212 protein-coding genes, 2 tRNA genes and 1 pseudogene (2 of these 215 running past the window's edge) are annotated in these 230,686 nt (G+C 69.4%); 111 read left to right on the top strand and 104 right to left on the bottom strand.

Features of this window, described 5'->3' with window-relative positions:
- The 5 genes from ACIQU3_RS19785 to ACIQU3_RS19765 all read right to left on the bottom strand — a co-directional run.
- Positions 1-1,502: the 5' portion of a methylmalonyl-CoA mutase gene (locus tag ACIQU3_RS19785; protein ID WP_403926709.1), read on the bottom strand. Its footprint begins 199 nt before the window's first position; 1,502 of the gene's 1,701 nt are visible here — the first part of the coding sequence; the start codon lies at positions 1,500-1,502; its stop codon lies off the left edge, out of view.
- A 115-nt stretch (positions 1,503-1,617) separates the two neighbouring features.
- Entirely contained in the window at positions 1,618-1,956 is a 339-nt protein-coding gene (locus ACIQU3_RS19780) for a DUF3817 domain-containing protein (protein ID WP_403744152.1), read from the bottom strand.
- 43 nt (positions 1,957-1,999) lie between these two features.
- Positions 2,000-2,509: a MarR family winged helix-turn-helix transcriptional regulator gene (locus ACIQU3_RS19775; RefSeq protein ID WP_403744155.1), complete on the bottom strand. Its 510-nt coding sequence runs from the start codon at positions 2,507-2,509 to the stop codon at positions 2,000-2,002.
- A gap of 249 nt (positions 2,510-2,758) precedes the next feature.
- Entirely contained in the window at positions 2,759-3,052 is a 294-nt protein-coding gene (locus ACIQU3_RS19770) for an MTH1187 family thiamine-binding protein (protein ID WP_030854324.1), read from the bottom strand.
- Positions 3,049-3,393, bottom strand: a complete 345-nt coding sequence (locus ACIQU3_RS19765; protein WP_234848108.1) for a DUF3817 domain-containing protein — start codon at positions 3,391-3,393, stop codon at positions 3,049-3,051. The genes ACIQU3_RS19770 and ACIQU3_RS19765 overlap by 4 nt, the downstream gene beginning before the upstream one ends.
- A gap of 168 nt (positions 3,394-3,561) precedes the next feature.
- Here ACIQU3_RS19765 and ACIQU3_RS19760 point away from each other — a divergent pair, with 168 nt between their 5' ends.
- The 4 genes from ACIQU3_RS19760 (at position 3,562) to ACIQU3_RS19745 (ending at position 6,236) form a co-directional block, all read left to right on the top strand.
- Positions 3,562-4,194, top strand: a complete 633-nt coding sequence (locus ACIQU3_RS19760; protein WP_403744183.1) for an AIM24 family protein — start codon at positions 3,562-3,564, stop codon at positions 4,192-4,194.
- 1 nt (position 4,195) lies between these two features.
- Positions 4,196-4,846 carry an AIM24 family protein gene (locus tag ACIQU3_RS19755; RefSeq protein WP_403744160.1) on the top strand — a complete coding sequence of 217 codons (651 nt, stop codon included), beginning with the start codon at positions 4,196-4,198 and terminating at the stop codon, positions 4,844-4,846.
- Positions 4,843-5,643, top strand: coding sequence for an AIM24 family protein (locus ACIQU3_RS19750; RefSeq protein WP_403744162.1), 801 nt, complete (start codon positions 4,843-4,845; stop codon positions 5,641-5,643). Before ACIQU3_RS19755 ends, ACIQU3_RS19750 begins: the two co-directional genes overlap by 4 nt.
- Positions 5,644-5,759: 116 nt before the next feature.
- Positions 5,760-6,236, top strand: coding sequence for a MarR family winged helix-turn-helix transcriptional regulator (locus ACIQU3_RS19745; protein WP_403744164.1), 477 nt, complete (start codon positions 5,760-5,762; stop codon positions 6,234-6,236).
- 99 nt (positions 6,237-6,335) lie between these two features.
- Here ACIQU3_RS19745 and ACIQU3_RS19740 read toward each other — a convergent pair whose 3' ends face one another.
- Both ACIQU3_RS19740 and ACIQU3_RS19735 read right to left on the bottom strand, forming a co-directional pair.
- Positions 6,336-7,745: a sensor histidine kinase gene (locus ACIQU3_RS19740; RefSeq protein ID WP_403926705.1), complete on the bottom strand. Its 1,410-nt coding sequence runs from the start codon at positions 7,743-7,745 to the stop codon at positions 6,336-6,338.
- A complete protein-coding gene (locus tag ACIQU3_RS19735; protein ID WP_403926702.1) occupies positions 7,742-8,410 on the bottom strand; it encodes a response regulator transcription factor in 669 nt (222 codons plus the stop codon). Before ACIQU3_RS19735 ends, ACIQU3_RS19740 begins: the two co-directional genes overlap by 4 nt.
- Before the next feature lie 116 nt (positions 8,411-8,526).
- On the opposite strand from ACIQU3_RS19735, the gene ACIQU3_RS19730 reads away from it, so the two are divergent.
- Positions 8,527-9,138 (top strand): PepSY domain-containing protein, encoded by a 612-nt coding sequence (locus tag ACIQU3_RS19730; protein ID WP_403926699.1) that lies wholly within the window; start codon positions 8,527-8,529, stop codon positions 9,136-9,138.
- A gap of 485 nt (positions 9,139-9,623) precedes the next feature.
- On the opposite strand, the gene meaB is transcribed toward ACIQU3_RS19730, so the two are convergent.
- Both meaB and ACIQU3_RS19720 read right to left on the bottom strand, forming a co-directional pair.
- Positions 9,624-10,580, bottom strand: a complete 957-nt coding sequence (gene meaB / locus ACIQU3_RS19725; protein WP_385661473.1) for a methylmalonyl Co-A mutase-associated GTPase MeaB — start codon at positions 10,578-10,580, stop codon at positions 9,624-9,626.
- Positions 10,581-10,633: 53 nt separating this feature from the next.
- Positions 10,634-11,842 (bottom strand): acetyl-CoA C-acetyltransferase, encoded by a 1,209-nt coding sequence (locus ACIQU3_RS19720; RefSeq protein ID WP_403926697.1) that lies wholly within the window; start codon positions 11,840-11,842, stop codon positions 10,634-10,636.
- A 148-nt stretch (positions 11,843-11,990) separates the two neighbouring features.
- On the opposite strand from ACIQU3_RS19720, the gene mce reads away from it, so the two are divergent.
- The 7 genes from mce to ACIQU3_RS19685 all read left to right on the top strand — a co-directional run bounded on the left by mce (position 11,991) and on the right by ACIQU3_RS19685 (position 21,976).
- Positions 11,991-12,431 (top strand): methylmalonyl-CoA epimerase, encoded by a 441-nt coding sequence (gene mce, locus ACIQU3_RS19715; RefSeq protein WP_031107947.1) that lies wholly within the window; start codon positions 11,991-11,993, stop codon positions 12,429-12,431.
- Between the two features lie 233 nt (positions 12,432-12,664).
- Complete coding sequence (gene scy, locus ACIQU3_RS19710) at positions 12,665-16,612, top strand: polarized growth protein Scy (RefSeq protein WP_403744175.1); 3,948 nt, start codon at positions 12,665-12,667, stop codon at positions 16,610-16,612.
- Positions 16,613-16,807: 195 nt separating this feature from the next.
- Positions 16,808-17,743 (top strand): cellulose-binding protein, encoded by a 936-nt coding sequence (locus ACIQU3_RS19705; RefSeq protein WP_403744177.1) that lies wholly within the window; start codon positions 16,808-16,810, stop codon positions 17,741-17,743.
- Between the two features lie 86 nt (positions 17,744-17,829).
- On the top strand, positions 17,830-18,798 hold the full coding sequence (locus tag ACIQU3_RS19700) for an ABC transporter ATP-binding protein (protein ID WP_403926694.1): 969 nt from the start codon (positions 17,830-17,832) through the stop codon (positions 18,796-18,798).
- A 3-nt stretch (positions 18,799-18,801) separates the two neighbouring features.
- Positions 18,802-19,572, top strand: a complete 771-nt coding sequence (locus ACIQU3_RS19695) for an ABC transporter permease (RefSeq protein WP_403744181.1) — start codon at positions 18,802-18,804, stop codon at positions 19,570-19,572.
- A 185-nt stretch (positions 19,573-19,757) separates the two neighbouring features.
- Complete coding sequence (locus ACIQU3_RS19690) at positions 19,758-21,107, top strand: ATP-binding cassette domain-containing protein (protein ID WP_403926691.1); 1,350 nt, start codon at positions 19,758-19,760, stop codon at positions 21,105-21,107.
- On the top strand, positions 21,104-21,976 hold the full coding sequence (locus ACIQU3_RS19685; RefSeq protein WP_403741001.1) for an ABC transporter permease: 873 nt from the start codon (positions 21,104-21,106) through the stop codon (positions 21,974-21,976). The genes ACIQU3_RS19690 and ACIQU3_RS19685 overlap by 4 nt, the downstream gene beginning before the upstream one ends.
- A 6-nt stretch (positions 21,977-21,982) precedes the next feature.
- Here ACIQU3_RS19685 and ACIQU3_RS19680 read toward each other — a convergent pair whose 3' ends face one another.
- Positions 21,983-22,315: an ATP/GTP-binding protein gene (locus tag ACIQU3_RS19680; RefSeq protein ID WP_403740996.1), complete on the bottom strand. Its 333-nt coding sequence runs from the start codon at positions 22,313-22,315 to the stop codon at positions 21,983-21,985.
- Between the two features lie 266 nt (positions 22,316-22,581).
- Here ACIQU3_RS19680 and ACIQU3_RS19675 point away from each other — a divergent pair, with 266 nt between their 5' ends.
- The gene (locus tag ACIQU3_RS19675; protein ID WP_403740993.1) at positions 22,582-23,610 is read left to right on the top strand and encodes an LLM class flavin-dependent oxidoreductase; all 1,029 of its coding nucleotides are present in this window, start codon (positions 22,582-22,584) and stop codon (positions 23,608-23,610) included.
- An 84-nt stretch (positions 23,611-23,694) separates the two neighbouring features.
- Here ACIQU3_RS19675 and ACIQU3_RS19670 read toward each other — a convergent pair whose 3' ends face one another.
- Positions 23,695-24,087, bottom strand: coding sequence for an SCO5389 family protein (locus ACIQU3_RS19670; protein ID WP_234848125.1), 393 nt, complete (start codon positions 24,085-24,087; stop codon positions 23,695-23,697).
- 256 nt (positions 24,088-24,343) lie between these two features.
- Between ACIQU3_RS19670 and nucS the strand changes: the two genes are divergently transcribed.
- A complete protein-coding gene (gene nucS / locus ACIQU3_RS19665) occupies positions 24,344-25,015 on the top strand; it encodes an endonuclease NucS (RefSeq protein ID WP_033312972.1) in 672 nt (223 codons plus the stop codon).
- Between the two features lie 66 nt (positions 25,016-25,081).
- Here the strand turns inward: nucS and ACIQU3_RS19660 are convergent, their stop codons facing one another.
- From ACIQU3_RS19660 to ACIQU3_RS19645, 4 genes are all read right to left on the bottom strand, one after another.
- The gene (locus tag ACIQU3_RS19660; protein ID WP_403926688.1) at positions 25,082-27,583 is read right to left on the bottom strand and encodes an ATP-binding protein; all 2,502 of its coding nucleotides are present in this window, start codon (positions 27,581-27,583) and stop codon (positions 25,082-25,084) included.
- 266 nt (positions 27,584-27,849) lie between these two features.
- Positions 27,850-28,173, bottom strand: a complete 324-nt coding sequence (locus tag ACIQU3_RS19655; protein WP_234848482.1) for an STAS domain-containing protein — start codon at positions 28,171-28,173, stop codon at positions 27,850-27,852.
- A gap of 150 nt (positions 28,174-28,323) precedes the next feature.
- A complete protein-coding gene (locus tag ACIQU3_RS19650; RefSeq protein WP_403740980.1) occupies positions 28,324-29,172 on the bottom strand; it encodes a 3-hydroxyacyl-CoA dehydrogenase family protein in 849 nt (282 codons plus the stop codon).
- A 126-nt stretch (positions 29,173-29,298) separates the two neighbouring features.
- Positions 29,299-29,940 (bottom strand): TetR/AcrR family transcriptional regulator, encoded by a 642-nt coding sequence (locus ACIQU3_RS19645; protein ID WP_403740978.1) that lies wholly within the window; start codon positions 29,938-29,940, stop codon positions 29,299-29,301.
- Positions 29,941-30,019: 79 nt separating this feature from the next.
- Between ACIQU3_RS19645 and ACIQU3_RS19640 the strand changes: the two genes are divergently transcribed.
- From ACIQU3_RS19640 to ACIQU3_RS19630, 3 genes are read left to right on the top strand one after another with little or no spacing between them, the layout of a single operon-like run.
- The gene (locus ACIQU3_RS19640) at positions 30,020-30,802 is read left to right on the top strand and encodes an ABC transporter ATP-binding protein (protein WP_403740975.1); all 783 of its coding nucleotides are present in this window, start codon (positions 30,020-30,022) and stop codon (positions 30,800-30,802) included.
- Positions 30,803-30,812: 10 nt separating this feature from the next.
- Entirely contained in the window at positions 30,813-31,553 is a 741-nt protein-coding gene (locus tag ACIQU3_RS19635; protein ID WP_403740972.1) for an ABC transporter permease, read from the top strand.
- Positions 31,554-31,572: 19 nt separating this feature from the next.
- Entirely contained in the window at positions 31,573-32,145 is a 573-nt protein-coding gene (locus ACIQU3_RS19630) for a cob(I)yrinic acid a,c-diamide adenosyltransferase (RefSeq protein ID WP_403740966.1), read from the top strand.
- Between the two features lie 68 nt (positions 32,146-32,213).
- On the opposite strand, the gene ACIQU3_RS19625 is transcribed toward ACIQU3_RS19630, so the two are convergent.
- Entirely contained in the window at positions 32,214-32,792 is a 579-nt protein-coding gene (locus ACIQU3_RS19625) for a hypothetical protein (RefSeq protein ID WP_403740963.1), read from the bottom strand.
- A gap of 152 nt (positions 32,793-32,944) precedes the next feature.
- Between ACIQU3_RS19625 and ACIQU3_RS19620 the strand changes: the two genes are divergently transcribed.
- The 3 genes from ACIQU3_RS19620 (at position 32,945) to ACIQU3_RS19610 (ending at position 36,722) form a co-directional block, all read left to right on the top strand.
- Complete coding sequence (locus ACIQU3_RS19620; protein ID WP_403740960.1) at positions 32,945-34,138, top strand: sensor histidine kinase; 1,194 nt, start codon at positions 32,945-32,947, stop codon at positions 34,136-34,138.
- Positions 34,135-34,776, top strand: a complete 642-nt coding sequence (locus tag ACIQU3_RS19615) for a response regulator (RefSeq protein WP_403926685.1) — start codon at positions 34,135-34,137, stop codon at positions 34,774-34,776. The genes ACIQU3_RS19620 and ACIQU3_RS19615 overlap by 4 nt, the downstream gene beginning before the upstream one ends.
- Before the next feature lie 122 nt (positions 34,777-34,898).
- Positions 34,899-36,722 carry a glycosyl hydrolase family 18 protein gene (locus ACIQU3_RS19610; protein ID WP_403926682.1) on the top strand — a complete coding sequence of 608 codons (1,824 nt, stop codon included), beginning with the start codon at positions 34,899-34,901 and terminating at the stop codon, positions 36,720-36,722.
- Positions 36,723-36,824: 102 nt separating this feature from the next.
- Here the strand turns inward: ACIQU3_RS19610 and ACIQU3_RS19605 are convergent, their stop codons facing one another.
- The 26 genes from ACIQU3_RS19605 to ACIQU3_RS19480 all read right to left on the bottom strand — a co-directional run bounded on the left by ACIQU3_RS19605 (position 36,825) and on the right by ACIQU3_RS19480 (position 65,246).
- Entirely contained in the window at positions 36,825-37,271 is a 447-nt protein-coding gene (locus tag ACIQU3_RS19605) for a DUF2550 domain-containing protein (protein WP_030854234.1), read from the bottom strand.
- A 130-nt stretch (positions 37,272-37,401) separates the two neighbouring features.
- A complete protein-coding gene (locus ACIQU3_RS19600) occupies positions 37,402-37,779 on the bottom strand; it encodes a F0F1 ATP synthase subunit epsilon (protein WP_053670581.1) in 378 nt (125 codons plus the stop codon).
- A 117-nt stretch (positions 37,780-37,896) separates the two neighbouring features.
- Entirely contained in the window at positions 37,897-39,333 is a 1,437-nt protein-coding gene (gene atpD / locus ACIQU3_RS19595) for a F0F1 ATP synthase subunit beta (RefSeq protein WP_403740948.1), read from the bottom strand.
- Positions 39,334-40,251: a F0F1 ATP synthase subunit gamma gene (locus ACIQU3_RS19590; RefSeq protein WP_221756780.1), complete on the bottom strand. Its 918-nt coding sequence runs from the start codon at positions 40,249-40,251 to the stop codon at positions 39,334-39,336. It abuts the gene before it with no gap.
- A 20-nt stretch (positions 40,252-40,271) separates the two neighbouring features.
- Positions 40,272-41,861, bottom strand: coding sequence for a F0F1 ATP synthase subunit alpha (gene atpA, locus ACIQU3_RS19585; protein ID WP_381431429.1), 1,590 nt, complete (start codon positions 41,859-41,861; stop codon positions 40,272-40,274).
- Positions 41,862-41,983: 122 nt separating this feature from the next.
- Positions 41,984-42,799: a F0F1 ATP synthase subunit delta gene (locus tag ACIQU3_RS19580; RefSeq protein ID WP_403740942.1), complete on the bottom strand. Its 816-nt coding sequence runs from the start codon at positions 42,797-42,799 to the stop codon at positions 41,984-41,986.
- Entirely contained in the window at positions 42,796-43,344 is a 549-nt protein-coding gene (locus ACIQU3_RS19575; RefSeq protein ID WP_261680572.1) for a F0F1 ATP synthase subunit B, read from the bottom strand. The genes ACIQU3_RS19580 and ACIQU3_RS19575 overlap by 4 nt, the downstream gene beginning before the upstream one ends.
- 38 nt (positions 43,345-43,382) lie before the next feature.
- A complete protein-coding gene (locus tag ACIQU3_RS19570) occupies positions 43,383-43,622 on the bottom strand; it encodes an ATP synthase subunit C (protein ID WP_053670587.1) in 240 nt (79 codons plus the stop codon).
- Between the two features lie 66 nt (positions 43,623-43,688).
- Complete coding sequence (gene atpB, locus ACIQU3_RS19565) at positions 43,689-44,459, bottom strand: F0F1 ATP synthase subunit A (RefSeq protein WP_403741032.1); 771 nt, start codon at positions 44,457-44,459, stop codon at positions 43,689-43,691.
- 273 nt (positions 44,460-44,732) lie between these two features.
- Positions 44,733-45,170: a hypothetical protein gene (locus ACIQU3_RS19560; RefSeq protein ID WP_234848497.1), complete on the bottom strand. Its 438-nt coding sequence runs from the start codon at positions 45,168-45,170 to the stop codon at positions 44,733-44,735.
- Positions 45,171-45,468: 298 nt separating this feature from the next.
- Positions 45,469-46,815, bottom strand: a complete 1,347-nt coding sequence (locus ACIQU3_RS19555) for an MraY family glycosyltransferase (RefSeq protein ID WP_403740938.1) — start codon at positions 46,813-46,815, stop codon at positions 45,469-45,471.
- A 129-nt stretch (positions 46,816-46,944) separates the two neighbouring features.
- Positions 46,945-48,183 (bottom strand): serine hydroxymethyltransferase, encoded by a 1,239-nt coding sequence (glyA, locus tag ACIQU3_RS19550; protein WP_403740935.1) that lies wholly within the window; start codon positions 48,181-48,183, stop codon positions 46,945-46,947.
- Between the two features lie 68 nt (positions 48,184-48,251).
- Entirely contained in the window at positions 48,252-48,932 is a 681-nt protein-coding gene (locus tag ACIQU3_RS19545; RefSeq protein ID WP_403740933.1) for a protein-tyrosine-phosphatase, read from the bottom strand.
- Complete coding sequence (locus ACIQU3_RS19540; RefSeq protein WP_403740930.1) at positions 48,929-49,576, bottom strand: L-threonylcarbamoyladenylate synthase; 648 nt, start codon at positions 49,574-49,576, stop codon at positions 48,929-48,931. The genes ACIQU3_RS19545 and ACIQU3_RS19540 overlap by 4 nt, the downstream gene beginning before the upstream one ends.
- 88 nt (positions 49,577-49,664) lie before the next feature.
- Entirely contained in the window at positions 49,665-50,510 is an 846-nt protein-coding gene (prmC, locus tag ACIQU3_RS19535; protein ID WP_234848501.1) for a peptide chain release factor N(5)-glutamine methyltransferase, read from the bottom strand.
- Positions 50,511-50,563: 53 nt separating this feature from the next.
- Positions 50,564-51,640, bottom strand: a complete 1,077-nt coding sequence (prfA, locus tag ACIQU3_RS19530; protein ID WP_403740927.1) for a peptide chain release factor 1 — start codon at positions 51,638-51,640, stop codon at positions 50,564-50,566.
- Positions 51,641-51,746: 106 nt separating this feature from the next.
- Positions 51,747-51,968 (bottom strand): 50S ribosomal protein L31, encoded by a 222-nt coding sequence (gene rpmE / locus ACIQU3_RS19525; protein WP_003992975.1) that lies wholly within the window; start codon positions 51,966-51,968, stop codon positions 51,747-51,749.
- A 207-nt stretch (positions 51,969-52,175) separates the two neighbouring features.
- A complete protein-coding gene (locus ACIQU3_RS19520) occupies positions 52,176-53,312 on the bottom strand; it encodes an LCP family protein (protein WP_403740922.1) in 1,137 nt (378 codons plus the stop codon).
- Positions 53,313-53,518: 206 nt separating this feature from the next.
- Positions 53,519-55,309, bottom strand: a complete 1,791-nt coding sequence (locus tag ACIQU3_RS19515) for a trypsin-like serine protease (RefSeq protein ID WP_403741029.1) — start codon at positions 55,307-55,309, stop codon at positions 53,519-53,521.
- A gap of 139 nt (positions 55,310-55,448) precedes the next feature.
- On the bottom strand, positions 55,449-57,506 hold the full coding sequence (gene rho, locus ACIQU3_RS19510; protein WP_403740920.1) for a transcription termination factor Rho: 2,058 nt from the start codon (positions 57,504-57,506) through the stop codon (positions 55,449-55,451).
- Positions 57,507-57,908: 402 nt separating this feature from the next.
- Positions 57,909-58,838 carry a homoserine kinase gene (gene thrB, locus ACIQU3_RS19505; RefSeq protein WP_403740913.1) on the bottom strand — a complete coding sequence of 310 codons (930 nt, stop codon included), beginning with the start codon at positions 58,836-58,838 and terminating at the stop codon, positions 57,909-57,911.
- A gap of 360 nt (positions 58,839-59,198) precedes the next feature.
- Positions 59,199-60,257 (bottom strand): threonine synthase, encoded by a 1,059-nt coding sequence (gene thrC / locus ACIQU3_RS19500; protein WP_403740910.1) that lies wholly within the window; start codon positions 60,255-60,257, stop codon positions 59,199-59,201.
- A 6-nt stretch (positions 60,258-60,263) separates the two neighbouring features.
- Positions 60,264-61,556, bottom strand: a complete 1,293-nt coding sequence (locus ACIQU3_RS19495; RefSeq protein ID WP_366713810.1) for a homoserine dehydrogenase — start codon at positions 61,554-61,556, stop codon at positions 60,264-60,266.
- Positions 61,557-61,722: 166 nt separating this feature from the next.
- Complete coding sequence (lysA, locus tag ACIQU3_RS19490) at positions 61,723-63,114, bottom strand: diaminopimelate decarboxylase (RefSeq protein ID WP_403926679.1); 1,392 nt, start codon at positions 63,112-63,114, stop codon at positions 61,723-61,725.
- A gap of 16 nt (positions 63,115-63,130) precedes the next feature.
- A complete protein-coding gene (nrtL, locus tag ACIQU3_RS19485) occupies positions 63,131-64,177 on the bottom strand; it encodes an ArgS-related anticodon-binding protein NrtL (protein ID WP_403926675.1) in 1,047 nt (348 codons plus the stop codon).
- Positions 64,178-64,703: 526 nt separating this feature from the next.
- Positions 64,704-65,246, bottom strand: a complete 543-nt coding sequence (locus ACIQU3_RS19480; protein WP_403740897.1) for a response regulator — start codon at positions 65,244-65,246, stop codon at positions 64,704-64,706.
- Between the two features lie 115 nt (positions 65,247-65,361).
- On the opposite strand from ACIQU3_RS19480, the gene ACIQU3_RS19475 reads away from it, so the two are divergent.
- Positions 65,362-65,433 (top strand) — tRNA-Arg (locus ACIQU3_RS19475).
- 211 nt (positions 65,434-65,644) lie between these two features.
- Here the strand turns inward: ACIQU3_RS19475 and ACIQU3_RS19470 are convergent.
- Both ACIQU3_RS19470 and ACIQU3_RS19465 read right to left on the bottom strand, forming a co-directional pair.
- Positions 65,645-67,021 carry a tyrosine-type recombinase/integrase gene (locus ACIQU3_RS19470; RefSeq protein ID WP_403926673.1) on the bottom strand — a complete coding sequence of 459 codons (1,377 nt, stop codon included), beginning with the start codon at positions 67,019-67,021 and terminating at the stop codon, positions 65,645-65,647.
- Positions 67,018-67,191 carry a helix-turn-helix transcriptional regulator gene (locus ACIQU3_RS19465; protein ID WP_403926669.1) on the bottom strand — a complete coding sequence of 58 codons (174 nt, stop codon included), beginning with the start codon at positions 67,189-67,191 and terminating at the stop codon, positions 67,018-67,020. Before ACIQU3_RS19465 ends, ACIQU3_RS19470 begins: the two co-directional genes overlap by 4 nt.
- A gap of 1,355 nt (positions 67,192-68,546) precedes the next feature.
- On the opposite strand from ACIQU3_RS19465, the gene ACIQU3_RS19460 reads away from it, so the two are divergent.
- The gene (locus ACIQU3_RS19460) at positions 68,547-71,117 is read left to right on the top strand and encodes a GIY-YIG nuclease family protein (protein ID WP_403926666.1); all 2,571 of its coding nucleotides are present in this window, start codon (positions 68,547-68,549) and stop codon (positions 71,115-71,117) included.
- A gap of 500 nt (positions 71,118-71,617) precedes the next feature.
- Here the strand turns inward: ACIQU3_RS19460 and ACIQU3_RS19455 are convergent, their stop codons facing one another.
- From ACIQU3_RS19455 to ACIQU3_RS19410, 10 genes are all read right to left on the bottom strand, one after another.
- Positions 71,618-73,765 carry a DEAD/DEAH box helicase gene (locus tag ACIQU3_RS19455; RefSeq protein ID WP_403926663.1) on the bottom strand — a complete coding sequence of 716 codons (2,148 nt, stop codon included), beginning with the start codon at positions 73,763-73,765 and terminating at the stop codon, positions 71,618-71,620.
- Positions 73,766-73,857: 92 nt separating this feature from the next.
- Positions 73,858-75,210, bottom strand: coding sequence for a BREX system ATP-binding protein BrxD (brxD, locus tag ACIQU3_RS19450; RefSeq protein ID WP_403926660.1), 1,353 nt, complete (start codon positions 75,208-75,210; stop codon positions 73,858-73,860).
- Positions 75,211-75,283: 73 nt separating this feature from the next.
- Entirely contained in the window at positions 75,284-78,154 is a 2,871-nt protein-coding gene (gene pglZ / locus ACIQU3_RS19445; RefSeq protein WP_403926656.1) for a BREX-2 system phosphatase PglZ, read from the bottom strand.
- Positions 78,154-82,053: a phage resistance protein gene (locus ACIQU3_RS19440; RefSeq protein WP_403926653.1), complete on the bottom strand. Its 3,900-nt coding sequence runs from the start codon at positions 82,051-82,053 to the stop codon at positions 78,154-78,156. The genes pglZ and ACIQU3_RS19440 overlap by 1 nt, the downstream gene beginning before the upstream one ends.
- 26 nt (positions 82,054-82,079) lie before the next feature.
- A complete protein-coding gene (pglX, locus tag ACIQU3_RS19435) occupies positions 82,080-85,805 on the bottom strand; it encodes a BREX-2 system adenine-specific DNA-methyltransferase PglX (protein WP_403926650.1) in 3,726 nt (1,241 codons plus the stop codon).
- 50 nt (positions 85,806-85,855) lie between these two features.
- Entirely contained in the window at positions 85,856-90,589 is a 4,734-nt protein-coding gene (pglW, locus tag ACIQU3_RS19430; protein WP_403926647.1) for a BREX system serine/threonine kinase PglW, read from the bottom strand.
- 251 nt (positions 90,590-90,840) lie between these two features.
- Positions 90,841-91,962 carry a hypothetical protein gene (locus ACIQU3_RS19425; RefSeq protein ID WP_403926645.1) on the bottom strand — a complete coding sequence of 374 codons (1,122 nt, stop codon included), beginning with the start codon at positions 91,960-91,962 and terminating at the stop codon, positions 90,841-90,843.
- A gap of 75 nt (positions 91,963-92,037) precedes the next feature.
- The gene (locus ACIQU3_RS19420; RefSeq protein WP_403926642.1) at positions 92,038-92,493 is read right to left on the bottom strand and encodes a helix-turn-helix domain-containing protein; all 456 of its coding nucleotides are present in this window, start codon (positions 92,491-92,493) and stop codon (positions 92,038-92,040) included.
- Positions 92,494-92,757: 264 nt separating this feature from the next.
- Entirely contained in the window at positions 92,758-93,312 is a 555-nt protein-coding gene (locus tag ACIQU3_RS19415; protein WP_403926639.1) for a flavoprotein, read from the bottom strand.
- A gap of 5 nt (positions 93,313-93,317) precedes the next feature.
- A complete protein-coding gene (locus ACIQU3_RS19410; RefSeq protein ID WP_403926636.1) occupies positions 93,318-94,550 on the bottom strand; it encodes a helix-turn-helix domain-containing protein in 1,233 nt (410 codons plus the stop codon).
- Between the two features lie 460 nt (positions 94,551-95,010).
- On the opposite strand from ACIQU3_RS19410, the gene gltX reads away from it, so the two are divergent.
- On the top strand, positions 95,011-96,378 hold the full coding sequence (gltX, locus tag ACIQU3_RS19405; protein WP_403926634.1) for a glutamate--tRNA ligase: 1,368 nt from the start codon (positions 95,011-95,013) through the stop codon (positions 96,376-96,378).
- Positions 96,379-96,737: 359 nt separating this feature from the next.
- On the top strand, positions 96,738-97,244 hold the full coding sequence (locus ACIQU3_RS19400) for an ATP-binding protein (protein WP_403926631.1): 507 nt from the start codon (positions 96,738-96,740) through the stop codon (positions 97,242-97,244).
- 398 nt (positions 97,245-97,642) lie between these two features.
- Here ACIQU3_RS19400 and ACIQU3_RS19395 read toward each other — a convergent pair whose 3' ends face one another.
- The 6 genes from ACIQU3_RS19395 to ACIQU3_RS19370 form a co-directional block, all read right to left on the bottom strand.
- Positions 97,643-98,476 (bottom strand): aminoglycoside phosphotransferase, encoded by an 834-nt coding sequence (locus ACIQU3_RS19395; protein WP_403926628.1) that lies wholly within the window; start codon positions 98,474-98,476, stop codon positions 97,643-97,645.
- Entirely contained in the window at positions 98,476-99,309 is an 834-nt protein-coding gene (locus ACIQU3_RS19390) for an aldo/keto reductase (RefSeq protein ID WP_403926625.1), read from the bottom strand. The genes ACIQU3_RS19395 and ACIQU3_RS19390 overlap by 1 nt, the downstream gene beginning before the upstream one ends.
- The gene (locus ACIQU3_RS19385; RefSeq protein ID WP_403926622.1) at positions 99,243-100,433 is read right to left on the bottom strand and encodes a JmjC domain-containing protein; all 1,191 of its coding nucleotides are present in this window, start codon (positions 100,431-100,433) and stop codon (positions 99,243-99,245) included. Before ACIQU3_RS19385 ends, ACIQU3_RS19390 begins: the two co-directional genes overlap by 67 nt.
- A gap of 8 nt (positions 100,434-100,441) precedes the next feature.
- A complete protein-coding gene (locus tag ACIQU3_RS19380; RefSeq protein WP_168104004.1) occupies positions 100,442-100,630 on the bottom strand; it encodes a hypothetical protein in 189 nt (62 codons plus the stop codon).
- A gap of 513 nt (positions 100,631-101,143) precedes the next feature.
- The gene (locus ACIQU3_RS19375) at positions 101,144-101,662 is read right to left on the bottom strand and encodes a helix-turn-helix domain-containing protein (RefSeq protein ID WP_168104044.1); all 519 of its coding nucleotides are present in this window, start codon (positions 101,660-101,662) and stop codon (positions 101,144-101,146) included.
- A 556-nt stretch (positions 101,663-102,218) separates the two neighbouring features.
- The gene (locus ACIQU3_RS19370; protein WP_206320795.1) at positions 102,219-103,421 is read right to left on the bottom strand and encodes a helix-turn-helix transcriptional regulator; all 1,203 of its coding nucleotides are present in this window, start codon (positions 103,419-103,421) and stop codon (positions 102,219-102,221) included.
- Positions 103,422-103,623: 202 nt separating this feature from the next.
- Here ACIQU3_RS19370 and ACIQU3_RS19365 point away from each other — a divergent pair, with 202 nt between their 5' ends.
- The 10 genes from ACIQU3_RS19365 (at position 103,624) to ACIQU3_RS19320 (ending at position 114,071) form a co-directional block, all read left to right on the top strand.
- Positions 103,624-104,289, top strand: coding sequence for a YdcF family protein (locus ACIQU3_RS19365; RefSeq protein WP_403926617.1), 666 nt, complete (start codon positions 103,624-103,626; stop codon positions 104,287-104,289).
- Positions 104,290-105,275: 986 nt separating this feature from the next.
- On the top strand, positions 105,276-106,277 hold the full coding sequence (locus tag ACIQU3_RS19360) for a UDP-glucuronic acid decarboxylase family protein (RefSeq protein WP_403926614.1): 1,002 nt from the start codon (positions 105,276-105,278) through the stop codon (positions 106,275-106,277).
- Positions 106,274-106,972 (top strand): phytanoyl-CoA dioxygenase family protein, encoded by a 699-nt coding sequence (locus ACIQU3_RS19355; protein WP_403926611.1) that lies wholly within the window; start codon positions 106,274-106,276, stop codon positions 106,970-106,972. The genes ACIQU3_RS19360 and ACIQU3_RS19355 overlap by 4 nt, the downstream gene beginning before the upstream one ends.
- Positions 106,969-108,012 (top strand): glycosyltransferase family 2 protein, encoded by a 1,044-nt coding sequence (locus tag ACIQU3_RS19350; RefSeq protein WP_403926608.1) that lies wholly within the window; start codon positions 106,969-106,971, stop codon positions 108,010-108,012. The genes ACIQU3_RS19355 and ACIQU3_RS19350 overlap by 4 nt, the downstream gene beginning before the upstream one ends.
- Positions 108,009-109,064, top strand: coding sequence for a glycosyltransferase (locus tag ACIQU3_RS19345; protein ID WP_403926605.1), 1,056 nt, complete (start codon positions 108,009-108,011; stop codon positions 109,062-109,064). The genes ACIQU3_RS19350 and ACIQU3_RS19345 overlap by 4 nt, the downstream gene beginning before the upstream one ends.
- Before the next feature lie 17 nt (positions 109,065-109,081).
- Positions 109,082-110,293, top strand: a complete 1,212-nt coding sequence (locus ACIQU3_RS19340) for a polysaccharide pyruvyl transferase family protein (protein ID WP_403926603.1) — start codon at positions 109,082-109,084, stop codon at positions 110,291-110,293.
- A 109-nt stretch (positions 110,294-110,402) separates the two neighbouring features.
- Positions 110,403-111,425: an NAD-dependent epimerase/dehydratase family protein gene (locus ACIQU3_RS19335; protein ID WP_403926600.1), complete on the top strand. Its 1,023-nt coding sequence runs from the start codon at positions 110,403-110,405 to the stop codon at positions 111,423-111,425.
- A complete protein-coding gene (locus tag ACIQU3_RS19330) occupies positions 111,422-112,177 on the top strand; it encodes an HAD family hydrolase (protein WP_403926597.1) in 756 nt (251 codons plus the stop codon). The genes ACIQU3_RS19335 and ACIQU3_RS19330 overlap by 4 nt, the downstream gene beginning before the upstream one ends.
- Positions 112,174-113,073, top strand: a complete 900-nt coding sequence (locus ACIQU3_RS19325) for a glycosyltransferase family 2 protein (protein WP_403926593.1) — start codon at positions 112,174-112,176, stop codon at positions 113,071-113,073. Before ACIQU3_RS19330 ends, ACIQU3_RS19325 begins: the two co-directional genes overlap by 4 nt.
- The gene (locus tag ACIQU3_RS19320) at positions 113,070-114,071 is read left to right on the top strand and encodes a glycosyltransferase (RefSeq protein WP_393720543.1); all 1,002 of its coding nucleotides are present in this window, start codon (positions 113,070-113,072) and stop codon (positions 114,069-114,071) included. Before ACIQU3_RS19325 ends, ACIQU3_RS19320 begins: the two co-directional genes overlap by 4 nt.
- A gap of 10 nt (positions 114,072-114,081) precedes the next feature.
- Here the strand turns inward: ACIQU3_RS19320 and ACIQU3_RS19315 are convergent, their stop codons facing one another.
- From ACIQU3_RS19315 to ACIQU3_RS19295, 5 genes are all read right to left on the bottom strand, one after another.
- On the bottom strand, positions 114,082-114,906 hold the full coding sequence (locus tag ACIQU3_RS19315; protein WP_398733388.1) for an RNA methyltransferase: 825 nt from the start codon (positions 114,904-114,906) through the stop codon (positions 114,082-114,084).
- 276 nt (positions 114,907-115,182) lie between these two features.
- Positions 115,183-116,058 (bottom strand): phosphotransferase family protein, encoded by an 876-nt coding sequence (locus tag ACIQU3_RS19310; protein ID WP_403926589.1) that lies wholly within the window; start codon positions 116,056-116,058, stop codon positions 115,183-115,185.
- Entirely contained in the window at positions 116,055-117,293 is a 1,239-nt protein-coding gene (locus tag ACIQU3_RS19305) for an XRE family transcriptional regulator (protein WP_403926586.1), read from the bottom strand. The genes ACIQU3_RS19310 and ACIQU3_RS19305 overlap by 4 nt, the downstream gene beginning before the upstream one ends.
- Positions 117,294-117,640: 347 nt before the next feature.
- Positions 117,641-118,369, bottom strand: coding sequence for an HAD family hydrolase (locus ACIQU3_RS19300; RefSeq protein WP_403926583.1), 729 nt, complete (start codon positions 118,367-118,369; stop codon positions 117,641-117,643).
- Positions 118,366-119,883, bottom strand: a complete 1,518-nt coding sequence (locus tag ACIQU3_RS19295) for a helix-turn-helix domain-containing protein (RefSeq protein ID WP_403926580.1) — start codon at positions 119,881-119,883, stop codon at positions 118,366-118,368. Before ACIQU3_RS19295 ends, ACIQU3_RS19300 begins: the two co-directional genes overlap by 4 nt.
- Positions 119,884-120,211: 328 nt before the next feature.
- Here ACIQU3_RS19295 and ACIQU3_RS19290 point away from each other — a divergent pair, with 328 nt between their 5' ends.
- The 10 genes from ACIQU3_RS19290 (at position 120,212) to fxlM (ending at position 130,682) form a co-directional block, all read left to right on the top strand.
- Positions 120,212-120,406: a hypothetical protein gene (locus ACIQU3_RS19290; RefSeq protein WP_168104060.1), complete on the top strand. Its 195-nt coding sequence runs from the start codon at positions 120,212-120,214 to the stop codon at positions 120,404-120,406.
- Between the two features lie 208 nt (positions 120,407-120,614).
- On the top strand, positions 120,615-121,619 hold the full coding sequence (locus ACIQU3_RS19285) for a hypothetical protein (protein ID WP_403926764.1): 1,005 nt from the start codon (positions 120,615-120,617) through the stop codon (positions 121,617-121,619).
- 58 nt (positions 121,620-121,677) lie between these two features.
- The gene (locus ACIQU3_RS19280; RefSeq protein ID WP_403926576.1) at positions 121,678-123,210 is read left to right on the top strand and encodes an amino acid permease; all 1,533 of its coding nucleotides are present in this window, start codon (positions 121,678-121,680) and stop codon (positions 123,208-123,210) included.
- Complete coding sequence (locus ACIQU3_RS19275) at positions 123,210-124,640, top strand: glutamine synthetase family protein (protein ID WP_403926573.1); 1,431 nt, start codon at positions 123,210-123,212, stop codon at positions 124,638-124,640. Before ACIQU3_RS19280 ends, ACIQU3_RS19275 begins: the two co-directional genes overlap by 1 nt.
- Positions 124,641-124,679: 39 nt before the next feature.
- On the top strand, positions 124,680-125,180 hold the full coding sequence (locus tag ACIQU3_RS19270) for a LuxR C-terminal-related transcriptional regulator (RefSeq protein ID WP_403926570.1): 501 nt from the start codon (positions 124,680-124,682) through the stop codon (positions 125,178-125,180).
- A gap of 169 nt (positions 125,181-125,349) precedes the next feature.
- Positions 125,350-126,201: an aminoglycoside phosphotransferase family protein gene (locus ACIQU3_RS19265; protein ID WP_403926567.1), complete on the top strand. Its 852-nt coding sequence runs from the start codon at positions 125,350-125,352 to the stop codon at positions 126,199-126,201.
- Positions 126,198-126,998, top strand: a complete 801-nt coding sequence (locus tag ACIQU3_RS19260) for a class I SAM-dependent methyltransferase (RefSeq protein ID WP_403926564.1) — start codon at positions 126,198-126,200, stop codon at positions 126,996-126,998. The genes ACIQU3_RS19265 and ACIQU3_RS19260 overlap by 4 nt, the downstream gene beginning before the upstream one ends.
- Before the next feature lie 5 nt (positions 126,999-127,003).
- Positions 127,004-128,050 carry a phosphotransferase enzyme family protein gene (locus ACIQU3_RS19255; RefSeq protein ID WP_403926561.1) on the top strand — a complete coding sequence of 349 codons (1,047 nt, stop codon included), beginning with the start codon at positions 127,004-127,006 and terminating at the stop codon, positions 128,048-128,050.
- A 74-nt stretch (positions 128,051-128,124) separates the two neighbouring features.
- Positions 128,125-128,271: a hypothetical protein gene (locus ACIQU3_RS19250; RefSeq protein WP_403926559.1), complete on the top strand. Its 147-nt coding sequence runs from the start codon at positions 128,125-128,127 to the stop codon at positions 128,269-128,271.
- Between the two features lie 35 nt (positions 128,272-128,306).
- On the top strand, positions 128,307-130,682 hold the full coding sequence (gene fxlM / locus ACIQU3_RS19245; RefSeq protein ID WP_403926556.1) for a methyltransferase, FxLD system: 2,376 nt from the start codon (positions 128,307-128,309) through the stop codon (positions 130,680-130,682).
- Positions 130,683-130,910: 228 nt separating this feature from the next.
- On the opposite strand, the gene ACIQU3_RS19240 is transcribed toward fxlM, so the two are convergent.
- The 17 genes and pseudogenes from ACIQU3_RS19240 to ACIQU3_RS19160 all read right to left on the bottom strand — a co-directional run bounded on the left by ACIQU3_RS19240 (position 130,911) and on the right by ACIQU3_RS19160 (position 141,986).
- Positions 130,911-131,474, bottom strand: a complete 564-nt coding sequence (locus ACIQU3_RS19240; RefSeq protein WP_168104067.1) for a phosphatase PAP2 family protein — start codon at positions 131,472-131,474, stop codon at positions 130,911-130,913.
- An 11-nt stretch (positions 131,475-131,485) separates the two neighbouring features.
- Complete coding sequence (locus ACIQU3_RS19235; protein ID WP_403926552.1) at positions 131,486-132,679, bottom strand: MAB_1171c family putative transporter; 1,194 nt, start codon at positions 132,677-132,679, stop codon at positions 131,486-131,488.
- A 12-nt stretch (positions 132,680-132,691) separates the two neighbouring features.
- Positions 132,692-133,162 carry a hypothetical protein gene (locus ACIQU3_RS19230; RefSeq protein ID WP_206320799.1) on the bottom strand — a complete coding sequence of 157 codons (471 nt, stop codon included), beginning with the start codon at positions 133,160-133,162 and terminating at the stop codon, positions 132,692-132,694.
- Positions 133,162-133,467, bottom strand: a pseudogene (locus tag ACIQU3_RS19225) (carboxylase); the annotation flags it as partial. The pseudogene ACIQU3_RS19225 and the gene ACIQU3_RS19230, both read right to left, overlap by 1 nt.
- Before the next feature lie 103 nt (positions 133,468-133,570).
- On the bottom strand, positions 133,571-133,894 hold the full coding sequence (locus ACIQU3_RS19220; protein WP_403926549.1) for a hypothetical protein: 324 nt from the start codon (positions 133,892-133,894) through the stop codon (positions 133,571-133,573).
- A gap of 32 nt (positions 133,895-133,926) precedes the next feature.
- A complete protein-coding gene (locus ACIQU3_RS19215; protein ID WP_403926761.1) occupies positions 133,927-135,057 on the bottom strand; it encodes an MFS transporter in 1,131 nt (376 codons plus the stop codon).
- An 80-nt stretch (positions 135,058-135,137) separates the two neighbouring features.
- Positions 135,138-135,623, bottom strand: coding sequence for a regulator (locus ACIQU3_RS19210; RefSeq protein ID WP_403926546.1), 486 nt, complete (start codon positions 135,621-135,623; stop codon positions 135,138-135,140).
- Positions 135,620-136,480, bottom strand: coding sequence for a winged helix-turn-helix transcriptional regulator (locus ACIQU3_RS19205; protein ID WP_403926543.1), 861 nt, complete (start codon positions 136,478-136,480; stop codon positions 135,620-135,622). The genes ACIQU3_RS19210 and ACIQU3_RS19205 overlap by 4 nt, the downstream gene beginning before the upstream one ends.
- A gap of 43 nt (positions 136,481-136,523) precedes the next feature.
- Complete coding sequence (locus tag ACIQU3_RS19200) at positions 136,524-136,943, bottom strand: hypothetical protein (protein WP_403926540.1); 420 nt, start codon at positions 136,941-136,943, stop codon at positions 136,524-136,526.
- Between the two features lie 13 nt (positions 136,944-136,956).
- Entirely contained in the window at positions 136,957-137,409 is a 453-nt protein-coding gene (locus ACIQU3_RS19195; protein WP_403926538.1) for a hypothetical protein, read from the bottom strand.
- The gene (locus tag ACIQU3_RS19190; protein ID WP_403926535.1) at positions 137,406-137,867 is read right to left on the bottom strand and encodes a hypothetical protein; all 462 of its coding nucleotides are present in this window, start codon (positions 137,865-137,867) and stop codon (positions 137,406-137,408) included. Before ACIQU3_RS19190 ends, ACIQU3_RS19195 begins: the two co-directional genes overlap by 4 nt.
- Positions 137,868-137,976: 109 nt before the next feature.
- Complete coding sequence (locus ACIQU3_RS19185) at positions 137,977-138,336, bottom strand: SH3 domain-containing protein (RefSeq protein WP_403926532.1); 360 nt, start codon at positions 138,334-138,336, stop codon at positions 137,977-137,979.
- 150 nt (positions 138,337-138,486) lie between these two features.
- Positions 138,487-139,209, bottom strand: a complete 723-nt coding sequence (locus ACIQU3_RS19180; RefSeq protein WP_403926529.1) for a hypothetical protein — start codon at positions 139,207-139,209, stop codon at positions 138,487-138,489.
- Between the two features lie 25 nt (positions 139,210-139,234).
- The gene (locus tag ACIQU3_RS19175; protein WP_403926526.1) at positions 139,235-139,933 is read right to left on the bottom strand and encodes a hypothetical protein; all 699 of its coding nucleotides are present in this window, start codon (positions 139,931-139,933) and stop codon (positions 139,235-139,237) included.
- Positions 139,934-139,951: 18 nt separating this feature from the next.
- Positions 139,952-140,431, bottom strand: coding sequence for a hypothetical protein (locus tag ACIQU3_RS19170; protein WP_403926523.1), 480 nt, complete (start codon positions 140,429-140,431; stop codon positions 139,952-139,954).
- Positions 140,428-140,991 (bottom strand): DUF4913 domain-containing protein, encoded by a 564-nt coding sequence (locus tag ACIQU3_RS19165; protein WP_403926759.1) that lies wholly within the window; start codon positions 140,989-140,991, stop codon positions 140,428-140,430. Before ACIQU3_RS19165 ends, ACIQU3_RS19170 begins: the two co-directional genes overlap by 4 nt.
- Positions 140,992-141,230: 239 nt before the next feature.
- Positions 141,231-141,986, bottom strand: coding sequence for a DNA-methyltransferase (locus ACIQU3_RS19160; protein ID WP_403926520.1), 756 nt, complete (start codon positions 141,984-141,986; stop codon positions 141,231-141,233).
- A gap of 518 nt (positions 141,987-142,504) precedes the next feature.
- Here ACIQU3_RS19160 and ACIQU3_RS19155 point away from each other — a divergent pair.
- From ACIQU3_RS19155 to ACIQU3_RS18935, 45 genes are all read left to right on the top strand, one after another.
- On the top strand, positions 142,505-143,626 hold the full coding sequence (locus ACIQU3_RS19155) for a C40 family peptidase (RefSeq protein ID WP_403926518.1): 1,122 nt from the start codon (positions 142,505-142,507) through the stop codon (positions 143,624-143,626).
- A gap of 94 nt (positions 143,627-143,720) precedes the next feature.
- Complete coding sequence (locus ACIQU3_RS19150; RefSeq protein ID WP_403926516.1) at positions 143,721-144,032, top strand: DUF6112 family protein; 312 nt, start codon at positions 143,721-143,723, stop codon at positions 144,030-144,032.
- Positions 144,032-144,721: a hypothetical protein gene (locus ACIQU3_RS19145; RefSeq protein WP_403926513.1), complete on the top strand. Its 690-nt coding sequence runs from the start codon at positions 144,032-144,034 to the stop codon at positions 144,719-144,721. The genes ACIQU3_RS19150 and ACIQU3_RS19145 overlap by 1 nt, the downstream gene beginning before the upstream one ends.
- 14 nt (positions 144,722-144,735) lie before the next feature.
- Positions 144,736-146,109: an ATP-binding protein gene (locus ACIQU3_RS19140; RefSeq protein ID WP_403926510.1), complete on the top strand. Its 1,374-nt coding sequence runs from the start codon at positions 144,736-144,738 to the stop codon at positions 146,107-146,109.
- Between the two features lie 83 nt (positions 146,110-146,192).
- On the top strand, positions 146,193-147,665 hold the full coding sequence (locus tag ACIQU3_RS19135; protein WP_403926507.1) for an SCO6880 family protein: 1,473 nt from the start codon (positions 146,193-146,195) through the stop codon (positions 147,663-147,665).
- Between the two features lie 230 nt (positions 147,666-147,895).
- Entirely contained in the window at positions 147,896-148,294 is a 399-nt protein-coding gene (locus ACIQU3_RS19130) for a hypothetical protein (protein WP_403926504.1), read from the top strand.
- Positions 148,291-148,758, top strand: coding sequence for a DUF6238 family protein (locus ACIQU3_RS19125; RefSeq protein ID WP_403926502.1), 468 nt, complete (start codon positions 148,291-148,293; stop codon positions 148,756-148,758). The genes ACIQU3_RS19130 and ACIQU3_RS19125 overlap by 4 nt, the downstream gene beginning before the upstream one ends.
- Before the next feature lie 23 nt (positions 148,759-148,781).
- Positions 148,782-149,321 (top strand): hypothetical protein, encoded by a 540-nt coding sequence (locus tag ACIQU3_RS19120; RefSeq protein ID WP_403926499.1) that lies wholly within the window; start codon positions 148,782-148,784, stop codon positions 149,319-149,321.
- Positions 149,322-149,367: 46 nt separating this feature from the next.
- A complete protein-coding gene (locus ACIQU3_RS19115) occupies positions 149,368-150,882 on the top strand; it encodes a VirB4 family type IV secretion system protein (RefSeq protein WP_403926496.1) in 1,515 nt (504 codons plus the stop codon).
- 167 nt (positions 150,883-151,049) lie between these two features.
- Positions 151,050-151,766, top strand: coding sequence for a hypothetical protein (locus tag ACIQU3_RS19110; protein ID WP_403926493.1), 717 nt, complete (start codon positions 151,050-151,052; stop codon positions 151,764-151,766).
- Between the two features lie 740 nt (positions 151,767-152,506).
- Entirely contained in the window at positions 152,507-152,890 is a 384-nt protein-coding gene (locus ACIQU3_RS19105; RefSeq protein ID WP_403926490.1) for a hypothetical protein, read from the top strand.
- A complete protein-coding gene (locus ACIQU3_RS19100) occupies positions 152,887-153,366 on the top strand; it encodes a hypothetical protein (protein ID WP_403926487.1) in 480 nt (159 codons plus the stop codon). Before ACIQU3_RS19105 ends, ACIQU3_RS19100 begins: the two co-directional genes overlap by 4 nt.
- A 16-nt stretch (positions 153,367-153,382) precedes the next feature.
- Positions 153,383-154,171, top strand: coding sequence for a hypothetical protein (locus ACIQU3_RS19095; protein WP_403926484.1), 789 nt, complete (start codon positions 153,383-153,385; stop codon positions 154,169-154,171).
- A gap of 21 nt (positions 154,172-154,192) precedes the next feature.
- Positions 154,193-154,729, top strand: coding sequence for a hypothetical protein (locus tag ACIQU3_RS19090; RefSeq protein ID WP_403926481.1), 537 nt, complete (start codon positions 154,193-154,195; stop codon positions 154,727-154,729).
- Positions 154,730-155,031: 302 nt separating this feature from the next.
- Positions 155,032-155,817 carry a hypothetical protein gene (locus tag ACIQU3_RS19085; RefSeq protein WP_403926478.1) on the top strand — a complete coding sequence of 262 codons (786 nt, stop codon included), beginning with the start codon at positions 155,032-155,034 and terminating at the stop codon, positions 155,815-155,817.
- A gap of 2 nt (positions 155,818-155,819) precedes the next feature.
- A complete protein-coding gene (locus ACIQU3_RS19080) occupies positions 155,820-156,560 on the top strand; it encodes a hypothetical protein (protein WP_403926756.1) in 741 nt (246 codons plus the stop codon).
- On the top strand, positions 156,557-157,096 hold the full coding sequence (locus ACIQU3_RS19075) for a hypothetical protein (RefSeq protein ID WP_403926476.1): 540 nt from the start codon (positions 156,557-156,559) through the stop codon (positions 157,094-157,096). The genes ACIQU3_RS19080 and ACIQU3_RS19075 overlap by 4 nt, the downstream gene beginning before the upstream one ends.
- 305 nt (positions 157,097-157,401) lie before the next feature.
- Entirely contained in the window at positions 157,402-158,724 is a 1,323-nt protein-coding gene (locus tag ACIQU3_RS19070) for a hypothetical protein (RefSeq protein ID WP_403926473.1), read from the top strand.
- Positions 158,725-159,014: 290 nt separating this feature from the next.
- A complete protein-coding gene (locus ACIQU3_RS19065) occupies positions 159,015-159,173 on the top strand; it encodes a hypothetical protein (protein WP_403926470.1) in 159 nt (52 codons plus the stop codon).
- Between the two features lie 51 nt (positions 159,174-159,224).
- On the top strand, positions 159,225-159,965 hold the full coding sequence (locus ACIQU3_RS19060) for a glycosyltransferase family 2 protein (protein WP_403926753.1): 741 nt from the start codon (positions 159,225-159,227) through the stop codon (positions 159,963-159,965).
- 147 nt (positions 159,966-160,112) lie between these two features.
- Entirely contained in the window at positions 160,113-160,499 is a 387-nt protein-coding gene (locus ACIQU3_RS19055) for a hypothetical protein (protein ID WP_403926750.1), read from the top strand.
- On the top strand, positions 160,496-160,831 hold the full coding sequence (locus ACIQU3_RS19050) for a hypothetical protein (protein ID WP_403926467.1): 336 nt from the start codon (positions 160,496-160,498) through the stop codon (positions 160,829-160,831). Before ACIQU3_RS19055 ends, ACIQU3_RS19050 begins: the two co-directional genes overlap by 4 nt.
- 39 nt (positions 160,832-160,870) lie before the next feature.
- Positions 160,871-162,016, top strand: a complete 1,146-nt coding sequence (locus ACIQU3_RS19045) for a hypothetical protein (RefSeq protein WP_403926748.1) — start codon at positions 160,871-160,873, stop codon at positions 162,014-162,016.
- Between the two features lie 141 nt (positions 162,017-162,157).
- Positions 162,158-162,655: a hypothetical protein gene (locus ACIQU3_RS19040; RefSeq protein ID WP_403926464.1), complete on the top strand. Its 498-nt coding sequence runs from the start codon at positions 162,158-162,160 to the stop codon at positions 162,653-162,655.
- Positions 162,656-162,756: 101 nt separating this feature from the next.
- Positions 162,757-163,194, top strand: a complete 438-nt coding sequence (locus tag ACIQU3_RS19035) for a hypothetical protein (protein WP_403926461.1) — start codon at positions 162,757-162,759, stop codon at positions 163,192-163,194.
- Positions 163,191-164,057, top strand: a complete 867-nt coding sequence (locus ACIQU3_RS19030; RefSeq protein WP_403926458.1) for a relaxase/mobilization nuclease — start codon at positions 163,191-163,193, stop codon at positions 164,055-164,057. The genes ACIQU3_RS19035 and ACIQU3_RS19030 overlap by 4 nt, the downstream gene beginning before the upstream one ends.
- 709 nt (positions 164,058-164,766) lie before the next feature.
- Entirely contained in the window at positions 164,767-165,540 is a 774-nt protein-coding gene (locus tag ACIQU3_RS19025) for a hypothetical protein (RefSeq protein ID WP_403926745.1), read from the top strand.
- Entirely contained in the window at positions 165,537-166,187 is a 651-nt protein-coding gene (locus ACIQU3_RS19020) for a hypothetical protein (RefSeq protein WP_403926455.1), read from the top strand. The genes ACIQU3_RS19025 and ACIQU3_RS19020 overlap by 4 nt, the downstream gene beginning before the upstream one ends.
- A 25-nt stretch (positions 166,188-166,212) precedes the next feature.
- Positions 166,213-166,605 carry a hypothetical protein gene (locus ACIQU3_RS19015; protein ID WP_403926452.1) on the top strand — a complete coding sequence of 131 codons (393 nt, stop codon included), beginning with the start codon at positions 166,213-166,215 and terminating at the stop codon, positions 166,603-166,605.
- A gap of 273 nt (positions 166,606-166,878) precedes the next feature.
- Positions 166,879-167,262 carry a hypothetical protein gene (locus tag ACIQU3_RS19010; protein WP_403926449.1) on the top strand — a complete coding sequence of 128 codons (384 nt, stop codon included), beginning with the start codon at positions 166,879-166,881 and terminating at the stop codon, positions 167,260-167,262.
- Complete coding sequence (locus tag ACIQU3_RS19005; protein ID WP_403926446.1) at positions 167,259-168,059, top strand: DUF317 domain-containing protein; 801 nt, start codon at positions 167,259-167,261, stop codon at positions 168,057-168,059. Before ACIQU3_RS19010 ends, ACIQU3_RS19005 begins: the two co-directional genes overlap by 4 nt.
- Before the next feature lie 29 nt (positions 168,060-168,088).
- A complete protein-coding gene (locus tag ACIQU3_RS19000) occupies positions 168,089-168,439 on the top strand; it encodes a hypothetical protein (protein WP_403926444.1) in 351 nt (116 codons plus the stop codon).
- Positions 168,430-169,248: a DUF317 domain-containing protein gene (locus ACIQU3_RS18995; protein ID WP_403926441.1), complete on the top strand. Its 819-nt coding sequence runs from the start codon at positions 168,430-168,432 to the stop codon at positions 169,246-169,248. The genes ACIQU3_RS19000 and ACIQU3_RS18995 overlap by 10 nt, the downstream gene beginning before the upstream one ends.
- Before the next feature lie 77 nt (positions 169,249-169,325).
- Entirely contained in the window at positions 169,326-169,874 is a 549-nt protein-coding gene (locus tag ACIQU3_RS18990) for a hypothetical protein (RefSeq protein WP_403926438.1), read from the top strand.
- Positions 169,871-170,641 carry a DUF317 domain-containing protein gene (locus tag ACIQU3_RS18985; RefSeq protein WP_403926435.1) on the top strand — a complete coding sequence of 257 codons (771 nt, stop codon included), beginning with the start codon at positions 169,871-169,873 and terminating at the stop codon, positions 170,639-170,641. Before ACIQU3_RS18990 ends, ACIQU3_RS18985 begins: the two co-directional genes overlap by 4 nt.
- A 35-nt stretch (positions 170,642-170,676) precedes the next feature.
- Positions 170,677-172,470, top strand: a complete 1,794-nt coding sequence (locus tag ACIQU3_RS18980) for a type IV secretory system conjugative DNA transfer family protein (RefSeq protein WP_403926432.1) — start codon at positions 170,677-170,679, stop codon at positions 172,468-172,470.
- Between the two features lie 57 nt (positions 172,471-172,527).
- Complete coding sequence (locus ACIQU3_RS18975; protein WP_403926429.1) at positions 172,528-173,127, top strand: hypothetical protein; 600 nt, start codon at positions 172,528-172,530, stop codon at positions 173,125-173,127.
- Between the two features lie 46 nt (positions 173,128-173,173).
- Complete coding sequence (locus ACIQU3_RS18970; RefSeq protein WP_403926426.1) at positions 173,174-174,217, top strand: hypothetical protein; 1,044 nt, start codon at positions 173,174-173,176, stop codon at positions 174,215-174,217.
- A 179-nt stretch (positions 174,218-174,396) separates the two neighbouring features.
- The gene (locus ACIQU3_RS18965) at positions 174,397-175,335 is read left to right on the top strand and encodes an alpha/beta fold hydrolase (protein WP_403926742.1); all 939 of its coding nucleotides are present in this window, start codon (positions 174,397-174,399) and stop codon (positions 175,333-175,335) included.
- 23 nt (positions 175,336-175,358) lie between these two features.
- Positions 175,359-176,231 carry a hypothetical protein gene (locus ACIQU3_RS18960; RefSeq protein WP_403926423.1) on the top strand — a complete coding sequence of 291 codons (873 nt, stop codon included), beginning with the start codon at positions 175,359-175,361 and terminating at the stop codon, positions 176,229-176,231.
- Positions 176,228-177,502 carry a DNA cytosine methyltransferase gene (locus ACIQU3_RS18955; RefSeq protein WP_403926421.1) on the top strand — a complete coding sequence of 425 codons (1,275 nt, stop codon included), beginning with the start codon at positions 176,228-176,230 and terminating at the stop codon, positions 177,500-177,502. Before ACIQU3_RS18960 ends, ACIQU3_RS18955 begins: the two co-directional genes overlap by 4 nt.
- Positions 177,502-178,638: a DnaB-like helicase N-terminal domain-containing protein gene (locus ACIQU3_RS18950; protein ID WP_403926418.1), complete on the top strand. Its 1,137-nt coding sequence runs from the start codon at positions 177,502-177,504 to the stop codon at positions 178,636-178,638. Before ACIQU3_RS18955 ends, ACIQU3_RS18950 begins: the two co-directional genes overlap by 1 nt.
- A 60-nt stretch (positions 178,639-178,698) precedes the next feature.
- A complete protein-coding gene (locus tag ACIQU3_RS18945) occupies positions 178,699-180,090 on the top strand; it encodes a DUF317 domain-containing protein (RefSeq protein WP_403926415.1) in 1,392 nt (463 codons plus the stop codon).
- A 226-nt stretch (positions 180,091-180,316) separates the two neighbouring features.
- Entirely contained in the window at positions 180,317-182,554 is a 2,238-nt protein-coding gene (locus ACIQU3_RS18940) for a hypothetical protein (protein ID WP_403926412.1), read from the top strand.
- A 212-nt stretch (positions 182,555-182,766) separates the two neighbouring features.
- Positions 182,767-183,936, top strand: coding sequence for a pentapeptide repeat-containing protein (locus tag ACIQU3_RS18935; RefSeq protein ID WP_403926409.1), 1,170 nt, complete (start codon positions 182,767-182,769; stop codon positions 183,934-183,936).
- Between the two features lie 81 nt (positions 183,937-184,017).
- Here the strand turns inward: ACIQU3_RS18935 and ACIQU3_RS18930 are convergent, their stop codons facing one another.
- The 6 genes from ACIQU3_RS18930 to ACIQU3_RS18905 all read right to left on the bottom strand — a co-directional run bounded on the left by ACIQU3_RS18930 (position 184,018) and on the right by ACIQU3_RS18905 (position 191,264).
- Positions 184,018-184,650, bottom strand: coding sequence for a hypothetical protein (locus ACIQU3_RS18930; protein WP_403926406.1), 633 nt, complete (start codon positions 184,648-184,650; stop codon positions 184,018-184,020).
- Between the two features lie 152 nt (positions 184,651-184,802).
- Complete coding sequence (locus tag ACIQU3_RS18925; RefSeq protein WP_403926404.1) at positions 184,803-184,928, bottom strand: hypothetical protein; 126 nt, start codon at positions 184,926-184,928, stop codon at positions 184,803-184,805.
- 55 nt (positions 184,929-184,983) lie between these two features.
- A complete protein-coding gene (locus tag ACIQU3_RS18920; protein ID WP_403926401.1) occupies positions 184,984-185,820 on the bottom strand; it encodes a hypothetical protein in 837 nt (278 codons plus the stop codon).
- A gap of 766 nt (positions 185,821-186,586) precedes the next feature.
- Positions 186,587-187,474 (bottom strand): DUF5655 domain-containing protein, encoded by an 888-nt coding sequence (locus tag ACIQU3_RS18915; RefSeq protein WP_403926398.1) that lies wholly within the window; start codon positions 187,472-187,474, stop codon positions 186,587-186,589.
- 214 nt (positions 187,475-187,688) lie between these two features.
- Positions 187,689-190,223 (bottom strand): competence protein CoiA family protein, encoded by a 2,535-nt coding sequence (locus tag ACIQU3_RS18910; RefSeq protein WP_403926396.1) that lies wholly within the window; start codon positions 190,221-190,223, stop codon positions 187,689-187,691.
- Positions 190,224-190,475: 252 nt separating this feature from the next.
- Positions 190,476-191,264 carry a hypothetical protein gene (locus tag ACIQU3_RS18905; protein WP_403926394.1) on the bottom strand — a complete coding sequence of 263 codons (789 nt, stop codon included), beginning with the start codon at positions 191,262-191,264 and terminating at the stop codon, positions 190,476-190,478.
- A gap of 238 nt (positions 191,265-191,502) precedes the next feature.
- On the opposite strand from ACIQU3_RS18905, the gene ACIQU3_RS18900 reads away from it, so the two are divergent.
- Entirely contained in the window at positions 191,503-192,051 is a 549-nt protein-coding gene (locus ACIQU3_RS18900) for a GIY-YIG nuclease family protein (protein WP_403926391.1), read from the top strand.
- Positions 192,052-192,328: 277 nt separating this feature from the next.
- Here the strand turns inward: ACIQU3_RS18900 and ACIQU3_RS18895 are convergent, their stop codons facing one another.
- Together ACIQU3_RS18895 and ACIQU3_RS18890 are read right to left on the bottom strand one after the other, a co-directional pair.
- Positions 192,329-193,774, bottom strand: coding sequence for a hypothetical protein (locus tag ACIQU3_RS18895; RefSeq protein ID WP_403926389.1), 1,446 nt, complete (start codon positions 193,772-193,774; stop codon positions 192,329-192,331).
- Positions 193,771-195,099: a hypothetical protein gene (locus tag ACIQU3_RS18890; protein ID WP_403926387.1), complete on the bottom strand. Its 1,329-nt coding sequence runs from the start codon at positions 195,097-195,099 to the stop codon at positions 193,771-193,773. The genes ACIQU3_RS18895 and ACIQU3_RS18890 overlap by 4 nt, the downstream gene beginning before the upstream one ends.
- Before the next feature lie 255 nt (positions 195,100-195,354).
- Here ACIQU3_RS18890 and ACIQU3_RS18885 point away from each other — a divergent pair, with 255 nt between their 5' ends.
- The 3 genes from ACIQU3_RS18885 (at position 195,355) to ACIQU3_RS18875 (ending at position 198,590) form a co-directional block, all read left to right on the top strand.
- The gene (locus tag ACIQU3_RS18885) at positions 195,355-196,755 is read left to right on the top strand and encodes a hypothetical protein (protein ID WP_403926384.1); all 1,401 of its coding nucleotides are present in this window, start codon (positions 195,355-195,357) and stop codon (positions 196,753-196,755) included.
- 862 nt (positions 196,756-197,617) lie between these two features.
- Positions 197,618-197,681, top strand: a tRNA-Arg gene (locus tag ACIQU3_RS18880).
- A 243-nt stretch (positions 197,682-197,924) separates the two neighbouring features.
- Positions 197,925-198,590 carry a hypothetical protein gene (locus ACIQU3_RS18875; RefSeq protein WP_403926382.1) on the top strand — a complete coding sequence of 222 codons (666 nt, stop codon included), beginning with the start codon at positions 197,925-197,927 and terminating at the stop codon, positions 198,588-198,590.
- Between the two features lie 234 nt (positions 198,591-198,824).
- Here the strand turns inward: ACIQU3_RS18875 and ACIQU3_RS18870 are convergent, their stop codons facing one another.
- Positions 198,825-199,310 (bottom strand): hypothetical protein, encoded by a 486-nt coding sequence (locus tag ACIQU3_RS18870; protein ID WP_403926379.1) that lies wholly within the window; start codon positions 199,308-199,310, stop codon positions 198,825-198,827.
- A 6-nt stretch (positions 199,311-199,316) separates the two neighbouring features.
- Entirely contained in the window at positions 199,317-199,772 is a 456-nt protein-coding gene (locus ACIQU3_RS18865) for an SHOCT domain-containing protein (protein ID WP_403740845.1), read from the bottom strand.
- A 214-nt stretch (positions 199,773-199,986) separates the two neighbouring features.
- On the opposite strand from ACIQU3_RS18865, the gene ACIQU3_RS18860 reads away from it, so the two are divergent.
- Positions 199,987-200,457, top strand: a complete 471-nt coding sequence (locus ACIQU3_RS18860; protein WP_403740842.1) for an Asp23/Gls24 family envelope stress response protein — start codon at positions 199,987-199,989, stop codon at positions 200,455-200,457.
- A gap of 97 nt (positions 200,458-200,554) precedes the next feature.
- Here ACIQU3_RS18860 and ACIQU3_RS18855 read toward each other — a convergent pair whose 3' ends face one another.
- Complete coding sequence (locus ACIQU3_RS18855; RefSeq protein ID WP_403740839.1) at positions 200,555-201,394, bottom strand: MBL fold metallo-hydrolase; 840 nt, start codon at positions 201,392-201,394, stop codon at positions 200,555-200,557.
- 80 nt (positions 201,395-201,474) lie between these two features.
- Positions 201,475-202,509: a Ku protein gene (locus ACIQU3_RS18850; protein ID WP_403926739.1), complete on the bottom strand. Its 1,035-nt coding sequence runs from the start codon at positions 202,507-202,509 to the stop codon at positions 201,475-201,477.
- A gap of 54 nt (positions 202,510-202,563) precedes the next feature.
- Here ACIQU3_RS18850 and ligD point away from each other — a divergent pair, with 54 nt between their 5' ends.
- Positions 202,564-203,445, top strand: a complete 882-nt coding sequence (ligD, locus tag ACIQU3_RS18845; protein WP_403926377.1) for a non-homologous end-joining DNA ligase — start codon at positions 202,564-202,566, stop codon at positions 203,443-203,445.
- A gap of 148 nt (positions 203,446-203,593) precedes the next feature.
- Here the strand turns inward: ligD and ACIQU3_RS18840 are convergent, their stop codons facing one another.
- Positions 203,594-204,397, bottom strand: coding sequence for a nuclease-related domain-containing protein (locus ACIQU3_RS18840; protein ID WP_403740831.1), 804 nt, complete (start codon positions 204,395-204,397; stop codon positions 203,594-203,596).
- A gap of 122 nt (positions 204,398-204,519) precedes the next feature.
- Between ACIQU3_RS18840 and ACIQU3_RS18835 the strand changes: the two genes are divergently transcribed.
- The 7 genes from ACIQU3_RS18835 to ACIQU3_RS18805 all read left to right on the top strand — a co-directional run bounded on the left by ACIQU3_RS18835 (position 204,520) and on the right by ACIQU3_RS18805 (position 211,338).
- Positions 204,520-205,023 (top strand): dual specificity protein phosphatase family protein, encoded by a 504-nt coding sequence (locus ACIQU3_RS18835; RefSeq protein ID WP_403740828.1) that lies wholly within the window; start codon positions 204,520-204,522, stop codon positions 205,021-205,023.
- Between the two features lie 208 nt (positions 205,024-205,231).
- Positions 205,232-206,017, top strand: coding sequence for a hypothetical protein (locus ACIQU3_RS18830; protein ID WP_403926375.1), 786 nt, complete (start codon positions 205,232-205,234; stop codon positions 206,015-206,017).
- Entirely contained in the window at positions 206,014-207,261 is a 1,248-nt protein-coding gene (locus ACIQU3_RS18825) for an ATP-binding protein (RefSeq protein ID WP_403740818.1), read from the top strand. Before ACIQU3_RS18830 ends, ACIQU3_RS18825 begins: the two co-directional genes overlap by 4 nt.
- Before the next feature lie 113 nt (positions 207,262-207,374).
- Positions 207,375-207,890 carry an SH3 domain-containing protein gene (locus ACIQU3_RS18820; RefSeq protein WP_403926372.1) on the top strand — a complete coding sequence of 172 codons (516 nt, stop codon included), beginning with the start codon at positions 207,375-207,377 and terminating at the stop codon, positions 207,888-207,890.
- A 52-nt stretch (positions 207,891-207,942) separates the two neighbouring features.
- Positions 207,943-209,307, top strand: coding sequence for an FtsW/RodA/SpoVE family cell cycle protein (locus ACIQU3_RS18815; RefSeq protein WP_403740812.1), 1,365 nt, complete (start codon positions 207,943-207,945; stop codon positions 209,305-209,307).
- Positions 209,304-210,764, top strand: coding sequence for a penicillin-binding transpeptidase domain-containing protein (locus ACIQU3_RS18810; protein WP_403926369.1), 1,461 nt, complete (start codon positions 209,304-209,306; stop codon positions 210,762-210,764). The genes ACIQU3_RS18815 and ACIQU3_RS18810 overlap by 4 nt, the downstream gene beginning before the upstream one ends.
- 64 nt (positions 210,765-210,828) lie before the next feature.
- The gene (locus ACIQU3_RS18805) at positions 210,829-211,338 is read left to right on the top strand and encodes a DUF3291 domain-containing protein (RefSeq protein WP_403740806.1); all 510 of its coding nucleotides are present in this window, start codon (positions 210,829-210,831) and stop codon (positions 211,336-211,338) included.
- A 7-nt stretch (positions 211,339-211,345) separates the two neighbouring features.
- Here the strand turns inward: ACIQU3_RS18805 and ACIQU3_RS18800 are convergent, their stop codons facing one another.
- The gene (locus ACIQU3_RS18800; protein ID WP_403740803.1) at positions 211,346-212,458 is read right to left on the bottom strand and encodes a ferritin-like domain-containing protein; all 1,113 of its coding nucleotides are present in this window, start codon (positions 212,456-212,458) and stop codon (positions 211,346-211,348) included.
- A gap of 122 nt (positions 212,459-212,580) precedes the next feature.
- Between ACIQU3_RS18800 and ACIQU3_RS18795 the strand changes: the two genes are divergently transcribed.
- From ACIQU3_RS18795 to ACIQU3_RS18780, 4 genes are all read left to right on the top strand, one after another.
- Positions 212,581-213,519: a diiron oxygenase gene (locus tag ACIQU3_RS18795; RefSeq protein WP_234848815.1), complete on the top strand. Its 939-nt coding sequence runs from the start codon at positions 212,581-212,583 to the stop codon at positions 213,517-213,519.
- 239 nt (positions 213,520-213,758) lie between these two features.
- Positions 213,759-214,418: a TetR/AcrR family transcriptional regulator gene (locus tag ACIQU3_RS18790; RefSeq protein WP_403926366.1), complete on the top strand. Its 660-nt coding sequence runs from the start codon at positions 213,759-213,761 to the stop codon at positions 214,416-214,418.
- Between the two features lie 4 nt (positions 214,419-214,422).
- Entirely contained in the window at positions 214,423-214,722 is a 300-nt protein-coding gene (locus ACIQU3_RS18785; RefSeq protein WP_403926362.1) for a hypothetical protein, read from the top strand.
- Between the two features lie 106 nt (positions 214,723-214,828).
- Positions 214,829-216,088 carry an NlpC/P60 family protein gene (locus tag ACIQU3_RS18780; protein WP_403926359.1) on the top strand — a complete coding sequence of 420 codons (1,260 nt, stop codon included), beginning with the start codon at positions 214,829-214,831 and terminating at the stop codon, positions 216,086-216,088.
- Here the strand turns inward: ACIQU3_RS18780 and ACIQU3_RS18775 are convergent.
- From ACIQU3_RS18775 to ACIQU3_RS18755, 5 genes are read right to left on the bottom strand one after another with little or no spacing between them, the layout of a single operon-like run.
- A complete protein-coding gene (locus tag ACIQU3_RS18775; RefSeq protein WP_403926357.1) occupies positions 216,052-217,314 on the bottom strand; it encodes a styrene monooxygenase/indole monooxygenase family protein in 1,263 nt (420 codons plus the stop codon). The two genes, ACIQU3_RS18780 and ACIQU3_RS18775, sit on opposite strands and share 37 nt — an antisense overlap.
- A gap of 12 nt (positions 217,315-217,326) precedes the next feature.
- Positions 217,327-217,974, bottom strand: a complete 648-nt coding sequence (locus tag ACIQU3_RS18770; RefSeq protein WP_403740786.1) for a GTP-binding protein — start codon at positions 217,972-217,974, stop codon at positions 217,327-217,329.
- Positions 217,955-218,377 carry a DUF742 domain-containing protein gene (locus tag ACIQU3_RS18765; RefSeq protein ID WP_190902551.1) on the bottom strand — a complete coding sequence of 141 codons (423 nt, stop codon included), beginning with the start codon at positions 218,375-218,377 and terminating at the stop codon, positions 217,955-217,957. Before ACIQU3_RS18765 ends, ACIQU3_RS18770 begins: the two co-directional genes overlap by 20 nt.
- A complete protein-coding gene (locus tag ACIQU3_RS18760; protein ID WP_403740779.1) occupies positions 218,374-218,898 on the bottom strand; it encodes a roadblock/LC7 domain-containing protein in 525 nt (174 codons plus the stop codon). The genes ACIQU3_RS18765 and ACIQU3_RS18760 overlap by 4 nt, the downstream gene beginning before the upstream one ends.
- Positions 218,895-221,837 (bottom strand): nitrate- and nitrite sensing domain-containing protein, encoded by a 2,943-nt coding sequence (locus tag ACIQU3_RS18755; RefSeq protein WP_403926354.1) that lies wholly within the window; start codon positions 221,835-221,837, stop codon positions 218,895-218,897. The genes ACIQU3_RS18760 and ACIQU3_RS18755 overlap by 4 nt, the downstream gene beginning before the upstream one ends.
- Before the next feature lie 367 nt (positions 221,838-222,204).
- Here ACIQU3_RS18755 and ACIQU3_RS18750 point away from each other — a divergent pair, with 367 nt between their 5' ends.
- Positions 222,205-222,990 carry a protein phosphatase 2C domain-containing protein gene (locus tag ACIQU3_RS18750; RefSeq protein WP_403926352.1) on the top strand — a complete coding sequence of 262 codons (786 nt, stop codon included), beginning with the start codon at positions 222,205-222,207 and terminating at the stop codon, positions 222,988-222,990.
- Between the two features lie 82 nt (positions 222,991-223,072).
- Here ACIQU3_RS18750 and ACIQU3_RS18745 read toward each other — a convergent pair whose 3' ends face one another.
- Complete coding sequence (locus ACIQU3_RS18745; protein WP_403740767.1) at positions 223,073-223,594, bottom strand: MarR family winged helix-turn-helix transcriptional regulator; 522 nt, start codon at positions 223,592-223,594, stop codon at positions 223,073-223,075.
- Positions 223,595-223,785: 191 nt separating this feature from the next.
- Positions 223,786-226,200 carry an endopeptidase La gene (lon, locus tag ACIQU3_RS18740; RefSeq protein ID WP_403926350.1) on the bottom strand — a complete coding sequence of 805 codons (2,415 nt, stop codon included), beginning with the start codon at positions 226,198-226,200 and terminating at the stop codon, positions 223,786-223,788.
- Positions 226,201-226,375: 175 nt separating this feature from the next.
- Between lon and ACIQU3_RS18735 the strand changes: the two genes are divergently transcribed.
- Positions 226,376-227,035 carry a GNAT family N-acetyltransferase gene (locus ACIQU3_RS18735; protein WP_403926347.1) on the top strand — a complete coding sequence of 220 codons (660 nt, stop codon included), beginning with the start codon at positions 226,376-226,378 and terminating at the stop codon, positions 227,033-227,035.
- 80 nt (positions 227,036-227,115) lie between these two features.
- Here the strand turns inward: ACIQU3_RS18735 and ACIQU3_RS18730 are convergent, their stop codons facing one another.
- Positions 227,116-227,919 carry a rhomboid-like protein gene (locus ACIQU3_RS18730; RefSeq protein WP_403926345.1) on the bottom strand — a complete coding sequence of 268 codons (804 nt, stop codon included), beginning with the start codon at positions 227,917-227,919 and terminating at the stop codon, positions 227,116-227,118.
- 175 nt (positions 227,920-228,094) lie between these two features.
- Here ACIQU3_RS18730 and ACIQU3_RS18725 point away from each other — a divergent pair, with 175 nt between their 5' ends.
- From ACIQU3_RS18725 to ACIQU3_RS18715, 3 genes are all read left to right on the top strand, one after another.
- Positions 228,095-228,772 carry a spermidine synthase gene (locus ACIQU3_RS18725; protein WP_403926342.1) on the top strand — a complete coding sequence of 226 codons (678 nt, stop codon included), beginning with the start codon at positions 228,095-228,097 and terminating at the stop codon, positions 228,770-228,772.
- Positions 228,773-228,907: 135 nt separating this feature from the next.
- Positions 228,908-229,648 (top strand): response regulator transcription factor, encoded by a 741-nt coding sequence (locus tag ACIQU3_RS18720; protein WP_030851757.1) that lies wholly within the window; start codon positions 228,908-228,910, stop codon positions 229,646-229,648.
- On the top strand, positions 229,645-230,686 hold the 5' portion of the coding sequence (locus tag ACIQU3_RS18715; protein WP_403740749.1) for an ATP-binding protein. The gene runs 71 nt beyond the window's last position; the window shows 1,042 of its 1,113 coding nt (coding positions 1-1,042); its start codon is at positions 229,645-229,647; its stop codon lies off the right edge, out of view. Before ACIQU3_RS18720 ends, ACIQU3_RS18715 begins: the two co-directional genes overlap by 4 nt.

Raw genomic sequence — 230,686 nt, 5'->3', positions numbered from 1 at the left:
CGGACCTGCTCGCGCTCGACCTCGTGGCTGACCCGCAGGATCTCCAGGTCCCCGGTGACCGACCCGTCGTGGCAGTTCACACCGACGACCCGCTTGTCGCCCTTCTCCAGCGCCTGCTGGTAGCGGAACGCCGACTCGGCGATCTCCCCGGTGAACCAGCCGTCCTCGATGCCGCGCAGGATCCCGGAGGTGATCGGGCCGATGGGGTGCTTCCCGTCGGGGTGCGCCCGCAGACCGCGCTCCTTGATCTGCTCGAAGATCTTCTCCGCGTCCGCCTCGATGCGGTCGGTGAGCTGCTCGATGTACCAGGAGCCGCCCAGCGGGTCGGCCACGTTGGCGACGCCGGTCTCCTCCATCAGCACCTGCTGCGTGCGCAGCGCGATCTCCGCGGCCTGCTCGCTCGGCAGGGCGAGGGTCTCGTCGAGCGCGTTGGTGTGCAGCGAGTTCGTCCCGCCGAGCACGGCCGCCAGCGCCTCCACGGCCGTCCGTACGACGTTGTTGTACGGCTGCTGCGCGGTGAGGGAGACGCCCGCGGTCTGTGTGTGGAAGCGGAGCCACTGGGCCTTCTCCGACTTCGCCCCGTAGACGTCGCGCATCCAGCGGGCCCAGATCCGGCGGGCCGCGCGGAACTTGGCGATCTCCTCGAAGAAGTCGACGTGCGCGTCGAAGAAGAAGGACAGACCGGGGGCGAAGACGTCCACGTCCAGCCCGCGCGACAGGCCCAGCTCCACGTACCCGAAGCCGTCCGCCAGCGTGTACGCCAGCTCCTGCGCGGCCGTCGCCCCGGCCTCGCGGATGTGGTAGCCGGAGACGGACAGCGGCTTGTAGGCGGGGATGCCGGCCGCGCAGTGCTCCATGAGGTCACCGATGAGCCGCAGGTGCGGCTCGGGCTGGAAGAGCCACTCCTTCTGGGCGATGTACTCCTTGAAGATGTCCGTCTGGAGCGTGCCGTTGAGGACGGACGGGTCGACGCCCTGCCGTTCGGCGGCGACCAGGTACATGCAGAAGACGGGTACGGCCGGGCCGCTGATGGTCATCGACGTCGTGACGTCACCGAGCGGGATGCCCTTGAACAGGACCTCCATGTCGGCCGCCGAGTCGATGGCGACACCGCAGTGCCCGACCTCGCCGAGCGAACGCGGGTCGTCGGAGTCGCGCCCCATGAGGGTCGGCATGTCGAAGGCGACCGAGAGCCCGCCTCCGCCGTTGCGGAGGATCATCTTGTAGCGCTCGTTGGTCTGCTCGGCGTTGCCGAACCCGGCGAACTGCCGGATGGTCCACGTCCGCCCCCGGTAGCCGGTCGCGTACAGGCCCCGGGTGAAGGGGTACTCCCCCGGCCAGCCGATCCGGTCGAACCCCTCGTAGGTGTCACCGGGCCGCGGCCCGTACACCGGCTCCACGGGGTCGCCGGAGAGCGTGGTGAAGTCGGCCTCGCGCTTGCGTGCGGCGTCGTACCGGGCCTGCCAGCGGCGGCGGCCCTCCTCGATGGCGTCAGCGTCCATACCCTCGAATTTACTTGGACGTCCTAGTAAATGTCGATGGCCGGCGGGAGTGACCTGGCGAACGGGTGAAGGCGGCCGCCGCGCACCGGGGCGCGCGGTGGCCGCGAGAGGCCTGCTAGGCCTTGACGGGCGCGGGCGCGTCCTGCGCGAGCCGGCCCTCCAGCTCGTGGCTGATCCTGCGCTCCACGAAGAACGCGGCCGTGGGGATCGTGCCGGCCAGCAGCACCCACAGCTGCTTCTTGACCGGCCACTTCGCCTTGGAGCCGAGGTCGAAGGCGAAAATCAGGTACACGACGTACAACCAGCCGTGCGCGATGCTGACCACCTGGGTGAAGTCAGCCGCGCCGCCCAGATCCAGGACGTACTTGCCGATCATGCCGAGGGTCAGCGCGACGAGCAGCACACCGGTGACGTAGGCCATGACCCGGTAGCGGGTCAGCACGCTCTTCTTCATGCCGTCGAGCGTAACGACCCGTTCCGGGAGATCTTGCCCCGGGTCACTCCTCTTCGAAGTCGCCCGCCGAGACGCGCAGCGGCCGCAGCATGGCGAAGATCTCCGCGCACTCCTCCGCGTCGTAGACCCCGAGTCCGAAGTCCATCGCCATCAGGTCGCGGGTGGCCGACTCGACGACCTCGCGGCCCTTGTCGGTGATGCTGGCGAGGGTGCCGCGGCCGTCGTTCGGGTTGGGCCGCTTGCCGACCAGGCCCGCCTTCACCAGCCGGTCCACGGTGTTGGTCACGGACGTGGGGTGCACCATGAGCCGCTCACCGATCTTGGACATGGGCAGCTCGCCGGACTTGGAGAAGGTGAGCAGCACCAGCGCCTCGTAGCGCGCGAACGTCAGCCCGTACGGCCTGACCACCGCGTCGACCTCGGCGAGGAGGATCTGGTGGGCGCGCATGATCGAGGTGATCGCGGCCATGGACGGCACGTTCCCCCAGCGCTGCTTCCAGCGTTCGTCGGCGCGCGCGATCGGATCGAAGGAGAGACTGAGCGGCTTCGGCACGAACCCGACCTTACCGGCCGGTCACATGCTGGTCAGCCCCGTCTCGCCCTTCGGGCGCGCGGGGCCCGGGCAGGCGAGGCCTCCGTGGGGCGGGGGCGGTGACGGAGACGTCGGGGTGCGGGCGGGAGCGGGAGTGGGGGCCTCTTGGCTCGCCCATCAGGACTGGGGCGATCGTGCGACCGGTGGCCGCCTCGACGACGAGAACCCCGGCCCGCAGGGGCCGGGGTTCTCGGGACGGGCCGGGCGGGCCTACTCGGCGAGGTGCCTTTCCACGGTTTCCACCTTGGACGTGAGGCCGTCCGTCACGCCGGGGCGGATGTCCGCCTTCAGGACGAGGGAGACCCGGGGCGCCCGGCGCTCGACCGCGGCGACCGCCCGCCGGACGACGTCCATGACCTCGTCCCACTCCCCTTCGACGGACGTGAACATCGCGTCGGTTCGGTTCGGCAGCCCCGACTCGCGCACCACCCGCACGGCGTCGGCGACGTACTCCCCCACGTCCTCGCCGACCCCGAGCGGCGTCACGGAAAAGGCGACGATCACGCGCCCACCACGCCTTCCTTGCGGGCGCGGGACGCGATGACCGCGTCCTCGGTCTCACGCCGCAGCCGGCGCTCGGCGAAGAAGCCGCCGGCGGGCAGCACCGAGAGGACGAAGTAGAGGGCGGCGGTCTTCAGGGACCACTTCGCGCGGTTCCAGGCGTCCGCCCAGAAGATGACGTAGAGGACGAACAGTGCTCCGTGCACCGCCCCCATCACCGGTACGGCGTTGAAGTCCGTGGTCCGCTTCAGCACCGAGCAGACCAGCAGGAGCAGGAACGAGATCGCCTCGGGTGCCGAGACCAGGCGGAGGCGGCGGATGGCGGTGGCGGTCTTGAGGTCCACGGGTCACCTTCGGTGGGAGAGAAACAGTTTGTGAACACGCGCACAAGCGTCCCGCCCATTGTGGCAAACCGCCCGGGACCCCGGCCCTCAGGGGTGCACTCAGGGACGTTCTCCTCCCACGGGCCCTGTCCCGGGAGCCCGGCCTGCGGCTACCTTCCAGTCGTGGCGATGTTCCGACTTCAGAGCAGCAAGGTGCTCGCCGTCGACATGACCGGGGATGCCGTGAAGGCGAAGAACGGCTCGATGGTCGCGTACGACGGGGAGATGGCCTTCAAGAAGCTCAGCGGCGGCGGCGAGGGGATCCGGGGGATGGTGACCCGGCGGCTGACCGGTGAGCAGATGACGTTGATGGAGGTGAAGGGGCGGGGGACCTGCTGGTTCGCGGACCGGGCCTCCGAGATCAACCTGGTCAGTGTCCGGGGCGACAAGCTCTACGTCGAGTCGAGCAACCTGCTCGCGACCGACGGCGGCCTGCGCACGGGCACGGAGTTCACCGGTCTGCGCGGCGCCTCGCAGGGCAACGGGCTGTTCACGACGACCGTCGAGGGCCACGGCCAGGCGGCGATCATGTCGGACGGCCCGGCGGTGGTGCTGCGGGTGAGCGCGCAGTACCCGCTGACCGTCGACCCGGGGGCGTACGTGGCGCACCAGGGGAGCCTGCGGCAGTCCTTCCAGTCCGGCGTGACGTTCCGCACGCTGCTCGGGGAGGGCGGCGGCGAGGCGTTCCAGATGCGGTTCGAGGGTGACGGGCTGGTGTACGTGCAGCCGAGCGAGCGGAACACGATCGCGGGGGACGTGTGACATGGCCTTCCGGGAGATCAACGGAAAGATGGTCGAGGCGACGGTCGCCCCGGGGCAGCGGCTGTTCAGTCAGCGCGGCGCGATGCTCGCGTACAAGGGCGAGGTGTCCTTCACGCCCAACATGGCGGGCGGCCAGGGCGGGATCATGTCGATGATCGGCCGCCGGGTGGCGAACGAGGACACCCCCCTGATGTCCGTCGAGGGCAGCGGCACGGTGCTGTTCGGGCACGGCGGGCACCACGTCCAGGTGATCCGCCTCAGCGGCGACACGCTCTGCGTCGAGGCGGACCGGCTCCTGGCCTTCGAGGGCACGCTCCAGCAGGGCACGATGTTCCTGGGCTCGCAGGGCGGCGTCATGGGCATGGTGCGTGGGCAGGTCAGCGGCCAGGGGCTGTTCACGACGACGCTGAAGGGGCACGGGGCCGTCGCGGTCATGGCGCACGGCGGTGTCATCGAGATCCCGATCACCCCGCAGCGCCCGGTCCATGTGGACCCGCAGGCCTACGTCGCCCACCACGGCGACGTCCGCAACAAGCTGTCGACGGCGCTGGGCTGGCGGGACATGGTGGGCCGCGGCTCGGGCGAGGCGTTCCAGCTGGAGCTCAGCGGCAGCGGCGCGGTGTACGTCCAGGCGTCGGAGGAGAAGCTGTGAGCACGTACGGAACGCCGGGCGCCGGCCCCGCCGTCTTCGACCCGGCGACGCTGCCGCCGGACGACAACGTCAATCCCTACACCTTCTGCGTGGAGCTCAAGGGGAGCCAGTGGTTCCTGCAGAAGGGGAAGATGATCGCCTACTACGGGTCGATCGACTTCAACGGCGTCGGACACGGCCGGCTGGACGGTCTCGTCCGCACCTCCTTCCATTCGCCACTGCACGCGAGCGACTGGGTGGTGGCGGAGGGCTCGGGCAAGATGCTCCTCGCCGACCGGGCCTTCGACGTCAATTCGTACGACCTCGAGGACGGCAACCTGACCATTCGCTCGGGCAACCTCCTCGCTTTTCAGCCAACTCTGGCACTGAAGCAATCAATCGTGCCGGGTTTTCTGACCCTCATCGGAACCGGAAAGTTCGTGGCCGCGTCAAACGGACCGGTGGTGTTCATGGAACCCCCGATCCGGGTCGACCCCCAGGCTCTGGTCGGATGGGCCGACTGCCCCTCCCCGTGCCACCACTACGACCACGGTTACATGACCGGCGTCATGGGCGGTCTACGTGCACTGACGGGCCTCGGAGGCGCCTCCGGCGAGGAGCACCAGTTCGAGTTCGTCGGCGCCGGGACGGTGCTGCTGCAGTCGTCCGAGACACTGATGGCCGAGCAGGCCACGGGGGCGGTTCCGCATCAGGCCGGCGTGCCCGGCGGCGGGGCTCACGGCCCCCAGACGGGGCAGTCCGGCGTACCGCGCCTTCCCGGACAGCTGGGCGACCTCCAGCGTCGCTTCGGGCTGTGAGCGGTAGTCTGCGGAGTGTGACATCGAACGTCTGCGCACGGCTGTTCGCCAGGTGTGGGCGGTCACACGCCACCCCTCACTAGTTCGCCTTTCAACATTTTAGGTAGACTTCATTCATGGAGACCGAGACGGCCACCCGCTGGCTGACCGATGCGGAGCAGTGCGCTTGGCGCACCCACCTGGAGGTCAACAGGCTGTTGACGTACCAGCTCGAGAAGGATCTGCAGCCGTTCGGCCTGACAATGAACGACTACGAGATCCTGGTGAATCTCTCCGAGTCCGACGACCAGAGAATGCGGATGAGCGACCTCGCCTCCGCCACGCTCCAGTCCAAGAGCCGCCTCTCGCACCAGATCACGCGCATGGAGAACGCGAACCTGGTCCGGCGGGAGAACTGCGAGTCGGACCGCCGGGGGCTCTACGCGGTCCTCACCGACCACGGCATGTCGACGATGCAGAAAGTCGCGCCCCACCACGTGGCCTCCGTACGCAGGCACTTCATCGACCTGCTGTCCCCCGAGGCCCTGGCCGAGCTGGACAAGGGCCTCAAGCCCGTCGCGGAGCACCTGCGCGGCCAGCGCGGGCGCCCGTAGCCGCGCTTCCCGCCGGGGCCTGTCGTCTGGATCATGCCGGCGTCACGGGGCGCCGAGAGGCGCAGTCACTCCCGGCCGACCTGATCCGAACGACATGCCCTAGGCGAGCGGCAGGCGGAGTTCGAACAGGGCTCCGCCTGCGGGCCCCCGCCCCGCCGTGAGGGTGCCGCCGTGCCGGACGGCGACGTCCCGGGCGATGGCGAGCCCCAGCCCGGCACCGCCGTCGTCGCGACTGCGTGCGGCGTCCAGCCGGACGAACCGTTCGAAGATCCGCTCCCGGTCGCCCTCGGGCACCCCGTCACCGTCGTCCGCCACCCCCACCACGGCCCGGTCGCCCTCGCGCCGCACCGTCACGGTGACCGCGGACCGGGCGTGCCGCTGGGCGTTGTCCAGCAGATTGGCGAGCACCCGCCCCAGCTGCCCCCGCGATCCGGCCACCTCCACCGGTTCCGCGTCCACGGTGACACCCGTCCGCCCGTCGGCCTCCTCGCGGGCGAGTGCGGCGAGGTCGACCTTCGCGTCGTTGGGCCGCTCCCCCGCGTCCAGCCGGGCGAGCAGCAGCAGGTCGGCGGCGAGCCGCTGGAGCCGTACGGTGTCCTCCACGGCCCCGTCGAGGTCCAGCAGCTCGGGATGGGCCGCGGCCACCTCCAGCTGCGTCCGCAGCGAGGCGATGGGGCTCCGCAGCTCGTGGGACGCGTCGGCGACGAAACGCCGCTGCCGCTCCACGGAGGTCTCCAGGGCCGCGAGGGTCTCGTTGGTGGTGCTGGCGAGCCGGGCGATCTCGTCGTGCGTGTCCGGCTCCGGAACGCGCCGGGCGAGATCCTCGGAGTGGGTGATCGCGGCCATCTCGCGCCGGATGCCCTCCACGGGCCGCAGGGCCCTGCGGGTGACCAGCCAGGTGACGGCCGCGACGACGGCGAGCAGCAGCGGGAAACCGATCAGCATCACCGTCAGCGCGGTCCGCACGGCCCCGTGCTCGGCGGCCAGCGGGGAACCGGCGTAGACCTTGAGGTGGCCCCGGTCGTGGGTCTCCACCTCGACGGCGGCGAAGCGGTAGTCCTCCGCGTCGCCGTCGATCGTCGCGGACCCGTTGCTGAAGACGCTCTCCCCGGAGATCTCACCGGGTTCCAGTGCCTCGCCCGCGTCATCGGAGTCGTCGTCGTCATCACCGGCGGGACTCGCCGCCGGCTGCGGCTTCACCTGCCCGGTGTCGGTCCCGCTGATCCGCTCCAGATCGTCACTGGCCGCGACCAGTCGCTTGTCCTCGTCGACGACCTGCACCGGCCCGTCGTCGCCGTCCAGCCCCGAGAGCTCGTCGTACGGCGTGCCGGCGGCGAGTTCGGCGGCGACCGCCCGCGCGGAGCGCTCCGCCTGCGTACCGGCCTCGCCGATCAGGTTGGACCGCAGCGACAGCAGCACGGCGGCGCCCGCGGCGACGAGCGCCACCGCGACGACGAGCGTGGCTCCCAGCGTGGCCCGCGCCCGGACGGACCCGAACAGCCGCCTCACGGCGACGTCTCCAGCCGGTAGCCGGCCCCGCGCACGGTCCGGATCAGCCCCGCCCGCAGCTTGCGCCGCAGGGTGCTGACGTACACCTCGACGATGTTGGGATCACCCTCGTACGCGAAGTCCCAGACGTGCTCCAGGATCTCGGACTTGGGCACCACCTCGCCGGCCCGCAGCACGAGCTGCTCCAGCACGGAGAACTCCTTGGCGGTGAGGGTGACCTCGTCCGCACCGAGGAACACCCGGCGCGCCGCGGTGTCCACCTTCAGGTCGCCGTGCACGTGCACGGGCGACGCCCCGGCCCCCTGCCCGCGCCTTCGCAGCAGCGCCTTGACCCGGGCGACGAGCACGACGTACGAGAACGGCTTGGTCAGGTAGTCGTCCGCACCGGTGTCGAGCCCCTCGGCCTCGTCGTACTCGCCGTCCTTGGCCGTCAGCATCAGGATCGGCACCCCGTGGCCCGCGGCCCGCAGGGCGGCGCAGACCCGGTAGCCGTTGAGGCCGGGCAGCATGATGTCGAGGATGACCAGGTCGTACGTGCCCTCCGAGGCCTGGTACAGCCCCTCGCGGCCGTCGTGGACGACGTCCACGGCGTACCCCTCGGCCGTCAGGCCCCTGGCGAGCGACAGGGCCAGCCGCTTCTCGTCCTCCACGATCAACAGGCGCATGCGTAAAGAGTGGCAAAGCCAACCTGAAGATCCCTTCAGGGGCCTTCAGCTTCCTCTCAGCCTCCGTCCGCCAGAGTCGAAGACGTCGAAAACAAAATGACTCGGGAGGAATCCGCATGAAGCGCAACATCGTGATCGCCGCCGTGACCGCCGCCGCTCTGATCGGAGGCGGTACGGCCACCGCACTGGCGACCACGGGAGACGACGGGGGCTCGGCGCGGCAGGCGGCGGACACCCGGCTCGCGAACGACGACGCACAGGACGACCGGGACGACGACGCCGAGCGGGCCTCGTCCGCGGACGTCACGGCGTCCGAGGCCATCGCCTCCGCGCTGAAGCACACGTCCGGCACGGTCGTCTCCGCCGAGCTGGACGACGAGGACGACGGCGGCAAGGTCGTCTGGACGGTCGACGTCCTGGCCGGCGACGACACCTGGCACAGCGTGGACGTCGACCCGGCCAGTGGCAGGGTCCTCGGCTCGCACACCGACGACGAGGACGACACGGCGCAGGTGCGGGCGGCTCTGAAGGGCTCGTCGGTGACGGCCGAGGAGGCCGCGAAGGCTGCCGCCGGCAAGGGCGTCGTGACGTCCGTCGACCTCGACGAGGACGGCGAGGACAGGGCCTGGGAGACCGAGACCCGTAAGTCCGGCGGCGCCGAGCAGGACTGGAAGATCGACCTCGAGTCGGGCAAGGTCACGGCGGACCGCTCCGACGACCAGGACTGATCACCGGCTCCCCCTCTTCACGGCCCCGGCGTCCACAGGGACACCGGGGCCGGGTGGGTCCGCAGCCCGGCGTAGCGGGGTGCCGCTGCGCCCACCCGTGCCGCCCCCAGCGGCACGCATGCCCGCGGCGGCGCGTGCCCGCGGCTGGGCGCGCCACAACGCTCCCGCACCCGCCGTCGTACGCAAGGGACCGTGTCGGGGGGTGTCCGCCCGCAGCGGTTGGCGCGTCAACGGGCAGTCAGTCGGTATGCGGGCCCATCGCGCCGTTCCGAGGACGGACACCCCCCGGCGCGGCCCCGACCCACCACCGGCGCGAAGCCGAAGGCGCGCACCCCCACCCGGCGCGAACCCGAAGACACACACCCCACCCGACGCGAAGCCGAAAGCGCACACCCCCACACCCGGCCCGAACCCGAAAGCGCGCACCCCCACCCGGCGCGAACCCGAAGACGCGCACCCTCACCCGGCGCGAAGCCGAAGCGTCCTCAGCCCTCCGTCAGCCCCGCGACCAGTTCGTCCGCCGCCCGGTACGGATCCAGCTCGCCCGACACGATCCGCTCCGCCAGCGCCCCGAGCCGTCGGTCCCCGTGCAGGTCTCCGATCCGCTCCCGCAGTGCCGTCACCGCGATCGTCTCCACCTCACGCGAGGCCCGGGCCGCCCGGCGCTCCGCGAGGACGCCCCGCTCCTCCATCCAGGCCCGGTGCTTCTCCAGCGCCTCGACGACCTCGTCGACGCCCTCCCCCCGCGCGGCGACCGTCTTCACGATCGGCGGACGCCAGTCGCCCGGCCCCCGGGACTCCCCGAGCCCCAGCATGTGGTTCAGCTCGCGGGCGGTGGCGTCGGCCCCGTCCCGGTCCGCCTTGTTCACGACGTACACGTCACCGATCTCCAGGATCCCGGCCTTGGCCGCCTGGATCCCGTCGCCCATCCCCGGAGCGAGCAGCACGACGGACGTGTCCGCCTGCGAGGCGATCTCCACCTCCGACTGCCCCACACCCACCGTCTCGACCAGGATCACGTCACAGCCGGCGGCGTCGAGCACCCGGATGGCCTGCGGGGCGGCCCACGCCAGCCCGCCCAGATGCCCGCGCGTCGCCATCGACCGGATGTACACGCCCGGGTCGGACGCGTGCTCCGACATCCGCACCCGGTCCCCGAGCAGCGCCCCGCCCGAGAACGGGGACGACGGGTCGACGGCGAGCACGCCGACCCGCCTGCCCTGCTTGCGGTACGCGGTGACCAGTGCCGAGGTCGACGTGGACTTGCCGACCCCGGGCGACCCGGTCAGCCCCACGACGTACGCCCCGCCCGTCAGGGGCGCGAGCGCCGCCATGACCTCCCTCAGCTGCGGGGACGCCCCCTCCACCAGGGAGATCAGCCGGGCCACGGCCCGCGGCCGGCCTTCCCTGGCCTGGGCCACCAGGGTGGAGACGTCCTGCATCACAGCTCCGTTCAGAGAAAGGGACCTGGCCGAGGGACCGGCCGAAAGTGCTCTCAGGCCTTCGGTACCCGCACGATCAGCGCGTCACCCTGCCCGCCGCCACCGCACAGCGCGGCCGCGCCCACACCACCGCCGCGCCGCTTCAGCTCCAGCGCCAGATGCAGCACCAGACGCGCGCCGGACATCCCGATCGGGTGACCCAGGGCAATCGCACCACCGTTGACATTCACCTTTTCGGTGGAAACTCCGAGGTCCTTCATGGACTGCACGGCCACGGCCGCGAACGCCTCGTTGATCTCGATGAGGTCGAGGTCCGAGACCTCCAGGCCTTCCTTCTTCAGGGCGTGCAGGATCGCGTTGGACGGCTGCGACTGCAGCGAGTTGTCCGGCCCGGCCACGTTCCCGTGCGCCCCGATCTCGGCGATCCACTCCAGGCCGAGCTCCTGGGCCTTGGCCTTGCTCATCACGACGACGGCGGCGGCACCGTCGGAGATCTGCGAGGCGGAACCGGCCGTGATCGTGCCGTCCTTGGCGAACGCCGGACGCAGCTTCCCGAGCGACTCGGCGGTCGTGTCACCGCGGATGCCCTCGTCCTTGCTGAACAGCACCGGGTCGCCCTTGCGCTGCGGGATCTCGACGGGCGTGATCTCGGCGTCGAACAGGCCGTTCTTCTGCGCCGCGGCGGCCCGCTGGTGCGACAGCGCGGCGATCTCGTCCTGCTCCGGCCGGGCGATGCCGAGGCGGGTGTTGTGCTTCTCCGTCGACTCGCCCATGGCGACACCGTCGAAGGAGTCGGTCAGACCGTCGTGGGCCATGGCGTCGAGCATCTCGACCGCGCCGTACTTGTAGCCCTCGCGGGACTTCGGCAGCAGGTGCGGGGCGTTGGTCATGGACTCCTGGCCACCGGCGACGACCACGTCGAACTCACCCGCGCGGATGAGCTGGTCGGCGAGCGCGATGGCGTCGAGGCCCGACAGACACACCTTGTTGATGGTCAGCGCCGGCACGTTCATCGGGATGCCGGCCTTGACGGCGGCCTGGCGGGCCGGGATCTGCCCCGCACCGGCCTGGAGCACCTGCCCCATGATCACGTACTGCACCTGGTCGCCGCCGATCCCCGCACGGTCGAGGGCGGCCTTGATCGCGAAGCCGCCGAGGTCGGCTCCGGAGAAGGACTTCAGCGATCCGAGCAACCGACCCATGGGCGTACGCGCGCCCGCGACGATCACCGTGCTGTTCGCTTCGGAAGTTCCAGAAGACATGAGCTGCGATCCCCTTACCGGCTGCACAGCCGAGGAGTGAACGAGGGTTTACTTCGAATGTACTGAGTGGCACTCCGTGCCGTCATCGGGCTGTCGGTGTGATCGCGCGCACGTTGCGTAACCACCTCGGGGGCGCTGCACTGAATCCATGCTGACGCGAATCGACCACATCGGAATCGCCTGTTTCGACCTCGACAAGACCGTCGAGTTCTACCGTGCCACCTACGGCTTCGAGGTGTTCCACTCCGAGGTCAACGAGGAGCAGGGCGTGCGGGAGGCCATGCTCAAGATCAACGAGACGTCCGACGGCGGCGCCTCCTACCTGCAGCTCCTGGAGCCGACCCGCGAGGACTCCACCGTCGCGAAGTGGCTCGCCAAGAACGGGGAGGGCGTCCACCACATCGCTTTCGGTACGGCAGATGTCGACGGGGACGCCGAGGAGATCAAGGGCAAGGGCGTACGCGTGCTGTACGAAGAGCCGCGAGTCGGTTCCATGGGGTCACGGATCACCTTCCTGCACCCCAAGGACTGTCATGGCGTACTGACAGAACTGGTCACTTCGGCGCCCGTTGAGTCACCTGAGCACTGACCCTCGTACATAAGGGCCGGTAGGGTTGGGGGCGGTCGCCGCTCAGTCCAGGGTGACCGCGGTCCCGCCGTGCGACGGCAGGACCACCGGGGTCCGGGTTTCGGGGGACGAGCGTCGGGGCAGCAGCCTCTGCTCCGCCGATGATCTGACACCATTCCCCGGGGGCCCCGTTCGGCGGATGGACGGAGCTCGTTCGGTAAGAGTTTCGACCAGGGGACGGATGGGACCGCGCAGTGCGGGGCTACGAGAGCCAGGAGCGAGAGCCGGCGGCTGACGTCGACCACCTCTCTCGGTTCGAAGCCGAGATGAAGCGGCTGAAGACCGAGCGGGAAAAGGCGATCCAGCACGCCGAGGACCTCGGCTACCAGGTCGAGGTGCTGCGCGCCAAGCTGCACGAGGCGCGGCGGACCATCATGACCCGGCCCTCCTTCGAGGGGGGCGACATCGGCTGGCAGGCCGAGCAGTTGCTCCGCAACGCGCAGGTGCAGGCCGACCAGATCCGGGCGGACGCCGACCGTGAGCTGAGCGAGGCCCGGGCCCAGACCCAGCGGATCCTCCAGGAACACGCAGAGCAGGCGGCCCGGCTCCAGGCCGAGCTGCACCAGGAGGCGGTGACCCGCCGCCAGCAGCTGGACCAGGAGCTGGCCGAGCGCCGTCAGACCGTCGAGTCGCACGTCAACGAGAACGTGGCGTGGGCCGAACAGCTGCGGGCCCGCACCGAGCAGCAGGCCCGCCGGCTGCTGGACGAGTCCCGCGCCGAGGCCGAGCAGGCCCTGGCCACCGCCCGCGCGGAGGCCGAGCGGCTGGCCACCGAGGCCCGGCAGCGGCTGACGAGCGCGGCCGAGGAGGCCCGGGCCGAGGCCGAGCAGATCCTGCGCCGCGCCCGCACGGACGCCGAGCGCCTGCTCAACGCCGCCTCCACACAGGCCCAGGAGGCCACCGACCACGCCGAGCAGCTGCGCACCTCCAGCGCCACGGAGTCGGAGTCCGCCCGCCGCGAGGCCCAGGAGCTGAGCAAGGCCGCCGAGCAGCGGATGGCGGAGGCCGAGGAGGCGCTGCGCAGGGCGCAGACCGAGTCGGAGAAGCTGCTCACGGAAGCCAAGGAGGCCGCCGCCAAGGCCCTGGCGAGCGCCGAGTCGGCGAACGAGACCCGGACGCGCACCGCCAAGGAGCAGGTCGCCCGGCTGGTCGAGGAGGCCACGAAGGAGGCCGAGAACACCAAGTCCGAGGCCGAGCAGATCGTCGCCGACGCCAAGGCCGAGGCCGAGCAGATCGTCGCGCAGGCCTCCGAGAAGGCCCGCACGCTCACCGCCGAGGAGACCGCGACCCAGCTGTCCAAGGCGGCCCGTACGGCCGAGGAGGTCCTCAACAAGGCGTCGGAGGACGCCAAGAAGACCACCAAGGCCGCGGCTGAGGAGGCCGAGCGGATCCGCTCGGAGGCCGAGGCCGAGGCGGACCGGCTGAGGGCCGAGGCGCACGACATCGCCGAGCAGCTCAAGGGCGCGGCGAAGGACGACACCAAGGAGTACCGCGCCAAGACGGTCGAGCTGCAGGAGGAGGCCCGCCGACTGCGCGGCGAGGCCGAGCAGCTGCGGGCGGACGCGGTCGACGAGGGCGAGAAGATCCGCGCCGAGGCCCGCAAGGAGGCCGTGGCGCAGATCGAGGAGGCGGCGAAGTCCGCCGAGGAGCTGCTCGCCAAGGCCAAGGCGGACGCGGACGAGCTGCGTACGACGGCCCAGGCGGACAGCGAGAAGGTCCGCACCGAGGCCATCGAGCGGGCGACGACCCTGCGCCGTCAGGCCGAGGAGACCCTCCAGCGCACCCGGCAGGAGGCCGAGCGGCACCGCGAGGAGGTCGTCGAGCAGGCCGAGGCGCTCAAGGAGCAGGCCGAGCGGGCGGCCCGGGAGCTGCACGAGGAGACCGAGCGGGCCATAGACGCCCGTCGCGCCGAGGCCGCCGAGGAGCTGACGCGGCTCCAGACGGAGGCGGAGGAGCGGCTGACGGCCGCCGAGCAGGCGCTGTCGGACGCCCGTGAGGAGGCCGCGCGGATCCGCCGCGAGACCGCCGAGGAGAACGAGCGGCTGCGCGCCGAGGCCGCCGAGCGGATCCGTACGCTCCAGCAGCAGGCCGAGGCGGAGGCCGAGCGGCTGCGTGACGAGGCCGCGTCGGACGCGTCCGCGGCGCGCGCCGAGGGCGAGGCCGTGGCCGTACGGCTGCGCTCGGAGGCGGCGAGTGAGGCCGAGCGGCTGAAGTCGGAGGCGCAGGACAGCGCCGACCGGGTGCGTGCGGAGGCGCAGGCCGCCGCCGAGCGGCTCGCCACGGAGGCGTCCGAGACACTGGCCGCCGCCCAGGAGGAGGCCAACCGGCGCCGCCGCGAGGCCGAGGAACTCCTCGGCAGCGCCCGCCAGGAGGCCGACCAGGAGCGCGAGCGGGCCCGCGAGCAGAGCGAGGAGCTGCTGGCCTCGGCGCGCAAGCGCGTGGAGGATGCGCAGACCGAGGCCGTCCGGCTGGTCGAGGAGGCCGACCGGCGGGCCACGGAGATGGTGTCCGCGGCCGAGCAGCACGCCCAGCAGGTCCGCGACTCCGTCGCCGGGCTGCACGAGCAGGCCCAGGAGGAGATCACCGGGCTGCGCTCCGCCGCCGAGCACGCGGCTGACCGTACGCGCCGGGAGGCCCAGGAAGAGGCGGACCGGGTCCGCTCCGACGCCTACGCCGAGCGGGAGCGGGCGAGCGAGGACGCGGGCCGGCTGCGGCGCGAGGCACACGAGGAGACCGAGGCCGCCAAGGCCCTCGCCGAGCGGACGATGTCCGAGGCGGTCTCGGAGGCGGAGCGGATCCGCGCGGACGTCGCCGAGCACGCCCAGCGGGTGCGCACGGAGGCGTCGGACGCGATCGCCGAGGCGGAGCAGAGCGCCTCGCGCACCCGGGCGGACGCGCGCGAGGACGCCAACCGCATCCGGTCGGACGCGGCGACGCAGGCGGACGCGCTCATCGCCGAGGCGCGCAGCGAGGCGGAGCGGCTCACCACCGAGACGGTCCAGGAGACCGACCGGCTGCGGATGGAGACGGTCACCGAGGCCGAGCGGGTCCGCACGGAGGCCTTGTCCGAGGCCGAACGGGTCCGGTCCGAAGCGGCCGCGGAAGCCGAGCGGGTACGGTCCGAGTCGGCCGCCAAGGCCGACCAGCTGGTCACGGAGGCCACCGGCGAGGCCGAGCGGCTGCGGGCCGAGGCCGCCGAGACGGTCGGCTCGGCGCAGCAGCACGCCGAGCGGATCCGCCGCGAGGCCGAGCGCGTCAAGACCGACGCCGAGGCGGAGGCGGAGCGGCTCGTCGGCAGCGCGCGCGAGGAGGCCGACCGCACCCTGGACGAGGCCCGCAAGGACGCCAACAAGCGGCGCTCCGAGGCGGCCGAGCAGGTCGACAAGCTCATCACGGAGACCACGGCCGAGGCGGACAAGCTGCTGAGCGAGGCCCAGCAGCAGGCGCACAAGACCACGGCGGAGGCCGAGTCGCAGGCCGACACGATGGTGGGCGCGGCCCGTACCGAGGCCGACCGGCTGGTGTCCGAGGCGACGGTCGAGGGCAACTCCATGGTGGAGAAGGCCCGTACGGACGCGGACGAGCTGCTGGTCGGCGCGCGCCGGGACGCCACGCAGATCAGGGAGCGTGCCGAGGAGCTGCGCGACCGCATCACCTCCGAGATCGAGGAGCTGCACGAGCGGGCCCGCCGTGAGTCGGCCGAGACGATGAAGTCGGCGGGCGACCGCTGCGACGCGCTCGTCAAGGCGGCCGAGGAGCAGCTCGCGAAGGCGCAGGCCAAGGCGAAGGAGATCGTCTCGGAGGCCAACTCCGAGGCGGGCAAGGTCCGTATCGCCGCGGTGAAGAAGGCGGAGGGGCTGCTCAAGGAGGCCGAGCAGAAGAAGACCACGCTGGTCCGGGAGGCCGAGGAGCTCAAGGCCGAGGCGATCCGCGAGGCCAAGCGCACGGTCGAGGAGGGCAAGCGCGAGCTGGAGGTCCTGGTCCGCCGCCGCGAGGACATCAACGCGGAGATCTCCCGTGTCCAGGACGTCCTGGAGGCGTTGGAATCCTTCGAGGCACCCGCCGGCTCCAAGGACAACGGAGTCAAGGCGGGCGCGACGGTCGGCGCACCCCGATCGGGTGGCAAGTCCTCGGACGGCTAGCGGTCCGGCGAGGCGGGCGAGTCCGATTCCAGGGCCATCCGGGGGCTTTGACCAGGTTTTGGCAAGCGATCCGCCGCTTAGCCACTCAAAAGGGGTCTCATTTTCCAGATCAAACGCGCATCCGCTCGATGACACACCGTTTCGGCCCCTAGGATTCCACCTATCACCTCACCGGTCTCATTCGACAGGAACCCCATGAGCGACACTTCCCCCTACGGCTTCGAGCTTGTGCGGCGTGGGTACGACCGCGCTCAGGTGGACGAACGTATCTCCAAGCTCGTCTCCGACCGTGACAGCGCTCTAGCCCGCATCACCGCTCTGGAAAAGCGCATCGAAGAGCTCCACCTCGAGACGCAGAACGCCCAGGCCCAGGTCACCGACGCCGAGCCGTCGTACGCGGGTCTCGGCGCGCGCGTGGAGAAGATCCTCCGCCTCGCCGAGGAAGAGGCGAAGGACCTGCGCGAGGAGGCCCGGCGCGCGGCCGAGCAGCACCGCGAGCTCGCCGAGTCGGCCGCCCAGCAGGTGCGCAACGACGCCGAGTCGTACGCGGCGGAGCGCAAGGCGAAGGCCGAGGACGAGGGTCTGCGGATCGTCGAGAAGGCCAAGAGTGACGCTTCCCAGCTGCGTGCCGACGCGCAGAAGGACGCGCAGTCCAAGCGTGAGGAGGCGGACGCCCTCTTCGAGGAGACCCGCGCCAAGGCCGCGCAGGCCGCCGCCGATTTCGAGACGAACCTCGCCAAGCGACGGGAGCAGTCCGAGCGCGACCTGGCCTCCCGTCAGGCCAAGGCCGAGAAGCGCCTCGCGGAAATCGAGCACCGTGCCGAGCAGCTGCGCCTGGAGGCCGAGAAGCTGCGCACGGACGCCGAGCGCCGCGCCCGCCAGACGGTGGAGACGGCCCAGCGCCAGGCCGAGGACATCGTGGCCGACGCCAACGCCAAGGCCGACCGCATCCGTTCGGAATCCGAGCGGGAGCTCGCGGCCCTCACCAACCGCCGCGACAGCATCAACGCCCAGCTGACCAACGTCCGCGAGATGCTCGCGACGCTCACGGGCGCCGCGGTGGCCGCCGCCGGTACGCCGGCCGAGGACGAGCCGGTCTCCCGTGGGGTCCCGGCACAGCAGTCCCGGTAACACGCGGGCATACGGAGGCTGAATCTCCGCAAAGCCCTCTGCCGCCCGGGTGGCAGAGGGCTTTGTCCCGTTCTAGCGTGGCGGGCATGATTGAGCTGGAGGGGCTGACCAAGCGGTACGGCGAGAAGGTGGCGGTCAACAACCTGTCGTTCACCGTGAGACCGGGCATCGTCACCGGTTTCCTGGGGCCGAACGGCGCGGGCAAGTCGACGACCATGCGGATGATCCTGGGTCTCGACCACCCGACCGCGGGCGACGTCCGTATCGACGGCAAGCGCTACGAACAGCTCAAGGACCCGCTGACGTACATCGGCGCCCTGCTGGAGGCCAAGGCCTGGCACGGCGGGCGCACCGCCTACAACCATCTGCTGTGCCTCGCCCAGAGCAACGGCATCCCGCGCAGCCGGGTGCGTGACGTGCTGGAGACGGTCGGTCTCACCGCGGTCGCGAAGAAGAAGACCAAGGGCTTCTCGATGGGCATGGGGCAGCGGCTCGGCATCGCGGCCGCGCTGCTCGGCGACCCGCGGATCCTAATGTTCGACGAGCCGGTCAACGGCCTCGACCCCGAGGGCATCCACTGGATCCGCACCTTGATGAAGTCGCTCGCGACGCAGGGCCGGACCGTGTTCGTGTCCTCTCATCTGATGAGCGAGATGGCGCTGACGGCCGAGCATCTCGTCGTCATCGGGCAGGGCCGGCTCCTCGCGGACACCTCCATGGCCGACTTCATCGCGCGCAACTCGCGGTCGTACGTCCGGGTCCGCAGTCCGCAGCGGGAGCGGCTGCTCGATGTGCTGCACCAGGCGGGGATCGTGGCCGTGGAGCGCGGCGACGGGGTGCTGGAGGTGGACGGCGGCAAGGCGGAGCAGATCGGTGAGCTGGCGGCGCAGCACCGTCTCACGCTGCACGAGCTGAGTCCGCAACAGGCTTCGCTGGAGGAGGCGTTCATGCAGCTGACGGCGGAGTCGGTGGAGTACCACGCACACAGCGGGACGAGCGCGACGAGCCCCGAGCCACCGCGGCAGCAGTGGGGCGACGGCTGGAAGAGGGGCTGAGGCATGGCGGTGACGCAGGTCGTCCGGTCGGAGTGGACCAAGATCCGGTCGGTGGCATCCACGGTGTGGACACTTTCGCTGGTGGTGGTCGTGACGGTCGCCCTCGGCATGCTGATCTCGGCGCTGTCCAAGAACGAGTTCGACTCGATGAACGCTCAGGACCGGGCGGAGTTCGACCCGACGTTCATCAGTTTCGCGGGGATGAGTCTCGGTCAGCTCGCGATGATCGTGTTCGGGGTGCTCGTCGTGTCGAACGAGTACAGCACCGGCATGATCCGCACCTCGCTGGCCGCGGTGCCGCAGCGGGGGTCCTTCCTGTTCAGCAAGATCGCCGTCGCCAGTGGGCTCGCGCTGCTGGTCGGTCTCGTCACCAGCTTCGCCGCCTTCTTCCTGGGGCAGGCGATGCTGGGCCCGCACCGGGCGGAGATCGGCGATTCGGGGGTGCTGCGGGCGGTGCTCGGCGGGGGCCTCTACATGGCGCTGATCGCGATGTTCTCCATGGGCGTCGCCGCGATGCTGCGCTCGCCGATGCTGTCGCTGGGCATCCTGATGCCGTTCTTCTTCCTGATCTCGAACATCCTGGGCAACGTCGACGCGACGAAGAAGGTCGGCCGGTTCCTCCCCGACCAGGCCGGCAGCAAGATCATGCAGGTGGTCACGCCGATCGGCGACGACACCCCGTACGGACCGTGGGGCGGCCTCGGGATCATGGGGCTGTGGGTGCTCGCGGCGCTCGCCGGCGGCTATGTGCTGCTGAAGAAGCGCGACGCCTAGGTCGTGTCCGCACAGTCCCGTAGTCCGCCCGGCGGCAGGCGGGACTGTATGGCGACCTCGGTGTCGCGCAGGCATGGCGTGACCTTTTACCTCCTCTTGGCCGGAACCGTCAGCGCCTCGATATCCTCCTAACCCTTACGGGGGCGTGTGCCCCGCTGTCCTGAACCTTGCGATGGGTGCGGAGCATGATCGAAGCAGTCGGCCTGACGAAGCGCTACGGCGACAAGACCGCTGTGTACAACCTTTCCTTCCAGGTGCGGCCCGGGGCCGTCACCGGCTTCCTCGGGCCCAACGGATCGGGCAAGTCGACGACGATGCGCATGATCCTCGGCCTGGACAACCCGACGGCCGGGCAGGTGACGATCGGCGGCTATCCGTACCGCAGGCTGCCCAACGCCGCCCGTCAGGTCGGCGCCCTGCTGGACGCCAAGGCGGTGCACGGCGGCCGCTCCGCCCGCAACCACCTGCTGTCCCTGGCCCAGCTCTCGGGCATCCCGGCCCGGCGGGTGGACGAGGTGCTCGGCGTGGTCGGTCTGCAGGACGTGGCCAAGAAGCGGTCCAAGGGCTTCTCGCTCGGCATGGGACAGCGGCTCGGCATCGCGGCGGCGCTGCTCGGCGACCCGCAGGTGCTGCTGTTCGACGAGCCGGTCAACGGCCTCGACCCCGAGGGCATCCTCTGGGTGCGCAACCTGATGAAGGCGCTGGCGGCGGAGGGCCGTACGGTCTTCGTCTCCTCCCACCTGATGAGCGAGATGGCGCTGACGGCCGATCACCTCATCGTCATCGGGCGCGGCCAGCTGCTGGCCGACATGAGCGTCACCGACTTCATCTCGGCGAACTCCGCGGACTTCGCACGGGTGCGCACGCCCGACACCGAGCCGCAGCAGCGCGAGAAGCTGTCGGCCGCGCTGACCGAGTCGGGCGGGCACGTGCTGCCCGAGCAGGACGGCGCGCTGCGCGTGACGGGGCTGGCCCTGCCGCGCATCAGCGACATCGCGCACGATCACGGAGTACGGCTGTGGGAGCTGTCGCCGCACCAGGCCTCCCTGGAGGAGGCGTACATGCGCATGACCCAGGGCGCAGTCGACTACCGCTCGACCATCGACCAGAAGGAAGGGCTCCAGCAGCCGCTGCCGCCCGGCGCGCAGCCGCCGATGCCGGTGCCCGGGCAGGGCCAGCCGGGCTGGTACGCCCCGCCGCCGCCCCAGCAGGGCGGGCAGCCGTTCGCGCCCCAGGGCGCACCGGGTCAGGCGCCGGCGGGCCCGTACGGTTCCGCCCAGGGCGCTTCCGGGCCGGGCACGGCCAACCCGTACGCACAGCCCGCACCCCAGACGCCCCCGGTGCCCCAGGACGCTCCGCAGGGCGCCGCCGGGCCCGGGCCGGGTCAGGCCCCCGCGGCCGCCCCGCCCGCGCCGCAGAGCGCTCCGCAGCCCGCGGCCCAGCCGGCCGCCGCGCCCGCGCAGCCCGCCGCCGCGCCGTCCGCGCCCACCGCCGCCCCGACTCCCGACCTGACCAAGCCCGAGGACGCCCGATGAGCAGCCCCCAGTCCCAGATGCCGCAGGCCGCGCCCGCCTGGCAGGCGGCACCCGGAACCTCGTTCCCGCCCGGCTACACCTCGCCGATCCCGGTCGTGCGCACGCACCTCGGGCACGCCGTCGCGTCCGAGTGGACGAAGATCAGGTCGGTGCGCTCCACCCTGTGGACGCTCGGGGTGTTCGTCCTGCTCGTCATCGGCATCGGCACGCTGACCGGCGTGGTGGTGGCCGAGTCCGACCCGTCGCTGGACGGCGAGAGCCCCCTCGGCCTGGGCTTCTTCGGGTTGCTGCTGGGCAGCATGTGCATCATCACGCTGGGCGTGCTGACCACCGCCTCGGAGTACGGCACCGGCATGATCCGCACCACGATGGTCGCGTGCCCGAGCCGGGGCCGGGTGCTGGCGGCGAAGGCCGTGGTGTTCTTCCTGACCGCGTTCGTCGTGACGCTGGTGTCCGCGTCGCTCGTGGCCTTCATGCATGTGGCGATGCTGGAGGGCGACGGCGCCAAGTCCCCCTCCGGCGGCGAGTGGCTCAAGGGCACGGTCGGCATCTCGCTCTACATCGCGCTGCTGGGCCTGCTCTCGCTCCTGGTCGGCTCGATCATCCGGCACTCGGCGGGCGCCATCACCATCATGATCGGTGCCGTCCTGGCCCCGCTGGTGATCGCCCTGTTCATGTTCTCGGAGTCCCTCCAGGACGTGCGCGACGCCCTGTTCGAGTACTCGATCCCGAACCAGCTCAGCGTCTTCTACGCCAACTCCCTCAGCCAGTCCGGCCCGTCCGGCTGGGACCCGCTGTGGATCATCCTCGGCGTCACGGCCGTCGCGTTCGCCGGCGCCTTCCTGCTGCAGGAGAAGCGGGACGTCTGAGACCGTTCAGAATTTCGGCGCGTTACGGGACCGCCGCACCCCCGGGGTGCGGCGGTCCCGCGCGTTCCAGCAGGCCTTGTGCCAGTGCCGCCGGTCGTCGACGCCCGTGTGCTCGGACCAGGCCACCACGTGCGGCACCCCGTCGGGGATCAGCTGGTCGCAGCCCGGGCAGCGGTAGGACTTGCCCTGTGCGCTCGCGCCGGCCACGTGCCGCACGCTCCAGTTCTCGCCCTGCCAGTTCTCCGAGGACTGCCAGCCGCCGTAGCGGCCGGGGCGGTCGTCCTCGGCGCTCCGGCCGGATTCAGCGGCGCCCTTGGGTCGGTTGCGACGCGGGGACACGGGACACCTCTCGGGGCTATACAGGAAGCACGGGCCGCGTCCAGCCTACGCGGCGCGCACAGGGGTACGCGTACGGCGCGGATCGCCCGCGGTGCCTCGCGGCCCGGCGGACATGGCCCCTTGTTCCTCTGCCCCCGACCGCCGACGGAACGACCCATTCTGCAGACAATCCGCAAAATACTCCGCCCGGCCGTGTCCTCGGCACGTGTCAGACGGTTATGCGCTGTGGGGGAGCTCCGTGTCGGAGCCAAGGAAGCAGGAAAGCAATGCGCGTTGGAAGTTTCGTGTTGGCGGCCCAGTTCCCCGGCCAGGGCCAGGGGGAGGCGCTGCACCGCGCGGTCCGCTCGGCCGAGGTGGCCGAGGAGGCCGGGCTCGACACGGTCTGGCTGGCCGAGCACCACTTCGTGCCGTACGGCACGTGTCCGTCGGCGATCACCCTGGCCGCCATGCTGCTGGGCCGCACCCGGCGCATCCGGGTCGGTACGGCGGTCAGTGTGCTGCCCACCGTCCACCCGGTGGCTCTCGGCGAACAGGCGGCGCTGCTGCACCACACGAGCGACGGCCGTTTCACTCTCGGTGTCGGGCGCGGCGGCCCCTGGGTCGACCTGGAGGTGTTCGGCGCGGGTCTGGAGGCGTACGAGCAGGGGTTCCCGGAATCCCTCGAACTGCTGGTGCGCTGGCTGCGCGAGTCGTCCGTGTCGGCCGACGGGGAGCGCTTCCGCTTCCGTGAAGTCCCGGTGGTGCCGCGGCCGTCGGAGGCCCTGGCGGAGGGCCCGGGCCCCGAGGTCGTCGTCGCCTGCACCTCACCGGCGAGCGTGCGGCTGGCAGCCGAGCGGGGTCTGTCGATGCTGCTCGGGATGCACGTGGGAGACGAGGAGAAGGCCGAGATGGTCGCCTTGTGGCGGCAGCACGCCCGGGCCTGCGGGCGCTCGCCGGAGGAGATCCTGAGCGCGTCCCATGTGTCGGCCGGTGTCTGCCAGATCGCGGACCGGCGGGTCGACGCGGCCGAGACGTTGATGAAGGCGATGCCCGGCTGGCTGAAGCAGGGCCTGGAGGCGCATGTCACGGTCGACGGGCGCTCGCGCCGGATGCGCGACCCGCTGGCCTACACCGAACTGCTCTGCGGGCTGCACCCGGTGGGCACCCCGCGGCTGTGCGCGGACCGGCTGGCGGCGACCAGCGAGCGGACCGGCATCTCCCGCTTCGCGCTGCTCGTCGAGGGTTCCGGGGATCTGGCGGCGACCGAGGAGAACGTGCGGCGACTGGGGGCCGAGGTGCTCCCCCAACTCGTCTGAGTGGGCCATGAATTCCTGTGGGCTTGCCGCTCCGGTACAGAACTGCACCTCCCGCGTACGGAGCGGCAAGCAAGTGGCGCCGCGTCAGCAGTCCCGGAACTCGGGTGACTGGTTCAGCACCTGACTGCGGATCGAGGTGAAGCGGTCCAGCTTCTCGTCGACCGAGGAGTCGAGCGGGAACACGGCCACCCGGTGGCAGTTCTGGAAGGCCAGCCGCACACCGAAGTGCCGTTGCAGCGCGCCGCGTATCGCGTCACTCGCAAGTGCACGCAGCAGCTGACCGCGTGCCTGCTCGTCCGGCGGGGGCGTCTGGTTGTCGGCGAACGCACCGCCGTCCACCTTCAGCTGGGCCACCAGTGAGCTGATCATCTCCCATGCGTAGGGCAGGGAGGTCCGGACGCAGTCGACGAATTCCGCTTCGTCGACCTCGCCTCGCTCGGCCTGTTCGAGTAGGGCCGGTGAGACGTCGAGCGACATGAGTTCTCCTCTCGCACCCCCGCCCGGCGGGCAGGGGTTGCCGGACAGATGAGGGAGTTCGCGACACCGGACACGCTGCGTACACGCACCGCGACCTCCCGTTCATACGGTAAGCAACGTACGGTGACGGCACCAGGAAAATGCGCAGATGAGACACTCCCACTGAGCACACCGTGCACACAATCGGCCATTACCGAACGCGTGTTTTCCAGGGCGAATCGCGTGGACAGGCGCCCGTCGAGTAGCGTTGCCGACCATGCGTCTCGTCATTGCCCGCTGCTCCGTGGACTACGCCGGGCGGCTCACCGCCCACCTCCCCTCGGCCCCGCGCCTGATCCTGGTGAAGGCGGACGGCAGCGTCTCGATCCACGCCGACGACCGGGCCTACAAGCCCCTGAACTGGATGTCGCCGCCGTGCACCCTGAAGGAGGGCACCGGCGAGGAGGAGGGCGTCTGGACCGTCGTCAACAAGGCGGGTGAGAAGCTCATCATCACGATGGAGGAAGTCCTCCACGACTCCTCGCACGAACTGGGCGTCGATCCCGGCCTGATCAAGGACGGCGTGGAAGCGCACCTCCAGGAGCTGCTGGCCGACCGCATCGAGACACTCGGCGAGGGCTACACCCTGATCCGCCGCGAGTACCCGACGGCCATCGGACCGGTCGACATCCTGTGCCGGGACGCCGACGGCAAGACCGTCGCGGTGGAGATCAAGCGGCGCGGTGAGATCGACGGCGTGGAACAGCTCACCCGCTACCTGGAGCTGCTGAACCGGGACCCCCATCTGGCTCCGGTGCGCGGTGTCTTCGCGGCTCAGGAGATCAAGCCGCAGGCGCGCGTCCTCGCGACCGACCGCGGGATCGGCTGCCAGGTGCTCGACTACGACGCGCTGCGCGGCATCGAGGACGACAAGCTGCGGCTGTTCTGACAGCCCGTACGACGGCGAAAGGGCCGGGTCCGTGCGACGGACCCGGCCCTGCCGTGTGTACGGGCCTCAGATCACCGTCTCCGGGCCGCTGGGCGTGCCCGTGGTGCTCTGCGGCGCGCTCGCCGAGTTGCTCGTGGGAGCGCTCGGCGCCGGGCCACTGGCCGAGTCGGAGGTGGACGGGCTGGTCGTCGGCGGCTGCGAGGTGGGCGGCTCGGACGTGGGCGGCTGCGAGGTCGGCGGCTGGGACGTCGGCGGCTTCGACGTCGGAGGCTTCGACGTCGCGGGCGGCTTGGACGTCGTCGGCGGCTTGGACGTGGACGGCGGCTTCGAGGACGACGGCGGCTTCGACGGGGACGCGGAGCCGCTCGGGCCCGGTGAACCGCTCGGGGAGGCCGTCGGTGTCGGGTCGTCCGACGTGCCGAGGGTTCCGTCCGGGCCCGGGTCCGTCGGCCGGGCGGGCGCCTCGCCGGTGTCGCCGTCGTCGTTCCCCGCCCGGTCGGCGCCGAGGCTGTCGTCGCTGACGCCCTGGCTCGCGGAGGGGTTGACGCCGACCTGCCCGGAGGGCGGGTTCTTGTCGTTGTCGGAGGTGGCGCCGAGCGTCACCACCGTGCCCAGGACGGCAACGAGCAGGGCACCGGCCCCGGCGGCCACGAGGTTGCGCCGGGCCAGGCCCTTGAGTCCGCCGCGTGCCGCCCGGGAGGTCCCGGGCGTGGTGCTGTGGGTGACCAGGGCCGGGGAGGGCGGCTGCTGGAGCGTGGGGAAGGGCGCGGGAACACCGCCGGGCGGGGACGCCGACTCCTCGTCACGGGTGTCGGGCACCTCCTCCCCCGCGGTCGGTCCGAGCCCGAGCGGTGTGCCCGAGCGGTCGGCGACCAGGGCGAGGGCACGGCGGCCGGCGACGGTGCCCCGCTTGTCGGCGAGGGCGCCGCGCAGGCCGATGGAGGCCTCCAGTTCGGCGCGGGCCCGGTCGAGCCGGCCCCGGCACAGGGCGAGGACGCCGAGCTCGTGGTGGAAGTAGGCCTCTTCGGCGACTTCCCCGGCGAGCCGGGCGGCCTCGGCGCCCGAGCGCAGGGCGCGTTCCCAAGCGCTCCAGTGCAGTCCGGCGGCGAAGGCGGGGGCGGCGGTGCGGGCCAGGTGCACGGCCGCGCTCTCCTCGCCCTCGGCGGGCGGGCGGGTGGCCGGTCCGAGGACGGCCAGGGCGGCGAGGACCGCGTCGGCCTCGGCGCACACGCGCTCGGGGGTGACCGAGGGGTGTCCGGCCCACCAGGAGTAGTGCTGGGCGGCGCTGCGGGCCCGGGCCTCGGCCTCGTCGGCGTACCCGGCGGCCTCCAGCTGGGCCGGTACGCCGGCCGCGAGGCGGTAGCGGGAGCCGACCGGGGAGACCAGGCCGCAGGCGGCGAGTTCGCCGAGCGCGGCGTCCGCGTGGGTGTCGCCGACCAGGGCGGGCAGATGCGCCTGGTGCGGGATCTCGCCGCCGAGGGCGAGCGCGAACCGCAGGGTGGCGCGGGCGGAGGCGCTCAGCCGGGAGGCGAGCAGCGGCGCGGGGGCGGCGGCCTCGCCGAGCGCGGGCAGCGGCACGTCGTCGCCGAGGTCGTAGGCCTCGGCGGTGTCGGCCGGGGGCGCGTCCTCGAAGACGCCGAACTCGTCGACGGCGCCGGCGCCGGCGCGCAGCCGGTCGCGCTGCCGCAGCAGGGCCCCGGCCTGGACGAAGCGCAGCGGCAGTCCTTCGGACTCGAACCAGAGGTCTCCGGCCCAGGTGGACTCCTCCTCGGTGAGGGCCCGGCCGACGGCGTGTTCCAGCAGGTCGAGCCCGGCGGCGCGCTCCAGTCCGCCGAGGAGGACCTCCTCGACGCCGGCGTCGGCGGAGGGGGCGGGCACGTCGGGGGTGGCGCCGAGCAGGAAGGCGCACTCGGGGGTGGCCTCCAGCAGCTCGTCGAGCGCGGTGCCGCCGAACTCCAGGTCGTCGAGGACGACGACGGCGCCGATCTCACCGACGTGGGTGAGCAGTTCCTCCCGGTCCGGGCGGTGCAGGGGGGCGCTGTAGACCGCGTGGAACAGGTCGTGCAGCAGGTCCTCGGTGGTGCGTCCGAAGCCGCTCAGGCGGACGACGCCGTCGGGGGCGAGGTCGGAGCAGTCCTCGGCGACGAGGTCGAGGAGACGGGTGCGGCCGGAGCCCGGCGCACCGGTGAGGCGGGTGGAGCGGCCGCGGGCGAGCAGGCGCACCAGGCGCTCGCGCTCCTCCTGGCGGGCCAGCAGCGGCAGGGCGGGTTGCGGGGGGCCGGGCGGAACGGGCGGGCGGGCCGTGCGTTCGGCCTCGGCGCGTTCGGCCGCGGTGAGCTTCACGGGCCGGGCGGGGCGTTCCGCGGGCGGGCAGGCCTCTATCTCGCTGCCGTCGACGGGGTTGACCGTCAGCAGGAAGTCACCGGAGACGAGCCGCACCGTGCGGGCGAGCGCCGGCGCGTGCTGCGCGAAGTCGGGTGTGAGGGATTCCCTGGGAGGGCGCTGGCGCGGCGCGGGGCCGTCACCTTCGTGGCCGTACTCCTCGGGTCCCTGGTTGTCAGGATCCATAGGTCAAGCCCCCCAAAAGCGTGTGTGTGCGTGGACAAGCCCCTCCCGGCCTTGCTGCACACCGCGCTGTCGCTTCTGGTCCGGTCCCGCTCGAAGGGTTCAAGTCAGCGGGCAGCCGAACCCTAAACCTTCGCACAGTATCTACGACAGTCCGGGGTACCGCGCCGTCCGTAACGTCACGGTCTCGTGAGGATTGTGCGCGTCGCACGATTCGGCGACGTGCGTCCGGGTCTCCCCGGCCGCCCGGCTCACACCCGTACGAGCGGTCACACGCGGGGTAGGGTCTCCACCCCGATGCCCCCCTCGATCGCCAGGATCCGGTGCAGACGGGTGGCCACGAGCAGGCGCTGCATCTGAGGCGGCACACCGCGCAGCACCAGGCGCCGGCCGCAGCGGCCGGCCCGCCGGTGGGCCCCCATGATCACGCCCAGTCCGGTGGCGTCCCAGGAGTCCAGTTCGGACAGGTCCAGCACCAGGTCCCCGACGCCGTCGTCGACGGCCGAGTGCAGGACCGTACGGGCGTCCGCCGCGCTTTGGACGTCGAGGCGGCCCCCGACGACCAGCTCGGCGTGGTCGCCCCTGATGTGCATATGCGCTCCCCGTGCGTGCGAATGGTGCTCCGCGTTCTGGATGTGGGTGATGCAACCTCTGACTGCGTGGAGGAGTCAGAGGTTGCTTCTTGTGAGCGAACCGATACCGAATTCACCCTGGCGTGTGATGGGCCCGAGCCATGTGCGGTTTCAGTGCTTGTAGAAGCCCTGCCCGCTCTTGCGTCCGATGTCACCGGCGTCAACCATCCGGCGCATCGACTCGGGAGCCGCGAACTTCTCGTCCTGGGACTCGGTGTAGATGTTGTTCGTGGCGTGCAGCAGGATGTCGACGCCGGTCAGGTCCGCCGTCGCCAGCGGGCCCATCGCGTGGCCGAAGCCCAGCTTGCAGGCCAGGTCGATGTCCTCGGCGCTCGCAACCCCCGACTCCTGCAGCTTCGCGGCCTCCACGACCAGGGCGCAGATGAGACGGGTCGTCACGAAGCCGGCGACGTCGCGGTTGACGACGATGCAGGTCTTGCCGACGGACTCGGCGAACTCCCGGGCCGTGGCGAGGGTTTCGTCGCTGGTCTTGTAGCCGCGGACCAGTTCGCACAGCTGCATCATCGGCACCGGCGAGAAGAAGTGCGTGCCGACGACCCGCTCGGGGCGCTCCGTCGCCGCCGCGATCTTGGTGATCGGGATGGCGGAGGTGTTGGAGGCGAGGATCGCCTCGTCCTTCACGATCTTGTCGAGCGCGCGGAAGATCTCGTGCTTGATCTCCAGCTTCTCGAACACGGCCTCGACGACGACGTCCGCGTCGGCCACGGCGTCCAGGTCGGTGGTCGCGGTGATGCGGGCGAGGGCGGCGTCGGCGTCGTGCGCCTCCAGCCTGCCCTTGGCGACGAACTTGTCGTACGACGCCTTGATGCCGTCGGTGCCGCGCTTGAGCGCCTCGTCGGTGACGTCACGCAGGACGACCTCCCAGCCCGCCTGTGCGGAAACCTGGGCGATGCCGGATCCCATGAGGCCGGCTCCGATGACGGCGAGCTTCCCTGCCACTGTGCGACTCCCCTGACGCGCTGCTTATGTCTGCTTCCCGGCCGGACACTAGCGCTCGTGAGGGGCTGTGTGACCAGTAAGTAATGCGCGTCACGTCTCACATGACGGACATCACACCAGGAGGGGTCACGCTGCGCCTCGTACGGCGTAGTTGAGCACCTTCTCGCTCAACAGCCCCTCCATGTCGTCCAGCAGGACGAGGGTCTCCCGGGACACCTCGCGGCGGTCGCGCCCGTCGACCATCGCACGGCCGATGGTGCCCATCACGGTCTGGTGGAGCCAGTTGAGCTGACCGGCGATCAGGGTGGGCATCGGGTCGTCGCCGGGGGCGCCGGTCTCCTCGCGCAGGGCCGCCTCCAGGTTCTCCTGGACCTCCTGCTGGATCGCCCACAGCCGGGAGCGCAGGGGCGGCGCGTCGTGGATGACCCTCAGGAACCGGTCGTAGCCCTCGATGAGGCCGATCCGGGGGGACACCGCCTCCACCTCGTCGCGCAGTTCGCGCAGGACGGCGTGGGCGGCGGACTCGCCGAGGTCACGGCCGCGCACCCAGCGCGCGAGGCGGTCGACGACGCCCTTGCTGCGGTCGAGGAAGAGGTCCTCCTTGGCCGGGAAGTAGTTGTAGACGGTGTTCACCGAGACGTCGGCCGCTTCCGCCACGTCGGCGATCGTCACCGTCACGAACCCGTGCTCCAGGAACAGCCCGGTGGCGATGTCCGAGATGCGCTGCCTGGTCTCGCGCTTCTTCCGTTCCCTGAGCCCCTCAGCCATGTCCGAATCCTAGCTTCCCTGGGGGCTCTGAAAACTTGGAGTCATTGCAAACTTTAAGAGACTCTGTTTTTCTGGGGCCATGGCAATCATCAGTACGGCCGGGCTGGCCCGTACCTTCCAGACCAAGAACGGGCCGGTGGAGGCCGTGCGCTCCATCGACCTGACCGTCCGCGAGGGCGAGATCCTCGGCTTCCTCGGCCCGAACGGCGCCGGCAAGACGACGACCCTGCGGATGCTGACGACCCTGCTGGCACCGACCGGCGGTGCCGCGACCGTCGCGGGATGCGACCTGGCGACCGACGCGGCCGGGGTGCGGCGGGCCTGCGGCTATGTGGCGCAGTCCGGCGGGGTCGATCCGCAGATCAGCGTGCGGGAGGAACTGGTCACCCAGGGGCGGCTGTACCGGCTCACCAGGGCGCAGGCCGTCGCGCGCGCCGCGGAACTGGCCGGCGATCTGGACCTCACCGGCCTCCTCGACCGCAAGTGCGGTGCCCTGTCCGGCGGGCAGCGGCGGCGCCTGGACATCGCGATGGCGCTCACCCACCGCCCGAAGGTGCTGTTCCTGGACGAGCCGACGACCGGTCTCGACCCCGGCAGCCGCGCCGACCTGTGGGACCTGGTGCGCCGGCTGCGCGACGAGCACGGCACGACGGTGTTCCTGACCACCCACTACCTCGACGAGGCCGACGCCCTCTCCGACCGGCTGGTCGTCGTCGACCACGGCGTGGTCGTCGCCGAGGGCACCCCGAGCGCGCTGAAACTGCGCCACGGCGGCTCGCTCGACGCCTCGCTGCAGGACACGTTCCTGGCCATCACCGGCCGCAACGCCGCGCCCGCCGATGCCGCCCCCGTTGCCGTATAGGAGTCCCGGAATGCTGCACGACACCGCCCTCGTCTACGGGCGCTACCTCCGCCAGTCCCTGCGCTCGCGCTTCGCGCTGCTCTTCGGCGTGCTCATGCCGCTGCTGTACCTGCTGTTCTTCGGCCCCCTGCTCACGGATCTGCCGCTCGGTGTGGCAGGCAGCTCCTGGCAGGTGCTCGTGCCCGGGCTGTTGCTCCAACTCGGTCTGTTCGGCGCGTCGTTCGCGGGCTTCTCGATCATCATCGAGAAGGGCCACGGCGTGGTCGAGCGGATGCGCGTCACCCCCGTCAGCCGACTGGCCCTGCTGCTCGGCCGGGTGCTGCGGGATGCCACGGTGTTCGTCTTCCAGGCCGTGCTGCTGGTACTCGCGGCGGTGGTGATGGGCCTGCGGGCACCGCTGGCCGGCGTACTGATCGGCTTCGCCTTCGTCGCCCTGCTCACCGTCTCGCTGGCCGCCCTGTCGTACGCGCTGGCGATGCGGATGGACACCCCGCAGAGCTTCGGCCCGGCCATCAACGCGCTGACCATGCCGTCCATGCTGCTGTCCGGTCTGATGCTGCCGATGACACTGGGCCCGGCCTGGCTGGATGTCCTCTCGCACCTCATGCCGTTCCGCTACCTGGTCGACGCGGTGCGGGACGCGTACGTCGGCGGCTACACGACGCCGCACATGCTCTACGGCGCATCGGTGGCCGCCGGCCTCACCGCGCTGTCCGTGACAGTGGGCACACGCGTGTTCCGAACCGCCTGAGCATAACTACGCTGGCCACATGGTCAATCTGACGCGCATCTACACCAGGACCGGCGACCAGGGCACGACCGCCCTCGGCGACATGAGCCGGGTCGCCAAGACCGATCTGCGGATCTCCGCGTACGCCGACGCCAACGAGGCGAACGCGGTGATCGGCACGGCCATCGCGCTGGGCGGCCTGGACGCGGAGATCGTCACGGTCCTCACCCGCGTGCAGAACGACCTGTTCGACGTGGGCGCGGACCTGTCGACGCCGGTGGTGGAGAACCCGGAGTTCCCGCCCCTGCGGGTCGAGCAGTTCTACATCGACAAGCTGGAGGCGGACTGCGACCGCTTCAACGAACGGCTGGAGAAGCTCCGCTCCTTCATCCTCCCCGGCGGCACCCCCGGCGCGGCCCTGCTGCACCAGGCCTGCACGGTCGTACGCCGGGCGGAGCGCTCGACGTGGGCGGCACTGGAGGTGCACGGCGAGGTGATGAATCCCCTCACGGCGACCTACCTCAACCGCCTGTCCGACCTCCTGTTCATCCTCGCGAGGACGGCGAACAAGGAGGTCGGGGACGTGCTGTGGGTACCGGGCGGGGAGCGCTGAAGCGCCCCTGACAGGGGCGCGGGGAACTGCGCGACAAGCCACGATGTTCGGCAAGCCGAGATTCCGCCTCAGCGACGCACTCTCTGTTCCTCGAGCTCCGGCTCCGGCTCCCCCGCGGGAGCCCTCCGCGGCCAGATCGCGTAGCTCAGCGCGATCAGGCCGTGGATCCCGGCCGTGCGCCAGGCCACGTAGCGCCAGCTCTCCAGCGACGTGACACGGCTCGGGTCGTCGACGTACCAGATGGCCAGCTGGAGCAAAACGGTTGCGACGACGGTGGCGGTCAGCGTGCCCAGCCAGACCGCGCCCTCGTGGCGCGCCCGGGCCATGCCGTAGCGCGGGGGCTTCGGCGGGGGCGGTGCGCCGCCGAGCCGGTGGGCCGCGTGGCCGTCGAGCCACTTCACGGTGCGGTGGCCGTGCCCGACGGTGTAGCCGATGTAGAGCGCGGCCAGCCCGTGCGTCCAGTTCGGGTCGGCGCCGTTCTTCAGGTCCAGCGCGGTGGCGATCAGCAGGACGACCTCCAGCAGCGGCTCGCACAGCAGCAGCGCCAGACCGGTGCGCGGCATCTTCAGCAGGTAGCGGGTGGCCAGACCGGCAGCCAGCAGCACCCAGAAGCCGATCTCGCAGGCGGCGATCAAGGCGACGATCACGGTTCGCTCCTCTCGGTCACCCTTCCAGGCTCCCGGTCGGCGCGGCCCGGATCGTCGTCACCGCTGACGAAACCGCGGTACATCGAAAGATGCAGTCGGGGACCCTACGCGGGGATCACGCGATGCCGGCGGCGGCCGTGTTGGATGGTGGCATGGCCGTACGACTCCCCCGCCCACGCCGCTTCGACGTGTACGTCGCCCTGGGCAGTCTGCTGGGCGGGCTGCTGCTGTGGGCGCTGGGGCTGGCCACCCGCCCCGCCACCGAGGTGTACGTGCTGCTGCCGGGCCGCTGGGCGGTGCTGCTGCCACTGCTGGTCATGGCCGGCTGCGAGCTGCTGCGGCGCACCGCCCCGCGCACCGCCCTGCTGATCGGCACCGCCACGATCGTCCTGGACCTCCTCACCCAGGGGAACCTGTTCACGATCCTGATGTACACGGACCTGATGTACGCGGCCGTCCTGTACGGCCCGCCCGCGTCGGCGCACCGCATCTCGCGGATCACCGGGCTGCTCACCGTGGCCGGAGCCGTCGTTCCGTTCGCGGTCTGGCGCGAGCCCGAGGCGCTGCTGATCGGCGTGGTCACCGGCCTGGTCGCCTTCGGGCCCGCCTCCACCGGGCTGATCGTGCGCAACCACCGCGAGGCCGCCGACGCGGCCCGGCTGCGCGCCGAACAGACCGCGCTGCTGGCCGAGATGGACCGCACCCAGGCCGTCACCGCCGAACGGGCCCGGATGGCCCGGGAGCTGCACGACATGGTCGCCAACCACCTGTCCGCGATCGCCATCCACTCCACCGCGGCCCTGTCCCTCGACGATCCGAAGACCTCTCGGGACGCGCTCGTGGTCATCCGCGAGAACAGCGTGGAGGGGCTCGCCGAGATGCGGCGGCTGATCGGCATCCTGCGCGACAGCAGCGGCGACGTGGAACCGTCCGCCGCCCCCACGCTCGACAGCCTCGCCTCGCTCGTGGACGGTGCCCGCACCAACGGCCTCGACGTCACCCTCGACGCCGAACGCAGCGAGGTTCCCGCCCCCGTCGAGCTCGCCGCCTACCGCATCGTGCAGGAGTCGCTGACCAACGCCCTCAAGCACGCCGCCCCGGGCCGGGTCACCGTCTCCCTCGCTCGGCGGAACGGCTCCCTCGTCGTCAGCGTGACCAGCCCGTACGGTGACCGGGACGCCCCGCGCGCCCCCGGCTCCGGCGCGGGTCTGGTCGGCATGAGGGAACGCGCGGCCCTGCTGGACGGCACGTTCGAAGCCGCACCCGAGGACGCGCCGGAGGGCAAGATCTGGGCCGTGCGCGCCACCCTCCCCGTCGACGACACCCTCGAAGGAGACACCGCATGATCCGCGTCCTGGTCGCCGAGGACCAGTCCGCCGTCCGCGCCGGCCTGGTCCTCATCCTGCGCAGCGCGCCCGACATCGAGGTGGTCGGTGAGGCCGCGGACGGTGAGCAGGCGGTGGCGCTGGCCCGGGAGCTGCGACCGGACCTGGTGCTGATGGACGTTCAGATGCCTCGCCTGGACGGGGTGTCGGCGACCCGGCAGGTGGTCGCGGAGCGGCTCGCGGACGTACTCGTGCTGACCACCTTCGATCTCGACGAGTACGTCTTCGGGGCGCTGCGGGCGGGCGCGTCCGGTTTCCTGCTGAAGAACACCGAGGCGAAGCAGCTGCTGGAGGCCGTGCGGACGGTCGCGCGCGGTGAGGGGCTGATCGCCCCGGCGGTGACGCGGCGGCTGATCGCGGAGTTCGCCGCGAAGCCCGCCCGCGAGCCTACGGCCGATCCCGCGGTGCTCGACCAGCTGACGCGGCGGGAGCGCGAAGTGCTGACCTGTCTCGGCGACGGCCTGTCCAACGCGGGTATCGCCGAACGCCTCGACATGGCCGAGGCGACCGTGAAGACCCACGTCAGCAGGCTGCTCGGGAAGCTGGGGCTGCGCAGCCGGGTGCAAGCCGCGGTGCTGGCGCAGGAGTTGGGGGTCTGAGAAGTCCGGTGCGTGGTGGTCCAGACCTATTGACCGGTGGTCCAGACCTTTCTATTCTCACCGCACCATGAGTGGCGTGAGGCTCAGTCACGCCCCCCACAACTCCATCGAGGAGGCGCAGCATGCGCTTCAGACACAGAGCCGCGGCAGGGTTCGCGACCCTGTTGCTCCCCTTCGCCGGCCTCGTCGGCCTGGCGAGCCCGGCCCAGGCAGCCACGTCCGCCACCGCCACCTACGCCAAGACGCAGGACTGGGGCTCCGGCTTCGAAGGCAAGTGGACGGTGAAGAACACCGGCACCACCGCCATCAGCTCCTGGACCGTCGAATGGGACTTCCCCTCCGGCACCTCCGTCACCTCCTCCTGGGACGCCGACGTCACGTCCTCCGGCACCCACTGGACCGCGAAGAACAAGTCCTGGAACGGCAGCCTCGCCCCGGGCGCCTCCGTCTCCTTCGGCTTCAACGGCTCCGGCACCGGCTCCCCCGCCAACTGCAAGCTCAACGGCGGCAGCTGCGACGGCGGCACCACCGAACCGGGTGACAGCGCGCCGAGCGCCCCCGGCACCCCCACCGCCTCCGCCGTCACCGACACCTCGGTGAAGCTGTCCTGGTCCGCCGCGACCGACGACAAGGGCGTCAAGAACTACGACGTCCTGCGCGACGGCACGAAGGTCGCCACCGTGACGACGACCTCGTACACGGACACCGGCCTGACCAAGGGCACGGACTACTCCTACTCGGTCCAGGCCCGTGACACCGCCGACCAGACCGGCCCGGTCAGCGGCGCCGTCCGGGTCCGCACCACCGGCGGCACCACCGAGCCGCCCACCGGCGACAAGGTCAAGCTCGGCTACTTCACCGAGTGGGGCGTCTACGGCCGCAACTACCACGTCAAGAACCTCGTGACCTCGGGCACCGCGTCGAAGATCACCCACGTCAACTACGCCTTCGGCAACGTCAAGAACGGCCAGTGCACCGTCGACGACACCTACGCCGCCTACGACAAGGCCTACACCGCCGACCAGTCCGTCAGCGGCACCGCCGACACCTGGGACCAGCCGCTGCGCGGCAACTTCAACCAGCTGCGCCAGCTGAAGGCCAAGTACCCGCACATCAAGGTGCTGTACTCCTTCGGCGGCTGGACCTACTCCGGCGGCTTCGGCCAGGCAGCGGCCAACGCCGCCGCCTTCGCGAAGTCCTGCAAGGCCGTCGTCGAGGACCCGCGCTGGGCCGACGTCTTCGACGGCATCGACATCGACTGGGAGTACCCGAACGCCTGCGGCCTGAGCTGCGACACCTCCGGCCCCGCCGCCTTCAGGAACCTGATGTCGGCACTGCGCACCGAGTTCGGCCCGAACTACCTGGTCACCGCGGCCATCACCGCCGACGGCTCCTCCGGCGGCAAGATCGACGCGGCCGACTACGGCGGCGCCGCCCAGCACCTCGACTGGTACAACGTGATGACCTACGACTACTTCGGCGCCTTCGACAAGGACGGCCCGACCGCCCCGCACTCCCCGCTCACGTCCTATCCGGGGATCCCGCAGGAGGGCTTCAACTCGGCCGACGCGATCGCCAAGCTCAAGGCGAAGGGCGTCCCCGCGAAGAAGCTGCTGCTCGGTATCGGCTTCTACGGCCGCGGCTGGACCGGTGTCACCCAGTCCGCCCCGGGCGGAGCGGCGACCGGCGCGGCCCCGGGCACGTACGAGGCGGGCATCGAGGACTACAAGGTCCTGAAGAACTCCTGCCCGGTGACCGGCACCGTCGCCGGCACGGCGTACGCGCACTGCGGCAGCAACTGGTGGTCCTACGACACCCCGTCGACCATCGCCGGAAAGATGAGCTGGGCCAAGAACCAGGGCCTGGGCGGCGCGTTCTTCTGGGAGTTCAGCGGTGACACCACGAACGGAGAGCTGGCGACGGCCATCGACAGCGGCCTGAAGTAGGAGGCCGCGTCACAGAGAAGTTCGAAGGACCATAGACCCTGGGCGACATTGACGCTCCCCCGGACTTCGTCCGGGGGGCCCCCACCCAGCGAGTGAACGCGGCTACGCCACGTTCACTCGCTGTCCGGGCGGGGCTGCCTCCAGCCACGCGAGGAAACCGGTCAGTGCGTCTTCGCTCATCGCGAGCTCGAGACGCGTGCCCCGGTGCAGACAGGCCAGGATCACATGGTCGGAGAGCAGCGCCAGCTCCTCCTCGCCCTCCGGGACCCGGCGCCCGGCCACCTCGATGGCGGAACGCTCCAGAGTGCGGCGCGGACGAGGCGAGTACGAGAAGACGCGGTACCACTCGACCCGGTCGCCGTTGTACCGGGCCACCCCGTACGCCCAGCCCTTGCCGTTGGTGTCACCCTCGGCCGGGGCGTCCCAGCGCAAGCTGGCGTCGAAGGTGCCGCCCGACCGCTGGATCAGCCGGCGGCGCAGACCGAAGACGAACAGGCCCACCACCACGAGGGCCACCACGATTCCGCACACAGTCAGAGCGAGGACCATCGGCACCGACCTCCTCGTCTCCTAGGTAACGGAACGTAAAAATCACCCACATCCGCCTCAGCCGCGGCTGGGTCCGGATGTCTCCGGTACCCAGCCGCGGCTGAGTGACGTCATCACACGGCGGACGGGGTCAGCGCGCCGCCGTCGCAGCCCGCAGCCGGACGTCCGCGCGGCGCTGGGCCTCCGCGTCGTCCTCCGCCTTCGCGCGCTCGAGCTCCTGCTCCGCGCGCTGGACATCGATCTCGTCCGACAGCTCGGCGACCTCCGCCAGGAGGGAGAGCTTGTCGTCCGCGAACGAGATGAATCCGCCGTGCACGGCGGCGACGACCGTCCCGCCGTCGCTCGTGCGGATGGTCACCGGGCCCGACTCCAGCACACCGAGCAGCGGCTGGTGACCGGGCATGACGCCGATGTCGCCGGACGTGGTGCGCGCGACGACCAGGGTGGCCTGGCCTGACCAGACCTCACGGTCGGCCGCGACCAGCGCGACGTGCAGCTCAGCAGCCAAGGGTGGCTCCTCGGGTCACCACCCGGCGGGAGTGCCGGGTGTTGGTTACAAGTCTAATAGGCGTGAATGAGGGGGCGGGACGAACCCCGCCCCCTCATGACTCGAGCACTGCCCGGGTCAGGAGACGCCGAGCTCCTTCGCGTTGTTCTTCAGGTCCTCGAGACCACCGCACATGAAGAACGCCTGCTCCGGGAAGTGGTCGTACTCGCCGTCGCAGATCGCGTTGAACGCCGCGATCGACTCGTCCAGCGGCACGTCCGAACCGTCCACGCCGGTGAACTGCTTGGCGGCGTGGGTGTTCTGGGACAGGAAGCGCTCCACGCGACGGGCACGGTGGACGACGAGCTTGTCCTCCTCGCCGAGCTCGTCGATACCGAGGATCGCGATGATGTCCTGCAGGTCCTTGTACTTCTGCAGGATGTTCTTCACGCGCATCGCGGCGTTGTAGTGCTCCGCCGAGATGTACCGCGGGTCGAGGATGCGGGACGTCGAGTCCAGCGGGTCCACGGCCGGGTAGATGCCCTTCTCGGAGATCGGACGGGACAGAACCGTCGTCGCGTCGAGGTGGGCGAAGGTGGTGGCCGGGGCCGGGTCGGTCAGGTCGTCCGCGGGGACGTAGATCGCCTGCATCGAGGTGATCGAGTGACCACGGGTCGAGGTGATGCGCTCCTGGAGGGTGCCCATCTCGTCGGCCAGGTTCGGCTGGTAGCCCACCGCGGAGGGCATACGGCCGAGCAGGGTCGACACCTCGGAACCGGCCTGGGTGAAGCGGAAGATGTTGTCGATGAAGAACAGCACGTCCTGCTTCTGGACGTCACGGAAGTACTCCGCCATCGTCAGGCCGGCCAGGGCCACGCGCAGACGGGTGCCCGGGGGCTCGTCCATCTGGCCGAAGACCAGGGCGGTCTTGTCCAGAACGCCGGACTCTTCCATCTCCGCGATGAGGTCGTTGCCCTCACGGGTGCGCTCGCCGACGCCCGCGAAGACGGAGACGCCCTCGTGGAGGTTGGCGACACGCATGATCATTTCCTGGATCAGCACGGTCTTGCCGACACCGGCACCACCGAACAGACCGATCTTGCCGCCCTTGACGTACGGGGTGAGCAGGTCGACGACCTTCAGACCCGTCTCGAACATCTCGGTCTTCGACTCGAGCTGGTCGAACGCGGGGGCCTTGCGGTGGATGGACCAGCGCTCGCCCTCGTGGGTCTCGTCGCTGTTCAGCACCTCACCGAGGGTGTTGAACACCTTGCCCTTGGTGAAGTCGCCGACGGGGACGGTGATGCCCGCGCCGGTGTCGGTCACCGGGGCCTGGCGGACCAGACCGTCGGTGGGCTGCATGGAGATCGCGCGGACCAGGCCGTCACCCAGGTGCTGGGCGACCTCCAGGGTCAGCGTCTTCTTCTCGCCCGCGAGCGCCGGGTCGGCGACCTCGACGTGAAGGGCGTTGTAGATGTCCGGCATCGCGTCGACGGGGAACTCCACGTCGACGACCGGGCCGATGACCCGCGCGACGCGGCCCGTCGCCGTGGCCGTCTCAACAGTGGTGGTCATTTATCGGTCACTCCCCGCGGTCGCGTCGGCCAGGGCACTCGCGCCACCGACGATCTCGCTGATTTCCTGGGTGATTTCGGCCTGGCGGGCCTGGTTGGCAAGCCGGGTGAGCGTCTCGATGAGCTCTCCGGCGTTGTCGGTGGCCGACTTCATCGCGCGCCGCGTGGCGGCGTGCTTGGAGGCAGCCGACTGGAGCAGCGCGTTGTAGATGCGGCTCTCGACGTAGCGCGGCAGCAGGGCGTCGAGGACGTCCTCCGCCGAGGGCTCGAAGTCGAACAGCGGGAGGATCTCGCCCTTGGGCTTGGCCTCCGCCGCCACCTCGTCGAGGCTGAGCGGCAGCAGCCGGGCCTCGATCGCCGTCTGCGTCATCATCGACACGAACTCGGTGTAGACGATGTGGAGCTCGTCCACGCCGCCCTCGGCCGTCTCCGTCTCGATCGCCTCGATCAGCGGGGCCGCGACCTTCTTGGCGTCCGCGTACGACGGCTCATCGGTGAAGCCCGTGAACGTCTCCGCGATCTTGCGCTCGCGGAAGTTGTAGTGGGCGACACCACGGCGGCCGACGATGTAGTTGACGACCTCCTTGCCCTCGGCCTCGAGCGCGGCCGTGAGCTTCTCCGCGGCCTTGATGGCGTTGGAGTTGAAGGCACCGGCCAGACCGCGGTCGCTCGTGAGGAGCAGGACCGCGGCACGGGTCGGGTTCTCCGGCTCCGTCGTCAGCGGATGCTTGGTGTTGGATCCGCCGGCGACCGCCGTGACCGCGCGGGTGAGCTCGGTCGCATACGGGGTGGAGGCCGCCACCTTGCGCTGCGCCTTGACGACGCGCGAGGCGGCGATCATCTCCATCGCCTTCGTGATCTTCTTGGTCGCGGAGACGGATCGGATGCGACGCTTGTAGACCCGGAGCTGGGCTCCCATGAGTCAGGTCCCTTCCGTCGTCACTTACCGGCAGCCGGGGTGTCCTCGCCGAGCAGCTTGCCGTCGGCGGTCTCGAACTGCTTCTTGAACTCCACGATGGCGTCGGCGACGGCCTGAAGGGTGTCGTCGGACATCTTGCCGCCCTCGCGGATGGAGGTCATCAGGCCCTGCTCCTTGCGGTGCAGGTACTCCAGCAGCTCCTTCTCGAAGCGGCGGATGTCGACGACGGGGACGTCGTCCATCTTGCCGGTGGTGCCGGCCCAGACGGAGACGACCTGGTCCTCGGTGGCCATCGGCTGGTACTGAGCCTGCTTCAGCAGCTCGACCATGCGCTGACCGCGCTCCAGCTGCGCCTTCGACGCGGCGTCCAGGTCGGAACCGAAGGCGGCGAACGCCTCCAGCTCACGGAACTGGGCGAGGTCCACGCGCAGACGGCCGGAGACCTGCTTCATCGCCTTGTGCTGCGCGGAACCACCGACTCGGGAGACGGAGATACCGACGTTCAGCGCGGGGCGCTGACCGGCGTTGAACAGGTCCGACTCCAGGAAGCACTGGCCGTCGGTGATGGAGATGACGTTGGTCGGGATGAACGCCGAGACGTCGTTGGCCTTCGTCTCGACGATCGGCAGACCGGTCATCGAGCCGGCACCCATCTCGTCGGAGAGCTTGGCGCAGCGCTCCAGCAGACGGGAGTGCAGGTAGAAGACGTCACCCGGGTAGGCCTCACGGCCCGGCGGGCGGCGCAGCAGCAGCGACACGGCGCGGTAGGCGTCGGCCTGCTTCGACAGGTCGTCGAAGATGATCAGGACGTGCTTGCCCTGGTACATCCAGTGCTGACCGATGGCCGAACCGGTGTACGGCGCCAGGTACTTGAAGCCGGCCGGGTCGGACGCCGGGGCGGCGACGATGGTCGTGTACTCCAGCGCGCCGGCCTCCTCCAGAGCGCCGCGCACGCCGGCGATGGTGGAGCCCTTCTGGCCGATGGCGACGTAGATGCAGCGGACCTGCTTGTTCGGGTCGCCGGAGCGCCAGTTGTCGCGCTGGTTGATGATGGTGTCGACGGCCAGGGCGGTCTTGCCGGTCTGGCGGTCACCGATGATCAGCTGACGCTGGCCACGGCCGATCGGGGTCATCGCGTCGACGGCCTTGTAGCCCGTCTCCATCGGCTCGTGCACCGACTTGCGGACCATGACGCCCGGAGCCTGCAGCTCCAGGGCGCGGCGGTCCTCGGTCTCGATCTCGCCGAGGCCGTCGATCGGGTTGCCGAGGGGGTCCACCACGCGGCCGAGGTAGCCCTCGCCCACCGCGACGGAGAGAACCTCACCGGTGCGCTGCACCGGCTGCCCCTCCTCGACGCCGCTGAACTCGCCGAGGACGATGGCACCGATCTCGCGCTCCTCGAGGTTGAGGGCGAGGCCGAGGGTGCCGTCCTCGAACTTCAGCAGCTCGTTGGCCATGGTCGAGGGCAGGCCCTCCACCTTCGCGATGCCGTCGCCGGCAAAGGTGACCGTACCGACCTCCTCGCGCGAGGCCGCGTCCGGCTTGTACGCCTGGACGAAGTTCTCCAGCGCGTCCCGGATCTCCTCCGGCCGGATCGTGAGCTCCGCCATCTGGGTTCCCTGCTCTCCTTGTTGGGCCCGAAGTTTCTTGGGGTCTGGGGTTGACCCCCAGGATTCTTCTGCACGGCCCAACCAGGGCCGTCGTAAGTACGTTGTGCGTATTGAGTTGCTGCTCAGCCGGCGAGCCGGCGGCTGGCGTCCTCGATGCGGTCCGCGAGGGAGCCGTTGATGACCTCGTCGCCGACCTGCACCCGGATACCGCCGAGGACCTCGGGGTCCACGTCCAGGTTGAGGTGCATCGCGCGGCCGTAGAGCTTCGCGAGGGCGGCGCCCAGGCGCTGCTTCTGCGGGTCGCTCAGCGGCACCGCCGAGGTGACGATGGCCACCATGCGGTCCCGGCGCTCGGCGGCGAGCTTGGACAGGGACTCGAGTCCCGACTCCAGGCTACGTCCCCGCGGCGCGGTCACAAGGCGCGTGACCAGACGCTCGGTGGCCGACTGGGCCCGGCCGCCGAGGAGGCTGCGCAGCAGCTCGCCCTTGGCCGAGGCGGTGGCCTTGCGGTCGGTCAGCGCGGCACGCAGCTCGGTGCTGCCGGAGACGATCCGGCCGAACCGGAACAGCTCGTCCTCGACGTCGTCGAGCTTGCCCGCCTGCTGGGCGGCCGTGAGGTCGGCGGTGTTGGCCAGCTCCTCCAGCGCGTCCACCAGGTCGCGCGACTGCGACCAGCGGGAGCGCACCATGCCGGCGACCAGGTCGGCGGCGGGGCCGCTGACCTGGGTGCCGAGCAGACGCTGGGCCAGCTCGGCCTTCGCCTCTGCGGCCTGCGCCGGGTCGGTGAGGACCCGACGCAGCGACACCTCGCGGTCGAGCAGCGCGGTGACGGCGGCCAGCTCGTCGGCGAGCGAGCTCGCGTTCACGGACGTGGAGTCCGTCAGCGCGTCGAGACGCTCACGTGCGGCTGCCAGGGCCTCGCGGCTCGCTCCGTTCATCGTCCGGCCTCGGCCTTCTCCTCGAGCTCGTCGAGGAACCGGTCGATCACACGGCTCTGGCGGGCGTGGTCCTCGAGGGACTCCCCGACGAGCTTGCCGGCCAGGTCGGTGGCGAGCTTGCCGACGTCCTGGCGCAGCGCGGACGCGGCGGCCTTGCGGTCGGCCTCGATCTGGGAGTGGCCGGCGGCGACGATCTCCTCGCGCTGACGCTGGCCTTCGGCCCGCATCTCGGCGATGAGCGTGGCACCCTGCTCCTGCGCCTCCTGGCGCAGGCGCGCGGCCTCGTGCCGGGCCTCGGCGAGCTGTGCCTTGTACTGCTCAAGGACGCTCTGGGCCTCGACCTTCATGGTCTCGGCCTCTTCGATACCGCCTTCGATCGCCGCGCGGCGCTCCTCCAGAACCTTGTTGATGTTCGGAAGCAGCTTCTTCCAGAAGAAGAAGAACACGATGGCGAAGGCGATGGTGCCGACGAGCAGCTCGGGGCCCGGAGGAATGAGCGGGTTCTGCTCTTCCTCGGCCGCCAGCTGCACCAGGTTGGCGATCACATCAGTGCCTTTCGTCGAAACGTGTCGGTAGGGAAGTCTTACTTCGTACCGAACACGAACGGCATGACGATGCCGATGAGGGCCAGCGCCTCACAGAAGGCGAAGCCGAGGATCTGGTTGGCGCGGATCAGGCCGGCAGCCTCGGGCTGACGGGCGAGAGCCTGGGTGCCGTTACCGAAGATGATGCCGACGCCGATGCCGGGGCCGATAGCCGAGAGGCCGTAACCGACGGAACCGATGGAACCGGAGACAGCGGCGAGGGTCTCAGTGGCAGCCATGCTGAATCTTCCTTCTCTTAACGGACCGGTGGGGGTTGGCCACCGGACGACAGGGGGTGATGGGGCTCAGTGGTGCTCGGCGAGAGCGCCCTGGATGTACGTGCAGGCGAGGAGTACGAAGACGTACGCCTGGACGGCCTGCACGAAAAGCTCGAAGCCGATCATGGCGATGGTCATGACGAAGGAGACACCGGCCGCCGGGACCATCCAGCTGTTCAGCAGGTACCAGGAGGCGACGGTGAACATGACCAGCATCAGGTGACCGGCGAACATGTTCGCGAAGAGTCGCACCGCGTGCGTGAACGGCCGGACGAGCAGGTTCGAGAAGAACTCGATGACCATCACGAGCGGCAGCACCGGGCCGAGCGACTTGTCGTAGCCGGTCACGTTCTTGAAGAACCCGACGAAGCCGTGCCGCTTGAAGGTCAGCGAGACCCAGGTCACGTAGACGACCGCGGCCAGGACGGCCGGGTACGCGATGATCGACGACACCGGGAACTGCGCGAGCGGGATCACGGACCAGATGTTCATGATCCAGATGAAGAAGAACAACGAGACCATGAACGGGACGTACTTCTCGCCCTCACGCTTGCCGAGGGTCTCGTAGACGATGCCGCGGCGGACGAAGTCGTAGCCGGCCTCACCGACCATCTGCAGCTTGCCCGGCACCACCTTGGCCTTGCCGAAGGCCGCGTAGAAGAAGCCGATGACAAGGACGGTGGTGATGATGGCGAGCAGCATCACCTTGTTGAACTCGAACCCCCCGACCGTGGTGATCGGCTTGAAGAGGAACGAGTGCAGGCCCGGAGCCGGAAAACCACACCCGTTGTCGGACATGATCCGACAGCTCCAGTCAAAGGCGAGCTGGGTCTGGTCAGCACTCACCGCGGGCTCCTTCGGCGTGACGCATGTGTACGGCAACCTCGTTGTGTCGGCGCGGCGCGCAGCCGCGGATCGGCACCGGACTGGTGTTACGGATGTGAGAGCGGCGGGAGGGCATCGAGCCTCGCGTTCGAGCAGGCGTCAGCTCAGATGCCCGCGCCCGCGATGCCGCAGTTGGCACCGGACGATAGCAGGAGTTCCTACTGCCCTTTATCGCGCCCCTACTCGTCACGACGACGGTCCGGTCTTCTCGGGCTTCTCGCTCTTCGCGGAGTCCGGGTCGATGTAGAAGATCTTGGCCTTCATATGCGCACGAGCCTGCGCAGCCATCCACACGACGGTCGCGATGACGAGCCCGAGGGCGAACGTCTTCGGGTTGAAGAGAGAAGTGTCCTTGAAGACAGCAGCGAAGATCAGAAGCAACAGCAGCTGAGCGCCGTAAAGCATCAGACCCATGGCCTGGAACAGCTGCGGGAGCGTTTTTGCCGTCCACTGGAGAACGAACAGGCCGATTCCCATGAAGAGGATGGCCAGCACGACGCCGACGGCCGCTCCGATGGCCCCCTTACCTCCGGCCACCACGCCACTGACGGCGACCACAACAGCACCGGCAGCGGCTGTGGGCACAGCGCACTGCAAGAGGTTCCGGGCGTCATTGGACGGCATGGCGGCAACTCCGCTTTCGCAGGGGGCAGGGGTGTCGTCATGGACGAGCGTAGTCCCGGGCTGAGTGGAGACCTCACACCAATGGACCGTCGCACTACGGTCCTTCGGCTCTATCCGGGGGGTTCTCGTGAACCGTATCACAAACTATTTGATGCAGTCTTTACCTGACGGTGTGCGTACAGTCACACATGAGAGTGAACCTGCACGTCTGAGCGAGAACTGAGCCGAGATGTCTGGTATTGAGGCGCTTCGCACCCCCATCACCACCCCACGACTTGGCAATGCTCTCGTCAGATTCTTACCTTGTCCCCGCCTTGCGCCGGTCGGCAAGACGCGAACGGGCCCCGATGGCGGTCGCCCCGTTGACGCCGCCGACCCCGGACACCACGGGGGTACGGCTCTCCGCACCGACCGGCGTGTGCTGGTCCGCCGCGGACGCCGGCGACGAGGCTTCCGGTGAGAGCGCCGCCACCGAGCCGCGGCGCCGGTAGCGCGGCGGCACGAAATGCTCCATCCAGCGCGGGGCGCGCGGCGTGAAGCGCGGCAGCAGGAGCAGGAGCAGACCGATCGCGCTCAGGAACACCACACCGAGCACGATCCACATGGACGCCGAGTTGACCGAGTAGGCGAGGGCACCGAAGGCGATCAGCGCCGACCAGAAGTACATGATCAGCACCGCGCGGCTGTGCGAGTGGCCGATCTCCAGCAGCCGGTGGTGCAGGTGGCCGCGGTCGGCGGCGAACGGGGACTGGCCCCGCCAGGTGCGGCGCACGATCGCCAGGATCAGGTCGGCGGCCGGCACCGCGATGATCGTCAGCGGCAGCAGCAGCGGGATGTAGACGGGGACCGTCTGGTGCACGGCCTCCTTCTCGGAGCCCACGTAAAGGTTGAGCGCGTCCGGATCGACCTGGCCCGTGACCGAGATCGCACCGGCGGCCAGGACCAGGCCGATCAGCATGGAGCCCGAGTCGCCCATGAAGATCCGCGCCGGGTGCATGTTGTGCGGCAGGAAGCCCAGGCACATGCCCATCAGGATCGCCGAGAAGAGGGTGGCCGGGGCGGCCGCCTCGATGCCGTACGAGTACCAGATGCGGTAGGCGTACAGGAAGAACGCTGTGGCCGCGATGCAGACCATGCCGGCCGCGAGGCCGTCCAGGCCGTCGACGAAGTTGACCGCGTTGATGGTAATGACGACCAGGGCCACCGTGAGCAGGGTGCCCTGCCATTGGGTGAGCGCGACGGAGCCCACGCCCGGGACCGGCAGCCACAGGATCGTCAGACCCTGCACGACCATCACGCCCGCGGCGATCATCTGGCCGCCCAGCTTGATCAGGGCGTCGATCTCGAACTTGTCGTCCAGGACCCCGATCAGCCAGATCAGGGCCGCCCCGGACAGCAGGGCCCGGGGTTCGTTCGATGTCTCGAAGACCTGATTGAGGTTGGTCAGGTGGTCGGCGACCAGCAGGCCCGCGCACAGGCCGAAGAACATCGCGATACCGCCGAGGCGCGGAGTCGGCTCCCGGTGCACGTCACGTGCCCGGATCTCCGGCATCGCTCCGGCCACGATCGCGAACTTCCGTACCGGCCCTGTCAGCAGATACGTCACCGCGGCCGTGATGCAGAGCGTCAGGAGGTATTCACGCACGGGCTTCCCCACAGGTCTCGCTGGCCATCTCAGCCCCACACCCTAGCGATGCGCGCATATGGGTGGGGACTTCCGGGTAGCGACGATGGTTGCACGAGTGTCTGTGCACCCTGGTGCGCTTACCCCGACTCAAGCGGGATACGGCGGAAATCCACCGGCCAGCTCCCGCACTTCTTCACGGGCGCTTGAGGGATCCGTCACGCCCCGAAGTACACCGGCGAGCAGTCCGGCGATCCGGATCATCTCCGCCTCGCCCATGCCCTGGGTGGTGATCGCGGCCGTACCGAGCCTGAGTCCCCGGGCGTCGCCGTGCGGCAGCGCGCAGCAGTCCAGGACCAGGCCGGCCGCGGCGAGCCGGCCCCGGGCGGTGCGTCCGTCGGCGCCGAGCGGCGCCGGGTCGGCGGTGATCAGGTGAGTGTCCGTGCCGCCGGTGGTGACGACCAGGCCCTCCGCCGCCAGCCGGGCCGCCAGCACCCGGGCGTTCGCCACCACCTGGTGGGCGTACGCGGCGAACGCCGGCCTTGCCGCCTCCCCGAACGCGACCGCCTTGGCGGCGATGGTGTGCATCTGCGCACCGCCCTGTGTGAAGGGGAACACGGCCCGGTCGACCCGCTCGGCCAGCTCCGCGCGGCACAGGATCACCCCGCCGCGTGGGCCCCGCAGCACCTTGTGGGTGGTCCCGCAGACGATGTCCGCGTACGGCACGGGATTCGGGGCCGCTCCCCCGGCGACCAGGCCCAAGGGGTGCGCCGCGTCCGCGATGAGGTACGCGCCCACCTCGTCGGCGACCTCGCGGAAGAAGGCGTAGTCGAAATGGCGGGGGTAGGCGATCGAGCCGCACACGATCGCCTTGGGCCGGCGCGTGCGGGCCAGGGTGCGCACCTGCTCGTGGTCGACGAGCCCGGACTCGGCGTCGACGCCGTATCCGACGAAGTCGAACCAGCGGCCGGAGAAGTTTGCGGGCGAGCCGTGCGTGAGGTGCCCGCCGTAGGGCAGGCCGAGGGCGAGCACGGTGTCACCGGGTCGGAGCAGGGCTGCGTAGGCGGCGAGCACGGCCGAAGAGCCCGAATGCGCCTGGACGTTGGCGTGATCGGCGCCGAACAGTGCCCGGGCCCGCTCGACCGCCAGGCGTTCCGCGACGTCGACGACCTCGCAGCCGCCGTGGTGCCGCGCCCCCGGGTAGCCCTCGGCGTACTTGTTCGCCAGCGATGAGCCGAGGGCGGCCAGCACGGCCGGGGAGCTGAAGTTCTCGGCGGCGATCAGCTGGAGCGTCGTCGACTGCCGCTCCCGCTCTCCGAGCAGGATGTCGGCCAGCTCGGGGTCCTGGCGGCGCAGGACGTCGGCCTCGATGGCAGGGGTGACCGTCATGGTGGGCTCCGGGCGTCGACGGTGACGTACGACCAATGTAGGCCCGGGGCCTGCGGAGCGCTCGGCTGTTACGTCTTCGCGGGGACGCCGGTGAGGGCTGTGACGACCGGATCGAGGGCCTGGTGTATCTCGTCCCCGATGGAACGGAAGAACGTCAGGGGGGCGCCGTAGGGGTCGTGGACCTCGTCCGCCTCGGCCGTCGGCGCCAGCAGCCACCCGCGTAGCGCCGCCGCGGCGCGGACCAGCGCACGCGCGCGGATGACCACGCCCTCCTCCAGGGGCGGCAGGGTCGCCGGGTCGATGGCCTTGACCAGGCGGGTGAACTCCTTGAGCGTGAAGGTGCGCAGGCCCGCCGAGTGCCCCATGGAGATGACCTGCGCCCGGTGGTCCCGGGTGGCGGTCAGCACCAGGTCGGCGCGGATCACGTGCTCGTCGAGGAGCTCGCGCCCGGTGAAGCCGGAGGCGTCCGCGCCGAAGTCGGCCAGGACGGTCTCCGCGTGGGACTCCATGGGCGCGCCCTCGTGGCCCCAGGTGCCCGCGCTCTCCACGATCAGCCCACCGCCCAGGACGCCGAGCCGCTCCCGCACCGCATGGCGGGTCAGCCGCTCGGTGATGGGCGAGCGGCACACGTTGCCGGTGCTGACGTGGAGGATGCGGAAGCTGTCACGCGGAAGTCCCACGAAGGTCGTCGTGATCTCCGCCGCGCTTTCCCCGTTGCCTATGCCACGCCCCGATCCAGGGGCCGTCAATTCGCCACCTCGAGGTCGGGTACGACCTTTCGCAGCTCGTCCGCCGAGATGGCGCCCGCGCGCAGAAGCAGCGGTACCTCACGGGTCACGTCGACGATCGACGACGGCACGATGCCGGGGGTCGGGCCGCCGTCGAGGTAGACGGAGACGGAGTCGCCGAGCATCCCCTGTGCGGCGTCGCAGTCCTCCGGCGCCGGGTGGCCGGTCAGGTTGGCGGAGGAGACGGCCATGGGACCGACCTCGGTCAGCAGTTCGATCGCGACCGGGTGCAGCGGCATGCGCACGGCGACCGTGCCACGGGTGTCCCCGAGGTCCCACTGGAGGGACGGCTGGTGCCGGGCGACGAGCGTCAGGGCGCCCGGCCAGAAGGCGTCGACCAGCTCCCAGGCCAGCTCGGAGAAGTCGGTGACGAGGCCGTGCAGCGTGTTCGGGGAGCCGATGAGGACGGGGGTGGGCATGTTGCGGCCCCGGCCCTTGGCCTCCAGCAGGTCGGAGACCGCCTCCGAGGAGAACGCGTCGGCGCCGATGCCGTACACCGTGTCCGTCGGCAGCACCACGAGCTCGCCACGGCGGACGGCGGACGCTGCCTCGCGCAGACCGGTCACTCGGTCGGTCGCGTCGTTGGTGTCGTATCGCCGTGCCATCTTTAGCTGGCCTCCTCGTACACGTGCTGCTGGGATGAAGTCTGCGAAGACTGCGGTGCGCCCGGGGTGCGCGGGATGCTCGCCGTGCTCACGGCAGTGCCTTGCGGGCCGTGGCGAAGCGCGGGCGGTTGTTCAGGTCCGGGTGGTCGGCCGCGTCGGTCCAGCCGCGGTCCTCTGCGAAGATCCACGGCACCTGGCCGCCCTGGGTGTCGGCGTGCTCCACGACCACGACGCCGCCGGGGCGCAGCAGCCGGTGCGCGGTGCGCTCCAGGCCGCGGATGAGGTCGAGGCCGTCCTCACCGGAGAAGAGGGCCATGTCGGGGTCGTAGTCCCGCGCCTCGGGGGCGACGTACTCCCACTCGGTGAGCGGGATGTACGGCGGGTTGGTGATGACCAGGTCGACCTGTCCGTCCAGGTCGGGGAAGGCGGTGAGCGCGTTGCCCTGCCGCAGGTCGACCCTGGACCCCTCGACGTTCTTGCGGGTCCACTTGAGGGCGTCCTCGGACAGCTCCACGGCGTGCACGCGCGAGCGCGGCACCTCCTGGGCGAGGGCGAGCGCGATGGCGCCGGAGCCGGTGCACAGGTCGACGATGCACGGCTCGACGACGTCCATGGCCCGTACGGCGTCTATGGCCCAGCCGACCACGGACTCCGTCTCGGGCCTCGGCACGAACACCCCGGGGCCGACCTGGAGTTCCAGGTAGCGGAAGTAGGCGCGCCCGGTGATGTGCTGGAGCGGTTCGCGGGCCTCGCGGCGGGCGATGACCTCCCAGTAGCGGGCGTCGAAGTCGGAGTCCTTGACGGAGTGCAGCTCGCCGCGCTTGACGCCGTGCACGAACGCGGCGAGTTCCTCCGCGTCGGTACGCGGCGAGGGCACGCCGGCGTCTGCGAGCCGCTGGGTGGCCTGGGCCACCTCCGCGAGCAGCAGGTTCACGCAAGTCCTCCGTATTACTCGTACGTGATCACTCGTACGTTCTCGTGCCTGCCTTACGCAGCCGCCAGCTTCGCCGCGGAGTCCGCGTCGACACAGGCCTGGATCACCGCGTCGAGGTCGCCGTCCAGGACCTGGTCCAGGTTGTACGCCTTGAAGCCGACCCGGTGGTCCGAGAGGCGGTTCTCCGGGAAGTTGTACGTGCGGATCTTCTCGGAGCGGTCGACGGTGCGGACCTGGCTGCGGCGGGCGTCGGCGGCCTCCCGCTCCGCCTCCTCCTGCGCCGCTGCGAGCAGCCTGGAGCGCAGGATACGCAGTGCCTGCTCCTTGTTCTGCAGCTGGCTCTTCTCGTTCTGGCAGGAGGCGACGACTCCGGTCGGGATGTGCGTGATGCGCACGGCGGAGTCGGTGGTGTTGACGGACTGCCCGCCGGGCCCGGAGGACCGGTAGACGTCGATGCGGAGGTCGTTCGGGTTGATCTCCACGTCGACCTCCTCGGCCTCGGGCGTGACGAGCACACCGGCCGCGGAGGTGTGGATACGGCCCTGGGACTCCGTGGCGGGCACGCGCTGCACGCGGTGCACGCCGCCCTCGTACTTCAGGCGCGCCCAGACGCCCTGGCCGGGCTCGGTGGCGCCCTGGCCGCCCTTGGTCTTCACGGCGACCTGGACGTCCTTGTAGCCGCCGAGTTCGGACTCGGTGGCGTCGATGATCTCGGTCTTCCAGCCGACGCGCTCGGCGTAGCGCAGGTACATGCGCAGCAGGTCGCCGGCGAACAGGGCCGACTCGTCGCCGCCCGCGCCCGCCTTGATCTCGAGGATGACGTCCTTGTCGTCGCTGGGGTCGCGCGGGACGAGCAGCAGGCGCAGCTTCTCGGTGAGTTCCTCGCGCTGCCGTTCCAGGTCCTTGACCTCGGCCGCGAAGTCGGGGTCGTCGGCGGCCAGTTCACGCGCGGCCTCGATGTCGTCGCCCGTCTGCGTCCAGGAGCGGTACGTGGCGACGATGGGGGTGAGCTCGGCGTACCGCTTGTTCAGCTTGCGCGCGTTGGCCTGGTCGGCGTGGACCGACGGGTCGGCGAGCTTCTTCTCCAGGTCGGCGTGCTCGGCGACGAGTTCCTCGACGGCCTCGAACATCTTGGGCTCCTGTGTACGGACGGGGGTGAAGGGCGGGCGACCAAAAACGCCGGTCCCGGAGCGCCCGGTGAGGGGGCGCGTCCGTGGACCGGCGAATTGAGGCTCGCTACTTCTTGGAGCCGGCGGCCTTGCCGAAGCGGGCCTCGAAGCGGGCCACACGGCCACCGGTGTCGAGGATCTTCTGCTTGCCCGTGTAGAACGGGTGGCACTCGGAGCAGACATCGGCGCGGATGGTGCCGGACTCGATGGTGCTGCGGGTGGTGAACGACGCGCCGCAGGTGCAGCTGACCTGCGTCTCGACGTACTCGGGGTGGATGTCGCGCTTCAAGGTGTCTCCTAGATTCGGGAGGGCGCCGGGTCGCTTCCGCGGGGTGCGGGAGCGTGAACCGGGGCCGACGTACCAGTCTGCCAGGACTGGGGCCTACTCCCAAAACCGGGGGTTGTTGTGATCTATTCCCCCGCGGCCGCCGGGTGTCCCGCCCACGCGGCGGAGCCGCACATCGACACAGCCTCGCGCCTCTCGGGGACGTGCCCGTCAGGGTGCGGTCACGACACCCTTGGCCTCACCTGTCGCCGAACCCGACGTCGCCGACTTCGGGATCGGCCTGTCGTTCTCCAGGGCCTTCCAGATCTGGTCGGCCTTCTCCTTCTGGAGGAGGACGCGGTTGGGGTCGGCCGGGTCGTAGGCCACCGGCATCGTGACCATGTGCATCTGGGACGGGCTGATGCCCTTGAGGCCGTTCGCGAAGGACGCGAGCCTGTTGACCGAACCGAGGTCGGAGTCCGCCGTCACCGTCTTGGTCGCGGTTTCAGCGAGGTCGAGCAGCTTCTTCGGGTTCGAGAGGACGCCGACGTCCTTGATCTGGTTGACCAGGGCCTTGATGAAGGCCTGCTGGAGCTGGATGCGGCCGAGGTCGGAGCCGTCGCCGACGCCGTGCCGGGTGCGGACCAGGCCGAGGGCCTGCCTGCCGTCCAGCGTGTGGGTGCCGGCCTTCAGCTTCAGGTGGCTGTCGGGGTCGTCGATGCTCTTGGTCGTGGTGATGTCGACGCCGCCGAGGTCGTCGATGAGCTGCTGGAACCCGGCGAAGTCGACCTCCAGGTAGTGGTCCATGCGCAGGTCGGTGATCGACTCGACGGTCTTCACGGCACAGGCGGCCCCGCCGGTGGAGTACGCGGAGTTGAACATCACGCTCCGGGCGGCGGGGTGGTCGCCGCCCTGGGTGTCCGTGCACGAAGGGCGGTTGATCAAGGTGTCGCGCGGGATGGAGACGACACTGGCCTTCTTGTGGCCCTTGTAGATGTGCACGATCATCGCCGTGTCGGAGCGGGCGCTGCCGTCGTCGGTGCCGCCGCCGAGCTTCTTGTTTCCTCCGGCGCGGGTGTCGGAGCCGAGGACGAGGATGTTCTCGGAGCCGTTGTCGGCCTTCTCGGGCCGGTCCGTGCCGAGAGCCTGGTCGATGTCGACGCTCTTGAGGTTGCCGTTGAGCTTGAAGTACAGGTAGCCGGCTCCGGCGCCACCCAGCACGACGATGCCCGCGGTGGTCCAGGCCGTGATCATCAGGCCTTTGCGGCGTCTCGGGGGCTTGCGCCGCCGGCCCTTGCCGCGGTCGCGCGCTCCGTCGGTGCCGTTACTTCCCGGTATGCCCGGATCCGGCGTGCTCTCGGCAGACATGTACTCCTCAGCTCTTCTACGGTCGCTTACCCCCTGCGATCAGTGCCAGGCATGGCCGAAAAGACCCTTCCTCGCACTATCGTCGCCCCACCAGGTCAGACGGGGAAACTCGGGAAAGGGTTGCACAACGGACTGTGCCCACCGTGTACGACGGTGGGCACAGTGCGTGTTCGGCGTGGCGGGACGCACCCCGCTCACCTGCAATTTCAGCCGAAGATGTCGTACTGCTTGAAATCGGTGCCGACGGACTTGCGTGTGGCAAAGATCTCGCTGGTCCCCTTGCCGGTGCCGGCGTAGAGGTAGAGCGTGCCGCCGGGGGTGCGGGCGAGGAAGTCGGCCTTGCCGTCGCCGGTGACGTCACCGGGTGCGTCGAAGGCGTTGTAGCCGTCCCACGTGCGCACCTTGACCCGGGCCGAGAACGCGCCCGAGCCGGCCTTGCCGGTGCCCTTGTACAGGTAGAGGTAGCTGCCGGACTTGCTGCGGGCGATCAGGTCGGTCTTGCCGTCCCCGTTGAAGTCGCCCTTGCCGCGCACGGAGTTGTACTGGTTCCAGCCGGAGCCGACCTGCACGCGGGACGCGAAGGTGCCGTTGCCCTTGCCCGGGTAGATCCACATCACGCCCGCCGAGTCGACCGAGAGCAGGTCGGGCAGGTAGTCGCCGGTGACGTCACCGGGGGTGACGATCCGGGTGCGGGTCTTCCAGTTGTCGGCGATCTGCTTGGTGCTCCAGCTGCCGCTGGAGATGACGTAGTGCGTCCAGAAGACGTCGCCGTCGCTGCTGCGCCGGTAGACCAGGTCCTGGTAGCCGTCGCGGTCGAGGTCGGTCTGCAGGACGACGTTGACGCCGTCCCAGTTGCCCCAGGACTGGCGGGCGGCGAACGACGTGCCGGCCGAGTCCTTGGAGTAGCCGGTCTTGGTGGAGGCGTTGCGCACCCACAGGTCGGCCTTGTGGTCACCGCTGATGTTGGTGTCGTCGAGGCGCGGGTAGGCGGCGCCCACGTACGTGCTGACCTTGCTGAAGACGCTGTAGGCGCCCTTGGCGACGCAGTCGGTCACACCCCAGGACACGACACCGACGATCCGGTTGTTGACGACCAGGGGGCCGCCGGAGTCGCCGTTGCAGGCCGAGACGGTGCCGGTGTCGCTGCCGGTGGCGGGCTTGCCCGCGCAGACCATGTGGCCCTTGACGAAGTCGGCGCCGTACGCGCCGGAGCACGTCGTGTCGGACTGCATGGGCAGCGTGGCCGTCTTCAGCGTCTCGGAGATGTCGTCGCTGGTGGAGCTGGTGCGGCCCCAGCCGTAGACCTTGGCGCTGGTGCCGGCCTTGTACGACGTGGTGTCGCCGGACGTCGTCATGCGGATCGGGGTGGCCTTGACCGGGACGGGCAGGGTCAGCACCGCGATGTCGTTGTCGATGGTCGTCGCGCTGTACGACGGGTGGTTCCACTGCCGCCAGACGCCGGTGACGGTGCCGCCGTGCAGGTCGGTGCCGTCGGCGGAGGGCAGCTGGGAGGTGCCGGTGATGACGGCGCCGTTGGCGTTCCAGTTGTAGCCCTTGACGCAGTGCGCGGCGGTGAGGATCTTCGTCGGCGCGACGACGGCGCCGCCGCAGAAGAAGCCGATGTCGTCACTGGTGCCGGAGGTGCCCCGGTCGTCGTAGTAGTGGAGCTGCGCCATCCACGGGGCCGTGCTGATGGTGGTCTCGTTGCCACCGATGATCTTGGGGTCGATGCTGCCGGCGACGGTGCCCGCGGTGAGCGAGTTCTTGCTCGTCTTGCCGGCCACGTCGTCACCGGCCATGGCACCCGCGACGCGCTTCTCCAGCTCGGTGAGCGACGGCGAGCTGACCGCCGCCGGCTTGACCGTCGGCTGCGGCAGCGGGGTGGCCGCGTCGGCGGACGTCGTCAGCAGCGCACCGGCCACGGCGGCGGCGACCCCGGCCGCGGCGACGGGCAGTGCGATGCGTATCCGGCGTCTGTGCCGACCGCCCCCGGGCATGGGTGTACCCACGTATGTCCCCCCTCGGGATCACAAGTTCGAAGAGAGCGTGATCCTACCCGCACACGCACAGCACAGAGGGCCGCCCCCGGTCAGGGGAGCGGCCCTCGTGTGCGGTGCTTGCCTCAGCCGACGTACCTCAGTCGCCGTTGCCCGGCGTCGGGGTGGTCTTCTGGATCTGCATCAGGAACTCGACGTTGGACTTCGTCTGCTTCATCTTGTCGAGGAGCAGCTCGATGGCCTGCTGCTGGTCGAGCGCGTGCAACACCCGGCGCAGCTTCCAGACGACCGCGAGCTCCTCGTTGCCGAGCAGGATCTCTTCCTTGCGGGTACCGGACGCGTCGACGTCCACCGCCGGGAAGATGCGCTTGTCGGCGAGCTTCCGGTCGAGCTTGAGCTCCATGTTGCCGGTGCCCTTGAACTCCTCGAAGATCACCTCGTCCATGCGGGATCCGGTGTCCACCAGGGCGGTGGCGAGGATGGTCAGCGAGCCGCCGTCCTCGATGTTGCGGGCCGCACCGAAGAAGCGCTTCGGCGGGTACAGCGCCGTCGAGTCGACACCACCGGACAGGATGCGGCCGGAGGCCGGGGCGGCGAGGTTGTACGCACGGCCCAGACGGGTGATCGAGTCGAGCAGCACGACCACGTCGTGACCCAGCTCCACCAGGCGCTTGGCGCGCTCGATGGCGAGCTCGGCGACGGTGGTGTGGTCCTCGGCGGGGCGGTCGAAGGTCGAGGAGATGACCTCGCCCTTCACCGACCGCTGCATGTCGGTGACCTCTTCCGGACGCTCGTCGACGAGGACGACCATCAGATGGCACTCGGGGTTGTTGTGGGTGATCGCGTTGGCGATCGCCTGCATGATCATGGTCTTGCCGGTCTTCGGCGGGGCCACGATGAGACCGCGCTGGCCCTTACCGATCGGCGACACGAGGTCGATGATGCGGGTGGTGAGCACGCCCGGGTCCGTCTCCAGGCGGAGGCGGTCCTGCGGGTACAGCGGGGTGAGCTTGTTGAACTCCGGGCGGCCGCGGCCGTGTTCGGGCGCCATGCCGTTGACGGAGTCCAGGCGCACCAGCGCGTTGAACTTCTCGCGCCGCTCGCCTTCCTTGGGCTGGCGGACCGCGCCGGTGATGTGGTCGCCCTTGCGCAGGCCGTTCTTGCGGACCTGGGCGAGGGAGACGTACACGTCGTTCGGACCGGGCAGGTAGCCGGAGGTCCGGATGAACGCGTAGTTGTCGAGGATGTCGAGGATGCCCGCGACGGGGATCAGGACGTCGTCCTCGTTGATCTGCGGCTCGGTGGCCATGTCGTCACGGCCGCGACGGCCGCGGCGGTCGCGGTAGCGGCCGCGACGGCCACGACGGCCGCCCTCGAAGTCGTCGTCGTCCTGCTGCTGGCCACGGTCCTGACGGCCGCCGCCGCCCTGGCCCTGCTGCTGGCCGCGCTGGCCGCCGCCCTGCTGGTCGTCACCCTTGCCGCCGCGGCGGTCACGGTCCCGGCCGCCCCGGTCACCGCGGTCACCGCGGTCCCGGCGGTCACGACGACGGCCTTCACCGCCGTCACCGCCGTCGGACTTGGCCTCGTTGTTCTGCGACTGCTGCTGCGACTGCGTCTCGGCCTTGGTGTCGTTCTTCGCCTCGGCGACGACGGTCTCCGTGGCGGAAGCCGGGGCTCCGGCCTCGGCGGTGGCCCGGCGGCGACGGCGCTCGGGCGCGTCCTCGCCCGCGCTCGCGCGGGACCCGTCGCGGGAGGGGCCGCCGGCCGGCTGGCCGGGGATCTCGATCTGCTGCTGGGCCACGGCCTTTTCGGCCTGGTCCGCGGGGGCCGCAGAGGCCTCCTTCGCGTCCGCCTTCTTGTCCGCCTTCTCGGCGTTGTCGCCCGTACGGCTGCGCGAGGTGGCGCGGCGCTTGGGCTTGGTCTCGGCGGGGGCGTCGGCCTTCGCGGCCGGAGCGGCGCCGCCGGACGCCTGCGCCTCCTTGATGACCTCGATCAGCTGGCTCTTGCGCATACGCGCGGTGCCCCTGATGCCGAGGCCGGATGCGACCTGCTGCAGCTCGGCCAGCACCATGCCCTCGAGGCCGGTACCGCGGCGCCGCCGGGAGCCGGCACCGGTGGCAGGCGCGGAGGCGTCCGTGGCGGGCGCGGCAGCGGTCTCCTCGACACGTGCGCCCATCAGATCGGTGGTGTCGCTCACGAAGGGTCCTTCCCTGGAGCGGACGTCGGCCTGTCTGGCTCGGCGACCGGTTGTGCTGTCCGACTTCGGTCCGTGTGGTGTGAACCGTGCCGGGGCGGTGGTCCGCCTAAGCGGCGGAGGAATCTGGTGATGGCGCTTCCTTGAGCCGTGACACCCAGTGTCAGTGTCACGCGGCGTGGTCGCACCGGTTCCGGAGCGTGCCCTGCGCCCCGCTCAGTGTCCTCGTACGGCGTACGGTCCGACGTACGGAACACAGTGCGGCTTGGGGGGCTCCCGGAAGAATGTCTGTCCCGGACGGGGACACGAGGCACCTCGCCATGGTGGGGTCGGGTGCAGACTTGAGGTTAACACTACCGGATCCAACAAACATTCCCCCTCTCGAAATCCGGTAATCGAGCGCTTTCAGATGTCACCGGAGGTCGCGAGCGGCAGCACGCTCGCGCCCTGCTGGTCGAGGCGCAGCCGGTTCGCGGCCCAGTCCGCGCCCGCCAGGGCCTCGACCTTGTCTGCGGTCTGCGCGTCGGCCAGCGCCATGACCGTCGGCCCGGCCCCGGAGATGACCGCGGGGATGCCGTCGCCCCGCAGCCGCTCCACCAGTGCCGCGCTCTCGGGCATGGCGGGGGCGCGGTACTCCTGGTGCAGGCGGTCCTCGGTGGCCGGCAGCAGCAGTTCGGGGCGGCGGGTCAGGGCCTCGACGAGCAGGGCGGCCCGGCCCGCGTTGGCGGCGGCGTCGACGTGCGGGACGGTGCGCGGGAGCAGGCCGCGCGCCGTCTCCGTGAGGACCGGCTTTCCGGGGACGAAAACCACCGGAACGATGGAATCGGAGGGGTCCATCCTGATCGCGCGCGCCGCGCCGCCCTCCATCCAGGACAGCGTGAACCCGCCCAGCAGGCACGCTGCGACGTTGTCGGGGTGGCCCTCGATCTCGGTGGCGAGCTCCAGCAGCGCGGTGTCGTCGAGCTTGGCGTCGGCCCCTATGGTCACGGCGCGGGCGGCGACGATCCCGGCGCAGATGGCGGCCGAGGACGAGCCGAGGCCCCGTCCGTGCGGAATGCGGTTGGCGCAGACGATCTCCAGACCGCGCGGCTGTCCGCCGAGCAGGTCGAAGGCGGTGCGCAGGGAACGGACGAGCAGGTGCTGCTCGTCGCGCGGGAGCGTTTCGCTTCCCTCACCCGCGATGTCGATGTGCAGCCCGGAGTCGGCCACCCGGACGACCACGTCGTCGTACAAGCCCAGCGCGAGGCCGAGGGCGTCGAAGCCCGGGCCGAGGTTGGCGCTGGTGGCGGGGACGCGCACCCGGACGGCGGCGGCGCGGAACGCTGGACCGGCCATCTCTCGATGACTCTCCTTGAGCTGCGGTGATTGTCGAATGACGTTCAGTGGACATTCGATGGCGTACGAGAACCCTGGGGGCCGCTGCCGACCGGGAGGGCCGGCCGCTGCCCGGCCGCGGAGACGGCGCGGCGCCCTGCTCATGCGGAGGCATATGCGGGGGGCGGGTTCAGTACAGCCTATCGAAGGAAGGTTCTGTGGCGACATAGGGCGCACAGGAGGCGCACGATGCGTGTCGTAAGCCCCCTGTGCACCCCCCGTAGGGAACTTCCCCCGGCAAGCGCGGTCTTACGCCGGACCATGTCGGGCGCAGCACCGGCGCTCGGTGCATAGGCGCACGTCAGGCTGGTTCGAGCGCCGTCAGGCGAGACCCAGGCGCTCCGCCGCGGCTGCGGAGTCGACGGGCACGGTGACCGGCTGCGGGGCGCCGGCGACGGCCCAGTCGGGGTCCTTCAGCCCGTTGCCGGTGACGGTGCACACGATCCGCTGCCCCGGGTCGACCTTGCCCTGCTCGGCGGCCTTCAGCAGACCGGCGACGGACGCGGCCGACGCCGGCTCGACGAAGACGCCCTCCTGCGACGCCAACAGCCGGTAGGCACGCAGGATCTCACGGTCCGTCACCTCGTCGATGGCACCGCCCGACTCGTCCCGGGCGGCGAGCGCGAACTGCCAGGAGGCCGGGTTGCCGATGCGGATGGCCGTGGCGATGGTCGAGGGGTCCTTGACGACCTCGCCGCGCACGATCGGGGCACTGCCGGAGGCCTGGAAACCCCACATCCGCGGCGTCCGGGTCGCCACGCCGTCGCGGGCGTACTCCGTGTAGCCCTTCCAATAGGCCGTGATGTTGCCCGCGTTGCCGACGGGCAGGACGTGGATGTCGGGCGCGTCGCCGAGCATGTCCACGATCTCGAACGCGGCCGTCTTCTGACCCTCGATCCGGACCGGGTTGACCGAATTGACCAGTGCCACGGGGTAGTTGTCGCTCAGGCCGCGGGCGAGCGTCAGGCAGTCGTCGAAGTTGCCGTCGACCTGGAGGATCTTCGCGCCGTGCACGAGGGCCTGGCCCATCTTGCCGAGGGCGATCTTGCCCTGCGGCACCAGCACGGCACAGACCATCCCGGCCCGCACGGCGTACGCGGCGGCGGAGGCCGACGTGTTGCCGGTGGAGGCGCAGATGACCGCCTTCGCCCCTTCCTCCTTGGCCCGGGTGATGGCCATGGTCATGCCGCGGTCCTTGAAGGACCCGGTTGGGTTCGCACCCTCCACCTTGAGGTGGACCTCGCAGCCCGTGCGCTCGGAGAGCACCTGCGCGGGGACGAGGGGCGTGCCGCCCTCGCGGAGCGTCACGACCGGCGTGCTGTCGGATACCGGCAGCCTGTCCCGGTACTCCTCGATGATTCCGCGCCACTGGTGGGTCATTGCTGGTTACTCTCCTTCAACCCGCATGATGCTGGCGACACCACGCACGGTGTCGAGCTTGCGCAACGCCTCGACGGTCCCGGTGAGGGCCGCGTCGGACGCACGGTGCGTGACGACGACGAGGGAGGCCTCGCCGTCCTTCCCCGACTGGCGAACCGTATCGATCGAGACTCCGTGCTCGGCGAAGACGGTCGCGACCTGGGCGAGAACACCCGGTTTGTCAGCTACGTCGAGGCTGATGTGGTACCGCGTGACGACGTCGCCCATCGGGGACACCGGCAGTGCGGCGTAGGCGGACTCGCCCGGTCCGGTCGCGCCGCCGATCCGGTTGCGGCAGACGGCGACGAGGTCGCCGAGGACGGCCGAGGCGGTCGGGGAACCGCCCGCTCCGGGACCGTAGAACATGAGCTGGCCGGCGGCGTCCGACTCGACGAACACGGCGTTGTAGGCGCCGCGGACGGACGCCAGCGGGTGGCTCAGCGGGATCATCGCGGGGTGCACGCGCGCGGTGACCGACTGCCCGTCCTCGGCCCGCTCGCAGATGGCGAGCAGCTTGATGGTGCAGCCCATCTCCTTCGCTGAGGCGAAATCGGCCGCTGTCACCTCGGTCATGCCCTCGCGGTAGACGTCGTCGAGGCGCACACGCGTGTGGAAGGCGATGCCGGCGAGGATCGCGGCCTTGGCGGCGGCGTCGAAGCCCTCGACGTCGGCGGTCGGGTCCGCCTCGGCGTACCCCAGGGCGGTGGCCTCGTCGAGGGCCTCCTGGTATCCCGCGCCCGTGGAGTCCATCTTGTCGAGGATGAAATTCGTCGTCCCGTTGACGATGCCCATCACCCGGTTGATCTTGTCGCCGGCGAGGGACTCGCGCAGCGGCCGGACCAGCGGGATGGCACCGGCGACGGCGGCCTCGTAGTAGAGGTCCTTGCCGTGCTGCTCGGCGACGGCGTGCAGGGCGGCGCCGTCCTGGGCGAGCAGCGCCTTGTTGGCGGAGACGACGGAGGCGCCGTGCTCGAAGGCGGTGGTGATGAGGGACCGGGCGGGCTCGATGCCGCCGATGACCTCGACCACGACGTCGATGTCGCCGCGCTTGACCAGGGCGGTGGCGTCGGTGGTGACGAGCTCGGGGGCGATGCCCTCGCGCACCCGGTCGGGCCGCCGCACGGCCACACCCGCGAGCTCCACGGGGGCTCCGATGCGGGCCGTGAGGTCGTCGGCGTGCGTCGTCATGATGCGCGCCACCTCTGAGCCGACCACTCCACAGCCCAGCAGCGCCACCTTCAGCGGACGCGTACGCATCATCCGACCTCGTTTCCTCTTTACCGTCTACGGTGGAACCAGTCTCACTCACCGGACGGGAGTTTCTGCCCCCGGTCCGGATCGTGAGATGTCTATTTCATTTTCGCGGGGGCGGGTGACAGGAGATCTTCCGCCACCCGCCTGCGGGGGACTTTCTGCCTTCTGCCACTCAGCCGACGTCGAGACGCAGCAGGTCCTCCTCCGTCTCGCGGCGGACGATCACCCGCGCCTCACCGCCGTCGACCGCGACGACCGGCGGGCGCAGCACGTGGTTGTAGTTGCTGGCCATGGACCGGCAGTAGGCACCCGTCGCCGGTACGGCGATGAGGTCACCCGGTGCCAGGTCGGACGGCAGGAACGCGTCCTTGACCACGATGTCCCCGCTCTCACAGTGCTTGCCGACGACCCGGGCGAGCATCGGCTCGGCGCCGGAGGTGCGGGAGACCAGCGCGACGCTGTACTCGGCGTCGTACAGCGCGGTGCGGATGTTGTCCGACATGCCGCCGTCGACGGAGACGTAGGTGCGCAGACCGTCGAGGGGCTTGACGGTGCCGACCTCGTAGAGAGTGAACGCGGTCGGCCCGACGATGGCCCGCCCCGGCTCGACGGAGATGCGGGGGGTGCGCAGCTTGGCGGCCTCGCACTCGCGGGTCACGATCTCGGTGAGCGCCTTGGCGATCTCGTGCGGCTCGCGCGGGTCGTCGTCACTGGTGTACGCGATTCCGAGCCCGCCGCCGAGGTCGATCTCGGGCAGCTCGACACCGTGCTCGTCGCGGATGTCCTTCAGCAGCCCGACCACCCGGTGGGCGGCCACCTCGAACCCGGACATGTCGAAGATCTGCGACCCGATGTGGCTGTGGATGCCGACCAGCTCGAGACCGTCGAGCTGGAGCGCCCGCCGTACGGCCTCGGCGGCCTGCCCGCCGGCCAGCGGGATGCCGAACTTCTGGTCCTCGTGGGCCGTGGCGATGAACTCGTGGGTGTGGGCCTCGACGCCGACCGTGATGCGGATGAGGACCTTCTGCCGCTTCCCGAGGCCCTGCGCGATATGGGCGACGCGCACGATCTCCTGGAACGAGTCGAGCACGATGTGCCCCACCCCGGCCTCGACGGCCCGGGTGATCTCGCCGACGGACTTGTTGTTGCCGTGGAAGGCGATGCGGTCGGCGGGCATGCCGGCGGAGAGGGCGGTGGCCAGCTCGCCGCCGGAGCAGACGTCGACGTTCAGCCCCTCCTCGTGGAGCCAGCGCACGACGGCACGGGACAGGAACGCCTTGCCCGCGTAGAAGACGTCCGCTTCGGTCCCGAAGGCGGTGCGCCAGGCACGCGCGCGGGCCCGGAAGTCGGCCTCGTCGAGGACGTAGGCGGGGGTGCCGAACTCCTCGGCGAGCCGGGTGACGGGAAGGCCGCCGACGGTCACGACTCCGTCGTCGTCACGGGTCACGGTCTGGGCCCACACCTTGGGGTCCAGCGCGTTGAGGTCGGAGGGCGGGCCGGAGTAGTGGCCCTCGGGAAGGACATCGGCGTGACGGGGCCCGGCGGGGTGTGCGGATCGGCTCATGATCTGTTCGTGTCTCTCAGAGGTGGTCGGGTGCGTCGATGCCGAGCAGGGACAGGCCGCCGGCCAGCACCGTCCCGGCGGCTTCGGCGAGCGCGAGCCGGGCACGATGGGCGGCCGAGGGTTTCTCCTCACCGCGGGGCAGCACGGCGGGGAGCAGGGGCATCGCGGCATCGGCGACGGCGATGAGGTGCCGGGCCAGGCGGTCGGGGGTGTGCTGCGTGGCGGTGGCGGCGAGGACGCGGGGATGATCACCGAGTACGGCGATCAGCGCTTCCGCTTCGCTCACGGGACCGGGCTCGGGGTGGAAGCCGAGGTCGGCGGCGTTGCGCAGGAGGGCCCGGGTGCGGGCGTGGGCGTACCGGACGCGGAAGAGGGGGTTGGTCTCCCGCTGGACGAGGTGGTCACCGGGGATCCGGGGCCGGTCGTGGAGGGCGGGGTGCAGCAGCGCCCAGCGGGCGGCGTCCCGGCCGAGGGGCAGGGGGTCGGCGGGGGCGGGGACGGGCTGGACGGTGACGGACCGGTCGGCGAGGACGCGGGGCCCCCGGTTGGTGACGTCCGCCCCGAGGACCGACTCCCACTCCGGGGCGGTCCGGCCGGTGCACGAGACCCGGACGACATCCCCCTGGCTGCGCGCCAGCCGGGCAACGACGTCCGCGACCACGACGGCGCGCACCTCCGCCCGGCAGCAGATCTCGAGGGCGATCCCGCTGAACCCGTTCTCCGTGTGCCCGTAGCGCAGCCCGCGCCGCAGGATCTCGTCGACCAGGTCACCGGAGGCGGTGCCGTGCAGGCTGACGTTGAGGAAGCCGGGCCCGGTGACTACGACGTCGGCGAACCGCTGCTCGTCGAGGAGCCGCGCCCGCAGGACCTCGGCCACGTCACGCGGCGGCCGGCCTGCCGCGCGGGCCAGCTGGAGGGCGATGCTGGTGGCGTAGTCGCCACAGCCCCCCGGCCCCGGCGGAGCGACCACGGCCCGCTCCGGCACGGTCACGCTGAGCTCACCATCGTCGACGGCACGGCGCACGGCGTGCAGCACGCTGCGGGAGAGCTCGGCGGGGGTCACGGCACAAGCGTATGGGAGGGAGGGGGTGGGTATGCGAGCCGGTTTCCGTACGGTCCGGGATGTGGACGGCGGGTTGTGTGCCGGGGTGGATGCGGAGCTGTGTTCTGGGGTGAACGCCGAGGGGCGTTTGGGGGTTGCGCGGGTGGCCGTTGCGGTGCGTGAAGGAGTGGACGGCGAGCGGCGGTTGGGGTGTGCGCGGGTGGCCGTTGCGGTGTGTGAAGGAGTGGACGGCGAGTGGCGGTTGGGGTGTGCGCGGGTGGCCGTTGCGGTCCGTGCCGGAGGGGCGCCACGCGGCGTTTACGGCTTGCTGCATTAGCCGTCGCCGCGCGCTCAGGGGTGGACGCCGAGCGGCGTTTGGGGCCTGCGCGGGTGGCCCCTGTGGTGTGTGCAGGAGCGGTAGCCGACCTGTGTTCAGGGGTGGACACCGCCCGGCGATTGGAGCCTGTTCCGACGGCCGCTGCCGTGCGCCCAGGACGTTCAGGACGTTCTGGACCTGTGAGGGGGGGAGGGCACCGGTGCCACCCGCTTACGGCACGGCAGGAAGATCCACTTCCTTCCCCTGCACCCTTACCGGTTCCTTCACTGGGGCACCACCGCCGTCGCCGTCGGGACCACCGCCGCCCTGCCGGCCCCCGCCCCGGGCCCGGGCCCGCTCCACCAACTGGCGCACGACGTGGACCAGTTCGGCAGGCTCGAAAGGCTTGGCGAGGAACGCGTCGACGCCCACTTCGAGACCGGCCTCGATCTCGTGGTGGCCACAGGCGCTGACGATGGCGAGGGGCGTGTCCCGGGTTCGCGGGTCGGCCCGGAGGCGAGCGGCGGTCCGGATCCCGTCCAGCCGGGGCATGACGACATCGAGGGTCACGACATCGGGCCGCACGTGGTGAACGACGTCAAGACACTCGGCACCGTCGGCCGCGGTCACGACCTCCAGCCCCTCCAGCTCGAGGTTGACCCTGATCAACTGCCGGATGACCTTGTTGTCGTCCACAACAAGCACCCGACCCGACGCGCCTGGCACAACTCGAGAGTAGGTCGGGCCCGGCCATCGCGTCCGGGTTTTCCCCACTTCCACCCCGCACGAACGACTCACATGGCCGCCCCCGACAGCGGAAACCCGTTCATGACCACCCCATGGGAGCTGGTAGTGTTCTACCCGTCGCCGCGAGCAACGCGACCGACACGCCCCCGTAGCTCAGGGGATAGAGCAACGGCCTCCGGAGCCGTGTGCGCAGGTTCGAATCCTGCCGGGGGCACTGCAGGTCAGAGGGTTAAAACGCCATCTGACCAGCGCAGATGCCAAAACGAAGTAACCGCAGCTATATGCAGCCAGGGGCCAGCGAAAGCAGCCGTAGGACGCACGCTGCGGGACATACGCGGGATCGGGCATTAGGTCACTAAACGTCCAATCCGTCACATAGGAAACGCCCCGAGGGTTCACCCCCGGGGCGTTTGGTGTGATCATCGTCACTCGTATTCGAGCAGCAGATCCTCGATTCGTTTGTTGGCCACCACGTGCCGCCCATGGAGACACTTGGCATACCGAGCCAACAGGACCTCCACGGTGTTTCCAGCCCGCTCTGCGACCTCCGTCGGATCGACTCCGGCGTTCAGCCAGGTGGACAGCGCCGAGTGACGCAGGTCGTACGGACGGTCCGCGAGTGGACTCGCGACGAGCTCCGGTGGCAGGCCGAGCTCTCGGGCCTCGGCCCACACACGCGAGTAGGTCGACGAGCCGACCAGTCCGCCTCGCTCGTTGAAGAAGAGTCGGCCGTCATCTGCCGTGCCGAACGTGTCGATGCTGTCGCGCCAGATGGCCACGAGGACCGGCGGCAGAGGTGTCGGACGCACCTCCTCGGGATCGCGGTTCTTCAGCCCGCGGTCGTCGTGGACTTCGCCCGTCTTGGTCCACTTCTTCCCTGCCGTCGGTCTGGTCCGATGGAGATTCGCCAGCCCCCAGCCCTCCTCGGGGAGGTGGCAGTCCTGGACCGCGACTCCGACGGTCTCCGCCGGACGCATCCCGGCGTAGTACATGCCGGCGAACATACCCACCAGTCGCCTGCCCCTGGCTCGGTGGTAACCGCCCACGTACGAGACAGCGCCGATCAGGTTGCCGGCCTGCTTCGGGTTGGCTACGACGCGGGGGTCAACGGGAACGATTCTTGACGGTTTCTGCACGGAAACCGAGTTGACGGGATTCTCGTCGAACTCGCCAAGCTCCCTGGCGTAGTTCAGCGCGTTGACGAGGACCTTACGCTTGCGCTTGAAGGTCTCACTCGATGCCGCTTCTCCGTCAAGTCTCAGCTTGAGCGCTTCCAGCACCCCTCGCATAACCGCGGGCTTGGCGAGATCGGCGAGCGGAGGCGAGTTTCTCGCCACCCAGTCGACCACGACTCTGGCCCCTGGCGGGATTTCGCGATCTTCCGGGCCGGGAAGAACGAATAGCCAGTCCCGAAGCGCACGCTGCATCGCCTCATCCGTTGGCCGCCCGGGACGCTTCGGCATGAGCGCCTTTGTGACACCGGTCAGCGCCTCATTGATCTCGTCCCGATAGTTCGGCGCGGCATGCGGCCACTTCACCTGGAGGTATTTCAAAGCGAAGGCATACCAGGTGAGGGCGGGTGCCTTTTCCTCCATCGAGGGAGGGAAGCCTGTCTCTGTGTCGAACTGCTCCCCATTCTCCTGAGCCATGAGGAGCTGCGCACGCAGCTTGTCGGCAAGCCCCTTAGTGCGACGCGAGCGAGATACCTCGCGCCCTGCCACGACCCAGCGCACCTCATAGGTGTCCTTGCCCTGGCGCTGCTTTACCCTGACGTCCCATATCCGAACGTCGGTTGTCTTCAAGCTGCGGCTTCCTCTCTCTCTTGCAGCCATTCCATGAATACACTCCGCCATACGCGCAACTCGCCGTTCGGGAGTTTCAGTACAGCAGGACCTGTGCCCATCTCGCGCCACCGGTAGAAGGTTCGGCGGGATGTGCCCTTCAGTTCTGCCAGCACCTCGGGGACGGTCATCAATTCGTCACCCTCTTCGCCCTTCCTCACTCAGCGCCTCCCGTGCGGAACCGCCAAAGAACGAAGCGCCGCTGCCGCCACGCCATCGAAGAAGCACTGCGGCGGGAGCGTGCGATTCAGTTTTTGGGCAGGGGGTATCGCGAAAGGGCTCATGAGGGATCCTTACGAAGTGGTACCGAATCCACCGCAGCCTGTGGCGAGGTGGATGACCGTTCGGCGAGTGTCGTGCCTCTCTTGGATTTCCGTGGTCTGGTCCTGCGCGCTGAGCAGGCGTCAGGCCACGCCTGGGCACCAGGAAGGTGCTGTCCGCTCCAGATCCACCGCCAAGTAGCCGGCGCGAACGACATCAATACTCCGGACGATCGCCGGTTTGGCTAACCGGCGATCGTCGGCTATGTTGCGCCCCGCGCAGGGAGGTTCACGGACCATTCCCAGCCCAGCGGACGACGCTCAGGAGTCCAGTCGGTACGACCTGAGACCTGGGGTCGCTCGGTCCGTCACGAGCAGCGCCGACGGCTCGGGCGACGTGTCAGGGGGCGACTCCGGGGTGTGTCGCGATGTACACGGGCCTCCCCTCGGTCCCGGCAGTAGCCGCGTTGCACCAAGTCCTCACCGAACAGCCCGGCCGCACAGACGCAGAGGCACAGGGCCGTGGATAGAGCGCTGTAGTCGTTTCGCTCCTGTGCAATCCACGCGTTCAGGGCGCCGAGCGCCAAGAGAATGGGGGCCGTGAAGCGGGCAGATCGAAGAACGGGATTCGGCAGGTGGGCCTCCTTGGGTTGGACCTCGGCGTCAGGACCGAGTGGGGCGGGTACGGACTGCCATGGCGACCAGCCTGTTGCCGGGCGCTCTGGAGGCCGGTGCCCCTGTGCTGACCTGGCCTTTTTACGGGACGTTGTACGTTGACATGATCCCGGGCAAGGCTCCAGTCCCTTGGGGCTCTTTTTCGTCTGCTGTGAGCTGATCTGTCCTTGGACAGCGAAGCCAGTCGCCCTGTCATCCACTCCAGGCGTTTGACAGCGAACCCAGTCGTGCGGGCTTCCCACACCGCCCCGCCCGAGGAGGTCAGCGGGAACGTCGCGATGTCCTGCCGGAGCGGGGCACTTGTCAGTGGCGCCTCATACACTCCGCAGATGCGACAGGCCAGGATGATGAACTGCCTGGCCGTGGCCCTCCAGGCCACCAGGGCTCATGGGCATGGCGTCTGCCAGGCGTCTGCATGTCCCGCAGGTCGCCGACACGACGCGCCGGCAGAGCTTCCACGAGGTGTGACGGTCTCCGTGCGGATGTCGGAGAGGGTTCCATTGCCGTCCTTGTCCAACAGGGGGATTAGAGCTGTGCCTTCCGCTACTGGCTTGACCGATCTGCGCGAGCAGTGGATCCAGAAGATCTGCACGGGAATTGCCACCTCTGTCGGTCGCTACCACCCGTTGCTGGATACGGCGCGGATCGTCGGTAACCCGAATGATCTGGACCTATTGCGTGCCCTCCTGATCCTGCGGATCACCGTCTTGGACGCGCGTGGCCGGTCCACCGCGCACATCACCGGACTGCTGGCAAAGCACCCGATCTTCGCCGATCCCAAGCCTGACACGGATCAACTCACCAGCCTGGTCGAGCATGTCCGCCGGCACGTGGAGCGCGACGGCCTTGTCGGTTCCGTCCTGCTGTTCGGCCTCGGACTGCGTGCTGAGGATCCAGAGAGCACGTATGCCCTCCTCCTGGACCACTGGTCACGTCGGTTGGCCCGCGCGGCGACCGCCGCCCAGGTGGCCAGGGAACTGGCCCGGCACTGGGGCGTGGAGGCTCGCACCGGAGAGGCTCTGGTGCCTCTCTCAGCCATATCTCTTGATGCGTACTCCGACACCATCTGGTCTAGACTGGAAGCGGAACGCGACGCTCGTGTACGGCATGCCGCCTCAGTTGCCTTGATCAGGAAGGGCAACGAAGCTCAACGTCTGTGGCTGGCGCAGTTTCCCGCCAAGGAGGCCAGGCATCTGTGGAAGTTGGGCGCAGATGTGGCCTACTGCACCGCGGCCAAGGGGCGCCTTCGAGAGGTAAGCCGACAGCTCCAGAAAGATTACGCTCTTCGGCCAGTGATCGCCCGAGCCTTGGAGCTGGTCAACGAGCAGCTCGAGACTCTCGGCGAGGCGATCGGGTGTCTGAGCGACACAGAGCGCGACATGCTGCGGGCGCGCACCCATCAGGAACGCTTCCAGGACGCCTGCATTCTGACCTTCCTGAACCACTCCCTCGACTTCCGGCAGTCGTACCCAGGCAGTTCCTGTGTTCCTGATGCCGAGGCGGTACACGGCACCTTCGGCCCTCTGCCCTGGTGGAACATCATCGTCCGAACCGCAGCAGAGGCGGAGGCTGCCCTCGCCGCATTCACAGAGGGGGTGCTGCCCCTCGGTTTCGAGCGGGATCCCGAACATCGGAACCGCCTTCTACTCATCTGCCGTAAGCCCAGGACGGAGTCCCCGGGCATGCACGCCCACTTCGTCTTCGACCTGGACAACCCAGGCCACGCCTGCGAGCTGCTCCTCATCGCGAAGCGTGCCGGCGTCCCTATCGACCTCTACGCCCAAGCACACAACGAGTACGACGAAATCGAGTCCACCCACCTGGGCACTGTGTACGCACACATCGGCCCGGAGCTCGCCAGTCTGATCACGGAAGCCGCCACCAATGCACTGGCCCGATCCCTGCCAGACTTCCGTAGCCGCGACCACGACGAACATGAGGGGATCGAACCGCTCCAAGAAGCGTTGCGCTGTCTGTCCCGCGCTCAGGTGGAGCACTTCTCCTCGGGACGCCGCATCACCGCCTCATCCCATCACAACCTCGAAGGTGGGATCGAAGTACTGTCGTCCGACCCGCCAGTCACGCTCTCCGGATTCTCCAGGGGCATCAAGAGGCACCAGAAATACGGCAGCTCCCGGAAAGCAGGCACCGGGACTCCTCTGCCTCCTCCTCGGACCACTGGGTTCGTGTACGTCCAGCGGAACCCTGCCTTCCGGGACATTCTCAAGATCGGCTACACAGACCTGCTCGCGGAGGACCGAGCTAAAGACCTGTCAGGGACATCGGTCCCCTTCCCCTTCGACGTGCTCTTCAGAGCCCACACGTCCCGGCCCAAAGACGTGGAACAGGCTGTCCACCGCCTCCTCACCGCCCAACGCGTCAACGCAAGCAAGGAGTTTTTTCGCGTCTCCCTGGACACGGCCATCGAGGCGATCCGCCGATGCCAGAGTGAGGTAACCGGTATCAACAGCTGGGAGCCGATCCCTGCAATTCATCGCCTGCCCGCGAATGACCGAGTCGTCCTGCCCCTGAGGGCAGGGCAGCTGTTCGCGCTCACCGCGTACCCCCATCCGCTCAGCTCGTCCGCTGAGGTTCTCGACATGTGGATGGCCCACTCGGACGGCGACCTCCTGGAGATCCACTCCACGCATGACCCCGGGCACGTGGCCGGAATCAGCGACAACGATCCCGGCGCATACGAGGACCCCGTTCCCTTCCTCGACAGAGACGGAACCGTGCGGAACGGCATGCTCCATGGCAGGGAGCGCCTGGTAGCTGGCGACCGGCTGATCTGGTTCTCGGACGAGGAGGGGCCGACCGACGCCCGCGGCGTCGTCTTTGAAGCGAACGCCTCCTGCCAGGTCACCTACCGGACATCAGCCCCCCGACGGGGCCCGCTGGGTATTCCTCTCCTGCTGAACGACCCTGACCGGGACCTTCCTGATGCTATGGGGGCACTCGTCAAGGATGTCCTCGCACTGCGCCCACCGCGCACCTGGGCTCCCCGGAACCCTCAAGAAGAGGACGGCTGGGCGGTAGCAGCCACCGATCCCCAGCCGCCCGAGCACTGGCTCCCTCAACTCGAACGACGGCGCAAGGACGTGCGCCGGGACCGACCCTGAGTATCGTGCGGTACATAGGGGGCAACGCGGCTTCAGCGACTAACTTCGCTGTCCAAGGACAAATACCAGGCTGGCAGGGAAGGCAGTCGGAGAACGTCAGGAATGCATGGTCGGGCAGGCACTGCCTGATCGTGTCTTGCGCGGACGCGCTCGGCGGCGATTCGCAACTCGCGGGTCGAGCAGGAGGCAATGGTCGGAGCGCAAGGAACGGTCGGCCATGCGGGTTCGGGTGGCAGCAGCAGGACACACAGCCGACCGTCTCCTACCCCCGCCCCCTGTTCCCCGTCGCGCGCGGATCATCAACGCGTTGACTCGTGCTCCGTCGTCGCCAGCCAGCCCGGCATCCGGGGTCTCTTCTTGGTGAAGGACTCCACGTCGCAGCGCCCGCATCCCATTTTCCGCGCCGGCCAAGGTGCTTCGTGACGAGGCGGGAGGCCGACTGCCTCGTGGGCTGGGGTTGCTGTCGCCGCTGAAGAGCGGCACGGCGTGTGCCTGGCTGTTCAACTACCCCATTCCATCCGTACGGGTTCACGGGCGACAGCGAGGGCGCCATCGAAGTCGGCGAGGCGTTCGGCGAGGGTGGTGGTGGCGATGCGGACGGGGAGTGCCGCCGAGAACTTCAGCCCGCGGACGGCTCGTGGGTCGACGGTTGGCAGGGTGAGGGAGTCGGGGAGTTCAGCGCGGGCGGTCTTCCAGTCGGTGGAGGAGAGGTCCTGGCGGAGCCGGACGTGGGTGTCGGTCGGGCGTTGTACGGGGTCAGCGAGATTGCCGAGGGAGGCAGCGAGGGTGGCGTTGGCGCGATAGCCGGCCCAGGTCCACCAGCGGGTGGCGTCGGCGTCGCGGACCAGCAGGGTGCCCGCGGGGTGCACTTCGTAGGGGGCGCGGTCGGTGCGCAGTTCGGCGAGGGCCGCGGTGGCGCGTCGGGTGAGGCGGACGTCCGGGTCGGTGCCCAGGAGCACGTCGCGCATGGCCCGGGTGAGTGCGTACGACAGCCCGCGGGCTTCGCTGCCCTGCCATTTGGCGACGCCGCCGTCCTCGACGGGTTCGACGAAGGCGCGACGTCGGGCCCAGTCGATGAAGGTGACCTGCCAGCTGCGTCCGGCCAGGAGCAGGCGGCGCGGTCCTGGGCGCTCTTCGGTGAGGACGGTGGGATCGGTGGTGCCGATCTCAGTGCGTCCGGCGAGCACCGTGAACTCGGGGGGCGCGGTGAAGGAGGCGGTCAGTTCCATGAAGTGGCGGCGGCCGAAGTGTTTCTCGGCTTCGGGGCCGATGAACAGCATGCCGCCGTCGCTGTCGAGGAAGCCTTCCGCGACCAGGTGGGTCAGGATGGGGGTGGCGGAGTGGTCGAAGGGGGCGAGGCCGTTCCACTGCTCGGGCCAGAGCCTGTCACCGACGCGGTGTTCCTGGAGGGCGACGGCGAGGAACTGCTGGGCGACGAGATGGCGGGGTGAGGGAGGCGGGGTGACGGGTTCCACCCAGCCTCGGGCCCACAAGGTGAGCAGACCGGCGGCTTGGAGGAGGGCGTCGGGCCGGGTGGTGAGGAACAGGCAGTTGCGGGAGGTGCCGGCGCGACGCCCAGTGCGGCCGATGCGCTGCAGGAAGGAGGCCACCGTGCTCGGTGAGTCGATCTGGATAACACGGTCGAGGTCGCCGACGTCGATGCCGAGTTCCAGGGTGGAGGTGGAGACGATGACGCAGTCGCGGGCTTCGGCGAAGGCTTGCTCGGAGCGTGCGCGTTCGTCGGTGGAGAGGGAGGCGTGGGAGAGGAAAACGGTGACGTCGCGGGCTCGCAGCGCCGCACCGAGTTCTTCCACCTGCTTACGGGAGTCGCAGAAAACGAGTCGCTTCTCCCCCTTGTGCAGGGCGGAGATCACCTTGGCGGCGTTGGCGAGCGAACCCACGTAGTCGAGCTCCACCTCTCCCGCGGGGCGCGGCAGTGCGGAGTCGTCGGTGGCGGTGGGCAAAGTGACGCCGGGGGCGACGACCTGGCCGGAGCGATGGCTGGGGTCGGCGCCCTGGAGCCAGGTGAGCAGGGCGCTGGGGTTGCCGACGGTGGCGGAGAGGCCAACGCGCTGGATGCGGTGTCCGGTCAGTTTTTCCAGGCGTTCGAGGACGGCGAGCAGATGCCAGCCGCGGTCGTCCCCGGCGAAGGCGTGCACTTCGTCGACTACTACGGCACGCACTCGGCCCAGCATGTGCGCATGGTCGGTCTTGACGCTGATGAGCATCGCTTCGAGCGATTCGGGCGTGGTAAGCAGCACGTCGGGGGACTCGGTCCGGATGCGGCGGCGTGTGGACTCGGGGGTGTCGCCGTGCCAGAGGGCAGCTCGGCGGCCCAGCCACTGGGCGTAACTGTCGACCCGGTGCACCAGGTTGTTCAGGAGTGCCTTGAGCGGGGCCAGGTAGAGGACTGATGTGCCGGTCCAGCGCTTGTGGCGCATCGCGGACAGGAGTGGGAAGGTGGCCGCTTCCGTCTTGCCGCCTGCCGTCGGCGCGAGCAGGATCGCGTCCTCGCCGTCCATCAGTGGGTGCACGGCCGCCTTCTGCAGGGGGCGTAGATCGGACCAGCCGAGGGTGTTGACGATGTGGTGCAGGACCACCGGGTCGAGGCGTTCCACCGGGTCGATGCCGTGCGGCTGGTCCTGCACGCGGGTGCCTCCTGCGCTGGTCGTCAGAGGTCGGAGCCCTCCGGGCCTGTAGGGAGGCCCGGGGCTCGGTGGGGGCTTGGAAAGTGGGCCCTTCAGAGGTCGAGATCGAGGTCGTCGGCCGAGTCGGCTGGCGCGGATGCGGCGAAGTTCCGCTCGGTGGAGGTGAGTTCAGTACTGCCCACGGTCAGCTGGTAGTGCGTGCGCGGGTCGAAGTCGTCGAACTGGTCGATCCGGTCCAGGACATCACCGACCAGCTTCTTCAGATACAGGCGCGGCGCCACGCCGACTTTCCCGCCGAGCGCTCCGCCCACGGCCCGGGCCAGGTCGGTGAGGTAGGCATCGTCGGCGAACTGTTTGATCCGGTCGGGTGCCTGGGAGCCTTCGGCGTACAGGTCTCGGATGGTAGAGCCCAGGCCGGTCAGGGACTCTTCGGTGAATCCGGGCAGCCGGATCTGGACGGCCCGCGGATTGTCGAATCGGGGGTCGGTGGTGAAGTCGGTGGCCAGGCGCTGGGCGAGTGGTGCGAGCCGCTGTATGCCCTGCTGCCCGTCGTAGAAGGCGGGGGTGCCGGTGATGATCAGGTACAGACCGGGGAAGCGGCCGGAGTGGACCTCGTCGATGAGCTGCCGCAGCGCGTTGAGGGCCTTGTCGCGGGCGTCGGAGCGGACCCGCTGCAGGGTCTCCACCTCGTCCAGGACGAGGACGAGGCCGGCGTGTCCGGCGTCCCTGAGGACGGTGAGCAGGCCCTGCAGGAAACCGAACGCGCCGAAGTGGTCGAGGTCGCCGCGGACTCCTGCGCTGCGCCGTGCGGCTGCGGCGACGTGCGGCTGGCCGCCGAGCCAGGCCATCACCGCGGCGGCGGTGGCCTCGTCGCCAGCGTCCAGGGACTGCTTGTAGCCGCGCAGGGCGGTGGCGAACGCGGGAGCATGTCGCGACACCTCGGCCAGGCGGGCGGTGAGCAGCCGGTCCACCGCCTGGGACAGTTCGCTCTCGCCCGCGCCGTCGGCGAGGGCGTCCTCTTCCAGGGCGTAGAACCAGGCGTCGGCGACCGGCCGCAGCGCGCTGGGCGGGAAGCTCGCGGTGGTGAGGCGTTCGGTGAGCCGCCGGTAGACGGTCTCCAGCTTGTGCAGCGGGGTCTCGGTCTCCGACACCTGCACTTCGGCCACGGCGAAGGTGCGGCGTTTGGCGCGCTCGCCGATCCAGCGGGTGAAGAAGGTCTTGCCGGAGCCGTACTCGCCGCGCACCGCCTTGAACACCGAGCCACCGGCGGCAACGGTGTCCAATTCCTCGTCGACGGCCCGCTCGAAGCGGCCGAGCCCGGTGGCGAGCAGGTCCAGGCCGCTCTCGGGGACGGCGCCGCGCCGCAGCGCGTCCACTACGGCGCGCCGCCGCACGGCGCCGACCGGGGAGCCGGTACCGGGTGCTGAAGATCCGAACGCGTTCACCCGGACAGTCTCCCATCCGGTCGTCCGCCCGGCCGCCGGTACGCGGGCCCGGCGGCCAGGGCGGTGCCCTGCCTCACAGCCCGAACTGGTCGATCAGCTGGGCCCGGTGCAGACGAAGCGTGCGGTTGTCAGGAAGGATCTCCAGGATCTGGGCGCCGTCGTAATTGAGGAGCTGGGCCAGCGTCGCGGCGAAGCCCGGTGCGCGGGTGGCCGGCTGGCCCGCCCGTTCGGCAAGCGCGGTCATCGTCAGGGTGCCAGTCTCGACCAGGGCGACCAGAGCCTTCGGCACCGCCTTGCCCTGTGGCTTGCGGGCCAGCAGCCCGAGCTGTGCCTGGTACAGCTCGGTGGCCATGAGGCGTTCCACCAGGTCAATGACCGGGTCGCCGGATCCGACGACGGAGGAGTCCTGAGGTTCGGACGGAGCCGCCTGCTCCTCCCCGAAGAGAGCCATGGTCGGCTCCGCCACGGCTGGGGCCTTCTTCGTCTGCCTGCGGCGCGGTCGCACGTCGGCAGCCTCGGCTCCACCATCGGCTCCGGATGGGTCCGGCGTCGGAATGCCCATGTCTTCGGCGCTTTCGGCCCACCACGCTGGTGCTGGATCCCCCAGCTCCCTCCAGCCCGTGGGCGGCTCGGCGCCGAACGGCAGCAGGGCGAGCAGCGGGATGGTGAACTCGGCGAGGGTAGCCCCGCCGTGGTAACCGGCCTTCATCGCCGTGTAGCGAGTGTCATGGGCGCGTAGCGCGACGATCCGCGCACCGGGTTCCGGCCAGACCACCCGGGGGCCGGACAATTCGATCTCGGCCGGGGCGAGGGGACCGCCGGGCAGCCGGTGGCGGGCCGAGGCGACGCTGCCGGCGGGCGCGTCGGCCTTGCTGCCGCGCCGTTCGATCACATGCCCATGGTCGGAGGTGAGCAGTACGGTCATGCCGCCCGCTCGCGCGGCCCGCAGCAGCGGCTCCAGGCCACCGATCTCCTTGATCCGCCATGCACCGTCGCCGAGCTTCTGCTCCTTGCCGAGCCGGTCGTCGACGGTGTTGAGGACGACCGCGACATGGGTGCTCTCGTCGGCGAGAGCTTCGGTTAGGGCGGTGGAGAACGGCGAGCCGGTGTCGGGGCCGCGCAGGTCGTCCTTGTGGAAGATCGCCGCCGGGGCCCCCTTCCAGCAGGGATGCTGGGGGAAGAGCCGCTCCTCGTCACTCTGGTCGCCCTTCATCAGAGTGCCGGCGAACAGCGAGGTGCGTGAGACAGCGGTGAGGGTGGGCAGCGCCGCAGCCACCGCCCGTCGGGCCGGTGCCCCAGCAGGCTCCGGCAGGGGGTCGAACTCCGACCAGTGCGCGCGCAGCTCCTCGCCGAGCTCGGCCGCTATCGCCGCGCTCATCCCGTCCACGAGGAGCAACAGGACTCGGTGCCCGGGCGATGCCACCACAGGAGCGACCACCCGTTCCAGGAAACTCTCCACAGTGAGCATGGAGCCGGGCACGGTGCCGTCCGCCGTCCACACCGCGAGCCGCTCGGAGAACGCGTGGTCCAGGGCCCGGCGCTCGCTGCGCACCTGTTCGCCGATCCGGCTGTACGCGCCAGCGAGCACGCTGTCTGTGTCGCCGCCCGCCTCCAGATGTTCCAGGGCGCGGTCCACCCAGCCCAGTTCACCGATCTGGCGGGCGATGCCCTCGGCCACGGAGGGGATCTCGGACGGGGGGCGGCAGGCGAGCCAGCGCCGCAGCCGTGCCGCCATCCGCACCCGCTCGATGCGAGCAGGGGTGGTGTCGACGGAGGCCAGGGCGTGCTCGGCTAGCGCGGTGACAGCGTCGGCGATCTTCTGTGCGTCGCCTTCGGCGAGAGCGTGGCCAGCGGCGGTGAACCGCGCGTCGAGTCCGGCCGCGAGCAGCGGGCTGGCCGCGGCGGCACTCTGCGCACCAAATTGGGTAACGAGCTGCGCGGCCCGATTCAGGACCGGGTCGGCGAGCCGGTGCTCGCCCCTGTCGAGCAGGCCACGCACGTACTCCTCGCCGCTGTGTGCGAAGGAGGCCAGGAGCCGGTCGAGGTCGTCGCCCTGGGCGGGCGGCTTCTCGCCCAGCCACCGCTCGGCGCGCCCGCGCGCCCGGTACAGGTCGTGGTCGGCCTCTGCATGCCCCCACAGGGCGGCGCAGACCACCGCGTACGCTGCCGCGTCGCCCCCGTGTTCGGCGTCCACCAGGGCGGTGATGATCCGGCCGGTGGAGCCGGCCTGCTCGGGTTCGCCGAGGAAGGCGGCAAGGCCGGCGCGTTCCGGTCCGCGTAGGTCGCGCAGCAGGTCGGGACCGCCGGGAGTGAGGGTCCAGCGGAACAGGGCGACGGCGTCGATGCGGTCGCCGTCGTCGTGCGTGGCCGGTGCTCCCAGCGCGTCAGTGTCCTGGCGGCTCAGGCGCAGTCGGCGCCTGGCCAGCCGGGTGAGGGCCTCGTCACGGGAGAGCAGCCCTCTGCCGAGCGATGGCCAGCCGCGGGTGGCTGCGGCGTCCATGAGCGCCTCGGCCGCCCAGCTCTCGCTGCGCAGCCGCCCGTCGATCCCGCGCGCGTCGAACGCCTCCCGCACGACCTCCCAGTTGTCGACCGACCGGATGCGGCCGCCGTAGACCCGGGCGAGCAGTCCGGGGTCGAGGTCGGTGTCCTCGCAGTTGGTGAGGACGACCAGGACCCCGGGGTCGGGTGGGGTGTCCGCATCCAGATGGCCCAGGATCAGCTCGTGCACGGCCAGTACGGACGGCGCGACGGCCACTCGCACCCGCAGCCCGCCCGCTGTGCGCTGCACGGTGGGAGCGTCCCAGACGGGGGCGGCCCGCAGCAGCAGGACGCGAACCGCACCGTCACCGATCCGGCTGCGGGCGGCCAGGTACTGGCGGACCGTCCCGGCGGACAGCCGGGCGGGTCCTGCGGCCTGGGGCGCGGTGGTCGCTGCTTCGGACATCAGTCAACGACCTTCCACACGACCTCGACCACGGCGTCCGGGTGTGCGGCCGCGAGTGCCGCGATCTCCGCCTGGAGCTCGGCGGCGGCCCGGGCGGCGGTGGTCCGCCCACCGCCGGAACGAGCGACGGAGCGAGAGCCGGGGCGCGGCCCCGGCTGCTGCGGCGGCTCCGGCAGCACCTGCGGATGTGCGGAGCCGCTGCCCAGGTCCACGCTCTCGGAGCTCGGCGCCGCCGAGCCGGCGGGCGCCTCGGGCTGTGCGGGCGGGGCCTGCCGGGACCTCAGCAGCGCCACCACCTCCTTACCGCAGGCGCTCAGCACCCCGGGCAGGTCGGGATAGTCACCGGGGTCACCGGCTGCCGCCTCCCGCATCCGCGCCAGGACGGCTTCGCCCTCCACACCGGCGGTGGACGCTAGGCCCAGATGGTCCCAACTGGTGTTCTGCAGTGCGTTGGCGACCTTTCCGGCGCTCTTCAGGGACATCCCGTACCGATGCGCGGTGAAGTCTGCGAGGTCGAAGTGGGCGAGCCGGTCCACCACGCTCCTGGAGTCGAGGCCCGGCTCCGTGACCCGCCTGACCAGCTCCTGAGCCTGACGGGCCAGGACGAGCCGGGGCGAGTCGTCGGTCAGTTGGAGGAAGGTGCGGTGCTTCTCCAGTTCCGTGACCAACCGCCCGGCGTCCTGGGCGAGCCCGCTCGCGGCCTGCCTGATCTGGCCCGCGAACTGGTTGACGATCCTCCCGCGCCGCAGCTGCGGCGCCACGCCCCCGAACACCGTCTCGAACCTCTGACGCGCCTCCTCCCAGTCGCTTTCGCTCGGCAGCTGCTGCTCGCGCAGCGCGAACTCCGGCTTCAGCTCGTGCGGCGCGGGCGCGGGCTCGACGGGCACACCGCCGCGCACCCACACCCGGTCGGTCATCTCGGCGTAGGCGCCGGCGAGCAGCCGCCGCAGCGGCTCGGGCAGTCCGCGCGGCTCGGGAAGATCGGTCCAGTCGGAGAGCCTGACCAGCGTCGGCTCGGCGACAGCGTCCCGCCTCGCCTGGCTGTTGAAGTGGTCAGCCCACAGGCTCGCCTGCCGGTAGTACGCCTCCCGCATCACACCGAGCCCGAGGCCGCCGGCGATTCGGGCCATGATCTTGCGGTCCTTGGCCTCGACCTCGACCTGTCCGTCACGGTGCTCGGCGGCCTTGCGGACGTACCCGAAGACGGTCCTGATCTCGGCGGGCCTGACGGGCTTGCCTGTGCCCTCGGGGTCCAGGTCGGGGTGGGCTGGGTACTGGTGGGCGAGCAGTTTGCCGGCCAGCTCGCGGGCAGCCGCTTCCAGTGGCGCGCCCAGCGGGAGCCGCAGGTCGGCCACCTCTTGTTGGGCGACCAGATGGGTGTCGAAGCTGAGGTCGACGACCCCTTCCTGCTTCTGCGCCAGCCCGTACGCCTGCCGCAGCGCTTGGTGGACGCGCTCGGTGAGGATGGCGAGCTGCGACTTCAACATGCCCTTGGCGCGTGCCTTGTCGTCGGCGTTGAGACTGCGCGCGAAGTCGGAGTCGAAGCGGGCCTCGTCGGCTAGCGCCTTGTCGATGACCACGAGCCGCTCGAAGTCACCACGCACCGCGTCGGTCAGATGCGTCGGCAGCCAGGCCAAGGTGCGGCACTCACCGCCCGGCCTCTCCCGCAGGGCACGCAGCCGCTGCACGTCGTCCATCGGCCCGAACTCGCCCTCGTCGTACGGCAGGTCGACGACGAGCCGCCATGCGTCGTCCTGGCTGGGCCGCAGCGTCGACTCGGGCAGCGAGTCGGCCTCGGCGACATTGCCGAAGACCACCTCGACCTGCCGCTCGGTGCCCTTCCACACCAGATCGAGCACGTCGTACGGGTCGAAGCCGCCAGGCCCGTCACTGACGCCCAGCGCCTCCTTGAGCAGGGCACGCATCTTCGCCCGTCGGCTGGCCTGGTTGTTGTGCACCTGGGCGTTGGCGAGTACGGCGTCCAGGTCCACACCGGTGAGCTCAAGGCGGACCACCGCCCCCGGTCCTGTACCAACGACCTTGATCTCGGGAAAGGTTGCCGCCCATTCCTTGGCTTTCTGCTCCAGACGGCCGACCTCGGTGCCCGCGATGCGGGTGGTGATGGAGCCGTGGTTGAGCGCGTGCAGCCGCGCCAAGGTGAGATCGGCGAGCGCAGGCACACTGGGTGCGAGCGCGGACAGCAGCAGGGTCTGCAGCAGCCGACTGTCACCGGTGAAGTCACGGCAGCGAGCAGCGAGTTGCGGATCGCCAAGGCTCGCGGGATCACGCCGGTACGCCTCGACCTGGTCCTCGGTGACCTGATTGGTCTTGAGCAGGTACGGGCGGAGCTTGTCGCGATACAGCTTATCGGCGGCCTCGAAGTGCACATGGGTCTCGCCGCTGAACGCCTTGTCACCGCCACCCGCGATCGCCGGATACAGATCACCCAGCGGCACCAGCTGACCGAGCCGCCAGTCGTCCCGATGGTCGACGAGCAGCTGGCTCATCAGCTTCAGACCGGTACGGGAGCGCTGCAGCGCCGAGGAGATGTGCACCAGCGTGTCCATGAACGCCGGCGGGAACGGATACGTCTTGCGGAAGGCGTCCTCGTCCGCGCCGGTGGTGGACTTGTCGTGCCCGAGCAGGGTGTCCCAGATGTCCGGCCCGAGCTTCTTGGCCTCGGCGAACGCCGCCTCCACCTTCGCCTCGGCCTCGGTGTCGACGGGCCTGAGCACACGGGCCCGGGCGATCTGCGGCAGGTTGCGGTCCTCAAGGACGATCTTGTCGAAGCGTCCGCCGCTGAGTTTCAGACTGTCCTGCACGGCGGCCTCGGCGGCCCCCGACATCTCCTCGCCGACCAACTCCCGCAGATCGCGCTGGCGGGCGATGAACGACACCACCGGGATGGCACGCCGCTCGTCGCCGCCCTCCACGAAGTTCGTGATCTTGTCAGCCTCACGGGAGACGAACTTCTGGTCGTGGATCCGCGAGGCCAGCCACAGGATCAGCTCGTCCATGAACAGGACGAGCCCGTCGTAGTTGAGCGACTTGGCGTGCGCGGCGATGATGCCGAGCCCCCTGTCCAGCGAGACGAACCCGTCGGCGTCCTCGGAAGCGCCCCGCGCGAACGACGGGAACAGCGTCTGGGTCAGATCCTGTACGAGACGGGCCCGCAGCTCGCGCGGCGTGGAGGGATTGTCCAGGTCAAGCTGCTTGGTGTTCTCGTGTTCCTCGGGGGCGTTCACCGCCGTATCGAGCAGCTCGGTTGTCCAGGTGAAGGACTCGCCCCACTCGTCCAGCCCGTCCCCCGCGTCGGCGAGCTGCGCTATCACCCAGTCGTCGCCGTTGCGTCGGCGCAGCTGGTCGAAGTCCTCGAAGAGCCCCTCGGTCAGATACACCTGCGGCAGTGGGCACCCCGGGTGCAGCTTGCGCACATGCTCCACGTACCGGCCGAGCACGCGCTGCTCCAGAGACTTGGCGCCCAGCATGTGGTAGGGCACCAGCAGGAACCTGCGGTCGTCGGCGTCCAGCCAAGAGTGCTGGGCACGCACCGGGTCAAGTTCGGCGCGCTCCCGGGCCGCCAGGTTGCCCGACAGCAGGGCGTACAGCACTGCCATGAAGTGCGACTTACCGGAACCGAACGAGCCGTGCAGGTAAGCCGCCTTCGAGGAGTGGCTGTCCAGCGCCGACTTGATCAGATCCAGCGCCTCGCCGAAGTTGCCGACCAGCCGGTCGGTTACCACGTACTCCCTCAGCGCCGCCTCGGCACCCTCGGGGGTAACCGCCTCGCTCAGCTTCAGCACGAAGTCGGAGGTGGACACCGATTCCGGGATGTCGATCAGCTCGCGCAGCAGCGGACGGTCCTCGGGGCGAGGGATGTTCCTGTTCATGAACGCCATGGTGATGTGTCTACTCCTCGCCCTGTTCAGTCGGACTCGGTGGGGGTGCCGGACTCTGCCGGGACGATGTCGGCCGGGGACTGCGCGGCGGCGGTTTTCTTCGGCGCGGCGGCCTTCTTCGCCCCGCCGCGCCCGCGCGTGGCGGCTGCGGGGCGCCAGGCGCGCAGGGCGTCGTCGGTCAGCCCGAGCTCGCCCTGCTTCTGCTGCCGGAACGCCAGGATCTCGGCGGCCGGCGAGGCCCCGAACTCCGGGTCGTACTCGCCGTACCACTGGTCCAGCCAGGGCTGCAGCTCCAGAAGACCCGCCAGATACGGCACGATCTCGTCCTCACCGAGGCCGGCCTGCTGCACGTACGATGCGAGGGCCAGAGCCTGCTCCAGATGGTCCCAGCCGGCCCACCCATACAGCTCGGGCGACTGCGCATTGACCGTGCCGTACGACACGAACCGCTCCCTGGGCACGTCAAGCTTGCCCCGGGCACGCCAGTAACTCGGCTTCAGGAAGTCGGCCGAGGTGTACTTCGGCGGTAGCGGCGTCCGCTCGCGGATCTTCCGCTTGGCGGGCTCGTCCGGCGCGGCGTCCTCCTCACGCTGCAGTTCCCACACGTGCTCCCAGTCCGCACGCTTCTTCAGCCCAGCGGGCTTGTAGCGCAGAGCGGAGACGAACGGGACGTGCTCCTCGGAGAGCAGCTCACGGACCGTCTTCGGCAGGTCCTGCCGCGGCGCATACAACTCGGCGACGGCAGTGAAGTCCTCGTCGGTGGACAGGCTCTCGGCAAGACGGGCGAGGGTGGTGATGGTCGGGTTGCCCTGGTCGTCGAACCAGTGCGCGCGGTCCTCGATCCGATCGAGCAGCCAGGACTTCAGAGCCCTCTGCCGCATGGCGTCCCAGCCATCGGTGGACCAGCGCCGCTTGTACTCGGGACGCTCGACCATCCCGATGGCCCGGTTCGACTCGATCACGTCGATTCGCTTCTGCACGAGCGCGCGGTACTCGGCGGGCCAGTGGGCGGGGATCTCGGTAATCGGAGTGGACCCGTGCCGCTTGAACCATTCGTCACTGGCCTCCCCGGCCTGCACCCGGCGCGCAAGCACGATCTCGAAGGCCCGCTCACCGAGGGCGAGTTCGGGCACTGCGGAGGCGTCGGGCAGGCAGTGATCCTCGGGGTACAGGTTGTAGAGGGAGTAGACCTGCCAGTCCAACTCCTCCTGGAGTGCGATCATGCGGGCGCGGAGGGAGGCGTACCGGGCCTCGGCCTCGCGGAGGGCGGCGGCAGTGGGTACAGACTCGGCGGCGAGGGCGGCGGGGGTCGTGGTGGAGAGCTGCTGGGCAAGGGAGTCGAGTTCCGCCGCGAGGGTGGTGTGGTAAGCGACGGGGAGAGGGAACTCCTGCAGCTTGGTGCCGGTGAACTCGTAGAAGCGCTCCCAGTCGTCGCTGGTGAACCCGCCCCCCTCTCCGCGAATTCCCTTGTCGTGGCTCACCATCTTGAGCCAGAACCCGGCCGTGGAGCTATTGAGCAGCCCAAGCAGCCGCACATGTTCCTCCTCGGTCGCCCCCTCCCGCAACTTGATTACTGGCGCAGTGCTGCCGAAGAGATTCCCGTCGCGGTCAAGGGCGAAGTGGTTGTGTGTAGCGACGAACGGGAAGGTGATTCCGTAAGAATTTCGGAGCTTTTCTGAGTAGTTCTCAAGGTGGGCGAACCAGGGCTTTCCGTGTTCGATGATGGTCTTTCCGAACAGGAGGCGTCGACTTAGGGGGTGGCGGTATGGCCAAAGGTAGCTCGCCGCGACGGGCGTTGCATCGGTGATGAAAACTGAGTTCGCAGAGTCCTCGTAGGGATTTACTAGAGTTACGCGATTCCAGATCCTGTAGTCCCGCACCGCGTTCCCCGTCACAAGGTATCGAGTGTTCTCCGGAATCCTAAGGCGAGTGGCTGTAGCGTCGTCAGGCAGGAAGTAGGCGTCATCTGCACCGGACTTGGTTGTGCGACCAATGGACTGAGTAATCTGACTAAGGCGAAGATTTGAGCTTTTCCCCAATTGCTCGACCATTTCCAGGCCGCCATCGGCTAGGATCCACGGTTGCTTCCCGAAGTAGCGGTCCCGCGTCAGATCATCCACCGAAACCCATTGTCCTGCGCTCCCTGGCCGGTCAATCTGCTCCACGATCGCCTGCCAGACCACGCCCTCCTCTGGATTCTCCGGCGCCGAAGGCTCCCCCTGCACACTCCGCACCGTCCGAATGGTCGCCTGCCGCTTAGATCCCTCACGCGGCCGTCCCACCAAGATCACGGTTGGTGTCCCGTGCCCTGGGATGTACGCGCCCGACGTATCGATGACCTCCGTCAACTCGACCTTGTGGGCGAAGTACTCCTCAATGAGCCTCGTGCCGAACTCCCGCTTCATGAAGGAGTTCGCGGTGATCTGGCCCACCATCCCGGCGCCTGACCCGTCGCCCCCGCCCCGCTTGGCCAGCTGGAAGAACCGCTGGGCAAACGGCACCGACAACGCATACGTGCCCGCGCACGCGTCATACAGTTCCCGGTATAGCTGATTGAGGCTCTTGTCGTTGACGGTGATGTACGGCGGGTTGCCGACCACCACGTGGTACCGCCCTGGCTCCAGGATTCGGTCGTACTCGTGCACGTCCTCCGTCGCGTAAGAGAACTCGGCCAATGGATCACCGGCAGCCTCTGCCCCGAGCCCCAGGCCCAGCTGCAGTTCCAGCTGCCGGTCCTTGATGAGGGAGTCGCCGACCGCGAGTTGGATGGGCCACTCGTACGACTGCGCCCCCGCGAAGGTCCGGATGCTGCTCGCGGCCATCGCCGCGACCAGGAGCCGGAAGCGGGCCACCGCGATGGCGAACGGGTTGAGGTCCACCCCGTGAACCGATTGCAGGGCCGCCCGCACTCGCTCGTACGGGCCCACTTGGGGCCGCTGCTCGGCCCACATCCGCACCAGCCGCCGGAAAGCGCCAAGCACGAAATGCCCGGACCCGCAGGTCGGGTCGATCATCTTCAGCTCTTCGAAGCCGAATTCGCGGACTGCCGGCGTCATCGTCCGGTCGAGGATGAATTCCTCCACGAACTCCGGCGTCTGCAGCAGCGCGTACGTCTTCCTGGCCGCCTCACTGAGGTCCTGGTACAGGTCGCCAAGGAACCGGGTGTCCCAGCCCTCGGTGCCGTCTTCGCTCAGCGGGTCGCTGAAGTCGTGGACGAGCACGTGCACCGCGTCACCGTCGCCATCTCCCTCTTCGACCCGCTGCTCCCGCCAGAACGCGAGCAGCGCGCCCGCACCGTCGTGCGAGAGCGGGATCTGGAATAGCGGGTTGTGGTCGGGGTCGAACAGCAGCCGCCCCGCCTGCCCAGCGCCCAGCTCGGCGAAGGCGGTCTCCAGCCATCCCCGGTAAGTCGGGTCGGCGGCCTTCTCCAGGTATTCCTCGTAGCGTGCTTGTGCGATCTCCCGCCCGGCCACTTCGGGGGCGGTGATGTACGGCTCGGGGATCAGCCCGTTGTCCTCGCTGAACCGCACGAAGACCGTACCGAGCACCCAGGCCACCGCGACCTGAGTGATCCGCTCACCGAGCCAGGCGTTCCAGGTGGCCGCCGTACGTCCCAGCTTCCGGGCCTGGTCGTACTCGCCTCGCAGCCGCGCCCCGACCTCGGGGACGGCCTTGACCTGCTGCTCAAGGTCGGTCTCCGCGGCCTTGACCTGCTTCTGTAGGTCAGCGAGGAGGCTCTTGCGGTCGATCACGAACAGCTCCTGTGAGAAGTGAGACGAAACAACGAAGAATAGGAGCGGACTCAGGCGTCCGGAACCAGATGCCTGCGCGCCACCCACGCGTCCGGCACGACGATCCACTCGTCGAACCCGGCTTGGTAGGGCACGTTCTGCCCGGCCAGTCGCGGTGCCCGCGCCGGGTCGGACTGCGCGACGAGCAGCCACAGCGGGCTGCCGCCCTGCCGAGCTTCCTCCGCGAGCCGCCCGAGCAGGTCGAACGCGTCGTACCGGGCGAGGACCGCGGTGTCAGTGAGCAGCAGCGGGCTGCCGTCCCGCCGGGCCGCCAGCCGCTCCCGCAGTTTCGGCTCGAGACGCCCCCACGCCTTGTCGGTGCGGATGCGCAGCTGCTGGTGAGGACGGCTGCCAATCTCCGCGGCGTCCGCCTTCAGCACAGTCTCCCAAGTCGGACGGGCCGCCTCGCCCACCACACCTCGTAGCTCCGCGACGAACAGTCCGGTCAGCGATAGGGGTCGAGCCCCGTACGGCGCCTCGGTCAGCAGCCGTACCGCCTCCTCGGCCCGGCGCTGCGGCACGGTCAGCACCCGGAAGCCGTCCTGCCGCGCTGAGTGGGCGAGCCGCTGTTCCGCTTTGACGGCGGCGGCGACCGCGGTGTCCTCGTCGTACCGGGTCGGGGCGGACCGCCGTGCCGCAGAGGCGCCCCAGCTCGCCGAGGTCAGCCCGGCGCTTGCGTCCCCGGCCGGACGGTCCGGGACCAGCCGGAGCACCCCGTCGTAGCGGGTGGCCAGCTTCAGCTCGAAACCGGCCTGCTTCAGGTCGCGCACCAGGGCGCTGCCGGTGGGCAGCTCACGTGGAGCCAGCGGGTCGGTGCCCAGCTCGGGGAAGCGGGTGGTGACCCGTTTGTGCAGGGCGTCCACAGTCAGGCCCGGCTGCCGGTCCTCCTCGACACCCGGCTGCACCGCGACCACACCGGCCTGGGTGATGCGCAGTGCGCGTACCAGGCTCAGGTCGCGCGGGTAGATCTCCAGACGCGGAGTGAGCGCGGCCGAGGCAGAGGCGGCGACCGCGATCTCGGCGGTACGCCGCTCGTCCCAGCCCAGGCTGCCCGGCGGGCGGCGCACCGCATCCAGATCGGTGAGGACCGTGCTCGCGGTCGGCAGCGACTCCAGCGCCGCCAGCTTGTCGGCCCGCGCGCCCAGGTTCAGGGCGTATGCCTGCAGGGCGGGGAGCGTCGGGGTGTCCGGGCCGTCGACACCCTCCCGGACGTCCAGGGCGAGCAGTCCGAGGACCGGGTCGGCGCCCTGCGGCATCCGAGCGTGGAAGTAGCGGAAGAGCTGCGGCGACTCGTTGTCGTAGCTCTCCCGCTCCACCACCGCACGCAGGATCGACAGGGCGAGCGCGCGCCTCTCGCGCCGCTCCGCGATCTGGGTGCCCCGCCTAGCGATCAGCGCGTCGGCGAGCTCGACGGCAGGGACCACCCGGCCGCGCTCGGCGAGCAACTCCACCACCTGCTCGCGCAGCAGTCCCAGGGCCGGGTCGTTGAACCAGCGCTCGCGGGCCTTCTTCACGATCTGCGGGATACGGCCTGCGGTCAGCCCCAGCGCCTCGGCGACGTCCCGCTGCCGGACCCAGGGCAGACCGTCCGGCAGCACGCCCTCCTCGTTCGGCAGGCGCAGCAGCAGGCGGATCGCCTCCCGCTCCGTGGCGTTGGACCGGGCGCTGCCGCCGGATGGTTTGGGCACCAGGCGGGAGGCGAGCGCGTCGAGGCTCAGCCGTCCGAGCACCAGCGGATCGCGCACGTCCCGGCCGACAGAGACGACCGAGTCGGCGACCGCCTGCTCCAGCTCCGAGAGCTCCTGGCCGGCCGCCTTACGGGCCTCCGGGCTCAGCGGTGCGGGGGCCGCCTTGCCCAGGCGGGCGTTCCACTCCTTCTGCCTGCGCTGGATCTCCTCCCGGGTGCGTGAGCCCATGCCTGGCGCGGTGAGGAACTTCCGTGCTGAGTAGTCCAGGACGTCGCCGACGGTGTTCAGCCCCATCGCGAACAGCTGCGACTGCGCCGAGAGCGTCAGACCGGCGACCGACAGCGGTGTGCTGCGGTCGGCGCGCTCGGCCTGCTGGTCGCGTACCTGCTCGGCCAGGGCGTCGTCGTCCTCCCGCCCGATGCGCGGCTCCGCGGCCGCAACCGCAGCCGGCCCGGCCGCTGCGCCGGACATGTCCCCGGCGTTCTTCGTGCCTCGCCCGGTCTTCTCGGCGTGGCCGCTGCTCGGTGCCGTCGTACGCTGCGCGTCCAGGAATATGCGCTGCCAGGCCCGTTCCATCGGCTTCAGGTCCGGGAAACGGTCCTTCACATCCCGGGCCAGCGCCTTGCGGAAGAAGGCCACTAGGCCGTCCCGGACAGCTGGCTCGAAGGCGTCGACGGCAAGCTGCGGATACGGCCACTTCTCCGGGTCCGTCTGCCGGGCGGTGACCGAGCCGTCGCCCCAGCGGGGCAGCTCGTTCGACGCCATCTCGTGCAGCGTCACCGCCAGCGCGTACCGCTCGGCGTGCCCGTCGTACGAGCCGCGCGTGACGATCCCCACGAAGGGGTCGAGGTAACCCTCGGTGCCCGCCTCGATCTCCTTGGCCGGGTACCCGGCCAAGGAGAAGTCGATCAACACCAGCTGCCGGGTGCCGTTGGGGCGGATCCGGATCGCGATGTTGTCCGGCTTGAGGTCCCGGTGCCAGATCCCCTCCGCCTCCAGGTGTTCCACCGCACCGAACAGGTACTTCCCGTACGCCTCCAGCTGGTCCATGCCGAGGCGGCCGTTGTCCCGCAGCTGGCGCGCGACGGTGTCCTCGCGGCGGCGCGGCCCCTTGCCAGCACCCCCGGCACCTGCGTCCTGGTCCTTCGGCTCCCGGCTGTCGCCCACGTACTCAAGGACCAGGACCCGGCGGCCGGCCAGCGTGAGCGGTTCCGGCTCGTACAGCGAGATGATGCTGGAATCCCGGTGGATACGGCCCAGGACCGCGGCCTCCCGGTCCAGGACCGCGTGCTTGGCCTCGCTCAGAGCGACCTTCAGGACCGCCACCGGCAGGGCCCCGCTCCGCCGCGGCTCGCCCTCCAGGTCCCGCACCAGGAACGCCCGCGATGTCGAGCCCGTGCCGAGTCGGCGCACGACCTCCCAGCGGCCGGCCAGCACATCCCCGGCGACCGCCTCCAGCGGATCCTTCTCAGGCTCGGGCCGGTCGCCGCCGGATGCCGGACCGTTGTCCCCGGCCCCGCTTACGTTTGCGCCTGCGGTCTTTGCCTCATCCCCTGCGGGCTCATCGGCGAACGCTTCCTCGACGTACTCCAGCATCTCCAGGAAGTCGTCGACCGTGGACAGCCGCCGACCCGGCTCGTACGCGGTGGACGCTTCCACCAGTTCGTCGATGTCCGGGTGCAGCCCGTCGACCAGTGCGCTGGGGCGCAGACTCCCGCCGGCCTCCAGGTGCGCCAGGACCTCGTTCTGGGTCGCCCCCGGGGCCTGCCCGGTGACCAGCAGATACGTGAGCACGCCCAGCCCGTAGACATCCACGCGCACCGGATCGGCCTTCGGGAGGAGCAGCTCAGGAGCCAGATAGGGGTCGGCCTGCTCCGAGACGTGGGAACGGGACAGATTAGTGGGTGCCAGGGTCAGCGGCCGGCCGTTGCTGGTGCTATGGCCGCTGGCGATCTGCCAGTCCGCGATCTGCAGCCACGGCCGCAGCCAGCGCTGCTCCTCGCCGAGCTCCCGCCCGCGCGGACCGCGGTCGCGCGGCACGACATGTACCGCGTGCGCTGACAGCGTGCGGTGGTGAACCCGTCGGGAGTGCGCGGAGCGCACCGTCTCGGCGAGCTGGCGCACCAGGGCGAGGCGGCCCTCCAGTTCCAGTTGCTGCCCGTGCTCGACCAGGTAGTCGTCCAGGCGCAGCGTCTCGGGGTGGTAGTCGAAGAGGATCGCCGGGCCTGCAGGATGCCCTGACGGCAGATATGTCTTCAGCTGCACCGCGCCCGGGTGCCGGAACCGGCTGAGCACCATGGCCTCCCGTGCGGCGGCCCGCTCCACCGAGCGGCGCTCGTCGTCGGATGCGCCCCGCTCGCTGAGGAAGACCCGCACCCGCGCCAGATCGTGCAGCTGGGAGTGGCGGCCCTGGTAGTCGGCCCAGGTAGGCCCGGAGTCGAAGGCTTTGGCGTCAAGGAGATAGCCGCCGACCTCGTACTGTCGGCGGATCGGTGCGATACCCAGTCTCTTCAGGGCGGCGTCGACCTGGCGGGAGGTCTCGGCCGTGATCCGGTGCCTGGCGTCGGACGGCGGCTCGGCCAGCATCTCCACCAGCTGCTTGACCGTGAACACGCCGTTCATGTCGGCGGCCGGAAGCATCACCCGCAGCCTGTCGTCGGTGAAGCAGACCGCCTCACCCACCCAGATCCTCGTGCGGGCTCCGGGACCACGGGAACCGCCGTTGATCAGCCCCGACAGCTCCTTGGCCTTACGGTTCGCTAGATGCAGCGGATTACCGTGCCGGCGCCTGGTCCCGCCGGGCGTGGTCTGCACCCAGTCGTTGCCGCCGCCGTGCACCGAGCCGTGCCAGTCCTTCAGCTCGATCAGGAACACGCCGGCCGGTGCCGTCACCAGAAGATCGATCTCGCGTACGTGACCGCTGGCCGCGGTGAACGTAAAGTTCGACCAGGCGCGCCACGGCTCCTCGTCCGGCAGACGCCGACGGATCGCTTCGAGACCGCGGCGCTCGTGCTCGTAATCGGACTCGGTGACCGTCGTCCACCGGCCTTCCCGCATGCCGCTCCCCGTCTGTGTCTGCTGGTCCGCGTACGCCCGCCGTATTCCTGTCGACGCGATCAGGAAGCCCGGCTGAACCCTCGGAAGGAATCCTAAAGGGCGGGACTGACAACGAGCGGGGGATCAGCTCACTACGGCGGAGGGCCCGCAGGTCAGGGCGGGATCTTGCGGACGGGAGGGGGGTTACGTCATCGGCGGATCCGGCGGATCGGCTGCAGGACTGGCTCGACACCGCAGATCACTCGGGCCGGCTAATGGCTTCCGCCGGAGATCTGACGCAGCTCGCTCGGCTCGTAATGGAGTTGATAGGCCCTGACACCGCTGCCGTTCATGCGGTAGATCGTGATGCTCGACAGGAACTGCGCCTTGACATCCATGGTGCGCTGCCGCTCCTTCTCGGCAACGCCGCTGATCCACTCCTCGATGTGCTCCGGCAACTTGAAGGCCAAGCGGTAGGCTTCTTCGTCCACACGCGGGAACAACTCCCACTCGGCGGTTGCTGCCTGCCCGAAGCGACGCAGGCGTACAGCATGGTCAGGAGACTGCTCGACGTAGGACAGGAAGCTCTCCTGGTCCTCCGCGACCAGCGGAAGGATGAACGGAGCCGCAGGGAATCCCATCAGGAGTTCAGCCGAAGCGTGCTGTTCCAGGGCATCGACGAAGTTTGCGAGGAACACCGATGCGGAGGCACGGAACTGGACAGCATTTGTATCGCCTGACAGGGGAACCCCCGGCGGACAGGTCCCGAGAGCTTCACGGAGCTGCTTGCGCATCCATGCCACGGGAAAACGCTCCACGGCATGGTCTCCCTGCGCCTTGTACAACTCGGCTGCCGTGGTCTTGATCGCGTTGCGCAACCAGGTAAAGGACTCGCCGGATAGATCCACCAGGGAGATCTGATGGGCCAGGGCATACCGCTGAGCCTCCGGCGTGAAACCGTTGGCGGAGAACAGCGCGTATGTGTACTGGAACCGTCGCCTGGGCCGGGTGCCCCCGTAGTCCATGAAGTTCTCATTGACGTCGTGCAGTACGCCGTGGGCGTTGCGTACGACCTCCAGCCGACACGGCTCCCGGTAATGTTTGGCCTCAAGGAACAAACGGACAGGGAGAGAGAAAGCGGGCGTGAAGGCGAACTCCCCGAGCACGTCCACCTGGTGAACCGCGCCGCGCCCACGAACTCGGAGCGTACCGCCGGACCCTGTCAGCTCAGTTCGATCTTGGCTCGCGTCGACGAGTAGACGGTAGCCGCTGTGCCGCAGAAGCCAGGCCAGCGCCTCCTCCAACAGATACCCACGCAGCGCCGATCTCTTCGCCACCCCGCCACTCCCCCTGCCGAGATCCAGTTCTTGACGGATCTTGATCCTCTCACCCATCCAGCGCTCGGTGCGGCGGCATGATCTGTTATGCAAGCGACGTCTGACGACAAGATCACGATCTGCGGTTGAACATCAGGACGCTGTCCACAGAGGTGGGCCTGGAGCGGCAGCTAAGGGGCGGAGCATCGGCCCTGTGATGTCGACGGGCGCGTTCAAGCCGTCCAGGAGTAGGGTGATCCGATCGATGTTGGTGAGGCGTCGCTGGCCAGATTCCAGCATCGACAGAAATGCCTGGCTCAGCCCCGTGAGGACGGCCATGTCCTCCTGACGGAGGTGGCCGTACTCTCGCACGAGTTGGCACAGCCTGCCGAAGTCCTTGTGTAACAGGGCGTCTCGGACGTCCTGGCGAGCCCATACACGGGGTGGAACGCAGAGCGCAGGCTGTACGGCTATCCCACTGCGAGCGCAGCCGGAACAGAGGTCTTCACTGTTGTACCGACTCAGGTGGCATCGGCAGAGGCTGCAGAGCCGGGTGCGGCTAGTTGGCGTGGGGGCGCTTCTTGCAGCGCTCACGGCGATGCGCTCCATGCTCGCTGACGTTGGGGCGGCATCAGACGAGCATCGAGATGAGAAGTCATTGCCACCCATCGCATCCGTGCGTGCGTTCGGGGAGCTTCTGGATGCGTCGCCCCACGTCGTTGCGCCGGGAAGCGCCGCGCTCAATCCCTGATCGGGCATCCGTTCCCTCCGTTAGCCGGTGATGCCCTCAGACTGGAGCCGGTCAAGACGAAGGGCCCGGACAGACTGTCCGGGTCCAATTGCTCTTACTTCCACGACTTATTGGTGGAACTGTCAGGAGACTGCCCTGCTGGCCGCGTCTAGTACGGCTTCCCACGGGTACCGGCGTCCCGGCATCCCAGCCCGCGGCTCGGCGAGCGGCCATACCTCCTCTCCGTAGATCAACCGCACCCCTGAACTGCGAAGAGTTTTGATGTGCCCTTCCCACGCAGGGTGGCGAGCGTGCGCGGCGTTCACACGCGGCCAGACGACTAGCGGAAGGTCCAGTGTTCCGATGGCTTCGTTGACCTGTGTCAACGCCTGGTTGTCTGAGATCCCCAGGGCGAGCTTGGCGACGGTGTTGGCACTTGCCGGGGCCACGACGTAGCAGTCCACGGGCGGATGCGGCCGGGAGTCACCCGGCAGGCGTGATTCGGACCGCACGGGAAGGCCGGTCAGCCCCTCGAGCTGCGCCGTCTCGCCGCTCGCGCTGAGCCACTGACCTGCGGTCGGTGTGAGCGTGACCGCAACCGTCCAGCCCCGTTCGAGCGCCGGGGCCACGAGCCCTGTACGAAGTTCCTCGATCCCGCCGGCGCTCGATCCGACGACGCCCAGCACCTTGCCCTGCATCGAACTCACTGCACCGCCCTGCATCGTTGGGCCATGGCCAGCAGCTCGGACGAGTGGCCGCCGCCCGTGACCGGGGACTGCTTCCTCAGGTCGCGAAGGGTCTCGCGTACCCGTGGATTGTTCCGCACGAGCTGGGGCGAGGTGCGTTCGGCCTCCCGCAGTTCGCTGAAGGACTCGTCGACGCGACCTCTGAGGCAGAGGCCGCGGGCGTAGTCGATGCGATGAGACACGGCGCGTTCCGCCGGCATGTGGGAAACGTCGATGCCGCCATGTTCGACGACGTACGGGATGTTCTCCAGGTCAAGCTCGATCGACAGGCGGTGCAGCTCGACATTCGTCGGACCGAAGCAGGTCTGCCAGTAGTTCTCGTCGGAACCGAGCCGGTCGGCGAGCCGCTTCGCCTTCTCCAACAGGGAGTTGGCGGTGTGCCGATCCTGGTGCCGTGCAGCGGCCACAGCAGCCCGCAGATGAATCATGCCAAGCAGGCTCAAGGCGGCCGGGTCGTCGTCGCGAACCCGACTGGCGAGCCAGGCCGCGGCGGTATCGCCCAGTTCGAGGGCGTCCTCGTATCGCCCGTTGGCCAGCAGTGCGTGCGTACCGGAGCGTGCGGCGGAGACGAGCGACAGCGGGTCCTCGGATTCGTCCGCGGCCCGCATGGCGCGCTCGGCCGCGAGCCACGACAAGTCGGACTCGCCGACCTTGGCGAGGGTGGTTGCCGCCAGGTGATGCGTACGGGCCGAGACGGCGAGGCCACGTCGCCGCTGATCGCCAGGCGGAAGGTCTTCCAACTCCTGGGCAGTCCTCAGCAGACCGGGCAGGGCGGCGATGACATCGCCAAGAGCGCCAGCCTGGTAGTCGCCCCAGCTGCGCTCGACGAAGACCTGCGCCTGCTCCGGCCTCGGCAACTGCCGCTCCGCCGTGGGACCGAACAGCAGCTTGGAGAGCCGTCGAGGGCTCATCAGCGCATCGCGGACCGCTGGCACGTCGTCCATGTGCTTTTCCTCGTCCTCCAAGAGGACGGGCTGCCCCATCAAGTCGCCGAGCGGGACACGCAGCACGCGAGCGAGTTCAGCGAGCTTGTCGATTCTCGGCGGCTTTCGCACTCCTCGCTCGATCTTCGACAGCCAGTCGGTGCTGTGTCCGACGAGGCCGGCGAGGACGGGCTGCGTGTAGCCCCGGCGCTCGCGGTAGAACGCGATCCGCTCTCCTATGCTGAGGTGATCACCAAGACCACGCATGCGCGCTGCCTCCCCAACTTTGTTCCGTCATTCACGGTAGCGGCCGAGCAGACTGCGAGATCAGGCAGCGAGTCGGGCTGCGGTGCCATGTTCAACATCCGCTCTCGGGCCTGGAACAGACCGGACACTCTGTCCGGCTACACCCACAAGTCCAGGAGGTGCCAGAGCTATGCAGGTCCGCCATCCCTGCCAACGCTCGATGCCCTGGGGATTAATTGCGTGGCGGTGCAACGCAACGGAAGTCCCCGATCCGCCGGATCATGAAGAAGTCTCCACCGAACTCGTTGCGCACTCCACCGCCCAGCAGCGCCTTGCCCTCAGCCAGAAGGCATCGCAGGATCTTCGGTAGAGCTGAATACTGGGATCGTCCACGGTGACCCGAGCGGCCGTTTGAAATCTGTAAGCTGCCTGTATGCCTGATGCCTCCACACGCGTGCGTTTCGCCCCGTCTCCCACTGGAATGTTCCATGTTGGCGGAGCTCGGTCGGCTCTCTACAACTGGGCCGTCGCACGACAGTCGGGAGGCAAGTTCGTCCTGCGCATCGAGGACACCGACACGGCACGCAACAAGCCCGAGTGGATCGACGGCATCATCAGCGCGCTCGCGTCCATCGGGATCTCCAAGGACGATCCCACGTTCGAGGGCTCCTACTTCCAGTCGCACAACGCCGACCGGCACCGCGAGGCCGCCCAGCAGCTCTACGCGCAGGGCCGCGCGTACTACTGCGACTGCACCCGTGAGCAGGTGCAGGAGCGGACCGGATCGCAGCACCTCGGCTACGACGGTTTCTGCCGGGACCGGGGCCTGGAACACGTGGAGGGCCGGGCGCTGCGGTTCCGTACGCCCACGGAGGGCGAGACGGTCGTCGTGGACCTGATCCGAGGTGAGCCGTCCTTCCCGAACTCGGCGATCGAGGACTTCGTCATCGCCCGCGGCGACGGCTCTCCAGTCTTCCTGATCGCCAACGTCGTCGACGACCTGGACGAGGGCATCACCCTCGTCATCCGCGGTGACGAGCACCTGTCGAACACGCCCAAGCAGCAGCTGCTGTGGGAGGCCCTCGGCGCGAAGCCCCCGATGTGGGCGCACCTGCCGGTGATCGTGAACGAGAAGCGGCAGAAGCTGTCCAAGCGCCGCGACAAGGTCGCTCTTGAGGACTACCTCGCCGAGGGCTACCTGCCCGAGGCGATGACCAACTACCTCATGCTGCTCGGCTGGGGCCCCGGCGACGACGTCGAGCTCCTCCCGTACGAGGAGCTGGAGCAGAAGTTCCGCGTCGAGGACGTGAACACCTCCCCGGCCTTCTTCGACATCAAGAAGCTGACCGCGTTCAACGGCGAGTACATCCGCGCCCTGCCGTTGGAGAAGTTCATCGCGGCATGCGAGCCGTGGCTGCGAACCCCGTATGCCAACTGGGCGCCCGAGGACTTCGACCAGGCCGCCTGGGAGGCGATCGCCCCGCATGCCCAGACCCGCCTGGCCGTCCTGTCGGACATCACAGCGAACGTCGACTTCCTCTTCCTGAAGGAGCCGGTGGAGGACGAGGCGTCCTGGACCAAAGCGATGAAAGGCGAGCCGGCAGTCCTCCTGGCCACGGCCCGCGCCAAGCTGGAGACGGCCGATTGGACCAGCCCCGAGTCCCTCAAGGAAGCGGTCCTGGCCGCCGGCGAGGAGCACGGCCTGAAGCTGGGCAAGGCCCAGGCCCCGGTGCGCGTCGCCGTCACGGGCCGCACGGTCGGCCTGCCTCTCTTCGAGTCCCTGGAGGTCCTCGGCAAGGACTGCACACTGTCCAGGATCGACGCGGCCCTAGCGAAGCTCGCCGGCTGACACTTCGCGATCAAGATCCCGTCGCCCGCGTGGGGAGGCGGGACCCGACGTCGCGGAATTGTGGGCATGGACCGCAAGAGGAGGAGGGGCGGAGTGCGTTCGCCAACGCGCGGATTGTTCGGTTGTTGCCGCCGTGTGAATGACCGACCCGCTCTCAATGACATTGCGGCGGTGATATCACCTCAGCGATAGGGGGGCAGGCCGCCGGTGGTCCATGGTGGTCGTCCGCCACCTGCCGGGCTGCTGACGGTTTCGTTGGATCACCTGTGGACGCACCCGGTGAAGTCGGCGAGCGATCCATTCACTTGTGGGAGATCGCGTTGACGCCATCGCTCCCGCCCCCGCGAGAGGTCACAGCCATGCCCCGCCAGTCCGGAGATTCGCCCTACGCGTTCACTGTTCCCCCCTCGGTGGAGGCGGTGCCAGCCGCACGAGACCGTGTTGTCCGCCGCGCGCAGCGACTCGGGCTGATCCTCGATGAGGAGCTGACTAACGACCTGCAGTTGCTGGCCGGAGAAGTAATCGCGAACTCGGTCACGCACACGCAGGCTGCGTGCGTGGTGTCCGTGCGGTATATCGGAGAGCGGCTGCGCGTAGAAGTCACCGACGCCGACCCCACCTTGGTACGCCCCTCCCAGGCCGACGTGATGGACGAAAACGGGCGTGGCCTGTTCCTCGTTGCCGCCTTGGCAACCGTGTGGGGCTCACAGCCTTGCGCGGCGGGGAAGAAGACGTGGTTCGAACTGGCGGTCTCTGCTTCCGGGGTGGACACCGCAGACGTGGCCGCCTCACAGGCTGATGCTGCTACAGAGGAGTCCCCGTCAATAACCGGTGCACATTTACGAATCGAGCATCGAGCAGCCTGACCTCCCCCAGGCCGACATCGCCGACAGACCGATCGGAGCCTTGCCGAAGGGGCTGCAGAGGTGGGTCCCAGGTGGCGTTCCAGCGAGCCCATACCGCGACTCCCCTGCTCGAAAGGCACGGCGACCAGCCCGACGCGCCTCGGTCCAGATGAGGGAGTCTCAACGAGGGCCAACAATTCAGCCGCCGCCGGCAGCGGGAACATAAAGATCACACGTGTGCGGGTGGGAGGTGCGCGCGTCAACCACGGGCACCATTGGCTTCCCCATCGCACGTGTGATCGGCCGGACCAACGTGGCAAATCTCGTGGTGGAGCCCTGCCCTCCGGCCACGGGGGGAGCCGAAGGGCAGGGCCGCTCATCAGCAGAACGGTCATGTGAGACCGAGTCCCGTTGGTGCTCTATTGCAGTTCGCCAATCAGCGAGGCAGCGAGTTCAGCCATGGTGTCGGTCAGCGGTGCCTTCCTTCCTGTCCGGCGGAAGGCGCGCTCGACGTTGGCGCAGAGTAGCAGGCGGGACAGCTTGCCGCTGCGAGTCGAAAGGACGTCGGAGAACAGGGTCTGTACTCGTTCTGCGAGCGCCGGCACGGTCAGGGAAGCGGACCACAGACAGGCCGCGTCCCATCCAACTGGGCCCATACCCCAGCTCTCCCAGTCGATGATCGACAGACCAGGGCCGCAGAGGTTGGCGTAGCCGAGATCTCCGTGGGCGCAGGCCCAGTCGGCGATCGTGGTGTCGATGTCCTTCCCGTAGACCTCGTGGATTCGCCGAGTGAGGTGGGCTTGGCCCATGGACACGCGGTCTGTGGAGTGTTCCGAGAGGTTGGCAAGCGCGATCCTCAGGTCCATCCACCACTGCTCCGGCAGTCCGGGATCCGAGGTGATGTCGCCTGTGGCGGAGAGAGCCCCGTCTTCTACGAGCGTCATCTCGTCCGCACGCCACACCACGCCGCGTGTCTGGTCGGTCCAGACGGCTGCTGCCAACCAGTCGGGACGAGGCACGCCTTCGATGGCAGCTGCAGCCTCGTAACCGGTCCAAGCCTGGGAGTCGATCTCCACCGTGCGTCGCCAGGCGAGCCGAACCCACGTGGCTTCGTCGGTTCGGAAGCCGGCGGTGCCGTTGTACTTGCTGAAGTGGCCATCCTCCCTCTTGAGCTGCCGTCCGAGCCGCCGCTCGACGTCATCGAGGACGTCATCGAGCGCAACGGTCGAGAGGTCATCCAAGGTGGCTTGCACTATCGGTCCTTCCTGGACAGGGCTCTTGCGCTCACGGTAGCCCTCTCACGCAACAGCGCCCGATACTCCGTCACCCTTTCGGTGCTGACCTCAAGTCGCGAGCCACAGACCGCTTCGGCGAGATGCTCGACGACGGAGGTGCCGACCGCGAGTCGGGTGACTTTGGGTATCGCGAACGCTGTGGCGACGCCTGTCTGCAGCGCTCCGCCCTGCTGGCCCGGGAGGAGAAACGTGGAGGTGTCCACGGTCTGCCATATCGAGTCGTCCGCTTTTCCCGCGAAGGGAGCCATGCCCCACAGCTCGGTGATCTCTGCACGGTCGACGAGCTCGTCCACTGCGTTGAGGATCGCGGCGGAGACCGTCAGGCCGGCGCGGACCATCACCACGTCGGGACGTGGGATGGCCCAGTGGGCTTCGAGGAGACGCCTCGGGTCCCAGGTAGAAAACCCCCAGTTCTTGCAGAGTCCCGCGTCGCGCATCTCCCGGAGCACGGTGCACGCGCAGGCGAAGCCCTCAACCGAGGACTCGGGGTTGTGCAGAAGCACCGTGTCCGGAGTGCGGCCGAGTTCCCTCGCCGACTGCTCGACCGCAGCGCGAAGCCGCGCCGGGTCGAAGTCGTGGCCGTCGGGGAAGTAGCCGACCTTCGTGGAGATGGTGAAGGCGGGGAGCAGGTCGCCGGCGATCGCCGCGAGGGTCCGGTGCGAGGCAAAGTGGTGGTAGTTGAACGCGGTGTCGAGGTCCGTGACACCCAGCTCCAGTGCGCCCTCTAGTAGGTGCCGGGTGTGACCAGTCCGGTATAGGCCGAGAGCGATTCGGCGGTCAGCGGTGCGCACAGCCCCTCCTGGATCAGGTGCTCGGCGAGCGTGTTGAGGTCTTCGTCGTTGTCGGAGAGGCGCACCGGGTGCCCGGACAGGAGGCTGCGGAGGCCGGGTTCTGCGCGGCCATGGAAGGTGAGGCGCTTGCCGCCGCCGACCACTTGGACCGTGTCGCCGGAGGGTGTGATGACCGGTTCGAACTCGGTGACGGCCGCGACGTATTCGAGCGGGCCGAACACCGGGATGTGGGGCATGTGCCGAGCGGGCGGGGTGTTCGCCCGTAGTTCGGCGAGGTACCGCTTGGGGTCGTACTCGCGGGCGAGGTCGGTCAGTTTCGCGGCGAGTACGGCGCCGTCGGCGGTGCCGTCGCTTCGCTCCAGGTCCATACGGAAGTCTTCGTCCGCGCGTGCGGCGTCGGACAGGAAGTTGGCCCAGGTGACGCCGGTGCGCTTGGTGAGGCCGAAGGTTACGTGGAGGGAGTGACCGTCGTCGCCGGAACCGATCCTCGTCGCGGTGTGCCAGAAGCCGCGGGGTATGTGCATGACGTCACCGGCCCGCATGGTGCCCTTCCAGAGCACCTCCTCCGACGGGGTCAGGTTGCGTTCGGCGTCCCTGTACATGGGTGCCGGCCGCGATGGGCCTCGGACCTCCCAGGACTTCTCGCCGGAGAGCTGGACGGCGATCACGTCGTGGTCGTCCCAGTGGAGATTGAAACCGTCCGTGTCGCCGACGGCCAGGTAAGCGTTGGCGGAGGTGAGCTCACCGGACCACCAGCCCAGGGCACGGCAGGCGACTTCCAGCGTCGGATCGAAGAAGTCGACGTGGTCCAGGACCACGGTTCCGCCGCCGTTGAGGATGCGGCCGAGGGCCGCCATATCGGCCTGGCTGACGGCCTGCCTGCGTCGGTTCACGTTGGTGGACAGGAAGAGTGAGGGGTGTACCTCGTCTCCCGCCGCGTAGCAGCGCAGCTGGGGGTTGGCGAGGTGGCGGTGCCGGATGGTTTCCAGCAGCCGGTTCGGGGTCATCAGGCGGGTAATCAGGTCCGGGTCGGCGAGGTGCCCGCGAGCGAACGCGGTGCCCACGGGCCCCGGCCCGCCCCAGCCGAGCGCCTTCTCGATACCAGTGACGAGCCGGTGCTCCATGGTGCCTCCTACTCCTTGGGAAGGTTCAGGTCGCGGTTGTCGCCGTCATCGCCCGCGCTGTTCTGCGAGCTGGTGATGTCGGACCGCTCCGCCTCGCTGCGGTCGTGGGCCACGGCGAGCTGCTCGACGGCGACCATCAGGCTGACGCTGGTCCCGCCGCCTTCCTTGGCCTTCGTGCCTTTCGTGGTCGTGGTCACTCGGCTCTCCTCTCATCGGGGCCGCTCAGCCAGCGAGTGGCCCAGGGATCCTGCGGCTGCGGGGATGCAGCCGCTGAGCGGTGGTGCAATCTGGCGCTGGAGACGCCAGGAACCGCCCCCGGGTGTCCGAGGTGTTTCGGGTGGAGCGGGGGCGGTGCTTGTAGGCGGCACGATGCCTCGCGGTTATGCGGCGCTGAGGCGCCTGCACTGCCGGAACCATGTGTTCCTGGACGTCAGCCCGAACTTGTGGGCTGCTCATCCACTGGCCATAACCCTGCTTCCAGTGGGGCGACTTCGCACATCACAGTCGTGATATCACCCGGGTAATCCAGGGTCACCTGTTGCGCATCGCGGTGGATCGAGAAAGACATAGAGTACGACTACTGAGGAAAAGGAACCCAAAACTCCCCCCTTCCAGAAGCCGCGTCGGCATGCATTGCATGTGGAAGAATTTTCAGAAAATTCCTCGCCTTACATATTCCTGCTCACCTCGCCACACCCATCAAGTCATCTCTACAATCGAAGCATGGGGCCAGTTAGTTCGACTGGCACCTCAAGACCGTTAAGCAACTCGACGATCTTGTCGATGTTGGTAAGTCTTCGCACCCCTGACTCCAGCATGGACAGGAAGGCTTGACTGAGGCCCGTAAGCTCCGCCATATCACTCTGTCGTAGAGAGCTTCCAATTCGCACAAGGTGACAGACTCGACCAAAGTCTCGGGCGTAGAGAGCTTCCCGGACGTCTTCCCGCTTCCAAACTTCTGGCGCCACGCGGGGCGGCGGCGAAGGGGTGGTAGGTACATGCCGCGAGCAAGCACTGCAGTACGGTTCACTGTTATATCGGCTCAGGGGGTGTCGACACCATCGACACCGACGTTCGCGCCCAGCGGCGTCAGTTCTTGACGAGGGCGAAATGCCGCCCTGCCGGGCCCCTGCCCCAACTGTCGCTACACCTAATGACGTCCGGAGTTCCTGGGAGCCCTCGTCAACTGCTAAGGCGAGCAGATAGCCATCACGAGCATCAGTCGACATGGGTCGCGCCGTCCCGCGAAGGGTAGTAAAACTCTGCCCATGTCGATACCCCAGCACCCAAAGATTTGTTCCACCGGTCGGCCAAGGCACCTATGAGCCTCCGCTGGAGATCTCGAACGGTACCCGAGACGTCCGTTATCGCCTGCCGAAATTCATGAATTCCATCATGCACCTCGATCCGTAAGCCACTTCCGATTCGCAGATACCGAGTCTCGATCTCGCCGATTTTCCGCAAATGGCCATGCCGTATCGCATTAGTCAAGATCTCCGAGAGCACGAGGACTGCTGGGTCCTCAATGCTTGAGAGGCCCCATTCGCCGAGCGCCTTGCGGAGTTCACGACGCGCAAGACCAACGCAGCGCGGATGGCGACTCCAGCGGAGCACCACCGCGTTACCACTGCTGTCGGACCCGACGCCATCGTCCGGCCGGTAGGTCATGGGCACTCCGATGCCTCCCCGTACGCGTGGCTTGGTCGCAACGACCGTAGAAGCCGACGGGGAGGCAGACCCGGAAAATTCTTCCGGGTCTGACCTTGAACCTCTTTGCAAGAGGCTCTACTTGATGGCGCCGAGCCGCACCGCCAGGTCTTGGACATCCCGGCGGCGGGAACGCTTGTGGAGACGACGCGCTAGGTCCCGGGCAAACTCGTGGGCCTTGATCTGCTCGGGAGCTGTCCGGTAGGCACGCTTGAGATGGTCTATCGCCTCATCGGTCCGCCCTGCCTCGGCGTACGCGCGGGCAACATCCAGTCGCGCCCGCCCTCGTCGTTCTATGGGTAGTCCTGTCGCTCTGACACTGGGTGCTACGTCCACGGCCAGTTGGACGTCCTCGAACTCCAGGGCGAGCGCCAGCCGGTGGATCTCTACGTTGCTGGGGCCGAAGGACGTCCACATCTCGTTGGAGTCGCCTCCAAGGAGGTGCGCTGCCTCGTCGGCCTTACCCATCATGTGATCTGCCAGCGCACGGTTCCTCATCCGAGCGGCTGCGACGGCCCCATTCAGGAACAGGGTCCCGTACAGCGAGAGGGAGGCCGGCGTGGAGCGCCACCAACCGCGCTCGAGGTCGTCGGCCGCGTCCAGTGTGACGCTCACGGCCTCTGCTGGCATGCTGGCGCCGAGTTGGACATGTGCGACACCTCGCCGCAGGGCGAGCATTGTGGCGGGGTCCCCGGACTCTGCGGCAGCCATGTCGCCTTGGTCTACAGCGGTCCAAGCCAGGTTCGTCTCGCCCAACTTGCGTAGAAGCACCGCTGCGACGTGGCAGGCCAATGCGAACAGCCGTAGTGACTCGGCGTGTTCGGTGCTAGAAGTGCGCTCCTGTGTTGCCAGCCGGGCATCCGCCAATAGCCCAGGCAGGCACGCTCCAAGGCGCGCGAACTGGCAATTCTGGTAGAGCCGCCAGGCTTCCTCGACAGCGAAGGAGAGACGTTCAAGGCGCACGGTTTCACGGTCGTCGTACAGCGAGCCCGCCAGTCGTCGTGACTGCATGAGTGCGATTCGAATCGCCGGAATGCTGGCCGCGTGCGGCCCGCGGTCGTCCAAGAGTGTTGGCGTGCCCTGAAGATCCTCAACGTGCACTCGCAGAGCGTGCGCCAGGTCTGCGAGCATCTTCACGTTGTTCACCGGGATGCGTTCGGACTCCACCCGGTACACCCAGTCCTCAGAGCGTCCCAGAAGATCGCCGAGCTGCCGTTGGCTCAGGCCCCGGCGTTTCCGGTAGAACCGGACTCGCTTGCCGAACGGAAGATGGTCGGTCATGCCCCGCATTGGCGCGCTCCCCTCACCCTGCTCGATCGAGTGTCACACAGTGTGAGCGCGTAGGACAGGAGAGCCATCGCCTGAAGACGTCTGTGATCCGGAACGTAGGCTGGTGCCCATCTCCGTGTGATGCCCGGAGACGGGGCTGTACGTTTTCAGCGGCGGGGCGCAGTCGTTGGCGAACATTGGAGGGCGAGGGTAAGTGATCTCAACGCAGGCATGGGCGGATGCTCGGCGGCTGTGGGACTTCCAGCAGATGCGCCACGAGCTGCGCCCTTGCTCCGTGACGATCGGACTCGGGAGCCACGACCTGGGGGTGGCCGACACCACCGCAGACTTGTACCACCGTGGCATGGCGCCACTCATTGTCTTCACCGGAGCGACCAGCCGTACCACGCGTGAGCGGATGCCCCGCGGTGAAGCCGAACACTACCGGGACCGCGCGGTGGAGCTGGGGGTTCCTGCGAGCGCCATCATCGTCGAGCCGAAGGCCAGGAACACAGGCGAGAACATCCGCTTCTCCCGCGCCCTGCTCGAAGAACAGCGTGTTCCCGTCTCGTCGGTCCTATTGGTCAGCAAGCCGTACGAGGAGCGACGGGCCAACGCAACGGCGCGAAAGCTCTGGTCGGATGTCGAGTGGGTGAGCGCCTCCACGCCTATGACGCTCTCCGAGTACGTCGACTCGATCCAGGACGCGCGTCTCGTCATCGACATGTTGGTGGGGGCCCAGCAGCGGCTCATGGTGTACCCAAGGCAAGGGTTCATGATCGAGCAAGAGATTCCTGACGAGGTAGCGGCGGCTTTCGAACGGTTGCGTAGCGAGGGCTTCACGAGTCGGCTCGTGCCGGAAGAGGCGGAACGAGCCTGAGCGCCGGTCCTCCCCCTCTGAGACCGCGTCCTATGTGGCGAGCTTCGCGCATCGCGTCGGTTGCATCGCTTAGGTGATCCAGCGGCCTTGAGAGGCATCGAATCGGGAGACCATCAGAAAGCGGGCTGGCGCTCAGGCGCGCACACTTTGCCCAGAGCGCCGGTCCGTGCAGGCGATAGCCGTTGCATCTCAAATGGCCGGATCACTGCATCACTCCAGTGATATCACTCGTGAAATGTGCGGTTCGCCGCCGCAGTCACCAGTCTTACGGAATGCGTCCGGAACCCGTACTAGTGCGGCGGGCACGGACGGCACTCTCATAAGCGCCCACGAACGAGGGCGCAACTCGCCGCCCATCGTGGAGTGCGGGCCGACCGAGCATGGCTCCGCATCCCACGGCGGCCTCCGACGGAGGTGACACCGTGCTGGGCCAGGGGACCACGTTTGGCGAGAGCCAAACGATGACCTTGATGACCACCACCGGGCAGTCCACACAGACGCCCTCGTTGCACAGCACTCCCGCATCTGCGCTTTGCTGCCGACCGGGCGGCCTGCCACCTTGTGTGCGCCCGTTTCACAAACGGGCTGAGCCCGGTCGTCATCGCCGACACAGTCATGGTCACAACCGAACTGATCGTCAACGCCTCTGCGGCTATGGGGCATCCGTGCCGTGAAGTTTGGCGTCTGGTCGGCTGACGCAGATGGTGTCGGCCAGGTAGAGGGCCCGGCCGGCAGCAGGCCGAGGATGCCGGACGACGAACAGGTGGAGACCGGCCGGGACGGATTCTGGTCGCAGAGCTCACCCACGAGCGGCCGGACACCGTTCCCCGAGGGGACAGAGTCGTCTGGGGGCTGATCAGCACGGCCCCCGATTCGTTCGCGAAGACCAGCCGGTGCCGAACCTGGTTGGGCCCGCCACACCCTGATCGCACCATGAGCGGGCACAGCCATGCCAAGTTTCATCCGAATTGCGAGAAAGAGGTGTTATGAATACCTCCACAAGGAGGCAGGATTTAGCGGGGCGAGCGCCTTTCCGCCGAGCCGTCGTCACCGGAGGTTGCGGATTCGTCGGCTCCCACTTGTGCGATCTGCTGCTCGACAGCGGTGTCGACGTGGTGTGCGTTGACAACCTTCTTACGGGCTCAGCGGACAACATCGTGCATCGGCAGACGGATGGCCGTTTCGAGCTGCTGGTTCACGACGTCACCGATCCGCTCTCGATACCGGGTGCTGTTGACCTAGTGCTGCACCTCGCTTCACCGGCCTCCCCACAGGACTACATGCGCCTGCCGATCGAGACCCTCCAGGTCGGCTCGCTGGGAACGCTCAACACGCTGGAACTGGCCCGGCGCAAGAAGGCCCGCTTCATACTCGCCTCCACCTCTGAGGTGTACGGCGACCCGCTTGAACATCCGCAGCGCGAGTCGTACTGGGGCAATGTCAATCCGGTCGGGCCGCGCAGCGTGTACGACGAGGCGAAGCGGTTCGCCGAGGCGGCGACCATCGCCTACCGCACAGAGCATGGCGTCGACGCCGCGATCGTGCGGATCTTCAACACGTTCGGGCCGCGGATGCGTGCCGAGGACGGGCGGGCGGTACCGACCTTCATCCGCCAGGCGTTGGCGGGCGAACCGCTGACCGTCACCGGCGACGGCTCGCAGACACGTTCGCTGTGCTATGTGGACGACACCGTCCGTGGCATCCTCGCCGTCGCCGCAGGTCATCACGCCGGCCCCCTGAACCTGGGCAACGCCGCCGAGACCACGGTCCTGGAGCTCGCACATCTGGTCCGCGAACTCTGCGGATCCTCGTCTCCGATCAAGTTCGTCGACCGCCCGGTCGACGACCCGGGCCGTCGCAGGCCCGACCTCGCCTTGGTCTGGGAGAAGTGCGGCTGGAAGCCGGAGACCGACCTTCGCAAGGGCCTCAGCAGCACCATCGACTGGTTCGCCACGCAGCTCACCCCCACCGTAGCGAGGGAACGATGACCCAGCATCCACCGCGCCCGACCGGCGCCTTAGCGTCGCCACTCGGCGAGGAGCCGCTCCGAGACTTTCATACGGACGGCTACACCGCTCTTCCCCAGCAGGTTACTGGGGTGGCGCTTGAGGCACTCCGCATTGAGGCTGCCAGCCTGATCCGGCGCTTCACCCATGACGGCTTCCGGTCGCCCGACTACTGGTACTTCACACCCGCCGGCACCGATACAGCCGTCCTCTACCGGATCCACAACCTGCAGGACCAGGGCGCACCGGCATCGGCACGCTTCTACACCGACGGTAGTCCCCTGCACCTTCTGGCCGCCGCCATCCTTGGCGGCCCCGTCCGCGCCACCGCCTGCGCCATGATCATCAAGCTACCCGAGGTGGCCGCCCCCGTGCCCTGGCACCGCGACCGGACCGATGTGCCGCCCCACACCGTGTGCAACCTGAGCGTCTTCCTCGACGATTCCGACCCGGGCAACGGATGCCTGGAATTCGTCCCCGGCTCGCACCTCCAGCCCGACGGCGAGGACGCCGAAGCGCTCCAGGCGCAGGGCCCTGTCCGCGCGGTCTCGCTCGCAGCGGGTGACGTAGCCGTCCACGACGTACGCATCGCCCATGCCTCGCGCCGCAACACCTCCCCGCGCATCCGGCGCAGCATCGTTGTCGAGTTCGCCCCCGCAGACCTGGAGCTGCCGTGACCGGCCCCGACTCCGCCGGACAGACGCCGCTCGTGCGGGTAGCGGCGATTACGGTTGGCACCAACGAGCGCCGCTGGCTGGAGCCCTGCTTGGCCTCACTCCTGGAGAGCGACATCCCCGGGATCGACCTGGCGGTCTGGTATGTCGACAACAACTCCCACGATGGCAGCACCGCCTTCGTGAAGGACCGCTTCCCGCAGGTGCGGATCATCCAGAACGAAGGGAACATCGGCTTCGCCCGCGCCAACAACATCGGCATGCGTGCGGCGCTCGACGACGGCGCCGACTACGTCTTCCTCATCAACCCGGACACCCAGACTCCGAAGTCCCTGCTGCGCGACCTGACCGAGTTCATGGAGACCTGGACCGACTACGGCGTGGTCGGCCCCATGCAGTACGAGTACGACGAGTCGAGCAGGATCGCCCTCGACGCGTACAACGACTGGTCAAAGACCGCTCTACGCTGGGGCGAGCAGCACGCCTTCGCCGGTGACTGGCCGAACCACCCATCACCCGCCGGCCCGCCCGAAGGACGAGCGCCGAACACCCTGGAACACGCGTACGTCCAGGGGGCTGCCTTCTTCGTCCGCACCGCACTGCTCCGCACCGTCGGACTCTTCGACGAGGTCTTTCATACGTACTACGAGGAGACCGACCTGTGCCGTCGCGCCCGCTGGGCCGGCTGGCGCGTCGCCCTCCTGCTCAACCTCGGGATTCAGCACTACGGCGGCGGTGGAACCACCGGTAGCAGTTACCGGCGCGTCCAGATGCGCCGCAACCGCTACTACTACCTCCTCACCGACATCGACTGGCACCCACTGCCCATGCTGCGGCTGGCGACCCGGTGGCTGAAGGACGATCTGCGCGGGCGTGGCGTGGGCGGAGTCACCACCTGGTGGCGCGGGACGTGGGAGACCGCCGAGGCCGTGCTGTGGCTCATGCGCCGCGCACCGTTGATGCGGGCACGCCTCCGCGCCCACCGCCAGCTCGGCGGGCGGACGGACAGTCACGGTCGTCCGCAGGCGAGGAGCGCACGATGACCGCACCCCGGATTCTGTTTGCTGGCGTCTTCCACTGGAACGCGGGCTCCAGCCACATGATCGCCGAGTACGCCCGGGTCGCCTCAGCGGCGGGATGCGAAGTCGGCGTCTCCAGCCAACTGTCGTGCCTGGACGGCACGGTGAACGTCCACCTGCCGCTGGTGGACGACCTCACCTGGGCGACCCACCTCGTCCTCGTCTTCGAGAGCAGGCAGTTCCTCTCGACCCAGCAGCGTGAACTCTGCGAGGCCGTGCCGCGGCAGCGGCGGATCGTCGTGGATCCCGACGGCCACTGGGGTCCGTACGTCACCGCCGGCGTGGACGACAACGCGGGTGCGGACACCGTCGAGTCCTGGCACAAGCTGTACGCCGACCTCAGCGATCTGGTCCTGCAACCGCGCTTGAACGAACGCCTTCCCGACGGAGCCGAGTTCTTCAGCTACTTCGGAATGCCGGACATCCATCGGCTCGCGAGCGACCTCCCGCCCCCGCAAGCGCTCCCGTACGAGCTGCAGTACGTCGGCGCGAACTGGTGGCGCTGGAACGAGATGACCAGCCTCATCCGGGCCGCAGCCGCAGCCCGGCCGCCGATCCGACGCATCCGCGTGTGCGGACGCTGGTGGACCGGCGACCCGCACCCCGACCACCTGACCGCCACCGCCAACGTGTCCGGCTGGATGCAGGATCACCGTGTCGAGGTGGCACCACCCGTTCCGTTCGGACACGTGGTCTCCACCATGTCCCAGGCGGCGATCACGCCGGTGCTGGCCCGTCCGCTGCTCGCGCGGATGGAACTCCTGACCCCTCGCATGTTCGAGACCCTGGCTTCGGGCAGCATCCCCGCGCTCTGGCCGGACCTGGGCTACCTGTCCGCACTCTACGGCGACGACGTGGAGCTGTTCCTGCTCGACGACGATCCCGCCGAGAGCCTCGCCCGGATGGTCCGCGAGCCGATCCGGTACCGCGAGCGGCTGGCGCCCATCCAGCGCCGAGTACACGAACGCTTCAACTACCGCGCGGTTCTGGCCGAACTCATCCGGTTCACCCGATGAGCCCTGAAAGGTGTGCTGTGCCCAACGTCCTGATCACCGGCATCACCAGCTGTGAGAGCCGCGGCGTCGAGGCCCTTGCCCGCTCCATCATCGAGCAGCTGAACACCGAAGGCAGCAAAGGAGGCAACAACGTCACCGTCCTCACCCAGACCCCGGTGCTCGACGCGGAAGCCCTCGCCCCCGCCGGCACCCGTTGCGTGGCCGATCCGTTCGTCGTCTCCCGCTCCTGGCAGCAGATGCGCCCCCAGGAGAGCCCTGACGAACTGGCCGCACGCCGCGAGCAGCTCCTCGCCGAAACCGACCTGGTCATCGCCACCGGGGGCGACCTGCACACCTCGGACTACGGGGTCTCCACACCGTACCTTCGTGCCCTCACCGCCGCGCAACAGCGGGACATCCCGACGGTCATGATCGGCCAGTCCGTCGGACCCTTCGACGACCCGGCCGATGCCGCGGCGTGGCTCACGGTCGCCGCCCGGTGCCATCTCCTCACCGTCAGGGAGAGCGTCTCCCTCGGCTATCTCGTGGGCAAGCTCGGCCTTCCCGAGCACCGTGTGCGGCTGTCCTCCGACCCCGCCTTCCTGCTGCCGGCAGCCACCGGCGAGCGGATTTCTGCCGTGCTCGGACCGCTGGGGCTCGCCCCCGAAGACCCCTACCTCTGCCTCGCTCCCAGCCAGGGCATCACCCGCTTCAGCACCCTGGAGGATTCCCAGCACGCGGCAGCGCTGACGCGACTGGCCACCTCCCTCGTCCGCACCCGGAAGATGCCGGTCGTCCTCGTCCCGCACTGCCACGACTCCCGCCCGCACAACGACGACCGCATCCTCGCCGCCCGCATCTCCGAAGCCGCCGGCATGCCCGAGGTCATGGCGCTGCCGGGCGCACTGACGGCCTCCGACTACAAGGGCGTGCTGTCACAGGCCGAACTCGTCATGTCCGAGCGCCTGCACGCCGCGATCGGCGCACTGTCCGGCGGCACCCCGGCCATCGCGATCGGCCACTCGCACAAGTTCAACGGGGTGCTCGCCGAAACCTACGGCGACACGGTCGACGTCGACGGCATCCACGCGGACGTCCGCACTTTCGCCCAGGACGCCACCGTCATCAACCGGCTCGTCAACGACACCGACGCGACCGGACTGCGCACCACCCTGCGGCAGCGGCTTCCGCTGATCACGGACCGCGCCCGCAGCGACTTCGCTCAGATCAGCAAGCTCCTCGGAACCTGAACCACAAGTCGCACAGGGCGGGCGCCTGCCCGCACGGCATCTCGCACGACCCGCTGCGGCCCGCTCCGGGGCAGCAGCGGGACCCCACTCACGCCATGGGAGACACGACATGCCCACGCATCTGGTGACCGGCGGCGCCGGTTTCATCGGGTCCCACCTCGCCGCGTCCTTGATCGAGCGCGGCGACGACGTCGTCGTCCTGGACAACCTCGACGGCGGCAAGACCGAGAACGTACCCGACGGCGCGACCCTCCTCGTTGGCTCGGTCGCCGACCAGGCAACGGTCGCCGAACTCTTCGCCTCTTACCGCTTCGACGGTGTCTACCACTTGGCCGCCTTCGCCGCCGAAGGCATCAGCCACGCCGTCAAACACCACAACTACTCCGTCAACCTGCTCGGCAGCATCAACCTGATCAACGCCTCACTCGCCGCCAAGGTCAGGTTCTTCGGCTTCGCCTCGTCGGTCGCCGTGTACGGTCACGGACACGTCCCCATGCGCGAGGACGAGCGCCCCGTCCCCGCCGACAGCTACGGCAACGCGAAGCTCGCCGTCGAGCGCGAACTCGCCGTCACCATGAAGCTGCAGGGCCTGCCGTACTTCGCCCTGCGCATGCACAACGTCTACGGCGAGCGGCAGAACATGGGCGACCCGTACCGCAACGCCGTCGCCATCTTCCTCAACCAGATCATGCGCGGCGAGCCGATCAGTGTGTACGGAGACGGCAGCCAGATCCGCGCCTTCACCTACGCCCCGGACATCGTCGGCACCTTCCTCGCCGCGGCCGACCAGCCGGCCGCCTGGGGCCAGGTCCTCAATGTCGGTTCCTCGCATACCAGCACCGTGCTGGACATGGCGCTCGCCGTGCGCACCGCCATGGGCGTACCCGACCACCCGATCAAGCACTTGGCAGCCCGCGCCGAGGTTCACGCCGCGTACACCGACAACGGCCTCGCCCGTAGGACGCTCGGCGACTGGGCCGACACCCCGCTCGCCGAAGGTCTGCGACGCACCGCGGCCTGGGCCCGTAAGCACGGCCCCGTAGAACCCGTGACCTCCCTCAGCATCGAGAACGACACCGAGGACAAGCCCGAGTGGTTCACCTGGGCCGCCGGACGGGCGGTCACGTCGTGACGGGCCGCACCCTGGCCATCGACGTCGGCGGCATCCTCTACTACGACGAGCCCTTCGACCTCGCCTGGATCCAGAGCGTCTGGGAACTCACGCGCGCGGACGATCCAACCCTCACCATGAAAGCCTTCCTCCAGGCGATGCGGGACTTCTACCAGGACCGCACGCCCGGATCACCGCCTCCCAGCCTCTTCCCACCCAACGGCACGAAAAGCTGGCAGAGCGTCCGCGAACGCTGGACCTCGCTCGTCCAGCCCATTCCTGGAGCCGTCGACGCGCTCGGCCAACTTGCCGGGGAGTACGACGTGTGCATCGTCGCCAACCAGCCCCCGGAATGCCTCGCCGCCCTGCGTACCCTCGGCGTCGAGGACCAGGTCCAACTCGTCGCCCTCGACTCCCTCGTCGGCTACGCCAAACCCGACCCCCGCCTCTTCAAGTGGGCCTTGGAGCGGCTGAGCTGGAAGCCGGAAAACACCATGGTCGTCGGCGACCGGACCGACCACGACGCTGCTCCGGCCCTAGCTCTCGGCTGCTCCGCAGCGATCGTCAACGTCGACAGCGGATGGAACGCTCCTGCTGGAGTCGATCCCGAGATCGTGACCGCCTACCGCGAGCTGAAAGCCGATCGTGACCACACAACCGAGGGAGGCGCGAGGCACTGGGCCCTCACCGCCCTCGGAGACCTGGCCGATGTTCTCCGGGCAATCGGCCGCGAAGAGAGCTGCCCACGACCGAGCCAGGAGGTGCGCCTGTGACTCCCGGCGCCCACCTGCCCCTCACCATCGCCATCTGCAGCAACCGCCCTGATCTCCTGCCGGGAGCCGTCGCTCGTACCGCCGCGGCGATCGGCCCCCGAGACCGCCTGCTGATCATCGCGGATATGCCCGCCATCCACCTTCCCGCACTGCCCTCGAGCTCCTCGCTGCCTCTCTCACGCATCCGCGTCATCTGCAATGAGGGGAACCAGGGACTCGCCTACAGCCGCAACAAGGCCATGAAGGAGGCCACGACACGGCACCTCGTCTTCCTCGACGACGACATAGTCCCCACCGTTGAGGCGCTGACGCAGATACGGGCCGCGCTGACCGCCGGTGCGCATGTCACCGGGACGAGGATCAGCGCCCATCTTCAGGGGCACCACTGTCCGTGGTTCCTCACCTCTGGCCAGCTGCACTACCTCGGATCCCATGCTCCTGCCCGGCCGGCGTCGATCTGGGGCGGCAGCTTCGCCATCGACTCCGAGCAGGCCCGCTTGCTCGGAGTCGGCTTCGACGAACGCCTCGGCCGGATCGGCGGCTCCCTCAACTCGGCCGAGGACACCACCTTCGTACGGGAGATGACCGCGCGCGGCGCCACCGCGACGGTCCTGCATGACGCCGAGGTCGAACACCTCATCCCCGCCCACCGGCTGACCCTGTCCTACTTGCTGCGCCGCGCCTTCTGGCAGGGGCGCAGCGAAGCACGGCGCAACGATGCGCGGCGAGGCATCGGGAAGGAATGGAACCGTAACTGGTCGGGGGACGGCCCCCGTCCAGTGCGAGCTGCCCTCGCTCTGCTCTACACCGCGAGCGTCCTCCTCGGAGTCCTCCGGGAGGCCATGGCCCAGAGCCCGACCGGCGCCGCCGATGTCGAGACCAAGGGTGACCGATGAAGGTGGCCATGGTCATTCCGCCGTATCGGTACGGGGCCGACCCCAGTCAGTGGATCACTGTGCCGCCCCAGGGCTACGGCGGTATCCAGTGGGTCGTAGCCACGCTCATGGACGGACTGCTGGAGGCCGGGTGCCAGATCCTGCTCCTCGGAGCCCCTGGAAGCCCCGTCCAGGCGGGAGTCACGGTGTCCGCCGCGGTTGAGACAGCCGAGATCCACGCCGCCATCGAGGCGTTCGGCCCGGACATCGTCCACGACCACTCAAACGCTGCCGCGCTTCCACCGGACGTGCTAAGGCCAACCGTGAGCACGCACCACCTCAACGGCGTGCCGGAGCGTCAGATCAACGGCATCTACCTCTCCTGCGCACAACGCACCGCCGCGGGGTCCGTGTCCGCCCCGGTGATCCGGCTACCGGTCAATCCCTCGCGATATCCATTCCAGGAGGCGAAGGACGACTACCTGCTCTTCTTGGGCCGGGTCTCCGCACACAAGGGCGTACGCGAGGCGGCGGCATTCGCACACGCCGCCGGCCTGCCGCTGACCGTTGCCGGACCAGCCTGGGAGAAGGAATACCTGGACGCCTTGCTGGCCGACTTCCCGCACACCGTCCGCTACGTAGGCGAAGTCGGCGGCGGCACCCGTACCCGACTCATCGCACGCGCCCGGGCACAACTCGTGCTGTCCCAACCCTGGGGAGGCCCGTTTGGCGGACGATGGATCGAGCCTGGCGCCACCGTGGTCTCGGAGGCCGCAGCCAGCGGCACCCCGGTGATAGCCAGCGACAACGGTTGCCTGCCTGAGATCGTCCCCGGCGTCGGCACGGTACTACCGGTCGGGCAGGAGATCACCCTCGGAGACGCCAAGCGGGTGCTGGCATCACTGCCCACGGCCCAGGCCGTACGCGAAACGGCGGTCAACCGATGGGGCCACCACACCATCGCGCGCCAGTACCTCGCGGTCTACAAGAGAGCGGTCAGCGGCGAGATCTGGACCTGACCTCGGCAGATCACGCCGAGCGCTGCCTCGCGAGACGCTGACGGCGCGCCTCGTAGAGAACGACGGAGGCGGCGTTCGACGCGTTCAGGGAGCTGGCCGAGCCCGTCATCGGAATGCTGATCACGTGGTCGCAGAGCTCACGCCAGGCCGCACTGAGGCCCGCGGTCTCATTGCCGATCAGCAGCAGGACCGGCTGGGTCAGGTCGAATTCCGAGACTTCGGCGTCACCGTTCTCGTCCGTGCCGACTACGGCCACCGGCCGCCCCTGAGTGCGCTCCTTCTCCAGCCACTCCATGACCTCGTGGTGCGACTGGCTGCGCACCACGGGCACGGCGAAGAACGACCCCGTGGAGGCACGCACCGACTTGGGGTCGTACGGATCCGCAGCGTGTCCGGTCACGATGAGCCCGTCGGCACCGAACGCGTCGGCCGACCGCACGATGCTTCCGATGTTGCCGGGCTGCGTCGGCCGGTCGAAGACCAGACCGAGAAAGTCGTCGTGGATTTTGATCCGCGACAGACTGTCCGGCGCCATCTCGACCACCGCTAGGACCTCCGCAGCCCCGTCGGCCTTCTCGCTGAGCTCGGCGAGCAGCTGCGGTGCCATCGCTACGCGCTCGGCACCGATACCGCGAAGCAGATCCTCAGCCCATCGGGAGAGCGGGCGGCTGGCGTCGTAGAGCAGGGAACGAATGGTCCAGCCGTGCTCCACGGCCATCGTGATCGGACGTACGCCCTGGACCAGGAACTCCTTGGCACGCCCTCGCTTGGTGCGGTTGTTGAGCAGCGTCTGCAGCTGCTGGAAACGGGCATTGCGGGTCGTGATCCGCTGCACTGCTACCCGTCCTCCAAGCCAAAGATGATCATTTGCTAGCCCGGCCGTCCCTCGGTGAACCACGACACCGGGCAACCAGCAGGTTACACGCCCCGCAGAGGTGACCATGTGTGCCCGACTCGTTACATCATGGGCTCGGTCGCGATGTGCGCGGAGGTGAGGGCCGGCCAGTTTTCGAAAGGGGGCCGCTCGCGCCCAGGCGATGTGGTCGAACTCCTTCGGCGGAGCGCTGCGCCTCTCGAACCGGAGAACGGCCCGAAACCGTAGGAGTGGCGATCAAGCTGCGCTCCACTGGGCCTGACCGTCTTCGTTCCTGAGCGTTTCAATGCGGTAGCCAAGCTGCTTGCCAGCCGCTTCGTCGCCACGGTCCGCACGCCGAATGAAGGAACCGAGTGTGTGTAGGTCACGGATTCCGCAGAGGACCCGAAGGCCAGGCCACCCCCTGATGTCATAGCCGTACCGAAGGCTGAATTCGTCCAGCTCCTCAGTGCTACGACCGAAGCGGATGCCTTGGAATGTGTTCGCCAGGTCGATCTCGCGTGGACCGAATGATGCCTCGTCCCAGTCACCGAGCCTGACCTCTTGGCCGTCCCACAACGTGTTGCCTGGATACGCGTCGGCGTGGAGATGACCGTACCCGAGAGGAAATTCCAGATCCCTGTAGGACTCCAGGAGCTCACCTCGGCGTGCGGTGAGCCATTCACGCTGAGATGACGTCAGGTGGGTGCTGGCGTCCAGCGCAACCTTGAGAGAGGCGAGTGGCTCGTACTCCGGCAGCTCGAGAGGTGGGGACGGCAGATCATGCAGGGATCGCAGCAGGCTCCCCAGGTGCCCGGCCGGCGGGGTGCTCGATGCTGGCTGCGGATAGTGCCGCCAGAACGTGATGACGTACGAGCTCTCCGCTACTGGCTGAGAGACATCCGCTGGTTCTGTCGCGGGGAAGCCGCGCGCGAGGAGCCAGCGTGTCAGAGAAACGGCAGTTTCGAGGCGCTGCCGCTGCGTAGCTGAGCTCACCCGGACCACGATGCCTTCATCCGGCAGCAGGAACACCGACGTGGCGTGGTTATGAAGCGGGGTGAGAGACCGGCCGTCCAATCCTGAAAGCCGGCAGGCAGCGCGGGCGGCGGACTCGGGAGAGACCGTCGTTGTCATGAGGTGAGGGCCTTCGTTCGGGTGTCGATCGCCTGATAGCCGCGTGTCGCGTCTGCAAGCTCGCCGGCAATCCGGCTGCGGGCGAGCCGCGGGTCTTCTAGAAGCCTAGCCACTCCCTGCATAGCGTCGCCGATCTGCCGGATCCGCCTGTTCTCGGGGAGTTCGAGGATGGGCTGGAGCTGCTCGCCAGCTCCCTCGATCTCCCCTGCGGCAATGCGTGCGGTGACGATGTCGAGGCGCGCCAGGGCCTCATCACCGTACGACCGTTGTTCCCTCGGACCCCCCTCATACAGTTCGATCGCTGCGGTAGCGTGCTTCTCGGCCTCGTGGTGGTCACCGAGCAGCGCGTAGGTGCCGCCGATGTAGTACTCCTGCTTGGCCTCTGGGAACGTGAGCAGCCCGCCGAATCGCGTGAGGCCGTCTGAGGCTGTTCGTTGATCGCGTGCACGCTGCAGTTCTTCGAGCGCGGCCAGTGCTGTGCTGCGATCGCCGATGCGTGCGGCAGCCCTGGCTTCGATCGCGGCCGTCCTGATCCGCGTCTCGCCGCTGGGCGCCAGTCCGGTCGCTTGCTTTGTGTAGTCGAGGGCTGTGCGCTGGTGAGTCGACCATTCGGCGATCAGTGCCGCTGTTCCCTTCACCCAAGCACGCAGATCGGTGTGGCCGGCGTGCTCTGCGAATGTCCAGGCCGTCTGGAGTTGGGCCACTGCAGAATCCTGGTCACCAAGGTTCTGTGAGGCGTGTGCGAGGAGCAGGCAACTGGTGCCGCCGAGGAGGAACAATTCGCGGGTCTGGCGCGGCGGCTGATGGCCACTCAACAACGAGAAGATCTGATCTCTCGTGGACAGGAGATCCCTGAAGAGGGGATATAGCGGAGCGTGGACGTAGTCGGTCGCGATTCTCGCGATCCTGGACTCCAGTTCCTCGAGTTCCACATCACTCACGTTGCTCTTGGTGATCTCTTCGGTGAACTGCAGCGATTGTGCGGCAGCCTGTGCAGCCAGGTCGTGCAGGCCGACCGTACGTCCTGTACTCAAAGGATCAATCTTGTGAGTAACTGGCCCTGGCGGTGAAGACGGCGCCGACGTGGAATGCGCGTCGTGTTCACGGAACGGAGGGGGAAGCAGGGCGTGAGGTGTTTCAATGCCACTCAAGAACTTGGCGACCTTGTCCAGGTTCGTTAAGCGACGGGTTCCCGCTTCCAGCATTGACAGGAATCCTTGGCTCAGCCCGGTCATGTGAGCCATGTCGTCTTGACGTAGGCTCGCCCGTGTGCGGATGAGGCGACTTGCCCGACCAAAGTCCCATGCGGCAATGGCGGCTTGGACTTCGACGTCGTGCCAGACAGCGTCTGGCACGCGAGGCCCAGGGTGGACATCGAATCGCCTGTCGCGTGCGCACGCTGCACATCGGTCGTCTTGGTTGTATTGGCTCAGCCGACATCCGCAGTCCGCGCATACGCGAGCGTGCTTCCGCATCGCGCCCCCGTTTCTCGTCTGCGCGCGACAGCGTACGTCGGGGCACTCAAATGCTCCTATCACTCGTGTGATACGGGCAGCTGAGACGTACTGCCGGCGAGCCGCTGTCACTCGTGGTAGACGGTGACTGCGGTGATCACGCTCAGGAGCTGAGAAACGTCTTCGAGGCTGTCGAGTACCACCTCGGCTCCCGCCGACGCTAGTTGGCTAGAGGTGGTCTTGCCGGACGCGATTCCGATTACCGGTGCACCGCCTTCAAGGCCAGTGCGGACGTCCTCGAGGGAGTCCCCGATGATGACGGTGTTGGAGCGGGTGAAGGCCGCCCCGTGCTTCGCCTGAGCGCGTTTCTGGGCGACGGCGACGAGCGCCGGACGGTGCGCATCGTCAGAGGAGTATCCGCCGATCTCCGTGTCGAGGAACCCATCGAGGTGGAACGCCTCGAGCTTCAACAGTGCGTTGGGCCGGAGATTCCCTGTAACAACCGTCGGTACGAGGTTCGCCTGTGCGTGCACCGCTTTCAGGGCAGGCACGGCACCGGGCATGAGGACTCCTTGCTCACGTAGGTCCTCCGCATGTGCTGCGAGACGCTGTGGCAGGAGCTCCACCATGCGAGGGAGCAACTCAGGGACTTCGCGTTCCGGGACGCCGTTGTCGAGAAGCAGGGACCGGATCGCGAGGGGCATGGTTACGCCAGTACCCCGGGCCGGTAGCTGCTCCGCAGGGCGCCCAACGACCTCGGCGAAGGTCTCGCGGTAGACCTGACGGTCGATGTCGCCGACGTACAGCAGAGTGCGGTCGATGTCCCACAATACGAGGACCCGCTGGGTCTCGCTCAATTTCGGCCTCCTGCTCCCGTCACGGTGGCGGCTCGTTCCAGTACCTCCTGAGCGTACGGGGTGTGGATCACCGGTTGGAGCCGGCGAAGCATGACCTGCACATGATCGTTCAGGCGAGCAGACTCGAGCTGTTCGGCGAGATCGAGGGCTTCGTGCGCCGCGGCGCATCCAGCTTCGAGGTCCCCTTGGTCGATGTGGGCGGTAGCAGCACGGGAGAGGAACAGGGCCTTGGTGCGATGGTCGGTCGGGTTGAGAGCTTGACGCGCCTTGGTGAAGCTCGAGACAGCGTTGCCTGGGTCGCCCAAATCGAGGTAACAGCTGCCGGCCTGTCCATGAATCTCGCCCTCGTTGATCCAGTACAGCCACTGAGGATCGCGTTCTGAGCGCCCTTTTGCGCAGAGTTCGGCTGCTCTTCCGAGTGCGGCGAGGGCCGCTTGTCGCTCGCCGAGTTTCGCGTGTCCGCGTGCCTGTCGGGTGAGCAGCATGGCTTCGAGCGCGGGAGTGCCGAGCTTCTTGACCTTCTCACGTGCCCGGTGTGCTGCGGTGACGGCGTGGTGCGGCGCTCCGGTGGAATAGCCGTGGATTGCGATGTAGGACAACGCGCCGGCACCGAGTCGGGCATCTCCCGATGCCTTGGCAGCACGGAGCCCGGCGTACAGATACCCCAGCGTCCGGTCACGCTGGCCGGAGTCGAAGACGAACCAGCCAGTCTGCGTAGCAGTGTCGGCGATGACGGCTGCGAGCTGCCGTCCCGTCGTTTCGTCGTACGACGTGTGTTCCACGAGGTGCGTGAGGAACCGCAAGTGCTTGTCACCCAGCGCTGTGAGGGTTCCGCTGCCGTCGCTTGCATCCATGCTCCGAAGGCTGTCCGTCGTGCGCTGGAGCCCATCGAGCAGACTGCGCGAGAGGCGGCTTCCCCCGGCCGCGCGACGTAGGGGCTCGGCCTCGGCTATGTCCCACTGGTTCACGAAGGCGGTCAGCGCTATGCCGCTTGCGGTGAGGAACTGCCGACGGTCCATCGTGCTGCCTCCTACCGCAGAGTCCAGTGCTGCCACCATACGGGCTGCGGTCCAGGGCAGGGTCGGGTCCGCGTCGCCAGCGAACGGGTCCGAAATTGGTTGCGGCACGTTTGCCCTGGCCTGAGGGACGGGGAGCGGGACGAGTTCGGTGGGCACGCCCAGGCCCGTCAGGAACTCGACAATCTTGTCGATGTTGGTGAGGCGCCGACTGCCCGCCTCCAGCATGGACAGGAATGCCTGACTCAGACCGGTGAGCTGAGCCATGTCCCCTTGCCGGAGCGAACCGCGCAGTCGGATCAGGCGACTGGCCTGGCCGAAGTCCCATGCGGCGAGCGCAGTATGGACATCCGGGTCGGACCAAACATAGTCCGGCACGATAGGGGTGTGTTGTTCGAGGACGCGGGATCGAGCACAGGCGAAGCACAGCGTGTCGGTGTTGTAGCTGCTCAGTTGGCCACCGCACCGGTCACAGCTCCGCATCGGCTGCTGATGCACGTCATGCCTCCCCACAAGTGAGCCCGCGGAACCCCAACTACTCCTGGTGAGCTGGAATCACACAAGTGATATCACCTGCGGAATGTGTGCGCGGGACGTTTTGCCGCCAGTGTTGGGAGCCCCGGAGCGCGGCGCGCAGAGCGGGCCGAAAACTGATCATCGGCCCATCGGCTCGTCGCGCTAACGCGAACCAGTCGCTGATCCTCAACGGAGTCCACTTTGTCCTCCGCACCACGAACAAGGTTGACCTGCGGCCTGTTCCTCTCCCCGCAGGGCACATTTCATGTGCCTCATCGGGCGGGAGCACCGGGCCACTGGATGGTGCACAGTGGCCGTTAGCATCTCCGCCGTTGTGCTCCTGGGCATCCTCGTCTTCATCTTCGTCAAGAAGAGCGGCCTGAATGCGGCGCATGCCATCGTGTGCAGTCTGTTCGGATTCTTCCTGGCGAGCACGTCGATGGCTCCGAGTATCAACCGGTTCGTTACCGGCATTGCAGACATGATCGGTCAGATTCGCTTTTAGGGCGACTCGTGTCACAGCCGGGCGCCCCACCCCGCCGAGTTGGTTGACGCCCCTACATTTTGCGGCCCATTCCCCACAATTCCCCTGAGGCCCCCCTGATGGCAATCACGCTCAACCGGAGACGCACCTCGCATCCTGCTGCCCGCCCTCAGACGAGCAGCCCCGTTCAGCCTTCGGGGCGTGGCCAATCCCGATCCGAGGGCCCGTGATGCGTCTTGTGTATCACCCAGCAGGTCATGACGACGACCTGCGTGTGGCCTTGGAGGAGTTGGAGGCGGGCCGCTGGCGAACAACCAGGAAGCTGCTTCTGGACACTGGCACGCACTGGGCGCTGCGGACGTCGCGCACTCAGGTGCTGGCCGTGGCGGCAGCTCGGTCGGATGTGGTCGGCGTGTGGCTCCACGAGGAGCCCGGCTGCTACGACGCGCAGGTGATGAGTGCTCGCGTATCAGTCGAGCGGGCGCTGCGTGCGCACCGTCAACGGCATCCGGGGACCTTGGAGTTGGAGTTCAGGGCACGACGCGAGGTGTTGCTCGCGGCTCGTCGCGTGCCGCAGGATCCGGTGCCGTGGGTGTGCCTCGTGGCGTTGGCGCAGATTGACACCCGCCAGCTGCGTCATGAGCACCGTGCGGTGCCCACCGAGCCGATGCTGCCGAGCGGTCCGTGGGGGTTGCTGTACGAGGTCAACCAGCGTGATCCGTACAACCGGGAGGCTTATCACCGCGTGCTGCAGTTCATGCTCGCCCTGGACGGACTACAGGCCGCGTCCCTGGCCAGCATCTTCGACTTCGGGCGATGGGTGGCGTCACAGCGGCCCGTTGGGTCGCCGTTGTTGCTGCTGCCGGCGTACGCCCAGGTCGAGCAGCGGCGACGGTCGCAGGCTGATCCTTTGTGGCGGCGCCAGTGGGCGCAAGAGTCGACGCTCGACTACACGCTGAATGCCTTCTACGACTGGTTCCGCAAGGCGCCCGCTCGGGAGCGATCGGTAGCCGATCTGAACCTTCTCGCCTACGCGTTGTGGGCAGGCCACCAGTATGTGGAAGCCGCCGAGGTCTTCGAGGCGATGGGCCCATACGCGGCTCGCGAGCCGTGGGCCTCGGTGCATGACGGGGCCCCAGGGCCGGACCCCGGTACGGCCCTGCTCCTGAGAGCGCGTACGGAGTCACTTTCCTTCGCCCGCACTCATAGACCCCGCACCAGGCCCCATCCGTGACATGGGGCTTGGCATGGACCTGCTCACATTCTCTTCACCTGGACCTTGGAGGTTGCCCATGTCTCGCTTGAGCCCTGGCCATCGCGCAACAGCCCGGAAGCCCGACGACGCGTACTTGCGGGAGCTCGGCTACGAGCCGGTGCTGACCCGACGTATGGGACCGTTCGGGAACTTCGCGATCAGCTTCTCCGTCATCAGCGTCTTGTCCGGCTGCATGACCCTGTATGGGTTCGGTCTGAACACCGGCGGCCCGTCCGTGATGCTGTGGGGCTGGATCGTCGTGGGCGCCATGGTGATGTTCATCGGCGCCGGGCTGGCCGAAGTGACGTCCGCCTATCCGACCTCCGGGGCCTTGTACTACCAGGCGGAACAGCTCGGTGGCAGGAAGTGGGGCTGGTACACGGGCTGGCTCAACCTGTTGGGCCTGCTCGGCGCGATCGCCGGCATCGACTACGGGGCCGCGCTGTTCACGGGCGCGTTCCTGAACCTGCAGTGGGGCTTCGAGCCGACGCCCGGCAAGATCATGGTGATCTTCCTGTGCATCCTCGCCCTGCACCTCACACTGAACCTGTTCGGTGTCCGGCTGGTCAGCATCCTCAACAGCATCAGCGTCTGGTGGCACCTGGCCGGTGTCACTGTGATCGTCGGCGCGTTGGCGATCGTGCCGTCCCACCACCAGTCCACCGACTTCGTGTTCGGTGAGTTCGTCAACAACACCGGTTGGTCCAGCCCGTTGTACGTGGCGGTGCTCGGCCTGTTGTTGGCCCAGTACACGTTCTGCGGCTACGACGCCTCCGCGCATCTGTCGGAGGAGACCACGGACGCCCAGGTGTCCGCCTCCCGAGGGATCATCCACGCGATCGGCTGGTCGTGGCTGGCTGGGTTCGTGCTGCTTGCCGGGCTCACGTTCGCGATCCAGGACTATGCGGGCACCGTGGGCACGGCGACGGGGGTGCCGCCGGCGCAGATCTTCCTCGACGCTTTGGGTGTGGCGGGGGCGAAGGCGTTGCTCCTGGTGGTGATCGTCGCGCAGTTGTGCTGCGGCAACGCCGAGACCGCTGCTGCCAGTCGAATGGTGTTCGCGTTCTCGCGTGACGGTGCGCTGCCGGGCTCGCAACTGTGGCGACAGGTGGACCGCCGTACGGGTACTCCGCGCAAGGCCGTGCTGCTGTCGGTGGTGTGCGCCGCGTTGCTGGCCCTGCCGAGCCTGTACAGCCCGGTCGCGTACGCGGCGATCACCAGCATCAACGTCATCGGCATCACTCCGGCGTACGCGATCCCGATCTTCCTGCGGGTCAAGAACCGGCATCGGTTCAGGCCCGGCCCGTGGAACCTGGGCAGTTGGGGCGTGACCGTGGGCACGATCGCGGTCATCTGGGTGGCGTTCGTGACCGTCCTGTTCTGTCTGCCCCAGACGCGCCCCGACGGTGGCGCCCTCGTGACGGTCGACACGTTCAACTACGCCCCGGTGGCTCTGTTGGTCGTACTCGCGCTGGCGTGGGGGTGGTGGCACAAGCAGGGCAGCACGTACGAGGTGCCGGCCCAGAACTTCGGCCGCTCGGGGAGCACGTACGCGGACGAGGTCGTGTGATGACGGGGACCATGACGGACAACGGCACGCCGGCGCGCCACGCCGTCTCTTCCTCCGCTGCTCCGGGCAGGCGCTCCGAGAAGGCGGTTTCTCCGGCCGACCTGCGCAATATGGTCAAGGCTGGCACGATCGACACGGTGTTGCTCGCGCTGCCCGACCTGCAGGGGCGGCTGAAGGGGAAGCGGTACGACGCGGGCCATTTCCTCAAGCGCGTCATACACAACGGCGCGGAGATGTGCGCGTACACCCTGGCGACCGATGTCGAGATGAGCCCGGCCGATGGCTTCGAGCTGACCTCGTGGGACAGCGGCTATCAGGACCTGACGGTTCGGCCGGATCTGGCGAGTTTGCGCGTGGTGCCGTGGATGCCGCGTACCGCCGTGGTGCTCGGCCACGCCGTGCACGAGTGTGGCACGCCCATCGGGGTCGCACCCCGCCAGATCCTGCACCGGCAACTGGCCCGACTCGCCCGGCACGGCCTGCACCCCAAGGCCGGTATCGAAACCGAGTTCGTCCTCTACCAGGGCACCTACGCCGAGGCCGAACAGAGCGGGTATCACGGGCTGCGGCCGGTGACGACGGAGAACCTGGACTATGCCCTCGACCATGATCCGGTCTCCGACCGGTTCTTCCGCCGCCTGCAACGGGCACTCGCCGGCGCCGGCATGCCCATCGAGGCCATCAAGACCGAGGCCGGCCCCGGCCAGGTCGAGGTGACCTTCCCGTACGGACCGGCGCTGACCGCCTGCGACCAGCACCTGCTCTTCAAGCACGCCGTCCGCACGCTGGGCTCGCGCGCCGGACTGACCCCCACCTTCATGGCCGCCCCCGAGACGGGCCGGGCCAACGGCCTGCACCTGCATGTGTCGCTGTGGTCGAAGTCCATCAGCCAATTCCACGCCCCCGACAACGACCACGAACTGTCCCCGACGGGGCGGCACGCGATCGCGGGTCTCCTGGCCGGCCTGCCGGACCTCGGCCCGTTCTACGCGCCGAACGTCAACTCCTACAAGCGGTTCACACCAGGCTCCTTCGCGCCGACCGTGATGAGTTGGGGCCGCGACAACCGCACCTGCGCCGTCCGCGTCGTCGGCCGCGGGGAGGGGCTTCATCTGGAGATCCGGGTGCCCGGAGCGGACGCCAACCCGTATCTGGCCCTGTCCGCCGTGCTGGCGGCTATCGATCACGGTATCGAGCAGCAGCTGCCCCTCGGCACCGAGGAGACCGGCAACGCCTACCGCGGAAGCGGAACCCTCGTGCCGCCCACCCTCGCCGACGCCTTGGTCGCCTTCCAGGCAAGCACCCTGGCCCAGAACGCGCTCGGCACCGAGGTCGTCGAGCACTACGCCCGTCTCGCCCGCCTGGAACTCGACCACCACGAGCGCCTGGTCACCGACGCCGAACGGCAGCGGTGGCTGGTCAGCGCCTGACGACCACGCCCATCGAGAAGGAAAGGATCCAAGGCTCCCGTGAGTGCACGACCGGCGCGCCCAGCCGCCACGCCCCTCGATCTCACCCCCGCACAGGTTCGGATTGCTCAGAAGGTCGCGGAGGGTAAGAGCACCGGTGCGATCGCCTCCGACCTGACGATCACTGCCGGAACGATCAACGTGCAGATGAAGCACTGCGGTCAGAAGCTCGGGGTCAGCGGCCGGGCGGCCGTCGTCCACGCCTGCTACGTCACGGGGCAGCTCAAACGCCCCGAGAAGGCTGCCTTCCCGGCGACCTTCTCGGAGGCCGAGATTGAGACGTGGCAGATGATTGCCGCCGGTGCGACCTCGAAGGACTACGCCGACCGGGCCCGCATCAGCCGCGACGAAGCCCTGAAGCGGATCAAGGCGCTCCGAGAGCGCGTCCGGGCGGACAACGACCCGCACCTGGTGACGCTCGGCTGGACGTACGAGGTCCTCGACGAGTCCCTCGTCGAGATGTTCTCCGGCACGATCCTCCGCGCCCCGGCACAGCTATGACCAGCTCGCGCGGCATTGTCAGTGCCCTCTGGCACACTCCCCACCCGCACGCAAATACTCAGAGCGCCCAGTCCCTCACAATGCGCAATTCGGCTGGGTGGCTTGGTCAACGGAAGGCGCACCAGACGTGACCGATATGCCCAGTGCACTCCACCAGCTGGTGGGATCGGTGACCGACACATACACCGTCATTGCCGAGCACCCCCGGCCCGGCAACAACAGGCCATCCCTCTGGGAGATCGACGGGCTCCACGGCGCGCGGTGGTTCGCCAAACAGCACGCAGGTGCGAAGCTGCACCGGCGCGAGGTCGACGCGTACCGGAAGTGGACGGTCTGCCTGACCGCCGACCGCGCGCCCGAACTGATCGCTGCCGACACACAGACGCGCTCCGTCCTGGTCACCGCAGTGTCCGGACGGAGCCTGGACACGCTGCGACTGCCAGCCGAGCAGGAACGCAAGGCGTACGAGCAGGCCGGTGAACTCCTGGCCCGGCATCACGCTGCAGCAACGGACGAGCCGGCCACGGACGCGGCCGAAGAGACCTGGGACGCGACCGCTGCGAAGCTGCTGGATGGTGCCGCGTCCTACGTACCGGAACACGACATCGCGATGGTGCGGGCGCTAGCCATGGAAGCTCCGCCGCGTCTGCCGCAGGTGGCAGCACACGGCGACTACATGCCCAAGAACTGGATGTGGGACGAGACCGAGCAACGGCTTCGGATCATCGACTTCGAGCGGGCCGAACTCCAGCCCGCTGCCCGCCGGGATTTCAGCCGCCTGCGCTACCGGGTCCTGCTACAACGCCCCGATCTCGATGCCGCCTTTCACCACGGGTACGGCCGCCGACTCACCGACGACGAACTGGCGGCATGTCGTGCCTACGGGGCTCTGGACGCGCTCGACTCGCTGTCCTGGGGGATCCAGCACCGCGACATCGGGCTCGTCGACGAGGCCCACACCATGCTGGAGAACCTGCGCCGAGAGAACCGCGCGCGTATGTGGGGCGGGTGGGGTGCGTGAACGCCTTTGCCGGAACCTCCTCCTATTACCGGCGCTTCCGCCCCGGCATCCCAGCTGGCCTCGCTGCGCTTCTCGCCCATGAGACGCCCGCGAGCACTCCGAGGCGCCTGCTCGATGTCGGCACCGGCCCAGGGCTCGTTGCCCTTGCGCTCGCGCCGTACTTCGACGAGGTGATCGCTGTCGACTCCGACCCGGCGATGTGCGCCGAGGCCGATGCTGTACTCCGTCCCGCGCTCTCAGCCGGTCACCGGTTGCAGATCAGGCATGCGCTTGCGGAGGACTTCGAACCGCCGGCGGGATGGCAGCCGCGCCTCGTGACGTGTGGCCGTGTCTTTCACTGGCTCGATCAACGCCGCTTCCTCAACCGACTGGCCGAGTACGTCGCGCCCGACGGTGTGCTGGCGGTGTTCAGCGACCGCAGTCTGTGGACCGCCGACAGCGCCTGGCAACAGGCCGTCCGCGCCGTCGTCCAGGTGTTCCTCGGCGAGCAGCGGCGCGCCGGGGACGGCTTCTTCGGCTCGGATGGGCCGCCGTATGAGGAGGTACTGCGTGCTTCCGCCTTCTGCGAGGTCACCACCGTGGCCATCCCCGTGCGCCGCAAGTGGAACATCGACGAGGTCATCGGCTACCTGTACTCGACGTCGTTCGCGGCCCCGCACCTGTTCGGCAACCGCCGCGAGGCATTCGAGGCTGCTGTCGCCGACGCCCTCACGCCTTTCCTCGACAGCGGGTTCCTCGTGGAGGACAACGCGTTCACCGTCCTCACCGCACGGCGTCCCTCCTCCAGAGGCCGGTGAGGGGGATGAGCGATGCGGACTGGAACTCGTCCGTGGCAGCTGACGTACTGGAGGAGCGGTATGGGCTGGTTGCGCTCGTGGTTGAGCCGGTGCCCATGGGCACCGACACGATCAACCGGCGGGTCCTGACCGAGGACGGACTACGGCTGTTCGTCAAGGAGTACCGGCCCAGTGCGGACGTGGAGGCGGCTCGCACCGCCTGGGACATGTCGGAGTACTGCCGGGCCGCGGGCCTTCCCATCCCGCGTGTCTGGGACGACAAGGATGGCAACCTGGTCACAATCGCGGAGGGAAGCGCGTGGGCCGTGGTCGACGAGGCGCCCGGCCGCGTGACCACCACGGCGATGACGGTGCCGCTCGCTGAAAGTATCGGCGCGGTGATGGGGCGAATGCACCGCGTTCTGGCTGCCTACCCGCTGCCGAAGCACGTGCAACAGTCCCGCTGGCGGACCGGCAGGGTCGAGGACGCAGTCGCCAAGTGCGACACCGTGATGGCCACGGCGCTGCGGCAGGAGCAAGAAAGCCTTGAGCAGCTCCGGGCCGACCTCGATCAGCGGCGGAAGGACCTGAAGGACCACGTGCCCCGGTTGCGCAAGCACCTGCCGGGCACGTTGGTGGAGCAGGCGCTGCACGCTGACCTCTCCCGCACCAACTTGATCGTCCTCGCTGATGTCGTCACCGGTGTCATCGACTTCCGGGGGGCAACCGGCATGCCGGCCTGGGAGCTGGGCCGGGCCGCGTTCGATCCGCGCACCCTGGCCAGCAGCCCGGAATGGGACGCCTGCGCACTGGCCATGGTGGGCGCCTACCACGCAGAGAACCCCAGCCTCCCTCTCGAGGAAATCCGAGCCTGCGCCCGGATCGCATTGCTGTACATGCTGTTCAGCTTCTACGGCGCCACGACTGCCGAATACGGGCTTCCGCCCGAAGCGGAAGCCGACCTGAAGCGGCACTGGAACGAGCGGCAGACCGCCATCCGCCGCTTGCTGAACAGCCTTTCCGACCTCGATGACGGGTTCGCCAGCCTCCCCACGGGCGGAGGCCGCTCGTGACAAACCCACCGCGCATCGGCCCACAGGTCAACCCTCTCGGACCTCACCCACTGCGGGATGACGCCAATCGCTCGATGAACGTTCCCCACCTGCCGCCCACAGGCGAACCCGGACTCCATCCGCTTTCCGACATCCAGTTCGGCGTGACCCACCTTGCCCTCGAACCCGTCGAGCGCGGCCACCGCACCCCGGCCCGCCTCTACCAGCTCGCCCGCTCCTGACCCTCACGCCACCAACCGCCGAAGGAGACAGCCCGTTGGCCTACACCGAACAAAAGGAATGGGACGAGCACTACGCCGGAGGGCAGGGCTTCCGGCAGCTCGGGGAGAGTGAGCAGAGGCTGCTGGCCGAGCATGTTCCCGCCCCCGCCGAAGACGGCCGCGCTCTCGACCTCGGCTGCGGTCTGGGGGACCTGGCCGCCTACCTGGCGTCGCTGGGCTACACGGTCGACGCGGTGGACTGGTCCGAGAGCGCCCTCGCCGGCGCCCGCGACCAGGGGTCCGGAGTGCAGTGGCTGAACCTTGACATCGAACACGGCGACCTCGAGCCGCTCCGCGAGGGCGGCTACGACCTGATCACGCTCCGGCTGATGTATGCATTCCTGAGCGACCGCACCCGCGTCATGCACGAACTCAGCTGCCGGCTGCGCGAGGGTGGCGCGATCGTCGTCACCACCCCGCTCGCCGCGAACACTCCCGCAGACAGGCAGGACATCGCCCTGGACGAGGAGGAGATCAGCCTGCTGGCCAGCGGATGGGAACAGTTCCAGCGATTCAATGCGGACGGGTTGGCCGTGCTCATCCTGCGCGGCCCACGCCAGGAACACGCCAAACTTGCAGAGATAGAACGGCCCACCACGCATGCGGTGACCGGTGCCTGCGCGGTGGTCACCGACGGCAACGGCCGAGTCCTGCTGGGCCGCTCCACCAGCAACATGTGGGAGCTGCCCAGCGGACGCACCGACGCCTCGGAACCGTTCGAGGAGGCAGCGGTGAGGGAACTGGCCGAGGAGACCGGCCTGATCGCCGACCGGGCCAACGCCCACGTGCTGACGATGCTCTGGGACGATAGCCACGGCGTCCCCCGCCTGACCGCCGTGGTTCGCCTCACCGCCTTCTCCGGCTCCCTCACCTGCCGTGAGCCCACCAAGTTCTCACGGTGGGAGTGGCACCCTCTGTACCTCCTGGCCCACGTCGACCGGATCTTCGCCCCGTCGGCTCACGCCCTCAACGCGGTCTGGCCCGGCGTCATCCCCGGCCTGTCACCGGTACACGACTATCCGCACGCCACCAGCCAGCTGCCCGTGCCCGGCGAGTCGGCCGAAGCCGTCCGGCTGCGCCAGAAGATGGCCGAGACGGTCATCGCCGGCGGATGGGCCCCGTCCGAGCCGGTCCAACAGGCGCTGCGCACGGTGCCGCGCCACCGCTTCGTCCCGGAGAAGGACCTCAAGACCGCATACGACGGCACCGACCGGGCCGTCATCACCCGGCGCGACGAGACCGGGCAGGCGACCAGTTCGGTGTCCGCAGCCTGGCTCCAGGCCGACATGATCGAGAGCCTATGCCTGAAGCCGGGGGCGAGCGTGTTCGAGGCGGGCTCCGGCGGCTACAACGCCGAACTGATCGCCCACGTCACCGGCCCCACGGGACGGGTCGTGACCGGCGACATCGACCCGTACGTCGTGCGCCGGACCCACCGATTCCTCGCGGAAGTCGGCAGCGGACGTGTCACCGTCTTCCAGGGCGACGCGGCCCTCGGCGCACCCCCCAGTCTCGTGCCCCGGGGCGGATTCGACGGAAGCATGATCACGTACAACGTGTGGGATATCGCCTCGGCCTGGCGAGAACAGCTTGCCGAGGGCGGGCACCTGGTCCTGCCGCTCGAGATCCATGGCTACACCAGGGCCATCACGTTCGAGCGTCGCGGTGATGCTTTGCACGCCCGGAAGTTCACGCACTGCGGATTCGTCCGCGCCCAGGGCGAGCATGCCCGCAGCACCCCAGTCCTCGACCTCCTCGGTGGTGAACTGCAGCTCCGTTTTGAAGACGGCGACGCTGCCCCCACGGAGGGAGTGGAGGAGGCGTTGCGCGGGCAGCGGCACGAGGTCGCCACGGGGGTGACCATGGGCAGCGGCTTCTACTTCGGCTCGCTTCAGCTCTACGCGGCCACGACCGTGCCGGGCTTCTGTCGGTTGGCCGTCCTCCAGGAGCCGACGGCCGGGGTCACCCAGATCGCGAAGGGCAGGGACGCGCCGGCGATCCTCGGCGACGCCTCGCTGGCCTACCTCACCCACGTCCAGACCCGTCACGGAGACAGCCCGGCCGAGAGGGAGTGGGAGTGGGTCGTCCACGGCTTCGGCGAGCGGGGCACGCAGCTCGCGGAGCAGCTGGTGGAGACGGTGAGGGCCTGGGACCGTTACGTGCGCAGCGATGACGGCAAGGGAGGCGACCCGATTCTGACTGTCCATCCGGCCGGCACGTCCGACCGCCTGCTGCCCGCCGGGGACGTCTTGGACAAGCGTGACTGCCGCTTGGTGTTCCAGTGGTCGGGCCGTAACGGACTTGCCCCGGCCCCCGTTGAGGGCACCGAAGAAGTCGCCGCGACCGTGGAGGAGGCAGGGTCGTCTGGCTGAAGGGGGCCGCTCGGCGGCGGGAAGTGCGCCCTTGTCTCGATGTCCACTCGCTCGGAGTCCGGGGCCGGAGCCCGCCTCTCGATTTCCGTAGCTAGTTGCTCGACCACTGTCCGTGTCCAGGCGCACTTCGGCCGTACTGTCCAGCATCTCGGACGCCAGGCGCCGATGGCATGAGACAGTCAGCCGCGCGCCCGGAACACATCTCGCCTGGCGCCGCACCAGCGTTCGTCAGCGCATCGCGCTGAATACAACAGCGGCGGCCAGCCCTCCAAGCAGGGCGCCGACAACCGTCTGGGCGGGGGTATGGTCGCGGAGCGCGACGCGGGACCAGCCGATTGCCGCGATGCCGAGTACCAGCGGTGCCATGCTTGCGCCGTAGGCGAGGAGCAGGATCACGACCACTCCGCCGGCAACGGCGGTGTGGACCGAGACCTTCCACCAGACGGTCACCATCATGGTTGTGATGAGGCCGACGAGCATGGCGACGACCAGGGCGAAGACCTCGCGGGGTGCCTGGAGCGCGACGAGCAGCGAGATGCCGATCAGTACCGACGCCATCGTGGCGAGGAGAGGTACGGCGCGCTGCTCGCGGACTCGCACGTGCTTGTCGGTCCAGTGGCCGCGCTTCACCCCGAGCATGATGACGGCGAACGGAATGCCACCGCAGAACAGGGCAGCCAGTAGGCCCCAGCCGAGCCCTGTGACGCTGCTCGTGCTGTGCCAGCCGATGATCAGCAGTATCGCAACGACGAGGTTGGCCGGCGCGAGGGTGTCGGTGATGAGGCGGGCCATGCGGGACTCGGTCACTGTGTCGTCTCCAGCGTTCGGGCGTGGTCGAGCTTGGCGGCGAATGCACGGGTGAGGTCGGAGTCGTAGGCCCTGGCAAGTTGTTTGAGCGCGTGGATCTCGCTGGGCAGATCTCGGCCGCCGCTGGCGGGGGGAAGCGGCTCGCCGGACGAGGGCTCGTTGTGCTGCCGGGCTTGTTGGGCGCCGATGATCCAGCAGGCTTCGCCTGCGATGTCGGCTTGGGCACCGATGAGGCCGGAGGCCGCGACGTGGGCGCGGGCCCGGTCGCGCAGCGCGCTGGGGGCGTGTTCGCTGAGGGTTAGCACGGCGTCTCGGATCTCGATGGTGCGGCGGTACAGCCGGTCGTGAACGTGACGGGGCCGGAGAATCTCGGAGGCCCATCGCCTGGGCGGGTCGAGACGAACGTCGGGTACGGCGTCCGTGAGGCTGAGCCAGAGCGGGTACAGCTGCAGCAGGTCGCGGTATTCACGGCTCCAGCGGCGCAGTCGGCCGGCGGCGGGCAGCGTGCTACCGATCACGATGAAGAGCAGCGCGCTGAAGAGCAACAGACCGCTGATCGCTTCAGTCGTGCCGGCCGAAAGGGGGCTCTGCCCCAGAAAACGCAGGACCACGGCGGCCACGCGGTGCATGGCGTAGACCATGCCGATGGTCGTTCCGATGCCCGTGAGGCGCAGGCCACGGCCGAGGAGGCCGGTGCCGGGCTGCCGGCCCCAGCGCCAGCACAGCCGGGAGGCGCTGAACAGCGCCGCCCCGAGGTACGCCGTCCACACCCCTCCATAGGCAGCGATGCGCCAGTCGGTGGCGTACTCGGTCAGCAGATCGACCGCTTCGTGCGGCTGCGGAGTGGCCATGAACAGCACCGTGATGATGGCTGCCGCAGTGGTCGGGACCACTAGGTGGAGGCGGGAGGACTTAAGGCCGGCTGTCTTCTCCTCGGCCATGTTGTGGACGAAGGTCAGCACTGAGTGCGCCGCGACGATGCCGCTGAGGTGCTTGCCGAGAGAGCTCAAGTTGTTGACGCCGAGTTCAGCGTCCATGGGGGCGGCGATGGAGGACAGCCTGAGCGTCATGGCGACAGCCAGGGCGAGGAAGGCGCTCCACAAGACGCGTTTGCTCGGCTTACGCCATGCGGCCGGGGTACGCCACGCGGTGACCAGCCACAGCAGGACCGCACAAAGCGTGTCGATCATTCCAGGGCACTCTTACGAGTCGCTGAGCGCGTCGCCCAGGCGCCGCAGGACACTGCTGCGGGGCGTCTTGCTGGTCCGGGAGGTGGCGGCTTTGCCTGCGATCAGCCCTGCGAGACGCTCGGCGTCCCGTTCGTCCTCGGTGCCATAGCTGGTCCTAGTGAGGAGACTGACCACTGTGTCTGGGTCGATGTCGGGGAACAAACCGCCGCCGTCTGTCTGGACGCCGTCGAGGATCGAGCGGTGGCCCAGGAGCATGTGACCGATCTCGTGCAGGATGATGTGGTCTTGGTGCAGCGGGCTTGTCGCCGCCTCGTGGAAGATGTGGTCGGCCTTCTCGGTGGCGATCCATACTCCGCAGGGGGCATCGCTGCCGGAGATGCCGGGGACACTGTGCAGGTGGAGCGGGCGACCGCGCTGCGCCGCGATTCGGTCACAGAAAACCTGCACGTCAAATGGGTCCGGGATGTCGATCGAGGCGAGCACGTCCCCGATGTCCGGGCGGTCTTGACGTCCGTCGCCCGAGAGGTGGACAGGCCGAGCTGGCGGGCGAGGCGGGCGACCGGGACGAGGTACCACTCGGTCCAGGTGAACACCCCAGCCAGGTCGTAGCGTTCGGCGAGGGCCCGGCCGGCGGCGGACAGCGCCGCCTGGTCGGTGGGGTCGGGCACGACCAGGCAGTCCCGGATGAACGGCACCTCCCACGAGGGTTCCTCGCTGGTGATCAGGACGACGTCATAGGCGGCGGCCACGGACTCGAGGCAGTAGCCGCGATACGCCTCGGCTTCCATGTCGGCCGCGGCCACGACCAGGGCGACAGGACGGTCGGACAAGAAGGTGCTCCTCGAAGAATCAGGGGTGAGTCAGAAAAAAGGGGGGCGCAGGACTGGTGGGTCACGGGCTGCGCCGACGACGGACTTCGATGGCGGAGGCCCACTCCGGGTGTGCGGCGAGCAATCGCCGTGCGTAGAGCGCGGTGTAGTTGTTGTTGAGGCCCTTCACACCGTGCGGGTGGCGCCAGCGCAGGGCCTCGAACAGCGCCTTCATGCCGACCCGCGTCGCGCCGGCGGCGAGGCGCGCGGCGACGAGCTGCTCCAGGGCCCGGTACACCCAAGGGTGTTGGGAGTCGAAGGCGTGGAACTGCTCGGTGATCGTCGGCCGCACACCCTGGTGCGGCAGATCGAGGCCGGGCAATCCGGCTTGCGTGATGGTGGACATAAGTAATGAGGGCTCCTCTCGTACCGGGAGGGTCAGGCCGACGACGGCGGCAGCGTGCGAAGGCGGGCGAGGGCGACCGCGAGGCCGAGGGCCTGCAGGACGGCGGCGACGGTGATGGCGTGTCCGAGCTGGGCGGGTGGCACGGCCGCGACGAGCAGGCCGGCGGCGGGGAAGGGCAGCAGGAGCAGCAGGACCGTCACGGCGAGGGTGCTGCCGAACACCTCGGGCGGGATCAGGCGGGAGCGCAGGGTGCGAAAGACGACCGTGAGGCTTCCTTCGCCGGCCATCACGACGGCGATCAGCACCAGGTAGCCGCGGTAGGTGTCGGCCTGGGCGACGGCAAACGTCGCTGTGGCTGTGACGGCGGCGGCCACGGCGCCGACCGGCCACAGGCCCCAGCGGTCGATCGCGTTGCGGGAGGCAGTGATGGCGAGCAGGGAGGCCATGGCTGCGGCGGACCAGATGAGTCCGGCATCCGCGCTGGAGTGGTTCAGCTCGGTGACGACGACGACCGGAACGGCGGCCTGTAGGAGGGCGAGGGCTGCGTTGGAGGCGACCAGGCCGCCCACCAGCCAGGCGAGGGCTGGCAGCGAACCCAGCGTCTCCCAGCCCGCCCTGAGCCCTCGCTGCGCAGAAGCCACGTCGGCCGGCGAAGTTTGTACGCGGGGGCCGAGCGCCGCGGCGAGGAGGGAGAAGCTCGCGAGCGTGGTGAGCATGACGGTCGGTCCGCCATGATCCAGAATCAGGCCGGAGACCGCCGGCCCGGCCAGCGTGGCGGTCTGGTCGATCCCCAGCAGGACGGCCTGCACCCGGTGCGCCCGGGCGCCGGCCTTCCGGCTCGCCTCGGCGCCGGCCGTTTCAGCCGCCACGAAACTGAACTCGGTGAGCACACCGGTGGACGCGGCGAGCAGCATCACCGTGACCGTCGCGCCAGGTGTTCGGGCCTCGAGGACCGTGAGCATGACGGCGGCGGCGAGCACGAGCAGGGCCCGCGCCAGGCAGGCAGCACGGAAGGTGCGGGCCGTGCCGTAGCGGTCGACGAGGGTGCCGGCCACCGTGAACGCCCCGATACGCGGAATCCACTCCAGCGCGAAGGCGAGGCCGGTCAGGACCGCCGACTGGGTGGTGGCCAGGACGAGCAGGGGGATGCCGTAGGTGGTCATGGCGAAGGCGGCGGCATCCGCCCCGCGCGGCAGATAGATCCAGCGGCCGAGGCCCGCGGTGGAATGCACCGCGCCCGGCGTCACGCGGCGACGCCGTCGGCGCCGTGTCTCTGCGGAGACTGGTGCGTGTGGATCCACTCGGTCAGCAGCCGGTGGACACGGCCGAGTTCGACGGCGGCCTCGCCGTCCGTACGGTGGGCGTTGGCCGCAGCGGGCTCGCCCAGCAGGGCGAAGGTGTGGCGGATCCGTGAGGCGAAGTCGCAGATCGGCGCCGGGTAGTTGTGCCGTCGGGCCCAGCGGGCGGCCTGGTCGTAGACGTCGGCGAGGTCTTCTCCGCCCGGGGTGAGGCCGAGTCCGGCGCCCGCGCGATGCAGGAGTCCGAGGGCGTCTGCCTGCTCGATGGTCTGCCGAATCTGCTGTGGCGCGAGGTCGGGGAAGGTGTGGTCCAGCGCGCGGGGCGGGATGGCACCGTGGTCGTCGATCTCGCTGACCAGGCGAATCAGGCCGGCCGACGACAGCTGAGTGCATGCGAGCCTCAGCTGCTGAGGGGAGAGGGCGGGAATCATCGCTGGGCACCTCCCATCGCCAGGGCGGCCTTCGGGCCGACCGGGATGGCATGCGAGAACAGATCGCCGTGCTGCCAGGCGGGACGGCGGGCGGACTGGGTCTGCACGGCGGGTGCCGGTGGGGCGGTTGGGGCCGGAAGCCGGGAGGGGTGACTGACCCAGGTCCGAGGAGCGGTCATGGCGCTGGGATCCGGCCGGCCCCACAGCGGGTGTCTCGCCGCGTGGTCCACCGGTCGTCCGGCGGCCCACATGGACAGCGCGCCGAAGACGTGACCGAGTCCGTCACCGCCCGGCGAGAGGCGGTAGGGCTGTCCGGCGCCCGCGGTCACCACCAGCCCGTCGTCGATGAGCTGGCGCAGCGGCGGGTAGATGCTGGTCCAGTAACTGCCGGGCATCACGAAGCCGGCCAGCACCCGGGCGCTCGCCTCCTGCCGCGCCTTCAGCACCCACAGGATCGCTACGACTTGCCGACGGGTGAGAAGGGTGAGGGAGTCCTCGACCTGCTCGATCGCTGACAGCGGCTCCTCCGGCTTCTCCAGGTACTCCTCGGCCCAGGCAGCGATCACCGCAAGCACCGGCAGAAGCTGTCGGCCGCGCCGGGTGAGGCCATAGGTGACATGGCGCGCGGAGTGCTCGGTGCGCTCAACGAGGCCGACGTCGCACAGCGAGCGGATCTTGGGGTGCAGCTGGCCGCTGTGGAGATACGGCAGCTTGTCCGCGATCTGTGTGTAGCGCTGCGGTGGCTCGTTCAGGGCAAGCAGGATCCGCACGTTCCAGCGCGGGGTGATCATGTGGAGGGCTTCGGTGACCCGGGCGAGGTCGGCATCGGCGGCGGGTGGCAGACCGGTGGTGGACAAAGGGGGAACTCCTGGGTGGGAAGCGGGCCGGGTGCCGACCGGGTCAGCGGCTCGGGGCGGTGCTGGCGGTCGGTACGGGTGAAGCGGGAGGAGCAGCAGGTGCAGAGGCGGCAGGCGGTTCCGGCGCGGGAGCGTCAGTGCGGCAGAGGCTCTGCAAGACCGCCTGGGTAGTGGCGGCCTGGGTGTCGCGGACGGCGACGGCTTCGGCGAGGCGGCGCGCGCAGTCGAAGATGTGCGATACCTCGAAGGCGCTGATCTGCCGCTCGGAATGGACGAGCTGCTCAAGTCGCTCGCGATAAAAGGTGATGCTCTGCTCGGCGAAGGCGAGCCGGTCGTGGCTGCCAAGGAGCGCGGCGAGCATGCCGGGCGGCTGGCGCTGGGCGTGGGCTTCGAGGTCGGTCAGCGAAGCGCCGTACAACTCCTCGATCCGTGCGGCGACCTCAGCGGATGTGGGGTGGGGCAAGCGGCGGGGTCTTTCATGGTCGGCGGACCCTGGCCGCTGCCCCGGCACGCTGGGGTGCCGGGGCAGCGGTAGCTGAGGGCAAAGTGGTCGTGATCGTCTGCTGGGTCATGCGGACTGGCCGGGTGGGCTGTCCGGGCGGCGGCATGCTGCGCAGCAGGCCGTCGAGGGCGGCGCGGTAGCCGTCGCGGGCATCGAGCGCCGCCTTGAGCCACTGCGCGTCCATCCGCAGGTCGTCGGCGGACAGTTCGTCCATGTCACGCGCCGGCGCCATGGCCTCGTGGACGCGGTCACGGATGAGGGCGACCTGTTCCTCGGCCAGGGCCAAGAACGAGCGCAGTTCCAGCGCCCGGGTCAGCGCGGCGGTAGCGCTGGGGCTGGCGGCCGTCGCGTACAGCTCGGCGACCGGGGCGCCGAAGATCTCCCCGAGCCGGCCGTCCTGCGTGCAGGGCTTGTCGCTCACGCTCACCGCAGGACTCCTCGGCCTGGTGCGGACGCCGTCACGGGTTGGGCCGGCGCGCTGGTAGGCACGGCCGGGCCCCGGCGGGCCCCGCGGCTCAGGCGGGCCAGTCGCTCGGCGGCGAAGTCCTGCTTGCCTGGGGCGTGGGGGTCGAGGAGCCAACGCACGACCATGGCTCGTCCGTCGCGGGTGGCCACGGCCGCGTTGACGCGGTGGGCGAGGTCCATCGTCGGGTCGTCGACCTCGCTGGGCTGCGTTTCCAGCGCGGCGAGGAGGGCGTCCTCGGCGCGATCGAGCGCGGCCTGGGACTCGGTGAGGAGCCCGTGCCACTTCACGATCTCGGTGGCGTCAAGGTTCGCGTCCGGCGCCGCAGCGACCGCGGCGGTCAGGTCGTCCATGCTCATCTCGAAGCGGCGCTCGATCTGCTCGGTGAGCACACCCACGACATCCTCTATGCCGTCGGACACACAGAACTCCTCTCCAAAAGGCACGGGAATGCCGGTCTCCAGTGGAGAAAGGCAGCGAAAGAACGGGGAGAACCAACTCGGCTATAAACGCGCGCAGTTGAAAAGACTCTCAGTCGAGGCACATGCGGACGTCGCGGTAGACGTAGGTGCCGGACACCCAGCCCTTTACGCCGGTGGTCTTGTCAGTGATGGACACCCACTTGGCACCCTTGGTCGACTTGTGCACCGTGAAACGGTGCGACTTGTAGAGGATGCCGACGGCAGTGGACTTGACCGACGGCTTCGAGCGGATGGTCACGGCGTTCGTGCCGTGAACCGCCCACGGAAGGTACGGGTGGCTGGTGCAGGACGACGCGGGCACCGCCGTGGCGACGACCGCCGGGGCTGCGGTGGCCGCGGAAGCCGACGTGAGGGGCAAGGCGAGCGCGCCGAGCAGTGCCGCGGATATCGCTATTCGGGGTGAGTGCATGCGGAAGTAACCTCCGTACGGGGAAATGGGAATGCCGAGAGATGCGGACCGGGCTTTCGCCCCGCCGGCCGTATAAGAGTCCACGGATTCGCCGGTTTGGCTAACCGGCGATCGTCGGCTATGTTCCGGGCCGCTCAGCACATTCGAGGGTCAGCGGGTGCGGCCCGGTGGGCGCTGCGCAGGGGCGTCCGGCACCGCGCTGGAGGGTCTGTTGGAACGGGCCGTAAGCCGGATTGGCGGCAAGGGAGCGGCCTGCCCACCCAGGCGTTTGTCGCACCACTCGAGGGCCTCGGCGACGGTGGCGAAGCCGCCTTCACGCAGGTTGTGCGTCCACGCGTCGGTGTCCACTTCCTCGTGCAGCACACGGAACGGCGCGGGGCTGCGCTCGTCGAGGGCGCGCAGGACCACGAGGGTGGTCATGTCCTCAGGGTCGTCCCGGGTGTAGCTGTGCAGGAGGGCGAAGTGGTCCCCGTCGCCCGTGAGGCGCTGCTCCAGGGCGCGGGTCGTCTCGTCCGCGGGCGCGGTGGTCGTGTCCTGGTGGAGGGTGATGGCGTCGCGCGGGCAGCCGCGGTGGATGAGCCAGGACTGGGCCATCGCGGGCAGCGGCAGTTCGGCATGTTCAAAACGGAACGTCCGTCCCGCCACGTCGCGCTGCAGGTGCAAGGCGACGAGCTGCGGTTCGCCGGGGATCCCCCAGGTGACGGCACCGTTGTGCAGGACGTAGAAGCTGTGGGCCCCGTCGGGGGTGTGGTGCTCGGCGAGCACGGTGAGCATGTCCTGCTCGATTGTGATCGTGTGCCGGAACGTCTCCTCGGTCCGCTCGTCGGCGGCCTTGAAGTCGTCCAGCCGGAAGTCGAGTTCGGGCGGGGGCATTGGGCCTTTCGGTAGGTGGGCGGGGTCAGCGGCGGCGCCCGGCGGCACCTGGCCAGGCCCCGGGCCGGGCGCTAGCCGGGAGTGCGGTGGTGCTCGTGCGCCGGCGGCCGGCCAAGGCGGCGCGGCCCGCGTCGGTCAGGGCGACTGGCTGCCCGGCGTGGACGGGATGGCTGGCGTCCCGGGAGACCAGGCCGGCCGATTCGAGCCGCTGCAGGTGGGCGTACGGGACGCGGGTGCCGGAGGCGGTGGCCACGGACATCCGGCCCGTCAGGAGGTGTTCGTGGAGCTTGGCGCCGCCAGCGATGGCCAGCAGCGCCGCCTGGTCGGCTGCCGGCAGCGGTTCGCGGGTGTCACGTTGGGTGCTGCGTGCGGCGGTCTCGATCGGCTCCAGGGCGGCGATCACGCGGGCCGCAGCCGCGTCGCGTACGCCGACGGCCTCCTCCAGCTGGCCCGTGGTGCGGTCGATGCGCGCGAGCAGGGCGGAGTCGACGGGGAACTCGCCGCTGGTGAGCCGGTGCAGGAGGGTGCGGTGGAAGGTCACGCTGGTCTCGGCCTGGGCCAGGGCCCGGTGCAGGTCTACCAGGCGTGCGTGCGGCTCATCGAGGATGCCGCGGTCGCGGTAGTCCCAGAGGGTGTCCACATCGTGGCCGGTCGCGGCCTCGACGCGGTGGTCGAGTGGGGAGATGGCACACCGGGCTGTTCCCGCCGCGGTATCAGGGGGCATGAGCGAGTGCTCCGGGTGTCAGCGGGCGTGATGCTGCGCGGGGCTGTGGGCCGGGCGGGGCAGGCCGGGCATCGCGGAGGGCAGTGGTCCCGGCTTCGGCACTGGCCCGCGAGCCGCGAGCTGCGGGGAGCGGGAACGGGCGGCGTGGGTGCGGGCGCTCAGGGGCCGGCGGGTCATCCCCAGGCGCTGCCCCACGGTGTCGTAGACATCGTTACGGGCCCGCGGCCGTACGGCCACGACATGGATGTCGTTGCGGTGCGCGGACGCCGGCGGTGCGGGACGCACGCCGTAGACGACACGCCACTCCTTGCGGGAGTCCACGAACAGCTTGCGGTAGCCCTCCAGGTCGCCGGTCAGCTTGATCCCGAACCGCTCGGCGTTCACCACTTCCTGCAGGTACGCCAGCGTCAGGTCACGGATGTCGCTGGGTGCCTGGAGAAGATCGGTCAGGGCCCGGGGATCGAAGCTGAGGCCGAAGGCCGGCCGCCTCGCGCTCATGACGCCGGCTCGCCCGGCTCACCCAAGCCGGAGGTGTCGGTCGCGGCCGTGTTCGTCTTCTCCGTGCGGGCCGAGGGCGGCGGTCCGGGCAGGAGCCGGTGTGCGGGCCGGTCCGGGGAGGTCATGCACGCCGACAACGGCCCGCCAGGTGCCCGGATCGCCGCAAGGGCGTGGGTGAGGAAGTCCCGGTGCCACACGAACAGCCCGCTCAACCCCGCTTCGGGGTCCTTGTGTTGCTGGTAGGCGAGCCACAGCGCGTGGAGCCAGGCCACGACGTCGTCGTGCTCCTGCCACTGCAGGCACCAGGGCGCCGCCGTGGTGACCTCGGCGCCGTACACCGGCATCAGGAAGTCGTCGACCCAGTCGCTCAGGGCGTCGAGTTCGTCCTCGTACTCCTCGCCCTCCAGCTCCAGAATCGGGCGGGGCTCCGGCGGGGCAGCCGATGCCGGCCCGCCAAGCCCCGGCATACCGAAGGCAGCGAACGGTGACGGCGCGGGGCCCGAAGCGGGGATGGAGGCGAGGTGATCGAGCTGCTGCGCCTGCTGCGCGGACTGCTCCATCAGCTTCCGGACCCGGGCCTCGATCCCTTCGAGGTCGGGATCCGGCACCCGTATCGGCTCCAATTCCCCATCAGCATGGGGTTCTAGGGATTCAGGCATGGAAAAGGAGGGCCTCCTTGAAGCCATGGACAAAGAGGGGTGAGGCAGCCCCAGCGATGTGCAGACGGCCGCCTGGATCGTCCGCTGACATGCGCTGGGATGGGCCTCAAGCGCAAGTTCGGTAGAACTACGTTGAAAGCTCAGGCGGTCAGGACGACGTCGTCCTGGGTGAGGGTCTGGCGGACGGTTTCCGTGAGCCGGCCGGACGCGATGGAGGCGTAGTGCTTGGTCTTCTCCACGCCGATGAAGTCGCGGCCTTCCAGCAGTGCGGCCACGCCCGTGGAGCCGGAGCCGGCGCAGAAGTCGAGGACCGTGCCGTCTTCGGGGCAGATCTTGACCAGTTCGCGCATCACCTCGACGGGCTTTTGCGTGATGTGCTGGCGCTTGGCGCCCGAGGGCTGCGAAGCCGAATACAGGCCCGGCAGATAGACGGGGTTACGGGAGGCGTCGATCGGCCCGTTGGACGCCCAGACGATGAACTCACAGTTCTGCGTGAACCGGCCCTTCTGTGGCCTGGCCTGCGGCTTGTGCCAGGCCAGCACACCGCGCCACAGCCAGCCGGCCGCCTGGATCGCGTCCGTGGTGATGGGCAGCTGACGCCAGTCGGTGAACAGCAGCGCCGTCCCTCCGGCCTTCGTCAGCCGGTGCGCCTCGGTCATGATCTGCGTGAGCCAGAACCCGTAGGAGCGCTGATCCATGTTCTCGCCGGTGAAGTCGGCCAAGGCGTGTTTGGCGTCGGCGGAGGTGTACTTCTGCTTCGCGCTTCGGGACGTGCGCTCCTTCGCCGTCCGACCGCCGGAGTTGTACGGCGGGTCAGTGATGACCGAGTCGACGCTGTCGTCCGGCAAAGTGGCGAGGACGCTCAGCGCGTCGCCCTGGTGCAGGGAAAAAGGCAAAGAGGTACCCCGATTCGGGTGGGAGAGTACGGGAGAAACCCCATCGCACATGAGGAACCCCGCGGGCAGGAATCGGGCATGCAGAAGCCCAAGGCCACAGACCGGGGAAGGGCGAGGGGAGTCCTAAAACTGTAGGCCCATATCGCCGGTCGACCAAGAAGTGCCCTGACAAGGGGTCGGATTCCGACCCTTCACGCCAACTTTTTGGTCGACCGGCGATCCGGGCTTAATGTTTTGGAACCGCCCGGCGCACACCGCCGCTGGCCCATCCCCCACCACGCCTCGCGGAGGCTCCCCATGTCTGGGCACCCCTAACTCACGGCCAGGGCCCACGGAGCGAGCGGCAACTCGCCTCGTACGGACCCGCACACCTCGTCCACCACCGGCCGCCGCGCTCCCTTCCACCACGCCCCGCTGACGCGCGGCACGCCGGACACCGCACCCCGAAGGAACCCGCCTATGACGCCTCGTTACCCGCCCCTGCCCGAAAGCGCCGCCCTGCGAGCGGATCGCACCGGTTGAAGGCGCTCGCCACCGGCATCGGCGTCGTCTTCCTCTCCCCGTTTCTCCTCGGCGGCGCGGCCATGATGATGGCCTCCTCCAGTGAAGCCGCCCAGGCCAGCAGCAGCGCGTTCCAGTGCCTGTCCGGCATGGACACCGACGCCATCACCGAGCAGGTCACCAAGATCCTCGACGGCGCCTCCGGCAAAGATGTCCACATCGAGGGCCTGGACCTGCCCGAGGTCCAGATCCCCAACGCGGCGACCATCGTGGCCACCGGCATTAGCCTTGAGGTGCCCCAGAAGGGGCAGATCATCGCGCTCGCCACCGCGATGCAGGAGTCCCGGCTGCGCAACCTCGACGGCGGCGACCGCGACAGCCTCGGGCTGTTCCAGCAACGCCCCAGCCAGGGCTGGGGAACAGCCCAGGACATCCACGACCCGGTCTACGCCTCCGAGCAGTTCTACAAGGCACTGCTGAAGGTCGACGGCTGGCAGCAGATGACCGTCACGCAGGCCGCCCAGGCCGTGCAGAGATCCGGCTACCCGGACGCCTACGCCCAGTGGGAACCGCTCGCGACCACGCTGCAGAAGGCCATCGCCGCCACCTTCCCCGACGCCGACAAGAGTGATGCGGGCAAGGACACCGAGACCACGCCCTCCGTTTCCGGCTGTGGCACCACGAGCGACGGTTCGTCCTTCGGGCCGATCCCCGAGGGCGCCATTCCGAAGGGCTACAAGATCCCGAACGGCACCGACCCGCGGGCCCGGAAGGCGATCGTCTGGGCGATGCAGCAGCTCGGCACGATGTACCAGTGGGGCGGTTCCTGCACCAACCCCCGTGGTGAAGATCCCATGGGCCGCTGCGACTGCAGCTCGCTGATGCAGCAGGCGTACGCGCACGCGGGCATCACCCTCACCCGCACCACGTATACGCAGGTCAACGAGGGCAAGGCCGTCTCACCGAAGCACCTTCAGCCCGGCGACCTGATCTTCTCCCGCGGCACCGCCGCACGCCCCGAGCACGTCGGCATGTACCTCGGCTCGGGTCTTGCGATCGAGGCACCCAGAACCGGAAAGCCTGTTCGAATCACACCGCTCAAGGACTGGGCCATCCTCGCCGCCCGCCGCGTCATCTGACGCCGCACCTCGCGCCTCTCGCGCCCTTTCCCGCCCCTTCTTCCCGTCTGCCGGGCCCTTTGGCCTGCGCAACAAAGGAGCCCCCGCCATACCCATGACCCCACTCGCCGACCACTTCATCCAGCTCGCTTACGACCCGGGCATCTCCCCCAAGGGCGGCGGCCTGCCTGGTCTGGCCGTCCTGAAGAACGTCGTCAACTCGATCAACCTGTTCGGCATCGTGGCCGTCGTCGGCGCACTTGCCGTCTCCCTCGGCGTCTGGGCGTGGGGCCACCACACCGGTGGCCACCAGGCCGAGGCGAACGGGAAGAAGGGCGCGGTCGTCGCGGCCGGCGCCGCCCTCGGCCTCGGCGCCGCCAACGGAATCGTCGCGTTCTTCTCCGCCCTCGGCTCCCAGGTCCACTGATGCAAAAACGATTCCTCGCCCTGTCGGGCTACGGCATCGGCTGGTCCGCGAACCGCCGCATCGCCCTGATCGCGATCGGCCTGGCCTGCCTGCTCGCCCTCGCCGCAGCGACCGCATACGTCACCGGCCGCGGCGAACCGCACCGTTCCTCCTCCAGCGGCCCCACAACGCCCTCGTCGCCCAGCCCGGCGCCCACGCACGGCACACAGAAACCGGCGGCCGACTCAGGGACGGTACCCAAGCCCCCGCGGATCTCGGATCCAGTCCAGTTCGCCAAGGCCGCCGCCGAGATGCTGTGGTCCTACGACACCCGCGACACCAGCCACGCCCAGCAGCTGGCTGGCATGCAGGCGTGGATGACCAAGGAGAGCCAGTACCGCGACTGGGCCTCGATCTCCGCGCAGATGCCCAGCCCGGCGCTGTGGGCACAGATGGCCGACCAGCAGCAGCGCGCCACCGCCACCATCGCTGAGGGCCACTACCCGGCCGCCTTCAAGCAGGCCCTCGCCGATGATCCGGCAGCGATCACCGAGGCGTACATCTACGCCGTCACCGTCACCGGCAAGCAGCAGATCGCCTGGTCCGAGGGCGGCCAGGGGGCGGAGGACCGCTCCATCACCCTCGCCGTGCAGTGCCGGCCCTCGGCCGACTGCTCCCTCGTCGCCATCGCCCCGCGTGTCGCGCCCTGACCTAAGGAGTCCTCATGGGGTTTTGTGACCTCCCCCTCGCGGACAAGGTCTGCGCGGTCGGCGAAGCCGTGGATTTTGCCTCCGACCCCGGCAAGGCGATCGGCGACTGGATGGCCAAGAGCGCCGGCGAACTCGCCGCCGCCACCGCCGACCTCGCCGCCAAGGCGGTCGACTCCACCACCCGTGTCGACCTCAACGCCGCCTGGTTCCGCGACAACTACGAGACGATCCTCCCGATCGGCCTGGTCATCCTCGTGGCCACGTTCTGCGCCCAGCTCGTCCGCGCCGCGATCCGACGCGACGGGCAAGCCCTCACGCAGGCGTTCACCGGCACCGCGTCCGGCGTGATCTTCGCCTTCGCCGCCATCGCCCTGACCACCGTCGCGATCGAAGTGGTCGACGCCCTGTCCGCCGGCCTGTTCAAGGCAGCGAACATGGACATCGCCTCCGCGGTCCGACGCATCGTCAAGGTCAACCAGCTGCCCGGACTCGCCGGACTCGGCTGGCTCGTCGCCGTCTTCGCCGCCCTCGGATCCGCCATCGGAGCCGTCCTGTACTGGTGCGTGATGATGGTGCGCAAGGTCGGCATCCTCGTCATGGTGACCCTGGCGGTCTTCGCCGGGGCTGGCGGCGGCTGGGAGGTGGCGCGCCGCTGGCGCCGCGGCTGGGTCGAGGCCACCGCCACCCTCGTCGTCTCGAAGCTGTTGATGACGAGCATCTTCGTGCTCGGGATCGCCGCCATGGGCAAGACCGAGGCCAAGGACGGTCTGGCCGCGCTCGCTGACGTCCTCGCAGGCATCGTGATCATGATCCTGGTGCTGCTCTGCCCGTACGCGACCTTCAAGTTCGTCCACTGGGCGGCCGAAGGATCCGACGGAGAAACGCTGCACCGGGCCGGCGGCGCCGGTGCCCAGCTCGCCCGGCAGCATGCCGAGCGCGCCGGGAGGAAGGCAGCCGCGATGGCGGCCACCGCCTCAACCGGCGGCGCAGCAGCCGGAGCCGGCGTTGCCCCGCAGGGCCCGGACACGCTTCCGGGCAGCGGCTTCCCCGGCGACATCGCCTCCAGCCCGAGCGGTCAAGGCGAGGGTCAGGAGGGTTCCCAGAGTGGCGGGAGCGGTGTCTCGTCCGGAGGCGACGGCGTCAAGTCCGGCCTGGAGAAGGCCGTGCAGCCGGCGCCGACCAGTGTCTCCGACGACACCAGCGGCCTGGTGGGCGGCAGCCATCAAGCGGGCGGCTCCGGAGCGGGTGCCGCAGCCGGACAGGCTGGCGGATGGCAGTCCGCCCCTCCGACCACGACCCCGCCGCCGCAGGGCGCCCCGCCGACCTCCGGCTCACACACTGCAGGGACCAGCGGCACAGCATCCCCGCCGCCACCGACCGGCCTCTGACCATCCGCCCGATCCCCGGTGGCGGGAGGTGCCTCCCACTTCCCGCCACCGGGCTCCGCCCGCGCCTTTCAGGACCATCCCCCTTGTCTGATCTCTCCGTCACCCCGGTCACGGTGAAATTCCCGCACCGGTCCCGCCGCGGCATCCTCCTCGGCCTCTCCCTCCCGCAACTCGTCCTCGTCTCCTGCACGTTGGCGCTGCTGCTGGTGACGGTCGTCTCCACCGGTCTGCTCGGCGCCATCGCCTTGACCCCGCTGTGGGCGGCGGCCGGCGCGCTGGTCGCGATTCGTCGGCACGGCCGCTCCCTGATCGACTGGGCGCCCATCGTCGCCCGCTACGCACTCCGCCGCCGCACCGGGCAGACCCTGTGGCTGGCCCGGCCGGTCACCCGGCCCCGGCAGGACGGCATGCTCCACCTGCCCGGCACCGCCGCCTCCCTCAAAGTCGTCACCCCCGGCGACTCCGCCAACGGCGCCGCCGCCGTCCACGACCCGCACCAGCAGACCCTCACCGCCGTCGCCCGAGTCACCAGCCGCGCCTTCGCTCTGCTCGACCCCGCCACCCAGAACCACAACGTCAACGGCTGGGGACGGGCACTGGCAGGCATCGCCCGCACCGGACACGTCGCCACCGTGCAGGTCCTGGAACGCACCGTCCCCGACTCCGGCGACACCCTCACTCGCCACTGGTCCCAGCACGGTCAGCCCCAGACCCCGGTCGCCGGGCAGATCTACTCCGAACTCGTCGCCTCCGCCGGCCCAGCTGCCGCCCCGCACGAGACCTACCTCGCCATCTCCCTCGACCTCAAGGCCGCCCGGCGCCTCATCAGCCAGGCCGGCGGCGGCCTCCCGGGCGCGTTCACCGTCATGGAGCAGACCACCTCGGCCATCGCCCAGGCCGCCCGCAACGCCGGACTGATGGTCACCGGATGGCTGACCGCCCGGGAGATCGCCGCAGTCATCCGCACCGCCTACGACCCGAAGGCTCTATCCGCACTCCAGCAGTGGTCCGCAACCGGCCGCGCAGAAGCCGACCCCCAAGCTGCCGGGCCCGTCGTCCAGGTCGAGGAGTACGACCGCATCTGCACCGACACCGCCCGCCATGCCACGTACTGGGTCGAGAACTGGCCACGGACTGAGATGGGGGCCGGATTCCTTCACGGGATCATGTTCACCGCCGGGGTCCGCCGCAGCCTCTCCCTTATCTACGTGCCGAAGGGGCTCGAGTCTGCGCTCCGGGATGTCCAGCGCAAGAAGGCGGCGATCATCGCCGATGCCAACGAACGCGCCCGCCGCGGCCAGGTCGACAGCGAAGAAGACTCCGTCGAGTACGCCGACGTCAAGCAGCGCGAGCGCCAGCTTATCGCCGGGCACGCCGACGTCGCCCTGACCGGCCTGGTCACCGTCACAGCTGAGACCGACGCCCTCCTGGATGCGGCCTGCGCGCAGATCGAGACCGCCGCCGTCACCGCCGGCGTCGACCTGCGCCGCCTCAACTACCAGCAGCCGACGGCCTTCACCCTCGCCGCGCTGCCCCTCGCCCGCACCGCTCTGTAACCCCCTTCCTGTCTCCGGGACCTGCGCTGACATCCATCAACGAGAACGACGAGCTGAGACGCGAACTGCGCGCCCTGCTCACCTCCTGCCAGGAACTGGCCGCCCGCCACCGCGCCACACTCGATCAGTACCGCGACAGCGACGGCACCGTCATCGAGGAGAAGTACGCCGACTACGACGAGGCCAGGATCAGCACCGCCATCGAGGCCGGCGACCACCTCGACACCGTCGTGCAGCGCCTCGCCGACCTCGTAGGCCCGTCTGCTCCCCGTGCGTTCACGCTCACCTTCGCCGGACGCGAGCGGCACGACGGCCAGGCCCCGACGAGCTTCGTCGTCAACGCCACCAACCTCGACGATGCCGCACGCGTGCTGGCCGGCCTCCCGAGCTGGCACGAGTGGTATCAAGCCGCCGCCTGCGCCGAGGAAGGCGCGGACGTCGTCCACGTGCCGGAGCAGAGCCATGCCGGCCTGCCGTCCTCGGGCCACTTCGTCGACCTTCGCGGCGAACAGCCGCGCCCGTCCCCGGCCAACGTCACCGGGCCCTCCGGCGCCCGCCCCGCCGTCCCCCTCACCGGTCCACGACCGGCCGCTGCCCCCGCCTCCCCGGCGGCAAGGACCCCTCTTTGACCCAACCCCGCACCACCGAACTCGACGCGCACCCCTACCTGCGTGCCTCCACCGCCGGAGTCCGCCACCACACCCGAGCCCTAACCCGGTCAGCGCCTGCGGCGCTGGTGGACCGGACGCACCTGGACGTGTTCCACGCCCACCTCACCGCCCTGCACCAACTCCTCAACCAGCTCTCCGAATCCGCACGTCCGCCGCACCCGGCCGCAGGCCGGCACCTCGCCACCGCGCACACCCGGCTGTGGCAGGCGACCGCCGCCGTGCACGACGCCTTCCACCTCCTGCCCATCGCGGACGAGACCTCGCCGGACACGGAATGCCACCCCGAGCGGCTGCCTGAAGGACCGCCCGTCCTGACCATCTGCCAACGCCACCTCGCCGCGGGTCACGTCGTACGCCGCAAGACCACCCCGAGCGACCTCAAAGCCCCCCTGCACGGCCACACCACCACCTGCAGCCAGTAACCCCCACCATCGAAAGGCACTGCATGCGCAAGCTGAAGCGCTCCGCCTCCGCCGCCGTCGTCTTCGCCGCACTCGCCGGCACCGCCGCCCTGTCCACCGCCACCCCGGCCTCCGCCGCCAGCTACCACTGCACGACCAGCAGCCACTCCGTCGACGACCCGTCGTACAACGGCCCCGACTCCGACAACTGGGACTTCGACGTGACGCTCTGCGCCATGCGGTCCGGCGGCTACATCTACACCACCGCCACCGTGTACTGGGACGGCCCGTACACAGCCAAGAACCGCAACACCTACACCTTCAACAAGGCCAAGCTCCAGCTCCAGACCAAGCGCAGCGTCAGCGGCACGGACCCGGTCGTGAAGTCCGCCGCCTACACCGGCCTTGAGTACGCGCTCGAACACAGCAGCAGCCACGGCAACGGCTCCTACTCGACCGGAACCCTCAAGTACCCGGCGGGCACCGGCCGTTACCTCGCCGACGGCTACATCCAGCTGGACTGGTCTGGCGACGGCAAGAGCTACCGGAGCCCGATTCTGTTCACCGCCTCACCGGTCGTCTGACCCCCGCACCGCGTCCAGACCGCCGTCACGTGAAGGCCGTCCTGTCATGAGCCACCGGCCCGCGCGCCGCGCCCGCCGCGCCAGCGCCAGTCCTCTGTTCACCCCGCATGGCACCGACCGCGCCGCCCGCAAGGCCGCCCGCCGACAGCTCGCTGAGGCAGCCGCGAAGGCCCGCGTCGAAGCAGCCGCCCACACCAGCGGCGGCGCCGCGGAAGAGCAGGAGATGCCGCCGCCCCTGTTCCCGTCCTCGGGCCGCCTAGGCCCCGCCTCGGCCCGCGGCAGCACGCTCAAACTGCCCGCCCACCGCATGACCACGGCCATCGCCGCCGGGGCGTACCCGTTCCTCGCCGAGGGCGGGCTCGGCGCCGAGGGCATCTACATCGGCCGCGACGTCCACGCCGAAGCGTCCTTCGTCTTCGATCCGTTCGCCTTGTATGGCAAGGTCGAGGGCTTCACCAACCCCAACATCCTGCTCGCCGGCGTCATCGGGCAGGGCAAGTCCGCGCTGGCCAAGAGCTTCGCCCTCCGCTCGGTCGCCTTCGGCTACCGCATCTACGTCCCATGCGACCCCAAGGGCGAATGGACGCCCGTCGCCGGCGCCCTGGGCGGCACAACCGTCGCCCTCGGCCCCGGACTGCCCGGGCGCCTGAACCCGTTGGACGCAGCACCCTGGCCGGAGAGCATCACCGAAGCGGACTGGGTCGGCGAGGTACGCAAGCGGCGCCTGCTCCTGCTCGGCTCACTTGCCCGGACCGTCCTGGGCCGTGACCTGCAGCCGATGGAGCACACCGCCCTCGACGTCGCCCTCGACCACGTCGTCACCAGGGCCGCCGCCACCGGCCGCACCCCGCTCCTCGGCGACATCGCCGCCGCCCTCAACAACCCCACGGCGCTCGACGAAGCCGCCGGAACGATGTCCGGACGGCTCGGCGACGCGGCCCGCGACCTCGCCCATGCCATGCGCCGCCTGGTCCACGGCGACCTCGCCGGGATGTTCGACGCGCCCTCCACGGTCACCTTCGACCCCAGCGCGCCCATGCTCACCATCGACCTGTCCCGACTCGGCGGCTCCGGCGACGACACCGCCCTCGTCCTCGCCATGACCTGCGCCTCCGCCTGGATGGAGTCCGCGCTCACCGACCCCCACGGCGGCCGACGGTGGATCGTCTACGACGAGGCATGGCGCCTAATGCGTCACGTCGGCCTGCTGCAGCGCATGCAGGCCCAGTGGAAGCTCTCCCGCGGTCTCGGCATCGCCAACTTGATGGTGATCCACCGGCTGTCCGACCTGCTGACCGCCGGCGACGCCGGCTCCCAGGGCCGCGCTCTCGCCGAGGGCCTCCTCGCGGACTGCTCCACCCGCATCATCTACCGGCAGGAAACCGACCAGCTCCACGCCGCAGCCTCCCTGCTCGGCCTGACCTCCGTCGAAACCGAGGCCATCGCCCACCTCAACCGCGGACGCGGACTGTGGAAGGTCGCTGGACGATCCTTCATCGTCCAACACCTCCTCCATCCACACGAATTGTCACTCTTCGACACAGACGGCCGCATGCATTGAAAGCACACGCTTCCAGCGGCCGACCCACCAACCACGATCAATCAACCACGACCCCCACCCATCCGACGGCCTCACGAGGGTTGGCCCGATGACGGCCCGCCTCGCCGTTCGGGAGGTGCCCTGTGCTGTACCTCGGCACTCCCTCAGGGCCTGAGGTGCGGGCAGCGATGAGCGCCGGGCTGATGGGCTGCATGACGACTCCGGCACAAGGCAGCCGCATCCCGGACGGCGCCCTGTACGCCTGCGATAACTCGAAGTTCGGCAGCGACGGCAAGGGCCGCTACTGGCCAGGCGCAGATGCCTGGTTCGCCTGGCTGCGTCGAACCGTGGAGCGCTACGGGCAGGACCGCTGCCTGTGGGCGCTCGCCCCAGACCAGCCGTTCGACGCTGCCGGAACCCTCGTCGAGTCCCTGCCGTGGCTGGCCCGTATCCGCGAGCTGGGCGTCCCGGCCGCCTACGCGGCCCAAGACGGCTGCGATGCATCCGGGTTGCTGCCGTGGGACGCGTTCGACGTCCTGTTCCTGGCCGGATCAACCGAGTGGAAGCTCGGCCCCGTCGCCGAGCGGCTGGCTCGCGAGGCAAAGGCCCGCGGCAAGAACGTGCACATGGGCCGCGTCAACTCCCGGACCCGCCTCAACATCGCCGAATGGTTCGGCTGCCACACCGCCGACGGAACCTACCTGGCGTACGGGCCCGACAAAAACCTGCCCCGGCTCCTGAGGTGGCTCGACGAACTCGACGGCCGTCCCTCCCTGGTCGGTGGCAACACGGAGCCTTTCGGAACGCCCGGTTCAGTGCCGACAACTCCATCCCCGCCCACGGCGGCAAGCAACGCTGCCCCCGCCATGCCGATATCACGAGGTCCGCGTGCCCGAACCCGCTGAACAGTCCATGCCGCACCGGTTGCAGCAGTTGTCCCTCGAACTGCGCAGCGCCTGCGAGCATCTCCGACTGCTCGACAGCACCGGCCACGTCCCCGACCCGCTGCCCGTGCACACACTGCTCCAGCACACGGTCACCGCGCAGCACCTCGCCGCCCGCACGACACTGCTGGCCGACGAGTTCGCCACCCACATCGGCACCAGGCCCTCTGAGTACCTGTCCAAGGCCCTGATTGAGCTGGTCAACGCCGTCACCTACACCTGTACGGCCGCGAGTCTGTTCGCCCAGACCGCGCACACCGCGACAACTCCTCGGCCCACCCCCGGGACGCCAGACGCAGAGAGCCGGAACTGGCGGACGGTCCTGGACCATGCCACGGGCCGACGCGAACTGCGCCGCCTCCGAAGCTGTCAAGGCCGCCGGAAGCCACCTCAAGACACACCGCGGCGTGCAACGCTTCCTCGCCGGCCTGCGCGCCCCGGCCCCTTGCTCACCTCAGAACTCCGCGTCCCGCACGACACCACGTCCCTGACAACTCCGGACGGCCGCTGTACCCACTGCCAGACAGGAGGCCACACTGCAGCACCCCGACTTCGAGCTGTACGACAACGTCGGTCGGACCGCCGAACAGATCCACGCCTACCACACACGATCCGCCACCACGGACGACCTGTACCGCTGGGCGAAGCGAGACGCCGAAGGCTTCCGCGCCCGACACCCCTTGCCCGACGAGCCGTTGCCCGTGCCGGAACTGGACCCGTACCTGGCGGCACTGGCCGCAGCCAAGACGCCCGCCGAGTTCAGCACGGTCACCAACGCCCTGCTGGATGCTGCCGAACCCCTCCTCAACACGGTCGTCGACTATCTGGCAGCAGCCGCGCAATGGCGCCGGCAGAACCGTGGCGCCGCCCCCGGCTCCCCGCCCAAGCTGCTGAGGGATGCCGCCAGCCGGATCAAGACCGCCCTGGCCATGGCCGCCGACGCCGACCTGCAGATCCTGCGCGCCCTCTACGACCCGCCCCCGGACCTCGACGCGCTCACCAAGCAGGCCCGCGCAGCCCACGACACGCCGCCGACTCCACCACCGCCCGGGCGGCAATCAGGTCTGGGACGGGCACAGCATTGACCGAAGCATCATCACCGACCGCCGCTGAAACCGGAGAAACCCACCTGCCATCACAGCCCGACTCCGCTGCCGCCAAGGACTGGGCGGCCGTTGCCGTACGTGATCTCACCGACCAGCTGAATGCCGCCCGCTCGTACGACGAAGCCGCCGGCCTCCTCGATGAGGTCCTGGAGCCGACCGAGGGACTCCTCGCCAGCCTCGAAGACTTCTTCGAAGCGGCAGCCAAGACGGCCAAGGCAGCCGAACGCCAGGACGGCTTCGACCTCTACCACGACCTCCAGACGGCCGCGCTCACGCTGCGTCGGCTCGGGGAAGACCTGCACGTCGCCGTCGACCGCATGCATGCCCTCGCCGTTCCCCGGCGCCGGAGCTGGCAGGAAGCCGTGGCCGACTACTACGCCACCGCCCCCAGCACTCCCAGCCATTCGGCACCGGCGCCCCCGCCCGCCGGACCGTCCTCCGGCCGCACACGCTGACAGCGCCTCAGGAACCATGCCCGCGTCCCGTACCGACCCGTCCGCCTTCGCCACCGCCCTCGCGCAGCACCTGCCTGGACAGTGGTACCGCAAGTACGAAGGCTTCCCTCCTCCCAAGAACCACCGGTTGATCGCCGACCGCGTGTGGGACTGCGGTCCCGCCCATTCGGCCGTCCAGGACTTCCCCGACGCCCCCATCCCGCTCCTCGAAGGGCCCGACGGCGCACAGCTCTGTGTCATCGAACGACCCCGCTACCCCCGCCAGTACCTGGTCGCCCCGCTGGAGCCCGAGGGCTTCAAGCCGCACCACTTCCGCATGGTGGACGAGCCGAACGGCATCGCCGTCCCCGACGATCCGGTCCGAGCCGCCGCCGCGGTCACGCGCCGCGTGCTGCCCCGCTATCGGCAGGCCATGGACGCGGTCCGTCACAACGCCCGCACCCAGCCCGAGCCCCCGCACCGGCTGCCCGCACCGGAGGTCGCCCAGACCCTCACGCTGATCTGGTACCCCGACGGGGTCGTGGGCGCGCCGTATAAGTCGGTCCCCGAAGACGCCCGCACGGTGCTGTACGGCTGCCGTTTCCAGTACAGCCCGCACGAGTCGGCGTTCGTCCTGCCCGCCTCCTACAGCACCAGCGACCGCGCCCTGCTCATCCAGAGCGCCGTCCGGCTGCTCACCGCCCAAGGCATCGGCGTCAACTTCCGCCACGCAACCCCTGCCTCCGCGGGCCCACCGACCCGCCCGCCCACAGCAGCGCCTGCCACGCAGCCGACAGCGGGCACGCCGTCCTCAGTACGGCGGTAGGCGCCCCCGCACATCCTGGAGTTGCCGCTGTCCGATCTTGACCAGCGGATGCTGCTGCACGACATGGCCGACCGGCTCAACAGCGTCGCCGACCAGCTCCCGCTCACCGACCAGGTCCAACCTGATCCAGGGCTGAGCGAGATCCTGGACGACGAAGTCCGCCATCTGGCCCGTCTGCTGGGCTACCTGGCTGGGGAGAGCGCCTTCCGCCACCGGGCCGCAACCCGCTACCCCCACCAGCCCACAGCCACCGACCGCCGCACCACCCTTGCGCTGGCGAGCGCCGCCCAGCCCACCGGTGCTGCGCTCGCCGCCCTCGGCGCGGCCGTCCACCAGCTCGCCCTCCACGCCCACTTCACCGACGAGCCACCCAGCCCCGCCCGCGACCGGTCGATCGCAGCCGCACACCAGCACCTCGTGGACCGCCTCGGCGACGCCCGCATGCACCTCGCCCACGCCGCGAAGCAGCTGCGCGCTTTCGCAGACACCCAGGTGACCCCCACCGTGACCCTGCCGCGACCGCCCACAGCTTCCGCTGCCGCATCCCGCAACCGCTGACCCACCCGCATTCCCGGAGCACCGTCATTCCCCTGCACACCTCAGCCCGCCGTACCGCCCTCCTGATCGCCGCCGCGTCCGTCACGCTGACCGCCACCGCCTGCATCTCTTCCGCGAGTACTGACGACCACCCCACGGCTCGGGCCACACGCACCGCTTCTCCCGCGTCGACCGCCGAGCCAGCGCTGACGAAGAAGGAAGCCCTCGCCCAGATCGCCCGCTACTCCAAGATCAACAACCAGGCCAACACCGATAACAACCGCCTGCTGCTCGACACCATCGAGGACGGCCCGCTGTATGCGATGTCCATCGCGGACTACAAGCAGGACGAGGGCCTGCCCAAGGCCGACCGCGAAAAGTACAAGCCGTGGTCGTACGACCTTGCCTCCGCCGACCTCTACATCCCGCGCCTCCTTCCGGGCCAGCAGCGCTGGTTCGCCGCCGTCACCTACAGCGGCAAGAACAACAAGTACGCCCGCGTCCTGATCGTCGCCGAGCAGCCCCAAACGAGGCGGTGGGAGATGGTCGCCGCCGTCGACCTCGACGACAAGAAGCAGCTGCCCAAGATCGCCCTGGACGCCGACGGCTATGCCACCGCGGTCGACGCCACCTCCACCAAGAACGTCGCCGCACCGGTCGACGTCCTTCGTACGGCCGTCACCGACAACTTCGCTACCGGAGGTGACCTGACCGGCAAGAAGGTCTTCGCGACGACGAAGGCGTCGACCAGGCAGATCAAGGTCCACGACGACACGATCCACAAGTTCGGCAGCCGCGGCACCACCGAATTCTCCTCCGCCGTCCCCGAGTTCCCCGACAGTTACGCGCTGAAGACAAGGGACGGTGGAGCCCTCGTGGTCTTCGCGCACACGCACACCCAGCGCGATGCCGTCGCCCCCGGGCTCGAGATCGTGCCGGACAAGGACGACCGCGCCTGGCTGGGCACCAGCCACAGCCCCTACTTCACGTACACCTTCACCTGCTCCGACGCCGCCACCGTCCCGACCACACCCGGCAAGTCGAAGCTGATCGGCTACACGTGCCGCCGCACCGACGCCCAGGGCCTGTCCACGTCCTTGGCAGCGTGAGCATGCGCCACTCCCACCAGGAGGCCCCCTGGTCCGTGACGGCCTTTGCCGCCACGTTCGCCGAGCATCTGCCCGGCCGCTGGCAGACCGGACCCGCCACCAGCCTCGCGGCGCGGGAAGCTGGCAACCACCGGATCTGGCACAGCGGTCCACTGGCGTACGCGGCCTTCGACGCGGCCGACGTCGCCGACGTCCAGCGGTGCGTGCTCACCTCCCCGCACGGCCTGCAGCTGTACGTCCTGCCACGGCCGCACCGAGCCGACCAGTTCCTCGTCCTGCCGATACTGCCCGCCGGCTGCAACCACGAGCACGTGAAGGGACTCCCCCGTCCGCACGGCATCGCCGTTCCCGCCGATCCAGTCAGGGCTGCAACGGCGGTGCGCCGACGGATGCTGCTGGAGTACCGCTTCGCCTCCATGCCGGCGCGGCGAGCGGCCAGCCCGGGCCACCTCCAGGTGCAGGTCACCTTCGACACCGAGCACCGTCCGCGCATCCGTACGACCTACGTCCGCGCCCTGATCGAGTTGCTGGCATGGAGTGGCTTCCTGCTGGATCCCGCCACCGGCGAATGCCACCTGCCCGACACCCTCACGGACAAGCAGGCCAGCCGTCAGCTCATCAAGAGCCTCGAACGCCTCCGGCAGCTCGACTTCAACGTCTCCGTGCGCTCCAGCGGCCCACCCCAGGCCCTCTCCCGCCCGCCCGGGCCGCAGACGAACCTGCCGAAGGGGCCGAGCCGATGAGCCGTCCCCACACCGACTTCGTGAGCACGCGCCTGGGCGTGTGGCAGCGCCGTATACAGGAGACCGCCGATTTTCTGGACCTGGCACAGGCCGACACTCCCCGGGCGGGCTTGCTGCCCGTGCTCGACCAGCTCGTTGCCGTACACAACCTGACCTCCGGTCTCGTCTCCGACCTGCGCCAGTCCACCGAGAGTTCGCTCGCCGGCACCGACGCGGGACGCAACTACCTGTCCCAGCTGGCCACGGCGCTCGCAAACGGCCGCCGGGCTGCCACGCACCTGAGCACAGCCGTGACCGGCCTCGCCGATGCGCCCCGGCTCACAGCCCGCCCCCGCAGTGCCGTGCCGGTGGAGAGCCAGTTGGCCGTCACCCTCGGCCACGACGCTGCCCTGCGCAGCCTCCACCACGCCCTGGCGGCCGTCACCAGCCAGGTCGCCGGGCCGCCGCCCGGCTCTGGGGCTGTTCCGGCACCGGCCAACGAACACCGCCGTGCCCCCGATGCCGGCGGCCCTCGCCCCGCACGCCGACGCCCCTGAGCACCAGCGCCAGCTGCCCCGGGCGCAACCTCCTTGGAGTCTTGAGTAGCGACTCAGTGCACCTCTCTTTGGCGATGGTCCTGCGCTGGGAGCGAGTAGGCGGCCAGCAGGCGCAGGGAGCACCCACGCGTTAGCCTGAAAATGAGACGCCAATTAGATGAAAGCTTCACATACCAGCGCGCTCACCTGGGGCCTGGCGCGATGCAGATCAGCTCTTCATCTTGGCCATCTTGGGTGCGGTCGGCGCAGTACCGGCCCTTGGCGCCGGGGCCGTGGTCGCTACTCCGGCAATACAGGAGGGCCCCATGTCAGCATGGTGGCAGGACTGTGGATTCTGGGCTAGCCCCTACGACGTACGTCCTCTGCCCAGCTCCGGCATCGGCAACAGAATTCTTGTCGGACGCGAGGGTGAGGTGCGCGAGCTCCAGAGCAAAATTGCTAGCGGCAACCTTCACGCCACCATCAACGGCCCAGTGGGCGTCGGGAAGACGAGCCTCATAGCCGTGGTCGGTTATCGCCTCAATCAAGCATTCCTGCAAGGGGAGGCCCCTCTCATCCCTCTGAGAGGCCCATTGCCTCTACATCCAACAGAGACAGTCAGCTCTTTTGAAAGGAAACTCTGCTACGAGGTAGCACACGCATTTATCGAAAACTACGAAGCCCTCAAGACTCGCGGATACCACTTCCCTCGGCCCGATGACGTTCGAAGGTGGCTCAGAGATCCTGTTTGGCACACTAGAGGGCTCGGCGGAAGCGCCCTGGGCTCTGGTGCGACATACACGCGCGGTAAATCTGCTACAGCGTCTCCCGGCTACGTTGAATTCGGCCTCCCAACGACACTGGCGGCATGGCTAGATGACTGCTTTCACGGCGGTGAAGCCGGAGGTTTCATCTGCACCATCGATAATCTCGAACTTATCTGGCAGCACCGCCAATTGCAGGGCGTTCTGGAATCACTGCGAGACACGGCCTTCTCTCAGAGAGGTCTCCGCTGGATACTTTGCGGCGCCGAGCAAGTGGTCCGCACCCTAGCTGCGACGCCACGCCTACACGGGCGACTGGACGATCCGATCGATTTGAAGCCGATAGGCGACGACAAGGTCGGCGCGGCCATCGAAAAGCGCCATGAGGTGTATGCGCGGGACAGGAAGACCAAGCCCATCCCGATCCTTGGACCCGAGGAATTTCTCTTCCTGTATGACAAGCTGGGAAAGTCACTGCGGGATTCACTCCGCTACGCTGACTCATTCTCAGGATGGGCCCATCGCTCAGGGAACCTATCGACGGATGCCGGGACAGACGTGTTGCGCGGATGGCTCATCGAGCGCGGCGTAGAGCACTACCACGATGCAAGCTACCGAGTGAAGCCCAGGGCATGGCAGCTCTTTGACGACCTTGTAGCAGCAGGAGGCTTCTGCACCTACAGTCAGCACAAGGAGTTCAGCTTTCCGAACACGGGGCCCATGCGGGACCAAATGCAGAAGCTCATCGATGCCAACCTGGTTCGGACAGAAAGAGCTCCAGGGAGTAGGCGTCACTCTCTAACTGTGACCCCTATGGGCCACCTCGTAGCGGTGGCGAGGTCCAGCCCCCTCCTGCAGCCCGTCCATCACTTGCCAACGACTTGACCTCCGTAGTTTTCAGGCTCAGAAAGTGTCGGGCCGTGTGCCGGGTTCCGTACGAACGCGGAGAACACCACGACGGCCGTCGACGAGCTCAACGGCCGTCGTGGGCACCGGGGTGTAGCCGCGAACGCCTTATACCTGGGCGTCCTGGGCCGGGAAGTTACTCGATGAGTAGATGCGGGCGACGTTCACCGTGAGCGTGCCCGAACAGGCCACCCGGGCCTGGAGTGGAGGTACGTTTTGCGCCGTGCATCCAAGTCACCGCGCTGGTTGCCGAGGAGCGTGGGCCAGTCGTGGACTGGGCCACCGACCCAAGGGCCCGGTTCAGCGACGGCTGGTACCGGTGGCGCCCCGACCGGCCGGTCCCGGCCACGCTGCCGCCCCGTGCCACACCGCCGCGCAGTCCCACGCCCGCACCCACCGCCAAGGCTCGTACCGCACCGCACCGCTGACGCAGCCCTTCCTCCCTGGAGATTCCCCTGCCCGAACGCGCCACCGCTCAGATCACGGTCGTCATCGCCACCCAGCTCAAGCCCAACCGGCTCGGCTACCTGACGGCCATGTACGACAGCCTCACCCGGCAGGGCGTGCCCTGGGAGGCGGTGATCGCGGTCGACGGCGCCGATCCCGAGCGCCTGCCCGCGCCGCTCGCGGGCGACGCCCGGGTACGCATCCTCGCGCTGTCCCGCCCGGTCGGCGCCGCCTGCGCCCGCAATCTCGCCCTGACCCAGGTCCGCACCCCGTACGTGAACTGGGCAGACGACGATGACGAGTTCACCGATGACGCCATGCGGGTGCGGCTGACCGTCCTGGAGTCGACCGGGGTGGGCTGGTGCGCCGGATGGAGCGAGGACCTGCACCCGGACGGCTCGACCACTCTGTGGCGCTGCCCAACGCCGCCTGGCCGGCACGAGGCCGGTGACGTATGGACGTACTGGAGGACACCGGCCGGCACCATCCCGATCGGGCCGACCACGATCCTCGCCCGCACCGACTTGGTACGCGCGGCGCCGATGGGGGGCCTCGTCCAGGGCGAGGACTACATGGCCGCCGTCGGCGTCACCAGCCTGGCCTCGGGGATTCTGCTGCCCGTGCCGGTGTACCGATACCGCAAGCACCCGGGACAGATGACCAAGCAGGCGTCGTACGACGCGCTGGAAGCGGCGGCTCGCCAGCACGCCTGGACTTACGGCCGCAGCCTGCGCTCGGCCGTCCGCACGCGCGAGGCGCTTGCCCGTGACTGACGCGCGAACATTCGCGCCTCCAGCCGGGAAGCGGGCATCGTCGCTGATCTGCCGCTCTACCGAAAGGTTCACGCATTGACCCATGACCCCCACTTCGTCTTCGGCACCCACGACGACCACGGCTTCGTCGCCGCCTTCACTCCCACCATGTCCGCGCACCTCGCCTACTGGTTCCTCACCCGGGAACAGTTCGAGCCCGTCCCCGGCGAACCCGGACTTTTCCGGCTCACCGAGCCCGAGCGCGACGGGCCGCGACGCACTCGCCAGGCCGTCAACGACCTGCGCCGCCACGGATACACGGTGCACGCCGACCGTCTCCTCGACCCCGCGGCCTCCGCACGCGCACCCCGCCCGGCCCGACCGAACGGATTGGTGGAGCGCCGCCACCGCCTCGCGCAGGCTGCCGCCGGCCGTTCGCCGCAGCGCGGTCCGGCACCCACGGCCTCAGCCCCCGAAGCAGGGTCGCCGCAGCCGCCGCCCGCCGCCGTACCAACCGTCCACCTGACCGCGTCGGCAACCGGGCGGAGCTGGTGACCCCCAGCATGAAGCCGATCCGCATCACCCGCGGACCAGGCGGTGAGGTCGAGGTCACGGGATCCTTCGACGCCTTCGCCGCAGACGTCCTGCTCCGAGCGGGCTTCCTGTTCGAACCGTCCCTGCGCGGCCACTGGATCCGCCTCCCGTTCGATCTCGGACGCGACTGGGAGAACGAGCACGCCAGCTGGGCCGCCGAGATGCTGACTGCCGCCCGCTACCCGGTCCACCTCGACCCCGACCTCCGCGTCCCCCCTCCCGGCCAGTCCGCGCCGAAGCACCGACCGGCGATGACCGCCCAGGCCCCGCCAGCAGGGCGGACGCGCCACTGACCTCGTCCCCAGGAGAAACCAATCCCCGACACACCGGCTCTGACGGTGAGTCAACTTGCTTGGAAGGCACGCGACTTCCGGCTACGAGTGATTCACATCAACCGTGAGGTCGAGACTGCGCTCGACACCACCCGCGACCGCCACGGACGGACCGTCCACCACCACGCCGCAGCAGCCGTCAGCGCCCACCGCAACCAGGCAGCCATACAGGCGTACGCCACCTACCTCGCCGCGCACGCCGACGAACTGCTGGACGCCGCCCGCCGCGCCCTCAACACACTGCCGGCCGCTCGGCACACCGCCGCCTGGCGGGCCCTGCTCGACAACCTCGCCGCCTCCCACACCGAGATCATGAGTGTCCTCGACCGGCCCGCCACACCCGGCTCGGACGCCGAGCGCGAACAGCACAGGACCGTGTGGCCGCACCTCGCCTTCTGGGCGGACCACAGCTACATCGCCACCCACCTCGCTGACCAGCGCCTCCAGCCCGAAATCCCGCTGACCGACGAGGAACAGCAGATGTGGACCGACATGGCCCACGCGGCGCAGCAGCGGGGAGAGTTGGAGCTGATCGAGTCGTGGTACGCCGCCGACGGTCGCCCCATCACCCTCGCCTACCTGATCGAGGACGACACCTCGACCGTGATCGCCCTGGCCGGTGACCCGGATGCTCCCGGCTGGCAGGTCATCGGGCACTACCGCAATGAATACGACGCAGGCCGCGCTCTTCCGCCGCCCGTCCCGCCTGGCGTGCTACGGCCGGACGCTTCTCGGTTCAACCGCCCGGAACCCGCGCCTGAAGTCTCGCTGCAGGAACGGGTTCGGGACATCGTCGAGGCCCAGACCGCCGGTGACGTGTCCGAGACTCTGCTCGCCGCCACCCAGCACGGCTGCGGCGCAGGCCCCATGGTCCGCCTCCAGGAACTCCTGGAGACCGCGAGTCAGTTCGCCCACGCCCTGGAGACCGTGCAGGGCCGCCAGATCGCCACCCGGCTCGCCGCGCTCGGCCGCCAGGTCGGCTTCCTCACCCGCGAAGTGCATGAGGCGGCCGAAGACCTCGGCGCGACCGTCGCCGTTCTGCCACCACACCGCGCTCCCAAGCCACGGATCCGCCCACGCCCCGCCTTGGGCACCACGCCACCGGCGGCACAGCCCCCCGCCTCGGCACCCACGCGCCACCACTAGAGCCGCCTTCCGCACGTCGGCCCCACCTGACGTTTCCCGGCGCGGCCGACCTCGCCACGTCCCTGCGACCGACGCGCACACGTGCGACCCCGACCTCGCCCCAACACCCGTTCTTCTGAGCTTATTTGAGGAGACTTATTCATGACTGTCCGTTTGCAGTGGCCCGTCGAGCACGCCTGTGGCCACGAAACCGTCCACGACCTGTCCGACCGTCCCGCAGACCGGCGGGCGGGTTTCGCCCGCTGGTTGTCCGGCCGGGATTGCGCCGACTGCTGGAAGGCCGCCCGCGACGCCGACACTGAGTCCAAGGAGCAATGGCTCGCCGCCAAGCGCGCCGAGGAACAGCAGGCCGCCGCCGAGTGGGCCGCCCAGTTCGATATGCCGCCGCTGGAGGGCCCGGAGCGGGCCTTGGACTGGGGCGAGCGTTCCCGCCATCAGCTGGTGACCGCCGCGCACACGGCGCTCGTCGTCGAAGGCACCTGGGACGAGGCGGACTGGGCCGAGCTGGAGGAGAAGGCCCGCGCCATCATCCAGGCCGGATGGTGGATCGACCAGAGGGACGCAGACGGCGCTGACCTGGTCGAACTCCTCGACGCAGCAACCGAGTCGGACAAGGGGACGGAGAACCCGTTCCGCTGATCGGACCGGAACATAGCCGAGGATCGCCGGTTAGCCAAACCGGCGATCCTGCGGACCATTGATCCTCCCACCGCCCCCCTGCACCGCGTGGAAGGACCTGCATGCTCCCGCCCTCTTGGACCCCTCCGCCGACTCCGGCCTTCGTGCCGACACCCGACCCGCTCACCCCCGCCCGGGACATCACGCACCAGCACTTCCAAGCAGGCGATCAGGTCGTCGTCCTCAAGGGGGTAGCCGGCGGGGAACTGTGGGGCGACGCGATGCGCATCGTCGTCCCGTCGTGGCACACCCCGACCGACGAGGACGGATGGCGGCTTCGCGACGCAACGGGCGGAGCCCAGACGTACATCACCGCGCACCCTCGCTACCTGGTCCACCTCTCCCGCCGCTGCCCGGACTGCCTGATCTACCTGCGCGCCATGGAGGACTACCTCCTGCCGAAGTACGCCTCCCGCGACCAGCTGATCGACTGCGGCTGGTACACCACCACTGCTCTGAACCAGCTCGTCCATGTCGCCGACGCCCGGGGTGACCGGTGATCCCGCGCGTCAACGAGCGGGCCGTCACCGCCCAGGACCCGCTCGGCGAGGCGCTGGGCCGCCGCGTCACGACGGATGAGGGCCTGACTGACCACACTGTCGTCGCCTACTGGCCGGGCCTGGATTTCTACACCCTGGACGACGAGCAGGCCGCTTGGACGTCCGCGCAGTGGGCCGAGCACCTCGACACCTCCCTCACCGAGCACCTCCGTTTCGCCCCCAGCACCCAGCACACCCGGCGGGCAATCTTCCACCTCGACGTGCGGCTCCACCCCGACGACCGTGACCTGATGGGACCCGAGTGGGCCGAGGCCGCCCACCGCCTCGCCCGAGCCGCCGGAATCGAGATCCCCGGCGAAGAGAGCGGGTGCCGCTGGATCGCCGTCCAGGGCCGACCCGGGCGCCTCGACCTGATCGCCAACCTGATCCGGCTCGACGGCACCTGGCAGCAGCAGCACCCCGACCTCCTGCTGCGGCTCGCGGATGAAGCCCGCCGTATTGAGACGGACCTCCGCCTCATTCCCGTTCGCAGGCCCTACCTCGGCGCCGCGGCTCTCGCGCCGAGCGCAGTGACTCAGCTCGCGACGGTACTGGGCCAGCTCGCCGACGAGCAGTCCGGCCCGCTGGCCACGGTGCGCGGGCTCATCGAGCACTCCGCTCATCGCCTCGCGCGGCAGCCGGGGGCCGTCGGCCCCGACACGGCGCACCGCTTGGAGCTCATCGCCCGCCGCCTGCACGGCATCCAGCAGGACCTGGACACCACCACCGCCCGTCTGGTCGCCACGTCCCGCCCCACGAGCACCCAGCCCGGCGCCGCCGCCACACCGCAGGCCGTACGGCACACCGCGCGACGATCACTGTAGGAGAAACGTCTCTTTGCCCCCGGCCGACCACTTCCTGACCATCCGCCGCGATCCTCGCTCCGAGGAGGTCCTCGCCCGCGGCGGCGACCTGGAGGCCCACAGTGTCCTCCAGCGCTCGGGCTTCGTCCCCGTGGTCCGCGTCCACGAGACCTACCATCGCACCCCCACCGGCCTCGACAAGGACTACGAAGCCCGCCTCTCCACCGGAGCCGTGGCCCGGCTACGGGCCGCCGGATACCACGTCGACTGCGACGAGGACTTCGACACCGACGAGCGCCCACCCCGTTCTCTGCCGCTTGGCGCCCGGGTCGCCCAGCTCGCTGACCGCATCCGCCAGGCCACCACGACCGAGGACGCGGCCGAGGTGCTCACCGAGCTGACCGCCGCCCACGACGGAATCCTCGCCGGCATCGAGGCGGTTCTCACCGCGACCGCGGACTTCCACGACAACCTCGGCGACCCAGCCGACCCGTACGTCGCCCGGCGCCTGCGCTACCTCGCCGACGAGCGCCTCGGCGTCCTGCGCAGCGACCTCGCGCAAACCCGGGACGCGCTCGCCGACCGGCGCGCCGCGCACCCCGCCCGCAGGACTTGCACCGGGCAGGTGTCTGCCACCGGGCGCGAAGCCTCCGCCGTGTACGCCTGCCCGCCGCCGCCTGCGACCAGCGCGGGCCCGCGCCGCTGCCCCACCCCCTCGCTAAAGGAAGACATGCCCGACCACTACTTCGATCCTGGCCGCCTCGCCTCGTTCGCCGACGTCCTCGCCAGCGAACTGCCCGGCACCTGGAGCAGCACCTACCACCCGCCGGAGCACAAGGACGACCTCGCCGAACTGGCCGACCACATCTGGGATATGGACCTTGTCGCCGAGTCCCTCGCGATGCGCCCCCTCCGGCACGCGGCCGTCCTGACCCGCGAGGACGGCACCCAGCTGGTCGTCCTCGACCGACACGACCAGCGGTACGGCTTCCTCATCGCCGCTGTCGCCCCGCGTGACATCCCCACGGAGGCGTTCCGCGGGATGCGCGAGCCGGACGGCATCGCCCTGAGCGACGACCCGTTCCTCAGCGCCGAGTTGGTCGCCGGCGACCTGCTGTCCCGTTACGACGCCGCGCTCGCCCAGGTCCGTCACAACGCCACCGACCTGACGGCGAACTCCGCCGGCATCGGTCCCTCCCAGCCAGAGCGGGTCATCCTCATCTGGCAGGCCGACGGAAGCCTCACCGCCGCCCCCGCCACCGATACGGTCGCCGCCGTCCTCCTGGCCAATGGCTTCGTCCACGACGAGCAGACCGGCACCTACCGGCTGAGCGGGGACGACACCGCCGCCCAGGCCCGAGCCGTCCGCCAGACCGGTGCGCAGCTCGCCGCCCAGGGCATCACCACCGCGCTTCAGCACCCCACGGCCCGGCCCGCACCCACGGCCTCCGCTCCGGCGATGCCCTCGTCCCAGGCCCGCACTGCGACCGCGCGGACCCGGTGAAGCAGGACACCTCCGAGCCCGACTTCCTGGTGCTGGAGTACGTCACCATCACGCGCGATCCGCGCACCCAGCTCGTCGTCGCCATCGGGGGCGACGAGCGGGCCGCCGGCATCCTGCAGACCCTCGGGGGCTTCGTCTCGGCCCCCGGACCGCGGGGACCGTACCATCGCCAGCCGCACACCATGCCTGTCGACCGGCAGCGTCACAGGGCCACCGCCGCCGCCCAGGCCCTGCTCCTGGCCGGGTTCAGTGTCCACTTCGACCCGGCGCTCAACACCCTGCACACCCCGGACGGGGACCGGCAGGCGGCCCACCGCTGCCTCGACCAGCTCGCCGAGCGCGCCCGCGATGCCGCCGCCGACCACGAGGTGGCTGACGTCCTGGCCCAGATCGCTGCACCTCATGACGGGCTGCTGCCCCGTCTCGTCAACACCCTGAATGTCATCTGGGCGTCCTGGGCCGAGCGACTCGACGCCGCGCAGGCCGACGCCGACCTCGCCGACCAGCTGAGAAACACCGCGTCGGGCCTGTCCGCCTACCCCTCGCAGATCGAACGGATCAGCCGCCAGGCCGCCAGCACCCCTACCCCGCGACGCCCATCGACGGCCCCGGCAGCTCTGCCCCAGGCGCCCGCTCGGCGGCGCTGACACACCTGAACAGGAGCAACTGCACGTGGGAAACCGTGCCGACGACGAAGGCACCGACGTTGAGATCTACCGCAGAGCCCTGACCGACACCGTCCACGCCGACACCCCCACCGGGGCACCCGAGCAGCTTCTCGCCCTCCTCGACGGTCTCGGCTTCGAACGCAAGACCGCTGTCACGGCCGGACCCGTCTATATCTGGCACGAGGCCCCAGCCCATCTCAGCGAGGCCGAGAAGAAACGACTCGCCACCCGCGCGATTCCCCCGCTGCTCATGGCCGGCTACCGGGTCAACATCCCCGACTACCTCTTCGACGAAGCGGCCTACCAGCAGGCCGTGCACGACATACGTGCCCGCCGCGCCCACCCCCAGCGTCACAAGCCCGCCCAGGCACCGGCTCCACCTCGACGCACTCCATAGCCCCAACCGGCGGCTCCGGTGCCCCCTGGGGCCGGACCGACCGCACCACCGACTGGAGAAACCCGTAGCACCCCGCACGCCTCCGCCGATCTCCCGCCGTCTCAAACCGCGCCTGGCGACCGCCCTGTTCCGCCGCTACCTGCGCACCTGCATCCCCACCTGCCCCGACCGGGCCATCCCCCTGACCGGCGCACGCCCCCAGAGCGCCCTCGCCGAGTCCCCGCGGATCGGACACGGCCACCACCACTGACGACACCCCTCCCCGGGAGGACCATGGCCCACCCCACTCCGTACTCGGTCCGGCTGGCCGACGAAATCGCGCGTCAGCTCGGCCAGCTCACCAATGACTTCTCCCATCTGCCCGCCGATCAGGCCATGCAGGTCCTTGCACGCGTTCTCGATCCGGAAGAGGGGATCCTCGGCCGGTTCACCAGCCTGGTATCGACCGGCTCGGTCCATGCCAAGGACCACGCGGAACGCGGCCTGCTACCCGCCGAGGTCTGGCTCGCACTTGGCCGGGCCGCGAACGAACTCGACTCCCTCGGCTTCGACCTCGAACCGACGCTCAGCACCCTGCAGCGCTTCAGCACCCGGCCAGCCGCTACGACGGCAAAGCCTCCGGCGCCTGCTCCGCTCGTCGTACGGCGGCGCCGGTGAAGCGGAAGCAGTGGCAGGGCTGGGGACCCGGCGAGCAGGCAGAGCAGCACTACCTCGTCGAGCCCCGAGCTCTCGCCGGCGGCGGCGACCTCAGGCACGTCTCCGAGTTCCTGCGCGCCTGTGGATGGCGGGACAGGTCCAAGCCCGGCGGCCCGCTCATCCTGGACAGCCCCGACCGCACCATCCAGATCGGATACAACCCCAACGTCCTGCCGGGCGGATGGACGATCCACAGCAAGGCCACCGCGCACCAAGACGAATGGACCGTGACGCTGGGCCGGCAGACGCCGGTGGAGATCGTCGCCGGTCTGACCGACGCCCTCACCAGCCCCCGCTCCGCGCACGCCCCCAACGTCTGGGCACCGCTGAAGGAACAGCGCTGGAACACCACCCGCGACACCAGGCGCCTCGCCGCGACCAGTCCCGACGGGACGGCGTGGATGCAGTTCTACGAGGACCAGTCGGGCAACGCCATGTGGTGGTCCGGAGCGCACGATGAGCAGGGCAACGGCTGGACCGCGACCTTCACCGCCTCCACCCCCATGCACCTCGTCCAAGCCTTCGCCGCCGCCCTGGCCAGCCCCGAACCCGTGATGCGACCCCGCGGACGCATCCCGCACAGCACACGGATCCGCACCACCTCCGTCTCCGTCCTCCCCTCCCAGCTCAGCGCCTGGCAGCAGGCCCGCATAACCGCCGCACGCGCCGCCATCTGGGCCCGCAACTGGAATGACCGCCGGCCCCGCACAACGGCCCGCCCCCACACCACGGCCAGTCGTGCCCGCGCCCGCCGCTGACCCGCCCGAACCCGTCTTGTAGGAGCCCTGTGACCGCACTGACCCCGGACGACATCCACACCGTCACCCAGACCCTCTCCCGGCTCACCGAGTACCTGCGCGAGGGCCCCGACCCCGACCAGGCCCTCGCGCTGGTCGAGCCGCTGCTGGATGAATACACCGGCATCCCCATCCAGCTCGGTGACGCCCTGCGCGCCTTCGCCCGCGCCGTTCTCGACCACCCGGACACCCTGCACACCCCCGACCTGCACACTCTCATCGCGGAGCTGCGCACCGCCGCATGGGAGCAGACCGACCAGCACAACCTGCACTACACCGTCGACGAGCTGCGGACCCTCCTGAGCACCACGCCCCCGCCGGAGGGCTGTTCGTGCCGGTGAGCGAGCGGCAGCTTGCCGCCTTCGCCGATACCCATGCCTGGCAGGTTCCGTTCGACACCAGTCCGCGCCACCTGGCCGGCCCCGGAGACGGCCGCCATGTCACCCACGGCCTCGCCGCGGTCGGATGGAGGCGCACCTCGGATCCCCTCAGCCCCGAGATGGTGCTCACCAGCCCCGATCACCGCTACCGCCTGCAGTTCGACCCGCAGTCCGACACCTCCGCCTGGTGGCGGCTGCGGGCCGAACCCACCGACACCGAGCCGCACTGGTATGCCGAGTTCGGCGAACTGGTTCCCGCCGAGGTGCTGTGCGCCGTCGCGGACGCCCTCGTTGCTCCGCCACCGGGTGAACAGCCGGATCTCTGGGACGTGCTGTCCGGCGCCGGCTGGCTGCTTGACGCCCCGGGCCAGGCACATTCTCCCGACGACATGTGCCACATCGAGCTACGGCACCTCGACGGCCATGACGCCCCGTCGTGGCACATCGAGACCCGCGAGCACGGATACGGCGACTATGCGGGGCCGCGGATCTGGCACGCGTGGTTCGACAGTCGCACCCCCGTCCGCCTGGTCACCGCGTTCATCACGGCGCTCGCCGACAGCAGCCCGCTCCAACGCGGCATGTTCAACCGCACCGCCCATTACAGCGTCGTGCAGGAGCCGAGCCCGCTGACCCCGCGGCAGGTGGTCGGCGCCCACACCGCCCGGCTCGATGCCCTCCGCGCGCAGGCACGCGCCGCCCGCCGCCAGCGGCCGACCACCGCCAAGGCGCCAGCTCCGCCGAGCGCGGCCACCTCCCTGCGGCGCTAACGCCGGGCGGACCGCCTCTTCTCCTCTGACACCGCTAGGACCACGCCATTTCCTTTACTCCCGCCGCCCACCGGAAGTTGCTGCGTCATCTCAGCCGCTTCCTGCACGACAGCAAGGCCATCCTCGACTCCTGGAACGCCTACTCCGACGAACACACCGACCTCGACGGCTGGCCCTTTGACGAGGACGCCTACGGCCGGCGCGCCAGCGTCCGCGACGCCGCCACCGCCAATGCATTCGAGAACGTCCGCATCGGCGCGCACCATCTCCTGGCCACCGCCCAGACCCAGCTGACTCAGCTGCCTGCCGACGCGGTGCAGAGCCGCTGGGTGTGGCAGCTGGGCGTCCTGCACGACGCGCTCGACCGGCTCGACGCCCTGCACGAGAAGTGGCGGGAGACGCGCGACAGCCTCCCCGCCGACGCCCGACCGGGCACCCGGGCGTTCGATGATGCCCTCGCCGAGCACGACGCCGAATGCTGGAGCCACCTCGATGCCTGGGCCACCCACGGTCAGGCCATCGTCGAGATCAACGCCGCCGCCCGGCACGCCCCCTCACCCCTGGCCCCGCGGCCGACCACCACCGCAGCTCCCTCGACCAGCCTCGCAAGCACGGTGCGGAGGTGACCGTGCCCGAGACCGTGGATGTGGAGTTCGTCGCCCCGCGGCACCTGGCCGGCGGCGGCGATCCGGCGTGGGTCACCGTCCCTCTGCACCGCGCCTGCGGTTGGAGCTACGGCCACGACCCCCTTATGCCGCGCGTGATCCTCTCTAGTCCCGATCAGAAGGCGCTCCTGCGGCTCGAGCCCGACCCCGACGGTCAGTGGTGGACACTGACCCACGCATCCGAGCCCGACCGGCCCGCCTGGTACGCGAGCTTCGGTGCCCGCACACCGGTCGAGATCATCGCCGCCTTCACCGACGCTCTCACCGATCCCACCGCCGACCCGTCGAACGCCCGCGACCCACTGGAGCCACTTCTCCGTGCCGGCTGGTCACCGGCCTACAGCCACCATCGGTTCGCCTCCCCCGACGGCACAGCGCGCGTCGACATACATGAGACGACCGGCACCTGGTGGGTGGGCACCAGCCTCGACGACACCCGGCCCCCCGTGTGGCAGGCCCGCTTCGGCGAGCACACCCCAGGACACCTGATCACCGCGTTCAACCGTGCGCTCGCCGACACCAGGCCGCTCCTACGGCAGAGCAAGGCGCTGAGTCTGCCCGCCTACGGCACCCAGCTCATCAACCGCACTCAGCGTGAACTGCCCCTCGCTCAGGTCGCGTTGGCCCTGGAGGACCGGGTCCGCGCACTTGCCGCCCGGAACACCACAACACTTCCGTCCGCTCCAGCACCGCGACGCCCTCCGGCCGGCCCCGGTCACACCCGCTGACGAGCCGCTACCCAAACACCGGAAGCGCCCTGCCCTTGCCCTCCCCTGCCAACAACTCCTCCACCGACGGGTACGACCTTGCCTTCAAGGTTCTCCTCGGCGCTCTCGCCGTCGCCGTCCCCCTGTCCAACATCGCCTGGCTGTGCGGCAACCTCACCGCCTGGGTCACCGGCTCCGACGCCTGGGCGCCGTACCAGCCCATCGACGCCCTGCTCCACCCCGACCAGCTCTGGCCACAGTCCGGAGAAACGTCCCTGCTGATCGGCGCCCGCATCGTCCCGATCGCGGCCCTCCTCGCACTCGCCACCGTGGCCGCCGTGCTGTGGTCCCGCCACAAGAACCGCGGAGGCGGCCGGAAGAAGATCAGCGGAATGGCGAAGCCGAAGGACATCGAGCCGCTGATGGCCAAGGCGATCACCGCCAAGGCCCGCTCGTTGCGGCCAAGTCTGAAGAACGCCGAGCACATCACCGCGAACGACACGGGCATCCTCCTCGGCAACCTCCAAGGAACCCGCCACGAGGTCCGCATGGGGTACGAGGATGTCGCGGTCGCGATCATGGCCCCCCGCTCCGGCAAGACCACCTCCCTGGCGATCCCCTCCATCCTCAACGCTCCCGGCCCCGTTCTGCTCACCTCCAACAAGGCTGCCGGCGACGCCTACACGGCGACGATCGAGGCTCGGGCCAACGTCGGCCGGACCTGGTCTATGGACCCGCAGCAGATCGCGCACGCCGCCCGCGAGATGTGGTGGAACCCCCTCGCCGACGCCAAGACCCTCGAAGGCGCCGGCCGCCTGGCCGGTCACTTCCTTGCAGCAAGCGTGGACGCGAGCCAGCAGGGTGACTTCTGGTCCAAGGCCGGATCCAACATCCTGTCCCAGCTCTTCCTCGCCGCGGCCCTCGACGACCGCCCGATCACGGACGTGATGCAGTGGCTCGCCTTCCCCGCCGACCGCACCCCGCTCGACATCCTCCGGGATCAGGGCTTCACTGCCGTCGCCGCGCAGCTCAAGGGCACCGTGGAAGGCCCGCCGGAGACGAGGGACGGCATCTACGAGACGGCCCGCCAGTACGCCGCCGCGCTGCTGAACACCGAGATCGCCGCGTGGGTCACCCCGCAGAAGGACGTCCCCGAGTTCCGCCCGTCGGAGTTCGTCCGCTCCTCCGACACCCTCTACCTGCTGTCGAAGGACGGCGGCGGCGGAGCGTCAGCGTTGATCGCCGCATGTGCGGACTCCGTGATGCGGGCCGCGACCGCACAGGCCGAACGCGCGGGCGGACGGCTCGATCCGCCGATGCTCGCGATCCTCGACGAGGCCGCCAACGTCTGCAAGATCAGCGACCTGCCGGACCTGTACTCACACCTCGGCTCGCGCGGGATCATCCCGATCACCATCCTGCAGTCTTACCGCCAGGGCCAGAAAGTCTGGGGCGACGCGGGCATGGACGCCATGTGGTCCGCCTCCACTGTCAAGGTGATCGGCTCCGGCATCGATGACCCGGACTTCGCCGACAAGCTCTCCCGGCTCATCGGCGACCACGACGTCGAGACGACCTCCACCTCCACCTCCGAGTCCGGCAAGTCGACCTCGGTGTCGATGCGGCAGGAGCGGATCCTGCCCGCCGACGCGATCCGCGCCCTCCCCAAGGGCACCGCGCTCGTCTTCGCCACCGGCATGCGCGCCGCCATGCTCGACCTGCGCCCCTGGTACCTGGAGCCGGGCGCAGGCGAGTTGTCCGCCGCCTCCGCTCGCGCGTCGAAGGCCATCACCGTCCGCGCCATCGCCAAGCACGCACCCCAGCAAGGCGACTACGGCACAGCTGCCTGACCGAGCTGCCCCACAACTCTCGATCGCGCTCACCGTCCCCTGATCATCCGGAGCACCATGGCTCTCATCGACCATGCCGACGTCTTCATCGGCTCGACCGACGACGGATGGACCTTCGTCGTCCTCAACCGCCCCATCCGCAACGCCACCCGCATCCTGACCGGGGCGGGATTCACCCCCCGCGAACACCAGGGCCGCACCCTCTACCTTCTGCCGCCCGAGACTGCCGAGGACGCGCACGAGCGCGCCGGCGTCGCCGCCTACGGGCTCCTGGCCCACACTCACGACCTTGTCGACCTGGCCTGGACGACGCGCCAGCAGAGCGCGAACCCGACCGCCCAGCCCGACGTGACCATCCGCTTCACCGACCGCGTGGTCACCGCGACCGCGGCCACGGAACAGGCCGCCGCCATCCTCGCCCAGCACGGCTTCACGCCAACGGGAGCAAAGCAGCAGTACACGCTGCCGCCTGAACTCGGTGAATCCGACGCACTCAGCGCCGTTATCGGCGCCGAGGCCCACCTCCACGTCCACGGCATCAGCGTGCGCGTCGGCCTCGGCATCGCCACCCTGCACGACATCCCCCCGGCGCCTTCCCGGCCCGGCGCCGCTCCTGCACCGCCACCCACCACACAGGTCCAGCGGCGTAGCCGCTGACGATCGTTCTCTCCTCACTCGGAGCTGCACCATTCGCACGATCGACTTGCATGCAGAGATCAACCGCCTACGCCAACTCGGCAGCGACTTCGACGACTTGCACAGCGACGTCCGCTCGCTCGCCCTGACACCCGGCACCGAGACCCGCCAGCAGCTCACATCGAAGATCACGGCCACGAACGAGCTGGTCCACCGTGCCATGGAGTGCCTCGCCGCCCTCGACGGCAGCCAGTACTCCGCTATACCCGGCAGCCGCCCGGCTCTGGAGGCACTCGCCTCCGTCGTCTACTCCGCCACCGTCGCCTCCTCCGACCTGGCCGCCGTGCTCCTCGAAAACCCACTGGAAGGTGCCCCGTTCCCCGGTCCGCCGGCCGATGAAGCAGCCGTGCGCAAGGCACGGCACGCTCAGGCCATCCCCGCCATGGCGGAGCACCTCGCGGAGGCCACCCCACCAGCTCGACTTGGCCCACACCGGCTGCTATTACCTCGCCAGCGGTATCACCCGCGACCTGAAGCAGCACGCCGAACAGAATCAGGCTACGGCGGCTCCGAAGATCACGGACAGCCAATACGCCGTCCTGCCTGCGGCGAAGCAGGCCGCGGGACGCAGGCGATGACCGGTACCACCCCACCGGGCTCGCCGGCTCATTCCACGCGGCACGCAGATACCCAACCCTCCGGTCCTCTCGAACCGCCGTTCTCCATACCTGAGCTGTCGGCCATCGCACGGCGCCTGACCTGGCAGCAGCGCGCTGCCCTGCGAGTTCTCGCCCGGACGCCCAGCCGTGTCCGGCAGCGAAGCAACGGCTCGCACTTTGTGGACACACAGACCTCGTCGCACATCGCGATCACCACGTGGAACGCCCTGGAACGCAAGGGCCTGGCGTACCGCGACCGCACCGCCGACCCCGCGTCTGTCATCGGGCAGCGGCTGGCACTGACCCACAAGGGACTGGCCGTCCTCAACCACCTTTCCCGCGCCACATACCCCTCCTCGGCGACCCAACTCTGGCCACCCGCGCCGGCGCCGCATTTCACCGCACGCCCCAGCGCCCCAGACGCTCGCGCACCCCGTACCCGTCGCCGCTGACGGCCCGCGCACCTCAAGCCCGCTGCTCGGCATCCGCCCGCCTCGTCCCGTGCCCCAGCCCCGCAGGGCGGGCCCGAACCGTCGGCGCCGCCAGCGTGACGTGGACGGCGCACGGCTGCCCCCTGCTGATCCTGCCTTTCCGGAGTTCCTCTGTGCTCAATGCGCGTCCTGCCACGGAGGTGTTGTCGGTCTCCGCCGCCGACGGCACTCCCCTGTCCGCCTATCGCGACACCCCCGGCCACCCTCGGTCCGACGGCGCGACGATCGTGCTGGTGCACGGCGCGTCGGTCACCGCGGACCTATGGCGCGTCCACGCCCGGCACATGACCGGCCTCGGCTTCAGCGTCGTGCGCTACGACCAGCGCGCGCATGGCCGCAGCCCGCGCGGCGATGCACCGCTGACCATCGAGCAGCTCGCCGACGACCTGCACCAGATCCTGCGCTCCCTCGCCCCCACCGGGCCGCTGGTGCTCGCCGGTCATTCCATGGGCGCCCTCGTTCTGCAGGAACTCACCGCCCTGCACCCCCAGCTCCTGCCCCGGATCCGGGGCGTGGTGCTGCTGTCGGCCACCGCCCACGGAGCGAGCGTCTTGCCCGGCCGCGGTCCGCGTTTCCTGCTTCTGGCCGCCGGACGCGGCCTGTTCGCCTTGGTCTGCACCCACGCGCCCCGGGCCGTGGACCGGGTGCGACGCCTGCTGCCCGACACCCACCGCTACACCTTCACCCCTCACCCCAGCGCCGAACCGGCCGAGGGACCGCCGCCGTGCCGCCACGGCGTACGTCATACCCACACCGCGGATCTCGCCGCGCTCTGGCAGTCCCTGCGCCGCTACCGGGCACGGCACTTGCCCGCGCTGGAGCGCCTCGGCGGGCGGCTGCTGCTGATGGCCGGCGCGGACGACCGGCACATTCCCGCCGCCCACACCGCACAACTGGCCGAGCGCCTGACCGCCGCCCGCCTGGAGATCGTCCCCCGCACGACGCACGCCCTGCCCATCCGCCACCCCGCACTCATCAGCGCCCGCATCGCCCACCTCGCCGTCGGGCCACACCCACGCCCCCGCCTCGCCAAGGACCCGTCATTTCCGAACTCCCCGCTTTCCGAGCCATTTCACTAGGCGCCGGCATTCAATCCAGCGCCATGCTCGCCCTGTCAGCGGAAGGCATCCTCCCTGAGGTCGAATACGCCATTTTCGCCGACACAGGCTGGGAACCCAGAGCCGTCTATGCCCACCTGGACCGCCTAGAACGCGAGATAGCCAAGCCCGCAGGCATACCCGTCCTCCGCGTCTCCTCTGGGAACATCCGCAAGGACGCCCTGGACCCGGAACACCGCTTCGCCTCCATGCCCCTCTACATCCTCAACAAGGATGGCAGACCCGGGATGACCCGGCGCCAGTGCACCGGGGAATACAAAATAAAACCGATCAAGAAGAAAGTCCGGGAACTCCTCGGCTACCCCTATCCGGCACGCGTCCCCAAGGGCGTCTTCGTCGAGCAGTGGGTCGGCATTTCCACCGATGAATTCCATCGGGCCAAGGACGCCGACGTGCAGTACATGCGCAACCGGCACCCGCTCATCGACATGGGCTGGTCACGATCTGACTGCGTCCGCTACCTGACCTCGCTCGGCCTGGCCGACACCCCGAAATCGAGCTGCCTCGGGTGCCCATTCCACGGAAACGCTCAGTGGCGCCATATCCGCGACACCTCCCCCGAAGAGTGGGAGGACGTGGTGGAGTTCGACGCGGCCATCCGCAGAGGAAATGCCCGCGCCAACGCCACCGGCAACAGGCTGCTGGGCGAGGCGTTTCTCCACCGCTCCCGCGTCCCGCTCAGCGAAGCCCCGATCGATCACGTCACCGCCGCTGAATGGGCAGCGATGCAGCAGGAACTCACCGACACCGAACCAGACCTGGAGGAGCTGGAGCAGGGCGTCATCGACGGCTGTTCCCCGTGGGCCTGCCGCGGGGCAGTCGCACCCGTACAGGACGACTTCGGACTGGCTTTTTGATCCTGGATCTGTTTGCGGGACCGGGTGGATGGAGCCACGCACTCGGCGTCCTCGGCGTGCGGGATGTCGGGCTGGAATGGGATGAATGGGCCTGCAAGACCCGTGCGGCAGCAGGGCAGTTGACCCTTCGCACGGACGTGGCCCTGTATCCCGTGTGGCCGTTCCTCGGACGGACCGTCGGGCTGATCGCGAGCCCGCCCTGCCAGGCATGGTCGACGGCCGGCAAACGCCTCGGCCTGGTGGACCAGCCGCTGGTCCACCAGGCGGTCGCGGACCTCGCGGCCGGGCGGGACACCCGCGCCAAGCTGATCGCCGCCTGCCGGGACGAGCGCAGCCTGCTGGCCGCCGAACCCATGCGCTACCTGCACGCTCTTAACACGGTGGGCGAACCGGAGTGGGTCGCCATGGAGGAGGTCCCCGACGTGCTGCCGCTATGGCGGCAGTACACGGCCATCCTCCGCCGCTGGGGATTCTCCGTATGGACCGGCATCCTCAACGCCGCCGACTACGGCGTACCGCAGACCAGACGGCGGGCGATCTTGCTCGCCTCACGAGTCCGTACGGCCGAACCGCCCGCACCGACGCATGCCCAGGTCGCCGAACCCGAGTCACTGTTCGGGCCGGGCCGCGCCCGGTGGGTGGCCATGGCCGAGGCCCTCGGCTGGGGCGCCACCGACCGGCCCGTGCCCACCGTGTGCGCCGGCGGCGGACCAGGAGGCGGCCCCGAGCCCTTCCCCTCCGGCTCCCGTCAGACTCTCGCCAACGCCCGGGAGCGCGGTCTCTGGCTACCGCAACGACCCGCCGCCGACGTGGTGCTCGAACCTCAGACGCGTGGAGCAGGCTGGACATCCAGACACGGCCCCCGCGCCGCCACATCCGCAGAGGCCCCGGCCCCCACCTTCACCAGTAAGGCCACGCACTGGAAGTGGTCACTGCGCAGCAACAACCAGGCCAACGCCACCGTCCGCCGCGTGGACGAGCCCGCGGGCACGCTCTTCTTTGGGCACCGCGCGAACGAGTGCACCTGGATCGCCGAGCCCGCCGGCACCCCGCCGGAGAACGAGAGCGAGGCCGCGCCGGAGCCGATCCGGATCACGGCCCGCGAGGCCGGCGTCCTGCAGACCTTTCCCGCCGACTACCCGTGGCAGGGCAACAAAGGCCAGCAGTTCTCCCAGATCGGCAACGCCGTGCCCCCGCTGCTCGCCGGGCACCTCCTCGCCCCGCACCTACGCGTGTCCCTCAACCCCGACGACTTCACCCTTGCCGCCTGATGCCCCGCACCCCCGCCCCCGACGAGGACGACGACCTCGACGACCTGCCCGACACGCATCCGCCGCAGCCGGTGTACTACGCCGAGCAGGCCCTGCTCGGCGCCCTCCTCCTCGACCCCCACCGTCTCGCCGACGTCACCGGGATCGAGCCCGGCTCGTTCTCAAACTACGCGCACGGCGCCCTGTTCGCCGCAATCCGCGACCTCCCGGCCCCCGACCCGGTCCAGCACACGCAGGACACCACCTGGCTGAACGCAGTGCTCGCCGCCGCACGCAAGCACGCCCGCGGACTGACCGCCTCCTACCTGCACACGCTGATCCAGGTCTGCCCCTGGCCCCGCCACGCGTCCGCGTACGCGCGGATGATCGAGACCGAACACGCCCGCCGCACCCTGCGCGCCCACGCAGAACGACTGGCCCTGACCGCGAGGGACGTCACGCTCCCGCAGCCCGTCACCGCGACCCTCGCCGCCGCCGACGCTCTCGCCCGATGCGTCGATGATCTGGCCGCCCGGTTCCCCTCGCACCCCGGCTCCCTGCCCCGAACCCCCGCGCCACCGCCGGGGGACACGCACGACGGCCACGACGAGGAAGCCCTCGACGAGGAGCGGCTCCTGCTCGCGACCGCGACCGCGCATCCCACCGAAGCCGAGCAGATGCGGTGGCTGACCGTCCACGACTTCACCCAGCCCCTCCATGCCGGTCTGTGGCAGTGCCTGACCGCCCTGACCCGGCGCGGTGCCCCGGTCGACCCGGTCACCGTCCTGTGGGAGGCCCAGCAGCGGGGCCTGCTCACCACCGGCATCGAGCCGGCCCACCTGCTCGACCTCCTCGCGGGCACGGCCGGCTCTCCTCAGTACTGGGGCGAGCGCATCCTCCAACGGGCCGTCCTCTGGAGCGCACACGACGTGGGCCACCGCATCGAGGCGTTCACCGAGGATCCGGCAACAACCCCGTACCAGCTCGTCGTCGGAAGCCGCCGCGCGCTGGCTGATCTCCACGCGCTGCGCACCCGCTGGAAACACGCCAGCACGCCGACACCGACGGCCAGCCCCGCACGTACCAGGGCCTCGGCGCCACCACGAGCGGGCCCACCGCGGGCCACGGCTCCGTCCGCCTCGCGCATCTCCCGCTGACCCCGACCGCCTGTGGCCGGCCCCTGCGGCCCTGCCACAGACCGAATCGAGCAACTTTCCTTGACGACCCCCTCCACCGACGCGCACGTCCGCCTCGACACTCACCCCGCCCATCCCAGTGCTGTGACCGCCACCCTCACCGGCACGCGACACCGCACCGCCCACGCCCTCCTGACCACCTGCGGATTCGAGACCATCGACGAGCACACGCTGGTCCTCGCCCGCATCGACCACGAGGAGCCCTACTGGGCGCACAAGGCCGCCCAGGCACTGACCGCCGAAGGCATCACCGCAGAGATCACGCCCCGGCTCCGCGAAGCCATCAACGAGGAATGGACCTGGGCCAACTACCCCATGCCCCGGTGCACCCGCGCCGAGATCCGCGAAGTCTCCAACGAGGCTCAGAAGATCCACGACGACATCCGGCACGGTCGCCTCGTCATCCACGCCCACGCCGACGACAGCGGCACCACTGTCGCCATCGGCACCACTGTCGCCATCGGCACCTACCGCGACAGCAACAAGAGCGTGTACCTCCATGGCGAGAACCACCTGCGGCAGATCGCCGACACCTTCGACTCACCCGCCCAGGCCCTCGCCGCCTTCGAACCCCTCCACGGCGACACCATGCGCCCCGGCCCCGCCCCCATGACCGACACCGAACGCCAGACCGCCGAAGCCTGCACCACTCTCGGCGCACCGGCCGCCGAAGGACCCGAACAGCCCGTCCAGCGAACGGAAACCGTTCCGGCCTACGCCGCCGACCCCGGCGACCACGACGCCATCCTCGACCAGTTCCTCGCCGAGCACGACGACTGGGAGAAGTGGCGCACCTGGACCGACGACACCACCCACGCCATCCACGAATCACAAACCCTGCGGGTCGAACGCGTCCACGAGGCCGATCTCCGCGAGACTGCCTGGACCGTCGCCGCCTACGAAACCCCCGTCTCCGACCGGATGTGGCACCTCACCGTGACAGGCGCCACCCCAGCGCCCGTCCTTAAGACCCTTCTGAGCGGGCTCGCCGAAGAGGACGCCTGGGAGACCGCCATCGGCAGCCCCACCACCGAGAAGACCGTCACCGCAGCCACCCGCCCCCTCACCGACGCCGGCTGGAAGCACAGCGTAGACGGACGCTGGATCCGCTGGGAGACCCTCCAAGGCGATGCAGGCGTCCGGTTCGACGCCTTCGCCGCCCAGCACCCCCACAGCACCCTAGCCACCTGGACCCTCTGGGCCGGCCCCAGCATCGACCGTCCCACCTGGGCCATCACGGCCTCCCCCTACACACCCGCCGCGCTGCTGGCCGACCTCGCCGAGAACCTCGCCCATGGCACCGGAATGCGGACGCACACCCCCGTCAAGGTCAAGCCCACCGTGTACCTCAACACGACCCCCATGGCGCCACCTCCGACAACCACCACGGCACAGCCCAGCCGATCCCGCTGACGGGGCTTGACCGATCGCGTGTCTCCGCAGCTCAGAGGGCTGTGCAGCGGGTCCCTACGAACGGCCGCTTCCGTATGGCGGACACCCGTGAAGCTCCAACTCTGGTGATCACCCCCGGGGTGCTCCGTCCCCTACGGGTGGACTCCCGCCGTACCGGCGCGACCCATGCCGCTGCGCTGCAAGACTGTCCGTGCTAGCTCCGGGTGGACGGCAAGATGGGCAAGAGATGGCCGGCACGACAGATGACCCCTTCGGCGCTTACACCGAGGAGGCCGAGTACTTCGACGAGCTGCCCCACGGCGACCTCGACGAGTACCTGCGGCCGTTCGAGGCCGGACTGCTGATGGCGGCTGGCCGCATGCTGGCCGTCTGCGCCTACCCCGACGCCGCACGCTACGCAGACCGTCCCTTCGACCGCGGCGAGAAAGACGCTGCGGCCACGGTGCTGAACCTGCTGCCCAAAACGTGCGACGCCCAGGACCACACCTTCCGCCGGGATGTGGCGCGCGCCTTCTGGGACCTGGCCGACGACCTCGCGGCTGGGCGTGCCCCGCTACCGCGATGCCAGGCCGAGACCTGGGCCCTCAAGGTCATGCTGGACGCAGCGCCCCGGATGTGCGCCGCCAACGACGAGGAACTGACCGCACTCGGCGTGCCCATCCCCTCGGGCACGAACGAATCCTCCTACCGGGCCCCGTACTTCGAAGAGGAAGCCTGGGCGTTCGTCATCGAGAACGCGAAGTACACCATCCCCGAGGCCCAGCCGCCGGCCTCCACTGAGAAGACGGCGCACGGTGCCGAGGAGGCCAGCGCGGTTGCGGAGCCCGAAGGCGGCTGGGACGCCCCCGCCTACTGGTTCTCCCCCTACGGCATCACCCGCCCCCGGGATGCCAAGCGAGGCCACCCGGACTGGGCCGACACTCCCGATCAGAGCCCCGCGCCATCGGGGCTGCCCAGCACCGAGCGTGCCGCGCATCTCCTGGGGCTGGGCGACGACTTCGACCCTTGGCAAGCGGCAGACAGCGATGTGCTGCGCCCCCGGCTGCGGACGATGGCGGACACATTGTCTCCGCTGGCGGCCAGGCTACTGACGGTGGCCGCCGAGATGGTGGCCGAGCGCGGCTGGCATGACCTGCTCGCCCACGGTGACCGCGTCTTCGCACGGCCGGACGACGAGGAAGACAACTGGGAGCTGGAGGAGTCCTTCCTCCTCCAGCTGCCGCCGCTGTGCGACGGCCAGTCCGCCGCCTGGCGCCTGGCCATGGTGCGCGCGGTGCAGAACCTAGCCGGTGACCTTCGCTCGGGCCGGGCACCGCTGCCCACCTGCACCGCCGAGGAACTCGCGTTCCACCTGATCCTGTCCGAGGCCCAGACGGTCCTGGACTACCTCGACGACAACGATGGATACGCCCAGGCCGTGAGCCTGCCGACCGGCGACCGGTTCACCGTCCGCCACCGCACCTTCGACCACTGGAGGGAAGCCTTCCTGCAGGACGAAGACGTCCTGTTCCACTACGACGAGGCCCTCGCCGGCATCGCCGCCGACCCCGACCACCCGGCGAGCCAGCAAGCCGGTACCGGAGACCTACGCCCCCGCGCCTGGTTCGCACCCTTCGGTAACATTCGCCCCCGGACCCCTCGCCCCCTGACCGACCAAGACCGCGCACGCCTCGCCGACGCGGATCCCGACGTCTTTTTCGCCAGCACCCCGGCCCTGGCCGAAGCTCCCATCCAGTCCGCCGAGGCGGACACGGCCACCGTGCTGCCCGAAGGGCTCCGCGACGAATTCGAGCACTTCACCGGCCTGGCCCAGCGGCGCTTCTTCGACGAGCCGTGCGCCATCGCGATGGCCGCAAGCATGGACCGTCTCCTCACCTGCCTTTTCGACACCAACACCGTGGTGCCATTCGACATCTGGCCCCTCAACCCACGCGCCAGCGCCGTCAAGACGGGGCTGCTGCTCGTCGATCCCGACTTCTGCCTTCAGGGATACACCCGCACCTGGCGCTTGAGCGCCGACCGCACGGACCGCGAGGCACGCCAGTGGGCCGTCGCCTTCCTTGAGGACTGCGCCAAATACATCCTGGCCAACCACGGGCACACCGCCATGGACCGCCTTCGAGGCGGCCCGCCAGCCCCGTCCTTGGACCCCCAGCTCTACGACGCGCTCCCCGCTCGCCTGCGCGAACTCGCACGGGACCTCACCACAGCCGGTCTGCTACGCCACCGCACCCGCCACCTCGGCATGAGCAGCGCCCAGCTCGCCGAGGAAGCCATCCTCCCCGAACCCCTGGTCACCGCCTGGCTCGACGGTGCCCCCGTCACACCCTCCCAGCTCCTGCGCTGCGCTCCGGCTCTGCAGATGTCCGAGGACGTCCTACTCGAATCGCTGGACGGCAAGCGAGACACGGCGTACTGGCCACTGCCCGTTCCGCCACCAGACCAGCAAGGCCGCCCCGAGTAACAACGTGCGGCGTGGACGCGTCAGACGACCCCGCAACAGCCCTCCGCTGACTATGCTGACGCGGCGAAGGCAAATGCTGAGCTCCCTCTCGGCGCCCAAGCCTCCACAAGGCCGCACGGCGAGCGATCAGTCCCCAGGTAGTCCCCTCAAGTTTCGCTCTGATGTCCGCGGAGAGGCCACGGACACCGCCCGCCCCGGGGCACAGTGGGCAGGTGATCACTCAGTTGAGGCGCATATGGAAGCTGCGCGGCCGAACTCGGGGACGTCGCCTTGCAATTGGTGTAGCCATCCTCCTCGGGCTGATCGGCTACGCCCTCCTGCTCTGGAAGGGGCCGTGGTGGCTCGACGGTTCGCACATCCGGGAGAGGGACCTGCAGCCGGCCGACGGTGTCGTGATCACGGGCCTCCGAACGATGCTCGTTGCTCTCGGCGCTGCCGTAGTGGCGGGCCTCGGCCTGATGTACACGCATCTGAACCTTCAGCACACGCGCGATAAGGACCGGGAACAGGCCGAACTCGCCCGTGAAGGCCATGTCACGGAGCGGTATGTGGAGGCAATCAAGCTGCTCGGCTCCGACAACGAAACAGAACGACTCGGCGGCATCTACGCCCTCGAACGGATCATGAAGGACTCCGAGAAGGACCATTGGACGGTAGTCGAGGTTCTTGCATCGTTTGTGCGCAACCACTGTGAGCGCCAGGACGACACCCACATCGTTGAGGTTGACGGCGAGCACGGCACCCTCACTGTCTCGAATCCACCGACCCGAGACGGAGTAGTGGCCTTCGAGGTCCTCTGCCGTCGCCCGGACCGACCCGAGGCTCACCGCGTTGATCTGCGCAACGTGACTCTCCACGAGGTACACATCGAAGGCGGCCGACTGCAGGACTTCGACCTCTTAGAGGCCGACCTACGCAAAGCGACATTCATCGACTGCAACCTCAAATCGGCGCGGCTGAACCGGGCGGTCCTTGAGGAGGCAACTCTGGCGACGTGCAACCTGTCGAGGGTGGCCTTTGACGGAGCCTCGCTCGCGGGCGCAAGGTTCCACAACGTATCGCTGGAGAAGACGAGTCTCCGCAGCGCGCATATGGACGGGACGCGCATAGACGAAGCCTCGATGAAACAAGCAGATCTGAGCGAAGCAGAAATTGTAGATGTGCTGTTTTCCGACGTGAGCATGCACGAAGCCCGGTTTGAGGGCGCCACGATTCTCGGGAACACCGTGTTCAGGAACGCCGCAGGGTTGACACCTGAGCAATTCACCCCGGCTGCTGTCGCTCCCGGTACCGAACTCCCGGCCGCTATTGTACGCGTGCTGAATCTTCGCTCGGAGATCGAATCCATCCCTCGTCGCACCCTAGGCCACGAGGACCACTAAGGCGCGGAGCTGCCGCTCAGCCTCGTAGAGAGTTCGGACGCCGAGAGGGTTCAGCACTTCGGTTGACTCCGCCGTAGCCGCTTAGAAGCACCGGACGGGGCCGGGCTCCCGGGGGATGGCGGCAGCGCGCTCCTCATCCGCCATCCGCTGCTGGTCCCGACTCAGTGCGTCCGATCGGGCTTCGGGGGTGACAGCCCCACCAACCGTGATCGCCGCCGTACCGGGGACATGTGTGAGCGAGTACCGGACGGGAGAGCGGCTGGAACGCGACGGCAAGTGCAAGCGGGCGACACCGGGCGGCAGCTCGGCACGCAGTGCTCCGTGCCAGCGGATCCACAGCGCAGGACGTCCGCGGAGGGCCTCGTCGCGGAGCTTGTCCACGGCGGTGCTGTCGTCCTCACGATCGATCTCCACAGCAACCGGAGGGCCGTCCTTGCGAAACAGGCGGAGATCCAGGTAGGCAGACCAGGGCGGCGACCAGTAGATGCGGCACCCCCCACTCATTGGGCGAGGCGGGTCGATATAGCGCATCGGCGCCTCCCATCTACACCTCCAGCCTGACGCCGTCGCCCACTCCGCCACTGCGCGGGTGATGCACAGGGTTGCCTCCTTGCCGGTCAGGCCGGCGAAGGAGAAGCGGGTCTCGGACAGGTGCGTGTGCAAGGCCGCGGCGAGGAACTCGGACTCGCCAGCCGCCGTCGATTCGAGGGCCATCCACCGATTCTCCGCCCGAGCACTGACAACAGCCGGGCGTTGCTGCCGAACAGCGGGAACAGGCCCGGACTGAGCCCGACACGGCGTCCGCGGAAGTGCCCGCCGTCGTCATCGTGCGGAACTCGGCCAGCGGGTAGGCGATGCGATCGCTGTTAAGGGAGGGCTGCGGCGAGCTTGCGGCCGATGGCGAGCCAGTCGACGCCGACGAGCTTGAGGTCGATCGCGTCAGCGCGGCGCTTCGCTATGGCGGCACGCTGCGTCTTGGTGGGGCGGGCCACGGACCGGGACTCTGGTGTGGGCCCCCGGCGCCCCGTGCATGATCCCACTACCGGGCTATGAAGACTGTTCTTCTGCCCAGCCGTAGACGCCTGCTGCCATCGGAGCCGTCCTCCACGCCACCATGGGCCCGCTTTTCCCGTCAACGATGATCTCGTCGAATACAGCGGGAAGTACGCCAGCGGGCAAGGGCTCCACCACTTCTCGGTATAGAGGATCTGTGACGGCCAGAACCATCACGTCGGTCCGCTCGTGCATAGCCTGCCGGAAGGAGTACGAGTCCAGCAGCCGTATCGCGTCGTTCAGTTCTTGGCTCCGCCAGCCCAGCGCGGTCACCGAGTCGACCTCGAAGGGGGCCGTGGCAACCACGATTCGCAGCCTGACGAGCATGGAAGTTGGCATCATGCGGTTCGTCTCGTGCAACTGGATGGGGCCCTGAAGCAGCAGCGATCGCAGGACTGGCACCAAGGGGAAGTTGCCATCGATCAGTTCGAGCAGCGAATCCCCGCGATCCACACGATGGCGGTGCGCCTTGCCGACACCAGAAGATGCCAACACGGCATCGGTGAAGTCGTGAACCACTTGCCGAATTTGCATCTGTACGGCGTCGCTGTGAGAAGCGAATCTCTCAACGTCGAGCAGTAGGGCCCACCCTTTCGCCTGTCCTTCCTCCACCGGAATGCTGGATGCGAGCGCGGACTGCTCCGCCTCGGCAGCGCGGAGCCACAAGGCGTGTAGAGGCTCCAGCTGCTGCTCAGCCGTCAGACTCGGCGCGCGCGACGCCAGAATCTCAAGGAGTGCGTCCACTGCATGCCATTGCGGAAGCCGAGGGCCACTGAAGGCATCGTGTATGGCACTGCGCGATATCCCCGCCGCGCGCAACTCCTGGGCCATCCTCGTGAGACTCGGACGACCCGCTTGGAGGTGCAGCCGGTGTAGCGCGTCGTTGAACTCCCGGTGCTTCCGACCGGTCAGCGTCGGTTTTCGCAAAACTCCCGGTCGCCCCACAACAGCTCCCCGTCCAGTGCCGTCCAGAACCGTCCAACAGCATGGCATCTCGTCCGAGGTTGGAGGGCTTCATCCGGACACGTTCAGGGGTGGCGTCCGCCCGTCCAACGCCCTGAAGCAGGAGGTCATGCTCGACGTACCGCCCGGACGGACCGGCGGTACGCAGGAGGGCGAACGACATGCGGACAAGGAAGACAGCCCAGCGACTCGGAAGGGCAGCTCTGTTCTCGCTGATTCGTGGCGCCGCCACTGCGGCGGGTAGCGCCCTGGTGGCCGGCTGCGCGTGGTGGCTTCAGCGTCAGTAGCCGACCAAGTGAGCCGGAGTTGTCCTGGGTCTGCCCCGGCCCCAAGACTCCTGGGGCCGGTGACTATCTGAGCCGAAGGGCGAGTCCGGTTTCTGCGAGACAGCCGTCGAGCTCACTGCGACACCACGGGTTCAAAGCTCAGCAGCCATGTCGCTCACGCCCGCCATCAATTGCGGCGACCGAGGGGGCGCAACATAGCCGAGGATCGCCGGTTGGCCAAACCGGCGATCCTCCGCATCATTGATGGTCCACCGCCACTATCTGCCCGTACGTCGGAAGGCACCGCCACCACAACATCCACAGCCTCGCAGTCACGCACGCATCTGCGTCACTGCTACACAAGGCGGCTACCCCGCCGCGTAGCTAGCGCGGAAGAGGTCCACAGCCCGCTCCACGTCCCGCTCGGACCGCAACTGCACCTCCAGGTCGCCCGTACCGTGGTGGCCGAGCCCCGTCACGTCCCGGGTGAAGCCGGGAATGAGGTCGACCTCCTTGGGGTCGGCCTTGAGGTAGACGAGGAGCTTGGTCTTCTGGGGCGGGCAGACGCAGGCGAAGTTCCGCAGGCGCTGATACGCGCGGTACTGCTTGCGCTGCACCCGGCTGACGCCGTCCCCGAGGCCAAGCAACACCTCATCGACCGCCTCCGCCAGCGCCGCCAGCGCCCCACTGTGCCCGCGGACCGGCGGCAGCCCGGCCGCGCGCCGGCGAACTCGCTTGGCGGCCGGCGTGCGCCCGGTGACGGAAGCCACGGTCTCAAGACCAAGCAGGTCCTTGCCGAAGAATCGGTAGCGGACCAGGTCGATGCTGCGGCGGTGCTCGCGTACGGCGTGCACGTCGTAGCGGGTGAAGTCGCCGGCGACGCAGATCAGCCTGGGCGCACTCCACAGCACCTGGGCCGCGGTCGTGGGCCCGAGCCGGTCGCGGACCAGGTGCTGGAACTCGGCCCGGTGATCCATCAGCCAGCCGAGATAGAACAGCCCCTGGTTGATGACGCCGGAGTCCACACCGCGCTTGTACTCGACGACCACTGGAGCCCCGTTCTCGTCGAGGCCCAGCGAGTCGATCCGGCCGCCGTGGACCGGGCCAGTGCTGTACTCGCTTGCCAGGAACCGGACCCCGAGCAACTTCTCCATGTTGCCCTCGATGATGCTCTGCACATCGGCCTCGGCATCAGCAAGACGCGGCGCGACCTCCGTCACGCCGCCTTTCGTGTTGTAGAGCTTCAGGTCCGGCACCGCCCCTCCCGTGCAGCCAGTGTGGCCGACACTCAACGACAGGGGATGTCGAATTTATTTCCGGGTACTCCGCCGCATCCTGGCCAGGCCAGGCTCATTCCCCGCCGCGGACCAGATGGTCAGCCCGACGCACACAGTATGGGATGGCGCCCGCGATGCGTTGTGGACTCCATATCGACTACCCACCGCTGTTCCCGTTCCTCGTTACGCGGCGTCAAAGTCCTCGATCCTGTCGGGGTCGAGGATCGGCCTCTGCCTCTGAAGTAGAAGTACTCGCGTCATCGCCAGACGACAGGGCGAGCAGTTCGGCGAGTTGCTCCTCGCAGACGTGATGTGCGTCCTGGAGGTCCTGAGGGAGCTTGCCGTGGTGTTTCCTCTTGAGTTCCTTCGCGCGGGCAAGGCCGGCACGAACAGCGTCGCAGGCGGTGGGCCCCCGTCGCCGCATGAGGTCGTCGAGCAGCAGACGAAGGTCCACCTGGACGTTCTCGTTCTCGCGCTCGTGCACCCACTCACTCATGGCGCGCAGGTGGGGGCGATACTCGGCCTGCTGCTCGGCGGGCAGCTTCGTACCGTACAGTTTGCCCGCCGACTGCCAGACGCGTTTGGCCTCGGTGAGGTCGCCGGCCTGCCGGGCGTGGTCGAATCGCCACCGCAGCCCTGCGAGCATTCCAACAACCGCCGCCGCAGAGGCATCGAGGGGGCTCCCCGCGGGCGCGGGGGCCGCTGCGGCGGGCAGTTCGGGGCGGGGAGAGGCGTCGGGCACCTCGGCGGAGGAAGTGGCTGCGGCGGGTTCCGTTTCCGTGCTCCTCGACCGGCTGGCGCTGCTCGCGTACGCGTCGCGGATGCGGCCCGCCTCCAGCCGCCTGGCCTGATGGGCCTCGCTCTGGAGGCCCGGAACTGGGCGCCCATGGCGCTGGAGGACCGCTGGGAAGTAGGGCAGCGGCATGCCGTCGTCTGTCACGACGAGAGCCGCGTACATGAGGTCGTGGTCCCTGAGGGGCTCGTCCACACGGAACAGGATGTTGGCGCGCCGCTCGTCCGAGAGCGCGGCGAAGTCGAAGCCAGTGTTCGCCGAGAGCTCCCGCCATGTGATGTCGTCAGCTCCGTTCCTCGCTCGCGCCTTGAGGTGCTCGCGTACGGCGAGCATGAGCTGGAGTGTCGGGAGACCTGCCGGCGAGATCAGTCGGGCCGCGGCCTCGGTCCGGCTGCTTGGTTGCTGTGGCTGGAGCCGGGGGGCTGCCTGGGAGGCGGGCGAGGCCGTGACGGGGCCGTCGCCGAAGAGTTCGTAGGCGCGCCGCCGTTCCATCTCGTTGATACGGCGAACCTGGTTCGCTGGAAGGCTCGATGCCCAGCCGAGCCCGGCGAGTAGAGCGGCGAAGAAGGACGGGACCTCACCGTCCTCCGTCCTGAGGAGGGAGGACAGTACCGGCTTGTCCTGGGCGCGAGGGAAATCGAGCGCGATGAGGAGCTTGAGCCGGTGTTCCGAGGTGAAATGCTGGGGCTTCGCCTTGGCAGAGCCGACGAGCTGGGCCCATGTGATCCGGCCGTGTGTGCGGGCGGTCTGTTCCAGAGTCCGTCGGAAGGAGGCCACGATGTCTCGGTCGTCGAATCCTGGACGCGGAAGCGCGTGCGGCTCGAGCGGAAGGGTGGTGCCTGCAGGTACCGGCTGGGCTGGCTTGAGTCCGTTCCAGGCTGCCGCCTCCCGGGCGTCGAGGCGTCGCGTTTGGGCTGCGGTGAGAAGCCACGCGGGGGTGTCCATCGTGGTACTCGCGGCCGGCGCCAGGGTCACTCGCTCCCGGAGGAGATACACCCTTGAAGGGTTGGGTGGCGTTGAAGCGTGGGGAAGGACGATGCGGGCCCGGGTGACAGCCGAGCCGAGAGGCTGGATGTCCGCGTCGTAGACGGCTCCCGGTGTGCTCGTGGGCGAGTGCACGTCGGTCCTCGGCACGGCCCCGGTGAACGCCACCGTGTCATCGGCCAGCTGGAAGGAGAGCGGGGGCGTGGTGGATGCGGTCGCTTCGGCCGACCCATGCGGCACGATGCCCTGGGCGGTAGGCACCAGGCTCGGGGTGACGATGCCCTGAGAGGTCAGGGAGCACTTGTCCAGCGTGGTCCATTCGACGGTGTTGCCAGGCAGCTGGGTGCCGATCCACACCTCGCGCGTGACACCGGCGGTCCGGCACTCGACACGGATCGCATACCCGTGGGATTCCACCCGGTCATAGGCCAGCATGCTGTCCGGGCCGAAGAGCCACTCGACGCGGTCGGCGTGCCTGGCGAGGTCCTCCGCCTCCTGTCGCCACGGGTGCAACCCCAGCCGGGCCATCTGTACGCGTATGAGCTGCCGCCCGCCGGACAGCCGAAAGTCCACAGTCCCGCCCGGCCTGTCCCCGACAGTCCGGTACGAAGCCTTGGCCTGGTGGTGGTTCTGCTGGGCAAGCCACCGGGTCAGGGCTTGGCCGATGTAGAGGTGGTCGGCGCTGGACTCGCCGTTCGCGGTGCGACGGCAGTGGACGGGCGGGCGGTGGGCGAAGTGGCACTTCTTCTCGGTGTAGCGCTTGGCACTGAGCTTCTTGCCGCAGCCCCCGAGGAGGGTGCCGCAGTAGAAGTCGTCGCGAGAGCGGCCTCGCATGAAGAGGTCGAACTCATCGTGGTCATACGGAAGGAAGACGGGCGTGTCGGATCCGGCCCGCCCGATGACGGCAGTCTGGACCTTGCGGGTGTCTTCCTCGTCGGCGAATGTTGTCACGGCACGCTCCGGGGCGATGGGTCAGTGCTGCGGGTTGATCGTGGTGCGCGCTTGCAGCAAGGCTCGGCGAGTTGGGTCGTCGAGTGGCGGGGCCGGGTCGATGCGATTACGGGCCGCAGTCCCCTGGCAGAGCCTGAGCTGGCGCTGGCTGCCGTGAGCGCGTACAAGGTGTTCCACACGCGGGGGCTTTGACTCGAAGTGGTGTCGACGATCCAGACGGTGGCGACGTCACCCTCAAGTCGTCTGCATGCGTCAGTCGTTCCCGTGGTCGTGCGGCAGCACACCTTCAGCTCTCGGGATGGGAACGTAGCCGCCGTCGGCTCGAATTTTTGCGACGAGTCTCCCTAGTTCGGCCAGGGTGTCCTCGCCGAGCAGCGAAGGGTCCGCCTCGAGTATCGACGCGACGTGTTCCCCGATGCGTTGAGGGGTGAGATCGTCCGTCGCCCCCAGTTCCACCGGACCGTTCTCCCCCTCGTCCACCACCCGGGCGTTGCGCACCAGCCGTAGCTGCCCGTCGCTGTAGATCCGGGCCATCACAGCCGCGGCGAACCGCTTCCGCGCCTCAGCGCCGCTCATGGTCGTCCTCTGATCACCTGGAACGGTGACGACCTCCTTCCGTTCCTCCTCGGCCTCAACCCGGCGATCCCGCGTACGACCTAGCGCCACACTGCTCCACTTGGCCTTCACCGCCGGAAGGGCTTGTTCGTGCCACCACTTCCTGACGTGCGGCGCGGCCTTCTCCGTCAGTCTGAGGCCGACGTGGAAGAGCACATCGGCGAGGAACTCCGCGGTCTCTCGACGCTCCTGCGCTCGGGCCTCCGCCTCGTGCGGGTCGGAGTCGAGCCAATCCTGCGGGTACGCCGCCACCGGGTCCGGCTCGTTCTCCTTCTTCAAGAAGATCTCGGCTTGACCCACCTTGTTGGTGTCGGGGTCACGTGTCATGCCGCGATGAGCGCCCGCGGTCTTCCTCGACCGCGTGAAGCGCGCGTTCTTCCGGACTCTGACAATGGCCTCGTACTCGTCGTACTCGCTGCTGTCCATGCCCCCACCTTCGACCTGCAGGATGCCCTGCGTCCGCCGCCCGCACCCCCGGGAGCGACGCCCCCCGACACTGTACGTCCGGCCGCCGAACCGTCCGGCGGATCGCCAGATGTGGCCCGATGATCCGGGTTCGGAGCAGCCCCTCAGTTCGGTGACCGTCAACGGCGGGATCTTCGGACCGGGACGGCTCACACCCAACTAACGCCGAGTCGCCGACTCAGGACATTAGGGTGCGCCCATGCTCAACGACGCCACCGTTCAACGAGCCACAGCCGAACTGCTCTCCGCACCCCAGACCCTCGATCGCGCGGCCCGCGCCCTGCCCACGACCGCAGGGGTGTACGCCTGGTGGGCGCCGCCCGAGGTCCTGGACTTCTTCCCCGGACCGGTCAATAACGGCGATGCCGGACTGCGGCTGCTCTACCTGGGCAAGGCCCGCCGGCTGCGGTCCCGCGTCGCCTACAACCATCTGAGGGACTCCGGACGGTCCACCCTGCGTCGAACCCTGGCCGGACTGCTCATGCCCGCCGAGAGCTACCGCACCACGTGGACCGACCGCGTCGTCCTGATTCCCAAGGACGAACAGCGCCTTACCCACTGGATGCACCACCACCTCACCCTCACCTGGACCGAGCACCCGGACCCCGTCCCACTGGAGAAGGAACTGATCTCCCAACTGCACCCACCGCTGAACGTCGAGGGAGCGGAGCGTGGCACCTCCCGGGACCGCGTCAAGCAGGCTCGAGCCTTCTACTACGCCAGTGCCGGCCCCCGGCCGGACAAGTAGCTGGCTTTCGCTGAGCGGCCCGCAGAGACGAGGGCTGGCAAGAGGGACCGCCAGGTCATCATCCGCTGGCGTCCTGACCGAGAGACACCTCTGAGCGCCGACGGCAGCCAGACTTGCGCCGGGCGCGAGAGCGGGCAATCCGCTCCAGCCGGACGCTGCCCGGAACATACGCGCCTTCAGTACCGACCAGGTGTCGACGACGGCGTAATTCCCCACCCGGAACACTATGAAATGGGCCATGGGGACGGCGGCGCAGCAACTGCCACGACCAATGGTTTCAGATGTAGAACTTGAATTGAGGCAGCGGGGTCCGATCTGGCGGGATTTCCCGCATGATTTCTCCGACCAGGCCCGAGAACTTGATCGTGATAGGCAGGAGTCCGCCCAAAGCTGCCGAGTTCCAGTTGAGCTTGGTGAGGGCCAGTACTTCCTTCAGCAGCACCTCACGGGACGAGTCCTGACCGATGTGATCAGCCACCTGAAGGGGGGCCGGGACGTGCATACCGTGGAACTCTCTCAGCGCGGATATGTAACCCGTGGTGTAGAGGTAGTCCAGCTCTCCCAAGCTGAAGCGGGTTCCACGCAGAGGCGGGTACTTGGAGGTCGTGATGAGTCGTACCCGGCTTTGCGCCTCAAGAGCCATCAGGTCGTAGCGTCGCACCCGGGCCTCGATCGCGGAGCGGAATCCGTCGCGCTCGTCCGGCCAGTAGCGAGAAGTCTTGTGGACCACGATCCGGGCCGGGGTCTGCTTCATCACCGACTCGTACTGGTCAAGAACCAGAGCCATCAGCTTGTGGGCGCCGTCAGCCGTCAGGTGAGGTGAACGGCTTCCGGTCTTGTGAGGGTCCCACTCGAATTCGTGGCCGCGTAGAACCAGTCCTTCCCCGCGCTCGTCGAACGCCTGCACCAGGCTGGTCTGCATCGTGGCTCGTGCGGTGCCGAGCGGGCGGTAGAACCCGATTCCGACGTAACAGGTGCCGGGGGTAAGGCCGTACGGACTCCAGGGGTAGCCGCCTGCTTTGCAGTACATCGCCGTGAAGAAGTTCCACGCGATGCGGGAGGGTGGTGTCCGGTCCCTGCCGTCCAGCGTGGGCGCTCGGACGATCTGCGTGGGGAGACGGAACCTCATGGCGCTCGCCTTGAGTGCGCGGCGCAGATCGCGATGGACGGCTCCGGTCTCTTTGGTTGTGTAGTCGGCGGTTCCGCAGCGGGCGACGATCTCGTCGGACAGCGCGATCACGACGTAGTCGGGGGTGCTGTCGCGTTCCGCGAGGTGCCGCAGCTTCGTCTCGAACAGGGTCACGGCGGCGTGGAAGCGCTCCTCCTGCGATCTGATCTCCAGCACCTGGCGCAACTCCGCCTGGCCGAGTTCCTCGTCCCACGCATCGTCGAATTCCAGGGAGGAAAAGAATCCTCGGTCGGGCATCCAGCCGGGAAATTCAGGGTTGTTCTCATCTCCCGTCATGCCCTCGGCTCGGCTGTTCATCCAGGCGCGTGCTGACTCGACGAGCTCTGGGGTACCGATGAGCCCGACTCGCAGCCGTGTGGGGTGGCGGCCCGAGGCTGTCCAGGATCGTGGGCCGTAGCGTGCGATGCCCGCCTTGGGGTCGATGTGCAGGCCGTCGTCGGCGAAGCGGAGCAGGGGTTCCGGGAAGTGGGTGCTCGTGATGAGGGAGGGCGGCCCGGCGAGTGATGTGCGGGGTGGGGACGGGCGTGGCTTCATTCCACGATCACCCCTTCGTAGCCGACTTCTTCGTCCTGCTCGTGGTCCAGCTCATCGTCCTCGCTCAGGCTCTCTGCCTCGGCCCAGGTGAAGAGGTCGTCCACGTATTCGACGTTCTTGAAGGGCATGTCGTGCTCGGGAGGGATGCCCGGCCAGTGCACCTGCCCGCTGCTCAGGGATGTCGAGATGACCAGGCTCTGTCCGTCATCGAAAGGGAAGGCGATCCGCGGACTGCTCTTTCCCAGGAAGTCCCGCCAGAACTGCACCTCACCGAGAAGGTCGTGGTTGAACAGTCTGGACTTCTTCCGGGTGACCTGTCGCCCGACGTGCTTGGCGTCGATGGACTCGAAGCCATCGGATGTCACTCGCAGTTCAGGTCTGATGCTCAGACACCACTGACTGTTGCCGATGAGGAAGAAACGCAGGGAGACAGCACGATGGAGCCAGTAGTTGCGTGCTTCTCCGGTGGCCTTCTTCTTGGGCTGCCAGACCACGCTCCGCTTCGCCTTGCTGGCGTTCAACGGCCGGTACACTACCGTCCGCTCAACGCCCTCTTCCTCGGGTTCGAAGTAGTAGCGGTGATGGTCCCGATCGAGCCGCAGGCCGAGACGCCCCGTGAGCTTGTTCAGTGAGCGGTTGAGCAGCGCCACGTACCACCGAAGCTTGTCGGGATCACCCCACCACTCCCGGGAGTCGAACCGCTCGGCTGCGGACCGATCCACGAACGCAGCAAAAGGGCCGCTGTCGTCCCGCAGGTTCTGGAATGCCCACAGCCACCCTTCCCGCAGGATGAACGGCGTCATCTCCCCGGTGGACATGCTCTCCGGTCTGACATCACTTTCCCGATCCACCAGGCAGGGCGCCCCGTAGACGTGGCGTGGCATCTGCGTAACCGGCAAGACATTGCTGTACACGGTGTTGTTGACCACGGGCGGCAGCTCCGCGTCGACGTTGGGGCGCCCGCCGAGTCTGCGCTCCACCCGCCTCTCGTGATCCTCTTTCATGGCGAGAAGTCGTTCCACCGTGTACTTGGCCACCGCTCCGTCGGAATCGATCAGCTGGTGATGCTGATTGCAGAGCAAGATCAGGTTCTCGTACCGGTTGCGCTGTTCGGCCGTCAACGGCGAGTCGCCTCGGGGACCGTTCGGACTCTCCGCGACGATGTGCGCCATCTCGCCGAGCACTACGACGGGTTCCTCCGGTGTGCCTTCGGCCGTGAGGAGCAACCCGCACCCAGGAAACGCACAGATGTTGCCCGAACGCTGACTCAGCTTTCGCTGCTGCGAAACAGGTACCGCCACAAACGCCACCTCCAGATTCAGCATCCTACGAGCGACCACCGACAGAGGGCCCCGAACGCACGTCAGCTGCAGGCGCCTGCTGTGTGCCCTGAGCCCATCGCCCTGGTCGAGGCCAAACACCGGGTTACTCCAGCGGCACCGTTCCCACCGGGTGATGCCCCGCACGTGCACGACTTGGCCGGTTCCGCCCCATGGCTCACCATGCGCACTTGTATGCGCCCCATTGCTCCGCACTACCGTTCCCGGCCGACAGGGTCACGCGGACACGTGGGGGGATGCATGGCAAGAACCGCGCGACAGATCCTGAACGCACTCAGCCGCTCGACGAGCGTTCACGTCCACTCGACGACCGAGCTGGCCGCACATGTGAACTCCGCAGCGGCGGCTATCGACAAGAGGCGCCGAGAAAAAGGCCAGGAACCAGCACGCAGGAAACCCGAGCTGCGCCCCGTCGCGCGTGCCGAGCACGGCCGGTCCATCGAGCTGACGCCGTGGCAGGTGCTGCACGCCGTCGCCCGCGGCTACGTGCTGGCCGGCCAGGGAATGGGACGCGGGCTCGCGGAACACTGGCTGAGCCTGAAGTTCTGCGAGGCACTGGACGGCAATCGCGCCGGTTCCATGGATCTCACCGACAAGGGCCGCTCTTCCGAGAGCTGGTACAAGGGCATGCAGGCCCGGGAGCTGGCTGTCGGCTTCGGGATCGCCGTGGCGGAACACATCGTGCAGCAGCGCTACCCCGACCACATCGTGTCGGTCGTTGACACGAACACGGTGCTGCGAGCTGGCTGGCCCCCGAGCGTCTCGCAACGGAACAAGGGCTCACGGCCCCGGCCCGACTACATCATCGAGGCATGGAAGCCCGGCGAGCCGTCGAAAGTTACCTTCGTGGCCTGCCGGGGAAACCACCAGAAGCCAAGCAAGCGGACCGGCCGAACCCGCAGCACCACGATCCAGCAACTGGTCAAAGGATCCGAACTGACCGAGGGCATGCAGATCGGCCCGTGGAACACCACGCCGTGCCTGATGCTGTCCACCGAACTCATGGGCCAGGGCGGCATCGTGGTCAACGTACTGCAATCCCCCGGCGAAGCGCTGCTCCCCGTCCGTATGCCTGGCGCTCCGGGAAACGCCGACGAGGAAATCAAGGACAGATCCGGAATCCCCTACCCCAACGCCATTCGCATACCGTCCCGAGACGGCAGACGGGCGCGGACGGTGGACGGCTTCCAGATAGGCGAGGACGACCTCGCCTGGTTCGGCCAGCTCCTGGCCCGAACCGCAGCCGCTGGCCTGACCGCTTTCTCGGGCGGAGGGAAACATGCGGTCCGGTATCTCACCGACCACCAAGGGCGAGAGCACTACAACGTGCCTGCCTTCGCTGCGACATCGAGCATTGACGACGCGGATATCGAGGTCGGCGACACGAAATTCGTGGGCACGGACAACGTCTTCCGTATGGGGGCCGCGCGCATCGAGGCATTCTCCGGAATGGACTCAGGACTGTATGAGCTGATCAAAGACGGGTGCGTCGAAGAGTACAGGGAAGCGGTCTACAAACTCCGCGCCAAACGGCGCGACCCCCTTGAAGCCGTGAAATGGAACGACCCGATCTCGTTCCAGGGCGATGGCACCGTCATGGCCCTGAGCATCCTGCCCATCCGCAAACGCCGCACGCTCTGAACCAACAGCTCACGAGATCGTGATTCTCCTGCGCTCGCCGTTTCGGGCCGCGCAACATAGCTCGGGATCGCCGGTTGGCCAAACCGGCGATCCCTCGCATCATTGACAGTCCACCGCCACCGCCTGCCCGCACGTCGAAAGGCCGCAGCCCAAGCTCAACCTCACAACTCCACACGACGGCCGCCTGCATGCACGAGCAGGCGGGCAGGCCCGCCGCACCCACGTCCAGGTCCCGATCGACACTCAGTCCGTGGCCCGTCTCCCAGGGACTTCGCAAGAGGATCACAGCTCCCACGCCGAGCACTTCCAGGGACGCCGGGAGACCGGTGCCATTTCGGCCCTGGTGTACGCCTCGCCAGCCTTCACTCGCCGGTCCACCGTCGTTCGCAACCCTGCCCAGCGTCGGACGGGCCTGTTCGCTGTCGCGACTCATGAGACGCCGGTCGATCACCGCGTGGGCCGGCGCGCGGTGGCCACTACGGCACCGCGTCAGCGATGGCCCCCACAGAGCCCGCCGGAAGCACGGCACGGGCACATGCTCTCAGGGCATCCTGACGAGAGGCGGCGGGATACGCCCGTCAGTCACCGCGCGCTCTGACACCACGGGGGAGCACCCCAACCGGCCCGTCGCACAACCGGCTCGCTTGGCCTGCCCGCGCGCTCCGGACAGCCTCCTTGTTCGATTGAAGGGCGCACAATATACCCCCTACCCTTGTCCGAGGAAGCCATGATCTACGTCACGGTGCATGGATCAACCACGACAGGGAATGATCCGGACAAGACGACCGAATGGCCCATTTCATTCTCGCGGGACATGCGCGGGACCGCGGGCCTGACAACCTGTCAGATAGGCCGCTGACCTGCGAAAACGTGCGGGAATCGGACGGCCTCCGGAGCCGTGTGCGCAGGTTCGAATCCTGCCGGGGGCACCTTGCATGAGGTGCCCAAAGACCCCGCCATCAGCGCTTTCGCTGGGACGGGGTCTTCGCGTATGTGCAGGCGTGTGCGGCTTGGAGCGGGCGTATGTCGGGATCTGTGGACGAGCCGTGGATGGGATCTTGGAGCGTTGTCCCCGGTGAGTCGTACTATCCGCGGTCTTCAAGTTCCGTGCGACAGCGACACGTCGGGCAAGGACCTGACGTGTCGGATGCGTGCGCTTGGATGAGCGGGTGACCGTTCATGACGTTGCTCGACGACTGCCCGAGATAACTGTCCTCCGTGAGCACTGCCGTTCCATGGCCGTCCTGGAGGCAGTTCTGAGCCCTGAGTGGGAGAGCCGCCACCACTCCTTCGACGACCGCTGGTCGGAGACGGAGTCGATGGCCTCGATGCGGAACGGGTCGGGTGACGAGTACTCGATCGTCTTCTCACCCGCCGGCGCCTATGTGCGGGGATTCGATCACGAATCGCCCATGAGCCCGTATGCAGAAGACGGGCCATGGCCCGGAGTGCTCGACGAGGTTCCTGAGGTCTTCCGGCCGTATGTCGAGGAGCCGGCGTTCTCGGACGAGGACGCGATGCCGCTCGTCACGGCCTGTATGTGGCGGGAGACAGCCGACGACCGCTGGAGGGCGGGAACGATCGATTTTTCCGATGCAGCAACGGAGGATCCGGACGGTGCCGCATACCTCTTCCAGCTGTTGGTGGATCGCTCCCCGGAGGCGTTTCAACGATGGGCCGAGGACTACTACGAGGTCCCGGTCGACCTGGAGGCCGTTCGGCACGTCTTCTCTTCTCGCCCGCTGACCGAAGAAGTGGTCCGCGCGTTGAACTCGGAAATCGTCCTGGCGGATTTCTCGGGGGACATCGCGGAGATCGGTTATCCGACGAGCTGAGACGCAGGGCACCAATGAGGCCCCTGGACGGGACGAGACCCTGAACCAGGCCTTGGAGGACGAACTCGCACGGGCTGCGGCGCTGCCAAGACAGACAGCAGAACCGAACTGCGTCGCCCAGCCCACCAGCCCTCCGGAGCGGTGTGCGCAGGTTCGGGTCGTCTCGGGGGCACTCAACTCGTCGGCTGTGGAAGTTGATTTGGGAGCAGGGCGGGCGCCGATAAGAGGGCGGGGTCAGGATGGCTGGCTCTTGGCCTCTTTTGTGTGTTCGGCAGGCCCGTGTCGTCGGCGGTCTCTCGGACGGGACAGATCCTCGTCCTTTTTCATTGCGCACAGCGCCCAGATGATGAAGCCCGATGCCGCGATCATCACGATGGACCAGGCCGGGTAGTACGGCAGGGAGAGGAAGTTGGCGATGATGACCAGGGCCGCCACTGCCACGCCGGTTACTCGGGCCCAGGTGGATGCCCTGAACAGGCCGAAGCTGATGATGAACGCGACCGCGCCCAGGGCTGCGTGGATCCAGCCCCAGGCCGTCAGGTCGAACGCGAAGATGTACGTGCGCGTCGTGGCGAAGATGTCGTCCTCTGCGATCTCCGCCACGCCGCGCACGACGTCGATGATGCCGGTGACCATCAGCATGATGGCCGCGAACACCGTCACGCCGGTGGCCCATTCGTTGAGTGACGTGCCGGGCCGTTCCCCGTGCGTGGCGGTCATGCCCCGCTACCGCGTTCTCAAGTCGTCCGGTGTGGGGTGGCCGCCGGCCAGGACCAGTTCCTTCGCCCTGCGGAACTCCTCGTCCGTGATGTCACCGCGAGCGCGGATCTCGGACAACTTGGCGAGGTCGTCGACGCTGCCGGACCGGCTCTCGCCGCCCTTCGCGGTCTCCCGGACGTAGCTGTCGAACGCCTCCTGCTGGGCGCGTGCCTGGGCGACCTCGCGGCGGCCCATGTTCTTGCCGCGGGCGATCACGTAGACGAAGACCCCGAGGAACGGCAGGACGCAGCAGAACACCAGCCAGCCGGTCTTCGCCCAGCCGCCCATGGAGTCGTCCCGGAAGATGTCGAGGACGATCCGGAACAGCAGGACGAACCACATGATCCACAGAAAGACCCAGAACACCGTCCAGAAGGCGCTCAACAGCGGAAAGTCGTAGGCGAGATACGTCTGCGCGCTCATGGTCCTCCTCCGTTCGGGGGCGCGAGCGGCGCGGGGTGGGCCCGGCCGGTGGCGCATGCCGTTCTCAGCGTGCCCACGGCAAGACGGTGAGGGCCTCACCCGGGAAGGGTGAGGTTCGGTGACTGCGAATTGCCACTTTCGCCCCATCCGCACCGTTGTTCTACGGTGGAGAGGAACGACGCTCATCCCCTCACCGATCATCGAGGTGACGGTTATGACCGAGACCACTCAGCGCAGGAACACAGCGGGCAGGCAGGACGGGGCGACATCGCAGGGCGGCAAGGGTGCTCCCGGCACCCGTGGGAACACCGCCATCGCGGACACGGTCGTCGCGAAGATCGCGGGCATGGCGGCCCGTGAGATTCCCGAGGTGCACAACCTCGGCGGAGGCATGACCAGGGCCTTCGGGGCTGTGCGTCAGCGGGTGCCGGGCGGGGGCAGCGGGGTCACCCAGGGGGTGAAGGTCGAGGTGGGCGAGCGTCAGGCCGCCGTCGATCTCGATGTGGTCGTCGAGTACGGCGCCGCCATCGCCGACACCGCCGCGGACGTGCGGGCCAACGTCGTCAACGCCGTGGAGCGGATGACCGGGCTGGAGGTCGTGGAGGTCAACATCGCCGTCGACGACGTCCATCTGCCGGACGAGGAGGACGAGTCCGAGGAGCCGGAGGGCAGGAGAGTCGCCTGACCGACCTGAGGGGCTCACCCCACTCCTCAGGAGTCCTTTCATTCCGTCGCCGACCGATCTGAGGGGCTTCTGCTCGAGATACCTCCGGTTCCGCCCCTCAGTACACCTCCGGCACCGCCCCCGCGCCGCACGGCAGGCGGAGGCGGTCGCCGTGGCCGCAGTGGACGACGCGGTCGCCGAGGCCGATCGCGTCGGCCTCGGCGAGGAACGCGGACAGGGGCGAGCGCATCACCGTGTAGTCCTCGTAGTGCACGGGCAGGACGAGGCGGGGGTCGAGCCGGCGGGCCAGTTCGGCGCCCTGGGTGCCGTCCATCGTGACCACGAAGCCGCCGGGGAGGCGGGTTCCGCCCAGGTGCAGGACGGCGAGGTCGGCTGCGGGGAAGCGGTCGGCGATCTCGTCCAGGCCGTCGTACACGAGGGTGTCGCCCGAGATGTAGAGCCGCATGCGGGGTGCCCGTCCGGCGGGGCCGAATTCCAGCATGCTTCCCATGACCGGCGGCAGCAGCCCGCGCAGCACCGCCTGGCCCGCGTGCCGGCCGGGCAGCGCGGTGGCCGTGACCTGGACGCCGTCGCGCTGGAGGGTGAGCGCCTTCCAGGTGCGCAGTCCCGCCGTCCGGGGGAATCGGTGCAGGGTCCGAAGGCGGCGGGCGGCGTGCGGGGTGGTCAGGATCGGCACGGTGCGGTCCAGGTGCCGGCGGGCCCGTCGGTCCCAGTGGTCGCCGTGCAGGTGTGACAGCACGACCGCGTCGAGGCGGGGCAGTTCGTGCACGTCGAGGGCCGGTTCGGTCAGGCGGCGGCTCAGCAGGCCGTAGCCGAGGTGGGCGTACTGTCCCCGGTGGAGGAAGTTGGGGTCGGTGAGCAGGGTCAGCGGCCCGTACGACAGCAGCACCGTCGCGTTTCCGATGAAGTGGACGTCGAGCGCGTCGTCGAGCGGCATCGTTCCTCCGGATCTCCCCGGCTCCCCGGCCCCGCGTGAGGTGCCCGGCGGACGCCGGCCGGTACCGGGCGTGCGGGCTGTCAGGCCGAGCGTTTGCGGGACGTCGACTTCTTCGCCGCCGTCTTCTTCGCGGTGCTCTTCGAGGCTGTCTTCTTCGTCGTCCCCTGGCCCTGGCCGGACTTGGCCGTCGACTTCTTCGCCGCCGTGGTCTTCTTGGCCGCCGTCTTCTTCGCGGTGGACGTCGACTTCTTGCCGCCGGTCTGCTTGGGCGCCGCCCGGGCCGTCTTGCGCAGCGGGAGCGGCTTCACCTCGGCGTGCTCCGCCTCCTCGCCGCGGGACTCGCGGGCCGCTCGGACGCTGCTCTCCAGCGCCGCCATCAGGTCCAGGACCTTGCCGCCCGTGGCCGGTTCCGGGGCCTGCGGCGGGGCCTCGCCGGCGGCCTTCGCGGCGATGACCTCCTCCACGGCCTCGCGGTACTCGTCGTGCAGGTCCTCCAGGTCGACCTCGCCCAAGGTGTCCATCAGCGCGTCCGCCAGGTCCAGCTCCTGGTCGCGGACGGTGACGTTCGCGTCGGGGGCCAGGCCCTCGGGGGCGCGGACCTCGTCCGGCCACAGCAGGCCGTGCATGGCGATGGCCTCGCCGACGACCCTGAGCATGCCCAGGCGTTCCCGTCCCCGCAGGGCGAACTTCGCGATGGCCACCTTGTTGCTGCGTTTCAGCGCCTCGCGCAGCAGGGTGTACGGCTTCGCCGCCGGGGCGCCGCCGGCCTGGAGGTAGTACGCGGCGTCCATCTGGAGCGGGTCGATCCGGTCGGCCGGGACGAAGGCGACGATCTCGATGGTCTTGGCCGTCGGGATGGGCAGACTCGACAGGTCCTCCTCGGTGATCGGGATGATCGTGCCGTCCGCGTCCTCGTAGCCCTTGCCGATCTCTCCCTGGGTGACCTCGCGGTCCTCCAGTTCACAGAATTTGCGATACCGGATGCGGCCGCCGTCCTCGGTGTGGATCTGGCGGAAGGAGATCGAGTGGCTCTCGGTGGCGTTCACCAGCTTGATCGGAATGCTGACCAGGCCGAACGAGATGGCGCCGTTCCAAATGGATCTCACGTGCAGCACCCTTCCGGTCACTCTGGGGAGTGTTCGTCATGGTTTGCGTGGGATTCTTATCGTATGGCGCCTATCACAGAGGTGGAGGGGCGACGGGTCGCTCTCAGCAACCTGGAGAAGGTGCTGTATCCCGCCACGGGCTTCACCAAGGGCGAGGTGCTTCACTACTACGCGACCGTCGCCGGGGTCCTGCTGCCCCATCTGCGGGACCGGGCGGTGTCCTTCCTGCGCTACCCGGACGGACCGGACGGGCAGGTGTTCTTCACGAAGAACGTGCCGCCGGGTACGCCCGAGTGGGTCACCACCGCGGAGGTGCCCCGGGTGGAGGGGCCGTCGCGGATGGTCCTGGTGCAGGATCTGCCGAGCCTGATGTGGTCGGCGAATCTCGTGACCGAGTTCCACACCCACCAGTGGCTCGTCGACACCCCGGACGAGGCGGACCGGATCGTGTTCGACCTCGATCCGGGGGCGCCGGCGAGCATCGTCCAGTGCTGCGAGGTCGCGCTGTGGCTGCGGGAGCGGCTCGCGCGCGACGGCATGGAGACCTACGCCAAGACCTCCGGCTCGAAGGGGCTGCACCTGCTCGCCGCCGTGCGCGGGGCGTCCTCGGAGCGAGTGTCCGAGTACGCGAAGGCGCTGGCCGTCGAGGCGGAGAAGGCCATGCCCCGGCTCGCGCTGCACCGGATGACCAGGAGTCTGCGCCCGGGGAAGGTCTTCGTCGACTGGAGCCAGAACGCCGCGCGCAAGACCACGGCGACCCCCTACACCCTCCGGGCCCGCCCGGAGCCGACCGTTTCGGCGCCGGTGACCTGGGGGGAGATCGAGGAGTGCCGCGCCCCTGGGCAGCTGGACTTCCATGCGAGCGACATCGCGCCGAGGGTCCAGGACTACGGCGACCTCCTCGCTCCGCTGCTGGAGGCCGACGAGGCCGGGACCCTGCCGTAGCGGCGCCCCGCCGTCACGCCATGAAGCGTGCCCCCGGCCAGCGCCCTACCGATCCCCGTACGGCCGCCCCGACCGGCACACCCGGTCCCGTACCCCCCCGACCTGCACACAACCAACCCCGCGCCCCCGCCTCTCCGCCCCTCATCCCTCACACCCGCGCCCACGTATTCCGGTCGCGCGCCATCGCGTGCAAGGCCTCCACGTCCGCCGGCTTCAGCACGCCACCCCCACGCGACAGGCCTTCCACCTCCGCCGCCGTCAGGACGTCGACCTCGCGGGGCGCGGTCGGGATCGACAGGGCGGCCGGGTCGACCAGGGCGAGCACGGGGCGGACCTCCGCCGTGAGGGCGTGGGTGGCACGCTCGGCGTCGGTGCGCAGGCGGCGCAGCAGGGGGTACGGGTCGTGGCGGCCCAGGGTGATCATGGGGTCGGCTACCCGGACGCGCTGCTTGCGCGCGTGCAGGGCGTGGACGGCGTAGAGGCCGCCGGGGCCGATCAGCAGGTGGTGGATGCGGTCGCCGCCGGGGAGCGGCACGGAGTGCAGGGTGTGCCAGCCCGCACCGTCGAGGCGGTCCAGGGCGTCGCCGATCGTCTGCTCGGCCGCCAGGGCCCTGCGGCGCGGGTCGGGGCGCAGCCGGTGGGCGGGGCCGGGGTCGCGGTCGAGGGCGACGACGAGGGCTTCGCCGGGGCGGTTGGGGGCCAGGTCGTCGTCGGGGTGGAGGGCGAGGCGGGCGAGCTCGGCGGGGGTGGGTACCGGGGGCGGTCCCACCGTCACGGGGCCGGTGATGAAGGGACCGAGGGCCCGGAGGACGTCGTCCTCGCGGTCCCGGCCGAGCAGGTTCACCCGGGCGGCCTCACGGTCGTACCAGGCGATGTTCCGGCCGTCGGGGAGGCAGACGTAGAGCCGCTCCCTGCCGTGCCGCCAGGTCGGTATGACGCGCAGTCCGTTCATGCACCATCACCCCGTTCCATGGGAACAGGCGGGGTGCTGTGGGGGCAAGAACCCGGTTACCTTGGAGAGGAGTTGGGCAGGCGGCCCGCGGACCCTCGGGCGGTCATGGTGGGGAGGCGTCGTTGCGTACCCGCAGTAAACCGGACGTGCCCGCGCCGGAGAGTCCGTGGAGCGAGGTCGTTCCCGGGCTCTGGATGGGCGGTCACGAGTACACGGGGGCCTTGGGGCACCTGGAGTTCGCCGTCGTACGGGACGAGTTCGATCTCGTGCAGACGCTGCTGCGGCTGCCGGGGCACGGGCCCGATCCGGGCGTCCGGCACCATGTGTGGCCCATCCCCGACGGGCCGCTGGACGGGACCCAGCTCGCCGGGGTGATCAGGCTGGCCGAGGCCGCCTGCGAGGCGCTGGAGGAGGGCCGCCGGGTCCTCGTCCGCTGCTTCCACGGGTACAACCGCTCCGGTCTCGTCGTCGCGCACGCGCTGATGCGCCAGGGCAGCTCCGCGGAGGCGGCGATCCGGCTGATCCGGGCCCGCCGCTCGCCGTGGGCGCTGCACAACGACCTGTTCGTCGAGTATCTGCGGGCCGGGCTGGCCACGGCCCGGCTGCTGGAGGAGCTCGCGGAGTAGCGGTGCGCCCGTGCGGCTGTGCGTACACGGCCACCCTCGCGCGCAAATGGGACTTCCCCGCGAATAAGGTGTACGGGGCCGACCGTAGCGTCCGTCGTGTGCCGCCGTACGTCCGTCGCATGCCCGCCGCACGTCTGCCGTACGCCTGCCGTACGTCCGCCGTATGTCCGTCGGGTGATCGCCCGTGAACCGCCAGGAGTGCAGTGCAGTGCCCCTCAGCCGCCCCGGACGAGCCGCCCTCCGCCCGGCCGTCGTCGCCCTGCTGCTGGCCGCCGCCGTGGGCTGCGGGGACGCGGGCGGTCTGGAGGGCGCGGGGTCGACGCCGACGGCACAAGGGCCTGCACGGCTCTGGCCGGAGCTGACGCCCGCCTCCAGTCCGGCGTTCGAGATCGGTGAGGTGAACACCGAAGTGGTCAAGGGGGTGAAGGTGCCCGGCGACGACATCCGCCGCGTCGACCCGGTGCGGATCGTCCGGGCCGAGATCGCCCGGAACCCGGGTGATTTCGACGGCCCCAAGGCGCCCTACCGCGACACCGAGCGTGAGATGGCCGACTGCGTGCGGGGCCCGGGGCACGGGACGTGCCCGGTGCTCAGGCCGTACTACCGGGACCTGACCGGCGACGGGCACGACGACCTGACGCTGGGCTTCCCGCTGCGGCCCGGCAAGACGACCGCGGTCCGCGTCTACACCGTCGAGAAGCACCGGCTGGTGCAGGTGATGGCCTGGGAGGACGCGCTGAGCGGTGTCGAGCTGGCCGGGCGCTCCCTGGTGATCCGCTCGCCGTCGGAGGTCGCGGGCTACGAGTACCGCCTGCAGTGGACCTGGGACCGGGACCAGAAGGCCATGCTGCTCACCCATGACGAGATGCTGCGCACCGGTCCGCGTCCGCACTCCCGGCACCCCTCGCCCTCCGCCGGCGGTTCCCGGTCCGCCTCGCCCACCGCCTCACCCACCGTCTCGCCCACTGTTTCCTCCCCGGCGAGCGGCGGATGAGGCCCGCACTCCCCCAGTGGTCCGGGACTCTCGCCGCGAAGGCCGCCGCCTTCATCACCGTGATGTGCTGCGCGCTCGCGGCCCTGCTCGGCGTCCTGGTGCACGTACAGGTGACGAACCAGACCGTCGGACAGGCTCGTGACCAGGCATTGCAGCGGCTGACACAGGCGACACAGCGCTACGAGGCCGGGGACACCCTGTGGTCCGGCGCCGGGGTGGATCCGCCCGAGCTGCCCGGGGAGCTGCGGGAACTGGCGGTGGCCGGGGACCGCGGCACGATGGTCGCCGACGAGGGGGGACGCCCCACGATGTGGGCGGCGGGGCCCGTCGACGGTGGGCGGGCGCTGGCCGTCGCGGTCGACTACTCGCAGCAGGCCCGCACGATCGAGGGCCTGGACCGGGCGATCGTCTGGTCGTCTGGCCTGGCCATCGGGGCGACGCTGCTGGTGGGGGCGTTCGCGGTGACGCGGGTGACGCGGCGGCTGCACACCACGGCCCGGGTGGCCCGGCGGATCAGCGCGGGCGATCTGGACGCGCGGGTGAACGACCCCCGCACGGGCCCGCGTACGACGGCCAGTCCGCAGGACGAGGTGGCCGCGGTCGCCGCGGCGCTGGACTCCATGGCGGCGTCGCTGCAGGGGAAGCTGCTGGCCGAGCAGCGGTTCACGGCAGACGTCGCACACGAGCTGCGTACGCCGCTGACCGGGCTGCACGCGGCGGCGGAACTGCTGCCGCCGGGCCGTCCGACGGAGCTGGTGCGCGACCGGGTGGCGGCACTGCGCACGCTGACCGAGGACCTGCTGGAGATCTCCCGGCTGGACACCGGCCGGGAGCGGGTGGAGCTGGACACCGAGCAGTTGGGGCCGCTGGCCGAGCGGGCGGTGCGGGCGGCCGGGAGCGGCACGGAGGTCAGGGTCGTACGGGACGTGTCCGTGGAGACGGACCGGCGGCGTCTTGAGCGGGTGCTGGGCAATCTCGTGGCGAACGCGCACAAGCACGGGCGCGAGCCGGTGGTGCTGACCGTGGACGGTCCGGTGGTGACGGTTCGCGACCACGGGGACGGGTTTCCGGAGTACCTGGTCGCGCACGGCCCGCAGCGGTTCCGCACGGAGGGCGGTACGCGGGGGCACGGGCTGGGGCTGACCATCGCGCGCGGCCAGGCGGAGGTGCTGGGGGCGCGGCTGGAGTTCGCGAACGCGCCGGAGGGCGGCGCGGTCGCCACGCTGAGACTCACGGCGGAGTGAGGGTCCGCAGCGCGTCCCCCTCTGGCCCAGCGTGAGGGGCGACACCCGCAGCCCGCTCCTAATGTGGCGAATAGTCAGCTTCGGCACTTTCGCCCCCCATGGAGGTACCTCCCATGTCCCTGCGCTTCCGCCTCTGCATAGCAGCCGCCGCCGGGCTCCTCGCCGCCGCGGCCGCCATCACACCTGCCGCCGCCGCGCACGACGACTGGGACCCGAACGGCGGCAACGGCAACAGCAGCAACAGTCAGCCCGGCAACGGTGACGGCGGCGGCAACGGCAACGGCAAAGGCCAGAACGGCTGGAACGGCAACGGCGGCAACGACCCGGGCAACTGGAACGGCAACGGCCCCCACGACCCGAGCGGCGGAAACGGCGGCAACGGCGGGCAGGACCAGGGCCTCTACAGGGGCGTCGTCACGGCGGACACGCTGGCGCTGCGCAGCGCCCCGAACCGCGGTTCGCAGATCATCCGGTACGCCCACCGGGGCGACGTCGTCAGCATCTTCTGCAAGACCGGCGGCGAGACCGTGCAGGGCAACCCCCTCTGGTACCTGCTGACCGACGGCACCTGGGCCTGGGGCGCGGCCCGGTACATCGACAACATCGGCCCCGCGCCACGCTGGTGCTGACACTCGGTCACCCGAAGGCGCACAAGACGCACCGTTTGGGTAGGTTCCGGACATGAGCAAGGCCGGAATCACCATGGCGACGGCGGACCCGCCCGCACCCGCCGTCCGCCGCCTCCCCCGGCGCCGGGGCGTCGAACTCGCCCTCATCGTGCTGGCCGTCCTGCTGTCGGTGTACGGCTACTGCGCCGTCGGCCTCGCCCGGCACGGGACGCCGCCGCCCGGCGCCGCCGGCTACGGTGCCGGCCTCGGCGTGCTGGCACTGCTGGCCCACCTGGCGGTACGCCTGCGAGCCCCGTACGCCGACCCGCTGCTCCTGCCGATCGGGGTGCTGCTCAACGGGCTGGGGCTGGTGCTGATCTACCGGCTCGACCTGGAGACCCCCGGTGACCGGGCGGCGCCGGCCCAGCTGGTGTGGTCGACGCTGGGCGTGGCCCTGTTCATCCTGGTCGTACTGCTGCTGCGCGACCACCGGGTGCTCCAGCGCTACACGTACGTCTGCGTGGTCGCGGCGCTCGCCCTGCTCACGATGCCGATCCTGTTCCCGGCGGTGAACGGCGCCCGCATCTGGATCCGCGTCGCCGGGTTCTCCATCCAGCCGGGCGAGTTCGCGAAGGTGCTGCTGGCGGTGTTCTTCGCCGCGTACCTGGCGGCGAACCGCAGCGCGCTGGCCTACACCGGCCGCCGCGTCTGGAAGCTCCAACTGCCCACCGGCCGCGTCCTCGGCCCGATCGTCGCCGTCTGGCTGGTCAGCGTGGGCGTGCTGATCCTGGAACGCGACCTCGGCACATCGCTGCTGTTCTTCGGCCTGTTCGTGGTGCTCCTCTACGTCGCCACCGGCCGCACCGGCTGGATCGCGGTCGGTCTGCTGCTGGCCGCGCTGGGTGCGGTCGCCGTGGGCCGGCTGGAACCGCACGTGCACAGCAGGATCGAGACCTGGCTGCACCCCTTCGCCTCGATCGAGACGGGTGAAGGCTCGAACCAGCTCGCCCAATCGCTGTTCGCCTTCGCGGAAGGCGGCATGCTCGGCACGGGCCTCGGACTCGGCCACTCGTTCCTCATCGGCTTCGCCGTGAAGTCGGACTTCATCCTGGCCACCGCGGGCGAGGAGCTCGGTCTGGCCGGCCTCAGTGCCGTCTTCCTCCTCTACGGACTGCTGGTGGAGCGCGGCTTCCGGGCCGGGCTCGCGCAGCGCGAACCCTTCGGCCGGCTGCTCGCGGTCGGCCTCGCCTCACTGGTGGCGCTCCAGGTGTTCGTGATCGCGGGCGGCGTGACCGGGCTGATCCCGCTGACCGGCATGGCGATGCCGTTCCTGGCGCAGGGCGGCTCGTCGGTGGTCACCAACTGGGCGATCGTGGCGCTGCTGGTCCGGGTGAGCGACTCGGCCCGGCGCGACTACGACGGGCAGGACGCCCGGTGACCCGGCACATCCGGCACGCCGGGTATTTCTGCGCCCTGCTGCTGGTGGCCCTGCTGGTGAACGCCGCCCGGGTCCAGGTCGTCCAGGCCCCCTCGTACGACCGCAACCCGGCCAACCGGCGGCCCGACATCGTCCGCTACGAGCAGCCACGTGGGGACATCTGGGTGGGCGGGCGCCCCGTCACCGGCTCCCGGGACACCCGCGAGCACCTCCGCTACGAACGGACCTACACGAACGGCCCGTTGTACGCCCCGGTCACCGGCTTCGCCTCCCAGCTGTACGGCACGACGCTCCTGGAGAGCACCGAGGACGGCGTGCTGTCCGGCGCGGACCCGATGCTCGCGCCGTTCCCGCTCTGGAACGACTTCACGCGGGCGCGCAACGCGGGCGGCAACGTCGTCACGACGCTGCACCCGGCGGCGCAGCAGGCCGCGTTCCGGGGGCTGGCCGGCCGCAAGGGCGCGGTGGCCGCGGTGGAGCCGTCGACCGGCCGGATCCTCGCCCTGATGTCCGCCCCGTCGTACGACCCCCAGCCACTGTCCGGCAACGGCTCCGCGGCGGCCCGGGCCTGGGCGCGGCTCAACGCGGACGAGGACAAGCCGATGCTCAACCGGGCGGTGCGGCAGACGTATCCGCCGGGCTCGACGTTCAAGGTCGTCACCACGGCCGCCGCGCTGGACGCCGGTGTGGTCACGGACCTGGAGGCGCCGACCGACTCCCCCGACCCCTACCGCCTGCCCGGCACGCGGACGCGTCTGACCAACTCATCGAAGGGCTGCGCGGACGCCTCCGTGCGCGAGGCGTTCACCTTCTCCTGCAACACGGTGTTCGCCAAGCTCGGCGTGGAGGTGGGGGCGGCGGGCATGACGGCCTCGGCCCGCGCCTTCGGCTTCAACAACGGGGGGCTGACGATCCCGTTCCCGGTGGCCCGGTCCACGTTCGACACCACCCTCGACGAGGCCCAGCTGGCCCTGTCGTCGATCGGCCAGTACAACACCAGGGCCACGCCGCTGCAGATGGCGATGGTCGCGGCGGCCGTGGCCAACGGCGGCCAGGTGCGGGACCCCTATCTGGTGGAGCGTACGACCCGGCCGGGCGGCAGCACCCTCGCGACGGCCGGGTCACGGGGGATCCGCCAGGCGATGTACCCCTCCACCGCCGTGAGACTGCGGGCGATGATGCGGGACGTGGTCGAGAACGGCACCGGGCGCGGCGCCGCGATCCGCGGCGCCAGGGTGGGCGGCAAGACCGGCACCGCGCAGCACGGTCTCGGCAACTCGGGCATCCCCTACGCCTGGTTCGTCTCCTGGGCGCAGGGCGCGCGGGATCCGGCACCGAGGGTGGCGGTGGCGGTCGTGGTGGAGGACGCGGAGGCGGACCGCGGGGACATCAGCGGGGGCGGCGACGCGGCACCGATCGCGCGGGCGGTGATGGAAGCGGTACTGAAGTCACCCTGATCCGGCGCCCGGTCGGTGAGACGGGGCTACCGGGCGGCGGGTCGCCCGACCTAGCGTTCGGTTCATGACTGAGCCCACCGCGTACGAACTCGCCCAGGTCAACCTCGGCCGCCTCAAGGCCCCGCTGGATTCCCCGCAGTTGAAGGACTTCGTCGACCACCTCGACCCGGTGAACGCGGACGCGGACGACGCCGACGGTTTCGTCTGGCGCTTGCAGGGCGAGTCGGGCGACGACGCCACGGACGTGCCCGTTTTCGGCGACTCGTGGCTGATCATCAACATGTCGGTGTGGCGCGGCACCGACGCGCTGAAGGCGTACATGTACCAGGGGCGGCACCGGGAGATGCTCGCCCGGCGCCGGGAATGGTTCGAACGCGTCGAGGAGGCGATGGTCGCCCTGTGGTGGGTGCCGGCCGGCCACCGTCCCACGGTCGCCGAGGCGGAGTCCCGCGTCCTGCACCTGCGCACGCACGGCCCGACGCCGTACGCCTTCACCCTGCGGACGCAGTTCCCGCCCCAGGGGGCGACGCCGCTGCTCGGCGAGGTGCCGGAAGGCCTGGGGTGCGCCCGCTGACGGCTGCTCAGCCGCCGGCCGCCCGCCCCGCGTCGATCGTCCCCTGCACCTCGGCGACCCGCTCCCTCTCCTCCGCCGCGAAGCGCTCGGCGTCCAGCCTCTCGGCGATTTCTTCGTCCTCGGACATCAGCAGATCGAGGTTGGAGTTGCCCATCTCCAGGACGCCCAGGTCGACGTAGGCCTGCTGCAGACGCTTGCCCCACAGGCCGATGTCCTTGACGCAGGGCACGATGCGGCTGAACAACAGCTTGCGGAACAGGGTGAGGAATTCGGACTGCTCGCTGTACTCCTCCGCCTCGGCCCTGGGGATGCCGAAGTTCTCCAGCACCTCGACGCCCCGCAGCCGGTCGCGCATGAGGTAGCAGCCCTCGATGACGAACTCCTCGCGCTCCCGCAACTCGGCGTCCGTGAGCTGCCGGTAGTAGTCGCGCAGGGCCATCCGCCCGAAGGCCACGTGCCGGGCCTCGTCCTGCATGACGTACGCGAGGATCTGTCGGGGCAGCGGCTTGTCCGTCGTGTCCCTGATCATGCCGAAGGCGGCGAGCGCGAGGCCCTCGATCAGCACCTGCATGCCCAGGTACGGCATGTCCCAACGGGCGTCGCGCAGTGTGTCGTCCAGCAGGGACTGGAGGTTGTCGTTGATCGGGTAGAGCAGCCCGATCTTCTCGTGCAGGAAGCGGCCGTAGATCTCGGCGTGCCGGGCCTCGTCCATGGTCTGGGTCGCGGAGTAGAACTTCGCGTCGAGGTCGGGCACCGACTCCACGATACGCGCGGCGCAGATCATCGCACCCTGCTCGCCGTGCAGGAACTGGCTGAACTGCCAGGAGGCGTAGTGCTGCCGCAGCTCACCCCTGTTCTCCTCGTTCAGCTTCGCCCAGTGCCTGGTCCCGTAGAGGGACATCGCCTCGTCAGGGGTTCCGAGCGGATCGTAGGGGTCCACCTTCAGCTCCCAGGCGATGCGCTTCTGGCCGTCCCACTGCTTGTCCTTGCCCTTCTGATAGAGGGCCAGGAGGCGGTCGCGGCCGTCGTCGTACTCCCAGTTGAAACGGGCCGCGCCGCTCGCCGGCACCTGCCGTACGGGCTCTTCCGGTTCCATGGCGTACAGGTCGAAGCTCGGCATGCCCGCAGGCTCACACGAGGTAGACACGGGGTCAACAAGTAGCGCGCAGGGGATTGACGAGCTTGCTGACAGGCAGTCTCATAAGTACATCAGTGACGTGTGCACAACGAGGTGGGCAGCCCATGACGACCCTGACGGAAGCCGACGCGCTCGACGGCCTGCGCGACGCCCTCGGCCTGCTGAAGGACCGGGAGCAGGTGGCCCAGCGGCTCCTCGACTCCTCCGCCAAGCACTCCTTCGACCCGGACAAGGAGCTGGACTGGGACGCGCCCTTCGAGGAGGGCAAGTGGTTCTGGCCGCCGGAGCTGGTCTCGCTCTACGACACCCCGCTGTGGAAGCGCATGGGCGAGGAGCAGCGCATCCTGCTCTCCCAGCACGAGGCGGCGGCCCTGGCCTCCCTGGGCATCTGGTTCGAGATCATCCTGATGCAGCTGCTGGTCCGGCACATCTACGACAAGGCGGCGACGAGCGCGCACGTCCGCTACGCACTCACGGAGATCGAGGACGAGTGCCGCCACTCCAAGATGTTCGCCCGCCTGATCTCCCACGGTGACACGCCCTGGTACCCGGTCAGCCGCGCACACCAGCAGCTGGGCCGCCTGTTCAAGACCATCTCCACCACCCCCGGTTCCTTCACGGCCACCCTGCTGGGCGAGGAGGTCCTCGACTGGATGCAGCGTCTGACGTTCCCCGACGAGCGGGTCCAGACCCTGGTCCGCGGCGTCACCCGCATCCACGTGGTCGAAGAGGCCCGCCACGTCCGCTACGCCCGCGAGGAACTCCGCCGCCAGATGGTGACGGCCCCCAAGTGGTCCCAGGAGTTCACCCGCATCACCTCCGGCGAGTTCGCCCGGGTCTTCTCGGTGGCCTTCGTGAACCCCGACGTCTACACGAACGTGGGCCTCGACAAGCGGGAGGCCCTCGCCCAGGTCCGCGCGAGCGGCCACCGCCGCGAGGTCATGCAGAACGGCTCCAAGCGCCTGACCGACTTCCTGGACGACATCGGCGTGCTGCGCGGAGTAGGGCGACGCCTGTGGAAGTCGTCCGGGCTGCTGGCGTAAAGACCCGGGGGCCCACGCTCCCGCACCCGCGCACGGCGAGTAGGGGACGTGTCGGGGGTGTCCGCCCGCAGCGGTTGGCGCGTCGACGAACAGTCGGTCGGCACGCAAGTCGATCGCGCCGTTCCGAGGACGGACACCCCCGGCGCGGCCCCGACCACCACTCCGCAGCGGGCGAGGCACGCGCGCACCCCCACGCGCACGCTACGCAGCCCCGGCTCGCCCCGATTACCCTGCGAGGCATGACACCAGCCGCCCCCACCCCCGCCTACCGGCGACTCAGCGTCGAGGAACGTCGTAGTCAGCTGCTCGAATCCGCGCTGAACCTCTTCGCCCACCGCGCCCCCGAGGAGGTGTCCCTCGACGACGTGGCGGAGGCGGCCGGAGTCTCGCGGCCACTGGTGTACCGGTACTTCCCGGGCGGCAAGCAACAGCTCTACGAGGCCGCCCTGCGCTCCGCCGCCGACGAGCTCCAGCACTGCTTCGACGAACCCCGGGAAGGCCCGCGCCTCCCCCGCCTCTCCCGCGCCCTCGACCGCTACCTCGCCTTCGTCGACCAGCACGACACCGGCTTCAGCGCCCTCCTCCAGGGCGGCAGCGTCGTCGAGACCTCGCGCACCACGGCCATCGTCGACGGCGTACGGCGGGTCGCCGCCGAGCACATCGTCAGTCACCTGATGGTCGCCGACCCCGGCCCGCGCCTGCGTATGACCATCCGCATGTGGATCACCGCCGTGGAGGCGTCGTCGCTCATCTGGCTCGACGAGGGCAAGCAGCCCCCGGCCGAGGAGCTCCGCGACTGGCTCGTCGAGCAGTTCGTGGCGATGCTGACGGTGACCGCCCGCCGCGACCCGCAGACGGACGCGCTGGTCCGGGCCCTCGCCGAGGATGTCCGAGACTGATCCCGTGAAGAGCGAAGACACCCCCTTCGAGGGCGGCCCCATGGACGGCAGGGTCCTGCCGGTCCTCCTCGGCATCACCGGCCACCCGCCCAAGACGTACCGCATCCCCGTGCCGGACCCCCACGGCGGAACGGACACCGTGCTCGTCTACCGCCGCGTCCCCCGGGGACCGGGCAAGGTCGGCCTGTCCAACCGCTGGAAGTACGAGTACGCCCCGGAAGGCGTCCCACCCCGTCGGCTCAACTGGCCCTGGTCGAAGCCAGCCGCCACGCCGCCCGGCAAGCCGGACGACGCCGACGGGTGACCCGGTTGCGCCGAACCGCGCACACCCGCCGCGCGCACCGCACGCACACGCCTGATCCTCACGGTGTCCGGCGGCACCACGCCGCCCCCGCAACGGAGGTGATGGCATGTCAGGAAAGCTGCTGCGTCTGGTCTGCATCGCGGCGACGGCGGCCGGAACCGTCCTGGCACCCGTACCGGCCACGGCCGTGCCCGAACCGGACGCGAAACAGCAGGATGTCGCCGCTCTTCTGACAGACCTTCAGGAGCTGTACCGGACGGCCGAGGAGGCCACCGAGGCCTACAACGCCACCGAGGAGAAACTCAAGGAACAGCGCGCCGAGACCGACCGCCTGGACCGCGCCCTCGCCCGCGCCCGGCTCTCCCTGCACGACAGCCGGGGCGCCGCCGGCCGGCTGGCCCGGCAGCAGTACCAGAGCAGCACCGACATCTCCCCGTACGTACGTCTGCTGCTGGCCCGCGACCCGCAGCACGCGATCGAGCAGGGCCATGTGATCGGCCGGCTGGCGCGGGAGCGGGCCGACACCATCGGCAGACTGACCGGCGACGAACGCAAGGCCCACGCGCTGGCGCGCAAGGCCCGTACGGCCCTGGACCGGCAGCTCGCCCTCGCCGAGCGGCGGAAGAAGGAGCAGGACAAGGTCCGCGCACGTCTCCACGACGTCGAGGAACTGCTCGCCTCCCTCAGCCGCGACCAGCTCACGGACCTGGCCGAGTTCGAGCGGAAGGCCGTCGAGAAGGCGCAGAAGGACTTCATGGCGTCCGGCATGCTGGGCGACGAACCCCACGGAGTCGAGGCACCCCAGGCCGGCGAGGGCGCGAGCAAGAACGGCGAGGACGGAGAGGACAGCGAGGAGAGGAGCGGCGGTGAGGGCAGCGGCGGCACCGTCCACCACCCGTCCGCCGAAGGCAGCCGTGCCGTGCGCTACGCCCTGCGGCAGGTCGGCAAGCCGTACGAGTGGGGCGCCGAGGGCCCGCGGGCGTACGACTGCTCGGGGCTGACCTCACGGGCCTGGGCCGAGGCCGGGTCGCCCGTGCCCCGGACCAGCAAGGAGCAGTGGAGGCGGCTGGAGCGGATCACGCTGGCCGAGCTGCGCCCCGGGGACCTGGTCGTGTACTTCCGGAAGGCGACGCACGTGGCGATCTACCTCGGGAACGGCCTGGTGGTCCAGGCACCCCGGCCGGGTGCGACGGTGAAGGTGTCACCCATCGCGGCCAACCCGGTCCTGGGTGCCGTGCGACCGGACCCGGACGGGGAGCCCCTGCGGCGTTACCGGCCGCCGGAGCTCCCCGAGGGTGCCACGGACGGGTCCGACGAGGGCTACGACGCTTACGCGGCGCCCGCGCCGGACACCTCGGCGAGGTAGGCCTGCGTCTTGGCCGGCTCGTAGAAGAAGTTCTCGAAGTCGGCCGGGTTGTTGAAGCCGTTGGCGAAGCGGTCCGCGACCGGCTGGAGCTCACCGGCGGCACCGATGAGGTTCAGGATGTGCTCCGGCGGCGGCGCGAGCATCGCGTTTGTCCACTTGGTGACGTGCTGGGCGGTGTTCCAGTAGCGGTCGAAGGCGGAGCGCATCCACTCCTCGTCGAACGGCTTGTCGCCGTGCTCCACGATCGAGGAGAGGTAGGCGGCGGCGCACTTGGAGGCCGAGTTGGAGCCCTGCCCGGTGATCGGGTCGTTCGCCACGACCACGTCGGCGACGCCGAGCACCAGACCGCCGCCGGGCAGACGCCCGATGGGGTTGCGGACGGTCGGGGCGTAGCGGCCGGCCAGCGTGCCGCCGGCATCGGTCAGTTCGACCTTGGTGGCCCGCGCGTACTCCCAGGGGACGTACCGCTCCATGAGTTCCAGGGTCAGGGAGAGGTGCTCCGCGGGGTCCTTCACGCCGTTGAAGGCGTCGAGCGGGCCGCCGGGTATGCCCTCCCAGAACAGGATGTCAGCGCGGCCGGAGGTGGTCAGGGTGGGCATGACGAACAACTCGCCGACCCCGGGCACGAGGTTGCAGCGGACCGCTTCGGTGCCCGGGTGCTCGGGGCGCGGGCCCAGGCCGTGGACGTACGCCACGGCGAGCGCGCGCTGCGGCTCGCTGTACGGGGAGCGCTCCGCGTCACGGCCGAACATCTGGACCAGCTCGCCCTTGCCGGCCGCGACCAGCACCAGGTCGTAGGTGCGGGAGAAGTAGTCCAGGTCACCGACGGCCGCGCCGTGGATGACGAGCTGCCCGCCGCGCTGGGCGAACGTCTCCATCCAGCCGGCCATCTTCACGCGCTGGTCGACGGACTGCGCGTAGCCGTCGAGCCGGCCCAGCCAGTCGATGGCGCGGGCGGCGGGGCCTTCGGCCCAGGAGCCGGGGGCGGCGACCGAGACACCGAGTCCTTCGATCTTCGGGGCCTGGGACTCCCAGAAGTTCAGCTGGAGATCACGCTCGTGCTGCAGGGCCGTGTGGAACATGCACTGCGTCGACATGACCCGGCCGGTGCGGATCTCGTCCGCCGTCCGGTTGGACATCAGGGTGACCTCGTACCCCTGTGACTGGAGGCCGAGGGCGATCTGGAGCCCGGACTGACCGGCTCCGACGACGAGTATCTTCCGCATGCGGGCTGTCCTCTACTCGGGGGTTTCGTCGAGCGCGTGGCCCACCAGGGCCAGGAGGGTCTCGATCACGGAGATCCGGCGACGCGCGTCCATGATCATGACAGGTATGTGTTGCGGGATGGTCAACGCCTCCCGCACATCCTCCGGCTCGAACAGCTCACTGTCGTCGAAGTGGTTGACCGCGACCACGTACGGCAGCCCGGAACTCTCGAAGTAGTCCAGGACCGGGAAGCAGTCCTTCAGACGGCGCGTGTCGGCCAGGACGACGGCACCGATCGCACCGCGCACGATGTCGTCCCACATGAACCAGAACCGCTGCTGGCCGGGCGTGCCGAACAGGTAGAGCACCAGGTCGTCGTCGAGCGTGATGCGCCCGAAGTCCATGGCCACGGTGGTGGTGGACTTGCCCGGCGTGGCGGTGAGGTCGTCGGTCGCCTCGCTCGCCTCGGTCATCAGCGCCTCGGTCTGCAGGGGCGTGATCTCCGAGACGGCGGTGACCAGCGTGGTCTTGCCCACGCCGAAGCCTCCCGCCACCACTATCTTCGTGGCGATCGGTGCACGGGTGCGGTCCGTCTCCCAGGCGTGCATGCTCTCGCCGGGCTCGACGAACGGGGTTGAACCAGTGACGCCGTGAGCGGCGTCAGAGACGACGGAGTCCACTCAGCACCCTTTCCAGCAGAGCCCGGTCGGGGCGGCCCGTGCCATGGCCGGTGCCCGTTCCGTACACACGGATCTTTCCCTGGTCCGCGAGGTCGCTCAGGAGCACGCGGACCACGCCGAGCGGCATCTTCAGCAGCGCGGCGATCTCGGCCACCGTACGCATCCGGCGGCACAGTTCGACGATGGCCCGCAGCTCCGGCATGACGCGGGTGGAGAGGTGGCCGTTCGTCAGCTCCTTGCGCTCCTCCGGGGCCTCCAGCGCCGCCGTGCTCGCCACGAACGTCTCCACGAGGAGGACGTGGCCGAAGCGGGTGCGGCCGCCGGTGAGCGAGTAGGGGCGGACCCGGGCGGGTTTGCGGTCCCCGCCGCGGACCGGGAGGTGATGCTTCGGCGTACTGCTCATCGGGCACTCCCCGTCGTCTGGGAATCCTCCAGGGATTTCCGGAGCTCGCTGCGGAGTTCCGGGGTCAGGACGTGACCGGCGCGGCCGACGAACAGGGCCATGTGGTACGCCACCACGCTCATGTCGCAGTCCGCGGAACCATGGACGCCGAGCAGGGAGCCGTCACTGATCGACATCACGAACAGGCTGCCCTCGTCCATCGCGACCATCGTGTGCCGGACCCCGCCGAAGTCCATCAGCTTGGCGGCGCCGATGGTGAGGCTGCCGATGCCGGAGACGATGGTGGCCAGGTCGGCGGCGGAGCCACGCGGGCCGGTGCGCTGGGTGACGCGGACCTGCAGGGCGTCCCGCGCCTCCCTGTTGCGGTGGTCGTCGGAGGAGAGCAGGAGCAGTCCGTCGGACGAGACGACCGCGACCGAGAGGATGCCGGGGACCTCCTCGACGAGATTGGTCAGCAGCCAGTGCAGGTTGCGGGCCTCACTGCTCAGTCCGATCAGTCCGAAGGTACTGGGAGCGGTCAACTGCTTGCCTCCTCGACTGTGCCCCCCGTGGATTCTTCGGATCCAGCTGGTCGTGCTGCGCCGGTGGCCGGCCGCTGGTGCGAGGCCGTCCTCTCGGCGATCTCCGCCTCCACGTCGCGGTAGCCCGCCTGCGCGCCCTGGCGGAAGCCGCCGAGGCGGCGACGCAGGGCTTCGGCGTCGACGGAGCCGCTGCGCTGGCGCGGGGCGGTGGTCTGTGCGGTGATCTTCGGAGTGCGCTTGGGGAGGCCCTTGTCGGTGACGCGGTCCTCCGCCTCGTCGGCCACACGCTCGTGCTCCGGGCTCCCGTCCGGATCCGCGTCCGCGGTGTCCGCGCCGGGTACGCCCTCGGGTGCGAGCGGGCTCCGGGGGCCGGTCGTGCCCCCGGCGGCCGCGCTCTCGCGCTCGGCCGGACCGGGCGTCCCCTGCTGCGCCGGGATGAGCAGCTCCATCGTGGTTTCCGCGGGGGACTCCACGGGGGCCGTGGTCTCGGCCGGGGCAGCCGGTGCGATGTGATCCACCGGTTCGTTGTGCGCCGGCCGGGCGGCCGTCTCCGGCGCCTCGGTCCTCTCCATGGCCCCGGCCGGTGAAGGCACCTCGGCCGGTGCAGTCGCCTCGGCCGCTGCTGCCGCCTCGGCCGGTTCCGGCTCCCCTGCCGGTTCCGGGTGCCGGGCGGCGGAGGTGATCTCGGTGGCCTCGCTCCGCTCGACGGCCTTCTCCGCCAGGGCCACCAGCGGGTCGTCGCCGGAGGCGCGGCCGGGCAGGACGTTGGAGTTGGCCTCGGCGTCGGCGCCCGGGAAGGAGAAGGAGTGGGCCGTGCCCGTGAGGGGGCCGGAGGCCGGTACGGCCACGGCCGGGGCGGCGGCCAGCAGCGTGCGGGGCAGGACGACGACCGCCGCGACACCGCCCTGCTTCTGTTCGCGCAACTGGACGCGCACGCCGTGGCGGTGGGCGAGCCGGGCCACGACGTACAGGCCGAGGCCGAGACCGTCCTCGCCCTCCTGGTCGTAGGGCGCCTCGGGGTCGAAGTCGGTGAGGCGGGAGTTGAGGCGCTCCAGCCGGTCCTCGGTCATGCCGATGCCCTCGTCCTGGACGGAGAGCATGACCTCGCCGTTCTCCAGCAGCCAGCCGGAGACCTCGACGGGCAGGTCGGGCGGGGAGAACGAGGTGGCGTTCTCCATGAGTTCGGCGAGCAGGTGGGAGAGGTCGTCCGCGGCGAACCCCGCGATGTGCGCGTGCGGCGGCAGGGCGGCGATCCGGACCCGCTCGTAGCGCTCGATCTCGCTGACCGCGGCGCGGACGACGTCCACGAGCGGCACGGGACCGGCGGCGTGCTGGACGTGCTCGGTACCGGCGAGGACCAGCAGGTTCTCGCTGTGGCGGCGCATGACCGTGGCGAAGTGGTCGAGCTTGAACAGCGTGGCGAGCCGGTCCGGGTCCTGCTCGCGCTCCTCCAGGTTCTCGATGACGGCCAGTTGCCGCTCCACGAGGCCGAGCGTGCGCAGGGCGAGGTTGACGAACGTGCCGCCGATGGCCGTGCGCAGCCGCTCCAGCTGGGCCGCGGACTCGGCGAGTTCACCGCGCAGTTCCTCGCGCGCGTCGGCCATCTTCTGGCGCTGCCCGACGAGGTGCTTGCGGTCGGACTCCAGCGTGGTGATCCGCTCGGTGAGGGCGACCGCGTGCGCGTGCAGTGCGTTGACGGAGCGGACGGCCTGGGCGAACTCGTCGTTGCGGCCGGTGAACTTCACCGGCTCCTCGGCCGCCGGGTCGTCGGCGTCGGCGAGGCGCTTGGACCCGAGCCGCAGCACCGCGAGCGGGCGGGTGAGGCTGCGGGCCATGCCCGTGGCGACGCCGACGGCGAGCAGCATGAGGGCGCCGAGGACGGCGATGCGGATCTCCAGCGCGGTGACGTCGTCGTCGCGCAGCGCTTCCAGGTCCTTGGTGCGGCGGTCGTAGAGGGCCGACTCCACGCCGCGCATCAGATCGACGCGGGCGGACAGCGCCGTCTCCAGCTTCTTGGTGCCGGTCGCGAGATCGCTGCGGGAGAGCGTCGGCTGGTCGGTCAGGGTGGCGAGGTACTTGTCGGCGGAGTTGACCTCGGTGCCGGTGACCGTGGAGTCGAAGGAGGCCCGGGCCGGCTTGGGCGCCGTGCCGCGGAAGTCGGCCAGGGCCGCGTCGGAGCGCAGCCGGGCCTGCTGGGCGGCGGCGCTGAGGGCGTCGCGCTGCCGGGTGTCGGCGTCCGAGGAGGTGGAGGTCTCGGTCGGAAGGCCGGTGACGGGGTCGACGACCGCGCCGGTGCTGCGTGGCACGCTCAGGGCGGCGAGCAGCAGCCCGCGGGCCGCGGCGGCCTGCTGGACGGCGGAATCCAGCTCGGCCAACGCGTATCCGCCTTCGCCCGCGCGCGGCGGGGTCTGCTGCGCCAGTTGCTCGGCGAGCCGGTGCAGTTCGGTGATGGCGGCGGAGTACGCCTGGTGCGCTTCGAGGGCGCTGCTCTTGCCGGTGAGCGCCGCCCTGCGCACGGCCGCTATGCCGTCGAGGTCCGAGCGGAGCGAGGCGGGCGTGTCGGTGTCGGAGCGCAGCTCCTCGACCTGCCGGTCCACCCGGGCGCTGCGCTGCTCGGACGGCGCCTTGTCCTTGGGGCGTCCGGCCGCGATGTAGGCGGTGACCTCGTCCCGCTCGTCCGCGAGGGAGTGCGCGAGGGCGAGCGCGTCCTGCGTCTGCTCCGCGAGCGTCACCAGTTCCTGGGAGTCGTGGAGTTGACCGGAGGCCGCCAGGACGGACGGGGTGCCGGCACCGGCGATGGCGGCGGCCACCACGGCAACGGCCACGATCAGCCGGTTGCGTACGTGCGTGGGACGGCCCTTGCCGGTGGGGGGCGTCGGCTCAGCGCCCTGAGCGGGGGCCGTCTGCTTGCCTGTGCGACGAGGCCGCGTCTTCTGCACCGGTGCTCGCATTCCTGACTCGTGAACTCTGGGCCCGGGTGACGCTCCGTCAACTGGTGCGCACTCCCGGTACACTTCCCGACCCTCCCAGCGCCGGTGGGCAGCGCACGCGCATCACCTGACCCGCCACCCGAAGGAGTGAACCCCGGACGGGAGTTGAGGGGCAAGTTCCGCAGGCCTTTGCAGCGGCCTTGTGCGGCACGCCGGTTGGACGACGGCGACGGCCGGTGGCAGTATTCGCCACCACGCCTTCCCGGAACAAATCATTCCATCCCAAACCCGGCGTCTGACCTGCGCCGCTGCGCCGGTCCGGCAACCATTGCCGGTCTTCTGCGGACGTTGTGAAGGGCTCGTGCAGACTGGCTGGATGCGCACTGAACTCGTGTCCGAACCGGGCGACGCCGACCGCCCCAACGAGGACTTCGCCGCTGTCGGACTACCGGCCTCGGGACAGGGTGGTTCGGTCGTCGTCCTGGACGGGGTCACACCGCCGAGAACCGGGACGGGGTGTCTGCATTCCGTCCCCTGGTTCACCGCACGCCTCGGCGGATCACTGACCGAACTGACCGTTTCACTCCCGGATGTCTCCCTGGTCGACGCCTTGTCCCGTGCCATCGCGCGTACCTCCGAGGCGCACGCCGCAACCTGTGACCTTTCTCACCCTCGAACCCCTCAGGCCACGGTGACCGTGGCCCGCTGGAATCCGGCCACGGTGGAGTATCTGGTCCTGTCCGACTCGGCCCTGCTGCTGGAGTCCCCGGACGGCGTGGTGACACCCGTCCTGGACGACCGGCTGACCCTGCTCCCCCGCTCCGCGCTGGCCACGGACGCGCTGGTGGACTCCACCTTCCGCAACCTGGAGGGCGGCTTCTTCACGGCGGCCGCCGACCCGTCGGTGGCTACCCGGGCGGTGACCGGAACCGTGCCCCGCGGCGAGGTCCGTGCTCTGGCCGCGCTCACGGACGGCGCGACACGTTGGGTCGAGCGGTTCGAGGAGGGCGACTGGACGGACTGCCTCCGCCTCGTCCGCAAGGAAGGCCCGCAGGCCCTGGTGGACCGCGTCCGGTCGCTGGAGAGGTCGGACGCCGCCCGGACGCTCCTGGGCGGGAGCAAGAGGCACGACGACGCGACGGCCGTGTACGTCGAGTTCTAGGGCCTGTCGTTTGGATCATGCCGGCGTCGCGACGCGGCGAACGTCGCCTGCCGCGGCGCCGGGTCCGGGACGCTCGCCCGGTCTACTTCTCCATGCCGCGGTTGAGCTGGTGCAGCAGCCGGGCCAGCTCCGTGACCTCGCGGGAGTCCCAGTCGGCCAGGCGGCCGGCGTAGCGGGCGCGGCGCGCCTCGCGGACGCGGCGGACGCGGTCGTGGCCCTCCCGGGTGAGGGCCACGAGCCAGGCGCGTCCGTCGGCGGGGTCGGGCTCGCGGGCGACCAGCCCGAGTTCCTCCAGGGCGCGCAGCTGGCGGGACATCGTCGCCTTGCCGACACCGATGTACGCGGCGAGCTCGGTGGCCCGCTGTTTTCCGCACTCGTCGAGCCGCACGAGCAGTCCGTACGCGGACGACTCCAGGTCGGGGTGGACCTCGCGGGCCATCTCGCCCTGGCTGGCCCGGGCGCGGCGCAGCAGTACGGTCAGCTCGCGTTCGAGGGCCAGGAAGGCGGGCTGGTCCACACCGGTTCCGGCCACACCCGTTCCGGCCACACCGGGTCCGGTCGCACCGGCGTCGCGGTGTCCGTCGTCGTTGCCGCCCTCGTGCACGTCAGCCCCTGCCTCGGTCGTCGCCCGGCCCTGAGAGTTCCGGTACGTGGATTTTCCGCCATCTGCCGCCATCACCGCAGTTCGGCAAGTATTCCGCAGGTCAGGGCATTCGTGTCCACAGGGCCGCCACACGGTGAAGGCCCGGGCCTCCCTCACGAGAACCCGGGCCTTCCCTCATCCGGTCACGTCCGTCACGCCGCGACCGGAACCTCCGGCGCCGCCCCGTTGGCCGCGGGCGTCAGCGCCAGCTCCAGGACCTGGCGGACGTCGGTGACGGCGTGGACGTCGAGCTTGTCCAGCACCTCCGCCGGGACGTCGTCCAGGTCGGGCTCGTTGCGCTTGGGGATGATCACCGTGGTGACACCCGCCCGGTGCGCGGCGAGCAGCTTCTGCTTCACACCGCCGATCGGCAGGACCCGCCCGGTCAGCGAGACCTCGCCGGTCATCGCCACGTCGGTGCGGACCAGCCGGCCGGAGAGCAGGGACGCGAGAGCCGTCGTCATCGTGATGCCCGCGCTCGGACCGTCCTTGGGGACCGCGCCCGCCGGGAAGTGGATGTGCACGCCCCGGTCCTTCAGGTCGGCCACCGGCAGTTCGAGTTCGGCGCCGTGTGAGCGCAGGAAGCTCAGCGCGATCTGCGCGGACTCCTTCATCACGTCACCCAGCTGACCGGTGAGGGTCAGCCCGGCCGCGCCCGTCTCGGGATCGGCCAGGGACGCCTCGACGTAGAGCACGTCACCTCCTGCCCCGGTCACGGCGAGGCCGGTCGCCACGCCCGGCACGGACGTCCGCCGCTCGGCCGGGTCCTGGGCGGACTCGGGCACGTGGTGGGGCCGGCCGATCAGCTCGCGCAGGTCCTCGTCCCGGACGGTGAAGGGCAGCTGCCGTTCGCCCAGTTCGTGCTGGGCCGCGACCTTGCGCAGCAGCCGTGCGACGGACCGCTCCAGGGTGCGCACGCCCGCCTCGCGTGTGTACTCGCCGGCGAGCTTGCGCAGCGCGCCCTCGTCGATGGTCACCTCGTCCTGGTCCAGCCCGGCCCGCTCCAGCTGGCGCGGGAGCAGGTGGTCCCGGGCGATGACGACCTTCTCGTCCTCGGTGTAGCCGTCCAGGCGGACGATCTCCATCCGGTCGGCCAGGGCCTCCGGGATCGCCTCCAGGACGTTGGCGGTCGCGAGGAAGACGACGTCGGACAGGTCCAGCTCGACCTCCAGGTAGTGGTCCCGGAAGGTGTGGTTCTGCGCCGGGTCGAGCACTTCGAGGAGGGCGGCGGCCGGGTCGCCCCGGAAGTCCGAGCCCACCTTGTCGATCTCGTCGAGGAGCACCACCGGGTTCATCGACCCGGCTTCCTTGATGGCCCGCACGATACGGCCGGGCAGCGCGCCGACGTACGTACGCCGGTGGCCGCGGATCTCGGCCTCGTCGCGGACGCCGCCGAGGGCGACGCGCACGAACTTGCGGCCCATGGCGTGGGCGACGGACTCGCCGAGCGAGGTCTTGCCGACGCCGGGCGGCCCGACGAGCGCGAGCACGGCACCGCCGCGCCGCCCGCCGACCACGCCGAGGCCCCGGTCGTCACGGCGTTTGCGCACCGCCAGGTACTCGGTGATGCGTTCCTTGACGTCCTCCAGGCCCGCGTGCTCGGCGTCCAGGACGGCCTGGGCGCCCCGGATGTCGTAGGCGTCCTCGGTGCGTTCGCTCCAGGGCATCTCCAGGACCGTGTCGAGCCAGGTGCGGATCCAGGAGCCCTCGGGTGACTGGTCGGAGGACCGCTCCAGCTTGTCGACCTCCTTGAGCGCGGCCTCGCGGACCTTCTCGGGCAGGTCGGCGGCCTCCACCCGGGCGCGGTAGTCGTCGGACTCCTCGCCCTCCTGCTCGCCGTTGAGCTCGCGCAGCTCCTTGCGTACGGCTTCGAGCTGACGCCGCAGCAGGAACTCTCGCTGCTGCTTGTCGACGCCCTCCTGGACGTCCTTGGCGATGGACTCGGCCACGTCCTGCTCGGCGAGGTGGTCGCGCAGCTGCTGGGTGGCGAGCTTCAGCCGGGCCACCGGGTCGGTGGTCTCCAGCAGCTCGACCTTCTGCTCGGTGGTCAGGAACGGCGAGTAGCCGGAGTTGTCGGCGAGCGCCGAGACGTCGTCGATGGCCTGGACCCGGTCGACGACCTGCCAGGCGCCGCGCTTGCGCAGCCAGGCGGTGGCGAGGGCCTTGTACTCCTTGACCAGTTCGGCGATCTGCCCGGGCACCGGCTCCGGAACGATCTCGTCGACGCTGGTGCCCTCGACCCAGAGGGCCGCGCCGGGACCCGTGGTCCCCGCACCGATCCTCACCCGCCCCCGGCCGCGGATCAGCGCGCCCGGGTCCCCGTCGGCCAGCCGGCCGACCTGCTCGACGGTGCCGAGCACACCGGTGTTCGCGTAGGTCCCGTCGATGCGTGGCACCAGGAGTACCCGAGGCTTTCCGGGCGTTGACCGAGCAGCGGCCTGAGCGGCCTCCACCGCGGCACGGACCTCGGAATCGCTCAGGTCCAGCGGGACCACCATCCCCGGCAGCACGACCTCTCCGTCGAGCGGCAGCACGGGCAGGGTGAGCGGTGTGGACGTCGAAGCCATGATCTCCCCTTCGGCAGTCAAGTTGAGCTATGCCGACTCAATGCTTGGGCGCGCCGGGATGTTCCCCAGGGCCTGTTCGCTGTCAGCGATCACCGATGACGCCGGGGCCGGGAGGGCGCGTAAGGTCCATCGAGTAATAGACGATCAAGGACCGCACTCATTACAGGGGGATGGCGTGGACGGCACCGTGCAGGCATGGGTGGACGGATGGGTCGTGTCACGAGAGGCCGCCCCGCCGCTGGCCGAACCTTGGGGCCGGACGATCGACGTGGGCATGTCCGGGCACGTCACACGGCATGTGTTCGGCGCGACGGGCGAGGACCTCGACGAGACGACCGTCCGCAAGGTGGCCGAGTCGGTCACCGGGCACGGAGTGTGGCTGAAGGCCTTCCGGGACCCGGCCGTGGTCTCCGGCTGGCTGGACGACAGCTGGTGGATCGACCCCGAACCGGGATATCTGATGACCGTCCCGCTGGCGGCGGACGGCGCTCCCGAGGCGCCCGCCGGCTACCGGCTGCGCCAGTGGTCGCGCGGCGGAGTGACCCGGCTGATGGTGGCCGCACCGGACGGGTCCCTCGCGGCGCGCGGCCAGATCGCCCCGACGGGCGGGACCGCCGTCGTCGACCAGATCGAGACGGCGCCCGAACACCGCCGCAAGGGTCTGGGCGGTCTCGTCATGAGGACACTGCAGAACGCCGCCGCCCGGCAGGGTGCGCGGACCGGGGTGCTGGCCGGAACACCCGCGGGACGAGGGCTCTACGAGGCACTGGGCTGGACGGTGGTGGCCACGCTGACCAGCGCCAGGCACGACCCGCCGGCCTCCGCCCGGGCCTGAAGGACCTCACGCCTCAAGCGCCGGCCCAGCCAGGACCGCGCGTGCCACCGCCTCCGCCCGGGCCTGAGGAGCCTCACGCCTCAGGCACCGGCCGGGCCGCGGCGTGCCGCGTACCACCGCCGGACCACCGGCCAGGTCGCGATCCCGATGGCCAGGGCGATGAGGTGCCCCCAGTTCGTCATCGGGTCGGTGAAGGCGAGCAGGTCCTGGAGCAGCATCCAGCCGAACCCGGCCAGCAGCGGCAGACGCAGCCATGGCGGCAGCAGGCCGGACAGGGCGCCGATGCCGGCGGCGACGCCGAAGCTCACGCCGTAGTCGAGGCGGTGCAGCGAGCTGTCGGGCAAGTGCCCGGCCAGGACCGCGAGACCCACCGGGACCTCGGTCGCGAGGGTGGCGAGGACATGGCCGAGCAGGAAGACACCGGCCGTGCGCACGCCCCCGATCCGCCGTTCCAGCGCGGTCAGCACCAGCACGAAGGCGATGGCGAACGGCGAGGTCACCCCGCCCGCGACCCACAGCGCGCTGCCGACCACCACCAGCTCCGGCGTGCGGAGCAGGTGTGTCACATCCGTGCTGGAGCCCTGGAGCAGGGCGTGCACGAGGGCCGGGTCCGCGTGCGCGGAGATCAGCGAGGTGAGGCAGAGGAGGAGTGCGTATCCGAAGGTGAACGGCGTGCCCGTCGGGGTGGGCAGCAGCCGCCAGGGGCGAATGCGCCGCACCGTGGGTTCCACCGCCGGGGTGGGCTGCCGTACGTCCGCGGCCGGTCTGTCCCGCGGGCCCCGCTGACGCGGCACCCCGTCCAGCGACCCCGGGACCAAGGGGTCGGGCGCGCCCGCCGCCGGCGTCGGTGCGGCCGTCCCGCAGGGCGGCGCGGTGGGTTCCACAGCGGGCACTCCTTTCGTCGGGTCCCAGCCTTCGCCCTGGGCGCGGAGCTGTCTGTGACCCTCGCCACGCGAGAGCCGATTCACAGCAACCCGCATGCCCGGCCGCGCGTCCCGCCGCCCCTGGGCCCGGCGAATTGCGAGGCGCCGCACACCTCTTCCCTGTCAGGATGCCCCCATGGCTGCCTCGTACGACATTCCCGATGTCCTGGACCGTCGCGAGGGCCCCCACGGTGAGGTGGTGCTGCGGCGGCACGGTGTCCGGCTGGAGATCATCTCCAACGGCTGCTTCCTGATGGACACCTCCGACGGCCGCTCGGAGCGGCGGCTGGTCGACGCGGCGCTGGACGCCCTGGCCGGCCGGGACCGCCCCGAGGTGCTGATCGGCGGACTCGGCGTCGGCTTCTCCCTCGCGCACGCCGCGGCGGACCCGCGCTGGGGGCGGATCACGGTGGTGGAGCGCGAGCACGCGATCGTCGAATGGCACCTCGACGGCCCTCTGTCCGCACTCTCCGCCCAGGCCCTGGCCGATCCTCGCGCGCACATCGTGGAGGCCGATCTCGTCGCGCACGTCAATGAGACATCCGACACGTACGACGCCTTGTGCCTCGACATCGACAACGGACCCGGCTGGACCGTCACGGAGGGCAACGGAAATCTCTACCGGGAAGCCGGACTGGCAAGCTGCGCAAGGGTGTTGAGACCCGGCGGGGTTCTGGCGGTCTGGTCCGCCCAGCCGTCACCGGAATTCGAAGAAACCTTGCGGAATGCCGGGTTCCAACAGGTGCGTACCGAAGAGATCCCGGTTGCCCGGGGCGTTCCGGACGTCGTACACCTCGCCATCCGCCCTGGATAGCAAAGGCGTACTGACTCCCCGTACGCTGCTCCCCTGACGCCGATCATTCAAGCGTCAATCGCAACCATGCGCAGGCATAGCCAGTCAGAAGGAATCACCCCACTGATTCCGGAAAGCACACCCCAGGGGCGGGCGATGGAGCAGACACAGACCTCCCACAACGGTTCGGCGACGGCTACTCCGGGCGCACAGCGCCGGGTCCTGGTGGTCGAGGACGACGCGACGATCGTGGACGCCATCGCGACCCGCCTGCGCGCCGAGGGATTCCTCGTGCAAACGGCGGGTGACGGTCCGGCCGCGGTCGACACCGCCGAGGCGTGGCAGCCCGACCTGCTGATCCTCGACATCATGCTGCCCGGCTTCGACGGCCTGGAGGTCTGCCGGCGCGTGCAGGCCGCCCGCCCGGTGCCGGTGATGATGCTCACCGCGCGCGACGACGAGACCGACATGCTGGTCGGGCTCGGCGTCGGCGCCGACGACTACATGACCAAGCCGTTCTCGATGCGGGAGCTGGCGGCGCGCGTGCACGTCCTGCTGCGCCGGGTGGAGCGGGCCGCCATCGCGGCGGCCACCCCCCGCTCCGGCATCCTGCGCCTCGGCGAGCTGGAGATCGACCACGCGCAGCGCCGGGTCCGGGTGCGCAGCGAGGACGTCCACCTCACGCCCACCGAGTTCGACCTGCTGGTGTGCCTGGCGAACACCCCGCGCGCGGTGCTCTCCCGTGAGCAGCTGCTCGCCGAGGTCTGGGACTGGGCGGACGCCTCCGGCACCCGCACGGTCGACAGCCACATCAAGGCGCTGCGCCGGAAGATCGGCGCCGAGCGGATCCGCACGGTGCACGGCGTGGGTTACGCCCTGGAGACCCCGACGCCATGAGCGGCGGGCCGGCCGCACGGAGGAACCCCCGGGAGCCGGATCCCTGGGGCGGGGTGAGCCCGTTCTCGATCAAGACCAAGCTGGGCGCGCTGGTCGTCATCTCGGTGCTGATCACCACGGGTCTGTCGGTGATCGCGGTGCACACCAAGACGGAGCTGCGCTTCATCACGGTCTTCTCGATGATCGCCACGCTTCTCATTACGCAGTTCGTGGCCCATTCGCTCACGGCACCACTGGACGAGATGACCGCGGTGGCCCGTTCCATCTCGCAGGGCGACTACACCCGCCGTACGCGCGAGACCCGGCGTGACGAGCTGGGCGCCCTGGCCGTGACGATCAACGCCATGGCCGACGAGCTGGAGGCCCAGGACAGCCAGCGCAAGGAACTCGTGGCGAACGTCTCGCACGAGCTGCGCACACCCATCGCGGGTCTGCGCGCGGTGCTGGAGAACATCGTCGACGGCGTCACGCAGGCCGACCCGGAGACCATGCGCACGGCCCTGAAGCAGACCGAGCGCCTCGGGCGGCTGGTGGAGACGCTGCTGGACCTGTCCCGCCTGGACAACGGCGTCGTACCGCTGAAACAGCGGCGGTTCGAGGTGTGGCCGTATCTGTCCGGCGTACTGAAGGAGGCCAACATGGTCGCCTCGGTGCGCGCGGGCATCGCCACCGGCTCGGGCAGTCACACCCGTACGGACGTCCATCTGCACCTCGACGTCCATCCGCCGGAGCTGACGGCGCACGCCGACCCGGAACGCATCCACCAGGTCGTCGCCAACCTGATCGACAACGCGGTCAAGCACAGCCCGCCGCACGGCCGGGTGACGGTCAAGGCACGCCGGGGTGCCCTGCCGGAGTCGCTGGAGCTGGAGGTCCTGGACGAGGGCCCCGGCATCCCGAAGTCCGAGTGGCACCGCGTCTTCGAGCGGTTCAACCGCGGCAGCGTCAAGCGGCCGCAGGGACCGGGCAGCGACGGCGGCACGGGCCTCGGCCTGGCGATCGCCCGCTGGGCGGTGGACCTGCACGGGGGCCGGATCG

Origin of the sequence: Streptomyces sp. NPDC101110, from assembly GCF_044759525.1 — a bacterium.
Taxonomy (GTDB): Bacteria; Actinomycetota; Actinomycetes; order Streptomycetales; family Streptomycetaceae; genus Streptomyces.
The sequence above is the reverse complement of the archived record's forward strand: the minus strand, read 5'-3'. Positions and strand labels throughout refer to the sequence as shown.

Bases quoted from the DNA above. Each gene is read 5' to 3' on its own strand.
- ACIQU3_RS19560 (WP_234848497.1), bottom strand. From the start codon at position 45,170: ATGCCGTCCAATGACGCCCGGAACCTCTTGCAGTGCGCTGTGCCCACA.
- ACIQU3_RS19385 (WP_403926622.1), bottom strand. From the start codon at position 100,433: ATGGAGCACCGGCTCGTCACTGGTATCGAGAAGGCGCTCGGCTGGGGC.
- ACIQU3_RS19735 (WP_403926702.1), bottom strand. From the start codon at position 8,410: ATGCGCCTGTTGATCGTGGAGGACGAGAAGCGGCTGGCCCTGTCGCTC.
- ACIQU3_RS18820 (WP_403926372.1), top strand. From the start codon at position 207,375: ATGTCCCTGCGCTTCCGCCTCTGCATAGCAGCCGCCGCCGGGCTCCTC.
- ACIQU3_RS19280 (WP_403926576.1), top strand. From the start codon at position 121,678: ATGTCTCGCTTGAGCCCTGGCCATCGCGCAACAGCCCGGAAGCCCGAC.
- ACIQU3_RS19700 (WP_403926694.1), top strand. From the start codon at position 17,830: ATGATTGAGCTGGAGGGGCTGACCAAGCGGTACGGCGAGAAGGTGGCG.
- ACIQU3_RS18865 (WP_403740845.1), bottom strand. From the start codon at position 199,772: ATGAGCGCGCAGACGTATCTCGCCTACGACTTTCCGCTGTTGAGCGCC.
- ACIQU3_RS19285 (WP_403926764.1), top strand. From the start codon at position 120,615: ATGCGTCTTGTGTATCACCCAGCAGGTCATGACGACGACCTGCGTGTG.
- ACIQU3_RS19240 (WP_168104067.1), bottom strand. From the start codon at position 131,474: ATGGCCCGCCTCATCACCGACACCCTCGCGCCGGCCAACCTCGTCGTT.
- ACIQU3_RS19420 (WP_403926642.1), bottom strand. From the start codon at position 92,493: ATGGAGCGCATCGCCGTGAGCGCTGCAAGAAGCGCCCCCACGCCAACT.
- ACIQU3_RS18725 (WP_403926342.1), top strand. From the start codon at position 228,095: ATGGCTGCCTCGTACGACATTCCCGATGTCCTGGACCGTCGCGAGGGC.
- ACIQU3_RS19745 (WP_403744164.1), top strand. From the start codon at position 5,760: ATGGAGACCGAGACGGCCACCCGCTGGCTGACCGATGCGGAGCAGTGC.
- thrC (WP_403740910.1), bottom strand. From the start codon at position 60,257: ATGACCCACCAGTGGCGCGGAATCATCGAGGAGTACCGGGACAGGCTG.
- ACIQU3_RS19055 (WP_403926750.1), top strand. From the start codon at position 160,113: ATGTCCGCGCACCTCGCCTACTGGTTCCTCACCCGGGAACAGTTCGAG.
- ACIQU3_RS19615 (WP_403926685.1), top strand. From the start codon at position 34,135: ATGATCCGCGTCCTGGTCGCCGAGGACCAGTCCGCCGTCCGCGCCGGC.
- ACIQU3_RS19255 (WP_403926561.1), top strand. From the start codon at position 127,004: ATGAGCGATGCGGACTGGAACTCGTCCGTGGCAGCTGACGTACTGGAG.
- ACIQU3_RS19025 (WP_403926745.1), top strand. From the start codon at position 164,767: ATGCCCGACCACTACTTCGATCCTGGCCGCCTCGCCTCGTTCGCCGAC.
- ACIQU3_RS19400 (WP_403926631.1), top strand. From the start codon at position 96,738: ATGCCCCGCCAGTCCGGAGATTCGCCCTACGCGTTCACTGTTCCCCCC.
- nucS (WP_033312972.1), top strand. From the start codon at position 24,344: ATGCGTCTCGTCATTGCCCGCTGCTCCGTGGACTACGCCGGGCGGCTC.
- ACIQU3_RS19140 (WP_403926510.1), top strand. From the start codon at position 144,736: ATGGGGTTTTGTGACCTCCCCCTCGCGGACAAGGTCTGCGCGGTCGGC.
- ACIQU3_RS18780 (WP_403926359.1), top strand. From the start codon at position 214,829: ATGTCAGGAAAGCTGCTGCGTCTGGTCTGCATCGCGGCGACGGCGGCC.
- ACIQU3_RS19175 (WP_403926526.1), bottom strand. From the start codon at position 139,933: ATGCCCCCTGATACCGCGGCGGGAACAGCCCGGTGTGCCATCTCCCCA.
- ACIQU3_RS19620 (WP_403740960.1), top strand. From the start codon at position 32,945: ATGGCCGTACGACTCCCCCGCCCACGCCGCTTCGACGTGTACGTCGCC.
- ACIQU3_RS19655 (WP_234848482.1), bottom strand. From the start codon at position 28,173: ATGCACATCAGGGGCGACCACGCCGAGCTGGTCGTCGGGGGCCGCCTC.
- ACIQU3_RS19115 (WP_403926496.1), top strand. From the start codon at position 149,368: ATGAGCCACCGGCCCGCGCGCCGCGCCCGCCGCGCCAGCGCCAGTCCT.
- ACIQU3_RS19695 (WP_403744181.1), top strand. From the start codon at position 18,802: ATGGCGGTGACGCAGGTCGTCCGGTCGGAGTGGACCAAGATCCGGTCG.
- atpB (WP_403741032.1), bottom strand. From the start codon at position 44,459: ATGTCCGACAACGGGTGTGGTTTTCCGGCTCCGGGCCTGCACTCGTTC.
- ACIQU3_RS19780 (WP_403744152.1), bottom strand. From the start codon at position 1,956: ATGAAGAAGAGCGTGCTGACCCGCTACCGGGTCATGGCCTACGTCACC.
- ACIQU3_RS19640 (WP_403740975.1), top strand. From the start codon at position 30,020: ATGGCAATCATCAGTACGGCCGGGCTGGCCCGTACCTTCCAGACCAAG.
- ACIQU3_RS19440 (WP_403926653.1), bottom strand. From the start codon at position 82,053: ATGGCGTTCATGAACAGGAACATCCCTCGCCCCGAGGACCGTCCGCTG.
- ACIQU3_RS19375 (WP_168104044.1), bottom strand. From the start codon at position 101,662: ATGTCGACTGATGCTCGTGATGGCTATCTGCTCGCCTTAGCAGTTGAC.
- ACIQU3_RS18920 (WP_403926401.1), bottom strand. From the start codon at position 185,820: ATGGCCCAGGAGTTGCGCGCGGCGGGGATATCGCGCAGTGCCATACAC.
- ACIQU3_RS19425 (WP_403926645.1), bottom strand. From the start codon at position 91,962: ATGGGTGAGAGGATCAAGATCCGTCAAGAACTGGATCTCGGCAGGGGG.
- ACIQU3_RS19150 (WP_403926516.1), top strand. From the start codon at position 143,721: ATGACCCCACTCGCCGACCACTTCATCCAGCTCGCTTACGACCCGGGC.
- ACIQU3_RS18720 (WP_030851757.1), top strand. From the start codon at position 228,908: ATGGAGCAGACACAGACCTCCCACAACGGTTCGGCGACGGCTACTCCG.
- ACIQU3_RS18890 (WP_403926387.1), bottom strand. From the start codon at position 195,099: ATGCTGAATCTGGAGGTGGCGTTTGTGGCGGTACCTGTTTCGCAGCAG.
- ACIQU3_RS18825 (WP_403740818.1), top strand. From the start codon at position 206,014: ATGAGGCCCGCACTCCCCCAGTGGTCCGGGACTCTCGCCGCGAAGGCC.
- ACIQU3_RS19335 (WP_403926600.1), top strand. From the start codon at position 110,403: ATGCCCACGCATCTGGTGACCGGCGGCGCCGGTTTCATCGGGTCCCAC.
- ACIQU3_RS19035 (WP_403926461.1), top strand. From the start codon at position 162,757: ATGCTCCCGCCCTCTTGGACCCCTCCGCCGACTCCGGCCTTCGTGCCG.
- prfA (WP_403740927.1), bottom strand. From the start codon at position 51,640: ATGTTCGAGGCCGTCGAGGAACTCGTCGCCGAGCACGCCGACCTGGAG.
- thrB (WP_403740913.1), bottom strand. From the start codon at position 58,838: ATGGCCGGTCCAGCGTTCCGCGCCGCCGCCGTCCGGGTGCGCGTCCCC.
- ACIQU3_RS19635 (WP_403740972.1), top strand. From the start codon at position 30,813: ATGCTGCACGACACCGCCCTCGTCTACGGGCGCTACCTCCGCCAGTCC.
- ACIQU3_RS19755 (WP_403744160.1), top strand. From the start codon at position 4,196: ATGGCCTTCCGGGAGATCAACGGAAAGATGGTCGAGGCGACGGTCGCC.
- ACIQU3_RS19345 (WP_403926605.1), top strand. From the start codon at position 108,009: ATGACCGCACCCCGGATTCTGTTTGCTGGCGTCTTCCACTGGAACGCG.
- ACIQU3_RS19670 (WP_234848125.1), bottom strand. From the start codon at position 24,087: ATGTCGCTCGACGTCTCACCGGCCCTACTCGAACAGGCCGAGCGAGGC.
- ACIQU3_RS19760 (WP_403744183.1), top strand. From the start codon at position 3,562: ATGTTCCGACTTCAGAGCAGCAAGGTGCTCGCCGTCGACATGACCGGG.
- lon (WP_403926350.1), bottom strand. From the start codon at position 226,200: ATGGCTTCGACGTCCACACCGCTCACCCTGCCCGTGCTGCCGCTCGAC.
- ACIQU3_RS18860 (WP_403740842.1), top strand. From the start codon at position 199,987: ATGACCGAGACCACTCAGCGCAGGAACACAGCGGGCAGGCAGGACGGG.
- ACIQU3_RS19675 (WP_403740993.1), top strand. From the start codon at position 22,582: ATGCGCGTTGGAAGTTTCGTGTTGGCGGCCCAGTTCCCCGGCCAGGGC.
- ACIQU3_RS19370 (WP_206320795.1), bottom strand. From the start codon at position 103,421: ATGACCGACCATCTTCCGTTCGGCAAGCGAGTCCGGTTCTACCGGAAA.
- ACIQU3_RS18870 (WP_403926379.1), bottom strand. From the start codon at position 199,310: ATGACCGCCACGCACGGGGAACGGCCCGGCACGTCACTCAACGAATGG.
- ACIQU3_RS19610 (WP_403926682.1), top strand. From the start codon at position 34,899: ATGCGCTTCAGACACAGAGCCGCGGCAGGGTTCGCGACCCTGTTGCTC.
- ACIQU3_RS18960 (WP_403926423.1), top strand. From the start codon at position 175,359: ATGCTCGCCCTGTCAGCGGAAGGCATCCTCCCTGAGGTCGAATACGCC.
- ACIQU3_RS18950 (WP_403926418.1), top strand. From the start codon at position 177,502: ATGCCCCGCACCCCCGCCCCCGACGAGGACGACGACCTCGACGACCTG.
- ACIQU3_RS18795 (WP_234848815.1), top strand. From the start codon at position 212,581: ATGACGACCCTGACGGAAGCCGACGCGCTCGACGGCCTGCGCGACGCC.
- ACIQU3_RS19075 (WP_403926476.1), top strand. From the start codon at position 156,557: ATGAGCCGTCCCCACACCGACTTCGTGAGCACGCGCCTGGGCGTGTGG.
- ACIQU3_RS18900 (WP_403926391.1), top strand. From the start codon at position 191,503: ATGCTCAACGACGCCACCGTTCAACGAGCCACAGCCGAACTGCTCTCC.
- ACIQU3_RS19570 (WP_053670587.1), bottom strand. From the start codon at position 43,622: ATGGCTGCCACTGAGACCCTCGCCGCTGTCTCCGGTTCCATCGGTTCC.
- atpD (WP_403740948.1), bottom strand. From the start codon at position 39,333: ATGACCACCACTGTTGAGACGGCCACGGCGACGGGCCGCGTCGCGCGG.
- ACIQU3_RS18790 (WP_403926366.1), top strand. From the start codon at position 213,759: ATGACACCAGCCGCCCCCACCCCCGCCTACCGGCGACTCAGCGTCGAG.
- meaB (WP_385661473.1), bottom strand. From the start codon at position 10,580: ATGCAGGACGTCTCCACCCTGGTGGCCCAGGCCAGGGAAGGCCGGCCG.
- ACIQU3_RS19360 (WP_403926614.1), top strand. From the start codon at position 105,276: ATGAATACCTCCACAAGGAGGCAGGATTTAGCGGGGCGAGCGCCTTTC.
- ACIQU3_RS19690 (WP_403926691.1), top strand. From the start codon at position 19,758: ATGATCGAAGCAGTCGGCCTGACGAAGCGCTACGGCGACAAGACCGCT.
- glyA (WP_403740935.1), bottom strand. From the start codon at position 48,183: ATGACGGTCACCCCTGCCATCGAGGCCGACGTCCTGCGCCGCCAGGAC.
- ACIQU3_RS18840 (WP_403740831.1), bottom strand. From the start codon at position 204,397: ATGAACGGACTGCGCGTCATACCGACCTGGCGGCACGGCAGGGAGCGG.
- ACIQU3_RS19095 (WP_403926484.1), top strand. From the start codon at position 153,383: ATGCCCGCGTCCCGTACCGACCCGTCCGCCTTCGCCACCGCCCTCGCG.
- ACIQU3_RS19605 (WP_030854234.1), bottom strand. From the start codon at position 37,271: ATGGTCCTCGCTCTGACTGTGTGCGGAATCGTGGTGGCCCTCGTGGTG.
- ACIQU3_RS19685 (WP_403741001.1), top strand. From the start codon at position 21,104: ATGAGCAGCCCCCAGTCCCAGATGCCGCAGGCCGCGCCCGCCTGGCAG.
- ACIQU3_RS19275 (WP_403926573.1), top strand. From the start codon at position 123,210: ATGACGGGGACCATGACGGACAACGGCACGCCGGCGCGCCACGCCGTC.
- ACIQU3_RS19645 (WP_403740978.1), bottom strand. From the start codon at position 29,940: ATGGCTGAGGGGCTCAGGGAACGGAAGAAGCGCGAGACCAGGCAGCGC.
- ACIQU3_RS18800 (WP_403740803.1), bottom strand. From the start codon at position 212,458: ATGCCGAGCTTCGACCTGTACGCCATGGAACCGGAAGAGCCCGTACGG.
- ACIQU3_RS19730 (WP_403926699.1), top strand. From the start codon at position 8,527: ATGAAGCGCAACATCGTGATCGCCGCCGTGACCGCCGCCGCTCTGATC.
- ACIQU3_RS18895 (WP_403926389.1), bottom strand. From the start codon at position 193,774: ATGAAGCCACGCCCGTCCCCACCCCGCACATCACTCGCCGGGCCGCCC.
- ACIQU3_RS18975 (WP_403926429.1), top strand. From the start codon at position 172,528: ATGGCTCTCATCGACCATGCCGACGTCTTCATCGGCTCGACCGACGAC.
- ACIQU3_RS19185 (WP_403926532.1), bottom strand. From the start codon at position 138,336: ATGCACTCACCCCGAATAGCGATATCCGCGGCACTGCTCGGCGCGCTC.
- ACIQU3_RS18815 (WP_403740812.1), top strand. From the start codon at position 207,943: ATGAGCAAGGCCGGAATCACCATGGCGACGGCGGACCCGCCCGCACCC.
- ACIQU3_RS19520 (WP_403740922.1), bottom strand. From the start codon at position 53,312: ATGTCTGCCGAGAGCACGCCGGATCCGGGCATACCGGGAAGTAACGGC.
- ACIQU3_RS18940 (WP_403926412.1), top strand. From the start codon at position 180,317: ATGGCCGGCACGACAGATGACCCCTTCGGCGCTTACACCGAGGAGGCC.
- ACIQU3_RS19180 (WP_403926529.1), bottom strand. From the start codon at position 139,209: ATGCCCCCGCCCGAACTCGACTTCCGGCTGGACGACTTCAAGGCCGCC.
- ligD (WP_403926377.1), top strand. From the start codon at position 202,564: ATGGCGCCTATCACAGAGGTGGAGGGGCGACGGGTCGCTCTCAGCAAC.
- ACIQU3_RS19080 (WP_403926756.1), top strand. From the start codon at position 155,820: ATGCGCCACTCCCACCAGGAGGCCCCCTGGTCCGTGACGGCCTTTGCC.
- ACIQU3_RS19070 (WP_403926473.1), top strand. From the start codon at position 157,402: ATGTCAGCATGGTGGCAGGACTGTGGATTCTGGGCTAGCCCCTACGAC.
- ACIQU3_RS19210 (WP_403926546.1), bottom strand. From the start codon at position 135,623: ATGATTCCCGCCCTCTCCCCTCAGCAGCTGAGGCTCGCATGCACTCAG.
- ACIQU3_RS19145 (WP_403926513.1), top strand. From the start codon at position 144,032: ATGCAAAAACGATTCCTCGCCCTGTCGGGCTACGGCATCGGCTGGTCC.
- ACIQU3_RS19465 (WP_403926669.1), bottom strand. From the start codon at position 67,191: ATGACCGTCCCCGAGGTGCTGGCAGAACTGAAGGGCACATCCCGCCGA.
- ACIQU3_RS19110 (WP_403926493.1), top strand. From the start codon at position 151,050: ATGAGCGCCGGGCTGATGGGCTGCATGACGACTCCGGCACAAGGCAGC.
- ACIQU3_RS19010 (WP_403926449.1), top strand. From the start codon at position 166,879: ATGGCCCACCCCACTCCGTACTCGGTCCGGCTGGCCGACGAAATCGCG.
- ACIQU3_RS19310 (WP_403926589.1), bottom strand. From the start codon at position 116,058: ATGACAACGACGGTCTCTCCCGAGTCCGCCGCCCGCGCTGCCTGCCGG.
- ACIQU3_RS19215 (WP_403926761.1), bottom strand. From the start codon at position 135,057: ATGACCACCTACGGCATCCCCCTGCTCGTCCTGGCCACCACCCAGTCG.
- ACIQU3_RS19220 (WP_403926549.1), bottom strand. From the start codon at position 133,894: ATGTCCACCATCACGCAAGCCGGATTGCCCGGCCTCGATCTGCCGCAC.
- ACIQU3_RS19705 (WP_403744177.1), top strand. From the start codon at position 16,808: ATGAGCGACACTTCCCCCTACGGCTTCGAGCTTGTGCGGCGTGGGTAC.
- ACIQU3_RS19495 (WP_366713810.1), bottom strand. From the start codon at position 61,556: ATGATGCGTACGCGTCCGCTGAAGGTGGCGCTGCTGGGCTGTGGAGTG.
- ACIQU3_RS19410 (WP_403926636.1), bottom strand. From the start codon at position 94,550: ATGCGTGGTCTTGGTGATCACCTCAGCATAGGAGAGCGGATCGCGTTC.
- ACIQU3_RS19040 (WP_403926464.1), top strand. From the start codon at position 162,158: ATGACTGTCCGTTTGCAGTGGCCCGTCGAGCACGCCTGTGGCCACGAA.
- ACIQU3_RS19085 (WP_403926478.1), top strand. From the start codon at position 155,032: ATGTCCATCGCGGACTACAAGCAGGACGAGGGCCTGCCCAAGGCCGAC.
- ACIQU3_RS19120 (WP_403926499.1), top strand. From the start codon at position 148,782: ATGCGCAAGCTGAAGCGCTCCGCCTCCGCCGCCGTCGTCTTCGCCGCA.
- pglZ (WP_403926656.1), bottom strand. From the start codon at position 78,154: ATGTCCGAAGCAGCGACCACCGCGCCCCAGGCCGCAGGACCCGCCCGG.
- ACIQU3_RS18775 (WP_403926357.1), bottom strand. From the start codon at position 217,314: ATGCGGAAGATACTCGTCGTCGGAGCCGGTCAGTCCGGGCTCCAGATC.
- ACIQU3_RS19415 (WP_403926639.1), bottom strand. From the start codon at position 93,312: ATGCAGGGCAAGGTGCTGGGCGTCGTCGGATCGAGCGCCGGCGGGATC.
- ACIQU3_RS18885 (WP_403926384.1), top strand. From the start codon at position 195,355: ATGGCAAGAACCGCGCGACAGATCCTGAACGCACTCAGCCGCTCGACG.
- ACIQU3_RS19630 (WP_403740966.1), top strand. From the start codon at position 31,573: ATGGTCAATCTGACGCGCATCTACACCAGGACCGGCGACCAGGGCACG.
- ACIQU3_RS19355 (WP_403926611.1), top strand. From the start codon at position 106,274: ATGACCCAGCATCCACCGCGCCCGACCGGCGCCTTAGCGTCGCCACTC.
- gltX (WP_403926634.1), top strand. From the start codon at position 95,011: ATGTTCCATGTTGGCGGAGCTCGGTCGGCTCTCTACAACTGGGCCGTC.
- ACIQU3_RS19720 (WP_403926697.1), bottom strand. From the start codon at position 11,842: ATGTCTTCTGGAACTTCCGAAGCGAACAGCACGGTGATCGTCGCGGGC.
- ACIQU3_RS19165 (WP_403926759.1), bottom strand. From the start codon at position 140,991: ATGGAGCAGTCCGCGCAGCAGGCGCAGCAGCTCGATCACCTCGCCTCC.
- ACIQU3_RS18750 (WP_403926352.1), top strand. From the start codon at position 222,205: ATGCGCACTGAACTCGTGTCCGAACCGGGCGACGCCGACCGCCCCAAC.
- ACIQU3_RS18905 (WP_403926394.1), bottom strand. From the start codon at position 191,264: ATGGACAGCAGCGAGTACGACGAGTACGAGGCCATTGTCAGAGTCCGG.
- ACIQU3_RS19660 (WP_403926688.1), bottom strand. From the start codon at position 27,583: ATGGATCCTGACAACCAGGGACCCGAGGAGTACGGCCACGAAGGTGAC.
- ACIQU3_RS18930 (WP_403926406.1), bottom strand. From the start codon at position 184,650: ATGGCCCTCGAATCGACGGCGGCTGGCGAGTCCGAGTTCCTCGCCGCG.
- ACIQU3_RS19235 (WP_403926552.1), bottom strand. From the start codon at position 132,679: ATGATCGACACGCTTTGTGCGGTCCTGCTGTGGCTGGTCACCGCGTGG.
- ACIQU3_RS19580 (WP_403740942.1), bottom strand. From the start codon at position 42,799: ATGAACGGAGCGAGCCGCGAGGCCCTGGCAGCCGCACGTGAGCGTCTC.
- pglW (WP_403926647.1), bottom strand. From the start codon at position 90,589: ATGCGGGAAGGCCGGTGGACGACGGTCACCGAGTCCGATTACGAGCAC.
- atpA (WP_381431429.1), bottom strand. From the start codon at position 41,861: ATGGCGGAGCTCACGATCCGGCCGGAGGAGATCCGGGACGCGCTGGAG.
- ACIQU3_RS19540 (WP_403740930.1), bottom strand. From the start codon at position 49,576: ATGGCACGGCGATACGACACCAACGACGCGACCGACCGAGTGACCGGT.
- mce (WP_031107947.1), top strand. From the start codon at position 11,991: ATGCTGACGCGAATCGACCACATCGGAATCGCCTGTTTCGACCTCGAC.
- ACIQU3_RS18855 (WP_403740839.1), bottom strand. From the start codon at position 201,394: ATGCCGCTCGACGACGCGCTCGACGTCCACTTCATCGGAAACGCGACG.
- ACIQU3_RS19170 (WP_403926523.1), bottom strand. From the start codon at position 140,431: ATGAGCGCGAGGCGGCCGGCCTTCGGCCTCAGCTTCGATCCCCGGGCC.
- ACIQU3_RS19305 (WP_403926586.1), bottom strand. From the start codon at position 117,293: ATGACCGGGCTGAGCCAAGGATTCCTGTCAATGCTGGAAGCGGGAACC.
- ACIQU3_RS19590 (WP_221756780.1), bottom strand. From the start codon at position 40,251: ATGGGAGCCCAGCTCCGGGTCTACAAGCGTCGCATCCGATCCGTCTCC.
- ACIQU3_RS19250 (WP_403926559.1), top strand. From the start codon at position 128,125: ATGAACGTTCCCCACCTGCCGCCCACAGGCGAACCCGGACTCCATCCG.
- ACIQU3_RS19515 (WP_403741029.1), bottom strand. From the start codon at position 55,309: ATGCCCGGGGGCGGTCGGCACAGACGCCGGATACGCATCGCACTGCCC.
- ACIQU3_RS19320 (WP_393720543.1), top strand. From the start codon at position 113,070: ATGAAGGTGGCCATGGTCATTCCGCCGTATCGGTACGGGGCCGACCCC.
- lysA (WP_403926679.1), bottom strand. From the start codon at position 63,114: ATGAGCCGATCCGCACACCCCGCCGGGCCCCGTCACGCCGATGTCCTT.
- ACIQU3_RS18805 (WP_403740806.1), top strand. From the start codon at position 210,829: ATGACTGAGCCCACCGCGTACGAACTCGCCCAGGTCAACCTCGGCCGC.
- ACIQU3_RS18765 (WP_190902551.1), bottom strand. From the start codon at position 218,377: ATGAGCAGTACGCCGAAGCATCACCTCCCGGTCCGCGGCGGGGACCGC.